The sequence below is a fragment of the Paenirhizobium cremeum genome, assembly GCF_022884085.1.
Classification (GTDB): domain Bacteria; phylum Pseudomonadota; class Alphaproteobacteria; order Rhizobiales; family Rhizobiaceae; genus Allorhizobium; species Allorhizobium cremeum.
In genome coordinates this window covers 1-226,374 of the sequence record NZ_JAGGCS010000001.1, presented here as the reverse complement: position 1 = coordinate 226,374, position 226,374 = coordinate 1, and the positions used below count along the sequence as shown (strand labels likewise).

At 62.1% G+C, this 226,374-nt stretch carries 213 protein-coding genes, 1 pseudogene and 3 riboswitches (1 of these 217 only partly in view); of the genes and pseudogenes, 123 read left to right on the top strand and 91 right to left on the bottom strand.

Going from position 1 to position 226,374, the window contains the following annotated elements; translation table 11 throughout:
* Positions 1–229, top strand: partial view of a nicotinate-nucleotide--dimethylbenzimidazole phosphoribosyltransferase gene (gene cobT / locus J5N58_RS01070; RefSeq protein ID WP_113338993.1) — the 3' end only. The gene continues 794 nt to the left of window position 1, outside the view; only the last 229 of its 1,023 coding nucleotides appear in the window; its start codon lies beyond the left edge, outside the window; the stop codon is at positions 227–229.
* Positions 222–614: a diacylglycerol kinase gene (locus J5N58_RS01065; RefSeq protein ID WP_112828117.1), complete on the top strand. Its 393-nt coding sequence runs from the start codon at positions 222–224 to the stop codon at positions 612–614. Before cobT ends, J5N58_RS01065 begins: the two co-directional genes overlap by 8 nt.
* 48 nt (positions 615–662) lie before the next feature.
* Here J5N58_RS01065 and J5N58_RS01060 read toward each other — a convergent pair whose 3' ends face one another.
* Positions 663–2,195 (bottom strand): sensor histidine kinase, encoded by a 1,533-nt coding sequence (locus J5N58_RS01060; protein WP_113437573.1) that lies wholly within the window; start codon positions 2,193–2,195, stop codon positions 663–665.
* A gap of 122 nt (positions 2,196–2,317) precedes the next feature.
* On the opposite strand from J5N58_RS01060, the gene J5N58_RS01055 reads away from it, so the two are divergent.
* The 3 genes from J5N58_RS01055 (at position 2,318) to J5N58_RS01045 (ending at position 4,120) form a co-directional block, all read left to right on the top strand.
* Entirely contained in the window at positions 2,318–2,878 is a 561-nt protein-coding gene (locus tag J5N58_RS01055) for a thermonuclease family protein (protein ID WP_162708178.1), read from the top strand.
* A 62-nt stretch (positions 2,879–2,940) separates the two neighbouring features.
* A complete protein-coding gene (locus tag J5N58_RS01050) occupies positions 2,941–3,567 on the top strand; it encodes a uracil-DNA glycosylase family protein (RefSeq protein WP_112828120.1) in 627 nt (208 codons plus the stop codon).
* A 64-nt stretch (positions 3,568–3,631) separates the two neighbouring features.
* Positions 3,632–4,120: an Lrp/AsnC family transcriptional regulator gene (locus J5N58_RS01045; protein ID WP_112828121.1), complete on the top strand. Its 489-nt coding sequence runs from the start codon at positions 3,632–3,634 to the stop codon at positions 4,118–4,120.
* A gap of 15 nt (positions 4,121–4,135) precedes the next feature.
* Here the strand turns inward: J5N58_RS01045 and J5N58_RS01040 are convergent, their stop codons facing one another.
* From J5N58_RS01040 to J5N58_RS01005, 8 genes are all read right to left on the bottom strand, one after another.
* Positions 4,136–4,828, bottom strand: coding sequence for a DNA alkylation repair protein (locus J5N58_RS01040; protein WP_112828122.1), 693 nt, complete (start codon positions 4,826–4,828; stop codon positions 4,136–4,138).
* The gene (locus tag J5N58_RS01035) at positions 4,825–5,787 is read right to left on the bottom strand and encodes an NAD(P)-dependent oxidoreductase (RefSeq protein WP_113437575.1); all 963 of its coding nucleotides are present in this window, start codon (positions 5,785–5,787) and stop codon (positions 4,825–4,827) included. The genes J5N58_RS01040 and J5N58_RS01035 overlap by 4 nt, the downstream gene beginning before the upstream one ends.
* A gap of 12 nt (positions 5,788–5,799) precedes the next feature.
* Positions 5,800–6,720, bottom strand: a complete 921-nt coding sequence (locus J5N58_RS01030) for a LysR substrate-binding domain-containing protein (RefSeq protein WP_112828124.1) — start codon at positions 6,718–6,720, stop codon at positions 5,800–5,802.
* 243 nt (positions 6,721–6,963) lie between these two features.
* Positions 6,964–7,779 (bottom strand): class I SAM-dependent methyltransferase, encoded by an 816-nt coding sequence (locus J5N58_RS01025; protein ID WP_112828260.1) that lies wholly within the window; start codon positions 7,777–7,779, stop codon positions 6,964–6,966.
* A 107-nt stretch (positions 7,780–7,886) separates the two neighbouring features.
* Complete coding sequence (locus J5N58_RS01020) at positions 7,887–8,153, bottom strand: usg protein (protein ID WP_112828125.1); 267 nt, start codon at positions 8,151–8,153, stop codon at positions 7,887–7,889.
* A gap of 224 nt (positions 8,154–8,377) precedes the next feature.
* A complete protein-coding gene (locus J5N58_RS01015) occupies positions 8,378–9,208 on the bottom strand; it encodes an ABC transporter permease (RefSeq protein WP_112828126.1) in 831 nt (276 codons plus the stop codon).
* Entirely contained in the window at positions 9,205–10,008 is an 804-nt protein-coding gene (locus tag J5N58_RS01010; protein ID WP_112828127.1) for an ABC transporter permease, read from the bottom strand. Before J5N58_RS01010 ends, J5N58_RS01015 begins: the two co-directional genes overlap by 4 nt.
* Before the next feature lie 109 nt (positions 10,009–10,117).
* Entirely contained in the window at positions 10,118–10,891 is a 774-nt protein-coding gene (locus J5N58_RS01005) for an ABC transporter substrate-binding protein (protein WP_112828128.1), read from the bottom strand.
* Positions 10,892–11,255: 364 nt separating this feature from the next.
* On the opposite strand from J5N58_RS01005, the gene J5N58_RS01000 reads away from it, so the two are divergent.
* Entirely contained in the window at positions 11,256–13,814 is a 2,559-nt protein-coding gene (locus J5N58_RS01000; protein WP_244709197.1) for an OmpA family protein, read from the top strand.
* A 77-nt stretch (positions 13,815–13,891) separates the two neighbouring features.
* Here J5N58_RS01000 and mobB read toward each other — a convergent pair whose 3' ends face one another.
* The 3 genes from mobB to J5N58_RS00985 are packed head-to-tail and all read right to left on the bottom strand — an operon-like array spanning position 13,892 to position 15,986.
* Positions 13,892–14,428: a molybdopterin-guanine dinucleotide biosynthesis protein B gene (mobB, locus tag J5N58_RS00995; RefSeq protein ID WP_244709195.1), complete on the bottom strand. Its 537-nt coding sequence runs from the start codon at positions 14,426–14,428 to the stop codon at positions 13,892–13,894.
* Entirely contained in the window at positions 14,425–15,060 is a 636-nt protein-coding gene (mobA, locus tag J5N58_RS00990; protein ID WP_244709193.1) for a molybdenum cofactor guanylyltransferase MobA, read from the bottom strand. Before mobA ends, mobB begins: the two co-directional genes overlap by 4 nt.
* Positions 15,061–15,074: 14 nt before the next feature.
* Positions 15,075–15,986, bottom strand: a complete 912-nt coding sequence (locus J5N58_RS00985; protein WP_112828131.1) for a DMT family transporter — start codon at positions 15,984–15,986, stop codon at positions 15,075–15,077.
* Positions 15,987–16,242: 256 nt separating this feature from the next.
* Between J5N58_RS00985 and J5N58_RS00980 the strand changes: the two genes are divergently transcribed.
* Positions 16,243–18,810: a methyl-accepting chemotaxis protein gene (locus J5N58_RS00980; RefSeq protein WP_113443418.1), complete on the top strand. Its 2,568-nt coding sequence runs from the start codon at positions 16,243–16,245 to the stop codon at positions 18,808–18,810.
* Positions 18,811–18,853: 43 nt separating this feature from the next.
* On the opposite strand, the gene moaA is transcribed toward J5N58_RS00980, so the two are convergent.
* Complete coding sequence (gene moaA / locus J5N58_RS00975; protein ID WP_244709660.1) at positions 18,854–19,843, bottom strand: GTP 3',8-cyclase MoaA; 990 nt, start codon at positions 19,841–19,843, stop codon at positions 18,854–18,856.
* A gap of 205 nt (positions 19,844–20,048) precedes the next feature.
* Here moaA and J5N58_RS00970 point away from each other — a divergent pair, with 205 nt between their 5' ends.
* Complete coding sequence (locus J5N58_RS00970) at positions 20,049–20,411, top strand: gamma-butyrobetaine hydroxylase family protein (RefSeq protein ID WP_112828133.1); 363 nt, start codon at positions 20,049–20,051, stop codon at positions 20,409–20,411.
* 15 nt (positions 20,412–20,426) lie between these two features.
* On the opposite strand, the gene J5N58_RS00965 is transcribed toward J5N58_RS00970, so the two are convergent.
* Positions 20,427–20,894 carry a MarR family winged helix-turn-helix transcriptional regulator gene (locus tag J5N58_RS00965; protein WP_244709658.1) on the bottom strand — a complete coding sequence of 156 codons (468 nt, stop codon included), beginning with the start codon at positions 20,892–20,894 and terminating at the stop codon, positions 20,427–20,429.
* A 49-nt stretch (positions 20,895–20,943) separates the two neighbouring features.
* On the opposite strand from J5N58_RS00965, the gene J5N58_RS00960 reads away from it, so the two are divergent.
* Positions 20,944–21,888 (top strand): alpha/beta hydrolase, encoded by a 945-nt coding sequence (locus J5N58_RS00960; protein WP_244709191.1) that lies wholly within the window; start codon positions 20,944–20,946, stop codon positions 21,886–21,888.
* 48 nt (positions 21,889–21,936) lie between these two features.
* Positions 21,937–22,545 carry a pyridoxamine 5'-phosphate oxidase family protein gene (locus tag J5N58_RS00955; protein WP_244709189.1) on the top strand — a complete coding sequence of 203 codons (609 nt, stop codon included), beginning with the start codon at positions 21,937–21,939 and terminating at the stop codon, positions 22,543–22,545.
* Positions 22,546–22,578: 33 nt separating this feature from the next.
* Here J5N58_RS00955 and J5N58_RS00950 read toward each other — a convergent pair whose 3' ends face one another.
* From J5N58_RS00950 to fumC, 3 genes are all read right to left on the bottom strand, one after another.
* Positions 22,579–23,643 carry a diguanylate cyclase domain-containing protein gene (locus J5N58_RS00950; protein ID WP_113424905.1) on the bottom strand — a complete coding sequence of 355 codons (1,065 nt, stop codon included), beginning with the start codon at positions 23,641–23,643 and terminating at the stop codon, positions 22,579–22,581.
* Between the two features lie 222 nt (positions 23,644–23,865).
* The gene (locus tag J5N58_RS00945) at positions 23,866–25,473 is read right to left on the bottom strand and encodes a fumarate hydratase (protein ID WP_113437581.1); all 1,608 of its coding nucleotides are present in this window, start codon (positions 25,471–25,473) and stop codon (positions 23,866–23,868) included.
* 169 nt (positions 25,474–25,642) lie between these two features.
* Positions 25,643–27,031 carry a class II fumarate hydratase gene (gene fumC / locus J5N58_RS00940; RefSeq protein ID WP_112828137.1) on the bottom strand — a complete coding sequence of 463 codons (1,389 nt, stop codon included), beginning with the start codon at positions 27,029–27,031 and terminating at the stop codon, positions 25,643–25,645.
* 166 nt (positions 27,032–27,197) lie between these two features.
* Between fumC and J5N58_RS00935 the strand changes: the two genes are divergently transcribed.
* Positions 27,198–27,557 (top strand): ArsR/SmtB family transcription factor, encoded by a 360-nt coding sequence (locus tag J5N58_RS00935; RefSeq protein WP_244709187.1) that lies wholly within the window; start codon positions 27,198–27,200, stop codon positions 27,555–27,557.
* A 356-nt stretch (positions 27,558–27,913) separates the two neighbouring features.
* A complete protein-coding gene (locus J5N58_RS00930) occupies positions 27,914–29,752 on the top strand; it encodes a L,D-transpeptidase family protein (RefSeq protein ID WP_244709185.1) in 1,839 nt (612 codons plus the stop codon).
* Positions 29,753–29,770: 18 nt separating this feature from the next.
* On the opposite strand, the gene J5N58_RS00925 is transcribed toward J5N58_RS00930, so the two are convergent.
* Entirely contained in the window at positions 29,771–30,448 is a 678-nt protein-coding gene (locus tag J5N58_RS00925; protein ID WP_113443412.1) for an HAD family hydrolase, read from the bottom strand.
* A gap of 162 nt (positions 30,449–30,610) precedes the next feature.
* On the opposite strand from J5N58_RS00925, the gene rpiA reads away from it, so the two are divergent.
* From rpiA to gor, 3 genes are all read left to right on the top strand, one after another.
* The gene (gene rpiA / locus J5N58_RS00920; RefSeq protein ID WP_244709182.1) at positions 30,611–31,309 is read left to right on the top strand and encodes a ribose-5-phosphate isomerase RpiA; all 699 of its coding nucleotides are present in this window, start codon (positions 30,611–30,613) and stop codon (positions 31,307–31,309) included.
* An 18-nt stretch (positions 31,310–31,327) separates the two neighbouring features.
* Positions 31,328–31,861: a DUF2059 domain-containing protein gene (locus J5N58_RS00915; protein WP_112828142.1), complete on the top strand. Its 534-nt coding sequence runs from the start codon at positions 31,328–31,330 to the stop codon at positions 31,859–31,861.
* 151 nt (positions 31,862–32,012) lie between these two features.
* The gene (gene gor / locus J5N58_RS00910; RefSeq protein WP_113443411.1) at positions 32,013–33,401 is read left to right on the top strand and encodes a glutathione-disulfide reductase; all 1,389 of its coding nucleotides are present in this window, start codon (positions 32,013–32,015) and stop codon (positions 33,399–33,401) included.
* Positions 33,402–33,768: 367 nt separating this feature from the next.
* On the opposite strand, the gene J5N58_RS00905 is transcribed toward gor, so the two are convergent.
* Both J5N58_RS00905 and J5N58_RS00900 read right to left on the bottom strand, forming a co-directional pair.
* Positions 33,769–35,058 (bottom strand): TadE/TadG family type IV pilus assembly protein, encoded by a 1,290-nt coding sequence (locus tag J5N58_RS00905; RefSeq protein WP_112828144.1) that lies wholly within the window; start codon positions 35,056–35,058, stop codon positions 33,769–33,771.
* Positions 35,059–35,218: 160 nt separating this feature from the next.
* Positions 35,219–36,079 (bottom strand): alpha/beta hydrolase family protein, encoded by an 861-nt coding sequence (locus J5N58_RS00900; protein ID WP_112828145.1) that lies wholly within the window; start codon positions 36,077–36,079, stop codon positions 35,219–35,221.
* A 304-nt stretch (positions 36,080–36,383) separates the two neighbouring features.
* Between J5N58_RS00900 and J5N58_RS00895 the strand changes: the two genes are divergently transcribed.
* Positions 36,384–37,760, top strand: coding sequence for a class II 3-deoxy-7-phosphoheptulonate synthase (locus tag J5N58_RS00895; RefSeq protein ID WP_112828146.1), 1,377 nt, complete (start codon positions 36,384–36,386; stop codon positions 37,758–37,760).
* Positions 37,761–37,823: 63 nt separating this feature from the next.
* Here the strand turns inward: J5N58_RS00895 and J5N58_RS00890 are convergent, their stop codons facing one another.
* Both J5N58_RS00890 and J5N58_RS00885 read right to left on the bottom strand, forming a co-directional pair.
* Entirely contained in the window at positions 37,824–39,560 is a 1,737-nt protein-coding gene (locus J5N58_RS00890) for a pilus assembly protein TadG-related protein (protein ID WP_113439633.1), read from the bottom strand.
* Between the two features lies 1 nt (position 39,561).
* Positions 39,562–39,996 (bottom strand): TadE/TadG family type IV pilus assembly protein, encoded by a 435-nt coding sequence (locus J5N58_RS00885; protein ID WP_112828148.1) that lies wholly within the window; start codon positions 39,994–39,996, stop codon positions 39,562–39,564.
* Between the two features lie 262 nt (positions 39,997–40,258).
* Here J5N58_RS00885 and J5N58_RS00880 point away from each other — a divergent pair, with 262 nt between their 5' ends.
* The gene (locus tag J5N58_RS00880; RefSeq protein WP_113437589.1) at positions 40,259–40,675 is read left to right on the top strand and encodes a GFA family protein; all 417 of its coding nucleotides are present in this window, start codon (positions 40,259–40,261) and stop codon (positions 40,673–40,675) included.
* On the opposite strand, the gene J5N58_RS00875 is transcribed toward J5N58_RS00880, so the two are convergent.
* On the bottom strand, positions 40,612–41,559 hold the full coding sequence (locus tag J5N58_RS00875; RefSeq protein ID WP_244709179.1) for a hypothetical protein: 948 nt from the start codon (positions 41,557–41,559) through the stop codon (positions 40,612–40,614). The two genes, J5N58_RS00880 and J5N58_RS00875, sit on opposite strands and share 64 nt — an antisense overlap.
* A 220-nt stretch (positions 41,560–41,779) precedes the next feature.
* A complete protein-coding gene (locus J5N58_RS00870; protein ID WP_113466363.1) occupies positions 41,780–43,519 on the bottom strand; it encodes an LTA synthase family protein in 1,740 nt (579 codons plus the stop codon).
* A 384-nt stretch (positions 43,520–43,903) separates the two neighbouring features.
* On the opposite strand from J5N58_RS00870, the gene J5N58_RS00865 reads away from it, so the two are divergent.
* The 3 genes from J5N58_RS00865 to bluB all read left to right on the top strand — a co-directional run bounded on the left by J5N58_RS00865 (position 43,904) and on the right by bluB (position 47,445).
* Positions 43,904–45,583 (top strand): NAD+ synthase, encoded by a 1,680-nt coding sequence (locus J5N58_RS00865; protein WP_113466362.1) that lies wholly within the window; start codon positions 43,904–43,906, stop codon positions 45,581–45,583.
* Between the two features lie 30 nt (positions 45,584–45,613).
* Positions 45,614–46,447 (top strand): TolB family protein, encoded by an 834-nt coding sequence (locus tag J5N58_RS00860; protein ID WP_244709177.1) that lies wholly within the window; start codon positions 45,614–45,616, stop codon positions 46,445–46,447.
* 42 nt (positions 46,448–46,489) lie between these two features.
* Positions 46,490–46,691: riboswitch (cobalamin riboswitch) on the top strand.
* 46 nt (positions 46,692–46,737) lie between these two features.
* Complete coding sequence (gene bluB / locus J5N58_RS00855) at positions 46,738–47,445, top strand: 5,6-dimethylbenzimidazole synthase (RefSeq protein ID WP_244709175.1); 708 nt, start codon at positions 46,738–46,740, stop codon at positions 47,443–47,445.
* 128 nt (positions 47,446–47,573) lie between these two features.
* Here the strand turns inward: bluB and J5N58_RS00850 are convergent, their stop codons facing one another.
* The 5 genes from J5N58_RS00850 to J5N58_RS00830 all read right to left on the bottom strand — a co-directional run bounded on the left by J5N58_RS00850 (position 47,574) and on the right by J5N58_RS00830 (position 53,137).
* Complete coding sequence (locus J5N58_RS00850; protein ID WP_244709173.1) at positions 47,574–48,602, bottom strand: DUF2865 domain-containing protein; 1,029 nt, start codon at positions 48,600–48,602, stop codon at positions 47,574–47,576.
* A gap of 145 nt (positions 48,603–48,747) precedes the next feature.
* Entirely contained in the window at positions 48,748–49,389 is a 642-nt protein-coding gene (locus J5N58_RS00845) for an acyl-homoserine-lactone synthase (protein ID WP_113340178.1), read from the bottom strand.
* 131 nt (positions 49,390–49,520) lie between these two features.
* Positions 49,521–50,267, bottom strand: coding sequence for a helix-turn-helix transcriptional regulator (locus tag J5N58_RS25885; RefSeq protein WP_280519872.1), 747 nt, complete (start codon positions 50,265–50,267; stop codon positions 49,521–49,523).
* A gap of 154 nt (positions 50,268–50,421) precedes the next feature.
* A complete protein-coding gene (locus tag J5N58_RS00835; RefSeq protein ID WP_112828266.1) occupies positions 50,422–52,734 on the bottom strand; it encodes an NADP-dependent malic enzyme in 2,313 nt (770 codons plus the stop codon).
* A gap of 250 nt (positions 52,735–52,984) precedes the next feature.
* Positions 52,985–53,137: a hypothetical protein gene (locus J5N58_RS00830; RefSeq protein ID WP_162708179.1), complete on the bottom strand. Its 153-nt coding sequence runs from the start codon at positions 53,135–53,137 to the stop codon at positions 52,985–52,987.
* A 376-nt stretch (positions 53,138–53,513) separates the two neighbouring features.
* On the opposite strand from J5N58_RS00830, the gene J5N58_RS00825 reads away from it, so the two are divergent.
* From J5N58_RS00825 to J5N58_RS00800, 6 genes are all read left to right on the top strand, one after another.
* A complete protein-coding gene (locus tag J5N58_RS00825) occupies positions 53,514–54,110 on the top strand; it encodes a TetR/AcrR family transcriptional regulator (RefSeq protein ID WP_244709170.1) in 597 nt (198 codons plus the stop codon).
* Positions 54,111–54,270: 160 nt separating this feature from the next.
* Positions 54,271–55,131 (top strand): UDP-2,3-diacylglucosamine diphosphatase, encoded by an 861-nt coding sequence (locus tag J5N58_RS00820; protein WP_244709168.1) that lies wholly within the window; start codon positions 54,271–54,273, stop codon positions 55,129–55,131.
* 186 nt (positions 55,132–55,317) lie between these two features.
* A complete protein-coding gene (locus J5N58_RS00815; RefSeq protein WP_244709166.1) occupies positions 55,318–56,466 on the top strand; it encodes an ABC transporter permease in 1,149 nt (382 codons plus the stop codon).
* 9 nt (positions 56,467–56,475) lie between these two features.
* A complete protein-coding gene (locus J5N58_RS00810; protein WP_112828156.1) occupies positions 56,476–57,294 on the top strand; it encodes an ABC transporter ATP-binding protein in 819 nt (272 codons plus the stop codon).
* 3 nt (positions 57,295–57,297) lie between these two features.
* On the top strand, positions 57,298–58,668 hold the full coding sequence (locus J5N58_RS00805; RefSeq protein ID WP_112828157.1) for an MlaD family protein: 1,371 nt from the start codon (positions 57,298–57,300) through the stop codon (positions 58,666–58,668).
* 33 nt (positions 58,669–58,701) lie between these two features.
* Positions 58,702–59,319 (top strand): ABC-type transport auxiliary lipoprotein family protein, encoded by a 618-nt coding sequence (locus tag J5N58_RS00800; RefSeq protein ID WP_244709164.1) that lies wholly within the window; start codon positions 58,702–58,704, stop codon positions 59,317–59,319.
* A 170-nt stretch (positions 59,320–59,489) separates the two neighbouring features.
* Here the strand turns inward: J5N58_RS00800 and J5N58_RS00795 are convergent, their stop codons facing one another.
* Positions 59,490–65,894, bottom strand: a complete 6,405-nt coding sequence (locus J5N58_RS00795; protein WP_244709162.1) for an apolipoprotein A-IV repeat region-like domain-containing protein — start codon at positions 65,892–65,894, stop codon at positions 59,490–59,492.
* Between the two features lie 479 nt (positions 65,895–66,373).
* On the opposite strand from J5N58_RS00795, the gene J5N58_RS00790 reads away from it, so the two are divergent.
* Both J5N58_RS00790 and J5N58_RS00785 read left to right on the top strand, forming a co-directional pair.
* Positions 66,374–66,745 (top strand): Hpt domain-containing protein, encoded by a 372-nt coding sequence (locus tag J5N58_RS00790; RefSeq protein ID WP_244709160.1) that lies wholly within the window; start codon positions 66,374–66,376, stop codon positions 66,743–66,745.
* 176 nt (positions 66,746–66,921) lie between these two features.
* The gene (locus tag J5N58_RS00785; RefSeq protein WP_112828270.1) at positions 66,922–67,242 is read left to right on the top strand and encodes a 2Fe-2S iron-sulfur cluster-binding protein; all 321 of its coding nucleotides are present in this window, start codon (positions 66,922–66,924) and stop codon (positions 67,240–67,242) included.
* 290 nt (positions 67,243–67,532) lie between these two features.
* Here J5N58_RS00785 and J5N58_RS00780 read toward each other — a convergent pair whose 3' ends face one another.
* On the bottom strand, positions 67,533–68,159 hold the full coding sequence (locus J5N58_RS00780) for a DUF922 domain-containing Zn-dependent protease (protein WP_113457074.1): 627 nt from the start codon (positions 68,157–68,159) through the stop codon (positions 67,533–67,535).
* A gap of 102 nt (positions 68,160–68,261) precedes the next feature.
* Between J5N58_RS00780 and folP the strand changes: the two genes are divergently transcribed.
* The 3 genes from folP to folK are packed head-to-tail and all read left to right on the top strand — an operon-like array spanning position 68,262 to position 70,004.
* Positions 68,262–69,131, top strand: coding sequence for a dihydropteroate synthase (gene folP, locus J5N58_RS00775; RefSeq protein WP_244709158.1), 870 nt, complete (start codon positions 68,262–68,264; stop codon positions 69,129–69,131).
* Positions 69,128–69,499, top strand: coding sequence for a dihydroneopterin aldolase (gene folB / locus J5N58_RS00770; RefSeq protein ID WP_112828162.1), 372 nt, complete (start codon positions 69,128–69,130; stop codon positions 69,497–69,499). The genes folP and folB overlap by 4 nt, the downstream gene beginning before the upstream one ends.
* Complete coding sequence (folK, locus tag J5N58_RS00765; RefSeq protein ID WP_280519871.1) at positions 69,480–70,004, top strand: 2-amino-4-hydroxy-6-hydroxymethyldihydropteridine diphosphokinase; 525 nt, start codon at positions 69,480–69,482, stop codon at positions 70,002–70,004. Before folB ends, folK begins: the two co-directional genes overlap by 20 nt.
* A 32-nt stretch (positions 70,005–70,036) precedes the next feature.
* Here the strand turns inward: folK and J5N58_RS00760 are convergent, their stop codons facing one another.
* The 4 genes from J5N58_RS00760 to J5N58_RS00745 all read right to left on the bottom strand — a co-directional run bounded on the left by J5N58_RS00760 (position 70,037) and on the right by J5N58_RS00745 (position 73,881).
* Positions 70,037–70,585 (bottom strand): hypothetical protein, encoded by a 549-nt coding sequence (locus J5N58_RS00760; protein WP_112828163.1) that lies wholly within the window; start codon positions 70,583–70,585, stop codon positions 70,037–70,039.
* Positions 70,586–70,719: 134 nt separating this feature from the next.
* Positions 70,720–71,805: a YcjF family protein gene (locus J5N58_RS00755; protein ID WP_244709155.1), complete on the bottom strand. Its 1,086-nt coding sequence runs from the start codon at positions 71,803–71,805 to the stop codon at positions 70,720–70,722.
* Positions 71,802–73,277, bottom strand: coding sequence for a YcjX family GTP-binding protein (locus J5N58_RS00750; RefSeq protein WP_244709153.1), 1,476 nt, complete (start codon positions 73,275–73,277; stop codon positions 71,802–71,804). Before J5N58_RS00750 ends, J5N58_RS00755 begins: the two co-directional genes overlap by 4 nt.
* Before the next feature lie 94 nt (positions 73,278–73,371).
* Positions 73,372–73,881, bottom strand: a complete 510-nt coding sequence (locus J5N58_RS00745; RefSeq protein WP_112828166.1) for a SixA phosphatase family protein — start codon at positions 73,879–73,881, stop codon at positions 73,372–73,374.
* A 280-nt stretch (positions 73,882–74,161) separates the two neighbouring features.
* Between J5N58_RS00745 and dksA the strand changes: the two genes are divergently transcribed.
* Complete coding sequence (gene dksA, locus J5N58_RS00740) at positions 74,162–74,581, top strand: RNA polymerase-binding protein DksA (protein ID WP_112685083.1); 420 nt, start codon at positions 74,162–74,164, stop codon at positions 74,579–74,581.
* Positions 74,582–74,733: 152 nt separating this feature from the next.
* On the opposite strand, the gene J5N58_RS00735 is transcribed toward dksA, so the two are convergent.
* The gene (locus J5N58_RS00735; protein WP_244709150.1) at positions 74,734–75,909 is read right to left on the bottom strand and encodes a flagellar biosynthetic protein FliO; all 1,176 of its coding nucleotides are present in this window, start codon (positions 75,907–75,909) and stop codon (positions 74,734–74,736) included.
* A 256-nt stretch (positions 75,910–76,165) separates the two neighbouring features.
* Between J5N58_RS00735 and cckA the strand changes: the two genes are divergently transcribed.
* Positions 76,166–78,784, top strand: a complete 2,619-nt coding sequence (cckA, locus tag J5N58_RS00730) for a cell cycle histidine kinase CckA (RefSeq protein ID WP_113340187.1) — start codon at positions 76,166–76,168, stop codon at positions 78,782–78,784.
* An 82-nt stretch (positions 78,785–78,866) separates the two neighbouring features.
* The gene (locus J5N58_RS26010; protein ID WP_244709148.1) at positions 78,867–79,658 is read left to right on the top strand and encodes a helix-turn-helix transcriptional regulator; all 792 of its coding nucleotides are present in this window, start codon (positions 78,867–78,869) and stop codon (positions 79,656–79,658) included.
* 105 nt (positions 79,659–79,763) lie between these two features.
* Here the strand turns inward: J5N58_RS26010 and J5N58_RS00720 are convergent, their stop codons facing one another.
* Together J5N58_RS00720 and J5N58_RS00715 are read right to left on the bottom strand one after the other, a co-directional pair.
* The gene (locus tag J5N58_RS00720) at positions 79,764–80,693 is read right to left on the bottom strand and encodes a pseudouridine-5'-phosphate glycosidase (protein WP_244709146.1); all 930 of its coding nucleotides are present in this window, start codon (positions 80,691–80,693) and stop codon (positions 79,764–79,766) included.
* Between the two features lie 28 nt (positions 80,694–80,721).
* Positions 80,722–81,666 carry a carbohydrate kinase family protein gene (locus J5N58_RS00715; RefSeq protein WP_244709143.1) on the bottom strand — a complete coding sequence of 315 codons (945 nt, stop codon included), beginning with the start codon at positions 81,664–81,666 and terminating at the stop codon, positions 80,722–80,724.
* 242 nt (positions 81,667–81,908) lie between these two features.
* Between J5N58_RS00715 and recA the strand changes: the two genes are divergently transcribed.
* Positions 81,909–82,991, top strand: coding sequence for a recombinase RecA (recA, locus tag J5N58_RS00710; RefSeq protein ID WP_112828172.1), 1,083 nt, complete (start codon positions 81,909–81,911; stop codon positions 82,989–82,991).
* Between the two features lie 156 nt (positions 82,992–83,147).
* Positions 83,148–85,811, top strand: coding sequence for an alanine--tRNA ligase (gene alaS, locus J5N58_RS00705; RefSeq protein WP_112828272.1), 2,664 nt, complete (start codon positions 83,148–83,150; stop codon positions 85,809–85,811).
* 108 nt (positions 85,812–85,919) lie between these two features.
* Here the strand turns inward: alaS and J5N58_RS00700 are convergent, their stop codons facing one another.
* The gene (locus tag J5N58_RS00700) at positions 85,920–87,557 is read right to left on the bottom strand and encodes a SulP family inorganic anion transporter (protein WP_113424891.1); all 1,638 of its coding nucleotides are present in this window, start codon (positions 87,555–87,557) and stop codon (positions 85,920–85,922) included.
* 199 nt (positions 87,558–87,756) lie between these two features.
* Between J5N58_RS00700 and J5N58_RS00695 the strand changes: the two are divergent.
* Positions 87,757–88,608: pseudogene (locus tag J5N58_RS00695) on the top strand (AraC family transcriptional regulator).
* Positions 88,609–88,663: 55 nt separating this feature from the next.
* Here the strand turns inward: J5N58_RS00695 and J5N58_RS00690 are convergent.
* On the bottom strand, positions 88,664–89,290 hold the full coding sequence (locus J5N58_RS00690; protein WP_244709141.1) for a glutathione S-transferase family protein: 627 nt from the start codon (positions 89,288–89,290) through the stop codon (positions 88,664–88,666).
* Positions 89,291–89,494: 204 nt separating this feature from the next.
* On the bottom strand, positions 89,495–90,709 hold the full coding sequence (locus J5N58_RS00685) for an NADP-dependent isocitrate dehydrogenase (protein WP_112828176.1): 1,215 nt from the start codon (positions 90,707–90,709) through the stop codon (positions 89,495–89,497).
* A 221-nt stretch (positions 90,710–90,930) separates the two neighbouring features.
* On the opposite strand from J5N58_RS00685, the gene J5N58_RS00680 reads away from it, so the two are divergent.
* The 7 genes from J5N58_RS00680 to J5N58_RS00650 all read left to right on the top strand — a co-directional run bounded on the left by J5N58_RS00680 (position 90,931) and on the right by J5N58_RS00650 (position 97,559).
* The gene (locus tag J5N58_RS00680) at positions 90,931–91,452 is read left to right on the top strand and encodes a hypothetical protein (protein ID WP_113443396.1); all 522 of its coding nucleotides are present in this window, start codon (positions 90,931–90,933) and stop codon (positions 91,450–91,452) included.
* A 75-nt stretch (positions 91,453–91,527) separates the two neighbouring features.
* Positions 91,528–92,058, top strand: coding sequence for a hypothetical protein (locus J5N58_RS00675; RefSeq protein ID WP_113340193.1), 531 nt, complete (start codon positions 91,528–91,530; stop codon positions 92,056–92,058).
* Between the two features lie 75 nt (positions 92,059–92,133).
* Positions 92,134–92,961, top strand: a complete 828-nt coding sequence (locus J5N58_RS00670) for an RNA methyltransferase (protein ID WP_113340194.1) — start codon at positions 92,134–92,136, stop codon at positions 92,959–92,961.
* Positions 92,942–93,751: a glutamate racemase gene (murI, locus tag J5N58_RS00665; protein WP_112828180.1), complete on the top strand. Its 810-nt coding sequence runs from the start codon at positions 92,942–92,944 to the stop codon at positions 93,749–93,751. The genes J5N58_RS00670 and murI overlap by 20 nt, the downstream gene beginning before the upstream one ends.
* A 422-nt stretch (positions 93,752–94,173) precedes the next feature.
* Positions 94,174–94,365 carry a DUF1127 domain-containing protein gene (locus tag J5N58_RS00660; protein WP_113457067.1) on the top strand — a complete coding sequence of 64 codons (192 nt, stop codon included), beginning with the start codon at positions 94,174–94,176 and terminating at the stop codon, positions 94,363–94,365.
* A gap of 211 nt (positions 94,366–94,576) precedes the next feature.
* A complete protein-coding gene (locus J5N58_RS00655) occupies positions 94,577–95,869 on the top strand; it encodes a hemolysin family protein (RefSeq protein ID WP_113340285.1) in 1,293 nt (430 codons plus the stop codon).
* 169 nt (positions 95,870–96,038) lie between these two features.
* Positions 96,039–97,559: a helicase HerA domain-containing protein gene (locus tag J5N58_RS00650; RefSeq protein ID WP_113437605.1), complete on the top strand. Its 1,521-nt coding sequence runs from the start codon at positions 96,039–96,041 to the stop codon at positions 97,557–97,559.
* Between the two features lie 12 nt (positions 97,560–97,571).
* Here the strand turns inward: J5N58_RS00650 and J5N58_RS00645 are convergent, their stop codons facing one another.
* The 3 genes from J5N58_RS00645 to J5N58_RS00635 form a co-directional block, all read right to left on the bottom strand.
* Entirely contained in the window at positions 97,572–97,994 is a 423-nt protein-coding gene (locus J5N58_RS00645; RefSeq protein ID WP_113443394.1) for a DUF1810 domain-containing protein, read from the bottom strand.
* Positions 97,995–98,044: 50 nt separating this feature from the next.
* The gene (pepT, locus tag J5N58_RS00640; RefSeq protein ID WP_244709139.1) at positions 98,045–99,283 is read right to left on the bottom strand and encodes a peptidase T; all 1,239 of its coding nucleotides are present in this window, start codon (positions 99,281–99,283) and stop codon (positions 98,045–98,047) included.
* 146 nt (positions 99,284–99,429) lie between these two features.
* The gene (locus tag J5N58_RS00635; RefSeq protein WP_113340198.1) at positions 99,430–100,428 is read right to left on the bottom strand and encodes a TerC family protein; all 999 of its coding nucleotides are present in this window, start codon (positions 100,426–100,428) and stop codon (positions 99,430–99,432) included.
* Between the two features lie 335 nt (positions 100,429–100,763).
* On the opposite strand from J5N58_RS00635, the gene rpsD reads away from it, so the two are divergent.
* The 4 genes from rpsD (at position 100,764) to J5N58_RS00615 (ending at position 104,186) form a co-directional block, all read left to right on the top strand.
* Positions 100,764–101,381 carry a 30S ribosomal protein S4 gene (gene rpsD, locus J5N58_RS00630; RefSeq protein WP_112828186.1) on the top strand — a complete coding sequence of 206 codons (618 nt, stop codon included), beginning with the start codon at positions 100,764–100,766 and terminating at the stop codon, positions 101,379–101,381.
* A gap of 110 nt (positions 101,382–101,491) precedes the next feature.
* Positions 101,492–102,418 (top strand): glutaminase, encoded by a 927-nt coding sequence (locus J5N58_RS00625; protein ID WP_112828187.1) that lies wholly within the window; start codon positions 101,492–101,494, stop codon positions 102,416–102,418.
* Between the two features lie 62 nt (positions 102,419–102,480).
* On the top strand, positions 102,481–103,362 hold the full coding sequence (gene ttcA / locus J5N58_RS00620) for a tRNA 2-thiocytidine(32) synthetase TtcA (RefSeq protein ID WP_244709136.1): 882 nt from the start codon (positions 102,481–102,483) through the stop codon (positions 103,360–103,362).
* Positions 103,363–103,364: 2 nt separating this feature from the next.
* The gene (locus J5N58_RS00615; RefSeq protein WP_244709134.1) at positions 103,365–104,186 is read left to right on the top strand and encodes an inositol monophosphatase family protein; all 822 of its coding nucleotides are present in this window, start codon (positions 103,365–103,367) and stop codon (positions 104,184–104,186) included.
* A 75-nt stretch (positions 104,187–104,261) separates the two neighbouring features.
* Here the strand turns inward: J5N58_RS00615 and J5N58_RS00610 are convergent, their stop codons facing one another.
* From J5N58_RS00610 to J5N58_RS00585, 6 genes are all read right to left on the bottom strand, one after another.
* Positions 104,262–105,467, bottom strand: coding sequence for a multidrug effflux MFS transporter (locus J5N58_RS00610; RefSeq protein ID WP_244709651.1), 1,206 nt, complete (start codon positions 105,465–105,467; stop codon positions 104,262–104,264).
* Positions 105,468–105,608: 141 nt separating this feature from the next.
* Positions 105,609–105,941, bottom strand: a complete 333-nt coding sequence (gene grxD, locus J5N58_RS00605) for a Grx4 family monothiol glutaredoxin (RefSeq protein ID WP_112828191.1) — start codon at positions 105,939–105,941, stop codon at positions 105,609–105,611.
* A gap of 108 nt (positions 105,942–106,049) precedes the next feature.
* A complete protein-coding gene (locus tag J5N58_RS00600; RefSeq protein ID WP_112828192.1) occupies positions 106,050–106,271 on the bottom strand; it encodes a hypothetical protein in 222 nt (73 codons plus the stop codon).
* Positions 106,272–106,290: 19 nt separating this feature from the next.
* The gene (locus tag J5N58_RS00595) at positions 106,291–106,524 is read right to left on the bottom strand and encodes a BolA/IbaG family iron-sulfur metabolism protein (RefSeq protein ID WP_112828193.1); all 234 of its coding nucleotides are present in this window, start codon (positions 106,522–106,524) and stop codon (positions 106,291–106,293) included.
* Between the two features lie 32 nt (positions 106,525–106,556).
* The gene (purL, locus tag J5N58_RS00590) at positions 106,557–108,779 is read right to left on the bottom strand and encodes a phosphoribosylformylglycinamidine synthase subunit PurL (RefSeq protein WP_244709131.1); all 2,223 of its coding nucleotides are present in this window, start codon (positions 108,777–108,779) and stop codon (positions 106,557–106,559) included.
* Positions 108,780–108,932: 153 nt separating this feature from the next.
* Entirely contained in the window at positions 108,933–110,351 is a 1,419-nt protein-coding gene (locus J5N58_RS00585) for an aminotransferase-like domain-containing protein (protein ID WP_244709649.1), read from the bottom strand.
* An 83-nt stretch (positions 110,352–110,434) separates the two neighbouring features.
* Here J5N58_RS00585 and J5N58_RS00580 point away from each other — a divergent pair, with 83 nt between their 5' ends.
* Positions 110,435–110,716 (top strand): DUF1127 domain-containing protein, encoded by a 282-nt coding sequence (locus J5N58_RS00580; RefSeq protein ID WP_113437612.1) that lies wholly within the window; start codon positions 110,435–110,437, stop codon positions 110,714–110,716.
* A gap of 63 nt (positions 110,717–110,779) precedes the next feature.
* Here the strand turns inward: J5N58_RS00580 and J5N58_RS00575 are convergent, their stop codons facing one another.
* From J5N58_RS00575 to purC, 6 genes are all read right to left on the bottom strand, one after another.
* Positions 110,780–111,349 carry an acyloxyacyl hydrolase gene (locus J5N58_RS00575; protein ID WP_244709128.1) on the bottom strand — a complete coding sequence of 190 codons (570 nt, stop codon included), beginning with the start codon at positions 111,347–111,349 and terminating at the stop codon, positions 110,780–110,782.
* A 113-nt stretch (positions 111,350–111,462) separates the two neighbouring features.
* The gene (locus J5N58_RS00570; protein WP_113467543.1) at positions 111,463–111,846 is read right to left on the bottom strand and encodes a hypothetical protein; all 384 of its coding nucleotides are present in this window, start codon (positions 111,844–111,846) and stop codon (positions 111,463–111,465) included.
* A 50-nt stretch (positions 111,847–111,896) separates the two neighbouring features.
* Positions 111,897–112,568, bottom strand: coding sequence for a phosphoribosylformylglycinamidine synthase subunit PurQ (purQ, locus tag J5N58_RS00565; RefSeq protein ID WP_112828195.1), 672 nt, complete (start codon positions 112,566–112,568; stop codon positions 111,897–111,899).
* On the bottom strand, positions 112,565–112,744 hold the full coding sequence (locus tag J5N58_RS00560) for a hypothetical protein (RefSeq protein WP_244709126.1): 180 nt from the start codon (positions 112,742–112,744) through the stop codon (positions 112,565–112,567). Before J5N58_RS00560 ends, purQ begins: the two co-directional genes overlap by 4 nt.
* A 17-nt stretch (positions 112,745–112,761) precedes the next feature.
* Positions 112,762–113,004, bottom strand: a complete 243-nt coding sequence (gene purS, locus J5N58_RS00555) for a phosphoribosylformylglycinamidine synthase subunit PurS (RefSeq protein WP_112828197.1) — start codon at positions 113,002–113,004, stop codon at positions 112,762–112,764.
* 32 nt (positions 113,005–113,036) lie between these two features.
* Complete coding sequence (purC, locus tag J5N58_RS00550; protein WP_112828198.1) at positions 113,037–113,801, bottom strand: phosphoribosylaminoimidazolesuccinocarboxamide synthase; 765 nt, start codon at positions 113,799–113,801, stop codon at positions 113,037–113,039.
* 248 nt (positions 113,802–114,049) lie between these two features.
* Here purC and J5N58_RS00545 point away from each other — a divergent pair, with 248 nt between their 5' ends.
* Positions 114,050–114,364, top strand: coding sequence for a DUF1476 domain-containing protein (locus J5N58_RS00545; protein WP_112828199.1), 315 nt, complete (start codon positions 114,050–114,052; stop codon positions 114,362–114,364).
* A 48-nt stretch (positions 114,365–114,412) separates the two neighbouring features.
* Here J5N58_RS00545 and J5N58_RS00540 read toward each other — a convergent pair whose 3' ends face one another.
* The 6 genes from J5N58_RS00540 to rpe all read right to left on the bottom strand — a co-directional run bounded on the left by J5N58_RS00540 (position 114,413) and on the right by rpe (position 121,159).
* Complete coding sequence (locus J5N58_RS00540) at positions 114,413–116,887, bottom strand: sensor domain-containing protein (RefSeq protein ID WP_244709123.1); 2,475 nt, start codon at positions 116,885–116,887, stop codon at positions 114,413–114,415.
* A 210-nt stretch (positions 116,888–117,097) separates the two neighbouring features.
* Positions 117,098–117,670 carry an RBBP9/YdeN family alpha/beta hydrolase gene (locus J5N58_RS00535; RefSeq protein ID WP_112828200.1) on the bottom strand — a complete coding sequence of 191 codons (573 nt, stop codon included), beginning with the start codon at positions 117,668–117,670 and terminating at the stop codon, positions 117,098–117,100.
* A 142-nt stretch (positions 117,671–117,812) separates the two neighbouring features.
* Positions 117,813–119,114 (bottom strand): adenylosuccinate lyase, encoded by a 1,302-nt coding sequence (purB, locus tag J5N58_RS00530; RefSeq protein ID WP_113424871.1) that lies wholly within the window; start codon positions 119,112–119,114, stop codon positions 117,813–117,815.
* Positions 119,115–119,229: 115 nt separating this feature from the next.
* A complete protein-coding gene (locus J5N58_RS00525) occupies positions 119,230–119,754 on the bottom strand; it encodes a hypothetical protein (protein ID WP_244709121.1) in 525 nt (174 codons plus the stop codon).
* A complete protein-coding gene (locus J5N58_RS00520) occupies positions 119,754–120,485 on the bottom strand; it encodes a DUF2259 domain-containing protein (protein WP_244709119.1) in 732 nt (243 codons plus the stop codon). Before J5N58_RS00520 ends, J5N58_RS00525 begins: the two co-directional genes overlap by 1 nt.
* Positions 120,482–121,159 (bottom strand): ribulose-phosphate 3-epimerase, encoded by a 678-nt coding sequence (gene rpe / locus J5N58_RS00515; protein ID WP_113424870.1) that lies wholly within the window; start codon positions 121,157–121,159, stop codon positions 120,482–120,484. The genes J5N58_RS00520 and rpe overlap by 4 nt, the downstream gene beginning before the upstream one ends.
* 153 nt (positions 121,160–121,312) lie before the next feature.
* On the opposite strand from rpe, the gene J5N58_RS00510 reads away from it, so the two are divergent.
* Positions 121,313–122,077 carry an SDR family NAD(P)-dependent oxidoreductase gene (locus J5N58_RS00510; RefSeq protein WP_113424869.1) on the top strand — a complete coding sequence of 255 codons (765 nt, stop codon included), beginning with the start codon at positions 121,313–121,315 and terminating at the stop codon, positions 122,075–122,077.
* 10 nt (positions 122,078–122,087) lie between these two features.
* On the opposite strand, the gene J5N58_RS00505 is transcribed toward J5N58_RS00510, so the two are convergent.
* The gene (locus tag J5N58_RS00505) at positions 122,088–123,161 is read right to left on the bottom strand and encodes a branched-chain amino acid ABC transporter substrate-binding protein (RefSeq protein WP_113439640.1); all 1,074 of its coding nucleotides are present in this window, start codon (positions 123,159–123,161) and stop codon (positions 122,088–122,090) included.
* 238 nt (positions 123,162–123,399) lie between these two features.
* Between J5N58_RS00505 and J5N58_RS00500 the strand changes: the two genes are divergently transcribed.
* Genes J5N58_RS00500 through J5N58_RS00470 form a run of 7 tightly spaced genes read left to right on the top strand, consistent with a single transcriptional unit; the run spans position 123,400 to position 129,138 of the window.
* On the top strand, positions 123,400–123,849 hold the full coding sequence (locus tag J5N58_RS00500; RefSeq protein ID WP_113439659.1) for a flavin reductase: 450 nt from the start codon (positions 123,400–123,402) through the stop codon (positions 123,847–123,849).
* Between the two features lie 25 nt (positions 123,850–123,874).
* Entirely contained in the window at positions 123,875–124,804 is a 930-nt protein-coding gene (locus tag J5N58_RS00495) for an AAA family ATPase (protein ID WP_113439641.1), read from the top strand.
* Between the two features lie 3 nt (positions 124,805–124,807).
* On the top strand, positions 124,808–126,064 hold the full coding sequence (locus J5N58_RS00490) for a vWA domain-containing protein (RefSeq protein WP_113424866.1): 1,257 nt from the start codon (positions 124,808–124,810) through the stop codon (positions 126,062–126,064).
* A 2-nt stretch (positions 126,065–126,066) separates the two neighbouring features.
* A complete protein-coding gene (locus J5N58_RS00485) occupies positions 126,067–126,396 on the top strand; it encodes an XdhC family protein (protein WP_113424865.1) in 330 nt (109 codons plus the stop codon).
* Positions 126,396–127,103: an XdhC family protein gene (locus J5N58_RS00480; protein WP_244709117.1), complete on the top strand. Its 708-nt coding sequence runs from the start codon at positions 126,396–126,398 to the stop codon at positions 127,101–127,103. Before J5N58_RS00485 ends, J5N58_RS00480 begins: the two co-directional genes overlap by 1 nt.
* A complete protein-coding gene (locus J5N58_RS00475; protein WP_113443388.1) occupies positions 127,100–128,734 on the top strand; it encodes an NTP transferase domain-containing protein in 1,635 nt (544 codons plus the stop codon). Before J5N58_RS00480 ends, J5N58_RS00475 begins: the two co-directional genes overlap by 4 nt.
* Before the next feature lie 5 nt (positions 128,735–128,739).
* Positions 128,740–129,138: a TfoX/Sxy family protein gene (locus tag J5N58_RS00470; protein ID WP_113443387.1), complete on the top strand. Its 399-nt coding sequence runs from the start codon at positions 128,740–128,742 to the stop codon at positions 129,136–129,138.
* On the opposite strand, the gene J5N58_RS00465 is transcribed toward J5N58_RS00470, so the two are convergent.
* The 6 genes from J5N58_RS00465 to bcp all read right to left on the bottom strand — a co-directional run bounded on the left by J5N58_RS00465 (position 129,100) and on the right by bcp (position 134,615).
* Positions 129,100–129,507, bottom strand: a complete 408-nt coding sequence (locus tag J5N58_RS00465; RefSeq protein WP_112828211.1) for an NUDIX domain-containing protein — start codon at positions 129,505–129,507, stop codon at positions 129,100–129,102. The two genes, J5N58_RS00470 and J5N58_RS00465, sit on opposite strands and share 39 nt — an antisense overlap.
* Positions 129,508–129,536: 29 nt before the next feature.
* Positions 129,537–131,024: a DEAD/DEAH box helicase gene (locus tag J5N58_RS00460; protein ID WP_113340222.1), complete on the bottom strand. Its 1,488-nt coding sequence runs from the start codon at positions 131,022–131,024 to the stop codon at positions 129,537–129,539.
* A 146-nt stretch (positions 131,025–131,170) separates the two neighbouring features.
* On the bottom strand, positions 131,171–131,794 hold the full coding sequence (locus tag J5N58_RS00455) for a LysE family translocator (protein ID WP_244709115.1): 624 nt from the start codon (positions 131,792–131,794) through the stop codon (positions 131,171–131,173).
* A gap of 51 nt (positions 131,795–131,845) precedes the next feature.
* On the bottom strand, positions 131,846–133,159 hold the full coding sequence (locus tag J5N58_RS00450) for a M23 family metallopeptidase (protein WP_244709113.1): 1,314 nt from the start codon (positions 133,157–133,159) through the stop codon (positions 131,846–131,848).
* Between the two features lie 147 nt (positions 133,160–133,306).
* The gene (locus J5N58_RS00445; RefSeq protein ID WP_244709111.1) at positions 133,307–134,131 is read right to left on the bottom strand and encodes a ferritin-like domain-containing protein; all 825 of its coding nucleotides are present in this window, start codon (positions 134,129–134,131) and stop codon (positions 133,307–133,309) included.
* Positions 134,132–134,147: 16 nt separating this feature from the next.
* On the bottom strand, positions 134,148–134,615 hold the full coding sequence (gene bcp, locus J5N58_RS00440; RefSeq protein WP_112828215.1) for a thioredoxin-dependent thiol peroxidase: 468 nt from the start codon (positions 134,613–134,615) through the stop codon (positions 134,148–134,150).
* Positions 134,616–134,872: 257 nt separating this feature from the next.
* On the opposite strand from bcp, the gene J5N58_RS00435 reads away from it, so the two are divergent.
* Positions 134,873–138,175 (top strand): DUF3971 domain-containing protein, encoded by a 3,303-nt coding sequence (locus J5N58_RS00435; RefSeq protein ID WP_244709108.1) that lies wholly within the window; start codon positions 134,873–134,875, stop codon positions 138,173–138,175.
* Between the two features lie 123 nt (positions 138,176–138,298).
* Here J5N58_RS00435 and tyrS read toward each other — a convergent pair whose 3' ends face one another.
* Complete coding sequence (tyrS, locus tag J5N58_RS00430; RefSeq protein ID WP_112828217.1) at positions 138,299–139,555, bottom strand: tyrosine--tRNA ligase; 1,257 nt, start codon at positions 139,553–139,555, stop codon at positions 138,299–138,301.
* A 151-nt stretch (positions 139,556–139,706) separates the two neighbouring features.
* Between tyrS and J5N58_RS00425 the strand changes: the two genes are divergently transcribed.
* Positions 139,707–140,831 (top strand): anhydro-N-acetylmuramic acid kinase, encoded by a 1,125-nt coding sequence (locus J5N58_RS00425; RefSeq protein ID WP_244709106.1) that lies wholly within the window; start codon positions 139,707–139,709, stop codon positions 140,829–140,831.
* A 6-nt stretch (positions 140,832–140,837) separates the two neighbouring features.
* Here J5N58_RS00425 and J5N58_RS00420 read toward each other — a convergent pair whose 3' ends face one another.
* Both J5N58_RS00420 and J5N58_RS00415 read right to left on the bottom strand, forming a co-directional pair.
* A complete protein-coding gene (locus J5N58_RS00420) occupies positions 140,838–141,701 on the bottom strand; it encodes a patatin-like phospholipase family protein (protein ID WP_244709104.1) in 864 nt (287 codons plus the stop codon).
* A gap of 154 nt (positions 141,702–141,855) precedes the next feature.
* Positions 141,856–142,533 carry an alpha/beta hydrolase gene (locus tag J5N58_RS00415; RefSeq protein ID WP_112828283.1) on the bottom strand — a complete coding sequence of 226 codons (678 nt, stop codon included), beginning with the start codon at positions 142,531–142,533 and terminating at the stop codon, positions 141,856–141,858.
* 214 nt (positions 142,534–142,747) lie between these two features.
* On the opposite strand from J5N58_RS00415, the gene J5N58_RS00410 reads away from it, so the two are divergent.
* The 9 genes from J5N58_RS00410 to J5N58_RS00370 all read left to right on the top strand — a co-directional run bounded on the left by J5N58_RS00410 (position 142,748) and on the right by J5N58_RS00370 (position 151,001).
* Complete coding sequence (locus J5N58_RS00410) at positions 142,748–143,914, top strand: cysteine desulfurase family protein (RefSeq protein ID WP_244709102.1); 1,167 nt, start codon at positions 142,748–142,750, stop codon at positions 143,912–143,914.
* Between the two features lie 160 nt (positions 143,915–144,074).
* Positions 144,075–145,544 (top strand): Fe-S cluster assembly protein SufB, encoded by a 1,470-nt coding sequence (sufB, locus tag J5N58_RS00405; protein WP_113424858.1) that lies wholly within the window; start codon positions 144,075–144,077, stop codon positions 145,542–145,544.
* Positions 145,545–145,618: 74 nt separating this feature from the next.
* Complete coding sequence (gene sufC, locus J5N58_RS00400; protein WP_113340292.1) at positions 145,619–146,374, top strand: Fe-S cluster assembly ATPase SufC; 756 nt, start codon at positions 145,619–145,621, stop codon at positions 146,372–146,374.
* Positions 146,375–146,399: 25 nt separating this feature from the next.
* The gene (gene sufD, locus J5N58_RS00395; RefSeq protein ID WP_113424857.1) at positions 146,400–147,674 is read left to right on the top strand and encodes a Fe-S cluster assembly protein SufD; all 1,275 of its coding nucleotides are present in this window, start codon (positions 146,400–146,402) and stop codon (positions 147,672–147,674) included.
* Entirely contained in the window at positions 147,667–148,911 is a 1,245-nt protein-coding gene (locus tag J5N58_RS00390) for a cysteine desulfurase (protein ID WP_244709100.1), read from the top strand. Before sufD ends, J5N58_RS00390 begins: the two co-directional genes overlap by 8 nt.
* A 10-nt stretch (positions 148,912–148,921) precedes the next feature.
* The gene (locus J5N58_RS00385; RefSeq protein WP_112828286.1) at positions 148,922–149,302 is read left to right on the top strand and encodes an SUF system Fe-S cluster assembly protein; all 381 of its coding nucleotides are present in this window, start codon (positions 148,922–148,924) and stop codon (positions 149,300–149,302) included.
* Between the two features lie 70 nt (positions 149,303–149,372).
* The gene (gene sufA, locus J5N58_RS00380; protein WP_112828223.1) at positions 149,373–149,762 is read left to right on the top strand and encodes a Fe-S cluster assembly scaffold SufA; all 390 of its coding nucleotides are present in this window, start codon (positions 149,373–149,375) and stop codon (positions 149,760–149,762) included.
* A 158-nt stretch (positions 149,763–149,920) separates the two neighbouring features.
* Positions 149,921–150,370: an Lrp/AsnC family transcriptional regulator gene (locus tag J5N58_RS00375; protein WP_113424855.1), complete on the top strand. Its 450-nt coding sequence runs from the start codon at positions 149,921–149,923 to the stop codon at positions 150,368–150,370.
* Between the two features lies 1 nt (position 150,371).
* On the top strand, positions 150,372–151,001 hold the full coding sequence (locus J5N58_RS00370) for a LysE family translocator (protein WP_113424854.1): 630 nt from the start codon (positions 150,372–150,374) through the stop codon (positions 150,999–151,001).
* A gap of 111 nt (positions 151,002–151,112) precedes the next feature.
* On the opposite strand, the gene J5N58_RS00365 is transcribed toward J5N58_RS00370, so the two are convergent.
* Complete coding sequence (locus tag J5N58_RS00365) at positions 151,113–151,808, bottom strand: hypothetical protein (protein ID WP_113467512.1); 696 nt, start codon at positions 151,806–151,808, stop codon at positions 151,113–151,115.
* Between the two features lie 37 nt (positions 151,809–151,845).
* On the opposite strand from J5N58_RS00365, the gene J5N58_RS00360 reads away from it, so the two are divergent.
* A complete protein-coding gene (locus J5N58_RS00360; RefSeq protein WP_244709097.1) occupies positions 151,846–152,376 on the top strand; it encodes a hypothetical protein in 531 nt (176 codons plus the stop codon).
* 122 nt (positions 152,377–152,498) lie between these two features.
* Here J5N58_RS00360 and J5N58_RS00355 read toward each other — a convergent pair whose 3' ends face one another.
* Complete coding sequence (locus J5N58_RS00355; RefSeq protein ID WP_244709095.1) at positions 152,499–153,314, bottom strand: pseudouridine synthase; 816 nt, start codon at positions 153,312–153,314, stop codon at positions 152,499–152,501.
* A gap of 185 nt (positions 153,315–153,499) precedes the next feature.
* On the opposite strand from J5N58_RS00355, the gene prmB reads away from it, so the two are divergent.
* Positions 153,500–154,429: a 50S ribosomal protein L3 N(5)-glutamine methyltransferase gene (gene prmB / locus J5N58_RS00350; RefSeq protein WP_244709093.1), complete on the top strand. Its 930-nt coding sequence runs from the start codon at positions 153,500–153,502 to the stop codon at positions 154,427–154,429.
* A 27-nt stretch (positions 154,430–154,456) separates the two neighbouring features.
* Here prmB and J5N58_RS00345 read toward each other — a convergent pair whose 3' ends face one another.
* The 5 genes from J5N58_RS00345 to J5N58_RS00325 all read right to left on the bottom strand — a co-directional run bounded on the left by J5N58_RS00345 (position 154,457) and on the right by J5N58_RS00325 (position 159,978).
* Entirely contained in the window at positions 154,457–154,783 is a 327-nt protein-coding gene (locus J5N58_RS00345) for a flagellar basal body protein (RefSeq protein WP_112828228.1), read from the bottom strand.
* A 276-nt stretch (positions 154,784–155,059) separates the two neighbouring features.
* Entirely contained in the window at positions 155,060–157,924 is a 2,865-nt protein-coding gene (gcvP, locus tag J5N58_RS00340; protein ID WP_113437634.1) for an aminomethyl-transferring glycine dehydrogenase, read from the bottom strand.
* Positions 157,921–158,283: a glycine cleavage system protein GcvH gene (gene gcvH / locus J5N58_RS00335; RefSeq protein WP_112828230.1), complete on the bottom strand. Its 363-nt coding sequence runs from the start codon at positions 158,281–158,283 to the stop codon at positions 157,921–157,923. The genes gcvP and gcvH overlap by 4 nt, the downstream gene beginning before the upstream one ends.
* Positions 158,284–158,305: 22 nt before the next feature.
* Positions 158,306–159,469, bottom strand: a complete 1,164-nt coding sequence (gene gcvT, locus J5N58_RS00330; RefSeq protein ID WP_113457054.1) for a glycine cleavage system aminomethyltransferase GcvT — start codon at positions 159,467–159,469, stop codon at positions 158,306–158,308.
* A gap of 131 nt (positions 159,470–159,600) precedes the next feature.
* A riboswitch (glycine riboswitch) is annotated at positions 159,601–159,689 on the bottom strand.
* Positions 159,690–159,795: 106 nt separating this feature from the next.
* Positions 159,796–159,978 carry a DUF3008 family protein gene (locus tag J5N58_RS00325; RefSeq protein ID WP_112828232.1) on the bottom strand — a complete coding sequence of 61 codons (183 nt, stop codon included), beginning with the start codon at positions 159,976–159,978 and terminating at the stop codon, positions 159,796–159,798.
* 167 nt (positions 159,979–160,145) lie between these two features.
* Between J5N58_RS00325 and J5N58_RS00320 the strand changes: the two genes are divergently transcribed.
* Both J5N58_RS00320 and J5N58_RS00315 read left to right on the top strand, forming a co-directional pair.
* A complete protein-coding gene (locus tag J5N58_RS00320; protein WP_162708181.1) occupies positions 160,146–160,517 on the top strand; it encodes a hypothetical protein in 372 nt (123 codons plus the stop codon).
* A gap of 95 nt (positions 160,518–160,612) precedes the next feature.
* On the top strand, positions 160,613–161,623 hold the full coding sequence (locus J5N58_RS00315; protein WP_244709091.1) for a DUF1775 domain-containing protein: 1,011 nt from the start codon (positions 160,613–160,615) through the stop codon (positions 161,621–161,623).
* Between the two features lie 87 nt (positions 161,624–161,710).
* Here J5N58_RS00315 and J5N58_RS00310 read toward each other — a convergent pair whose 3' ends face one another.
* Positions 161,711–161,986 carry a hypothetical protein gene (locus J5N58_RS00310; RefSeq protein ID WP_112828287.1) on the bottom strand — a complete coding sequence of 92 codons (276 nt, stop codon included), beginning with the start codon at positions 161,984–161,986 and terminating at the stop codon, positions 161,711–161,713.
* A gap of 323 nt (positions 161,987–162,309) precedes the next feature.
* On the opposite strand from J5N58_RS00310, the gene J5N58_RS00305 reads away from it, so the two are divergent.
* The 10 genes from J5N58_RS00305 (at position 162,310) to cobO (ending at position 173,495) form a co-directional block, all read left to right on the top strand.
* A complete protein-coding gene (locus J5N58_RS00305) occupies positions 162,310–162,846 on the top strand; it encodes a flavodoxin domain-containing protein (protein WP_113443367.1) in 537 nt (178 codons plus the stop codon).
* A gap of 58 nt (positions 162,847–162,904) precedes the next feature.
* Positions 162,905–163,282 (top strand): fluoride efflux transporter CrcB, encoded by a 378-nt coding sequence (gene crcB, locus J5N58_RS00300; protein WP_113443366.1) that lies wholly within the window; start codon positions 162,905–162,907, stop codon positions 163,280–163,282.
* 109 nt (positions 163,283–163,391) lie between these two features.
* Positions 163,392–164,390, top strand: coding sequence for an RluA family pseudouridine synthase (locus tag J5N58_RS00295; RefSeq protein WP_113340242.1), 999 nt, complete (start codon positions 163,392–163,394; stop codon positions 164,388–164,390).
* A gap of 10 nt (positions 164,391–164,400) precedes the next feature.
* Positions 164,401–165,060, top strand: a complete 660-nt coding sequence (locus J5N58_RS00290) for an HAD-IA family hydrolase (protein ID WP_112828238.1) — start codon at positions 164,401–164,403, stop codon at positions 165,058–165,060.
* Between the two features lie 6 nt (positions 165,061–165,066).
* Positions 165,067–165,858 (top strand): ATP12 family chaperone protein, encoded by a 792-nt coding sequence (locus tag J5N58_RS00285; RefSeq protein ID WP_113443365.1) that lies wholly within the window; start codon positions 165,067–165,069, stop codon positions 165,856–165,858.
* 65 nt (positions 165,859–165,923) lie between these two features.
* Positions 165,924–166,565 carry a hypothetical protein gene (locus J5N58_RS00280; RefSeq protein ID WP_113340244.1) on the top strand — a complete coding sequence of 214 codons (642 nt, stop codon included), beginning with the start codon at positions 165,924–165,926 and terminating at the stop codon, positions 166,563–166,565.
* A gap of 81 nt (positions 166,566–166,646) precedes the next feature.
* Positions 166,647–167,016, top strand: a riboswitch (cobalamin riboswitch).
* 227 nt (positions 167,017–167,243) lie between these two features.
* Complete coding sequence (cobU, locus tag J5N58_RS00275) at positions 167,244–167,765, top strand: bifunctional adenosylcobinamide kinase/adenosylcobinamide-phosphate guanylyltransferase (RefSeq protein WP_112828289.1); 522 nt, start codon at positions 167,244–167,246, stop codon at positions 167,763–167,765.
* A 3-nt stretch (positions 167,766–167,768) separates the two neighbouring features.
* Positions 167,769–168,845 (top strand): cobalamin biosynthesis protein CobW, encoded by a 1,077-nt coding sequence (cobW, locus tag J5N58_RS00270; protein ID WP_112828240.1) that lies wholly within the window; start codon positions 167,769–167,771, stop codon positions 168,843–168,845.
* 43 nt (positions 168,846–168,888) lie between these two features.
* Positions 168,889–172,866: a cobaltochelatase subunit CobN gene (gene cobN, locus J5N58_RS00265; RefSeq protein WP_244709089.1), complete on the top strand. Its 3,978-nt coding sequence runs from the start codon at positions 168,889–168,891 to the stop codon at positions 172,864–172,866.
* Complete coding sequence (gene cobO, locus J5N58_RS00260; protein WP_244709087.1) at positions 172,863–173,495, top strand: cob(I)yrinic acid a,c-diamide adenosyltransferase; 633 nt, start codon at positions 172,863–172,865, stop codon at positions 173,493–173,495. Before cobN ends, cobO begins: the two co-directional genes overlap by 4 nt.
* A gap of 18 nt (positions 173,496–173,513) precedes the next feature.
* Here the strand turns inward: cobO and J5N58_RS00255 are convergent, their stop codons facing one another.
* Together J5N58_RS00255 and J5N58_RS00250 are read right to left on the bottom strand one after the other, a co-directional pair.
* The gene (locus J5N58_RS00255) at positions 173,514–174,113 is read right to left on the bottom strand and encodes a methyltransferase family protein (RefSeq protein WP_244709085.1); all 600 of its coding nucleotides are present in this window, start codon (positions 174,111–174,113) and stop codon (positions 173,514–173,516) included.
* 94 nt (positions 174,114–174,207) lie between these two features.
* On the bottom strand, positions 174,208–174,993 hold the full coding sequence (locus J5N58_RS00250) for a TSUP family transporter (RefSeq protein ID WP_113467546.1): 786 nt from the start codon (positions 174,991–174,993) through the stop codon (positions 174,208–174,210).
* 322 nt (positions 174,994–175,315) lie between these two features.
* Here J5N58_RS00250 and J5N58_RS00245 point away from each other — a divergent pair, with 322 nt between their 5' ends.
* The 9 genes from J5N58_RS00245 to J5N58_RS00205 all read left to right on the top strand — a co-directional run bounded on the left by J5N58_RS00245 (position 175,316) and on the right by J5N58_RS00205 (position 184,067).
* Positions 175,316–176,677, top strand: coding sequence for a sirohydrochlorin chelatase (locus J5N58_RS00245; RefSeq protein WP_244709083.1), 1,362 nt, complete (start codon positions 175,316–175,318; stop codon positions 176,675–176,677).
* A gap of 28 nt (positions 176,678–176,705) precedes the next feature.
* Positions 176,706–177,350 carry a precorrin-8X methylmutase gene (locus J5N58_RS00240; protein ID WP_244709642.1) on the top strand — a complete coding sequence of 215 codons (645 nt, stop codon included), beginning with the start codon at positions 176,706–176,708 and terminating at the stop codon, positions 177,348–177,350.
* Entirely contained in the window at positions 177,343–178,572 is a 1,230-nt protein-coding gene (gene cbiE, locus J5N58_RS00235; RefSeq protein WP_244709081.1) for a precorrin-6y C5,15-methyltransferase (decarboxylating) subunit CbiE, read from the top strand. The genes J5N58_RS00240 and cbiE overlap by 8 nt, the downstream gene beginning before the upstream one ends.
* Positions 178,569–179,297 carry a precorrin-2 C(20)-methyltransferase gene (cobI, locus tag J5N58_RS00230; protein WP_244709079.1) on the top strand — a complete coding sequence of 243 codons (729 nt, stop codon included), beginning with the start codon at positions 178,569–178,571 and terminating at the stop codon, positions 179,295–179,297. Before cbiE ends, cobI begins: the two co-directional genes overlap by 4 nt.
* A gap of 4 nt (positions 179,298–179,301) precedes the next feature.
* Positions 179,302–181,128 (top strand): precorrin-3B C(17)-methyltransferase, encoded by a 1,827-nt coding sequence (gene cobJ / locus J5N58_RS00225; protein ID WP_244709077.1) that lies wholly within the window; start codon positions 179,302–179,304, stop codon positions 181,126–181,128.
* A gap of 60 nt (positions 181,129–181,188) precedes the next feature.
* Entirely contained in the window at positions 181,189–181,971 is a 783-nt protein-coding gene (gene cobM, locus J5N58_RS00220; RefSeq protein WP_113443360.1) for a precorrin-4 C(11)-methyltransferase, read from the top strand.
* Between the two features lie 49 nt (positions 181,972–182,020).
* The gene (locus J5N58_RS00215; RefSeq protein ID WP_244709075.1) at positions 182,021–182,491 is read left to right on the top strand and encodes a hypothetical protein; all 471 of its coding nucleotides are present in this window, start codon (positions 182,021–182,023) and stop codon (positions 182,489–182,491) included.
* A 14-nt stretch (positions 182,492–182,505) separates the two neighbouring features.
* Positions 182,506–182,961: a GFA family protein gene (locus J5N58_RS00210; protein WP_244709072.1), complete on the top strand. Its 456-nt coding sequence runs from the start codon at positions 182,506–182,508 to the stop codon at positions 182,959–182,961.
* Positions 182,962–183,104: 143 nt separating this feature from the next.
* Positions 183,105–184,067 carry a nucleoside hydrolase gene (locus J5N58_RS00205; RefSeq protein ID WP_112831929.1) on the top strand — a complete coding sequence of 321 codons (963 nt, stop codon included), beginning with the start codon at positions 183,105–183,107 and terminating at the stop codon, positions 184,065–184,067.
* A 102-nt stretch (positions 184,068–184,169) separates the two neighbouring features.
* Here J5N58_RS00205 and J5N58_RS00200 read toward each other — a convergent pair whose 3' ends face one another.
* On the bottom strand, positions 184,170–184,841 hold the full coding sequence (locus J5N58_RS00200; RefSeq protein WP_113424828.1) for a cobalt-precorrin-6A reductase: 672 nt from the start codon (positions 184,839–184,841) through the stop codon (positions 184,170–184,172).
* Between the two features lies 1 nt (position 184,842).
* A complete protein-coding gene (locus tag J5N58_RS00195; protein ID WP_113425069.1) occupies positions 184,843–185,973 on the bottom strand; it encodes a cobalt-precorrin-5B (C(1))-methyltransferase in 1,131 nt (376 codons plus the stop codon).
* A gap of 92 nt (positions 185,974–186,065) precedes the next feature.
* Here J5N58_RS00195 and cobA point away from each other — a divergent pair, with 92 nt between their 5' ends.
* The 5 genes from cobA (at position 186,066) to J5N58_RS00170 (ending at position 190,746) form a co-directional block, all read left to right on the top strand.
* Complete coding sequence (gene cobA, locus J5N58_RS00190) at positions 186,066–186,908, top strand: uroporphyrinogen-III C-methyltransferase (protein WP_244709070.1); 843 nt, start codon at positions 186,066–186,068, stop codon at positions 186,906–186,908.
* Positions 186,905–188,209 carry a cobyrinic acid a,c-diamide synthase CobB gene (locus J5N58_RS00185; protein WP_112831926.1) on the top strand — a complete coding sequence of 435 codons (1,305 nt, stop codon included), beginning with the start codon at positions 186,905–186,907 and terminating at the stop codon, positions 188,207–188,209. Before cobA ends, J5N58_RS00185 begins: the two co-directional genes overlap by 4 nt.
* Positions 188,206–189,207 (top strand): threonine-phosphate decarboxylase CobD, encoded by a 1,002-nt coding sequence (cobD, locus tag J5N58_RS00180; RefSeq protein ID WP_112831925.1) that lies wholly within the window; start codon positions 188,206–188,208, stop codon positions 189,205–189,207. Before J5N58_RS00185 ends, cobD begins: the two co-directional genes overlap by 4 nt.
* Positions 189,204–190,187 (top strand): adenosylcobinamide-phosphate synthase CbiB, encoded by a 984-nt coding sequence (gene cbiB / locus J5N58_RS00175; RefSeq protein ID WP_244709068.1) that lies wholly within the window; start codon positions 189,204–189,206, stop codon positions 190,185–190,187. The genes cobD and cbiB overlap by 4 nt, the downstream gene beginning before the upstream one ends.
* 127 nt (positions 190,188–190,314) lie before the next feature.
* Positions 190,315–190,746, top strand: coding sequence for a L,D-transpeptidase (locus J5N58_RS00170; protein WP_244709065.1), 432 nt, complete (start codon positions 190,315–190,317; stop codon positions 190,744–190,746).
* Between the two features lie 54 nt (positions 190,747–190,800).
* Here the strand turns inward: J5N58_RS00170 and J5N58_RS00165 are convergent, their stop codons facing one another.
* Entirely contained in the window at positions 190,801–191,526 is a 726-nt protein-coding gene (locus J5N58_RS00165; protein WP_112831923.1) for a Crp/Fnr family transcriptional regulator, read from the bottom strand.
* A gap of 198 nt (positions 191,527–191,724) precedes the next feature.
* Between J5N58_RS00165 and hemN the strand changes: the two genes are divergently transcribed.
* The 8 genes from hemN (at position 191,725) to J5N58_RS00125 (ending at position 199,679) form a co-directional block, all read left to right on the top strand.
* Complete coding sequence (gene hemN, locus J5N58_RS00160) at positions 191,725–193,074, top strand: oxygen-independent coproporphyrinogen III oxidase (RefSeq protein ID WP_112831922.1); 1,350 nt, start codon at positions 191,725–191,727, stop codon at positions 193,072–193,074.
* Positions 193,075–193,184: 110 nt separating this feature from the next.
* Positions 193,185–193,463, top strand: a complete 279-nt coding sequence (locus tag J5N58_RS00155; RefSeq protein WP_112831921.1) for an acyl carrier protein — start codon at positions 193,185–193,187, stop codon at positions 193,461–193,463.
* Between the two features lie 127 nt (positions 193,464–193,590).
* The gene (locus J5N58_RS00150; RefSeq protein WP_112831920.1) at positions 193,591–194,064 is read left to right on the top strand and encodes a 3-hydroxyacyl-ACP dehydratase FabZ family protein; all 474 of its coding nucleotides are present in this window, start codon (positions 193,591–193,593) and stop codon (positions 194,062–194,064) included.
* Positions 194,065–194,158: 94 nt separating this feature from the next.
* Positions 194,159–195,364 carry a beta-ketoacyl-ACP synthase gene (locus J5N58_RS00145; RefSeq protein WP_112831944.1) on the top strand — a complete coding sequence of 402 codons (1,206 nt, stop codon included), beginning with the start codon at positions 194,159–194,161 and terminating at the stop codon, positions 195,362–195,364.
* Between the two features lie 12 nt (positions 195,365–195,376).
* A complete protein-coding gene (locus tag J5N58_RS00140; RefSeq protein WP_244709063.1) occupies positions 195,377–196,666 on the top strand; it encodes a beta-ketoacyl-ACP synthase in 1,290 nt (429 codons plus the stop codon).
* A 60-nt stretch (positions 196,667–196,726) separates the two neighbouring features.
* Positions 196,727–197,755, top strand: a complete 1,029-nt coding sequence (locus J5N58_RS00135; protein ID WP_112831918.1) for a zinc-binding dehydrogenase — start codon at positions 196,727–196,729, stop codon at positions 197,753–197,755.
* Between the two features lie 3 nt (positions 197,756–197,758).
* Positions 197,759–198,688, top strand: a complete 930-nt coding sequence (locus J5N58_RS00130; protein WP_113439670.1) for a lipid A biosynthesis lauroyl acyltransferase — start codon at positions 197,759–197,761, stop codon at positions 198,686–198,688.
* A gap of 262 nt (positions 198,689–198,950) precedes the next feature.
* The gene (locus J5N58_RS00125; RefSeq protein WP_244709061.1) at positions 198,951–199,679 is read left to right on the top strand and encodes a PAS domain-containing protein; all 729 of its coding nucleotides are present in this window, start codon (positions 198,951–198,953) and stop codon (positions 199,677–199,679) included.
* A gap of 45 nt (positions 199,680–199,724) precedes the next feature.
* On the opposite strand, the gene J5N58_RS00120 is transcribed toward J5N58_RS00125, so the two are convergent.
* Positions 199,725–200,249, bottom strand: coding sequence for a hemerythrin domain-containing protein (locus tag J5N58_RS00120; protein WP_112831915.1), 525 nt, complete (start codon positions 200,247–200,249; stop codon positions 199,725–199,727).
* A gap of 285 nt (positions 200,250–200,534) precedes the next feature.
* On the opposite strand from J5N58_RS00120, the gene ccoN reads away from it, so the two are divergent.
* The 9 genes from ccoN to gndA all read left to right on the top strand — a co-directional run bounded on the left by ccoN (position 200,535) and on the right by gndA (position 210,313).
* Positions 200,535–202,163 carry a cytochrome-c oxidase, cbb3-type subunit I gene (gene ccoN, locus J5N58_RS00115; RefSeq protein WP_112831914.1) on the top strand — a complete coding sequence of 543 codons (1,629 nt, stop codon included), beginning with the start codon at positions 200,535–200,537 and terminating at the stop codon, positions 202,161–202,163.
* Positions 202,164–202,177: 14 nt separating this feature from the next.
* Positions 202,178–202,909 carry a cytochrome-c oxidase, cbb3-type subunit II gene (ccoO, locus tag J5N58_RS00110; RefSeq protein ID WP_112831913.1) on the top strand — a complete coding sequence of 244 codons (732 nt, stop codon included), beginning with the start codon at positions 202,178–202,180 and terminating at the stop codon, positions 202,907–202,909.
* 10 nt (positions 202,910–202,919) lie between these two features.
* Positions 202,920–203,072 carry a cbb3-type cytochrome c oxidase subunit 3 gene (locus J5N58_RS00105; protein ID WP_112831912.1) on the top strand — a complete coding sequence of 51 codons (153 nt, stop codon included), beginning with the start codon at positions 202,920–202,922 and terminating at the stop codon, positions 203,070–203,072.
* Positions 203,073–203,075: 3 nt separating this feature from the next.
* Complete coding sequence (ccoP, locus tag J5N58_RS00100; protein ID WP_112831911.1) at positions 203,076–203,939, top strand: cytochrome-c oxidase, cbb3-type subunit III; 864 nt, start codon at positions 203,076–203,078, stop codon at positions 203,937–203,939.
* A gap of 296 nt (positions 203,940–204,235) precedes the next feature.
* On the top strand, positions 204,236–205,825 hold the full coding sequence (gene ccoG, locus J5N58_RS00095) for a cytochrome c oxidase accessory protein CcoG (RefSeq protein WP_112831910.1): 1,590 nt from the start codon (positions 204,236–204,238) through the stop codon (positions 205,823–205,825).
* Positions 205,822–206,322, top strand: a complete 501-nt coding sequence (locus tag J5N58_RS00090; RefSeq protein ID WP_113439674.1) for a FixH family protein — start codon at positions 205,822–205,824, stop codon at positions 206,320–206,322. Before ccoG ends, J5N58_RS00090 begins: the two co-directional genes overlap by 4 nt.
* Positions 206,319–208,619 carry a cation-translocating P-type ATPase gene (locus tag J5N58_RS00085; protein WP_244709059.1) on the top strand — a complete coding sequence of 767 codons (2,301 nt, stop codon included), beginning with the start codon at positions 206,319–206,321 and terminating at the stop codon, positions 208,617–208,619. Before J5N58_RS00090 ends, J5N58_RS00085 begins: the two co-directional genes overlap by 4 nt.
* Positions 208,616–208,771, top strand: coding sequence for a cbb3-type cytochrome oxidase assembly protein CcoS (ccoS, locus tag J5N58_RS00080; RefSeq protein WP_112831907.1), 156 nt, complete (start codon positions 208,616–208,618; stop codon positions 208,769–208,771). Before J5N58_RS00085 ends, ccoS begins: the two co-directional genes overlap by 4 nt.
* A 114-nt stretch (positions 208,772–208,885) precedes the next feature.
* Positions 208,886–210,313 (top strand): NADP-dependent phosphogluconate dehydrogenase, encoded by a 1,428-nt coding sequence (gene gndA, locus J5N58_RS00075; RefSeq protein ID WP_244709057.1) that lies wholly within the window; start codon positions 208,886–208,888, stop codon positions 210,311–210,313.
* A gap of 170 nt (positions 210,314–210,483) precedes the next feature.
* Here the strand turns inward: gndA and J5N58_RS00070 are convergent, their stop codons facing one another.
* Entirely contained in the window at positions 210,484–211,527 is a 1,044-nt protein-coding gene (locus J5N58_RS00070) for a LacI family transcriptional regulator (protein ID WP_244709054.1), read from the bottom strand.
* 447 nt (positions 211,528–211,974) lie between these two features.
* Between J5N58_RS00070 and J5N58_RS00065 the strand changes: the two genes are divergently transcribed.
* The 9 genes from J5N58_RS00065 (at position 211,975) to J5N58_RS00025 (ending at position 223,848) form a co-directional block, all read left to right on the top strand.
* Positions 211,975–213,210 (top strand): ABC transporter substrate-binding protein, encoded by a 1,236-nt coding sequence (locus J5N58_RS00065; RefSeq protein WP_113340270.1) that lies wholly within the window; start codon positions 211,975–211,977, stop codon positions 213,208–213,210.
* Between the two features lie 163 nt (positions 213,211–213,373).
* Positions 213,374–214,300: a carbohydrate ABC transporter permease gene (locus J5N58_RS00060; protein WP_244709052.1), complete on the top strand. Its 927-nt coding sequence runs from the start codon at positions 213,374–213,376 to the stop codon at positions 214,298–214,300.
* A complete protein-coding gene (locus J5N58_RS00055; RefSeq protein WP_244709050.1) occupies positions 214,293–215,237 on the top strand; it encodes a carbohydrate ABC transporter permease in 945 nt (314 codons plus the stop codon). Before J5N58_RS00060 ends, J5N58_RS00055 begins: the two co-directional genes overlap by 8 nt.
* Positions 215,238–215,243: 6 nt before the next feature.
* On the top strand, positions 215,244–216,335 hold the full coding sequence (locus J5N58_RS00050; protein WP_113424814.1) for an ABC transporter ATP-binding protein: 1,092 nt from the start codon (positions 215,244–215,246) through the stop codon (positions 216,333–216,335).
* A gap of 143 nt (positions 216,336–216,478) precedes the next feature.
* On the top strand, positions 216,479–218,935 hold the full coding sequence (locus J5N58_RS00045) for a beta-mannosidase (protein ID WP_244709048.1): 2,457 nt from the start codon (positions 216,479–216,481) through the stop codon (positions 218,933–218,935).
* A gap of 66 nt (positions 218,936–219,001) precedes the next feature.
* Positions 219,002–219,763 (top strand): sugar phosphate isomerase/epimerase family protein, encoded by a 762-nt coding sequence (locus tag J5N58_RS00040; RefSeq protein WP_244709046.1) that lies wholly within the window; start codon positions 219,002–219,004, stop codon positions 219,761–219,763.
* Positions 219,764–219,787: 24 nt separating this feature from the next.
* A complete protein-coding gene (locus J5N58_RS00035) occupies positions 219,788–220,921 on the top strand; it encodes a Gfo/Idh/MocA family protein (RefSeq protein ID WP_244709044.1) in 1,134 nt (377 codons plus the stop codon).
* A gap of 197 nt (positions 220,922–221,118) precedes the next feature.
* Entirely contained in the window at positions 221,119–222,171 is a 1,053-nt protein-coding gene (mgrA, locus tag J5N58_RS00030; RefSeq protein WP_112831899.1) for an L-glyceraldehyde 3-phosphate reductase, read from the top strand.
* A gap of 66 nt (positions 222,172–222,237) precedes the next feature.
* Complete coding sequence (locus J5N58_RS00025; protein ID WP_112831898.1) at positions 222,238–223,848, top strand: glycoside hydrolase family 43 protein; 1,611 nt, start codon at positions 222,238–222,240, stop codon at positions 223,846–223,848.
* Positions 223,849–223,898: 50 nt separating this feature from the next.
* On the opposite strand, the gene fghA is transcribed toward J5N58_RS00025, so the two are convergent.
* The 4 genes from fghA to J5N58_RS00005 are packed head-to-tail and all read right to left on the bottom strand — an operon-like array spanning position 223,899 to position 226,341.
* A complete protein-coding gene (gene fghA, locus J5N58_RS00020) occupies positions 223,899–224,732 on the bottom strand; it encodes an S-formylglutathione hydrolase (RefSeq protein ID WP_113438581.1) in 834 nt (277 codons plus the stop codon).
* 23 nt (positions 224,733–224,755) lie between these two features.
* Complete coding sequence (locus tag J5N58_RS00015; protein WP_113443342.1) at positions 224,756–225,418, bottom strand: DUF1345 domain-containing protein; 663 nt, start codon at positions 225,416–225,418, stop codon at positions 224,756–224,758.
* Between the two features lie 24 nt (positions 225,419–225,442).
* Positions 225,443–225,883, bottom strand: coding sequence for a YaiI/YqxD family protein (locus J5N58_RS00010; RefSeq protein ID WP_112831895.1), 441 nt, complete (start codon positions 225,881–225,883; stop codon positions 225,443–225,445).
* Complete coding sequence (locus J5N58_RS00005) at positions 225,880–226,341, bottom strand: GNAT family N-acetyltransferase (protein ID WP_244709041.1); 462 nt, start codon at positions 226,339–226,341, stop codon at positions 225,880–225,882. The genes J5N58_RS00010 and J5N58_RS00005 overlap by 4 nt, the downstream gene beginning before the upstream one ends.
* Positions 226,342–226,374 lie beyond the last annotated feature (33 nt).

Sequence of the window (226,374 nt, the reverse complement as noted above, 5' to 3'; positions counted from 1 at the left end):
CAATCCGTCCGCTCTCGATCATTGCCTCATCGGCCATGTGTCGGGTGAACCGGGACATCTGAAATCGATCGAAAAGCTTGGCAAGACGCCGCTTCTGGCGCTTGGCATGCGGCTTGGCGAAGGCACGGGCGCGGCGCTGGCTGCCGGTATCGTCAAGGCTGCAGCTGCTTGCCATTCGGGCATGGCAACCTTCGCGGCGGCCGGAGTGTCCAACAAGACCGATGCGTAAGAGAACGACCGACACGCCCGCGAGCGAACCGATCGAGAAAAAGACGGGCGTCGCGCATTTCTTCGCCGCCGGCCGCTATTCCATGCAGGGGTTCCGGCGTCTGGTGCAGGAATCCGCCTTCCGGCATGAATTGCTGGCCTTCGTTGCCGGCCTCGCCCTCTTTGCGATTGTCGGAGCAAGTTTCGCGGAATTTCTCGGCTTCGTCGTGCTGATGGCGATCCTGTTCTCGGTGGAAGCGATCAACACCGCAATCGAGGAACTGGTCGACCGGATTTCGCCGGAGATTTCGACCGTCGGCCGCAATGCCAAGGATCTCGGCTCCTTCGCCGTCTTCTGCCTGTTGGTGGCAAACGGGCTCTACGCGGCTTACGTCGTCTTTTTCTGAAAACGATCTTCGCGGCCGGCGGAGATCCGCCGCAGTCCGTCCGCGTCTTCAGGCAAAATGACGCCTGCGCGGCTCGACCGCATGGGCCTCGCTGACGGCCGGCAGGCTCTCGAGCACGCGCCGGGCCGGCAGGATGGCGATGACCTCGGTGCCTTCGCGCAGTTTCGACTTCAGCTTGAATTCGCCGCCATGCTTGGCGAGGATCGCCTGCACGATCGGAAGGCCGAGGCCTGTACCCTGTTCGGCGCTCTTGATCGCGATGGAGCCCTGGCCGAAAGCGGAGAGGACGACGGGGATCTCCTCCTCGGGAATGCCGGGGCCATTGTCGCGGATCGATACATATTGCCCGCCTCCGGCAGTCCAGCCGACTTTCACGACAATCTCGCCATTCTGTGGCGTGAACTTTATCGCATTCGACAGAAGGTTGAGGATGACCTGGCGGATGGCCTTTTCGTCCGCCCAGACGGCCGGCAGATTCGGTTCGAACTGTTCCTCGATGCTGATGTTCTTGGCTTTTGCGCGCAATTGCACCATGCCGACGCAATCCTCGGCAAGCTCCAGCAGGGAGACGGTTTCTTCGTTCAAGTCGTATTTTCCGGCCTCGATGCGCGAGAGGTCGAGAATTTCATTGATAAGGTCGAGGAGATGTTGACCGGAGCGATGGATATCGCCGGAATATTCCTTGTAGAGCGGGTTGTTCAGCGGGCCGAGCACTTCGGTTGCCATGACTTCGGAAAAGCCGAGAATGGCGTTCAGCGGCGTACGCAGTTCATGGGACATCGAGGCGAGGAAGCGGGACTTGGCGAGGTTTGCTTCCTCGGCGCGGCGGCGGGCTTCATCGGAGAGCGACTTGGCAACTTCCAGTTCGGCGATCAGGTCGTCCTTCTCGGTCTGGAAGGAAAGCAGCTTGAGATTCGTCTGGTAGAGGCGGCCGGTGATGTAGATGAAGAAAACGAGGGCGGTGGTGAACATCGCCGTCAGCCCGATGTCGAGCACGTCGCGGCTGATGACGGCGCTATAGAGGAGGGCTGCGACCGTCGGCAGAAAGCCGAAAAGCACGGCCTGCCGCAACAGCATGTTGGACATCGCCGTGAACGACAGAACGACCAGCAGTACCGCGCCCTTGTAGAAGATAAAGCTGTCGCCTTCGCAGGCCGGACAGGCCTGCAGGGAGAACAGCGCCCAGCAGCATCCCATCGCCGCCTGGCCGGCGAGCAGCAAGCGGCGCCATTTGACGATATTTTCGGCGGTGAAGATGTGCGAGGAGGCCCGACGGGCAATGAGGATATTGAGAGCGTGAACGGTCAGCGCCAGCAATGTCCATATCAGCATGCCCGGTTGCTGGCTGAGATAGATGCCGATACCGGTGACCATTAGGATGATGATCGGCATCACGGCGGCGGCCTGCAGCGTGGCGCTGACATGCATGCCGAGCATTTCACTTTCGAACTGGGGAATGGCGCCGTTCGACTGAAGCCGCTCACGAGTCGTGCGCACAGCCTTCGCGACAGCCTTGTTGCGATGGCTGCGTGAAAGGTCGACGATGTTCTTGTCCGTCGATGTGGATACGCCCTTACTCATATGCCAGGAGTTCACGTCTCGTTGATGAGGCGAGCTTAATAGTCATTTCTTAAGAAGATACTGTCGAAAAAGGTTTTGTTTGCCATGATCGAAAAGGTTTCGTTTTCGAAATGGGCCGAAATGTGAAGCGGTCCTGGAGCATCCTCAGGGATTTCGTGGTCGGTTTCTGCATTTTGCTGCTCGGCCTGCTGGTCGCAGCAAAGCTCGAACGGCAACAGGAAGCGGAATTTTCCGGGCATTTTGTCGTCATCGACGGGGATACGCTCGCGCTCGGACCGGAGCGGCTGCGTCTCGAAGGGATCGATGCGCCGGAAACCGGCCAGACATGCGGGGCGGACGATGCTCCGTGGGACTGCGGTTCGGCGGCTCGACGCAGGCTCACGCAACTTGCCGGCGCAAGGGAGTTTATCTGTCACGGCGGACAGCCGGATCGCTATCGGCGCAAGCTCGTGCGGTGCCAAATGCCGGAGGGCGATCCTGCAGCCGTGCTGGTGCAGGAGGGGCTGGCGGTTTCCTATGGCGACTATCGAGTGGAAGAAGGGGTGGCGCGACGCGAGCGGCGTGGCCTGTGGGCAGGCCCGTTCGACGTGCCACAGGAGTGGCGGCGCATTCACAAAACCGGTGAGGTGGAACCCGCCGGCGACTTTTTCGCTTTCTTCCTGCAGTGGCTCGGTATCAACTGAAACGATGAATGCGAATCCTTCCATGATCTCTTTCCGCAAGGCGCAGACAAACGAGTGGCGGGATGAATGAGGTTGAGGCGCTGCGGCGCGCGATTGCTTCCTGCCGGATCTGCCGGGACTGTCCAGCGGGCGGCGAGGCTTACAGGATGCCGCATGAGCCCAGACCGGTCGCCTATATCTCCACGACGGCGCGCATCCTGATCGCGGGCCAGGCGCCGGGCATGAAGGTTCACCAGACCGGCATTCCGTTCAACGATGCGTCCGGCGACCGCCTGCGGTTATGGCTCAACGTCGAACGTGAGACCTTTTACGATCAGTCGCGGTTTGCCATCGTGCCCATGGGTTTCTGTTTTCCAGGCTATGATGCAGAGGGCCATGACCTGCCGCCGCGACGCGAATGCGCACCGCAATGGCGGTCGACGGTGATGGCGGCCATGCCGCAGATCGAACTCGTGCTGGCGATCGGACAATATGCACAGACCTGGCATCTCGGCGGGCGGCGGCGCAAATCGATGACCGAAACGGTCCAGCACTGGCGCGACTTCCTTCTCTCCAATACCGAAGGACCGAAAATCCTGCCCCTGCCGCATCCGAGCTGGCGGAACACCGCTTGGTTGAAGCGCAATCCATGGTTCGAGGCTGATGTGCTGCCGATGCTGCGGCGGGAAGTGGAAAGACTTCTGTCCTGAAACAATTTTCTTTGCTTTAAGGTTTTTCACGCTATATCGAGAATAATATTCGAAAGGTAAGAGCATGGATCGACTCGACAGAAAAATTCTCCGCATCCTTCAGGAAGACTCCACACTGGCTGTTGCTGATCTCGCCAAGAAGGTCGGTTTGTCGACGACGCCCTGCTGGCGGCGTATTCAGAAGATGGAAGAGGACGGTGTGATCCGTCGCCGCGTCGCCCTGCTCGACCCGGCGAAGGTCAATACCAAGGTGACCGTTTTCGTGTCGGTGCGCACCTCCAGTCATTCGATCGAGTGGCTGAAGCGTTTTTCCGAGGTCGTTTCCGAGTTTCCCGAAGTGGTCGAGTTCTATCGCATGAGCGGTGACGTGGACTATCTTCTGCGCGTCGTCGTTCCGGACATTGCGGCTTACGATGCCTTCTACAAGCGTCTGATCGCCAAGATCGAAATCCGTGACGTCTCCTCCGCCTTCGCCATGGAGCAGATCAAATATACGACCGAACTGCCGCTCGATTACATGGTCCTCGACAACCAGAAGTCGGCGGAGGACTGAGCGGGGCGCTGGCCGTCAGGCCTTGAGCCTTGCGAGGATCTTGTCGCTGGTGAGCTCGCGAAGCGCGTCCTTGCCGATCCAGCGAGCCGTTCTGTCTTCGCTTGCGGCGAGTTTTTCCGCAAGCGTCAGCGCCGGGGCATGACAGGTCCGGTTGCGCTTGCCGATGTTGCGAAGCGCCCAGTTCACGGCCTTTTTCACGAAGTTGCGGTCATCTCCCGTATGCCGCTCGATCAGCGGGAGGAAGGCGATGATGGCCGCATCCGGTTCGTTCTTGTTGTGGACGGTCGCGCCGGCGATCATGGAAAAGGCGGCGCGGCGAACGAACTCCCTGTGGTCGCCGGCAAATTCCACGATCAGTTCGCGCCAGTAAGGGGTCTCGGTCAGAAGATCGGCGGCGGCATCGACGATCTCCCAGGAGGCGAAGTCGGCGGCCCAGGCCAGTACTTCCGGCTTTGTCATGATCTTCGGGTCGGCAGTGTAGATCGCCAGCATACGTGCTTCGCGCAGCCCTGTCTGCCAGAGTTCGAAGGCGCGGCGGTGATCCCGTCCGATCGTTTTCGCCAGTTTCTGCAGGTCGGGATTGGAAATTCCAAGCGCCGTTTCGGTGGCGATCCCGAAGCGAGACATGCCCTCGATGTTGGTTTCGTTGCGCAGCGTTTCGAGATGCGCCACGATTTCCGGGGTCGAGGCTGCGCGGCCAAGCGTCATTTTTCCAGCCTTGCGAGAAGCGAAGAGGTATCCCAGCGATTGCCGCCGAGCTTCTGTACCTCGCCGTAGAACTGATCGACCAGCGCGGTGACGGGAAGGCTGGCGCCATTGCGGCGGGCTTCGGTGAGGACGATATCGAGGTCCTTGCGCATCCAGTCGACGGCGAAGCCGAAGTCGTACCTGCCTTCGTTCATGGTCTTGTGCCGATTTTCCATTTGCCAGGAGCCGGCCGCCCCCTTGGAGATAACTTCGACAACCTTTTCAATATCCAGGCCGGCTTTCTTGCCAAAGTGAATCCCCTCGGCGAGACCCTGGACCAGACCCGCGATGCAGATCTGGTTAATCATCTTGGTAAGCTGGCCGGCGCCGACCGGCCCCATCAGGCCGACCATGCGGGCATAGGCGTCGATCACGGGTTTGGCTTTGTCAAAGGTCGCTTCGTCACCGCCGCACATCACCGTAAGCACGCCGTTTTCCGCGCCGGCCTGCCCGCCGGAAACAGGGGCATCGATGAAGCCGCAGCCTTTGGCGGTCGCGGCGGCATGAAGCTCACGCGCAACTTCGGCGGATGCCGTGGTGTTGTCGATCAGGATTGCGCCGGCCTTCATACCGGCAAGTGCGCCGTTTTCACCTATCGTCACCGAGCGCAGGTCGTCGTCATTACCGACGCAGGTAAAGACGAAATCGGCATCTGCGGCCGCCTCGGCCGGCGTCGGCGCGATACGGCCGCCGAACGCGGCTGCCCATTTCTCGGCCTTGGCGGCGGTGCGGTTGTAGACCGTTACCTCGTGACCGCCCTTGGTCTTCAGATGCTCCGCCATCGGGTACCCCATGACGCCCAAACCGATGAATGCGACCTTTGCCATGCTGTTCTCCTGTGCTTGTGCCTCCCGCTTAAAGGAAGAACGGCGCGCGGAAAAGGCTCTTGCCGCCGACCTGCTGGAAATCGCGCACGGCATAGGGACCAAAGGTCACGGAAGCACTGCTGCATTCGGCTGGTTTGCATCCTCCCGGACCATCATGGCATCGAGCCAGCCGATGAAGGCACGGGCTTGGTCCGTCAGGTGATCGAAGTCGCGTGCGACGATCCAGAAGGTTCCGAAGGGGAGTGCGTGGTCGAAAAGCCGCAGCAGGGCTCCGTTTCGCAATGCCTCGGCCGCGTGAAGACGGTCGACGAGGGCGATGCCGTCCCCTCGCAGGGCGCCTTGCAGCACCAGGGCGCTATCGGTGTAGACCGGTCCCGCCGGCACTGTCGCATCGACGCCCGCCGCTGCCAACCAGTTCTGCCAGTTGTCGCGGTTCTCCTCGTGCAAAACCGGGTGGAGGAGAATGTCCATGGCTGTCCTGATGGGCGGGCCTGAGGCGAGAAGGACGGGTGCCGCGACCGCGATCAGCATTACATCGGTCAGTTTGCGAGCCTTAGTGCGAGGCCAGGCGTCCCGGTCGACGCTGTGGCGGATGGCGATTTCGGCCTGACTGTGCCGGAAGTCGATGAGGCGCTGATCCGAATCCACGGTCAGATCGATATCGGGATAGGCGGCGTTGAAGCGCCGCAGGTTAGGTCCGAGCCAGCTTGCGGCAAAGCCCGGTTCGCTGCTGATGACCAGCGTCCGCCTTTGCGGTTCCCCGGCGATTTCATCCAGGCTGAGCGCCATGCGGTCGAAGGCGGTCGTCAGGCTTTCCAGCAGCCTGCGGCCCGCCGGCGTCAGCGTGACGCGGCGATGACCGCGCTCGAACAGCGGCTTGCCGAGGATTGTCTCCAGTTCACGGACTTGCCGGCTGATGGCGGCCTGCGAGACGAAGAGTTCCTGCGATGCGGCGGTGAAGCTTCCGAGACGGCCCGCCGCCTCGAAGCTCCTCAATGCCGTAAGGGGCAGGCGACCGCGCTTCATCCATAACCTCAAGTCAATCGAAGCGCACGATAAGCTCGTTTGAGAAGAGGGCGCAAGTGCGTTGAGATGGTGGGCAAAGGAGAAATGCCATGTCCACCATTGTAGAGATATATCTTGAGGTTATCCGGGTCCTGACCTTCCAGTCGTCCGCTACCGGCGGACCGTACTGCAAGCTTGACCCAGACGAGTGCTGCCTTAATCACCGCCCCGTCGCGGGGGCTGACGCCACGGAGAAACGGACTGTCAGCCGCGCAGGCGCGCGATCACCAGATGTCCGGGCGTCGGATGGCCGTCTTGCATGCGCACGTTGATTTCGGAGATTTCGACAAGTTCGAAGCCGGTGGCGGCCAGCCGTTCCCGGATATAGGCTTCCGCATGGGCGAAACGCTGGTGCGGGCCAACCATGTAGGGGCGGCCGGCCATGACGTCGTCGGGCAGGGTTTCCGAGGAGAATACGAAGATCCCGTTTTCGACCATGTTTTCGGCCACGCCGAAAAACAGCGGCTCCAGCGCGCCGAGATAGGGCAGGACATCGGTGGCGGTAATCAGGTCAAAGGGCTCGTCGTCATTGTCTTCCAGGAAATCCTCGACCTCGGCAACGTAGAGGGTCTCGTAGAGATCCTTTTCGTGGGCGATCTCCACCATGTTTTCGGAGATGTCGAGGCCGGTGATGTCGTCGACCATGTCCCGCAGGGTGCCGCCCGTCAGGCCGGTGCCGCAGCCGAGATCGAGCATGCGCTTGAAGGGACCGAGGTCGAGCGTCTGCAACCGCTGGCGGACCATAACCGGCACTGCATAACCCAACTGCTCGACGAGAATATCCTCGAAGGCTTCCGCGTGCTGATCGAACAGGGTCTCGACATAGGCGTCCGGCGCCTTGGGCGGTGTCTCGCCGCGCCCGAGCGATGCGATGCGAACGGAGGCGCCGCCATGGTCTTCCGGATCAATCGCCAGCACTTCCTCGTAGGCTTTCACGGCCGCGTCGATGTCGCCGGCTTTTTCCAGCGCCAGGGCGCGATTATACGCTTCCGCCAGGGCTTCCTCGTCGATCTTGGCCATTGCAAACCGCTCCGCTGCATCCGGCTGCCGCCAGCCGACAGCCATTCGCGACTGGCTCTAACCGTTCGAGCCGCCATTTGCAATCAGCCGAAGATCCCGGCCTCCGGTCAGTGCAGGATGAACTCGCCCTTCAGGGCGCGCCACTCGCCTGCCGTTATCATCTTCTTGTGAACGTAGCGCACGGAATGAAGGGGACCATCGAGTTTTTCCTGCCAGAATTTCAGGAAGGTCCGCATCTCGGGAAAGTCGGGCGCCAGATCATAGTGCTGCCAGATATAGGTCTGCAGGAATGTCGGGTGATCGGGAAGGCGGTAGAGTATCTGGGCGGTCGTCAGACCGTATCCCTTGAGCATCAGTTCCATGTCGTGGTTCATCGCAACCTCGTTCTGTTCCCATTCCGAAGGAACCGGGGCCGGCGGTTTCCGCTTCGGCGAGGCCGGTGGCCGTGCCGTGAAACACGGTTAACGAAACTATAAGCGAATGAGGCTTAAACGAGGCTTAACAAAACTGTCATAAACGAATTTTTTCTTTTTAAAACAATATATTGGCAGCATGGGCCCGTGAGTGCTGCCAAGTTTTATCGCAACTCGAGCAGCGCTCAACGTTTCAGATGCCGCGTCAACTGTGCTTCCATCCATCCCCAGGCGTGGCGCATGAATTCCACGATCGAGAGATAAAATATCGCCGCCCAGAGATAGGCCTGATAGTCGAACGTGCGGGAGAAGGTGTAGCGGGTCTGCCCCATCAGATCGAGAACCGTGACGACCGCGACGACGGCCGATCCCTTAATCATCAGGATGATCTCGTTGCCATAGGGGCGAAGCGCGACGATCAGCGCCTGAGGCAGGATAACCTTCCAGAATGTCACGGAGGCCGGAAGGCCGAGCGATTTCGCGCCTTCCGTCTGGCCGCGCGGTACGCTGCGGATCGCGCCGCGCAGGATTTCGGCCTGATAGGCGGCGGTGTTGAGCGTCATGGAAAGCAGGGCGCAATTCCAGGCCTCACGGAAGAACCACCACAGGCCGACAGCCTCGATCTGCGGACGGAACGAACCTAGTCCGTAATAGATCAGGTAGATCTGGGCGAGCAGCGGCGTTCCGCGGAAGAGGTAGACATAGGCATAGGAAACGGTGTTGAGCACCCGGTTCTTCGACATGCGGGCATAGGCGATGGGCAACGAAAGCAGGGCGCCAAGCGTGATGGAACCCACCACCAGCATCAAGGTGGTCAGGAGGCCCGAGAAATAGCGTTCGCCATACCTCGCGAATTTATCCGGGTCCCAGTTGGAAACGATCATGTAGACGATGCCGACAGCCAGCAGGAACCAGAGCGCGAGCACGATTCCCCCTGCTATGCGGCTCTTGCTGATGCGGCGCGCGAGCTGGGGCGGTGCCGGGCGGGGCGGAATAAGTTCCTTTACGTGGCTCATCGGCGGCCCTCCGCGCCTCTGGTCGAACGATCGATCGCGCTGATGACGATCGAAGACAGCATGGCGAGGACGAGATAGAGGCCGCAGGCCAGAACGTAGAACAGGAACGCCTCCTTGCTCACCTTCGCGGCGATCCCTGTCTGGCGCAGGATATCTGCAAGGCCGATGACGGAGACAAGCGCGGTGTCCTTGAGGAGGTTCATCCAAAGATTGCCGAGACCGGGGAGCGCGATGCGGATGAGCTGCGGCAGGATGACAAGGCGCATGGTGGTCGCACGTCCGAGACCGAGGGCGTCGCCCGCCTCGTACTGCCCCTGGGGGATGGCCCGGAACGCCGACAGCAGGACCTCCGAACAATAGGAGGAAAACACGACGGAAAGCGCGATCATCCCCGCGATGAAGGCATTGATCTCGATGCGTTCGTCATAGCCGAACCATGACAGCACGCCCTGGATCAGCATCTGCACGCCGTAATAGATGATGAAGAGGGTCAGGAGTTCGGGCAGGCCGCGAAAGATCGTGGTGTATATGCCGCCGGCGAGCCGCAGGAGCTTTTCCTTCGACTGCATGGAAAGCGCAACAAGGAAACCGAGCAACAGGCCGAAGGGCAGGGTGGCGAGCGAGAGGGAGACGGTGACCTTGACGCCGAGGGCGATTTCGTCACCCCAGCCGGCGGCTCCGCAGGACACCAGCGATGACCCGCCGAGAAGATGGAAGATCCCTACAGGCCCGCAGAACGGATCGAACACATACTGCAACCAGGACCACAACGATCCGAGGGCGGAAAACGCTCCGCTCATGCCAAAATTCCCCTTGGCGGTTTATACCGCATCTTATTTTCGCTTCTGCATTACAAGAATGGCGGAAGAACGCGTCCTCCGCCATCCATGACTTCAGTTTTTCAGGGGATCATTCGCCGTAAACGTCGAAGTCGAAGTACTTGGCGTTGATTTCCTTGTACTTGCCGTTCGCGCGAATGGCTGCGATCGCGGTCGTGAACTTGTCGGCAAGCGCGGTTTCGCCCTTGCGGACAGCCACGCCGGCGCCTTGGCCGTTGATTTCGGGGTCGATCGGAAGCGGGGTCAGGATCTTGCAGCAGGAGCCGGCGTCGGACTTCACCCATTCCGAGAGAACGACGATATCGTCGATGACGGCGTCGACACGGCCGCCCGACAGGTCGAGCTTGTATTCGTCAGCGGTCGGGTAAAGCTTCAGCTCGGAATCGGGCATGTGCTTTTCAGCATAGTTCGAGTGGGTGGTCGAGGACTGCGCGCCGAGCACCTTGCCCTTCAGTTCCTCGACCTTGGTGATCGTGGAATCCTTCGGGACGGCGATTGCCGGCGGAGTGTTGTAGTACTTCTTGGAGAAGTCGACTTTTTCGAGACGCTCCGGCGTGATCGACATGGACGCGATGATCGCGTCGAACTTCTTGGCCTGAAGCGCCGGGATGATGCCGTCCCAGTCTTGGGTGACGAATTCGCAGGTGACTTTCATCTCCTCGCACAGCGCCTTGGCAATGTCGATGTCGAAGCCGACGAGCGAGCCGTCCGATTCGAGGTTGTTGAAGGGCGGATAGGCGCCCTCGGTGCCGATAATCAACTTGTCTTCCGCCATCGCGGAGCCGGCAAAAAGCGACAGTGCGGCGATCGAAGCGGCGGCAAGGAAACGGGTGGCGATACGCATGAGATCCTCTCTGTTGGTCGTCCGTGCGGTTGTCGTTCCCGCGCTGAACTGGATAGAACGACACCCCCGGTGTCGAACCTGAGCCGATATTCCTACCTTTTTTTCCGGAAAATCAACAGGAAACACGCCGCTGTCGCAAAAATTGCATGAGCTGTCCTGTTTGATGCGAACGTCCGGAATCGGAAGCCGAGCGGTTCGCGACGGGAGGACCGGATGAACTTTTTCGTTCAGCCGAGGTTAATTTGCCGAAAACTAGGGTCTGCCCGATCGGGAGCGGGAGGAAAGGGAATCGGACACAAAATTGCCGTTTCCGCGTTTGCTTTTCCGGGACCCGCGTGGAGACGCGCTTCGCAAGGAAGGTGATATGAAATTGAGATCAAAACTGTTCGCGACGGTCGCTTTGCCGGTTCTGTCGGCTGCCGTCATGGTGGAGCCGGTTTCGGCTTCCGCCGTTTCGCACAATGCCGATAGGGCTGTCCGTTCCACGATCGAGCAATCCGGCGTTCTTGTTGCGCAGGCTGCCGTGACCTGTAGCGATGGCAGCCAGGCCGCCGATCAGGCCACCTGCGATGCAATCGACGCCCAGCGGGCCGCGGAGCAGAAGGCCGCGGAGGAAGCCCAGCGCGCCGCCGAACAGCAGGCCGCGGATGAAGCGCGGCGCGCTGCAGAACAACAAGCTGCCGAGGAGGCGCAGAGGGCCGCCGAGCAACAGGCTGCCGAGGAAGCGCGGAAGGCCGCTGAGCAACAGGCTGCCGTGGAAGCGCAAAAGGCCGCCGAACAGCAAGCCGCTGAGGAAGCGAAGAAGGCGGCCGAGCAACAGGCCGCCGAGGAGGCGAAGAAGGCCGCCGAGCAACAGGCTGCCGAGGAAGCGCAAAAGGCCGCCGAGCAACAGGCCGCCGAGGAAGCGAAGAAGGCTGCCGAACAGCAGGCTGCCGAGGAAGCGCAGAAGGCCGCCGAACAGCAGGCTGCCGAGGAGGCGAAGAAGGCCGCCGAGCAACAGGCTGCCGAGGAAGCGCAAAAGGCCGCCGAGCAACAGGCCGCCGAGGAAGCGAAGAAGGCTGCCGAACAGCAGGCTGCCGAGGAAGCGCAGAAGGCCGCCGAACAGCAGGCTGCCGAGGAGGCGAAGACGGCCGCCGAGCAACAGGCTGCCGAGGAAGCGCAAAAGGCCGCCGAGCATCAGGCCGCCGAGGAAGCGAAGAAGGCTGCCGAACAGCAGGCTGCCGAGGACGCGCAGAAGGCCGCCGAACAGCAGGCTGCCGAGGAGGCGAAGACGGCCGCCGAGCAACAGGCTGCCGAGGAAGCGCAGAAGGCCGCTGAACAGCAGACCCAGCAGCCGGCGGCTCCCGAGGCCGTGATCTGCGCGGACGGCTCCCAGACTGCTTCGGCGGAAGCCTGCCCGCCGGCCGAGACGGCCGCACCGACTGAACAGGCTCCGGCCGAACAACCGTCGCAGACGGGAGAGGCTCCGGCTGAGGATGCACCTCAGCAAGATGCAACCCAGACCGAAGCACCCGCGCAGCCACAGCCGGAGCAGTCTACCGCCCAGCCGACCACCGAACCGGCTCCGGAAGGACAGGCCGGTGGTGAGCAGGTGGTCGTCCCCGCCGTAGAGCCGCCTGCCGAGGCTCCCGTTCCCGAAGTCGTGGACACCCGGACCGAGGAACAGAAGCAGGAGATCGCCGAGGACCCGGCAAAGACGGCCGAAACGGTGGTTCTGCCGGTGGATAACGGTGCTGCCGTGCTCGACAGCGACAAGGACGCCGACAATACAGGCGAAGCCGACGTCCGCGATGTCCGCACCCAGGTCCGCGAGGAGACGCCGGTTGCGGCGCCGCCGGAAAGCGACGCTGCAGCTCAGGCTGACGCGCCGAAGTTTGAGGCGAAGGTGATGGAGGCTGCCGTGGAGGAAAAGGGCACGCAGCTCGAAGCGGCTCCGACCTTCCAGGTTCCGACGACCGTGGTCAACAACATCACGAACGTGACCAATGTGACCAATGTCACGAACAACGTCACCAACAACGTGACGAACAATGTTCGAAATAACGTGGTCAATCAGGTGAACGAAGTCCGCGTGATCGAGCAGATCGACAACCGGACCGTCATCAACGTCGGCAATCAGGTGGTTGTCCGTGGCGACGACCGTCCGCGCCTGCGTTATGACGCGCAGGAAACCTATTATGAGCAGCTTTCGCGCGGGCGTACGCGCGAGACGATCGAACGCGGCGACGGTTCGCGTCTGGTGACGATCTACAACCGTTATGGCGACATCATACTGCGCTCGCGCTTCACGCCGGACGGTGAGGAATATGTGCTGGTCTACTCGCCCGAGGCCGACAGTGAGCAGCCGCGCGTCTACGTGGACGTCGGCTACAGCCTGCCGCCGATGCGGCTCAACGTTCCGGTCAGCGACTATATCGTCACCATGTCGAATGCGCCGGAGCGCGACTATTACGACTTCCTCGCCCGTCCGCCGGTCGAGCGCGTCGAGCGCGTCTACTCCCTCGACGAGGTGAAATCGTCGGCACGTCTGCGCGACAAGGTCCGCCGTATCGATCTCGATACGATCACTTTCCCGTCGGGTTCCGCGGAAGTGCCGCTGGCGCAGGCGAAGACGCTCCGCCGGGTCGCGGAAGCCATGCAGAAGGTTCTCGACAAGGATCCGGGCGAAGTGTTCCTCATCGAGGGTCACACGGATGCCGTCGGTTCCGACCGTTCCAACCTCGTGCTTTCGGACCAGCGCGCCGAGACCGTGGCGAACCTTCTGACCGAGGTCTACGGCATTCCGCCGGAAAACATGTCGACCCAGGGCTACGGCGAACGCTACCTGAAGATCCGCACGCTGGCTGCCGAACAGCAGAACCGCCGCGTAACCATCCGCCGCGTGACGCCGCTGGTTCGTCCGGCAAACGTCGCCAACCGCTAGGCGGCGGATCGGGAGAACGGAAAGGCCGCCGGAGACGCTCCGGCGGCCTTTCTATTGGGGCTGAAGGCGCCGACAGGTTATTGCCTGGGCGGCAGGCCCGTGATGCCGGCGATAAAATCGGCGATGGCATTCGTGTCGTCGAGATCGAAGACGGGAAGGGCGGTGTCCTCAACGACATGATCGGCGGCGACGGCGACAATGTGCGGATCGGACGGTGCAAGCGGCTCACGCTTTGCGGCTTCCAGCCGCCGCGCCTCGATCTTCGGGACCGGTTCCCGTTTGTAGCCTTCGATCAGGATAAGGTCGCAAGGGGCGATCCGGGCGACTATCTCCTCGAAGGATGGTTCCGGTGCGCCGCGCAGCTCATGCATGATCGCATAGCGCGTGCCAGATACAATCGTGACCTCGTGGGCGCCTGCCTGGCGGTGGCGATAGCTGTCGGCGCCGACCTTGTCGATGTCGAAGTCGTGGTGAGCATGCTTGATCGTCGAGATGCGATAACCGCGTCGGGTGAATTCCTCGACCAGGCGCACCGCCAGTCCGGTCTTGCCGGAGTTCTTCCATCCCGCAATTCCAAAAATGCGTGGTCTGCCGGTCGGTTCTTCCTGTGTCATGGGCGATATTCCTTCAGGAGTTGCTCGGCATGGGCGAGATCTTCGGGCGTGTTGACGTTGAAGAACGGATCGAGGGGCCCGGATGTGGTTTCGACCGGCGGAAAATCGACCGTTGCGGAGGGATGGCGGGCGATGAAGGTCTGCAGTTTCCGGTTTGCAGGATCCGCCAGCCATGTTTCGAGATCGTCCGCAAGAGAAAGCGGCCAGAGCGCCACGACGGGATGGGTGCGCCCGAGCGAGGCTGCCACCACGATCCTTCCGGGTGCGGCCGCCTCCGCCATTCTTGTGAGGAGATCCGTTGGAAGGAAGGGCGTATCGGCCGGCACCGTCAACAGGTGGGAGGCGTGCGGCATGGCTTTTTCCGCGTGGCGGAGCCCGGCGAGAACCCCGGCAAGCGGACCGGCGTGGCCGAGAACGGTGTCGGGTACGAGGGAAAGACCGCTGTCGAGAGGAAAGTCGGCCGGAGCGTTGAGCGCGATGCTGCCGGCTTGTGGCCTTAGCCGGGCAACAACGTGCATGGTCAAAGGCATCCCGGCGAGCTCGGCCACCGTCTTGTCCCGGCCCATTCGACGGGAAAGCCCGCCTGCAAGAATGAGCGCCGGGAAGGAATTTGCTGCCTGCGGCCCGTTCATGTCTTTCCTCGAGGTCAAAGCGGCGAGCCCGGTCGGGACTGCTGTCCCACCGGGTTGCGGATCTTGCGCTTGTTTTCTCGGTAGAAGGTGTAGAGGCCCGAACCGATCACGATCGCGGCGCCGGTCATCATCCAGGCGTCGGGCACTTCGCCGAAGAAGATCATGCCGAGTGCGACGGCCCAGAGCAGGCTCATGTAGCGGAAAGGGGCGATGAAGGAGATTTCACCCGTACGCATGGCCATGATGATCGCCTGATAGCCGACGAAGAGCAGAGTGGAGGCGAGCGCCAGCGTGCCGAAATTCGCCCAGCCGACCGGCTGCCAGCCGCCGAGCGGAACGATCAGCGCGGCACCGGTCAAGGTAATACCCGCCGCCGTGGACAGCGTCACGCTGAGCGAAGGGATGGCTGAGTCGATCTTTTTCGTCACCAGATCACGTGAGGCTGCAAAGAAGACGCTCAACACCACGTAGATCGAGGCATGGGTGAAGCCTTCCGGGCCGGGGCGAATGATGATGAGCACGCCCATGAAGCCGACGATGATCGCCGTCCATCGCCGCCAGCCGACCGGTTCGCGGAGAAACAGGGCTGCCCCGAGCGTTACGGCGAGCGGCAGCGATTGCAGGATCGAGGAGGCATTGGCCAGCGGCATCTGCCTGAGGGCGCTGAGATAGGCGATGGTCGAAAGCGTTTCGCACAGGATGCGCAGCAACACCAGCGGTTGGGCGAGCGAACGGATATGGACAAGGGCGCCCATGCGGCGGGCAATGAGATAGACCAGCAGCGTGGTCATGACGCCGCGGAGGAACATGATCTGTCCGACGTTCATGAAGGGCGTCACTGCCTTGGTCAGCGCATCGTTGATGGTGAAGCCGGCCATGGAAAGCGCCATCAACAAGGCGCCCCTGGTGTTGCTGGACAAAGCCATTGAAGAATCCCGAGAACCTGGAGGCTTCTTCTAACCGAAGTCGATTATGACCGATACCCGCTTTTCCGCATGCCGAAGCGTTGCCGGTGTGCACAAAGCCCGGAAATACGCGAGAAAACACGCTTCGGTTTAACGAATGTTCAAGTTTGTGGCGGGACAGTTCCGCTATCTCCGCATGAGGCGGACTTGGCTCGGTTCGCCGGGCGCCGATGAAGATGCATCATAAATTTTACCAGAATTCTTTTTCGAGGATCGCATGAGTTTCATTGACCGCTTGCTGCAAGGCCGCCGTATTGTCACGAAGGTTCTTCTCTTCGTGGTGCCGCTTGTCATCTTGATGGCCGGTGTGGGGTTGCTCGGTTACTACACCGCAAGCATGCTCAACGGGCACATGACGGTGACGCGCGCCACAATCGGCAATATCAGCGACCTTGAACAGGTACAGGCGGCGCTGCAGGAATTCACGCTCGATCCTTCCGAACAGAGCCGCTCAGCGCTGACGGCGGCGATCTCGGCGGAAGAGGCGGGACTTGGCGTTCTCGACGGCGTGCTGGCCGAACAGGCTTCGAAGGCGGAACTCGGCGATCTGAGAGCCCTCGCAGACCGTATGCGTCTGCAGCTCGACAAGATGTGGGCCAACAAGACCGAGCGCGACAATCTCGATTCCGCCATCGAAACGAGCCTTGCCGCAATCGAGGCGGAAGGCGACCAGATCGAGAAGCAGATCGAATTCGTCCGTAAGGAATTCACGGAGAAGGAGCAGTTTGCCAAGGAATTGCTGTTCGACTCCTCGGCTTTCAAGGGGCTGGTCGACAAGCTCGGCAAGATGCGCGCAGGCGTACAGATGGCGTTCACGCCGGCCGAACAGCTGGACGAAGCGCGCCTTTACATGGGGGCTATCTCCAAGGAGCTGGCGCGTGCCGAATCCATCGCATCGCCGAAGAGCAAGGCGGCGATTGCCGAGGTGGCCGGCGCCGTATCCCGGCTCGATGCCATCCTGGCCGGCAGCGACAGCGACGACGCCAAGGCTCAGGCTCTCGGCCGGCTGCTGTCCGAACTGGTCGGCATCGAACAGAAACTCACCCTGCAGGCGGCCAAAAACACCGATGTCGCTTCCGACCGTTTCGTCGGGCTCGACAAGCTGGTCTCCGACCAGAAGGAGTTGATGCAGCAGGTCGACGCGGCGTTGATCGGGATCGATGCCTTGAGGCTGCATGGCGAGCGTATGCGGAGCCTCATCGACGATGCGTCCCGGCAGCAGGTCATTTCCGACCTGAAAGCGCTCACGCAAGCAGCTGCGGAGATTTCCGCGCTGGGCGCGAAGAACAGCGCCTTGCGGGATTTTGCCAAGAAGATCGAGCCGCATGTGTCGGCGATAGACAGTCAGTCCGCATCGCTTCTCGCCCTTGACGAAACCTGGCGGCAGGAGAGGGCGGTCGCTTCCGAGCATGTCTCGAAGGCGATGTTCGCGCTTCGCGATTTTGTCAGCCATGCGCAGGAGATCGGCAAGGAGGACAGCGAACGGTCCGCGACGATTTCCGTGATCGCCATGGTGATCGGCACCCTGCTTGCGATTGTCGGCGGCCTTCTATTGGTCGAGACGCTGCGCGCACCGCTGAAGCGGGTGACCGAGGTCATGACCCGGCTTGCAAGCGGCGACCTCGCCGTGCCGATCGAGGGGCGCAACCGCGGCGACGAGATCGGCGACATGGTGCGCTCCGTGACCGTCTTCCGCGATGCCGCGGTCGAAAACCGCAGGCTGGAGGACGAGGCGGCGGCCGCCCGGCAGATGTCGGCGCAGGAGGCCGAGCAGCGCGCCCGCGAACGGGAACAGGTGGAAGCCGAGCAACGTTCGGCACTCGACGCACTCTCGGAGGTCCTGGACGCGCTTGCAGCCGGCAATCTCGAAGTGACCATGCGCCATGACCTGCCCGGCGATTTCGTCGCCATGGCCCACACCTACAACCATGCCGTCGAGGCGTTGCGCGCCACGCTTGCGGATGTCCGCTCCACCAGCGTCGATATCGATGCAGGAACCGGCAACCTCGCCGTCTCCGCCGATGATCTGGCCCGCCGCACCGAACAGCAGGCCGCCGCCCTTGAAGAAAGCGCGCGGGCGCTCGCGCATCTCAGCGAAGTGGTGCGGTCGACCGCGGAAGGTGCCGGCCGCACCGCCCATTCCGTCCATCTTGCCCGCGATCATGCCCGCCAGTCTGGCGTCGTCGTCACCCGCGCCGTGGATGCGATGGCCGAGATCAGCCGTTCCTCCGAGAAGATCTCGACGATCATCGGCGTCATCGACGAGATCGCCTTCCAGACCAATCTTCTCGCGCTGAACGCCGGTGTCGAGGCGGCGCGCGCGGGCGAGGCGGGTCGCGGTTTCGCCGTCGTCGCACAGGAAGTGCGTGAACTCGCCCAACGTTGCGCCAGCGCCGCCAAGGAGATCAAGGACCTGATTTCGGTCAGTGCCGGGCAGGTGAAGTCGGGTGTTTCTCTGGTCGAGCAGACGGGCGAGGCGCTGCAGGCGATCATCGACCAGGTCGAGGAGGTACAGACGCTGGTCGAGGGCATTTCGTCGGCGACACGCGAGCAGTCGACCGGCATCAACGAAGTGACCAAGGCGGTCAAGGACGTGGAACTCATCACCCAGCGCAATGCCGCCATGGTGGAAGAGAACAATGCCGAAATCCAGGGGCTTCGCCATCGGGTCGAGGTGCTGATGGCAAAGATCGACCAGTTCAAGACCCGCGATCTCGCAAGCCAGCATGTTCCTGGCGCCAGCGAACGAGGTCTCGATGGCTTGGCGATCAGGCGGAGCGCCTGAGGGCGATTTGGCGGATTGGTGGGCTGGGGCGGTTCCCGGCTCCTCAGCCGCCGGTGACGCTCATATGGCGGGCAACGGCCGGACGGCGGTGATCCCGGTCGATAATGAAATCGTGGCCCCTTGGCTTGCGGGTGATGGCTTCGTCGATTGCCGCGGAGAGAAAACCGTCATCCGTCGAGGCGCGCAGCGCCGTTCTGAGATCGGCCGCGTCGTTCTGGCCGAGGCACATGTAGAGCGTACCGGTACAGGTCAACCGGACGCGATTGCAGCTCTCGCAGAAATTATGGGTGAGGGGCGTGATGAAGCCCAGCCGCCCGCCGGTTTCCACTACCTCGACATAGCGGGCCGGTCCGCCGGTCGATAAGGGAATATCCCTCAGGGTGAAGCCTTTGGACAGGCGTTCGCGCACGGTCGAAAGCGGCAGATACCGGTCCGTCCTGTCTTCCCCGGTTTCGCCCATCGGCATGGTCTCGATCAAGGTGAGGTCCATGTCGTTGCCATGGGCGTAGCGCAGGAGGTCGGGGATTTCGTCCTCGTTAAATCCCTTGAGGGCGACGGCGTTGAGCTTGACCCTTATGCCGGCCTTCTGCGCGGCCGCAATGCCCTCCATCACCTTGCCGAAATCGCCCCAACGCGTGATGGTGTGGAACTTGTCGGGATCGAGCGTATCGAGCGACACGTTGATGCGGCGCACGCCGCAATCGGCGAGTTCGTCGGCGAAGCGGGCGAGCTGCGAACCGTTGGTCGTCAGCGTGAGTTCCTCGAGCTTGCCGGACAAGAGATGACGGCTGAGGCTGCGGACAAGGAACATGATGTTCTTGCGCACCAGGGGTTCTCCGCCCGTCAGACGCAACTTGCGGACGCCCTTGGCGATGAAGGCGGAACAGACGCGATCGAGTTCCTCGAGCGTCAGCAGGTCCTTCTTCGGAAGGAAGGTCATGTTTTCCGCCATGCAATAAGAACAGCGGAAATCACAGCGGTCCGTCACAGACACGCGCAGATAGGTCACGGCCCGGCCGAACGGGTCGATCATCGGAGCATCGCTGCCGATCAGAGCCGAAGCGTCGGGTCTTGGACCTACGGTGAAATTCAAGGAAACCTCCCGATTTTTCCAATAGGATGGTGATTTCAGGGATTTGCGTCAAGCGATCCGTCTGTTCCTTTTCATCAAAATGTCTTGCGCTGCAAAACCGCGGCGCCTAACTGTCGTGTTCACACTTTGCGGGTGGAGCATGACGATGAGCGATGTCTGGCCGAGCGAACTCAAGGTCTCGAAGGATCGCAGGCAGTTGACTGTAACCTTCAACGACGGAACGAGCGCCGTCCTTGCCGCTGAAATGCTGCGCGTACTTTCGCCCTCTGCGGAAGTGCAGGGGCATGGCCCCGGCCAGAAGGTCACGGTGCCCGGCAAGCGCCTCGTCGCGATTTCCGCCGTGGTTCCGACCGGAAACTATGCCGTTCGAATCGGTTTCGACGACGGGCACGACACAGGCATCTTCACCTGGAGCTATCTGCGCGAACTCGGGATGACCGGCGCCGAGAAATTCGCCGAATATGAGCGCGAGCTTGCGGAAAAGGGGCTGAGTCGCGATTCCCGCTGAGGCGGCAGGCTCTCCTCATTCATCGACAACGCCCTCTCGCTGGAGCCGGGCAATCAGGCGCTCCATATTGTCCGCCATGGCCAGGCAGTCCTCGATCGGCGTCGCCGACAGCGTCTTTTCGATGAGATCGGTCTGGATGACCATGGCGCGCCCCGTCAGCTCCCGGCCCGATTCGCTCAGGTAGAGGCGCAATACCCGTTTGTCCTTCGGATCGGGCCTGCGTTCCAGAAGACCGCGCTTTTCCATCTGCGGCAGCAGCATGCTCATGTTGGAGCGTCCGACGAGCAGCTTTCGGGCGAGTTCCTGCTGGGAAATGCCTTCGAAGCGGTAGAGATTGACCAGAATGTCGAGGTGCGGCGGCTTGATGTCGAGACCGGAGAGCGCTCTCGTCAGGGCCTGCTGCATCAACTGGCAGGCACGGCCCACGGCAATCCAGCTCTTGAAACGGGGATGATCCCAGGGCAGGACTTGATTTTTGTTCATCATTGTACTTTATTGTTCATAATTGAACTTTATCACGGATATCCGGACTATGCCATCCTTTGCCCTGAAGGTCACCCGTGCCGGTTTCGCTCTAATGGAGCGCGCCTCGCCCGGTGTCGCGGCGCGCGCGGCTTTCCTGCTCTTCTGCCTGACGCCTTCGCGGAAACCGAAAGGCGACAAGGCGAGAACGGTCTTCGCGCAAGGAGCGTCCCGGCTTTCCCCGGCGGAGAGGGTCACGCTTTCAACCAGCAGCGGCTTCGTGACCGCCTATCGGCTGCCTTCGGCGGAAAAGGCGCCGAGGCGTGTTCTCGTCGTCCATGGCTGGGGTGCGCGGGCGGAATATCTCATGGATATTGCCGAGGGCCTTCATGCCGGCGGTGCGGAAGTGACCCTTCTCGATCTGCCCGGCCATGGTCGCTCTTCGGGCCGCCTCCTCGACATGCGGCGTGCGGCGGAGGCGATTGCGGCGGCGCAGGCGCAGTTTGGACCGTTCGACGGCGCTGTCGGGCATTCCTTCGGGGGCGCAAGCCTCATGACGGCGGCAGGCGGCATCTTCGGTTGCGTTCCGCCGTTCGAAACGGGGCGGTTCGTGCTGATCGGCGCGCCCTCCAGGATCACCGACGTCATGCGGGAATTCGCCGATCATGTCGGCCTTTCCCCCGTTGTCCGTGCGCGGCTTGCCGAATATTCGCAAGCGGTGACGGGGGCGTCTCCGGAAGCCTATGATGCTGTCCCCATCGCGCGGCGTATCGACCGACCTATCCTCGTCATCCACGCGGAAGACGACAAGGAGGTGCGCGCAGACCATGCCAAGCGCTATTTCGGCGTATCCGATAAAATCCGGCATTTCTGGGCCAACGGTTACGGCCACCGGCGTATCGTCAGCGCCCCCGAAGTGATTGCCGCCACGACCCGATTTGTCTGCGGCGAAGATGCCTATCTTTCCTCGGTCGAAAGATCCCCGGAACGGCTTCGCGATGCGTCATCATTCTGATACGTCTCGGGCCTAGTGCCACTGCCATTCGGCCGGTCGGGAGGTTTCATGTCGATTATTCGCAGCGCTGAGGATCTGAAGAAGATCTATGACGGTGTGTCGGAGGCATCGGTCGCCAAGGTGACGGCAAACCTGACGACGGAATATCGCCTTATGATCGAGATGGCGCCGTTCATGGCGCTTGCGACGGTCGGGCCGGAAGGGCTCGATTGTTCGCCGCGCGGCGACCGTGGCTCGGTGGTGCGCGTCGAGGATGAAAAGACGCTGGCCTTGCCCGACTGGCGCGGCAACAACCGCATCGATTCGCTCCTCAACATCGTCCGGGATCCTCGGGTCGCGCTGATGTTCCTCATTCCCGGTTCGAACACCGCGATCCGCGTCAACGGGCATGCAGTGATTTCCGTCAACGAAGCCCTTCTCGAAAGCTTCGAGATCGACGGCAGGCATCCGCGCACCGTCGTACTGGTGACGATCGACGAGGTTTATTTCCAGTGTGCGCGCGCGATCATGCGGGCCGACCTCTGGAATCCGGCAAGCTTCGTTGATCCTAAAGGCCTGCCGACGCCCGGCGATCTCCTTAAGGCGGCAAAAGCCGATTTCGACAAGGAGACCTACGACCGCGAATGGCCGGCGCGCGCCGCAAAGACCATGTGGTGATGATTTTGGGGCCTCGGAATGGCCCCTGCCGATCTATCGCCTGTAGATCAGCCAGCTCTTGGTGAAATCCTTCTTCATGCCGTCCTCGTAGTATTTGGTACGGTTGCGGCCGGCATTCTTGGCGCAATAGAGGGCGATATCGGATTTGGCGTAGAGTTCGCCCGGATCCTCGGCTTCTCCTGCCATGCAGAAACCAAGCGACATGGTAATCGGACCGTAATTGACGCCGGTCTTCGAGTTCTTGAAGGGGGTCGCCTCCAGAGCGATGCGCACGCGCTCGCAGAGTTGGTTCACTTCCTCCGCCGTGTTGCCGTCGATGATGATGGCGAATTCCTCGCCGCCGGTGCGGGCAACGAAACAATCCTTTCGGACGTTGGAGCGAATGACGGTCGCCACGGTGGCGAGGATCTTGTCACCGACCGGATGACCGTAGGTGTCGTTGATCTTCTTGAAATGGTCGATGTCGGCGAGCACCAGCGCGGTGAGCGGGTTCGTCGAATTGTCGTAGATTGCGGCCAACCGCTCGTCGAAGGCGCGGCGGTTGGCAATCCGCGTCAGGGAGTCGGTGTTGGCGATGCGCTTGTATTCGTCCAGTTCCTTGCGGACCTGGTCCATTTCCTGGGATTTCTGGCTGAATTTTTCCGCCGTCTGCTCGCCATGCGCCATCGTATCGCCGGTCGCTTCGGTCAGAAGCGTGATCGCGCTTCTGAGGATATCGGCGCTGGCGCTGCTTTTCGAGTTGATCCGGGTATAGGTCTCGCCCAGCAGCTTGTTGTAGCTCTCAAGCGAGTTCTGCTCCTGTTTCAGGAGCCGCAGCAGGCCATCGAGTTCGGCGATGATCTTCGTGTGGACGTTCTCGATGACGCGGCTCTGGTGATTGCCGAAGTATTGCTGGCCGAGTGCGTCCAGTTCGTCCTGGGTCGCGCGGCTGCCGAGGGCGGCCAATTCGCGGGTGAGGGAAGGGTTGGAGCCGATATACGCTTCGTAGAAAAGCTCGTAATTGCGGGGGATGGGAGCGACGCCCATTGTCCGCATGGCATATGTGATTTGCGCCGCAACGTCAGGAACCTGTCCCTTGGGCGTCGTTGCCGTGCTCATCGGCTAACTCCAGTCTGTGTCTTCGGATTGGTCATCCCTATTTATCTATTGAACTAAAATTATTGGAAAACCTTTAATGGCCGCTACCTCAAAACTTATTGGACAGAAATTATGGTGCGATGCAAAATTCTCGTAATATACTGATTTTATTGTATTTTTATTTGGTTGACGGATGCGGCGTCGGAGCGCCGCATCCCTTTGTTCCAGGCCGGGCGATTGCCGTCAGCCGAGATTGAACTCCTGGAAGAAGTCGTTGCCCTTATCGTCGGTGACGATGAAGGCGGGGAAATCCTCAACCTCGATCTTCCAGACGGCTTCCATGCCGAGTTCCGGATATTCGAGCACTTCCACCTTCTTGATGCAGTCCTGGGCAAGGCGGGCGGCCGGACCGCCGATCGAGCCGAGATAGAAGCCACCATGCTTCTTGCAGGCTTCGCGAACGGCGCGCGAGCGATTGCCCTTGGCGAGCATGACCATGGAGCCGCCGAAGGACTGGAACTGGTCGACGTAGCTGTCCATGCGGCCGGCCGTCGTCGGGCCGAAAGAGCCGGAGGCGTAACCGGTCGGGGTCTTCGCCGGTCCGGCATAATAGACCGGGTGGTTCTTCATGTAGTCCGGCATGCCCTCGCCCTTTTCAAGACGTTCGCGGATCTTGGAGTGCGCGAGGTCTCGAGCGACGATAATCGTGCCGGTGAGCGACAGGCGGGTCTTGACCGGGTGCTTGGTCAGCTCGGCCAAAATGGCGCTCATCGGCTGGTTGAGATCGATCTTGACCACCGAGGAGGAAAGCGCCGTTTCATCGATGTCCGGCATGTATTTCGACGGATCGGTCTCGAGCTGTTCGATGTAAATACCGTCCTTCGTGATCTTTCCGACCGCCTGGCGGTCGGCGGAACAGGAGACGCCGAGGCCGATCGGCAACGAGGCGCCGTGACGCGGCAGGCGGATGACGCGGACGTCATGACAGAAATACTTGCCGCCGAATTGAGCGCCGACACCCATCTGCTGGGTGAGCTTGTGGATTTCCTTTTCCATCTCGAGATCGCGGAAGGCGTGGGCGCTTTCCGAGCCTTCGGTCGGAAGGTTGTCGAGATAGCGAGCGGAGGCGAGCTTGACCGTTTTCAGGTTCATTTCCGCCGACAGGCCGCCGATGACGATGGCCAGATGGTAGGGGGGACAGGCTGCCGTGCCGAGGGTGAGGATCTTTTCCTTGAGGAAATCGATCATGCGGTCATGGGTCAAAAGCGAAGGCGTGCCCTGATAAAGGAAGGTCTTGTTGGCCGAGCCGCCGCCCTTGGCCATGAACAGGAACTTGTAGGCGTCGTCGCCTTCCTCGTAGATGTCGATCTGCGCTGGCAGGTTGGTCTTGGTGTTCTTCTCCTCGAACATCTTGATCGGGGCAAGCTGCGAGTAGCGCAGGTTCTTCTTCTCATAGGCGTCGCGTACGCCGGCGGCCAGCGCTTCATAGTCGCCGCCTTCGGTCCAGACGCGGCGGCCCTTCTTGGCCATCACGATCGCAGTTCCGGTATCCTGGCACATGGGCAGGATGCCGCCCGCGGCGATATTGGCGTTCTTCAGCAGATCGTAGGCAACGAAACGGTCGTTGTCGGTCGCCTCGGGATCTTCGAGGATCGAGGCGAGCTGCTTCAGATGGCCCGGGCGCAGCAGGTGGTTGATATCGGCAAGGGCCGTCTCCGCGAGGAGACGCAGACCTTCCGGCTCGACGGTCAGGATTTCCTTGCCGTTGAACGTCGTCGTGGAAACGTAGTCGGAGGTGATCTTGCGATAGGAGGTGTTATCTTCGCCGAGCGGGAAAAGATCGTCAGCCATTGCGGAGCCTTTCTGGACGATGTGCGGAAGCGCATTTCGCACGCCGGTCTAGTCCCGGAAAGCCCGTTTTGCAATGGTTCTAAAGTCGTTCGGTGACCGGCGAAAACCTTCCCCTTAAGGCATGGTTTCCGCCGGTAACGTGTTCGTCGGGACGGTCAGGCCCGTTTCGTCACTTCGGGCCGATCATCAGTTCCGGCCGCACCAACTCGTCGAATTCCTCGTTGGTGAGATAGCCGCCGCCGACGGTTTCCTGCCGGAGCGTCGTGCCGTTCTTATGGGCCGTCTTGGCGATCTTGGCGCAGGTGTCGTAGCCGAGGCGGGTGTTCAGCGCCGTCACCAGCATCAGCGAGTTTTCCACGCCGCGCTTGATGTTGTCTTCGCGCGCCTCAATGCCGACGACGCAATTGTCGGTGAAGGAGCGTGCCGCATCGCCGAGCAACTGAGTCGACTGCAGGAAATTGTAGGCCATCATCGGATTGTAGACGTTGAGCTCGAAGTGGCCCTGGCTGCCGGCAAAGGTGATCGCCGCGTTGTTGCCGAAGATATGGGCGCAGACCTGGGTGAGCGCTTCCGACTGGGTCGGGTTGACCTTGCCCGGCATGATCGACGAGCCCGGTTCGTTTTCCGGCAGGGCGAGCTCGCCGAGGCCGGCGCGCGGGCCGGACCCCAGGAAACGGATGTCATTGGCGATCTTGAAGAGGGCGGCGGCTGCCGCATTGATCGCGCCGTGGGCGAAGACCATGGCGTCATGGGCCGCCAGCGCCTCGAACTTGTTGGGGGCGGTCACGAAGGGCAGGTCGGTGATCTTGGCGATCTCCTCCGCGACCTTTTCGGCAAAGCCGACCGGCGCATTGAGGCCGGTGCCGACGGCGGTGCCGCCCTGGGCGAGTTCGTAGAGGCCCGGCAGCGTCAGTTCGATGCGCCTGATGGCCGAGGCGACCTGAGCGGCATAGCCCGAGAATTCCTGGCCGAGGGTCAGCGGCGTTGCGTCCTGGGTGTGGGTGCGGCCGATCTTGATGATATGCGCGAAGGCCCTGGATTTCGCTTCGAGCGCTTCGTGCAGGTGTTTCAGGCCGGGGATCAGGTGATGGACGATCTGTTCGGCGCAGGCAATGTGCATGGCCGTCGGATAGGTGTCGTTCGACGACTGGCTCATGTTGACGTGATCGTTGGGGTGGATCGGCTTCTTGGAGCCCATCACGCCGCCCAGCATTTCGATGGCGCGGTTGGAAATCACCTCGTTGGCGTTCATGTTGGACTGCGTGCCGGAGCCGGTCTGCCACACGACCAGCGGGAAATGGTCGTTGAGCTTGCCGTCGATGACCTCCTGCGCTGCCTTGACGATCACGTCACCGAGGGAGGGGTCGAGATGGCCGAGGGCCATGTTGGCGCGGGCGGCGGCCTGCTTGACGATGCCGAGCGCCCGGACTACCGAAAGCGGCTGCTTTTCCCAGCCGATCTTGAAGTTGCCGCGGGAACGTTCCGCCTGGGCGCCCCAATAGCGGTCGCCTGCCACTTCGATCGGCCCGAAGGTATCGCTTTCTGTGCGGGTATTCATTTTTCCTGCTCCGGATTGGTTCAACGGGTCCCGACAACTTAGGAGGATATCTTCGGGACGCAATCGAATAGCATTTACATGATTATTGCTGTCAAGTTATCGGCTGCGGTCTGCGCCAAAGACGTTTTTGAAGATTTGAAAGCTCATGCATTCAGGAAACCCGGATTTGAAGCCCGTTCTCGCGGCTCTTTCAGCCCTCGGTCACGAGGGGCGTCTCTCGATCATCCGTCTGCTGGCGCGCCATGCGCCGGCCGGTCTCAATGCCGGCGATATCGGCGTGCGGCTCGGTATTCGCGCCAATACGCTTTCCACAAATCTCACCGTGCTTACCAATGCCGGCCTGATTTCGGCGGAACGGGCGGGCCGTAACGTCCGCTATCGGGTCGAGGCCCCCTTGCTGCGCGAGGTCGCGCTGTCCCTGATGCAGGATTGTTGCCGCGCCTCACCGGAATTCCGCTGCCCGGTTTTCGATGATACCGCGAAAACCTGCCCGGCCGGTCGGGCCTCCAACCCGTGTGAGGAATAGTTCTCCAGCGGGGATTTTTCCGTCGCGATCCGGCCGGACGCGACGAGGCGGCGGGTCGCGTGGCATATTTGGCACGGCCGTCTGCTAATCCGCATCTATCAAATTTGGCCAGATCGGTCTCCGGTCAACTTGATGTGATCGGTAAAGGAAAAATTAACGAATATTTTCACTTACTTTGTGTCGGATGCCACAGACATTGGCGTGCAGATATACCCAAAATCTGACATGCGAGTCGGTCGCGTTCTTAGCAGTCACAACTTTTCAATAGGGTGCCGATCGGCTAGTGATCCGCACCGAAGCGGGTCGGCCATTCCCGGGCAGGCTTGTCACGAACCCATGTCGGGAACGAGAGCGAAATGACGAGATACAACAAGATCGCGGCAACGGCAGTGCTGGCCGCGGTGACGGGCTTCAACGCCTTTCCACAGTCCGCCGATGCCGCGACGCTGCTGGACCTCCTGCGCGGCGGTCCGGCACGCTCCAAGCCGATGGTCAATTCCGTCATCGATCCGCAGGCGAATGGCGGGCTGGAAATGGGTGATCCGGAGCCGCTGCCGAAGGTCACCGGTCCGCGTTACTATACCTATAAAGCGGAAGCCACACGGCCGATCGTCATTCCCGCTGCCGCGGCGGTCGGCGCCGAGATTGCCCCCGTCACAGGTGCGAGGAATTTCCTTTCCGCCGTGAAAGTGAACGCCACGGCCGATGTGGCTGCGGCCGTCGAGGATTACTACAAGGCCGGCAAGCCGCTGATCTGGGTGTCCGAAGCGGGCATTACGGATCAGGCACGCGCTGCCATGGCCGCGCTTGCCGCTGCGGACGTGGCGGGTCTCTCCCCCGAGGACTACGCGGTCGCCCTGCCGTCCGATGCGTCGGACCCGGCCGATCCCGATAAGCCGGCGAAGGAACTCGCCCGGTTCGAGCTGGCGCTCTCAGCCAAGCTTCTGACCTATATAAACGACACGGTGCGCGGCCGGATCGATCCGAACAAGCTCTCCGGTTATCACGACTTCAAGCGCAAGTCGGTGAACCTGAAGCCCGTTCTCAACATGGCTCGTCTGAGCCCCGATGTGGGCGCATACATCCGCAGCCGCGATCCAGACAATAGTCAGTTCGTCGCCATGCGGGACGAACTGGCGCGCCTCAGGGCGGAAGACGATCAGGCCGGCGTCGTCGTAACAATCGCTCCGGACACCCTCTTGAAGCCGGGGCAGAGCAATCCGGAACTGGCCAATATCCTCGCCGCCATCAAGAAGCAGGCTTCCGACGCGATCAGGATGCAGCATGGGGCGGTGCTGGAGAGCTATGCGGGAACGCCGGACTACACGCCGGAACTGGTTGCTGTGGTCGAAGCCTTCCAGCAGGAAAAGGGCCTCAAGCCGGACGGCGTTATCGGCCGCGCGACCATCCGGGCGCTCACCGGCCACAGCAATGCCGAGAAGATCGAAAAGCTCATCGTCGCGATGGAGGAGATCCGCTGGCTGCCGGCTGATTTCGGCCCCCGCTATGTCTTCATCAATCAGCCCGCCTACATGGCCTACTACGTCAATGACGGCCATGAACAGCTGTCGATGCGGGTCGTGGTGGGATCGAAGTCGAACCAGACCTATTTCTTCCAGGACCAGATCGAGACCGTCGAGTTCAATCCTTACTGGGGTGTGCCGAAGTCGATCATCGTCAACGAAATGCTGCCCAAGCTCCGCCAGGACCCGTCCTATCTCGACCGGCTCGGCTACGAGGTCAGCTATAACGGACGGACGGTTTCCTCGACCGCGGTCGACTGGAACACGACCCATTCGGTCGACGTGCGCCAGCCTCCGGGCGGCGACAATGCGCTCGGCGAACTCAAGATCCTGTTCCCCAACGCGCATGCGATCTACATGCACGACACGCCTTCGAAGAGCTTCTTCAAGCGCGACATGCGGGCGCTGAGCCACGGTTGCGTGCGTCTTGCCGAGCCGCGCGTGATGGCGGCGGCCGTCATGGGCACCAATGTCGGAGAGATCGCCAAGCAGATCGCTTCCGGCCAGAACCGTGCCGTACAGGTGCCGCAGAAGATTCCGGTCTATGTCTCCTATTTCACCGCATGGCCGAACAAGAACGGCGTGGTCGAATATTTCGACGACGTCTATGGCCGCGACGCGGCGACGCTGAAAGCCTTCAAGGTGACGAGCGACGCCCGCAGCCGGTCTTAAGCATACCGTGTGAACTGCTCAGCGAGGGCCGAGCAGTTCACCGATCAGCGCCGCATCCAGTTCATCGAAATGCCTGATGAGGCGGTCGGCGCCGAGATCCTCCACCGGAATATCCGAATAGCCGAACGGAACGGCAATCGAGGGAATATCGGCTCTTCGAGCGGCCAGGATGTCGTTGACGCTGTCGCCGACCATCACGGCGAGCCGGGGATCGCCGCCCGCACGTTCGACGGTGCTGGTTATGTGGCCTGGGTCCGGCTTCCTCACCGCAAACGTGTCTCCGCCTGCAATCGTCTTGAAATAGCGCGTCATGTCCAGCTTCTCGATGAGCGGCAGGGCGAGCGCCTCCATCTTGTTGGTGCAGACGGCGAGATTGAAGCCGGCGTCCGTCAAACGGTTAAGAGCTTGCAGAAGGCCGGGGAAGGGGCGGCTTCCGCCCGGCATGCCGGCCTTGTAGTGCACGATGAAACGGTTGAGCAGGGCAGGCAACTCCTCTTCAGAGAGCGGTGCGCCGCGCAGCGCGAAGGCCCGTGCGATCATCACCCTGGCACCCTGTCCAACGAGATGGGTGAGGTCCGCATAGGTGACCGGCTCGAGATCGGCGACGGCGATGGTGTGATTGAGGCTCTCCACGAGATCGGGCGCGGTGTCGACAAGGGTGCCGTCGAGGTCGAAGACGATGGTGGGGGCGGTCAAGGGCAGGCTCCGTCGCTTGGGTGGATGGCGGGTGCGTCTCCTCCGCGGTTAGGCGAAAGCCGGACAAAAGGCAACCGCTACGGCGGTATCGGAAAGGGGCTTTCGTTCGGGCTGTGAGCCGTGTAAACAGCACACGACGCAACAGATGGGAGTTTTCGGCGCATGGACGCCCGCGAGATGAAGATCAAGGCCGCCGCTGCGGCTCTGGAGCATGTCGAAGACGGCATGCGCCTCGGCATCGGCACTGGCTCTACCGCGGAGGAATTCGTCCGGCTGCTGGCCGAAAAGGTGGCGGGAGGCCTAAAGGTCGAGGGCGTTCCGACCTCTGAGCGCACGGCGCGCCTGTGTGTCGAACTCGGCGTACCGCTGAAGTCGCTCGACGAACTCCCGGAACTCGATCTGACCATCGATGGCGCGGATGAAGTCGATGCCGGCCTGCGCCTCATCAAGGGCGGCGGCGGTGCGCTGCTGCGCGAGAAGATCGTCGCTGCCGCCTCCGCGCGGATGGTCGTGATCGCCGACGAAAGCAAGGTGGTGGACATGCTCGGCCGTTTCCCGCTGCCGATCGAGATCAATCCCTTCGGTCAGGTCGCAACACGGATTGCGGTCGAAAAGGTCGCTTCCCGCCTCGGCTTGTCCGGGGAATTGCGCATCCGCATGTCGGATGACGGCGTATTCACCACGGACGGTGGACATCTCATTCTCGACGCATCTTTTGGCCGCATTCCTGATGCAGAGGCCTTGGCAAGTGCGCTGAACACCATCCCCGGTGTGGTCGAACACGGATTATTCATCAACTTGGCTTCGCTTGCCATCATCGCCGGTCCGGCGGGTGCGCGGGTGATGGGCGCTAAGAACTAAACAGGAGCTGTGAATTTCATGATTAAGTTTTCGGGTCTGAGCCGTGTTGCCTCGGTCGCGCTCATTGCTGGCGGCATGATGCTGGCCGCCTCCGCGAAGGCACAGGAAGTGCCGGCGGAGCACCTGCAGGCCGCACGTGCCGCGATCACCGCGCTCGGCGTCACCAACCGCTTCGACAATATTCTGCCGAACATCATGGACCGTCTGACGGCACAGCTCATCCAGGCCTATCCGAACCTTCAGGACGAGATTTCCAAGAAGATCGAGGATGAGGCTCTGAAGCTTGCACCGCGCCGTGCCGATCTGGAACGCGAAGCCGCGCTCGTTTACGCCAAGGCCTTCACGGTCGACGAACTCAAGGCGATCACCGACTTCTACTCCAGCGACGCCGGAAAGAAGCTCCTGAAGGACGGGCCGATCGCGACCCGCGAGCTCTTGAAGGCGGCCGATATCTGGACCACCGGTGTCGCCCGGGATCTCGAGAAGCAGACGAACGATGCGCTTCTCAAGGAAGTCGGCGGGCAGGCTCCGGCCGAAGCGCCCAAGCAGTAAACGGCGACGTTCCGTTTTCGAGCAAAAGCCCGGATCGTCTCCGGGCTTTCTTTTTGCCCGCCAGCGGCAACGACCCGTTTCAAATGCATCGGCGGCACTCTATATCGGGTGGCAGTCCGGTTACCTATGATATTGCAAGGAGAGATTTTCGATGTCGAGTTTCGACTATGACCTGTTCGTGATCGGTGGCGGTTCAGGCGGTGTTCGTAGCGGCAGGCTGGCTGCCTCCCTTGGCAAGAAGGTCGCCATCGCGGAGGAATACCGTTTCGGCGGCACCTGCGTGATTAGAGGCTGTGTACCGAAAAAGCTCTTCGTCTACGCTTCGCAATATCACGAGCATTTCGAGGATGCGGCCGGTTTCGGCTGGACGGTCGGTGAGAGCCGATTTGACTGGAAGGCGCTGATCGCCGCAAAGGACAAGGAGATCGCAAGGCTCGAAGGTCTCTATCGCAAGGGGCTGGAAGGCGCCGGAGCGGAGATCCTCGAAACGCGGGCGGAGCTCGTCGGCCCCAACAGTGTGCGGTTGCTGAACAGCGGCAAGGTCGTCACCGCCGAAAAGATCGTCATCGCGGTCGGCGGCGCGCCCAATCCGCATATCGCATTGCCGGGGCACGAACTCTGCATTTCGTCGAACGAGGCGTTCCACCTGCCCGAACTGCCGAAATCCATCGTGATCGCCGGCGGCGGCTACATCGCGGTCGAATTCGCCAACATTTTCCACGGCCTTGGCGTCGAGACGACGCTGATCTACCGTGGCGCGGAGATACTCAGCCGTTTCGACCAGGACCTGCGCCGGGGATTGCACGAAGCGATGGAGCAAAAGGGTATCCGGATCCTTCTCCACGACCATTTCACCGCTGTCTCGAAGACGGTCGGTGGACGCCTGGCCGCCGAAACTATGAACCACGGGACGCTGGTGGCAGACCAGGTCATGCTGGCGCTGGGCCGTGATCCCTATACCCGCGGCCTCGGTCTGGAGGCGGCGGGCGTCGCCACCAACGAGCGCGGCGCGATCATCGTCGACCGGTACTCGCGTACCAATGTGCCGAGCATTTTCGCCCTCGGGGATGTCACCGACCGGGTCCAGTTGACGCCGGTGGCGATCCATGAGGCGATGTGCTTCATCGAGACGGAATACAAGAACAACCCGACGTCTCCGGACCACGACCTGATCGCGACGGCGGTGTTCTCCCAGCCGGAGATCGGCACGGTCGGGCTTTCGGAAGAAGCCGCTGCCAAGATGTACGACGAACTGGAGATCTACCGGGCGCAGTTCCGGCCGATGAAGGCCACGCTTTCCGGCCGGACGGAAAAGATGATTATGAAGCTGATCGTCAATGCCGCCGACCGCAAGGTTGTCGGCGCCCATATTCTCGGCCACGACGCCGGAGAAATGGCACAGCTTCTCGGAATCACACTGAAAGCGGGCTGCACCAAGGATGACTTCGACCGTACCATGGCGGTGCATCCGACGGCTGCCGAGGAACTGGTGACGATGTACAGCCCGAGCTATCGGATCAGGAACGGCGAGCGCGTCTGACGCTCCCGCATCGCGAAGCGCGGCAATTTCAGTTCTTGCCGCGCTTTCAAGCTCTCCCTTCGACCGCGGCGCCGGCTCGGGAGTTGTCAGGCCAAGGCCAGAACGGGTGCAGCCAAGGCCAGAAGGCCGATCAATATGGCGGCGGCCAGTTTCCACTGCCGGATGCGTCTGGTGCGAACGCCGCTCCAATCATACGCCATTCAACTCGTCCTCATGACAGAACCTTACACATGCAGTCGACCGGGGTAACCGCCGGGTGAATTGTCGCCGACCCGCATCCTGCGGCGGTCGGGGTAGGTCGCGAAGCTTGCGCGAAACTTGCCGTCTTCACCCTTTTGCGATCGCTGCAGGCGTTTGCGCCGGATGGTCAGCTGGCAAGGCGGGGGCTGCTGATGACCTTCTTGAAGAGGGCGTTCATGGCGTCCGCAATGCCCTCGGACGGACTGACTTCGAAATAAAGACCGGGGCTGGCGCAGGATTGCATATGCGTCGCGATCTCGCTCTGGAATGGCTTGATCCAGTTCTTGTACCAGTCGTTTTTCGGCAGCGGCAGATAGGTGGTGTAAAGTACGGCGATCTTGATGCCCTTGTCCTTGAGGGCGGTGCAGAAGGAATAGTCGATCGGCTCCTGGCAGCGTGTACCGTTGGTGGTCTTCTTGGTGCAGGCGCTGCCCTTGGCGCTGTCCGTCAGGCCATCGGAAACGAAAAAGACAACCTTCTCCGGGTCGCTCTTGTTCTGTCCGCTGCCGCCCTTCTGGATTATGTCCTTCAACTGCTTGAGGGCGGCGTCGAGGTCGGTCGTCTGGTCGTCGTTGTAGTTCTGGCGGGGGATCGTCATCAAGTCGATGGCGCTTGCGGCGCTCGAAACCGATTTCATGTCCGAGGAAAGGCCGGCCACATTCGTCAGTTTCGCGTCCGTTGCCGAGGCACCGAAGGTATAAACCGCCATTCTGAACTGATCCGTATAACGCATGCTGTCGGCTGCCGTCTGTGTCAGCTTCTGCGTGGCCTGACGTACCACGTCGATGCGCATCTGAACGCCCAGCTTTTTGGCCAGATTGTAGTAGTTGTTGCTCTTGGAAAGGTCGTGGCAGGCGAAGGCACAGGTGTCGGAGGTGTTCTTTTCCATCATTGCGATATCGGCTTCCGTCGCGCCGACGCCCATGGATGGAGTGTTGTCGAGCAGTACGTAGAAATCGATAAAACCGCCGCCCTTGAAGATGGCACTTGCGGTGCCCGATACCGTGATCTCGTTCTTGTCGATCACCCTGAGGAAGCTGGTCGGCACCTTGGCAGAGAAGGAGACTGTGGACTTGAGGTCCGAGCCCGTCTTGGTGACCGAGATGTCGAGGCTGGAGATTTCGATGCCGGCGGCTTCCAACTGGGCATTGAAGAGGTGGCGCGCATCTTCCTCGGCAATGGTCACTTCCCCGTTGCCGCCTGCGGTCAGCGCGGCGATGACGCCGGCCGATTGTTCCGACAATGCGCCGATGGCCGCTGCGTCGGCAGCCGTCATGAGCAGGTTGCGTTCATCCAGTGCACGGGTGAAATCCAGCGCCATGCCGATGCAACCGAGAAGGGGTACGGCGAGAAGTGCCGTCAACACACCGAAATTGCCTGCCCGGCAAGCGAGAAGGCGCTTGAAAGACGCACGCATGACAAATGTCCCTTAAGCACAGTTGGGGCGGCATCGTCATGGTGCCTGTGTTTCACCCTGCAGCGGGCGACTGCCGCATAGGTAAACCGAATGTTGTTGCGGGTTTGTTAATGTTCGCCCTATCCCCACGAATTTCGGGAATATGCCGCCATTCGAGAGACTATTTTCCGTTCAGCCAATCCGTTGCCGGTTTCCAGAGGCTTTCCTTGAAAGACGGCCGGAAGAAGCCGAGGTGGCCGATGGTCTGGCCGGGAGGCGCAGCAATGCGTCGTCGCTCAATCGGGGCGTTGACATAACCCTTCAAAATAGCTTCCTGGGCTCGCGGGGTCGCCCAGGGATCGTCCTCGAGGCCGATCGACAGGATGGGGGTGCGGACCTCGGCGAAGCGCCTTGCCGCGTCCATCGCGGGGTCGGCGAAGAAATACTCCGGCGAGCGGCCCCAGGCCGCCCATTGGCGAAAGACAGTACCGGGCAATGTCTCCCCAAGACCGATCCAGCCCGGGACCCTGCCTGTCAGCAGGGCGAGGGGCACGCCGACGAGATTCATAGCGGCGTAGACCTTCAGGGGTTCATCGGTATAGCGCCAGTGGCCAGACATCACGGCCACCATCAGATAGCGCTCGAACCGTGCGGAACGCCCGCTAAGGCCGAGTGCCTGTCCGCCGAAGGATTGGCCGATGCCGACCATGGGATGACCAGGCGCCTGCCGCTCAAGCCGGTCGATGGCGGCCGGCATATCCTTTTCCGCCCAGTCCGCCATGCGGGGCGGGGCACGCCAGCCGGGCGGCGCTCTGGAGGCGGAGACGCCGCGATAGTCGTAGGTGAGAACGGCGCGGTAGCCGTGCTCTGCGACAAGATACTGCGCGAAGCGGGCGTAGATGGCGCGTGGAACGGCGGCGGCCGAGGAGATCAGGGCGAGCGGCCCGTCCCCTGCGCCTTCGAAGAGGGTGCCTGCAAGGGGAAACCCGTCGGAGGCCTCGAAGGCGATATCGCTTCGTCCAACATCCGCTTCCTTTCGCATCGACCGATCTCCTCCTCCGTCGCGTGCAAACTCCAACCCAATCAATTCTTACGTTTACGTTCATGTAAAATCAACAAGCAGCAGACGGCTCGGGAAAAGGGCGTCAGCGAAAGCGCTGCTTTTTCAGGAAAATCTGATAGAGTAGCGGGCAGGCGAGGCGGAATGGACGGAAGGGTTCCGCAAACGAGAACCCCGTGTCTGCGAAAGGCCTTCAACTTCGGCTTTGCAATGCCGATATATCCGTCTATAAGCCCCGAATTCCAAGCGGCCCCGAGGAGGCCGCCCTTAACAGCAGGTGACGACCATGGCACAGAATTGGACCCCCGGCAGTTGGCGACAGAAGCCGATCAAGCAGGTTCCGGCCTATCCCGACGCGGCAGCGCTCGTGGATGCGGAATCCCGGCTTTCCAAGTATCCGCCGCTCGTCTTTGCCGGCGAGGCCCGCCGTCTGACCAAAGCGCTCGCGAATGTGGCGGAAGGCAACGCCTTCCTGCTCCAGGGCGGCGATTGCGCCGAGAGCTTTGCCGAACATGGCGCCGACACGATCCGCGACTTCTTCCGCGCCTTCCTGCAGATGGCGGTCGTGTTGACGTATGGCGCGCAGTTGCCGGTGGTCAAGGTCGGCCGTATCGCCGGCCAGTTTGCCAAGCCGCGTTCTTCCGATTTCGAGAAGCAGGCCGACGTCGAACTGCCGAGCTACCGTGGCGACATCATCAACGGCATCGAGTTCACGCCGGAAGCTCGCATCCCCAATCCGGAACGCCAGATCATGGCCTACCGGCAGTCGGCCGCGACGCTGAACCTGCTGCGAGCCTTCGCGATGGGTGGCTATGCCAACCTCGAAAACGTGCACCAGTGGATGCTCGGCTTCGTCAAGGACAGCCCGCAGGCAGAGCGTTACCGCAAGCTCGCCGACCGGATCTCCGAGACGATGAACTTCATGAAGGCCATCGGCATCACTTCGGACAACAATCCGAGCCTGCGCGAGACGGATTTCTTCACCAGCCACGAGGCGCTGCTTCTCGGCTATGAGGAAGCGCTGACCCGCGTCGATTCCACCTCGGGCGACTGGTATGCGACGTCAGGTCACATGATCTGGATCGGCGACCGCACGCGCCAGGCGGATCATGCCCATGTCGAATATTGCCGCGGTATCAAGAACCCGATCGGCCTGAAGTGCGGTCCGTCCCTGCAGCCGGACGACCTCCTGAACCTGATCGACATCCTGAACCCGGCAAACGAAGCCGGCCGTCTCACGCTGATCTGCCGGTTCGGTCACGACAAGGTCGCCGATCATCTGCCGAAGCTGATCCGCGCCGTCGAACGCGAAGGACGCAAGGTCGTGTGGTCCTGCGATCCGATGCATGGCAACACCATCACGCTCAACAACTACAAGACCCGTCCGTTTGAACGGGTCCTGTCGGAAGTTGAGAGCTTCTTCCAGATCCATCGGGCGGAAGGCTCGCATCCGGGCGGCATCCATATCGAGATGACCGGTAAGGACGTGACCGAATGCACCGGCGGCGCGCGCGCCGTCTCGGCCGAGGACCTGCAGGATCGCTATCATACCCATTGCGACCCGCGTCTCAACGCCGATCAGGCCCTCGAACTGGCCTTCCTGCTGGCCGAGCGGATGAAGGGTGGTCGGGACGAGAAGCGGATGCTGGTCGCAAACGGCTGACGTTCCACAGAAGAAACACGAAAAAGGCCGGCGCTCCCATGGCGCCGGCCTTTTTCGTTGCGCCTACTGAACCAGCGCGGGTTGCTGGCAGGTGGCATAGGTGGCCCTGACATCGGCCTCGCCGATGCGGATACCCAGCACGAGAAGCGTATTGTAGAGCAGGCTGTCCAGCGGAACGGTCAGATTCGCCAGCGTCTGGGAGAGGGCGTTCTGAACAGTCTGCGGCGTGCCGAGGGTCAGCCCCGCAAGACGGACGTCGACATCGAGATTGCGCAGCAGGGAGAATTGCAGCGTCGTAAGGGTCTGGCTGGTCGAAACGGTCTTGGCGACGCCATTTGCAATGTCGTTTGGTGTGAACGTCAGCGTCTTCCTGTCGAAGTTGGTGGCGTTGACGTGGGCCATGGCGTCGATGCCGAGAAGCGGCGCCTGGACCAGCGTTGCCTTCGTCACTCTCGGTGTGGAGCCGAAATTGGCAAAGGTATTCGGGTCGACGTTGCCGATGGCGATTTCCGCGACGCCGGGCACCGCCTCGATCCTGACATCCGCCGCACCGTTCCGGTCGCGGCAATGGATACCGGCGAGTTTTGCCTCGGCATGGGCGACTTCGACATAGAGCGGAACCTTCACCTTGATGCCGGCAAGCGCGAGCAGGCCATCGACGGTGACGTTCAGAGAAAGCCTCGTCTGTGCCGTGCGGACGATCGTGCCCTCTCCTCCGATTGCCGCGGGCGGGGTGGAGACGGGCGGCGCGCCGATGGCGATCAACAGTTTCGCCGAAGCAAGTCCGGGCAGGGATGCGCCGAGATCGACCGCTATCTGGTTCTCGCCATTTGCCGCCGCTGCTGCGGCTGTCAGGAATTCGAAGAGCCCGACATTCACCTGCAGGTGGCCGGCGCTGCCGACCAGTCTTTCGGAATAGGGGCCGGGATTGAGGATGCTTTCAAGGCGAACGGTGAGCCTTGTCCTTGAGGCCGAACGCTTCAGCGCCTCGAGTGCCGACCGCGACCGGGCATCGAGCGTCGTCGCGCGCAACACGCCGTCGATCAGCTTGCCGAAACCGATGTCGGTCTGAAGCAACTCCTCGTATGTCACCGCGGTCAGGCCGAGATCGATCCCGATGGCATCGAGGGTTCGCAGAACATCGACATCGGCGTCGACGAGGGCGCGATAGTCCATGAGTTCGAGATCGACGCTCGTTCCCAGCAATCCGGAAAGAACGGCATTCAGCACGCCGTCATGCAGGCTCGCAAGCCTGGTACCGATCGAGAAGCTCGCGATCTTGTTTGCCGCGGCGGTACCGACCGCTCCGAGCATCGGCGCTTCCGCAAAGGCGCCGGCGAAGAAGAGATCGGCCCGCTTGTGGATCTCGACGCGGACCGCATCGGGCTGGCTCCCCGCCCGGATGAAGCGCGCCTCGACGGACAGCGCGGGATCGGCGGTGTAGCGACCGGGCGTCACGGTGGCCATCGCTGTGTACTGGTCGATATTTTCAAACGGCACCATGCCGGCGTCGGTCATCAGGCCGGAGGCCGTGGCGACGGGGATATCCAGCCCGTTCATCCGGAAATAGTCGAAGGCAGCCCGCTCCGGGGCCGACAAGCTGGAAGCCGCGGCGATGGCGGAGAGGTCGGCGGCCTGCTGCAGGGCGCGCTGCTGCGTTGTCAGGTGGCCGTAGTCTACACCGAGCGCCAGGGCGCCGATCATCAGCGGAGAGACGAGTGCCGCGGTGACGGCGATGTTGCCGGCGCGGTTCTTCAATATCGAAATCGAACGTGGCTGGAGGGAAGGGCGGTGGAGCATGTCAGATACCTCCGACCCGTATGGTGGCGAAGCGTCTGATGACCTTGTCCGGCATCGCGAAACTGTAAAGTTGCCAGATCGGCAGATCGGTCGCATCGTAGGATATGCTGACGGTGAATTGTGCGGGATTGCTCGGATCGTCCTGGACGGCGACCGCAAAGGCGCGTTCGTCAAGAAAGGCGTATTCGTTCGTGGATGTCTTCACATAGTCTTCAGCGAGCCTCCTGCGCTCCGCGGCGTCGAGGCCGGCGACGGCGGTGCGGGCGGCATCGGCCGTAATCTGCTGCACGGCATGGCTTGCGCTCAGGTAGATGCCGTATCCGATCATCGAGAAGACCACCATAAAAAAGATGGGCGCCAGGATAGCGAACTCGATTGCCGATGTGCCGCGAGTGTCGTTCGTCAGGTGTGATAGCAGGTGTCGTCTTCTACGCATCTCAGAATACCCCTCTTTTCTTTCATGCGTAATTTAGACAATAATGAAACTCCCTCGTTCATTAAGGTTTAGTTATTTCATTTTGGCAATTTGTGCTTGCATTAGAAAATATCCATATGGTTAGCGCTGTCAGTGGACGCGTGAGGGGCTGGGGCGCTCTTCAGGAAATCGCAATCAATGCATCAACGGTTTGCCATTGACGGCGAAAGGCACCGAAGGCGAACCTGCGGCAAGTCACAAACAAAAAGGGAGAACAGCTGCAATGACCGACGAGCTGCGACATGGTGCATGCCTTTGCGGTGCGGTGTCCTTCGAGGTGAGGGGCAGCCTTCGGCCGATCATCTTTTGCCATTGCTCACAATGCCGCAAGCAGACGGGACACCATTACGCTGCGACCAATGTTGCGCTGAAGAACATCAGGCTGACGGGTGAAGCCAATCTCACCTGGTATCGCGCAAGCGACAATGCGGCGCGTGGATTTTGCCGCACATGCGGCTCGGCGCTCTTCTGGCGCGGCGACGGGCTGGACTATATGTCGGTCCTTGCGGGCTCGTTCGAGGGACCCACGGGGCTTGAGCCCGGCTACCATATCTACTGCGCCGACAAGGGCGATTATTACGATCTCGACGATGCGCTGCCGAAGTTTCCGGCGGACGGACCGTCTGCCGCAACGGCGTGAGGCAAGGTGGTGGAAGCCGTTTCGGCGATTTCATCGATCGCGTGGCGATAGGCTTCGTCAAGGGCTGCGAACTTGGCGGACTGCCAGGTGAAATAATCGTCGAGGAACGACTTCGACAGCCAAAGATCGCCGCGGCGGCGCGGTTGATCCCAACCGAGCAGGTTTTCGAGTTCCGCCTTCTTGAACATCCGCTTCAGGTTGGTAGCCGAGATCATGTAGGTCTCGCTGAGTTCGGCAAGGGTCACCGGGCCGATATTGGTCCGTTCCGCCGTCGGATCGAACACATCTATGCGTGCGATCAGGTCGTGCAGAACCATGCCGCCAAGATCGGACCAGAGAAAGTGCCCGATCGTATCCGGCGGGTCCCGCCAGATCGGATCCTCGACGAGCTTGGCTGCGGCATAGGGCTGGGCGATGCGGAAGATGCGCTGATCGGAGGCTGCGGCAGCCTCCCGGTTGCCGCCATCGAGCTGGTCGAGACAGGCCATATGGCCCATGAACCAGCCAAGCATGGCCGTATTGCTGGCCTCCGTCGTCTCGAGGACACGGACCCGTCGGTCCGGCACGTCCGGCACATCCCGGAGGAACTTGTAGGCAACCAGTTCGGCCAGAAACGCGGTCGCGGTGTTGCGGCTGGCCGCGCCGAGCTTCATCACGATCTCGACGAAACGGGTCGCGGTCAGGCCGGACAGCGGATCGTCCTGCGTTCGCTGCAGGCTCAGCGCGTAGAGGGATTGCGTCATCAGCCATTTGCGATGGGATGCCTTCAGCCGCGACAGACGCGGCGTGCGGACATGGATGCCGATAAGGTGTTTGGCGATCTGCTTTTCAATCGACGGGAACGACGGATGTGCAGCAATCTCAGCTCGGGTCAGTGACCGCATGGCTCGTTACGCTCTGATGAAATCCTTGAACATTCTTCACAATCGCGGGCCGATGCCATGGAACCATGGCATCCTGCCACGCGGGGAAATATCATTTTCCCGCCAATCCTTTTGGGATGTGCCGGCTATGTCAATGACGCTTTTCTTTCGTCCGCGCAAGATACCGGGCAATGATAATGCGTGGAGCCCGGCCCAATTGCCCCGTCCTTTCGTCGTACCGTCAGGAGGACGGATTGAGACGGTCCGTCATCTCAGGGAAGAAACGTTCGGCGCCGAACTGTTTTCCGAACATCATGTCGTGCTGCAGCAGGCGCAGGTCGCGAATGGCAGGGTCGAGCCTGGTTCCGTCGACGGCCCAGTCGGCCTGGGTCTTGCCGCTGCGCTCGACAAGCAGGTGGCGGTCGAAGACCGTAAAGCGCTCCTGCGCCCGACCGAGGACGCCGGTGTAGTAGGGATGGCGATAGCCTGCCAGCTTGACCACGAGGGAGGGCAACTGGGCGGGGCTGATCGAACCGATATCCTTTTGCACGCCGCGCCTCGACGACCAGACGACCAGCGGCGTTTCATGCTCGCGCTTCATGACATCGAGCGGCGCCCTGCGGGTAGCGACCTGATCCGGCATGTAGCCGCTTTCCGTATAGACCGTGCCAAGCGGCGGTAGGTGGTCGCCAAACATCACGATGATGGTCTCGCGACGGCGCTTCTTCGCCCATTCCATCAGGGTTTTGAGGCTCTTGTCCGCTTCACGCACGCCCTGGGCATAGGTCGCGAGCGTTGCGCGGCTTTCCGAGGAAAGCACCGCTTCATCCAGTTCAACGGTGTTCTTCACATAGCGGTTGACTTCGTACGGCCCATGTCCCTGCAGGGTGACGGCGAAGAAGAAAAAGGGCCGACCGGTCTCGTCGCCGACGCGCATAATCTCGCGGGTCAACGCTTCATCGGAGGCAAAGATGCCGCGCTTTTCCATTGCGGGCATGGTTTCCTCGGAATCGAAGCTTTCGAAGCCAAGTGCGGAATAGACGTTCGAGCGGTTCCAGAACCAGCTCTGGAAGGGATGGAATGCCTTGCTGGTATAGCCCTTGGATTCGAAGAAGGTGGCAAGGGAGGGCAGCGGGCGGCGAATGTATTGCTGGTATGGAATGCTTCCATAGGGAAGGAAAGCGTTCGAGAAACCGGTAAGCGCCTCGAATTCGACATTGGCGGTCATGCCGCCGAATTCCGGCGAAAAGACGTTGCCCGACTGGTTGGCGCGGATGGTCGGCATCGGGTCCGGCCAGAAGCCCACATTCGAGAGGCGCGTCGGATCCCAGAGCGACTCGCTCATCACCATGATGACGTCGGCGTTGCGACCGGAGAAGAAGCTTGCAGGCACCCGGTCGGCTGGAATGTCCGCTATTGCGTCGCCGTTATAGCCCTCGGGCGCCGAGACATTGGCCATTGGCACGTTGAAGGCGAAGGCGAGCAGGAAGCCGTTATGGCGATAATTCTCCTGCTGGTCCCACATCATGGGGACGATGTTGAGCCGGTCGCGCAGATAGGAGTAGGAGGTTGCGTCCATCAGGGACAGAAAGGCACCGATCAAGGGCAGGGTGAGGATCAGGCGCGTCAGCTTGGAAAGGCCGGAGATGCGCGGAAAGCGCTTCCAGCTCACGGCGAACAGATAGACGAGAGCACTGAGCGCAGCGAGCGTGACGGCCAATATGCCGGCGGCCACGACCGGCTTCGCGGCCACCATGACCGGCAGGAGCTCGGCGATCTGGCGACCGAAAAGCAGATCGCTCGGATAGAGCGGATCGGAGAGAAAAAGCTGTTTCTGACCGGAGAAGAAGGCCGGAAGCAGCGCCAGCGGAATGACCACCAGCGCCGATTGATAGGCACGGCCGAACAGCGCGTCGCCTGCGAGCAGCAGCAGAAAGATCACGCCTGCTGCCACGAGACCGGGCCGGGCCGGCGAAAGCATGTAGTCGGGAATATCGGCCAGGCTGCCCCGGGCAAGCCATTCGCTGCAGATGATCGTGAGGATGGCCAGCAGCAGCGAATTCGCGACCGGCAAGAGAGCGCTTGCAACCTGCTGCCGGCCCACCTGAACGGCAGCGCCATTCCTGGCGGTCTTTGGCGAAACCGCCGGCTCTGAGCCAATCTCGACCACTTTGCTCTCCAGCTATTACGTCACGTTATCCAAACTTCACATAGCTGTCACATAACCGTCATGAATGCCAGATGAACTGACCGTTCAGGTGGTTTGTTCCCACAGGATGCGTTTGGCGCCGATCCATTCCCAAGATCGGCGTTCCGGATTGACGGCCGCATTGCGATTGTCACCGTCACGCGCTACACCTGCCGCATGAGCGATACACCCATTCGACCCGACATCCTGCGCATTGCGATTGCCCAACTCGATCCGACGGTCGGCGATGTCGCCGGCAATCTGGCAAAGGCGCGGGAGGCCCGTGCCGAGGCGGCCGCGCAAGGGGCCGACCTCCTGTTGCTGACCGAGTTGTTCATTTCCGGTTATCCGCCGGAAGACCTCGTGCTCAAGCCCGCCTTTCTCAAGGCGTGCCTGCATGCCGTAGAGCAGCTTGCCGCCGATACTGCGGATGGCGGGCCGGGCGTGATCGTCGGTTTTCCGCGACAGGGGGAGAAGGGCCGGCATAATTCGGCGGCAGTCCTCGACGGCGGCAGGATTCTCGGTCTTCGCGACAAGATCGACCTGCCCAACTACGGCGAGTTCGACGAGAAGCGGGTTTTCGTCGAGGGCGATATGCCGGGGCCGGTGAATTTCCGCGGGGTGCGGCTTGGAATCCCGATCTGCGAGGAGATCTGGAACGATCTTGGCATCTGCGAGACGCTGGCGGAGACGGGGGCTGAGATCCTGCTGGTGCCCAATGGTTCCCCCTATTATCGCGGCAAGGTGGACGTGCGCCATCAGGTAGCGCTGCGTCAGGTGATCGAAAGCGGACTGCCGCTGATCTTCGCCAATCAGGTCGGCGGGCAGGACGAATTGGTCTTCGACGGTGCGAGCTTCGCCTTTAACGTCGACAAGTCCCTGGCTTTCCAGATGAGCCAGTTCGAACCGACCTTGACCGTCACCACCTGGAAGCGGTCTGCCGATGGCTGGCGCTGCAGCGACGGGCCGATGTCGCATATTCCGGAGAAGGAAGAGGCAGACTATCGCGCCTGCATGCTGGGCTTCCGCGACTACGTCAACAAGAACGGCTTCAAAAGCGTCGTGCTCGGCCTTTCCGGCGGTATCGACTCGGCGCTCTGTGCGGCAATCGCGGTCGATGCGCTGGGCGAGGAGAGGGTGCGCACGGTGATGCTGCCTTATCGTTATACCTCGCAGGAATCGTTCACGGATGCGGAGGCCTGCGCAAAGGCGCTCGGCTGCCACTATGACATCGTGCCGATCGCAGAACCCGTCGAAGGTTTCCTGTCTGCGCTGTCGGACATGTTCGAGGGAACGGACAGTGGTATCACCGAGGAAAACCTACAGAGCCGTGCCCGCGGCACGATCCTGATGGCGATCTCCAACAAGTTCGGTTCGATGGTGGTGACTACAGGCAACAAGTCGGAGATGTCGGTCGGCTATGCCACGCTTTACGGCGATATGAACGGCGGGTTCAATCCGATCAAGGACCTCTACAAGATGCAGGTCTACGCTCTTTCCGGCTGGCGCAACGCCCATGTGCCGCCGGGCGGGCTTGGACCGTCGGGAGAGGTCATTCCTGCCAATATCCTGTCCAAGGCGCCGTCTGCGGAGCTTCGGCCGAACCAGACAGACCAGGATTCGCTGCCGCCTTATCCGGTGCTGGACGACATTCTCGAATGCCTCGTCGAAAAGGAGATGGGGGTTGAGGATATCGTGGCGCGCGGCCATGACGTCGCGACGGTGCACCGGGTGGAGCATCTGCTCTATCTCGCCGAATACAAGCGGCGACAGTCGGCCCCCGGCGTGAAGATCACCAAGAAGAACTTCGGCCGCGACCGGCGCTATCCGATCACCAACCGTTTCCGGGACCGCTGACGGCACGTCGGCGGCCTGGCTGGAGGGGACATGCGAAGCTCGCTCGAGATCTTCAATATCCGCACGCGCCGCCATCGCATCGTCTGGCAGACGGATCGGCTCATCGAGGCCCCGAACTGGTCGCCCGACGGCAGCTATCTGCTCATCAACAGCGACGGCCTGCTCTATCGACTGCCGCCCGACGGCAGCGAGGAGCCGCGGCAGATCGATACCGGCTTCGCGACCCGCTGCAACAACGACCACGGCATTTCGCCGGACGGCCGTTTCATCATGCTGTGCGACAAGGTCGAACATGGCAAGACGTGCATGTACATACTGCCGGCCGGAGGCGGGACACCGGTGCAGGTGACGGAGAACCTGCCGTCCTACTGGCACGGATGGTCGCCGGATGGGCGTTTCGTCAGCTATTGCGGCATCCGCGACCAGATCTTCGACATCTATACTATCTCGATCGAAGGCGGCGAGGAGAGGCGTCTGACCTTGGGCGAAGGGCGCAATGACGGTCCCGACTGGTCTGCCGACGGGGCGTGGATCTATTTCAACTCCAGCCGCACGGGCCTGATGCAGATCTGGCGGGTCAGTCCGGACGGGCGTGACCTGCAGCAGTTGACCCACGACAATTTCGGCAACTGGTTTCCGCATCCCTCGCCGAAGGGGGACAAGGTCGTGCTGCTCTCCTACGATCCCGATGTCTTCGATCATCCGCGCGATCTTTCCGTCCGCCTTCGCCTGATGGACATGGATGGCGGCAACCTTGAGACGCTGTTCGAGCTCTTCGGCGGTCAGGGTACGATCAATGTGCCGAACTGGTCGCCCGACGGAGACGAGTTCGCCTATGTCCGCTACTTTCCCGCAACCGCCTGAAGCCGTGTCGCAAACGACTGCTTGCATGGCTGCCTGCTTGCTGTAGAACCGTTTGTGTCAGGTGCCCGCGGACTGCCGCGGGAGAATCGGGAAGCCGGTGGAATTCCGGCACGTGCCCAACGCTGTGAGGTGGATGCTCAGCCGCTGGACCCCTTCGGGTCCGGACCACTGGCCGAAAGGCCGGGAAGGTCGTGCGGAGCAGATGAAGCCCAGTCAGAAGACCGGCCTGGCGGGATAGACTCGCCCTGCGTGGACGGCAGGCGGTTGCAGGCATTGTTGGGGATATGACGATGCGCAACGACGAACCTAACGATCATCTCGTAACGGCAGGCGCCTTTTCCGCCGAGGAGCGGGAGGCTGTATATCGTGCCATTCGCAGCCGCCGCGACGTACGCGACCAGTTCCTGCCGGAGCCCTTGCCGGACGAACTTGTCTGGCGCCTGCTGCAGGCGGCGCATGACGCGCCCTCGGTCGGTTTCATGCAGCCCTGGAATTTCCTGGTGGTGCGTGATGCGGCCCGGCGGGAAGCCGTCTGGCAGGCATTTTGCCGGGCCAATGGCGAGGCGGCGGCGATGTTTTCCGGAAAACAGCGCGAGACCTATCAGGCGCTGAAGCTCGAAGGTATTCGCAAGGCGCCGGTCGGCATCTGCGTGACCTGTGATCCGACCCGGGGCGGCCCGGTTATCCTGGGGCGGACACACAACCCGCAGATGGACAGCTATTCGACGGTCTGTGCCATCCAGAACCTTTGGCTTGCGGCCCGCGCCGAAGGCGTCGGTGTCGGCTGGGTCAGCATCTTCCATCAGGCCGACCTCAAATCCATCCTCTCGATACCCGATCATGTCGAGGTCATCGGTTGGTTCTGTCTCGGTTATGTCGACAGGCTGTTCGATCAGCCTGAATTGGCGGTGAGAGGCTGGAGGCAGAGGATTCCGCTGGAAGAGTTGGTGTTCGAGGAGGAATGGGGCGCTCGCCGCGACGGCGCCGCAAGCGGCTGACTCGGTCGTCGTGCAACGGGCGACTTGCTGGCGCGTTTCCAGTGAAAACGTAGTCACCTCAATACCTTATCCGTTTATTTTCAAGCTGTTCCGGAAGAAGGGCAAGTGCCGGTCTTGGCGGCATCGCTCTATTGCTGCGGCTGCGGTCCCGGCGCTGCCGGATGCCTCAGGTCGATCTTGCCCTGGTCGGGGGCAAGGAAGGCGGGGCCGACGCGGCGGATCCTGCTGTTTTCCGGATCGTAGGGGCGTTCGGCCGGTGTCGAGGACGCCTGTTGCGAGGGGGCGGTTACAGGGTCCCGAGGCTTTATCTCGATGATCGACGAGTTGTCGTTCGGAATGGTCCCTGCGGCTCCGTTTGCCCGCATCTTTTCGTAATAGGCCGAGAGATTGCAGCCGCAGGCCGCCTTTTCGCCGCTCGGGCGGTTCAGATAGGAAAACGCGGTCGGCAATTCCCGATAGGGTCTGCCTGTTTCGGCCGAGACCATGTCGGAACTCTCACCTGAAAGCATCGAATGATAGTAGAGCTCCGTTTCCACCCCCGGACACATCTGCTGGCAGGTATCGGCGTCCCGTCGGAAGTTCATCGGCGAGGTGTTGGACGAAATCGGGAAGAAACCGCCGTCGCAGGTGCGGACGCAGAGCGTGCGGAGGTTTCCCATGCCGGTGGCGCTCTCAAGCGCGGCGGTCATCCGGTCATCCGTTCCGTCTGACGACAGAGGTTCCGCACGCTCCTGCGGTTCCTCGTTGCAGCCGTTCGCATCGAGGGCGGCAAGAATGCGTGCCCTGGTTGCCTCGTCGGGGCCGCTGTTGCGCAGAGCTTCCAGCTTGCCGGCGAGATCGCGCTTGTTCTCTTCCATCCTGGCAAGAGCCGTTGACAGGTCCGAGCAGTCATTGCCGCCGTCGGAGCGGATGACCACGATCGCCGAGGTGTCGCAGCGCAGGCGGCGCATGTCCTGCCGGGTCTTGCGGATCTCGATATTCTGTCGGGCTATCGCACTGGAATACCGGCGGAATTCGCTACTGTTGGCGATGATCCTGCTGCCCGAGGCGAGTCCTTCCCGCAGTCTCTCGCAGACGTCCGAGGCCTGGACGGCAAGCGGCTGACAGGCCAGAAAGGCGGCGAATGCCAGCAGAAATCGTTTCTTGCCGCGCTGCAAATCGTGTCCCCGGTCAGCTCTGTTCCACTTCGGCTCATATCCGATGAGCCTATAGGTAATCTGACCATAATTAGCGAGTGACGAAGTGCCAACCGGGAACACTTATTTGTGTTAACGGGCCTTGTATCTGCGCCCGGGCCGTGCGTCAGGCCGCACGCGCGCGGTCGAGCGCATAGGCTTCCTCGAGAACGCGACCGTCGATGGCGGCGATGGCCTTCATGCCAGCCAGCATCTCCGTATCGATTTCCCATCCGACCGCAACGGCGAAGACCGAACCGATCCTCTGTGGCTCGCCGATGCGTTCGCCCGGGCATCCCATGCGCCGGAACATGCGTTCGAGGAAGACGTCCGTGACCGTGACGATGTGCGAGATGCTGGAAGCAAGGCAAAGTTCGCCCACCCCGCACATCAGTTCGGCGGCGGCCACGGTCACCTGGTTGGATGCTCGGTCCTGGGAAATTTCCGGCTCGATGCAGAAACGGCTGGATTCCCAGACCGAGGCGCTGCGGATCTCGGGTTCCCCGCCCAGAAGAATGGGAAAGGTGTCGTCCAGCATATTGGGGCCGAGGGTGGGCAGCAGCCGCAGCGAGCCGCGCAGGCGGCCCTCGGGCGAATAGGAGAGAACGTAGACCGGGTTGGCGTCGTCATAGTGGTCGATCTCCCAGTCGCCCTTCACAGAGACGTCCCATTTCAGCAGGTCGTGGAAGACCCGCTTGCGCAGGGTGTGCATCTCGGCGATCTCGGCCGAATGACTTTCGCGGTTTGCGGCGGTAATAATCCTAATCATGGCGCTTTCCTTCCATAGTTGGAGAGGAAAAAATGCCGTACCGCCTAGGAATTTAAACTGTCGGTAGTGACAGTGCAAAATTATGCAATTCTTGATTATTATTGCGGCCCCTGACTACGGGCTATGGGACGCTAGCTGTCCTTCGAGCCGGTAATCAGCCCGCGCCAGACGGCTTCCGCCACGGCCTGGGTATTGGTGGCGACGTTCAGTTTTCTTCGGGCATTGGACATGAAGAACCGCACGGTGCGCTCCGAAATGCCGAGGATCATCGCGGTTTCCCAATAACTCTTGCCGGCTGCCGCCCAGGTCAACGCTTCACGTTCGCGGGTCGTCAGCTGGTATTGTCGCCGGCCGGTCATCGAGCGGGGTGTCTGGCCATCGACGAGAGTGGCGTGGAAACGGGTCGCGAGGTCATGCAGGAAAGGATCGTTGTGGCGCCTGAAGCGTGCCCATTCCGTTTCCGGCATGTCCGCATTGACGGCCAGAAGGGCCGAGCGTCCCTCTCTTGCCACCAGAGGATAGACGGCGCCGCGCGGTGCGATGGCAAGCTCGGCGACAAGCTGCTGGAATGTTTCGAGACCAACGGTGTGCGTGGCGATCCAGGACCAGTCGAGCACCCCTATCGCGCCGAAGGCCTCCTGAACCGGTGGGCGGGTGATCCCTGCGGGCAGGGCGTTGACGGCGCGAACCGCAGCCGGCGCGAAAGTGTGGTGCAACCGGTGAAGCCTGGCCCCGGCCGGGGTTATGGACGCTTCGGCGTAGAGCAGATTGGCAAGGCCAAAGACCTTCTGTATCCTCTTGAAAAACTGTTGCGGTCGAACGCCCTTTTCACTCTCTAGCCAGTCCAGCAGGTCGAAATAGCCGCCCTGGTTCGTCATTCTGAAACCCTGAAATTACGTGGGTCGAGATTGGGCGGAGGGGTGGCCGTTGTCCAGCCGAATTTTAGGGGGCATTCATGGCGGGCAGCCGTGACCCGCGATCCCCGCCGCCGGGCGGCGGGGATATCATCATCTGCTTGTTCAAGGGCTTGTCTCAGCCGGGCTGTGACGCCTCGACCACGGCGAGTGCTGCCATGTTGACGACACCGCGCGAGGTGACCGAAGACGAGAGGATGTGAGCCGGAAGTGCCGCGCCGAGAAGGATCGGGCCGACATGCAGGGCATCCATCATCGTGCGCACGATACCGAGCGAGATGTTTGCTGCATCGAGATTGGGGAAAACCAGCAGGTTCGCTTCGCCGGTCAGCGTGCTGTTCGGCATGGCCCGCTTGCGCAGGCTTTCCGACAGCGCCGAACCGCCCTGCATTTCGCCGTCGACTTCCAGTTCCGGCGCCTGCTCGCGGATGAGTTTCAGGGCGTCGCGCATCTTGCGGGCGCTTTCGGAATCGCGTGAACCGAAATTGGAATGGGTGACGAGGGCTGCGCGTGGCGTGATGCCGAAGCGGCGGATTTCCTGTGCCGCGAGGATCGTCATTTCGGCGATTTCCGCGGCCGAGGGATTATAGGTCACGAAGGTGTCGGTGAAGAAGATCGCGCCGCGCTGGGAGATCAGCAGGCTGAGACCCGAGAAGGCGCACACGCCGGGCTTCTTGCCGATGATCTGATGGACATCGCGCAGATGGCGGTCGTAGCGGCCTTCAACGCCGCAGATCAGCGCATCGGCTTCGCCGCGCTTGACGGCAAGCGCTCCGATCACGGTGTTGTTGGTGCGCACGATGGTGCGGGCGGCTTCCGGGTTGATGCCCTCGCGGCCGACAAGGGCAAAATAGTCGTCGACATAGTCGCGGTAGCGCGGATCGTCTTCGGGATTGACGAGGTCGAAATCGACGCCAGGGCGGATACGCAGGCCGAAGCGGTTGAGGCGGGTTTCGATGATCTGGGGGCGGCCGATCAGGATGGGCCGTCCGGTGCCTTCCTCGAGAAGCACCTGGGCCGCGCGCAGCACGCGTTCGTCTTCGCCTTCCGCGAAGATGACCCGTTTCTGGGTTGCCTTCTTCGCCGCGGTAAAGATCGGCTTCATGACGAAGCCGGAGCGGAAGACGAATCGGTTCAACTGGTCGAGATAACTGTCGAAGTCCACGATCGGGCGCTTCGCCACGCCGCTTTCGGCGGCAGCGCGCGCCACGGCCGGCGCAATTCGCAGGATGAGCCGTGGGTCGAAGGGGGACGGGATCAGATAGTTCGGGCCGAAGGTCGGGGTTTCGCCCGTATAGGCGCGGGCCGCGACCTCGGAGACTTCTTCGCGCGCCAAAGCCGCGATGGCGCGCACGGCGGCCATCTTCATCTCTTCGTTGATGGTGGTCGCGCCGCAATCGAGCGCGCCGCGGAAGATATAGGGGAAGCAGAGGACGTTGTTGACCTGGTTGGGGAAGTCGGAGCGTCCTGTGCAGATCATCGCGTCCGGGCGGGCTTCCCGTGCGAGATCCGGCATGATCTCCGGCGTCGGATTGGCCAGCGCCATAATCAGCGGCTTTTCGGCCATTTTCTCCAGGAGTTCCGGTTTCAGCACGCCGGCGGCGGAAAGCCCGAGGAAGACATCTGCGCCATCGATGGACTCGGCCAGGACGCGCTTGTCGGTTTCCTGTGCATAGACCGATTTCCAGCGGTCCATCAGCACCTCGCGGCCGACATAGACCAGGCCTTCGACGTCGTGGACCCAGATGTTCTCGCGGCGCGCACCAAGCGTCACCAGCAGGTTGAGGCAGGCCAGTGCGGCGGCGCCTGCGCCGGAGGCGACGATCTTCACCTCGTCGATCTTCTTGCCCGCCAGTTCCAGACCGTTCAGGATGGCGGCGGCGACAATGATCGCCGTGCCGTGCTGGTCGTCGTGGAAGACCGGGATGTTCATCTTTTCGCGAAGCTGGGCTTCCACCTCGAAGCATTCCGGGGCCTTGATGTCCTCAAGGTTGATGCCGCCGAAGGTCGGCTCCAGTGCCGAAACCGTCGACACCATGGTGTCCACACTTGCGGCGTCGATTTCGATGTCGAAGACGTCTATGCCGGCGAACTTCTTGAAAAGAACCGCTTTTCCCTCCATGACCGGCTTGGAGGCCAGCGGGCCGATATTGCCGAGACCGAGCACGGCGGTACCGTTGGAGATGACGGCGACGAGATTGCCGCGGGCGGTGTAGTCGGCAGCGGTCTCAGGTTCGTCGCGGATCGCAAGGCAGGGAGCGGCCACACCCGGGGAATAGGCGAGCGCCAGGTCGCGCTGGTTGCCCAGCGGCTTGGTCGCCTGAATCTCGAGCTTCCCGGGACGGGGATAGCGGTGATAAAACAGGGCCTGTTCATCGAGATCCGCCGTTGCGGTCGTCGGCTGCGGCTTGTTCTTTTCGGGAGCGTTCATCGGGTCCATCGGCATCGTCGTTTCAGGTTATCGAAATCCCTGAATACACCAATTGGCTTCCGGTGGAAGTCCCATTCGGTTCCTATCGCAACCGCATTGCCGACAGTGCACCGGCGATGGCCGGACGGCGGACCCGATCCGGCCATCGCGGCGCTTTGCCGGACCTGCATCGGCCGGTCCGACATGCGCCATCGGAGGCATGGCGTTCGCCAGTGGCGGTGGCGAAAACCGATGATCCGAGGGGCGGGTATCAGACTGACGGCGTGATGACCGGCGGCAGCGAGGTGGGACCGATGCCGTATTTCGATTTACCGGACGGGGTGCTGCCTGTGGTTTCGCTTGTGGTCTGTGCGCAGGCCGCGAGTGTCATGACCAGGCCCAGTGCGACGATCAGTTTCTTCACGGATTTTCTCCTTGTCGGGCCTTTTTCGGGAGAACGATTCTCATGACCCGGGATGAGATGTTGATGTGTAATCAGTTCCGGTCTATATTGAACACGAATGTTCAAAAGTCAACACGAGCGTCTATTTGACGCAGGCGGCATGAACGGGGCTGCCCTAAGGAGTTCAATGTGGTATCGCCCAAAGAGAATCCGGTATTCCGTCGGTTGGCCATTGTCGCCCGTCCAGGGGCGAGGAAGGAAGGCGAAGGCTTTCCGGGGGTGATATGAGACCGGTTGTCTCTCAATTGCGATATGAAAAGGTTTCAGGCGGATTCTGTTGCCGGAATGATCGTCGGATGAAGCATGTCCGGCCGGCGGCCATGGAGGGTTCCTTCACGTGACAAATGTAAAATGCCGTATCTATGACGCCGCGATGCGGCTTTTTTCCCGAAAAGGGTCCGATCGTGTGACGATCAGCGACCTTGCGGAAGAGGCGGGCGTTGCCCGCGGGACGGTTTACAACACCATACCAGATCCCGGCATGTTGTTCGAGCAGATCGCCGGCGACCTGGCGGATGAAATGCTGCTCAAGGTGCGCGCCACCTTGGAAACGATAAGCGATCCTCCCCTGCGGCTGGCCTGCGGCATCCGGCTTTTCATTCGCAGGTCGCACGAGGAGCCGCAATGGGGCCGTTTCATGGTTCATTTCGGCTTCAGCAACCGGACGCTTCAGGGGCTTCTTGCGGGGACCTCGGGCGAGGATCTCAGGTCGGGGATCGAGAACGGCCGTTATACGATCCCGCCGGAGCAGGCCAATTCCGCGCTGGCGATCATTGGCGGCGCGACGCTTTCCGGGATGATGCTGGTGCAGGAGGGTTACAAGACCTGGCGCGATGCCGGCAGCGAGGTCGCCGAACTCGCTCTCGTGTCGCTCGGGGTGGAGCGCGGGGAGGCGGGGCGCATGTCCCGGCATCGGCTGCCGGAACTCATCTGACGGCAGCTTCTCGTCGCACCTTCCTCCCCAGAAGCCGACCGGGCAGGGTATTTTGCCCGGTTTTGTGCGGTCCCCTGTCGCATATCCCCAACATGTCATCATCCTGAAACACGAGTCTGGTTTGAGCCAGTTCATGATTTCATGAGGCGAGATCCAGAGGATGGCGACCGTGAGTGGGCAGACGGAAACGCGGCATTTCAGAACCCTTTTCATTTCCGACGTGCATCTGGGTTCAAAGGCGGCGAAGACCGATTTTCTTCTCGATTTCTTGCGGCAGCATGAGGCCGACACGATATTTCTCGTCGGCGATATCGTCGATGGCTGGCGGCTGAAGCGGAGCTGGTACTGGCCGCAGGACTGCAACGACGTCGTGCAGAAGCTGCTGCGCAAGGCGCGCAAGGGAACCCGTATCGTCTATATTCCCGGCAACCATGACGAATTCCTGCGGGGTTTCCCGGGCACCCATTTCGGCGGCATCGAGGTCGCCGAGCGCATGATCCATGAAACCGCCGACGGCAAGAAATATCTTGTCCTGCACGGGGACGAGTTCGACGTCGTGGTGCGCAACGCGCGGCTTCTCGCCTATCTCGGCGACTGGGCCTATGACACCGCCATCGCGATCAATGTGGTGCTCGCCGGACTCCGGCGCCGGCTTGGGATGCCCTACTGGTCGTTTTCCTCTTGGGCCAAGCAGCAGGTAAAGCAGGCCGTCAACTTCATCGGCGAGTTCCAGCGCGTGGTGGCCGAGGAAGCCCGTCGAAACGAGGTCGACGGGGTGATCTGCGGCCATATCCACCATGCCATCATGGAGGATATCGACGGTATCCATTACATCAACACGGGCGACTGGGTGGAAAGCTGCACCGCCATTGCCGAGCATCCGGATGGCCGCTTCGAGCTGATTTCCTGGGGGCATCTCGTGGGCGCGGCCAAGCCCGCCAAGCAGCTTGTCATGGCGCCGGTTCCGCTCGCTCTCGCGCCGGTCAAGCAGGATACCGGCGAGGATGTCCGCGCCGCGTGAGGACGTTTGCCGTCCGGTCGGCGGAATGACCGGTTTTTGTTGTGGTTTTGCTGCACCTAACAATCTTTAACTCCGGTTAAGGATTTCATCCTCGTGCGGTCCGGCTATACTGCGAGGAATCGTATTTCGCGCAGGCGGCCGTCACCGGCGAGTGCGCATGGCCAAAGCGTAGAAGTCGTCGGGACAGTGAAGCCGGTTCATCCAGAAAGCGCGTCGATCGAGATACACGACCTGCCCGATCGGGCAGGACGGCGGGTCGAGTTGCGTGGGGTCTGGCGCAACAACAGCCTCGGTGCGATGCTGCACGATGCGGGCCGCCTGGCTGACGGCGAGGCCGGCATCGTCGAAATCGATCTCTCGCGCATTTCGGCAATGGATACCGCCGGTGCGTGGCTGATCCGTCGCTTCCTTGCCAAGCAGAAGGCTGAAGGGGTTTCCGTCGCGGTGACCGGCGGCACCGAAGCCATGCGGGAACTCATTTCCGCCATGCCGGAAAAGGTCAACTCCCCGGGCAAGGGTGAGGCCAGGGGGCCTCTCTTCCAGCGCTTTTTCGCGCCGATCGGCGAGACGGTGGTTGAGCTCTGGCAGGACTTCGTCGCCATGATGTTCGTTCTGGGTTCGGCGGTGCGCGGCGCCCAGACCAAGCTTGGCCGGGGTAGCGGCGTTTCGCCGGCGTCCGTGGTGAACCAGCTCGACCACATGGGTGTTAGGGCCGTTCCCATCATCGTGCTCATGTCCTTCCTGATCGGGGCGATCATTGCCCAGCAGGGTGCCTTCCAGCTTCGCTATTTCGGGGCGGAAGTCTTTGTCGTCGACCTCGTCGGCATCCTGCAACTGCGGGAAATCGGCGTATTGCTGACCGCGATCATGATCGCCGGCCGGTCGGGCAGCGCGATCACCGCCGAAATCGGCTCGATGAAGATGCGCGAGGAAATCGACGCGCTGAAGGTCATTGGCCTCAATCCGATCGGGGTCCTGGTATTTCCGCGGCTGGTGGCGCTGACCATCGCCCTACCGCTTCTGACCATCGTTGCCAACTTCGCGGCCCTTTACGGGGCGGCACTCGTCGCCTGGGCCTATTCCGATATCACCTTCGATGTCTTCACCGGCCGCCTGCACGATGCGGTCGACTATTCGACCATAGCTTCGGGCATGATCAAGGCGCCTTTCATGGCGCTCATCATCGGCATCGTGTCGGCGGTCGAAGGCATGAAGGTGGGGGGCAGTGCGGAATCGCTCGGGCAGCACGTCACCGCGTCGGTGGTCAAATCGATCTTCGTCGTCATCCTCGTGGACGGGCTTTTCGCCATGTTCTACGCCGCAATCGACTTCTGAGGAGGGGTAATGGCTGACAGACCCTCCGGCAGGCAGAAGCGCGAGGCGGTGCTTTCCGTACGCGACCTGACGGTCGCCTTCGGGGAGAAGGTCGTGCTCGACCATCTCAATCTTGACATCTATCGCGGTGAAATCCTCGGTTTCGTTGGCGCCTCCGGCGCCGGCAAGTCGGTGCTGATGCGCACGGTGCTGCGGCTCTTGCCACGGCGTTCCGGCTCGATCGAAATTCTCGGCGCCGATTATGACAAGGTATCCGAGGCCGAGCGGATGATGCTCGATACCCGGCTTGGCGTGCTTTTCCAGCACGGCGCCCTGTTCTCGGCGCTGACCGTCAAGGAAAACATCCAGCTTCCGATGCGCGAATATCTCGATCTGCCGAAATGGCTGATGGACGAACTCGCCTATCTGAAGATCGAGCTGGTGGGACTGGACCCTGATGCGGCGGACAAATATCCGTCCGAGCTTTCCGGCGGCATGATTAAGCGCGCTGCCCTTGCGCGAGCGCTTGCGCTCGATCCGGATCTCGTCTTCCTGGACGAGCCGACGTCGGGGCTCGATCCGATCGGTGCCGCGGAATTCGACGAATTGATCGCGCGGTTGCGCGACACGCTCGGTCTTACCGTCTACATGGTGACGCATGACCTCGACAGCCTGTTTTCCGTCTGCGACCGCATCGCGGTGCTGGGACAGAAGCGGGTCTTGGTCGAAGGAAGCTTAGACGATATGCTCGCCTGCGACGATGCATGGGTGAGGTCGTATTTCAGGGGCAAGCGCGCCCGTTCCATTGAGAGGCCGGCAGCTCCGGCGCAAAATCCGGTGAGTGACTGACCTATGGAAACCAAAGCCAATTACGCCATCGTCGGTTTTTTCACGGTGCTCGTCATCGCGGCGGCATTCGGTTTCGTCTACTGGATGGCGGAATACGGTCGCGGCGGCCCGGTCGCGCCGCTTGCCATCCGCATTCCCGGCTCCGCAAACGGCCTGAGCATAGGCTCACCGGTGAGGTTCAACGGTATCGCCGTCGGCTCGGTGCGCAATCTCTACATCGACAAGCAGGACCCACAGTTCTCCATTGCCTTTACCGAAGTGCGTGCGGACGCGCCCGTTACCACCTCCACGAAAGCCGTCCTGGAAATCCAGGGGCTGACGGGGGCCGCCTATATCGAGCTTTCCGGTGGTAATGCGGCAGACGAAAACATCCTGGCCAAGGCGATCTCGACCGGCGAGCCGGCCGTCATCATCGCGGACCAATCGAGCGTGACCAACCTGCTTGCGACCGCCGACAAGATCCTGCAGCGGGCGAACAGCGCAATCGGCGAGTTGCAGGGCTTTATCGAGGATTCGAGGACGCCGCTCACCAATACGGTGAAGAATGCGGAGACCTTCTCCAAGGCTCTCGCGGACAATGCCGATGGCATCGACAAGTTCCTGGAGAGCGTCAGCGCGCTGTCTGAATCCGTCTCGGGTCTTTCCGGACGGCTCGACTCGACCCTTGCGGCGGCCGAGGATCTGTTCCGGTCGCTCAATTCCGAAAAGATCGACAAGATCCTGACCAATACGCAGGAGGCGACCGCGAATTTCGCAGACGCCTCCAAGAAGATCGCGCCGGCCATCGACGGTTTCCGCGAGACCGCCTCCACCTTCCAACAGTTCGGCGTGCATGCAGACGAGACCCTCACGAAGGTCACCAAGCTCATCGATGCGGTGGACAGCCAGAAGGTCGGCCGCGTTGTCGACGACGTTTCCGTTGCCGCCGCCGATGCGCGAACCGCCGTTGCGGGGTTCAAGGATCTCAGCCAGAGCGTCACCAACCGGCGCCAGGATATCGATCAGGCGATCACCGATTTCACCCAGCTTGCCAACAAGCTGAACAACGCTTCCGAGCGGGTGGATGGCATTCTGAAGAAGGTCGACGGCATTCTCGGCTCGGACGACACCAACTCCCTGACGGTCGAGGCGCGCAAGACACTGGAATCCATTCGTGTCATGGCCGAGAACCTGAATGCCAGGATCGGTCCGATCGCCGACAACCTGACACGGTTCTCTGGCGGCGGTCTGAGGGATATCCAGTCGCTCGTCACGGATACGCGGCAGACCATGCGCGATCTCAACGATGCGATCACCAACTTCGACCGCGACCCGCAGCGGTTGATTTTCGGCGGCGAAACCGTCAAGCAGTATGACGGACGGACTCGGCGGTGAATGATGATCGAAGGCCGAAAGGACAGGGCTGACATGAAAGTAGGCGGTTTGCTGGCGCGTCGACGGATCGGGCTTCTTGCGGCGATCGTCATGCCACTTGCTTTGAGCGGGCTCAGTGCCTGCAGCTCGGCTCCGAAGAACGATACCTTCGATCTCTCAGCCTCGCCGGCGGTCGAAACCACGGCTTCCGCCCGTAACCGGCAGCTTCTGATCGCCGATCCTTCGGCCCTGAAAGCGGTTGACAGCGAACAGGTGCTGGTCCGGGTCTCCGGGTCAGAAATCCGTTACCTCTCGAATGCCCAGTGGAGCGACAAGCTGAGCCGGATGGTGCAGTCGAAGCTTGTGGAAGCGTTCGAGAACACCGGCAAACTCGGTGGTGTCGGCAAGCCGGGGCAGGGGTTGGCGATCGATTACCAGCTGATTACCGATATTCGCGCCTTCGAGATCGATACCAGCGGCAGCGACCGCGCGGTGGTCGAGATTTCGGCCAAGCTGCTCAACGACCGCAACGGCACCGTGAAGGCGCAACGTGCCTTCAGCGCTTCCGTACCGACCGGCGGCTCGACCAACGAGGTCTATATCCGGGCGATGGACCGTGCCTTCGGTCAGGTGACCGCGGAAATCGTTGCCTGGACGATGACGCAGCTTTGATCGCCTGCAACCGGCCTTCGGTGATGACAAGACAGGGCTGATAAGGGTTTGGCTGAGCCGGCTCAAGGCCATCCAGAGATCTCTATCGATAAGAAAAGCCCCCGGAGTTATCGGCTCCGGGGGCTTTTCCTTGTTTTCTGCGGTGCTTGGTCTTCTGCGGTGCTTGCGGCTCAGTTGAAGCGGCCGGCAGCGTGGGCGAGCATGGTGTAGACCTTGCCCGTGTCCGACGTCAGGTAGGACTGCGTGACGCTCTTGTCGCGGTCGGTGCGGGCGACGTCGGCGAGCAGCTTTTCGAAGTCGTTGATGTAACGGTCGACAGCGGTGCGGAACTCCGGCTCGCGCTCGTATTTGCGCTTGATTTCGTCGAAGGTCTGCTGGCCCTTCAGCGTATAGAGGCGACGGGTGAAGACATCGCGCTCGCCGCGCTGATAGCGCCGCCAGAGTTCGACCGAGGCATCGTGGTCGATGGCGCGGGCGATATCGACCGAAAGCGAGTTCAGCGATTCCACCATATGACGCGGATTGCGGGTGTCGGCCTGCCGCTGTTGTGCGGGCTGCTGTTCCGCGGGGCGAGGTGCCGCAGGACGGGCAGGCTGGGGGGCTGCCATTTCCTGTTCCTCGTCGCGCGAGGCGCCGCGCAGCAGGTCGCTGATCCAGCCGCCGGTTTCCTGGCGGGGGGCCGGGGCCGGAGCCGAGGCGGGAACCGGGGCAGCAGTGACGTTCAGGCTGCCGCGCAGGCCGAGCGGTTCGCTGGCGCGTGTTTGCACGGGTGCCGGAGCAGGAGCCGGTTGCGGGGCAGGTGCAGGCGCCGGAGCGGCCCTGCGCGGCTGTTCAGCCGGGCGGGCGTCGGCCAGGCGGCGCGCGACCGGTTCGGAGATTTCCAGCGACTGGGTCGAACGGCCGACAAGCTGGGAAATGTCCTGCAATGCCTTGATCTGCTCGGAAACCGCGCGACGCATGGCGGCGGCGCTTTCCTTGGCTTCCTCCGGAAGGTCGAAGGCGCCGCGTTTCAGCTCGCTGCGGGTCAGGTCGAGTTCCTTGCGGATGTCCTGGGCGGAGCGGCGGATTTCGTCGGTGGCGCCGGCAAAGCGGCTGACGGCCTCCTCGACTGCCTGCCGCAGGGCTTCGCGCAGATGGTTTGCCGCGCCATCCGACTTGCGGCCGGCCTCGCCGAGCAGCCTGTCCACATCGGAAAGCGATGCGGAGAGGCCTCCGCGCAGACGGTCGGCGAGATCGGCGGAGCGCTTCTCTGCTTCCGAGAGGGTCTTCTCGATCGAGTGGTTGGCTTCCTCACCGGCGGAAAGCAGCGCGTTGCGCATGCTGCCGGCCGTCGCCTGAGCCTGTTTTTCGGTCTCCGAAAGGATCTTGCCGATATCGGCAAACGACGTCTGGATGCCCTGCCGGAGATTTCCGGCCACCTGACCCGAGCGCTGTTCGGCGCGCTCGAAGGCAGATTCGACCATGTTGGTCAGGCCGCGCATGGTCGTTTCGATTTCTTCGGAGCGCTTGACCAGACCCACGGCGAGATCGCGCAGCGCCTGCTGCCGGTCTTCCAGCGTTCCGACGAGATTGGACTGGGCTGCCGACAGGAGGTCGGAGGCTTGGCCGAGAACCTTCGAATGGTCGCTGAAACGGCCGACGATGGCGGTGACCTGCGACAGCGTATCGTCGGAGATCGACGACAGGCGTTCGAGCTTGCCGTCAAGTAGCCGGCTGGAGGTGGAAAGGAGGTCGGCGGCTTTGGACGATGCTTCGGTGAAGCGTTCCGTCGTCTGGCCAAGCTGGCTGTCGGCTGCGGCGATGTTGGTGGCCACCTGTTCGATCATGCCGGCGAGGTTCGAATTGCTTTCGCCGAGACGCTGGATCAGGCGGCCAGCGCTTTCGGCAATGCTGCTCTCGGCGGTGCCAAGAGCCTCTACAGCCTTCTCCGCGCGTTCGCTGATCGCCGCCACGACGGCCTGGTTTTCGGAGCGCAGGCGCTCGGCGCTGAGACGTGCGGCCTCGGTGATGCGTTCCGCCGCAACGCGGCCGGTCTCGGCATATTCCGCGATGACCGGCGTCGCCTTCTCGTCGATCAGGCGCGACAGCTCGGCCGAACGGCCGGCGAGCATCGAGTTGAGTTCGCGGGTGCGTTCGTCGAGCACGGCGCGGATCGAGTTGCCGCGCGCTTCCAGTGCCTTGTCGACCGTATCCATGGTCTCAGCCAGTTCCGCGGTATTGCCGCTCAGGGCTTCGCGGATCGCTGCGGCGCGCGCTTCGAGCGTGTTGCCGGCTTCCGAGAGCGTGCCGGTCAGCGCCTGGATCTGGCTGCCGACGAGGGTTTCCGCCTCGGCCACCTTGTTTGCAATGATGTCACCGGCTTCGGAGAAGGTCTGGGCGACCGATGCGGCCTGGCCGGCAAGGCGGCTCTGGGTCTCTGCAATGCGCTTTGCCAGATCCTCGGACCGCTCTTCGACGGCGCGGCTCAGCTCGGCGCTGCGCTCGCCGATCCGTTCAGCAAATTGCTGGCCGCTCTGGTTGAGCAGATCGACCGAGCGCTGCGCTTCCGTATCGAGTTCGCGGGCGGCATCGGCCACGGCGCTGCGCAGCGTCGATGCAAGGCCGGCCGCCTTGCCCTCGATGGTGCGATTGACATTGTCGAGGCCGATATTGAGCGCGCGGTCCATGGTGGAGAGACGCTCGTCGATTTGGGCGGTGCGGCCCTCGAAGGTCTGGGCGACGCGATTGGTGCCTTCCTCGAGGATGCGCGAGACGCGTTCGGCGGTTTCGGCGCCCACCTTCTCGATATCGGAGACCTTTTCGGCCAGCTTCGCGGCGAAAATCTCGCCGGCATCGCCGACGCGGGTATCGACGCCGTCGAGGCCGTTGCGGATACGGTCTTCCAGGGTGCCGAGGCTCGTTTCGATGCGCGCGCTGGTCTCGTCGATCCTTGCGCTCATGCCGCCGACCGACTGCTCGACTCGGCCGGAGAAGTCCTCTGCCGTGCGGGTGATTTCACCGGCGGCGTCGCCGATGCGGCTGACCAGCGATTCAGCGGTGCCACGCAGGCGCTCGTCGAGCGCCTTGCCGCTTTCGTCGATCGTGCGCCGAAGCGCTTCCTCGCGCTGCTCGAGAGTCATCTCGAGCATGCCGGCGCTGGCTGCGAGCGATGCACCCATGGAGGTGCCGTGTTCGGTCAGCGTGGTTTCCAGCTGGCTGCGTGCGTCATTGAGGGCCAGATTGATGGCGTTGCTGCGGTCATCGAGCGTCGAACGGATACGCTCATGGGTGTCGGAGAGCTTGTCATCGATCTCGGAAATGCCCGACGAGAGTGTCTGACCGATGCGGCCCGAACCTTCGCTGAGGGTCTTTTCGATCTGGCTGCCTGCGTCCTCAAGGGTGGAGGTAAGGTAGGACGTGTGGCTTGCGAGCGCCATGTCGAGCTGCTGCTGCGTATCGCCATAAACATTGCGGATCATCTCCGCCTTGTCGGCGAAGGTGGATTCGAGGCGTCGGTCGGCTTCGGCAACCGTTTCGACGATTGCGTTGGTGCGCCGGTCGAGCGCTTCCGCAAGACGGGTTTCGGTCCCGGTGACGGCGTCTACGAGCGCCGAAGCGCGGCCGTCGAGGGTTTCGTCGAGGCGCGTCTGTCCCTCGGACAGGGCAAGGGCGATCTCACGGCTTCGGGTCTCCAGCGTCTCGTCAAGGCTCGCCTTGAGCTCCGACATGGACTGAGCGATCTCGCGGGTACGGGTTTCGAGCGTTTCGGCGAGCTGGTCGTGATTGAGCGAGAGGGCAAGGCCGATGGCTTCGGCGCGGCCGTCGACGGTCTCGTCGAGGCGCGCATGTCCTTCGGCGAGGGTCTTAGCGATTTCGCGGTTGCGGGCTTCCAGCGTTTCGGCGAGCTGGTCGTGATTGAGCGAGAGGGCAAGGCCGATGGCTTCGGCGCGGCCGTCGAAGGTCTCGTCGAGGCGCGCATGTCCTTCGGCGAGGGTCTTTGCGATTTCGCGGTTGCGGGCTTCCAGCGTTTCGGCGATCTGGTCGTGATTGAGCGAGAGGGCAAGGCCGATGGCTTCGGCGCGGCCGTCGAAGGTCTCGTCCAGGCGCGCATGTCCTTCGGCGAGCGTCTGCGCGATCTCCCGGTTGCGGGCTTCCAGCGTTTCGGCGATCTGGTCGTGATTGAGCGAGAGGGCAAGGCCGATGGCGTCGGCGCGGCCGTCGAACGTCTCGTCCAGGCGCGCATGTCCCTCCGCGAGCGTCTGCGCGATCTCGCGGGTGCGGGCTTCGAGCGTTTCGGCGATCAGGTCGTGATTGAGCGAGAGGGCAAGGCCGATGGCGTCGGCGCGGCCGTCGAACGTCTCGTCCAGGCGCGCATGTCCCTCCGCGAGCGTCTGCGCGATCTCGCGGGTGCGGGCTTCCAGCGTTTCGGCGATCTGGTCGTGATTGAGCGAAATGGCAAGGCCGATGGCTTCGGCGCGACCGTCGACGGTCTCGTCCAGGCGCGCCTGGGCTTCGGCGAGCGTCTGCGCGATCTCCCGGTTGCGGGCTTCCAGCGTTTCGGCGATCTGGTCGTGATTGAGCGAGAGGGCAAGGCCGATGGCTTCGGCGCGACCGTCGAAGGTCTCGTCCAGGCGCGCCTGGGCTTCGGCGAGCGTCTGCGCGATTTCGCGGCTCTTGGTATCAAGCGTTTCGGCAAAGCGATCATGATTGCCGGAAAGGGCGTTGACGATCGTTTCGGCACGGCTCGTAAGGGTTTCCTCGAAGCGCGACTGATTGTCGGCAAGCGCGTTGTAAAGTGCGCCGCCACGCTCTTCCATGACGGAGTCGATACGACGCTGCGCGTTCTCCAGGCTTTCCGTGAGCGCCTGGGCGCGGGCCGACATGGCGTCCGCGATTTCCTGCGCGCGGTTGGCCAGCGCCGAGTCGATCAGCTCCTGACCGGTGCCGACTGCGGTTGCGAGCGCAAAAGATTGGTCGGTGAGCGTCGAGCCCAGGCGATCGATGCTGGAGTTCAGAATACCGTCGATCGCCTCGGAGCCGCCGCTGATCGTTTCGTTGATGCGGGCGAGGCTTTCCATGAGCTTGCTGTCGAGCGAGCCGGCGCGCTGGTCGAAGGCGCTGGCGAATTCCGCCACGCGCTCGTCGAAGACGGTGTTGACCTGGCCGATGGTGGCCTGGAGACGGTCTTCGAAGAGGCCGGAACGCAGGTCGAGATCGACGATCGCATCGTCGACGCTGGACTGCAGGCTCTGGCGGAAGGTCTGGCCCTTCTCGTCGAGGCTCGCATTGAGCTTGGCCAGCGCTTCGCCGAGCGAATTGGTGATGCCCTGTTCGCCGGTGGTCAGCTTCTCGGCAATCTCGCGGGTTCTTTCGACCAGCGTTTCATTGAGCTGGCGTGCGCGCTCGCTCAGCGCCGCGTTGAGCTTTTCGGTATTGGCGTCGAGCGTGGAGGCGCGGGTCTCGAATTCACCGAGGAGTTCGCGGCCGCGCTCGGCCAGCGTTCCGGTGAGCTGGTTGAGGCGTGTATCGAATTCGCTGGCGAGCGAAATGCCCGAGGCGCTCAGCGTCTGGACGAGATTTTCGGTCTTTGCCGTGAGCAGCGAGCCAATGGCGCTGGCCGCCGCGTCGGATTTCTCCATCAGGGCTGCCGCGCGGGTGTCGATCAGCGAGGCGAAGGCTTCGCCGGAGGTCGCCAGACGCACGGAAATCTCTTCCGTCGCGAGCGAGAGTTCCTCCTTCAGCTGCTCGTGGGCGCCGACGATGGAAGTGCGGATGCGCTCGGCGTGGTTGACGATTGCGTCGCGTTCGGAGCCGAGTTCGTGGACGAGGCCGCGCACGCGCAGTTCGTTGTCCGTATAGCTGCGTTCGAGCGCGGTCACTTCGGAATGGACGAGGGTTTCGAGTTCGGTCGCGCGGGCGATCGTGCGCTCGATGCCTTCATTCATGGCCGAGACTTCGCGACGGACAGCCTGTCCGACGGTCATGATGCGTTCGGAGGCGATGGTTTCCGGCTCTGCAAGGCGCAGGGCGACTTCCGCCATGGAGCGCGCGGCGTTGCGCAGGTCGTGGGCGCGGGCCATCATGATGGCGAATGCAAAGAAGAGCAGGACCGGGATGACGGTGCCGATCGCGATGGCGACCACGCCGGGCATTGCCACGACATCGGCCACTGTCGCCGCCTGCCAGATCTGGTTGCCGTAAAGGAGCTGGGAGAGGCCGATCGCGCCGAGCACCCAGAGCACCGAGACGATGGCGGCGTTACGGATGGCCGAGCGCATCGAAGCGCCTTCCAGCGACTTCATGATCGCGGCGGGGCTGCGGCGGGAGGCATCGTTGGCCGGTTCGAAAGCGGGCGCCTTGGGCGCGGGCTCGGGAGCGAGTTCGCCGGCACGTTGTGCCCGTCGTTCCGCCTGTTTCTGTTGTGCAGCAGTCGGGCGGGAGGTATGGGACTCGGACACTTTGGCCTCCGGTGCGTGTGGCGCCGGTCGAGTTTTCGACGCGGGCTTTTCTTCTTCGTCGAAGTCGATCCTCAGAGCCGCCTCGAGTGCCTGGAACGCGCTGTCGTCAATCGACTCGACCGTCTTGTTGTTCGCCATAGGGTTACGCCTCGTTACCGCCTACTCGGCCGGTTTCTGCCTTGCTCCCTCAGCCGCCTGCAATAGGGGCGCGGCATTGACCGCCTTACTCAGGGATTGCCGTTCTGCCGCCACGCCAGAGGGAAATCCCATTGGATTACAATGGCCGGACAGTGCTTTTCTTCAGCACATAATGACAATTCCTTATCATCTTCCGACCAACGGGCAAAGGTTTACACCCTTCACCCATATGAGCGTATCGTAGTGACACATTCGCGGATGCGTTACAATTAATCGCCCTGTCATTCCTAACGGGGCATATCGGTTGTTAACAGCATTTAAACTAATTTAGAGAGGGAAAAACCATTTGAGACAAATGTTTAACGGTTGTTAACCATGTCTCGAGGTTTTCGCCCAAAATGGGCCTGAATTTAACCGGATAGGCACGCCGCCATGAAAAACATCATGGCACCCAATAAAGATAAAAAAAGGAAATTGGCATGGCAGCGCTGAATATCGCGTTTGAAGCCCCCGAAAATTCCGGCGGGCGTTGCCCCTCCCAGAACCGCCCGATCGACCTCGTATACCTCGCCAAGCAGACCAAGGGCGACAAGGCGCTCGAAATGGAAGTGCTGCAGATGTTCGCCCGCCAGGCGCGGGGTTGCCTGCAGGCTTTCGGCAATCCGGCAAGTTCCGAAACCCGCGAGGCGATCGCCCGCAGGCTGAAGAACGCCGCCAATGCGGTCGGCGCACATGCGGTCGCTGCAGCGGCTGCCGACGTTGAAACCCGCGCCGAGGAGCCTGCCGCAATCGCTGCCGTCGCGGCTGCGGTCGTCGAAGCCGAAAACTTCATCTGCAAGCTCTGCCGTTAAAGGTTCGGCAGCGGTCGAACGCCACTTGCGTTCGCCGCTTGCATACAGCTTGCGGCGCGATGCTTTCCCGGTGGCGCCGCAATGCAACATGCACTCTCCCGCGAAATGTTGACTGACAGGGAGAATTGGTGGATGACTTCGCCGGTTTTCAATCCGCGACGTCTGGACATCTCATCATGGCACAACTCACTATCATCGCATTTGACGGAACCCGTTTCGACCTTTCTGCCGAAGAGGGCTCGACGGTCATGGAGAATGCGGTGCGCAATTCGGTTCCCGGGATCGATGCCGAATGCGGCGGCGCCTGTGCCTGTGCCACCTGTCATGTCTATGTCGACGAGGAATGGGTCGAAAAGGCCGGTTCCCCTTCGCCGATGGAAGAGGACATGCTCGACTTTGCGGTCGACGTGCGCCCGAATTCGCGCCTGTCCTGTCAGATCAAGATGACGGCGGCCCTCGACGGGCTGACCGTGCACGTGCCCGAACGCCAGGGCTAAACCCGGCCGCCAAAAAAAGCCTCGCTCGTCGACCAGCGAAGAGCGAGGCAAGTGGGCGCATCGCCCTGGCAGGCGAGGGAGGAGACACCTGCGGCACCATGATGCGCCAGGAGAACTCGGGGACCCGCTTACAACTGAGATGAACTTACAAGTATCATGACACTTGTATTTCAGCTTTTCATCAAGTGCTATCGGAAGAAATAGCCGATTATTCACAGGGCAGTGCGCAAGTTTCGCGCAAGCTTCGCCGCCAAACGGCCGCTTTTACGGGGGTGTCGAGGGATCACCCTTCAGTTTTGGGCTTTTTTGCTTCTGGAGCGGTATTCGAGAATGCGAATCAGCCGGTCCTCGAAATTGACCGCTTCGATGCGGTCGAAGGCGATCTGAGCCTTGTCATGTTCCTCGACGGCTTTGGCCGTGATTTCCGATACCTTTGCCTGAAGCGTTTCGCAGTCACGCGCGGGTCGCAAGCGTTTCAGCGATTGCTCCAGTTTGCGGGCATGCTGCCGGGCGATTTCCGCGTGGCGCTCCTCGTGCCGCTTGATATCGCTCGAAAGCGCATCCCAGATCAGACCGAGTTCCCGGTCGGCGCGGTTGCGGTTCTTCCAACGAGGCAGGATGATCCTGGTCTTCAACGTCACCTTCACCTCGCCGACGGAACAGCGTCCATCGGATGGAAGATAGGTGATTTCGCCGCCGAATCTTATCTGGGTCGCGCCGGGATGACGGCTGCCGCTGGTCTTCGTCATCGGGCCGCGACGCTCGAGTTCCCGGTCGAGTTCCTCGGCGGTCCGGCCGCCGATCTGGAAGTAGCTGAAGCTCTTGCTGACGATTGTCTCTGCTTGCGACTGGAGGGGGGAAAGCGCCAGCATGGTGGCAGTGATGGCCATGATCCCCAGCCGGTTTGCAAACGTCATTCTTCGTATCCGCAATGTTGTATTCGCCGCGACCTTGGGGCATAGCGACAGCGAGCGCAATATCGGTGCCCGCAATTTTTTAAAGAGTGGAAAGGGCCGGTCATGGTTTCCGGGAACGTCACGAACTGGCACCTTGCCCATGGACGGCAACTTCTACTTGGAGAAAAGGGCCGCCTGATGGCGATCGTCAACGTTACGCCCGATTCCTTCTCCGATGGCGGCCGGCACTTCAGCGTCGAAAAGGCGGTGGAGCATGCGCTTGCCTGCCTTGCCGAAGGTGCCGATATCCTCGATATCGGTGGCGAATCGACCCGTCCGGGAAGCGATCCCGTCAGCGCCGGCGAGGAGCAGGACCGTGTCCTGCCAGTGATCGAACGTCTGTCGCGAGAGACAGATGCGCTGATCTCCATCGACACCTATCGTGCAGAGACGGCGCGGGCAGCGGTCTCCGCCGGGGCGCATATCGTCAACGACGTTTTCGGTTTGCAGCGGGAGCCTGACATCGCCGAAGTGGCGGCGAACACCGGCGCGGGCCTCTGCATCATGCATACGGGGCGCGACAGGCAGAAGCTTGCCGACGTGGTGGCGGATCAGTTCGCATTTCTGGGGCGTTCGCTTGATATCGCGTCGGCTGCGGGTGTTGCGCGGGAGGCGATCACGCTCGATCCGGGGTTCGGCTTCGCCAAGGAGACGGCGGAGGAGAATTTCGAACTTATGGCCCGGCTGGGGGAAATCTCCAGTCTCGGTTGTCCGCTGCTGGTCGGCACGTCCCGAAAGCGGTTCCTCGGTGCCGTCACCGGCCGCGAGCCCGCCGGGCGCGATGCTGCGACGGCCGCGACGACCGCGCTTCTACGCCTCAAGGGGGCTTCGGTTTTCCGGGTGCACAATGTCGCGATCAACAGGGACGCGCTGCTCGTCGCCGATGCTATGGTGGCCGCGGGCCGCAAGGCTTCAAGGGAAGGCGAGCAATGACCGATATCTACACCATCACACTGAAGAACTGCGCCTTCTTCGCCCGGCACGGCGTTTATCCGGAAGAGGAGTTTCTCGGCCAGCGTTTCTACGTCGATGCGGAGTTTGACGTGGCCGGCGCTAAGGCTGCCGAGAACGACGATCTCGACGGCACCGTCGATTACGGGATCGTTTTCAAGGTGATCGAGGAAATCGTCACCACCAACAGGAAGCTTTTGATCGAGGCGCTGGCACTTTCGATCGCCAGGGAGCTTTGCGCCCGGTTCCAGCCGATCAAACGGGCCAGGATTACCGTGCGCAAGCCCAGTGCGCCCGTTCCCGGCATTCTCGACTATGTACAGGTGAGTGTTGAACACTTCAGCAAATGATGCCTGGCGTCCGGCTACGCTGGGGCTCGGCGGCAATATCGGGGACCCGGTCGCCGCGATGGCGCTTGCGCTTCGTCGGCTCGATGCGCGACCGGATTGCCGCGTCACGGCCGTATCCCGTCTCTATCGCACACCGCCCTGGGGTAAGACGGATCAGGCCGATTTCTACAATTCCTGCGCGGCCGTCGAGACCACGCTTTCCGCCAGGGCGCTGCTTGCGCTGTGTCTCGACATCGAGCGTGACATGAAGCGTGAGAGGATCGAGCGCTGGGGGCCGCGGACCATCGACATCGACATCTTGACCTATGCCGACGAGCAGCATGACGAGGAGGCGCTGAAAGTGCCGCATCCGCGCATGACGGAGCGCGCCTTCGTGCTGATGCCCCTTGCCGATATCGCTCCCGATCTTGAGGTGGACGGGCGGACCGTTTCCGATTGGCTTGGCGAGGCGGATGCAGGCGGAATCGTCGTTGCAAACGAAAACCGCGCCTGGTGGCGCGGTTGAAATCCTTCAGTCGCTTGCCTTCGAGGTGAAAGCTATTCCTCGGCGACCGCCATGGCGGATGCCTGACGATTAAGCTTGAGACCGATGACGGGAATCATCCGGTCTTCGACCTTGACCGAGATGGTGATGTTCATCGCGGTGTCTTTTTCGATGCGGGCCACCATGGCGCCATTCAGCTTGGCGCGGTTGATGCCCATGACGACGCGGTCGCCGTTGACCTGACCCGAAACAATGTCGAGGCCCTTGCCGTCGGCGCCGTCAAGGAACTCGCCCTTGTAGTTGCCGTCGACCTGCGCGATGACGGCGCGCATCGGCTGAGAGAACACGCCAACGCGGCAGGTGCCGTCGAGCGTCATGCCGGTTTCCTTGCCTTCGGCCGGCTGGCCTGTCAGGTTGCAGGTGAACTTGGTACCCTTGTACTTGCCGGCGACGATTTCGCCCGGACCTTTCCAAACACCGGCAACCTGCTGGAAAAAGCGTTTGTCGCGCGAGGCCGCATCGGCAGCCGGAGCGGTGGCGATCGTGGCGACGACGGATGCGGCGACCACGCGGCCGACTGGCGAAAAGAAACGAGGTGACATCGACTTACCTTGGTACGAGCAACCAATAAACCCGCATGAAGAATAAGGTGAAAGTGGTTAACGGTTCCTTGATTGGAGCGTCAACACTTCAACTGTCCGTGGCGGCAACACGACTTCCGTGCGGCGACGGTATGTCATTCCTTCGCATCCGGGGCCTTGCCTGTCAACTTCGGAGCGAGATCCGAGATGAAGTCTCCGATGCCGGGGCGGCGCAAGGCCTTGAAGGGAAGGGGGCGGCAGAGGTCCATGGCGGCGATGCCGATTCGCGCTGTCATCAGGCCGTTTATGACGCCTTCGCCGAGGCGGGCCGACAGGCGGGCGGCAAGGCCGTGACCGAGAATTTGCTGGGCGAGGCTGTCTCCGACAGCGATGGAACCGGTTACGGCAAGGTGGGTGATGACGTCGCGCAAGAGGCGCAGCATGCCGAAAGCGCCCGGCCTGCCGCCATAGAGTTCGGCCATGGCCCGCACCAGCCGCACGACCTCGAACAGCACATAGGCGAGATCGACCACGGCACGCGGACTGACGGCGGTAACGACCGACACGCGTTTCGATGCACCAAGGATGAGGGCGCGGGCGCGGGTATCGAGCGGAGCCATTAGTTCCCTTTCGGCAAGCTCGATCAGCAACGGCGCATCGATGATGTCCTCGTCGCTTTCAGCGAGGGTGCGCCTGCCACGGGCGGTTTCCGGTTTGGACGCAACGAGCCGCACGAGCCTCGCGACGACGGCGCGGGCGGCGGGCCTGATACCTTCCGCCGCCGCGCGTTCGGCGTCTTCCTTGAGCTTCTGTACGGCATCCAGCCGGTAGATCCCGGCGATTTCCCGGCTAACGGCGATCAACAGCGCCAGAAGGCCGACCGCGAGTACGGCGATAGCCGCATAACCCAACCAGTCGGAGCGGGCGAAGAGATCGCGGATGAGGCTGTCGATCCAGAGGCCGATCGCCAGCGAAAGGAGGATGCCGAAGGCGCCGAACGCTATGCGCGCAAAAGAGAATGTGCGCCTGCGCGGTTCCGCCACCGGAATCTGCTCGCCGCCGAGGTCCACGCCGAGAAACGGGTCGGCTTCATCTGGAACGATATCGACGTCATGATCGAAACTCTGGGGTGAGCGCCGCTGCTGCGGTGTCGGCCGGATCGGTTCGTCGGGTTCGACACTGAAGGAAGCGGGGCGGCGACCGTTTGACGGCGGCGCAGTCGGGGATTTGGAATCCTTCATGCGAGACGGTCTCCAAACAGGAATTGCATGGCGCGATCGAGCCGGATATGGGGCACCGAGAGTGTTATGCCACCACCCGTTTCCTCCAGCATGGGGGGACGGAAGCGCACGATGTTGAGTTCGGGCAGATGGCCGGGCGAGGTGGCGTCGTCCAATGCGTGAAAAAAGGCCTCCGGGTTTTCCGGAAGGTCGCCCGGAAAGACGGCGGTCTTGCGGTGGCCGTCGAAATGCTCCGTGCCGATCGTCTCGCCGGCCATGGGGGTGCCGACAATAACGGGAAGTTCGTGGCCGTCGCGGCGGACATTGGCTTCCCGGGTCGCGCGGACGGAGGCGAGAGCCATGACGTCGATGCCGGCACCTGCCATGCCGATCGAGTGGATGGCGCGCTCGACCAGCCGTCGGGTAATCGCTTGCAGGCGGTCGTGGCTTTCGTGATGGAGGTGGTCGGCCTTGGTGGCGGCGACGAGAACGCGGTCGATCCGACGGCGGATCAGCGATGTCAGCAGGTTATTCGAGCCCGGCCGGAAACAGGCAAGGACGTCGGCCAGAGCCCGTTCGAGGTCCTGCACGGCTTCCGGCCCTCGGTTGATCGCCTGCAGCGCGTCTATCAGCACGATCTGCCGGTCGAGACGGGCGAAATGCTCGCGAAAGAAGGGTTTGACGACGACCGTCTTGTAGGCCTCGTAACGGCGCTCCATCATTGCCCGGAGCGAGCCTTTCGGAGCCTTGGTTTCGGGCAAGTCGGGTAGCGGCGCAAAGGTCAGAGCCGGCGATCCCTCGAGATCGCCGGGCATCAGGAAGCGGCCGGGCGGCAGCGTCGAAAGCGATCGCTCGTCCGACTTGCAGGCTCTCAGATAGGCGGTGAAGCTTTCCGCGAGCCGGCGGGCGGTCATTTCATCGGCGGGGGCATCCATCACGGTTGCGGAGCAATGTGCCAGCCAGTCGCGCGCCAGTTCGGCGCGAATGCCCCTTTTTGCGAGTGCGGCGGTGTTTTCGCTGAATTCGCGAAAATCCTGTCCGAGCAGCGGCAGATCGAGCAGCCATTCTCCGGGATAGTCGACGATATCGATCGAAAGCCGTCCGGGCGAGAAAAGTCGGTTCCAGCCGCTGGCGCTCCTGAATTCGATCGTCACCCGCAATTCCGAGATGGCCCGGGTGGAATCGGGCCAGACGCGATCCTTGACCAAGGCGCGGATATGATCCTCATACTGGAAGCGGGGGATCGCATCGTCGGGCTGTTCCTCCAGCCGGACGTTTGAAACACGGCCGGAACGGACGGGCTCGAACAGGGGCAGGCGGCCGCCATGCAGGAGATTGTGAACAAGCGACGAGATAAAGACGGTCTTGCCGGCGCGCGACAGGCCGGTCACGCCGAGCCTCAGCGTCGGATTGACGAGATTGGCGGCCCGGTCCGTGAGATTGTCGAATACGATGGCTGCTTCATCGGAAAGGCTGGTCAGCGAAGGAGGCAATTGTCTTTTTCCCGCAATGGTCTGCAGCGCCAATATAGGGTGCCGTGGCGAAGCCCGAAAGACGAGGCGGCGTGCTTTCCGCTGGGGGCCTTCGTCAGCCGACCAGAAAATCCGCGAGCAGCCAGGGCTTTTCACCCGATGCAGAAGGCGCGCCGTAGTTCAGAACCGCAAGACCCGCGGTCGGATAACCCTCCGGAATGAAGCGGTTTGCCGCATCCATGCCGGCAAGCGAGATCAGCACTTCTTCGATCGCGGGATTGTGGCCGACGAGCATTACCGAGCCGTAGCCCTCCAGCGCGGAGAGAATTTCGAGGTAGTTGTCGGCCGGCGCGTTGTAGAGTTCGTCAACGAAACGGCATTCCATTTCGCCGGGGAACGCCCGTTGGATGGCATCTGCCGTTTGCCGGCAACGCACGGCAGTCGAGGAAATCAGCAGTTCCGGACGATAGTTCCTGTCGGCCGCCGCGTCTGCCACGAGTTCGGCCTCCGCATATCCGGCGTCGTCGAGGGAACGGTCGAAATCGCGTTGTCCAGGCATCGCCCAGCCGGATTTCGCATGCCGCAGCAGATAGATACGATCGGGAGGCGGGGTTACGAGAGACATCCGGTGAGATTTTCCGCGAATGGACTTCGGCATTGACCTAGCCGTTGACAGGGAGGTCCGTCAACTGCTGCTAAAGGCCGATAGGAGGCGAGGCCTGTCGGCCATCAACCAGGACTTGCGGCCCGTCGAGTGCGAAAAATGAAATAGTGGTTAAATACTATGCGTTTAGCTGAAAAATGTGACAGATTTAAAAATGCCTTGAAAACGTCCAGAAGGCTTGAACCTGTTTTACCGAAAGGTTATACACCCGCCCATTGAGATGTTCTTCAGGAGAATCGCGTTGAGTGAGAAGATCGATCTTAGCAATTATGTTCTCTCGGAAGACGATGAGTTCATGAACGCAAACCAGAGGGCATACTTCCGGGCAAAACTCATCGCATGGAAGAACGACATCCTCCGGGAAGCGCGGGAAACCCTCGATCACCTTGCCGAAGAAAGCGCCAACCATCCCGATCTCGCCGACCGGGCTTCCTCGGAAACAGACCGTGCCATCGAACTCAGGGCCCGCGATCGTCAGCGCAAGCTGATCTCGAAGATCGATGCAGCCCTGCAGCGCATCGAAGACGGCACCTACGGTTATTGCGAGGAAACCGGCGAGCCGATCGGCTTGAAGCGGCTGGATGCACGTCCCATTGCGACGCTGTCCATCGAGGCGCAGGAGCGTCACGAGCGTCGCGAGAAAGTCTATCGCGACGAGTGATATCCCTCCGGGCGAGGATGAAATGAACTGCCGGCCCAGGGCCGGAAAAGAAAATGCCGGCCAAAAGCCGGCATTTTTCATTGGATAGCGATCCGGGCTTATCCCAGCGGTGGACGCGCGCTCCGCCTTCCGGGCACTTCCTGCCCTGCCGTTCAGTTGTTGCGGTTGACCGATATCTCGCCGAAGATGCGGGCGATTTCCTTCTGAAGGTTCGGTTCTTCACGATTGCCCGATGTCGGCGTGCCGGGCGGCGGCGTAACGATCACGAGAGGCGCCACAGGGCGGTTGGGCCGAATGTCCGGCACGATTGCTGCCACATCGAACGGCGTTCTTGTCGCGGCTGTCTCGTTCGCCGAAAGATGAAGCGCCATTTCCTCCTCCAGTACGCGCTCGAACTCGCTCAGTTCCTGCTTGGGATGCTGTTCGTCCGCCGCATGAACGGCCGGAGCAATGCTCGCTGCCGGTGGTTGATCCTGGCTGGAAGGAAGAACGCGCTGACGGGCCGCTTCGAGAATATCCTCCGCATGAACCATCTGCCCCTGCGCCTGGTGCTCAGATTGCTCCTGCCGTTTTGGCGGGGTTGCGGCGGGCGTGGGTTTCTGTACGGGCAATGCAGCGCGCGCGTCCGAGGAAGGCGCCGTCGCCGCGACCGGCGCCGGCGGCGGCTCGATATGGATCGGCTGAACGCTGGTGGCCTCGGATGCGGGCGATTCGGTCGGCGCGGCAGGCGCAGTCTGGGGCGCGTGGGCCTGCGCCACCGGTTCGGGCACGGCTACGGCAACCGGCGGTGCTGCCGGTTCGTGGCGAGGAGCGGGGGCACGAGCGGATTGCTGCGCCGGTCTTGCCGCGACGGGTTCTACCTTGACGGGCTGGGGCGCCGGCGGACGCTCGGCGACCGGCGGTCTCGGGGCCTGTTCGACGGGCGGGACGGGTTGCTCCTGCGGCAGGCTGCGGGGAGGCTCTGCATGGGGGGCGATACGGGCCGCCGCCTCCTCGTTCTCCACCGACGCGCCTACGGGAACGGCCGAGAGATAGGCGCGCTCGTCGCCGATGCCGCTCTCGATGACGATATCGGTCGGACCGCCGATCATCACGAGATGCTCGACATTGTCCCTGCGAACGAGAACGAGCCGACGCCTTGCGTCGACGGCTGCCGCATCCAGCACCTGAAGCCGCGGCTGGCGATTCCTTCCGCCACGCACGAAGGGCGACGGTGCGCGGTTGCGCAAGAGCCGTAAAACGACAAACAGGCACAGAAGCGCAAGGCTTACGCCGAGCGCAGCGACCAGGAAACGGTTACCATAGGTGGTGACCAGTTCTTCAAGCATGTCGCGCTCTCCTTTTTCTGCTTTCTGGCAGAAGGCGATTGTTTTAGCAATCCGGGGCAGGGCGCCAACGACCGGCTGACACGGCGCGGATCGTTTCTCCTTCGCATTCCACGACCTAAATGAGGCAATCCTGTGGGGATTGCCGCGCCTCAGCCCCTCAATCCGCTTGTTCGGAGCTTTTTGCGACAGGTGCAAATTGCTAAAGAAGATCTGAAGTGTCCGATTCCCACGGGTCGGCTTCACACACGAGGCATATATGAAGAGATTGCAGCAGGCCGGCGAGTACGAAGGTCCATTGTTGGATCGCGGCGCCCGTTCCGGCGCGGCTTTCCGCATCATCCTGCTTGCACTTGTGCTTGTCTGTGCCGCCGTCGCTTTTGTCTTTTTCAAGGACCAGCTCGAAAACGAGGTGGTGCTCGGCGTTCTCGGCGTTCTGGCAATGACTGGAATTTTCTTTCTGGTTTCTGCCGTGATCGGCTTCGTCGAGGTGATGCCGCAATCCCGTTCGGATTCGCTCGCGCGCAATTTCCTGGCCAACCTGCCGGAGGGCACGCTGATTACCGAGGCCGACGGGCGGGTGATTTACGCGAACGCCGCCTATGGTCGAATGACCGGCGCCACCAAGGCGACCGAGGTTCAGGCTCTTGAAACCCTTTTGTCGCGCTATCGCGAGTCGTCCGAGGCGCTTTATCGCCTGACCAACGGCTTGCGCGAGGGCCGTGAGGGCTATGAGGAATTCCGCCTGCTCAAGCCGCTGGGTGTCCACACCGGGAACGGTTCCGGCGCACATTGGTACAGGCTCAAGGCCAGGCTGGTCCCCAGTGAAACCGGTGCGCGGAAGCTGCATGTCTGGCAGATCACCGACATCACCTCGGAGCGGGACGATCAGGAACGCTTCTTCAAGGAACTGCAGCACGCCATCGACTATCTCGACCATGCGCCCGCAGGCTTCTTCTCGGCCGGTCGGAAAGGCGAAATCTACTATCTCAATGCCACGCTGGCGGAATGGCTCGGTATCGACCTGACCCAATTTGCGCCGGGTTCGATGACGATTGCCGATCTTGTCGCGGGCGAAGGCATGGCGTTGGTCAATTCGGTGCAGGCCGAGCCCGGCCTGTCGAAGACGGAAACGCTGGACCTGGATCTCAGAAAGACCAACGGCCAGAGCTTTCCGGTGCACCTCGTCCACCGCGTTCGTTCGGCGCGGGACGGGGCACCCGGCGAGAGCCGTTCCATCGTGCTTGCGCGGCAGGAGGGCAGAGGTTCCGATCAGTCGGCCTCGATCGCTTCCATGCGTTTCACCCGGTTCTTCAACAATACGCCGATGGCGATCGCCTCCGTCGATGGCGAGGGCCGGATCCTGCGCACCAACGCGCCGTTCATGAAGCTCTTTTCGGATATCGTCGGCCGCGACTATGTCGATCGCGGGGGCAAGCTCGAGGCCGTGATCCACGAAAGCGAGCGGGAGCAGTTCCGTCAGGCGCTGGCTGCCGCCAAGGATCGCCAGGTCGACATCGCCCCGATCGACAGCCGTCACCCGGAAAACGATGCGCGGCATTTCCGTTTCTATGTCAATGCGGTGATCGACCAGAGCGACGAGGCTCCGGAGGAGGCGGCCATCGTCTACGCCGTCGACGTGACTGACCAGAAGGCGCTCGAAACGCAGATGGCGCAGACGCAGAAGATGAACGCAGTCGGCACGCTTGCGGGCGGTATCGCGCACGACTTCAACAACGTTTTGACAGCCATTCTGCTTTCCTCCGACCACCTGCTGCTTCAGGCCCGGCCTTCGGATGCCAGCTTTGCGGACCTTATGGAGATCAAGCGCAACGCCAACCGGGCGGCGGTACTCGTTCGGCAGTTGCTCGCCTTTTCGCGCAAGCAGACCATGCGCCCGACCGTGCTCAATCTGACTGATGTGATCGGCGACTTGAGAATGCTGGTCGACAGGCTGATTTCCGGAACCAACGTCAAGCTCAAGGTCGAGTACGGGCGGGATCTCTGGCCGGTGAAAACCGACCTCTCGCAGTTCGAGCAGGTGCTGATTAATCTGTGCGTCAATGCCCGAGACGCCATGCCGGATGGCGGTACGATCACCATCACGACACGCAACGTCTCGCCCCCGGAGACTGCGGCGTTCCATTATCGTGGCCTGCCGGAAGAGGAGATGGTTCTCGTCGAGGTCGCCGATACCGGTACCGGCATCGCGCCCGAGATCATGGACAAGATCTTCGAACCCTTCTTCACCACCAAGGAAGTGGGCAAGGGAACCGGTCTCGGACTGGCGATGGTCTATGGCATCATCAAGCAATCAGGCGGCTACATCTATCCCGAGTCCGAAGTGGGCAAAGGCACGGTCTTCCGCATCTTCCTGCCACGCCATGTGGTCGAGCTCGCGCCGAGCGCAGCGCCGACGGGCGCTGTGTCCGAGGGGGGCGATGCCGCGCAGACCGCGCAGGCGGCGGCCCCGCAGGCATCGGAACCCGACGATCTTACCGGCAAGTCGGCGGTGGTGCTGCTGGTCGAGGACGAGGAGGCCGTGCGCCGCGGGGGCAAGCGCATGCTGGAAACCCGCGGCTATACCGTGCATGAGGCGGGTTCCGGCGTGGAAGCACTCGATATCATGGACGAGCTCGGCGGCGCGGTCGATATCGTCGTTTCCGACGTGGTGATGCCGGAAATGGATGGCCCGACGCTGCTTGGGGAGCTTCGCAAGAAATATCCCGACCTGAAATTCATCTTCGTTTCCGGCTATGCGGAGGACGCGTTCGCGCGCAACCTGCCGGCCGACGCAAAGTTCGGGTTCCTGCCCAAGCCCTTCTCGCTCAAGCAGCTCGCCGTGGCCGTGCGCGAGATGCTCGATAGTTCAAATTGACAACAGTCACCATATTTGCCCTATTTCTGTGACGGACAACATCCTCCTGTCACATCGATTTCCTGTGATCGTGGCGGGCCAGGTGCGCTATTTTCGGCGGGCGGTCATCCATGCGGGCGGTATTCGGGAACTGAGCGAGATGAACGAGTGGGCCGAAGGGCCGGTCGAGCGGAATGCAATTCTTGCCCGGATACAGACCGCCGACAGTCTGACTGATCTCGATGCCTGCATGCGGCTGTTGCAGCGGCGCTTCGGTTTTCGCTTCTACAAGCTTTTTGCGCAGCGCCCGGCGAATGGCACATCGCTACGCGGCAGATTGCTGCTCTACAGTGTCGACGAGGCCTTCCTCGACGGCTTCGACGCCATCAGCGATCTACCGCCCACGCCCGACATCATTCTCGCCAGTGCCGAGCAGCAGCTCTATCAATGGTCTATCGACGATCTGCGATGTCTGGAAGGCCTCGCACCCAACCTGGTCGAACTGACCCAGTTGCTGACGCGCCACGACATGCTGAACGGCGTCTATTTCGCCCTGCCGGCGCTCGATGGCAAAAAACAGATCATGAGCCTTTATGGCGACCGCTTGCCGCTTTCCTCCGCCGAGATCGAGGACTTCTGCTTTCTCGCCATCCACGTGCTCGACCGGGCGGGGATGCTGGAGAAACGTCTCGACGGCGCCCGGGCGGGCATGTCCAACCTGGAGATCCGATGCCTTCAAATGGCGGCCTCCGGCCTCGACACTGCGGCGATTGCGGTGCGCTTGTCGCTTTCGACGCGGACGGTCAATTATCTCGTCGGTTCGCTCTGCCGCAAGTTGAATACGGACCGGCTGGAGCAGGCCCTGCGCCGTGCCGCGCAGATCGGGTTCATCTAAGCAGGAGGATTGTCGCGGCGGGCGTGTCGGGCAAAGTCGTTGCAGACTTCGGCGTGTCGATGGGGCGGCGTCCGACCTGTCGCCCCATCGTTTCCGGCCGAGGCGTTATCGGTCGTTCATCACGACGGCGATCTCGGCGGCGAGACGGGCGTTGTTCTCAACCAGGGCGATGTTGGTCTTCAGACTGCGGCCGTCGGTCAGATGGAAAAGATTATCGAGCAGGAACGGCGTGACGTTCTTGCCGGTGATTTCCTCGCGTTCGGCATTGACGAGCGCCCGGCCGATATAGATTTCCATTTCCTCGCGCGGGATCTCGTCGGCAAGCGGCACCGGATTTGCCACGAGCATGCCGCCTTCGATCCCCAGTTGCTCGCGCATGCGCTGGAAATTCGCGATGGCTGCCGGGCTCGGCAATGTCAGCGGGCTCGGCAGGCCGGAACTGCGCGACCAGAAGGCCGGAAATTCCTCGCTGTCGTAGGTTACAACCGGCACTCCACGGGTTTCCAGATATTCCAGGGTCTTCGGGATGTCGAGAATGGCCTTCGGGCCGGCAGAGACCACGATGACCGGCGTGCGGCCGAGTTCCTCCAGGTCGGCGGAAATGTCGAAGGTCTCCTCCGCCCCGCGATGGACGCCGCCGATGCCGCCGGTCGCGAAGACCGATATGCCGGCACGAGCGGCCGCGATCATGGTTGCGGCAACCGTTGTCGCGCCGGTGCGACGCTCGGCAAGCGCGAAGGCGATATCCGCACGGGAAAGCTTCATTGCGTCGTGGCGCCTGGCCAGTGCCTCGATCTGTGCGGTATCGAGGCCGATATGCAGTACGCCGTCGATCACTGCGATGGTCGCGGGAACGGCGCCCTGTTGACGGATGATGGATTCGACGCTGCGCGCCATCTCCAGATTGCCGGGATAGGGCATGCCATGCGTGATGATGGTCGATTCCAGGGCAACGATCGGCGCGTTGCGGGCTTTGGCGGCGGTGACTTCACCGGAATAGACGATGGGCAGGAGAGGCGAGATGGCTTTGGTCATCACTGATATCCGTATTGTGCAAACATTGTCATGACAGGATTTCGGCGTCGGGCACAAGCTCCAGCCGGCTGGCAAGAATATCCGTCGCGAGATTTTCGGCCGTCGCCTGCGGCGAAAGCAGGGTGATTGCGGCGGCCGCGGTGCCGGTGCGCAGGGCGATGTCGAGGGACGCGCCGTCGAGCCGCGCGGCAAGGAACCCGGCGGCGAAGGCGTCTCCGGCGCCCGTGACGTCAGCGATATCCGACACAGGCGGCGGCGTGAGGGCGATCACGCGATCCTTCTCGAAGGCGATGGTCATGCCGCCGCCGGCGGTGATCGTCCCGGCCTTCAGGCCCGCGCGTCGCAGCAGGTCCGGCCACTCGACGGCATCGACGGCGCGGCGGCCGGCAAGCACCTCGGCTTCGTTTGCATTCATGAATACGTGGTCGAGGCGATCGAGGGAGGGCAGCAGTCTCGTCGCCTTGGCCGGCGAAATGGCAATGGCGGCAAGCGATGCACCTTTCGATGCGGCGATGTCGGCGAGAGCGGCGATCGTCTCCGATGGCAGGTTGGCGTCGCACAGGATCATGCGGGCAGAAGCGAGGCTCTCCCGGACGGTGCGGGCCCGCAGGCGCCGTGCCGTGAAAAGGTCGTAGAGCGCCATGTCCGCCAGCGCGATCACGAGATTGCCATCCTCTTCCAGTATGGCCGTATAGCTTGGCGTGACCCGATCGAGAAATGTGACGGGGCAATCGTCGATGCCGAGTCGCTCAGCGGCCGCAGAGACACGTTCACCGGCAGGATCGCCGCCGCGGGGGGAGATCAGCCGGACGCTGCGGCCGAGGCGGGCAAGATTACAGGCTGCAATGAAGCCGCCGCCACCCGGTTCCTCAATCCAGCGGCCGGGGTTGCTCGCACCCATTTTCGCCGGGCCGAAGAGACGGCCGCGGCGATCGATATGGGCGCCGCCGATGACGAGGACATCGACCATCATAGGGGGGCGCTGCCGGTGTCGGACGGTGGCGAATCGAGCCATGTTCCGGTGCTGCCGGCGATGTCTGAGAGGCGCGGGGACGCTGCGGCCGGCAGTGGCGGAACATAAAAAGTACGTACTGCAGAATTTACCGATAATTCATTGGGTTGACGGGGGATTGCAATATCGGAACAAAACGTGTACATACAGTTCACCGGCTGCTTCATTGCCTATGCGGCTTCAATAACCTAAAGGTGGACAGAATGGCACAGAATTCTTTGCGGCTCGTAGAGGACAAATCGGTGGATAAAAGCAAGGCATTGGAAGCGGCGCTCTCTCAGATCGAACGGTCGTTCGGCAAGGGCTCGATTATGAAGCTCGGCGCAAACGAGAGCGTGGTCGAGATCGAAACGATTTCGACCGGCTCTCTCGGTCTCGATATCGCGCTCGGTGTCGGCGGTCTGCCGAAGGGCCGCATCATCGAAATCTATGGTCCGGAAAGCTCGGGTAAGACGACGCTGGCGCTGCAGACCATCGCGGAAGCCCAGAAGAAGGGCGGCATCTGCGCCTTCGTCGATGCCGAACACGCGCTCGATCCGGTTTATGCCCGCAAGCTCGGTGTCGACCTGCAGAATCTTCTGATCTCCCAGCCCGATACCGGTGAGCAGGCGCTTGAAATCACCGATACGCTGGTGCGTTCCGGTGCCGTCGACGTGCTCGTCGTCGACTCGGTTGCCGCGCTGACGCCGCGCGCTGAAATCGAAGGCGAAATGGGCGACAATCTGCCGGGCCTTCAGGCGCGTCTCATGAGCCAGGCGCTGCGCAAGCTGACAGCGTCGATCTCCCGTTCAAACTGCATGGTGATCTTCATCAACCAGATCCGCATGAAGATCGGCGTAATGTTCGGCTCGCCGGAAACCACCACCGGCGGCAATGCGCTGAAGTTCTATGCTTCGGTTCGTCTCGACATCCGCCGTATCGGCGCCGTCAAGGAGCGCGAGGAGGTCATCGGTAACCAGACCCGCGTCAAGGTCGTCAAGAACAAGATGGCGCCGCCCTTCAAGCAGGTTGAATTCGACATCATGTACGGCGAGGGCGTTTCCAAGACCGGCGAACTGGTCGATCTTGGCGTCAAGGCTGGGATCGTCGAGAAATCGGGTGCCTGGTTCTCCTACAACAGCCAGCGGCTGGGGCAGGGACGCGAAAACGCCAAGCTGTTCCTGCGTGACAATCCGGCGCTTGCCCAGGAGATCGAGATGGCGCTTCGCCAGAACGCCGGTCTCATTGCCGAGAGCCTGCAGAACGGCGGGCCGGATGCAAACGACGGGGATGGTTCGGACGAATAAACTCCCGGTTCTTGCGTTTTGATTTCTTTGCCGGCTGCATCTCCTGCGAGGTGCGGCCGGTTTTGCGTCGGGCGGCTGGACAGGGGGGATGCCGGACGATAAAAGCCATTGATTTTCGCGAATGGCCGGTTTCCCGGCGTGAATGAAGGGCGTGACATGAGCGGTGTAAACGACATCCGGTCGACTTTCCTCGAATACTTCAAGACGAACGGCCACGAAGTCGTTTCATCCAGCCCGCTGGTGCCGCGCAACGACCCGACGCTGATGTTCACCAATGCCGGCATGGTGCAGTTCAAGAACGTCTTTACTGGCCTCGAACAGCGCCCGTATTCGACGGCCGCGACGGCGCAGAAATGCGTGCGCGCCGGCGGCAAGCACAATGACCTCGACAATGTCGGCTACACTGCGCGCCACCACACCTTCTTCGAAATGCTCGGTAATTTCTCCTTCGGCGACTACTTCAAGGAGCGTGCGATCGAGCTTGCCTGGAACCTGATTACGAGGGAATTCGGTCTCGACCGCAATCGCCTTCTGGTCACCGTCTACCATACCGACGACGAAGCCTTCGGCCTGTGGAAGAAGATCGCCGGTCTCTCCGACGAGAAGATCATCCGCATTCCGACCAGCGACAATTTCTGGGCCATGGGCGATACCGGGCCCTGCGGCCCGTGTTCGGAAATCTTCTACGACCATGGCGACCATATCTGGGGCGGCCCGCCCGGCTCGCCGGAAGAAGATGGTGACCGTTTCATCGAAATCTGGAACCTCGTCTTCATGCAGTATGAGCAGGTGACGAAGGAGGAGCGCGTCGACCTGCCGCGTCCCTCGATCGACACCGGTATGGGCCTCGAGCGTGTTGCCGCCGTCCTGCAGGGCAAGCATGACAACTACGATATCGACCTCTTCCGCGCGCTGATCGAAGCCTCCGTCGAACTGACGGGCGTCAAGGCCGAGGGCGAGCGCCGGGCAAGCCACAGGGTCATTGCCGACCACCTGCGCTCCTCGGCATTCCTGATCGCCGACGGCGTGCTGCCTTCGAATGAAGGCCGCGGCTATGTGCTTCGCCGCATCATGCGCCGCGCCATGCGTCACGCCGAACTTCTCGGTGCGCGTGAGCCGATCATCTACAAGCTGCTGCCGACGCTGGTCCAGCAGATGGGCCGCGCCTATCCGGAACTGGTGCGGGCCGAGGCCCTGATTTCCGAAACGCTGAAGCTGGAGGAAACCCGCTTCCGCAAGACGCTGGAGCGCGGCCTCTCGCTGCTTTCGGACGCCACCTCCGAGCTGAAGAAGGGCGACAGCCTCGATGGCGAGACCGTCTTCAAGCTTTACGACACCTATGGCTTCCCGCTCGACCTGACGCAGGATGCGCTGCGCGCCCGCGGCATTGGCGTGGACATCACCGGCTTCAACGATGCCATGCAGCGCCAGAAGGCCGAGGCGCGCGCTCACTGGGCGGGTTCCGGCGACAAGGCGACCGAGACAATCTGGTTCGAACTCAAGGAAAAACACGGTGCGACGGAATTCCTCGGCTATTCGTCCGAGGCGGCCGAAGGCCAGGTTCTTGCCATCGTCAAGGACGGCGCCGCCGTCGACAGCGCCTCCAAGGGCGATGCGGTGCAGGTCATTGTCAACCAGACGCCGTTCTACGGTGAGTCCGGCGGTCAGATGGGCGATGCGGGCACGATTGCAAGCGACACCGCAAGCCTTGCCGTTTCGGACGTCCAGAAGAAGGGCGAAGGACTGTTCGTGCATATCGCCGAGGTTTCGGACGGCACGATCCGTGTCGGAGACGCCGTCAGCCTGACGGTCGATCACGCTCGCCGCTCGCGCCTGCGCGCCAACCATTCGGCCACCCATCTGATCCACGAGGCGCTGCGCGAGGTGCTTGGCACCCATGTGGCGCAGAAGGGGTCGCTGGTCGCGCCTGAGCGGTTGCGTTTCGACGTTTCCCATCCGAAGCCAATATCGGCGGACGAGTTGAAGGTCGTCGAGGAAATGGCCAACGAGATCATCGTCCAGAATGCGCCCGTCACGACGCGCCTGATGAGCGTGGACGACGCGATCGCGGAAGGCGCCATGGCTCTGTTCGGCGAAAAATACGGCGACGAAGTCCGCGTGGTTTCCATGGGCACCGCGACCCGCGGTCCGAAGGCCGGAAAGCCCTATTCCATCGAGCTTTGCGGCGGCACCCATGTGGCCGCGACTGGCGATATCGGCCTTGTCCGTATCCTGTCGGACAGCGCGGTCGGCGCCGGCGTGCGCCGCATCGAGGCGCTGACCGGCGAAGCGGCGCGTGCCTATCTTTCCGAGCAGGACGAGCGGGTGAAGCAGCTTGCCACCACGCTGAAGGTCCAGCCGAGCGATGTCGTCTCACGCGTCGAGGCTCTGGTCGACGAGCGCCGCAAACTGGAGCGCGAACTGGCTGATGCCAAGCGCAAGCTCGCCATGGGCGGCGGCGGTCAGGCTGCCGCCGATGAAGGCGCGCGCGATGTGGCCGGTACGCGCTTCCTCGGCAAGGTGCTGAAGGGTGTCGATGCCAAGGATCTCAAGGGCCTTGTCGATGAAAGCAAGGCCGGGCTCGGATCGGGCGTCGTCACGCTGATCGGCGTTTCCGAGGATGGCAAGGCAAGCGTCGTGGTCGGCGTTACCGCCGATCTCGCCGGCCGATTCAGTGCCGTGGACCTCGTTCGCGTTGCCGCCGCCGTCGTTGGCGGCAAGGGTGGCGGTGGCCGGTCGGACATGGCCCAGGCGGGTGGTCCGGATGGCGACAAGGCAGAAGCCGCAATCGAGGCCGTCGCCGCCGCACTGGCCGGCTGATCTTCGGGTTGGCCCGTTTCGCCGGGCCGACGATTCCAACAGGAAATAGGGGCGTGGACCACATCCCCGCCCCTTTCGTTTGGTCGCGGCGCGGTGCTGTTGCGGCTCTCAGGCCACGGGAGCGGCGGCTTCCCGGATCAGCGCGCGTGCGGTCCGGATGTTTGGAACATAGTCGACCTGCGGGCTTCTTACCTCATGGGTTTCCAGAAGACGCCGGAAATCAGGATTGGCGCCGACGATGAAGACCCGAACGCCCGCCCTTTCGGCCTTGCGGATCGTGCCGGCGATCACGTTGGCCGCAGTTGAGTCCATGAACGATACGGCCGAGCAGTCCAGCACGAAATTCTGATATCGGTCGGCGATACGGTCGAGAACCGAACCGACTGTCGCGGCCGCGCCAAAGAAGAAGGCGCCGCCGATCCGGTAGACAACGGTGCTGGCATCGCTGTTGTCCAGCGGATGTTCGGTCTCCTCCTCGTGGGGCACGATGGTGACGCTCTTGCTCATGCGGTTGATGAAGAGCAGCGCGCCGAGGGTAAAGCCGACGATAATCCCTTCCGTCAGGTCGCGGAAGACCACGAGCAGGAAGGTGACCAGCAAGACGACGGCATCGCCGAGCGACGACCTGAGCAGGGCGGCGAAGGCCGGCCTCTCCACCATGTTCCAGGAGACGATCGCCAGCACGCCGGCCAGCGCGGCCAGTGGAATATAGCTGGCGAGCGGGGCTGCGGCGGCCATGAAAACGAGCAGGAAGACGGCATGCAGCATGCCGGAGATTGGGCTCGTTCCACCGGCGCGGACATTGGTTGCGGTCCGGGCGATGGTTCCGGTCACGCAGATGCCGCCGAAGAGGGCAGAGCCGATATTGGCGACGCCCTGGCCGATGAGTTCGATGTTGGAGCGATGACGACGACCGGTCATGCCGTCGGCCACGACTGCCGACAGAAGGGATTCGATTGCGCCGAGCAATGCAAAGGCAATGGCGTCAGGCAATACCGCGCGGGCAAGCTCCGGCGACAGCGACGGCAGGTGGGGTACCGGCAGGCTGCGCGGGATGCCGCCGAAGCGCGTGCCGATGGTTGCCACTGGCAGGTCCAGAAGCGCCGTGACGAGGGATGCGAGACATACTGCGATCAGCAATCCGGGCCAGGAAGGGCGAAACCGGCGCAGGATGAGGATGGTGGCAATCGTCAGAAATGCCACTGCCGCCGCAGCGACGTTGAGCGTCGGAAAGGCTTCGATCAGGACCGGCAGTTTTTCGATCAGTGGTCCTGGTTCCCTTCCGGGCAATGTCAGTCCCAGGAGTTCGGTGATCTGGCTCGAAAAAATGATGACGGCAATGCCGGCGGTAAAGCCGACGGTGACCGGATAGGGGATGAATTTCACGTAGTCGCCGAGCCGCAGAAGCCCCGCGAGCATGAGGAAGAGGCCGGCCATCGCCGTGGCAAGCAGAAGGCCTTCCACCCCATGTGTGGCGACGGTCGCGGCCACCAGCACGATGAAGGCACCGGCGGGTCCGCCGATCTGGTGGCGACTGCCCCCCAGGAGCGAGACCAGAAAGCCGCCGATGATGGCTGTGAAGAGACCCCGATCCGGAGTTACGCCGGAGGCGATGGCAATGGCCATGGAAAGGGGAAGGGCGACGATGGCAACCGTCAGGCCCGCTATGGCATCGGCCTTCAGCCGTGGCAGGCTGTAACCTTCGGCAAAGACGCTGATGAGCTTCGGCTCGAATTCGCTGTTCACGATGGCTCGACGATGCGAATAGGGGTTGAGGACAAACGCGGTTCATGGCGCCCTATCATTGGTACCCCGAGTCTGCCTGATCGCAAATCGCCGGTCCGGCGATATTTGATGAAAGTCAAGAAATGGAAAGCAGGATTTGTCAAATCGGCCTGTGCTTCCTTCTCAAGCGCAACGGCATGGCAATCGGCAGACGGAAAACATGACGAAGACGGATATCTGGGCGACCTACGAAAGCAGGCTGCTGCGCGTCTCGCGCCATATCTACGAGCACCTCGACGAGGAACTCGACAACGACAGGCTCGCAGAGGTTGCCTGTATGTCGCCCTATCACTGGCATCGCATCTACCGTGCGGTGCATGGTGAGACGCTGGCCGCCACGGTCAAGCGGCTGCGCCTGCAGCGCGCGGCCGCGGAGCTTGCGGCATCCGACCGTCCTGTCCCGCTGATCGCCCGCCGTTGCGGCTACCCCAATCTCCAGTCGTTCAACCGGATCTTCAAGGCGGCCTACGGTCTGCCCCCGGCCCGATATCGGAAGGAGGGGAGCCATCGGATGTTCCAGACGATCCGGGATAAGGAGGATTGGGCGATGTATGACGTGACATTGAGAACATTTGCGGACATGCCGGTCATGGGTGTTGCCCATCGCGGTGCCTATATGGAGATCGGCAAGGCGTTCGAACAGCTTTTCGGAACGCTGTTCAGCCGAAATCTTGCCGATCCGCATGCGCGCATGCTGGCGATCTATTACGACGATCCCGAAAGCGTCGCGGAAAGCGCGCTACGCTCGCTTGCCTGTGTCACCCTTGCTCAGCCGACACCCGTCGATCCGCCGTTGCAGACGGCTCTCATCGAAGCAGGGGAATGCGCCGTCCTGCTGCACAAGGGGCCATATGCCGATATGCGTTTCGCCTATCGCTGGCTTTACGGGGAGTGGTTGCGCAATTGAGGCCGGGAGGTGCGCGATGCGCCGGTCTTCGAAATCTACCTCAACAATCCCCGGGAAGTCCCTCCGGCCGAATTGCTGACGGAGATATGTCTGCCGCTCAGATAACTCGGGCGCAGAAAGATCGCATATCGATGTGTCCGATATGGATGTCGCGAAGGAATCATGCGCTTTTCTGCATGGCCGCCATCGCGGCATCGTCCAGTTCGACGGCGCGCCGATATGCAGGACGCTCGCTCACGCGCGCCAGATAGTCGACGAAGGCAGGACGCTTCTCGATCGAGCCGAACTGCAGCCCCCAGCCGATATGCGAACCGACATAGACATCCGCCGCGGTAAAGCGTTCGCCGGCGATATAGGTTGTGCGGCTCACCGCCTTTTCCAGCGTGGCCATGACATCATCGAACGAACCGTAGCCGATCATGCGGCGCCTGTCCTCGGGCACGACGAAGCCAAGCGCGCGATTGGAGACCGCGGCCTCCAGCGGACCTGCGGCAAAAAACATCCAACGATAATAATCCGCCCGATCCGTTGTTGCGGGCGCAAGCTCCGCCTCGGGAAAGGCGTCGGCGAGATAGGCGCAGATCGCCGCACATTCGGTGACGATCTTCTGGCGATGCACGATCGAGGGCACCTTGCCCATCGGATTGATGGCGCAATAAACCGCGGTTTTCATCGGTGGACCGAAAGGGACGATCTCCGCACGATAGGGAGCGCCGGTTTCCTCAAGCATCCAGCGAGCGATGCGTCCGCGCGACATGGGATTGGTGTAGAAGACGATTTCACTCATACCGCTCCTCCATTTTCGTTCACTTTATGTTCGTTGTTCCCGCGTGTCAACGAAGCCGGTCTGCGATCCTTGAGATGATGTTGCCAAGCGCAGATGGCCCTTTTGGCGGTTTTCAGAAATCCGTCCATCGCCGGACCCGGAGGTTACGGAACAAAAAACCCGGCACAAGGCCGGGTTTCTCAAGAAGAACGGTGGGGCCTGGCCTCAGGCGGCCATGGCCTTCTTCAGGTTTTCATCGATCTTGTCGAGGAAGGCGGTGGTCGAAAGCCACGGCTGATCCGGGCCGATCAGGAGCGCCAGGTCCTTGGTCATGAAACCGGACTCGACGGTCTCGATGCAGACCCGTTCCAGCGTCGTTGCGAACTTCGCGAGCTCGGCGTTGTCGTCCAGCTTGGCGCGGTGTGCGAGACCGCGGGTCCAGGCGAAGATCGATGCGATCGAGTTGGTCGAGGTTTCCTGACCCTTCTGATGCTGGCGGTAGTGGCGGGTCACGGTGCCGTGGGCAGCTTCTGCTTCGACGGTCTTGCCATCGGGGGTGAGCAGGACGGAGGTCATCAGGCCGAGCGAGCCGAAGCCCTGAGCGACGGTGTCGGACTGAACGTCGCCGTCGTAGTTCTTGCAGGCCCAGATGTAGCCGCCGGACCACTTGAGCGCCGAGGCGACCATGTCGTCGATCAGGCGATGTTCGTAGGTGATGCCGATCTCGTCGAACTTGGCCTTGAATTCGGTCTGGTAGACTTCCTCGAAGATATCCTTGAAGCGGCCGTCATAGGCCTTGAGGATGGTGTTCTTGGTCGACAGATAGACCGGCCACTTGCGCATCAGGCCGTACATCATCGAGGCGCGGGCGAATTCGCGGATCGATTCGTCGAGGTTGTACATGGCGAGAGCCACGCCGGCGCCCGGAGCCTTGTAGACTTCCTTCTCGATCGTCTGGCCGTCTTCGCCGACGAACTTGATGGTCAGCGTGCCCTTGCCCGGGAACTTGAAGTCGGTTGCCTTGTACTGGTCGCCGAAGGCGTGACGGCCGACGACGATCGGCTTGGTCCAGCCCGGAACCAGGCGCGGAACGTTCTTGCAGATGATCGGCTCGCGGAAGATTACGCCGCCGAGGATGTTGCGGATGGTGCCGTTCGGGCTCTTCCACATTTCCTTGAGGTTGAATTCCTTGACGCGGGCTTCGTCGGGGGTGATGGTCGCGCACTTGATGCCGACGCCGTGCTTCTTGATGGCGTTGGCGGCGTCGACGGTCACTTGGTCGTTGGTGGCGTCGCGGTTCTCGACAGAGAGGTCGTAATATTCGATCTGCAGGTCAAGATAAGGCAGGATCAGCTTGTCCTTGATGAACTGCCAGATGATGCGGGTCATCTCGTCGCCGTCGAGATCGACGACCGGGTTGGCTACCTTGATCTTGCTCATGAATATCCTCGCTGATTGGGGGAGGGACGAGGGTCCCGTTGTTAGGCTCGCTGCGCTATAGCATTCCGAACCGGGAACGCAAAGCGTTGCGCTGCCCGGATAGCGGCTTTTCGTTCACAAAATCATACCAACTTTGGCCTTAGGCATGCGACCGGTGGGCTTGAGCTTTGCTCGGCTGGAGATATCTTGCGCCCTGTCTTTCAGTCGCCGGGAAATCACCGATGAAATCCAAGCTTTTCGCCGCTCTCCTTGTCCTTGCCGCTGGCTCCGCGCTTGCCGCCGACCCGACGGCTCCGGTCAAGGAGGTCATTAATGTGGCCGCCGGTAACTGGGCAGGGGAAGCCGCCTCCGACGACGACGTGTTCAGCGATGATCGCCTGAAGCGGCTTTTCAGTGTCGATTTCGCCAAGGCCTATCACGAGGCGTCGAAGCATCCTGCCTATGACCTTCCGGAGGGCGAAACCACGGGTAGCCCGTTCGACTACGATCCGATCGCCGGAGGCCAGGATGGCTGCAACTTCGAAAACATCCGTATCGAAGACGACGGGGACGGCCAGGTGACGGCGCTCTTCAACAATCGCCAATGCTTCGGCGACGATCCCGCCTACAAGGAAGACAGGGTACTGATCTTCCATATGAAGACCGAGAACGGCCGGCAGGTGATCGACGACATCTATCCTGTAGAGAACGGCAATTCCTCAAGCTCGATCAAGGACGACCTGAAGACCATCGCCGCCCAATAGAGCCCTGAAATCCGGGTTGTTGCATCGATCATCGTGGCTACGCTACTGATTGCGGCGGCGAGAGGTGAGGGGCGTATGAGACGGACGTTCGGGCTGCTGCTGTTTTTTCTGCCGGCTCTGGTCCAGCCGGCGAACGCGAATGACCGGGTGGGGCTCGTTCGCATGTATGTCGACAGGATCGTTGCGAACTCGCTCGATCAGCCGGATGGCCATCGCGCCTATTTCACCGAGATACAGCTGCTCAACGATTTCGGCGCGGATTTCGTTTCCGCCTACGCGGCGGCCCTGAATGCGGCTCGGATGCGTCGGGAGGTCAGCCTCTTCGAGGATGACCCAATCACGGGCGATGCGAACCGCTGTCCCATCGGCAACGCCCATATTGCCGATCTGACCCGGGCGGATACGCGGATCATGGTTGAGGCGAGGCTCGATCTGCCGTCCTGTGACGGCAATTCCGGGAACGGATCGCAGATGAGGCTGATGTTCATCCTGCTTGCGGACGATGCCACGGGAAAGCGTTTCGTCATCGACGATATCTTGAGAGAGAGGCTCGATGGCAGCTGGTTTTCACTGAAAGCCTCGCTGGAAAGGCTTGCCCGCCCCTGATTGCGGCAATGAGTTTTTGATTTTTGCCCCAGCCTGTGCCAGTGAAGCCGCCACTTGAAAATCTCGGACAGGAACATGGCAGGTACGAACAGCGAGCGCGCGCTTCTGGCGGAAGGGCCGGTAATCATTCTCGTCGAGCCGCAGCTTGGCGAAAATATCGGGATGGTTGCCCGGGCCATGGCGAATTTCGGGCTATGGGAGTTGCGTCTCGTCAAGCCGCGGGACGGATGGCCGAGCGAGAAGGCCCGTTCCGCCGCGTCCAAGGCCGATCACGTCATCGATGCGACGCAGGTCTATGAAACGCTCGAGGAAGCGATTGCCGATCTCAACTTCGTCTATGCAACGACCGCGCGGGAGCGCGACGGCTTCAAGCCGGTGCGCTCGCCGGTGACTGCCGCGGAAACCTTGCGCGGCAAGTTCCGCGGCGGAGAACGGACGGGCATCCTGTTCGGGCGCGAGCGCTGGGGGCTCACCAACGAGGAGGTGGCGCTGGCTGACGAGATCGTGACCTTTCCCGTCAATCCCGCCTTTGCCTCGCTCAATATCGCCCAGGCCGTGCTGCTCATGTCCTATGAGTGGATGAAATCCGGCATTGAGGACCTTGGCGAAACGCGGTTCCAGGCGGTGGAGCAGAGCCCGGCGACCAAGGAGCACCTGATCGGCCTTTTCGAGATGGTCGAGGAAGCGCTCGATGCCCGGGGCTATTTCCGCCCGGTCGGCAAGAAGCCGCGCATGGTGGAAAATCTGAGGGCGGTCCTGTCGCGGCGCGCCTTCACCGAACAGGAAATCCATGTGCTTCGCGGCGTTTTCGCCACATTCGACCGCTACAGCCGCAAGAACCCGCGCGGCGCGGGGAAATCGGGCAATGGGGACGAGCACGGGGATGACGACAGCGGGGCATGACCTGAAACCGGTTCTGGTTTTCGATTCCGGGATCGGAGGCCTCACCGTGTTGCGCGAGGCGCGCGTACTGATGCCGGAACGGGGCTTCATCTATGTCGCCGACGATGCCGGCTTTCCTTATGGCGGATGGGAGGAAGAGCCGCTTCGGGAGCGGATCGTCGGGCTCTTCACCGATCTTCTGGAACGCTACAGCCCGGAGGCGGTGATCGTCGCCTGCAACACCGCCTTCACCCTTGCCGGTACCGACCTGCGACACGCCTTTCCCGACATGCGCTTCATCGGCACCGTGCCGGCGATCAAGCCCGCCGCCGAGCGGACCCGCTCCGGTCTCGTCTCCGTGCTCGCCACGCCGGGTACCGTCAAGCGCGCCTATACGCGCGACCTCATCCAGTCTTTCGCCTCGAAATGCCATGTCCGGCTCGTTGGCTCGGAGAACCTTGCGAGGATGGCGGAAGCCTATATTCGCGGCGAGGCGATTGCGGATGAGGCCGTGCTTTCGGAGATTGTGCCCTGCTTCGTCGATAAGGACGGTGCGAAGACGGACATCGTGGTGCTTGCCTGCACGCATTATCCCTTTCTTGCCAATGTTTTTCGCCGGCTTGCGCCCTGGCCGGTCGACTGGCTGGACCCGGCGGAGGCGATTGCCCGGCAGGCCCGCCGTCTCGTGCCGATGGTCGACGGCGCCGAGCACCCCGACGGTTTCGATTTCGCCGTCTTCACCTCGGGCAAGCCGGATTTCTCCACCCGGCGCTTGATGCAGGGTTTCGGCCTTACGATCCGCGCCCTATAGGACACTGTGGCATTTCGGCAACTCGATTGCCGCAACTCTTGCAATTCGCAATTGTGGTCTTGTCGTTCGGCCTCAGTCGTGCGATGATCCAGACGTCTGCAAATCGAACCATAGGAGGCGCAATATGACTGCTTTTTCTTTGCTTATGCGCCTCACCGGCGGCATTGACCACAAGGGGAGCGCACTTGGTGCGACGACCCGACGCCGATATGGTTTTCAGGCCTATTGCGCCTGATATTTCTGCCTTTTGGCGTCTTTTCCATTTTTCTGACGTGACCGGCTGACACTGCGGCGGCTTGTGTCTTCGCGCGGCTTCTCCGCACGTCCTCAGCACTTTGAAAGGGCCTGGCTGCTGCGATGCGCCGGGACGGAAAACCATGCGTGAAATACAATCTTTAGTTGCTTATCCTCTGGCTGAGGCCATGAATGAACTGCACAGGGAATACGGTTTCTGGAAGCTTGTCCGGGCTATTCTCGCCCTCGGCTGGCGGGAGCGTCGTTCCTCGAACCGGCTGGACGATCTCGACAATTACATGCGTCGGGATATCGGCCTGCCGGAAATGGAGGCTCCCCGTCGCCATGCGAGCCTCAATCCTTGGGATTTCAGGCCGTGAACGGTGTGCGGTCGCGCCCGGCTATGCCATGCCGGGCGTGACAGCAGACACGCCTTTTCGGCAGGCTGCGGCCTGAATTCCGGTTCGAAATCAACAGCCCGCTAAATTCGGGAGGCGTCGGGGTTCCCGTTTGGAAGGCGTCGGCATCTATGCTAGAGATCTTCCCTGTTGCCGGACGCTTAGCCGGTGTAGAGGAGCTTTGATTCTCGTTTTGTTAACGGAAATTTTGATCGTCGTTTTTCTAACCCTGTTGAACGGCGTTCTTGCAATGTCGGAACTGGCTGTCGTGTCATCGAGGACCGCGCGCCTGAGGGTGCTTTCCGAACAGGGCAATATTGGCGCAGCCGTGGCCATGAGACTCGCCGAAGAGCCCGGCAGGTTTCTGTCCACCGTGCAGATCGGCATTACCCTGGTCGGCGTTCTTTCGGGTGCGTTTTCAGGCGCCACCCTTGGCAACCGGCTTTCGGTCTGGCTTGAAACGCAGGGGCTTTCGGCCGGTGCCGCAAATGCGCTGGGCGTCGGTTCCGTCGTGGTTCTCATTACCTATCTTTCCCTCATCGTCGGCGAACTCGTGCCCAAGCAGATCGCGCTTCGCAATCCCGAGGGCGTCGCCTCGAAGGTCGCAGGACCCATGCTGATCCTGTCGCGGGTCGCTGCGCCGCTTGTCTGGTTGCTCGACGCTTCCGGTAAGCTGGTTCTGCGCCTGCTCGGCCAGAGCGGCGTTGCCGCCGGCACGGTGACCGACGAGGAAATCAAGACGGTGCTGGCGGAAGCGCAGAGCGCCGGCGTGATCGAGACCGAGGAACAGGCGATGATTTCCGGCGTCATGCGCCTGGCGGACCGGACTGCGCGTGGGCTGATGACGCCGCGCCGCGACGTCGAGGTGGTCGACATCGAGGATACGCCGGAGGAAATTCGCGAAACGCTGCGCAAGACACAGCATTCGCGCCTGCCGGTGCGTACCGGCAATTCCGACGAGATCATCGGCGTGCTGTTCGTGAAGAACGTCTATGACGCGATCACCGCCGGGGGCGATCTTCTCGATATCCGCCCCCTCGTCAGCGAGGTGCCGATCGTATCCGACCTCGCAAGCGCTACAGACATCATCCAGGCCATGCGCCGGACGCCGCTGCACATGGTTCTGGTCTATGATGAGTACGGTCATTTCGAGGGTATCGTCACCTCCGGCGATATCCTGGAGGCGATTACCGGCGCCTTCCAGGAAGGCGAGGAGGAAGAACCCTCGCTGGTTCGCCGCGATGACGGCTCCTTCCTTGTCGCCGGCTGGACGCCGATCGACGAGTTCGTCGACAAGATTCGCGTGACGACCGAGGCTGACCCGGACTACACGACCGTTGCCGGCTTCGTGATCGCGGAGCTCAAGCGCATTCCGGAACTCGGCGAGAGCTTCATCAAGGACGGCTGGAAGTTCGAGGTGATCGACCTCGACGGTCGCCGAATCGATAAGCTGCTGGTTTCTCCGGCCGAGGACCCGAATATCTGACAGGTCGCGGCGCAGCATTCGCTTGAATGCAGCGCCGGTTCCGGACGCGCCGCATTCCCCTGTGGGTTAATTTTTTCCTGACGCGCGCATCCGCATCATTTTTGTTATGGCATGTCCTGATGCGCCGCTTCGGCGGCGTCGGGGATTCGCACTTTTCGAGGTCGGGGATTTGCAGGTCGGGATCGATATGGGAACGGTGTCGGGCGGTCAGCCGGCCAAGCTCGATATCGAGGAGCTTTTGGCGACGCGCCTTCTGGTGCAGGGCAATTCCGGCTCGGGCAAGTCACATCTGCTGCGCCGGCTGCTGGAACAGTCCGCCCCCTGGGTGCAGCAGGTCGTCATTGACCCCGAAGGCGATTTTGTCACGCTTTCCGACAAGTACGGCCATGTCGTGGTCGACGGCGAACGGACAGAGGCCGAACTTGCCGGCATCGCCAACCGTATCCGCCAACACCGGGTTTCCTGCGTCCTGACGCTCGAAGGGCTTGATATCGAGCAACAGATGCGGGCGGCCGCTGCCTTCCTCAACGGCATGTTCGATGCCGAGCGCGAATACTGGTTTCCGGTTCTCGTGGTGGTGGACGAGGCGCAGATGTTCGCGCCCTCCGTTGGCGGTGACGTTTCCGAAGACGCCCGCAAGATGTCGCTCGGGGCGATGACGAACCTGATGTGTCGCGGCCGCAAGCGCGGGCTTGCCGGCGTTATCGCCACGCAGCGTCTCGCCAAGCTTGCCAAGAACGTGGCGGCCGAGGCCTCCAACTTCCTGATGGGCCGTACCTTCCTCGATATCGACATGGCGCGCGCGGCCGACCTGCTCGGCATGGATCGCCGCCAGGCGGAGATGTTCCGCGATCTCAAACGCGGCAACTTCGTCGCGCTCGGCCCGGCGCTGTCCCGCCGTCCGTTGCCGATCGTCATCGGTGCGGTCGAGACCTCGGCGCGTTCGTCTAGCCCCAAGCTGATGCCGCTGCCGGATGCGCCGCAGGACGTCGAAGACCTGATTTTCACGCCGGACCCTGAGGAATTCACCCGTCCGATCGTGCGCCGGGCGCCACCCGCGCCACGTCCGACCACCGACATTCTCGCCGAACTCTCCCGTTCGACGCCGGCGGCAACCCAGCCGGTCGCGACCGAAAGCCGGGCAACCGCGCCGGAAATCTCGGAGGAAGAACGGGAGGAACGGCTTGCCGCCGTTCTGTCGGAAATCCTCGCCGATCCGCAGGCCGCGTATCGCACGGATTCCGTTCTCTATCAGGAGTTCCTCGTTCGCGCCCGCATGCGCCGCGTGCCAGGCCCGCCGATGGCGATGGGCGAGTTCCGTCGCCGGGTGGCGATCGCTCGGGCAGGGGTGGATGAAGAAACGGCGGCGAGCGAAGCCTGGGCGACCGCGCTTTCGCTTTCCGCCGGTGTTTCCGACGATCTTCAGGGCGTTTTCCTGCTGATGGCGAAGGCCGCGATCCGGGGCGAGGTCTGCCCCTCCGATCAGCGAATCGCCAAGGCGTACGGGACCCATTCCGCGCGCCGCGCCCGCAGGCTTCTCGGCTATTTCGAGGAGCAGGGGCTGATCGTCGTACATACCGACTTTGCCGGCAAGCGCATTGTCGCCTTTCCGGATCTTCAGGCCGAGACCCGGCCCGGCGATCCGAACGCCACTGACGACTGTACGGAGGTTCCCTCGGCGGCGGAATAAGATCGGCTTTGTTTATCGCAATCGGGACAGAGTTCCCGGATCGGGCTCGCCATCGTAATATTTCTCCAATATGCCGTCGAAGATGCTGGGTGCTGGGGCGGCCTTCGAGAAAAGCGTCATCGATGACCGCAGCTTCAGCACATCGGGATAACCGAAGATATCGTCTGCGCTTAACCCATCGGTCTCCATGAGGATGTCGCAGCATTCCCATAGGCGTGGGCCGAGGACCGCATGATCGAGATAGGCTGCCGCCTCTTCAAGCGATGAAATGGCATATCTTGCCGCCATGGGGCTGTTGCCGAGCCCGCGCAATTGCGGGAAGACGAACCACATCCAGTGGCTCGTCTTGCGCCCGTTGCGAAGTTCTGAAAGCACCTCGCCGTAAACCGGGTTTTGGGCTTTCACGAAGCGTTCGAGATCGAAAGGATCGTTCATGCGAATTCCTTTCCTGCCTGCCGCCGGATATCCGCAGGCCGCGGCGACCGTCAGTCCGGCGTGCGTTCCTCCCAGACCTTCACCAGTTCCACGATTGTTTCGACCGATTTTTCCATGTCCTGCCGGCTTATCCATTCGAGCGGCGAGTGATAGGCGTGGCCGCCGGTGAAGATGTTCGGACAGGGCAGGCCCATGAAGGACAGGCGGGAACCGTCTGTGCCGCCACGGATACTGTGCAGTTCCGGTGTCAGGCCGACACGTCGCACCGCTTCCACCAGATTGTCGACGACCATCGGGTGCCGGTCGAGGACGACCTTCATGTTGCGATATTGTTCCCTGACCGAGAAGGTGAAGGTCGAACCGGGATAGCTCTTCATGACCTCTTTCGTGATCTCCTCCAGCAGGGTTTCCTTGGTCTTGAGACCGTCTTCCACGAAGTCGCGGATGATGAAGGAGACGCGGGCCTTTTCCATGGAGCCGCCGATATCGACCGGATGGATGAAGCCCTGCTTGCCCTCTGTGGTTTCCGGCGCGATGTCTTTCGGTAGCCGGGCAACGATCTCGCTTGCGATCTTGATCGCGTTTTCCATCTTGCCCTTGGCGGTGCCGGGATGAATGGCGACACCGGAGATGACGATGTCCACGCCGTCGGCCGAGAAGGTTTCGTTCTCGATTTCGCCGACGGTGCTTCCGTCCAGCGTATAGCCGAAGGCCGCGCCGAGCTTTTCGAGATTGACCTTGTCGGCGCCTCGGCCGATTTCCTCGTCGGTGGTGAAGAGAATGCGGACCTTGCCCCGGCGGATTTCGGGGTGATCCATCAGATATTGGGCCGCCGTCATGATTTCGGCGATACCGGCCTTGTCGTCGGCGCCGAGAAGCGTCGTGCCGTCGGTGGTGACGATATCGTGGCCTATCTGGGCGTTCAGTTCTGGATTATCGGCAACGCGGATGACCTGGCTGGTGTCGCCGGTCAGACGGATGTCGCCGCCCTGGTAGTTGCGCAGGACGTGCGGCCTGACATTCGTGCCGGTGAAATCCGGGGCGGTGTCCATATGCGAGCAGAAGCAGATGACGGGAACCGGCTTTTCGACGTTGGCTGGAATGGTGGCGTAGACATTGCCGTGTTCGTCGAGATGGGCGTCCGAAAGGCCAATTGCCAGCAGTTCATCGACCAGCAGATGGCCGAGATCCTTCTGCTTTTCGGTGGAGGGTTGCGCCGACGAGGCTGGGTCCGACTGGGTATCGATGACAACGTAGCGAAGAAAGCGTTCAAGGACGGTATCGGTCATGAGCTATCCAGATTGAAAGTATGGAAACCGTCCAGCTATAGCCCTTCGGAGGGCTGTCGTGAATGCTCGAAAGCGAAAGCGGTGGGGCGCGACCAAGACGAGGGCGGCGCATGATCGCGCCGCCCCCGCCTGTTTCGAGGGGATCGCTATTCCCGAGCCAGCGTGTTTGCGCCCGCCTTGTCCTCGTTGCGGGTCGCCCAGAGCGATCCGAGGATGCCAGCACCGAGGATGGCGAGGGTTACGCCGAGCGAAACCGTGGGGGGGATCTTTGCAAGCCCGAGCATGTCGGCCACGAAGATCTTCGAACCGATGAAGATCAGCACCACGGAGAGCGCATACTTCAGATAAGCGAAGCGATGAATGAGCGCCGACAGCGCGAAGTACAGCGCCCTGAGGCCGAGGATCGCGAAGATGTTCGAGGTGTAGACGATGAAGGGATCGGTGGTGATGGCAAACACCGCCGGAATGGAATCGACCGCAAAGACGAGGTCTGCGAGTTCGACCATGACCAAGGCCAGGAAGAGCGGGGTGAAATAGATCTTCATTTTGCCGGAAAAGACGTCTTCCCGCCGGACGACGAAGCGGTGCCCTTCGAGTTTTTCCGTGATCGGCAGATGTTTGCGCAGGAACCGCAGAAGCGGATTGCCCGAGACATCGTATTCCTTGTCGGCGGTAAGCAGCATCTTGATGCCGGTGACAATGAGGAAGGCGGCAAAAAGGTAGAGAACCCAGTGATAGTTCTCGACAATGGAGGCACCGGCGGCGATCATGATGCCGCGCAAGACGATCACTCCGAGAATTCCCCAGAGCAGAACCCGGTGCTGGTAGGCGCGGGGAATGGCGAAATAGCCGAAGATCATGGCGATGACGAAGATGTTGTCCATCGCCAGGCTTTTCTCGACGACGAAACCTGTCAGATATTCAAGGCCGGCCTGCTGGCCGGATTGCCACCAGACCCATCCGCCGAAGGCAAGTCCGAGCGACATGTAGAAGGCGGAAAGCAGGAAGCTTTCACGAATGCCGATCTCGGCGTTCTTTTTGTGCAGGACGCCCAGGTCGAGGGCGAGGAGAAGTATGACAAGGGCCAGGAAGGAGAGCCACATCCATATGGCGGTCCCCAAGAAGTCTGTCCAAAGAAAATCCATCGAGGCTTTCCTTTGCCGGAACGGTTGGTGATAGCAGCTCCGACATCACGGGAATCCGGCACTCGCGTCAGAGGGGCCCGGTGCTGCGTTCCCTCGAAATGGTCATCCGCGCAATTAGTTCAAGCACCAGCCGTTGACTTTCCCGTGATCCGTCGCTATTGAGCCCACCAACGCCGGGCCGTAATGCCCGGTGTTTGTTTTGACATGTCCCGTGGTTTCATCCGTACGCTTACGTGAGAAACCTGTCAGAACGTCCAAAATGGCGTTCAGAGGAGGGCGTGTTTCCTCGACCGGTTTGGCAACAAACCGACCTAACTTATTGAGAAGGAAATGCGATGAGCAAGCGCGCTGCATCCAAGTACAAAATCGATCGCCGTATGGGCGAAAACATCTGGGGCCGTCCGAAGTCCCCGGTCAACCGCCGCGAATACGGCCCGGGCCAGCACGGCCAGCGCCGCAAGGGCAAGCTGTCCGACTTCGGTGTTCAGCTCCGCGCCAAGCAGAAGCTGAAGGGCTACTATGGCGACCTGCGCGAGAAGCAGTTCCGCGCCATCTACGACGAAGCCAACCGCCGCAAGGGCGACACCTCGGAGAACCTGATCGGTCTGCTCGAATCGCGCCTCGACGCGATCGTCTACCGCGCCAAGTTCGTTCCGACGGTCTTCGCTGCCCGTCAGTTCGTCAACCATGGCCACGTCACCGTCAACGGCGTTCGCGTCAACATCGGTTCCTACCGTTGCAAGGCCGGCGATGTCATCGAAGTTCGCCAGAAGTCCAAGCAGCTCGTTTCCGTTCTGGAATCGGTTTCTCTCGCCGAGCGCGACGTTCCGGATTACATCGAAGTCGACCACAACAAGATGGTTGCCACCTTCGTTCGCGTTCCGGGCCTTTCCGACGTACCTTATGCGGTCGTCATGGAGCCGCAGCTCGTCGTCGAATTCTATTCTCGCTGATTTCTGCGAGAGCCGATTGTGGAAAGCCGCCCTTCCGGGCGGCTTTTTCTATTTGCGCTGCAGCATTCCCGGTTGATTATGTCGGCCGCGCTTTGCATCGAGAGGAAGCCATGGACCTTCAGGCAGTCGTTGACGATATCGTGCGCGATCTTCAGCCCCGGCTCGGCGAGGGCAAGGTAGCCGACTACATACCGCAGCTCGCGCGCGTCGATCCGAACCAGTTCGGCATCGCGATCACGACCGTCGACGGCACCACCTATACCGCCGGCGATGCGGGGACGTCCTTCTCGATTCAGAGCATCTCCAAGGTCTTCATGCTGACGCTGGCGCTTGGCAAGGCGGGAGAGGCGATCTGGAAACGCGTCGGTCGCGAACCCTCGGGCTCCTCATTCAATTCGATCGTCCAGCTCGAACATGAGCACGGCATTCCCCGCAACCCCTTCATCAATGCGGGCGCTATCGTCATCACCGACATGGTCCTGGCCGGCCACGAGCCGCGCGAGGCGATCGGCGAGTTCCTGCGCTTCATGCGTTTCATCGCCGACGACGATGCCGTTACCATCGATGAGAAGGTGGCGCGCTCGGAGCAGGAGACGGGTTACCGCAACTTTGCGCTCGCCAATTTCATGCGCGGTTTCGGCAATCTCCAGCATCCGGTCGAGCATGTTCTCGGGGTCTATTTTCACCAGTGCGCGCTGGCCATGAGCTGCGTGCAGCTTTCCCATGCCGGGCTCTATCTTGCCAATCGCGGCACCAATCCGCTCACCGGCTTCTCCGTTGTGTCGCCGAAGCGCGCGCGGCGCATCAACGCCTTGATGCTGACATGCGGCCATTACGACGGGTCGGGCGATTTCGCCTATCATGTCGGCCTGCCGGGCAAGAGCGGCGTCGGTGGCGGCATCCTGGCGATTGCGCCGGGCAAGGCGTCCATCGCGGTCTGGTCGCCGGGACTGAACAGGGTCGGCAACTCGGCGCTGGGTTCGGTTGCGCTGGAGATGCTCGCCACGCGCACCGGCTGGTCGGTGTTCGGCACTTGATCTTGACGGCCTAAACAGGCATTGGCTGTTTTCAAGCGCCGCATGCGCACCGGAGCCCGCCCATGAACGTCCCGCCATCGACCGACAGTTTCACAGCCGATGCCGCTGAGGACGAGGATCTTTCGAGCGGCGCCCATCCGGTCTTTGCCGCCGCACCGCGTTCCGTCGGCTTCAACAAGCTGCGCAAGCGGCTGATCCGGCAGGTGCGGCAGGCGCTTTCGGATTTCGACATGCTGAACGGCCAGAAGCGCTGGCTGGTCGGCCTTTCGGGCGGCAAGGATTCCTACGGACTGCTCGCCATCCTGCTCGATCTCAAATGGCGCGGCCTGCTGCCGGTCGAACTGGTTGCCTGCAATCTCGATCAGGGCCAGCCGAATTTCCCGAAGCATATCCTGCCGGATTATCTTTCCTCGATCGGCGTGCCGCATCGCATCGAATACCGCGACACCTATTCGGTGGTGAAGGAGAAGGTTCCCCAGGGCGGAACCTATTGTTCGCTGTGTTCGCGCCTCCGGCGCGGCAATCTCTATCGTATCGCCCGTGAGGAGGGTTGCGACGCGCTGGTGCTCGGCCATCATCGCGAGGACATCCTCGAAACCTTCTTCATGAATTTCTTCCATGGCGGTCGTCTCTCGGCGATGCCGGCGAAGCTCCGGAACGACGAGGGGGATCTGATGGTGCTGAGGCCGCTCGCCTATGCGGCCGAAGACGATCTGTCGCGCTTTGCCGAGGCGATGGCGTTTCCGATCATCCCCTGCGATCTCTGCGGTTCCCAGGACGGACTGCAGCGCAATGCGATGAAGGAGATGCTGGCGGGGATCGAGGCGAAGATGCCAGGACGCAAGGACGCGATGCTGCGTGCGCTCGGCCATGTGGATGCCTCGCACCTTCTCGACCCGAAGCTTTTCGATTTCTCCGCCCTTCAGACGACAAAGGATTTCTGACCATGGCCGAACTTGATATCGCAGCGCTTGCCAACCTGCTTCAGGAGGCAGCGGAAGGCGAGATCCTGCCGCGTTTCAGGAATCTCGGCACGGATGACGTGCGGATGAAGTCGGAGGCGATAGATCTGGTCACGGAAGCCGACGAGGCGGCAGAGCGGGTTATCCGCGAACGCATCGCGACCATGATGCCGGAGGCCGTCTTTATTGGCGAGGAAGCGGTCGCCGCCGATCCGGCGCTGCTCGGCAAGATCGATGATGCGGATCTGGCTGTCATCGTCGATCCCATCGACGGCACCTTCAACTATGCGGCCGGCCTGCCGCTGTTCGGCGTCATGCTGTCGGTGGTCCGCAAAGGCGAGACGGTCGCCGGGGTGATCTACGATCCGATGGGCAATGACTGGCTGATTGCGGAAAAGGGGTCCGGAGCATGGCTCTGCCGGCCGGACGGCCAGCAGGAACAGATGGCGGTCGCTCCGTCCGTGTCGCTTTCGCAGATGGTGGGCATCGCCGCAGTGACCTATATGGAGCGCGAGGCGAAGCGGCAGACGCTTGCCAATCTCGCCGATGTCAGGCTCTTCACCAGTTATCGCTGCTCGGCCCATGAATATCGCGCCTTTGCAGCCGGCCACCTGCATTTCCTGCAATATCGCAAGCTGATGCCGTGGGATCATCTGGCCGGCACGCTGATCTCGGCGGAAGCAGGCGCTCATGTGCGCAAGCTCGATGGTACGGCCTACAGGCCCTATGATTTCGAAGGCGGCATTCTCGTGGCCTCGGACGAGGCAAGCTGGAACGAGCTTCGCGAAAAGATCTTCAACGTCTGAGCGTCATCCGGCACACCAATGAAAAGGCGCGCGAACCATTCGGTTCGCGCGCCTTTCTTTTTCAGGGCTGAAAACTCAGACCGGCTTGTTGTGTGGCCGGAAAAGCTGGCCGCGTTCTGCGATGAGCACGAAGACAAGGCCGATCAGCGAGACCGTGAAGAACCCCGCCACCAGCGGCAGGGCGGTACCGTCGAACGCCTGGCCGATGATCGCGCCGATCAGCGAGCCGCCAACCGTGCCCATGAAGCCGAGGACCGACGAGGCGGTGCCTGCGACATGGCCCAACGGTTCCATGGCGAGCGAATTGAAATTCGAACCGATCCAGCCGAACTGGAACATCGCCAGAGCGAAGAACATGATGAAAAGCGGGAAAGGCATGGGCTGGGGACCCAGGATTTGTATCAGCAGCCACACGCTGTTGATGGCGATGAACCCCAGCAGAGAGGCATGCGACAGTCGCCGCATGCCGAAACGCCCGACGAGACGGGCATTGACGAAGGACGACAGCGCCATGAACAGGGCAACGGCTGCGAAGGCCACCGGAAACAGCGCGCCCAACCCGTAGATGCCGAGATAGATCTGCGGCGCGGAGTTGATGAACCCGAACAGGGCGCCGAAGATGAAGGTACTTGCGATCGTGTAGCAAAGCGCTACCCGCTCGGTCAGCACGATGCGGAAGCCCTGAAAGATGGACTTTGCGGTGAAGGAGCGAACGTCCTCGGGGTGCAGCGTTTCCGGCAGCCGCAGATACATCCAAAGCCCGACGGCCAGAGCGGCAGCGGCCATGAAGACGAAGATCCAGTGCCAGTGGCCGAACATCATGATGACCTGCCCGGTGCCGGGGGCGACAACCGGAATGACCATGAATACCATCATGATGAGGGACATGACTTCCGCCATCTGGCGTCCGCCATAGACGTCACGCACGATGGAGACGGTGATGACGCGGGTGGCGGCCGAACCGATGCCCTGGATGAAACGCAGCGCGAGTAGAGTGCCGAAGGACGGCACGAGAACGACCATAAGCGACGACAGCACATAGATGCCGAGGCCGAACAGCATCGGCCTGCGGCGGCCGAAGCGGTCGGCAATCGGTCCGTAAAACAGCTGGGCGATACCGAAACCGATCAGATAGGCGGAAACCACGTATTGATGGTGGTTCTCGTTCTGGACGTCGAGCGAGGCGCCGATCTGCGGCAGGCCCGGCAGCATGATGTCGATGGCGAGCGCATTGAGCGCCATCAGAAAGGCCATCATCGCGATGAATTCCACTCGTCCCATGCCTTTCAGACTGGCCGGAGCGGGCTGTAACGTTTTAGTCATAATGCGTGCCTTGAAAACAACGAGAAGGCGCTGCTGATGGCAACGCCTTTTCAAATCGAAACGAAAATGAACTCCCGCGGATCAGCCGCGGGCCGATGGTCAGGCGGCGCCGCGGACGGCGATGCCCTGGTCTTCGAAGTGCTTCTGAAGTTCGCCGGCCTGGAACATTTCCCGGACGATGTCGCAGCCGCCGAGGAATTCGCCCTTGACGTAAAGCTGCGGGATCGTCGGCCAGTTGGAATAGTCCTTGATGCCCTGGCGGATCTCGCTGTCGGCCAGAACGTTCACGCCCTTGTAGGCGACGCCGAGATAATCGAGAATCTGGACGACCTGGCCGGAAAAGCCACACTGCGGGAACTGCGGGGTGCCCTTCATGAAAAGAACGACGTCGTTGGTCTTCACTTCATTGTCGATGAAATCGTGAACGCTCATGGGATTTCCTTTCACATGCGGCTTCAAGGACCGCTGTTTAAACGTCTCTTCTAGATAGCAAGCATGAGGCGCTTTTGCCAGAGCAATCCGCGGACCGGCCGGGTGCGGTCAGCTCTTGCGCTGGCGGCTGCGGCTTGCTGCGGTCCGGCGGCGGCTGACCTGCTTCTTCGCGGGCTTGCGCGTCGTCTTCCTGGTAAAGCGTCCGGTGGAGGAAGACCGCGTCTGGCGCTTGCGGCGGCGCGTGGCGCTGCGTCCGCCGGTCTTCTTCAGGATTTCCTTCAGAACGCCTTCAACGACGTTCTCGACCACTTCCTTGATGAGATCGGCCATATCGGTCCCCGGTGCCTGCTCAATCCGGAACGGAGGTCTGCAGCGCAAGCGCATGCAGGACACCGCCCATATTGCCCTTCAGCGCGTCATAGACCATCTGGTGCTGCTGCACGCGGGACTTGCCGCGAAAGGCTTCCGCCACGACTTCGGCTGCGTAGTGATCGCCATCGCCCGCGAGATCGCGGATCACGACCTTGGCTCCCGGAATGCCCGCCCTGATCAGGTCTTCGATTTCTCCCGGTTTCATTGCCATGGTCGTTCTCCCTGCTTCCTGGAAGCGGCCGGTCAGGCCACTTCGCCATTCATGAAATCAGGGAACCACGATTCATGGGCGGAACGCAATTCCTCAATTGCCACCGCGCGGGCATTGCCCAGTACGACGTTGCTGCCGCCGGTGCGACCGATCCACGGGCAGAAGACGCCGGCGGCTTCGGCACGGACCATTGCCGCATCGACGTTCTTTTCTTCGACGGTGACGACATAGCGCCCCTGGTCCTCACCGTAGAAGACCGGGATCGGATCGGCGCCGTCGAGCGCGTTGATCGTCGCGCCGATGCCGGATGCAATCGCCATTTCCGCAATCGCAAGCGCCAGACCGCCGGACGAGCAGTCGTGCACGGCGGTCGCGAGACCATCCTGGATCAGGCCGCGGACGAAGTCGCCAACCTTCTTTTCATGGGCGAGGTCGACATACGGGGCCGGGCCGTCGGTGCGGCCGTGGATATCGCGCAGATAGACCGATTGTCCCAGGTGGGTGCCCCAGCCCGAGGGCGCGCCGGCGAGCAGGATTGCCTGACCCTGAGCCGCGAAGCGGATACGGGCCATCTTCGACCAGTCCTTCATCAGGCCGACGCCTGCAATCGTCGGGGTCGGCAGGATCGCCTGACCGTTGGTCTCGTTGTAGAGCGAGACGTTGCCGGAGACGATCGGGAAGTCGAGGGCCTTGCAGGCCTCGCCGATACCCTTGATGGCGAAGACCAGCTGGCCCATGATTTCAGGGCGCTCCGGATTGCCGAAGTTCAGGTTGTCGGTGGCAGCAAGCGGCAGCGCGCCCGTCGCGGTAATGTTGCGCCAGCATTCGGCGACGGCCTGCTTGCCGCCTTCGAACGGATCGGCCTCGACGTAACGCGGCGTGACGTCGGAAGAGAAGGCGAGCGCCTTGGTCGGGTGGGTGTCGACGCGGATCACGCCGGCGTCGCCGCCCGGAAGCTGTAGGGAATTGCCCTGGATCAGCGTGTCGTATTGTTCATAGACCCATCGACGCGAGGAGTTGTTGGCGGAGCCGACCAGTTTGACCAGCGCGTCGGCGACATCGGCCTGCGGCACGTCGTTTTCTGCGAGCGGGGCCGGCGCCTTCGGCTCGATCCACGGGCGGTCGTATTCCGGTGCCTGGTCGCCCAGCTCCTTGATCGGCAGGTTCGCGACTTCCTCGCCCTGGTGGATGACGCGGAAGCGAAGGTCGTCCGTCGTGTGGCCGACGATAGCGAAGTCGAGACCCCACTTGACGAAGATCGCCTTGGCGACGTCTTCCTTGGACGGTTCAAGAACCATGAGCATGCGCTCCTGGCTTTCCGACAGCATCATTTCGTAGGCCGTCATGCGCTCCTCGCGCACCGGCACCTTGTCGAGTTCGAGCTCGATGCCGAGGTCGCCCTTGGCGCCCATTTCAACGGCCGAACACGTCAGGCCGGCTGCGCCCATGTCCTGGATGGCGATGACGGCGCCTGTTGCCATCAGCTCGAGGCAGGCTTCCAGAAGGCACTTTTCGGTGAACGGGTCGCCAACCTGCACGGTCGGGCGCTTTTCTTCGATCGATTCGTCGAATTCCGCCGATGCCATGGTCGCGCCGCCAACGCCGTCGCGGCCCGTCTTGGCGCCGAGATAGACCACAGGCAGGCCGACGCCCTTGGCTTCGGAAAGGAAGATGCCATCGGACTTGGCAAGGCCGGCGGCGAAGGCGTTGACGAGGATGTTGCCGTTGTAGCGGGAGTCGAATTCGACTTCGCCGCCGACGGTCGGCACGCCGAAGGAATTGCCGTAACCGCCGACGCCGGCAACGACGCCGGCGACGAGATGACGGGTCTTCGGGTGGTCGGGCGCGCCGAAGCGAAGCGCGTTCATCGCGGCAACGGGGCGGGCGCCCATGGTGAAGACGTCGCGGAGAATGCCGCCGACGCCGGTCGCGGCACCCTGGTAAGGCTCGATATAGGACGGGTGGTTGTGGCTCTCCATCTTGAAGACCACGACGTCGCCATCATCGATATCGACGACACCGGCGTTTTCGCCGGGGCCCTGAATGACGCGTTCGCCCTTGGTGGGCAGCGTGCGGAGCCATTTCTTCGAGGACTTGTAGGAGCAGTGCTCGTTCCACATCGCCGAGAAGATGCCGAGTTCGGTGAAGGTCGGCTCGCGGCCGATGAGCTGCAGGATACGGTCGTACTCGTCCGGCTTGAGGCCATGGGCGGCTACGAGTTCGGGAGTGATTGCAATCGTGTTGGAGATCGTCATCGCTTGTCCTGAGGCTTGTCCTGGGGCTCGTCCTGCGCCGGCCGGCTGCGGGAAATCGGCGTTTCGGCGCCTCTTTAGCGCATGTAGGCCGACAGTGCGACAGGAAAATGCGCCTGACAACAGCCGGTTATGTCGCTTCCGGCGGGTGGCCGCTCAGGCCACGCTGTCGTAGCCTGCTCCGCCATTTTCAAGCAGCCTTCGCAGGACGGCAAAACCGCTTTGAACCTCGTCGCGGTCCTTCGGCGAGGAGAAGCCGATGCGGGCCTTGTGCAGGACCTTCTCCGAGCGGCCGGCCTTGAATTCATCCTCGTCGTCTATCAGCACGCCCTCTGCAAGTGCGGCATTCTTGAAGGTAACCGAGAGCCACGGGTCGGGAAGCGACAGCCAGAGAAAGGGAACGGCGGGGTTCGAGCGGAAATCGAAGCCGTGAAGAGCCCGGCGGGCGAGGGCTTCCCTTGCGGCAATCTCCTCGGCGCAGAGCGTTCGGATCGCTCTTGCGTCGCCGGACATTACCAGCCGGGCGCAAAGCTCCGCCAGCAGGAAGGGAATGCCGCCGGTTATCATCTTGTGGGCGATACGCACCCGCTGGGCGAAATGGGGAGGGCAGGCGACCCAGCCGCCGCGCACGCCGGCGGCCACGGATTTCGACAGGCCGCCGACCATGAACGTCCGGTCGGGCGCCAGCGCAGCAAGAGGGGGCAACTGCTGTTGCGACATCGAGCCGTAGAGGTCGTCCTCGATCAGCCAGACATTGTGCCGGCGCGCAATGTCGACCAGCGCCTTCCGCCGTTCGACCGGCATCGCGGCAAGGGTCGGGTTTTGCGCAGACGACATCATGAAGGCGATCTTCGGATGCTGCTGGGCGCAGACGCGCTCGAAATCCTCGGGCAACACGCCGTCCTCGTCGCTTTCCACCAGCGTCGTGCGGCGGCCGGCGAGCCCGGCGCTACGACTGACCTGGGAATAGGTGAGATGCTCGAAAACCACGCGCTCGCCGGGGGCCGTTACGGCGGTGATGACTGCCATGATGCCGGCATGGGCGCCAAGGGTCGGAACGATGTTCTGCGGATCCGGAGACCAGTCGCCCTTGCCGAGCCATCGGGCGCCCGCGGCAAACCAGTGTTCCGGAAAGCTTCGGGTGTAGCTGGCGATGTCGACCGGATGGTCGCGCAGGATCCCCTCGATGTGACTGCGCAGATACTCTCCCTGGCCGACATCCGGGGCCGCAGTGCTGTCGAAACGAATCTTGCCGGGTGGCGGTGCAATCGGACGCGTCCCGATCAGAGCTGCCGCGACGGGATCGAGGTCTCCGTTCGGTGACGTGTCGCGCATGTCGCGCACGAAGGTGCCGCGGCCGACCTCGCCCGTCACCAGCCCGCGTTCATGGACAAGCGCATAAGCGCGGCTGACGGTGCCGATGGTGATGCCGAGATCGAAGGCGAGGTTCCGCTGGGGCGGAAGCTTGGCGCCGGGGGGCAGCGCGCCGCCGGCAATCGAGGCCTCGATCTGGTCAGCGAGGCGGACATAGATCGGGCCTTTGCCCTGGGAAAGGTCGGGAAGCCAATTTGTCATCATGACAATTCAATATATTGTCCTCATTTTCGAGTCAATGATATCCATATTGCATCAATAAATAGAGACAATTTGGTGAGGAAATGACTGAGACGGCGCGATATATTGAGTCAATCGATACGATATGGCCGGATGGCTATGCCCGCGAGACCCTGTTCCGCTCGAGCGGTGACATGCTTTCGCCTGCGCGGCCGGAGGAAGGGTTCTGGTTGAGGCTGTTCCGAGCCGCATCCCACTGGCGCATGAGGCGCAGCGGCCGCCTCGCACTTCTGGAGCTGACCGACGACCAGTTGCTCGATATCGGCATAACGCGGATCGATGCCAAGCGCGAGGCGCGCAAGTCATGGCTGCTCATGCTGCCATGATGTCAATCGTCGCAACGGCCATTCCTGCACGCAGGACCGGCGTCGCTGACGAGATGGGAAACCTCAGAACCTGTAGGCGAGCATCAATCCGGCGTGGCTGATGCCGTCATTGACGTCGCAGAGGTCCGCATTCGACGAATGGTCGATGGTGGCGAGCACGTCGACCTTGTCGGTCACACGAAAGCCCGCGGCGGCGTATTCGTGAAACAGCACGCTGCAACCCAGTTTGGGGCCATCGGTGCCGTCATCGTCCAGGTCGCCATTGTGTACCGTGCCGCCGAAGCCAACATCGAGAAACAGGCGATCCGTCAGATCGACCTTCCAGTTAAACCCCGCAAAGGCCTGGCTGGCATTGCCGGCGCTGCTCACGGAAAGCCCCGCGTGGATCTGCGGCCGAAGCAGTTTTTCGCCCCAGGTTGCCGCATTGGCCGAATCCAGCGGATCGAAGTAGAGAATCACCGTCGGGAAGAAACCTGATTCGAAGGTGCTTTTCGCCTGGATCGAGGCCGTGGCGCCTGCCCGGACTTCTTTCAGCGACCAGTCCGCGGCAAAAGAGCTTTGGGAAAACAGCAGCATGCATGTCGCTGCAAGCAGCGGAACACGGAGACATTCGGAAAGTCTGCAGTCGGTCATGACAGGTATCCGTGTCGTTCGCAGGGATTGCGGGACGCTAGCATAAGCCGCGGCGCGCTGCGAAGCGGATTTCCTCACTCTGCGTTGAAATGTCCCCAGGCGTTGCTGAAAAGTCAGCAGTCCTTGCCGCCGCGGGCCCAGCGGTTGACGTCTGCGGTGATGCGGGCGCTGACCGGTTCGCCCATCATCGGGCCGAAGGCATCGAGGCGGGCCGGACGGCCTTCCGCCTGCACGACGAGCAGCGGGCGAATATCCCCGGAACCCTTGCGGACGAGAAGAATGCGTGGCTTGCCGGAGAAGGAATTGAGTTCCGGCGCCATGGTATAGGCCCTGAAGGCCGGATCGCCCGACTTGATCCAACAACGATTGGCGCCGACCGCGACCTTTTCCATTATATCGAGCGCGGACGGCCCATGGAACGCTGCCGGTTGCGGCTTCGACTGGCAGGAGGCAAGTGCGATAAGGGGAAGGGCGGCAAGAAGGAGGGCAGGGCGCATGCTGAATCGCTTTTCGTTCATCGGGCGCCCGCTCTCTATCACCCGACTGGTTAAGCAGCGATTACGTCGAGGGCGGAAGCAAAGATGCCGCGTCCGTCATTGCCGCCATGCGCCGCTTCGATCAGGTTTTCCGGATGCGGCATCATGCCGAGAACATTGCCCTTCTCGTTCATCACGCCGGCGATGTCGTTGATCGAGCCGTTCGGGTTGGTGCCTTCCGCATAGCGGAAGACGACCTGTCCGTTGCCTTCGATGGCCTTCAGGGTTTCAGCGTCCGCGAAGTAGTTGCCGTCGTGATGGGCAACGGGGCTGCGGATGATCTGACCCTTTGCATAGGCGCGGGTGAAGTCGGTGTCGGCGTTGACGACCTCGAGCTTGATTTCCCGGCACACGAATTTCAGCGAGGCGTTGCGCATCAGCGCACCCGGCAGCAGGCCCGCTTCCAGCAGGATCTGGAAGCCGTTGCAGACGCCGAGAACCTTGACACCCCGTTCTGCTGCAGCCTTCACCGCCTGCATGACCGGCATGCGTGCTGCGATCGCGCCGCAGCGCAGGTAATCGCCGTAGGAGAAGCCGCCGGGGATGACGATGAGATCGACATCCGGAAGCTCGGTTTCGGTCTGCCAGACGGTCACCGGCGCGTTGCCCGAAATCTTGGTGAGCGCCGCGATCATGTCGCGGTCGCGATTGAGGCCCGGAAGTTGCAGAACAGCAGATTTCATGGGTGTGGCTCAAGCCTTGCCTGTGCTTCCTGAAGCTCCCGCAGCTCCAGGCGGTTTTCGATACGATCGAGGCGGTCCCCGTTGCGGGCGAGAACGCTACAGATATTGCGAATGTCCCGATGCATCGGGATCATTGTCCCGCGCACTGCATTCAATTCGGCCTTGATCTCGGCCATCCCGTTGCCTTCGACCCTTAGGCGATGGCGATAGTGTAGTTCTCGATGACCGTATTTGCGAGGAGTTTCTCGCACATCGCCTTGAGATCGGCTTCGGCCTTTGTCTTATCGGTGCCTTCAAGCTCGAGGTCGAAGACCTTGCCCTGGCGGACATGGCCGACGCCGTCGAAACCGAGCGCGCCGAGCGCGCCTTCGATCGCCTTGCCCTGCGGGTCGAGGACGCCGTTCTTAAGGGTTACGGTCACGCGTGCCTTGATCACTCTCAATCTCCGTAGATTACTTCTTTGGCAGCTTACTTCACCAGCACCGGACCGGTGCCGCGCAGCGGCTCGTTTTCGTTGATGATGCCGAGGCGCTTGGCCACTTCCTGATAGGCTTCGAGCAGGCCGCCGAGATCCTGGCGGAACCGGTCCTTGTCGAGCTTTTCATGGGTCTCGATGTCCCACAGACGGCAGCTGTCCGGTGAGATTTCGTCGGCCAGAATGATGCGCATCATGTCGCCCTCGTAAAGGCGTCCGCACTCGATCTTGAAGTCGACGAGCTGGATGCCGATGCCGAGGAAGAGGCCGGACAGGAAGTCGTTGACACGGATGGCGAGCGCCATGATGTCATCGAGTTCGGCGGGATTGGCCCAGCCGAAGGCGGTGATGTGCTCTTCCGAGACCATCGGGTCGGCGAGCGCGTCGGACTTGTAGTAGAACTCGATGATCGAGCGCGGCAGGACAATGCCTTCCTCGATGCCGAGGCGCTTGGCGAGCGAGCCGGCGGCGACGTTGCGCACGACGATCTCGAGCGGGATCATCTCAACTTCCTTAATCAGCTGCTCGCGCATGTTGATGCGGCGGATAAAATGGGTGGGGATGCCGATCTTGTTCAGGTGGCTGAAGAGATATTCGGAAATGCGGTTGTTGAGGACGCCTTTTCCGTCGATGACTTCATGCTTCTTCTTGTTGAACGCCGTGGCGTCGTCCTTGAAAAACTGGATCAGCGTGCCGGGCTCCGGACCCTCGTAAAGGATCTTGGCCTTGCCTTCGTAAACACGGCGGCGACGGTTCATGGCTGGTTTTCTCTGCTGTTGGCGTCACACTGGGGACGCTGTGGAACGATTATTGAAGCGGTCCCATAAAGGAAAACCACGCTTTTCACAATGCGGCTGTTGTTACCTCCCCGGATTTCGTCCAAACCAAGGCAAGGCTCGGAGAATCAGCATTCGCTCCAAGTTTGCATTGCACTTTCTACAGCCTTTTGATTAATGGGGGAAACGAAGCCCCCGCATGGTGACGGCATACTCTTTGGGAGACACAGATGAGCGGTATGAGTGATCGCGAAAAGGCCTTTGAAAACAAGTTCGCGCATGACCAGGAACTTCGTTTCAAGGCTGAGGCACGGCGCAACAAGCTGATCGGGCTCTGGGCTGCCGGCCTGCTCGGCAAGACGGATGCCGACGCCTATGCCAAGGAAGTCGTTGCCGCTGACTTTGAAGAGGCTGGCGATGCGGACGTCATTCGCAAGCTGAAGGCCGATCTCACGGCAGGCGGCGTTTCGGTCACCGACGAGGAACTGCGCTCCAAGATGCTTGAATTCCTGGCCGAAGCCGTCGCTCAGGTCCAGGGCGAGTAAGGCTCGTCCGGGCGCGGTCCTCGGGTCGCGTTATCATATGCCGTCCGTTCACCGGAACGGGCGGCGCCAGGATTCACCGGCGATGAAATCGGCGGTCAATTCGAATGGCAGGGGGCGCGCCAGCCCGAAACCCTGTAGCACGTCGCAGCCGAGAGCGGCCAGTATCCGGACATGGTCCGGCGTCTCGACACCTTCCGCAGTTACTCCGATGTTCAGAGAACGGCCGATATCGATGATCGAGCCGACGAGCTTGCGCTGTTCGGTCGATTCCGGCACGTCGCGTACCAGTTCCCTATCGATCTTCAGCGATTTGGGATTGAGCCTCAGCAGGCTGACGATGGAGGCGTGACCCGTGCCGAAATCGTCGATCTCAATGTCGACGCCGAGTTTGCGGAGATGGTTCAGATTCTCCATGGCCTGGTCGTCGTATTCGTCGAGGAAGATCGATTCCAGCAGTTCGAAGGAAACGGTACCGGGTTCGAGGGTAAATGCGCTGAGCTTTTTCCTCAGAAGCGGGTCGTGCAGGCGGCGGGTTGAGACATTGACCGATATCTTGGGCACGGTCAGGCCGAGTGCGCGCCACCGCTCGAAGTCGGCAAGCGCTTTCTCCAGAATAAGGGCGTCGATATGGGGTACGGCGCCCAGTTCCTCAGCCACGGAGAGGAAGCGGTCGGGCGTCAAAATGCCGTGTTTCGGATGGTCCCAGCGCGCCAGAGCTTCTGCGCCGGCGATCGCAAGCGTCCGCGCGTCGAACTGGAACTGGTAGTGGGGAACGAACTCGTCGTTTTCCAATGCCCGGAGAATGTCGTCCGACAGCCTGCGGGTATTGACCATGTGCCGATGGCTGTCGCGGGAGAAGAATTCATGGCGGTTGCGGCCGCGATTCTTGGCATGGTAAAGCGCGATATCGGCATTCAGCAGCAACTGGCGGGCATTGATCTCCGGTCCGAGCGCGCAGGCGATCCCGATGCTGGCGCCGAAGCGGCATTCGTGACCTTCATACGAGACAGGCTTCCTGAGTTCCCCGATGATGCGGTCGGCGAGTTGGGCGAGCTTGCGCTGGGAACCTTCGAAACGCGCGAGAAAGACAAACTCGTCGCCGCCGATGCGGGCGACGAAATCTCCGACGCGCGTGTTGGCCTTCAGTACCTTCGCCGCATGTTTCAGCATCATGTCGCCGGCACTGTGGCCGAGGGTGTCGTTGATCTGCTTGAACCGGTCGAGATCGATATGCAGCACGGCAAGGCCGCTGCTGCGAGCGCCGGCGCTTTCGCCATAACGATCCAGCGTTTCGTCCAGATAACGCCGGTTCGGCAGATCGGTCAGGTAGTCGTGCAGCGCGATATGTTCGATGCGCGCCTTGGCCGCCTCAAGCTCCGCATTGCGGGCTTCCGTGAGGATCTTTGCCCGTTCCAGTTCGCGGTGGAGCGCGAGATCGGTGGTGACGTCCCAGTTGGCGCCGATCATCTTGCGGTGTCCGTCGGCATCGATGAATGGCAGGGTGCGCGAGCGAATATAGCGCGTTGAACCGTCCTTGAGGATTACACGGTATTCGTCGGAGAAAGGCAGGAGTTTTTCCACATGGTGTTCCACCTTGCTGAAAACGCGGGGAGCGTCTTCCGGGTGCAGCATGTTCTCCCAGATTCCGCCTATCTGCACATCCTGGTGACCCTCTATGCCGAAAAGGGTTCTCATGCCCTCGTCCCAATCGGCCGTCCCCTTGTCGAAGTCCGCCTCGAACACGCCAATGCGGGACACTTCCAGCGCAAGCTTGAGCCGGCGCGACATATGGGCGATCTTCTCCTCGGCCAGCTTGCGGCTGGTAATATCCACGTCGGTGCCGATAATGCGCAGCGGCTTGCCGTTCTCGTCCCTGCTTACGCAGGCACCCCGGCATTCGATCCACACCCAGTGACCGTCCTTGTGGCGCTCCCGATACTCGAAGGTCATGTAGTCGGCGTCGCCGGCATTCTGACGCTCGATACAGCGCATGGTCCGCTCGCGGTCGTCCGGATGCACGAGTTGCAGCCAATCCTTGGTGGTGGGCGGCAGAGGATCGTCTGGCCGCAGGCCGCGAATGGCGCGCCACTCCTCCGAATAATACCAGATGCCGAGATCGAGCCTGTGGTCCCACACGCCGGTCGATGAACTGACGAGCGCGTTGTTCCAGCGGCTTTCCCGGTCTGCAAGGTCCAGTTCCCGAACCTTCAGTTGGGTGATGTCGGCAAGCTGTACCAGCAGTCTCGGTGCCGCCAGTTGTCCATCCGCCGGTATTGTCGAGACATGGGGCGACATCCACAGCGGAAAGCCGTCATGGGTGATGAAGCGGACCTCGACGGGATCGGAACCTACTTTGCCGGAAAGGGCGGCAAGCTGTTGGACGGCGAGGATATTCCGATCCTCCTCCTGCAGATAATCGATCAGAAGAGCGCCGGATGGTTCCCCAGGTGGCAGCGGCAATGCGTCGAAACGATCGTTGGTCGCCAGAATGCGGCCGACCGGGTCGAGAACGACGCTTGGCATGGGCAGAATCGAAATAAGTTGGCGAAGGCCGCTGGCTTCGCTGGCGTCGGGATGACTGGCTTTGGTCGGGCTGGGATGCAAAGGCTATCCATCGACAACGTTCGGTGGTGCCGACGATAGCCGTCTTCGATTAAGATCCGCTTAAACCCGAAACGCCTCATTTATCATGGATGAGAGCATAATCTGCCGGGATATTACCGGGCTGGCGCGCTACGCCGTCCTGCCGACATCGGCCCGAAGCCGGCTCAGGAATTGCGCGAAGACCATGGTGCCCTCCGGCCAGGGGCCGTGGCCGGAATCGGAGTTGATATGCCCGGACTCCCCGGCATCGATCAGCAGCGATCCCCAGGCACCGGCTATATCGTCGGCATGCTCGAACGCACCGAAGGGATCGTTACGACTGGCGACGGTGATCGACGGAAAGGGCAACGGATCGCGCGGGTAGGGGCCGAAGGTCATCAGGTGCTTGGGACGAATGGCCGGATTGGCCACGTCCGGCGGCGCCACGAAGAAGGCGCCGGCCACCTTGTTGCCGATACGGGGAACGGCATGGACCGCCGTTGGCACGCCGAGCGAATGGGCGACAAGCACCACCGGCCGCGTGGACTTCTCGACTTCCTCAACGACGCGGGCGACCCAGTCTTCCCGAACGGGCTTCGACCACTCCGCCTGCTCGACACGCCTCGCTGTCGAGAGCTTCGCCTGCCAGCGGCTCTGCCAGTGGTCGGGACCGGAATTGGTGTAGCCGGGAATGATGAGGATGTCTGCGTCGGAAGCTTTCATGGGCCTTATCTGCTTATTGGGCAGGCTTTCGTCAAGGATATCTGCGCGGGGCACCCGACAAAACCGGCCAACGCGCATCTCTGAAAACAGACAATCCGGCCCGCGTCGTCACGGACCGGATCGTTCTTCGATGGCGATGATATCAGCCGAAGACGCGCTTGAAGATCGTGTCGACGTGCTTGGTGTGGTAGCCGAGGTCGAACTTCTCGCGAATATCTTCTTCGGACAGGGCCGCGCGAACTTCCTGGTCAGCGAGCAATTCCTCGAGGAAATCCTTGCCCTGTTCCCAGACCTTCATGGCGTTTCTCTGGACGAGGCGATAGGCGTCCTCGCGGCTGACGCCGGCCTGGGTGAGGGCGAGAAGAACGCGCTGGCTCATCACGAGGCCACGGAACTTGTTCATGTTCTTCAGCATGTTCTCGGGATAGATCACCAGTTTCTCGATGACGCCGGCGAGACGGTTCAGCGCGAAGTCGAGGGTGATCGTGGTATCCGGGCCGATGGCGCGCTCGACGCTCGAATGGCTGATGTCACGTTCGTGCCAGAGAGCCACGTTTTCCATGGCCGGGACGACGGACATGCGCACCAGACGGGCGAGGCCGGTCAGGTTTTCGGTCAGCACGGGGTTGCGCTTGTGCGGCATGGCGGACGAACCCTTCTGGCCCGGCGAGAAGAATTCTTCCGCTTCCAGAACCTCGGTGCGCTGCATGTGGCGGATTTCGATCGCGACGTTTTCGATCGAGGACGCGATCACGCCGAGGGTGGCGAAGAACATGGCGTGACGGTCACGCGGGATGACCTGCGTCGAGACCGGTTCGGGAACGAGGCCGAGCTTTTCGCAGACATGCTCCTCGACGCGCGGGTCGATATTGGCAAAGGTACCGACGGCGCCGGAGATGGCGCCGGTCGCCACTTCCGCCCGCGCGGCGACGAGACGGGCGCGGTTGCGGGTCATTTCGGCGTAGAAGCGGGCAAAGGTGAGGCCCATGGTCGTCGGTTCGGCGTGGATGCCGTGGCTGCGGCCGATGCGCACAGTGTCCTTGTGCTCGAAGGCGCGGGCCTTGAGGGCTGCGAGCACGCGGTCCATGTCGGCGAGCAGGATGTCGGCGGCGCGCACGAGCTGGATGTTCAGCGTGGTGTCGAGCACGTCGGAAGAGGTCATGCCCTGATGCACGAAACGGCTGTCGGGGCCGATGAACTCGGCAAGATGGGTGAGGAAGGCGATGACGTCATGCTTCGTGACGGCCTCGATCTCGTCGATGCGGGCGACGTCGAATTCGGCGGCTCCGCCTTTTTCCCAGATGGTCCGCGCGGCTTCCTTCGGTATCACGCCCAGATCGGCCAGCGCGTCGCAGGCATGGGCCTCGATCTCGAACCAGATACGAAACTTGGTTTCGGGAGACCAGATGGCGACCATTTCGGGCCGGGAATAACGCGGGATCATGGGCTTTTCTTTCCTTGGACTGGCGATGGCGCGGATTGGAGCGCCTGGTCAAACACCGGAAGGGCGGGCTGGCCGGGGCTTTGTCAGGCGCTCTTAGCAAAGAAGACCGGCAAGCTCAACGGTTGCGGCGCGCAAGCCAGAGGCTTGCCGCAACGAGCAGTGCGACGCCCAAGGGAAAGTAATGGCGGCTGCCGAGGGCCGTGAACTGGTAGACGGCGGAAGCCGACGTGAAGACGAACTGGAACGCCCATATGACCGTGCCGAAAGGGGCGTGCCACTGGGCGTAGAACATCCGGTATTGCAGCGCAAAGAGGAGGGCGGTCGCGCCCATCGTCCCGCAGGAAAGGAAGAGGAAGGCCGCCGCGAAACGCGTTTCGGGGCGCCGGCGGAAGCTGAAGAAGCGAATGAGGGGCAAGGCGAGAAGCCAGCCGAGAGCGCCTCCTGCAAAGTAGATACCGAAGAGCGCCGGCGCGTGCCCGCTTGCCGGTCGCCCGATACCGTAGAGCGAGACCGCTAACGTCGCCGCCATGAGCGCGCCCCAGACCAGCGCCCCGGCAAACCAGAACGAGGCCGGGGGACGGGCAGCGGCAAGGCGCGCGCGTATTGGCATCTGGGGCTTGGTGAGGCCGGTTTCCATCATCAGGGGCGGGCAGGGACGGCGATCCAGCGCCCGTTATTGCCCTCATAGCCGAGGCTGAGGACATTGATAAGCGCCACGTGGACGGGAGCGCCCGCCGGCGGCGCATAGGTGACGACGCCGCCCAGGCGGTAGTCGACGGTGCATTGGCGGCTTTCGGGAATATCGGTGCTGTCCTCGTGCACAATCTCGTCGACCGGTTCGCCGTTCTTCTCGCTGAACTTCAGCCGGAAGGCCTTGAGCGCATCCACGAGATCCACGCAGTAGTGGGTCGGTGTCGCGAAGAATTCTTCGATCTTCAGGGTATATGGCTTGCCGAAGGCGGGGTCGGCGGGATGCTGGAAATAGCGAAGTTCGTCCTTCGCGGCATCGACCTCGCTGATCGGGTTGAAGGCCACGAGTTCACCGGGCTGGTCGAGAAGTCCATGTTCCGACAAGAGCGGTGCGGCCTTTTCCATCGCCTCGCGCCGGACAGTTGCGATGCTTGCCGTGTCGCGTTTCACGCCTATGCGGATCGGCGTGCCCGGCAGGAACGCGTCTTTCACGGTATCGATGAAGAAAATGGACGAGTAGGCCAGGCCCGAACTGTCGCTGATACCGTATTCCTCGAAGGCATAGACGCCTCCGTCTTCGGAAAAGCCGAGCGACTGGAACGTGGAGAACTCGGCCGCCATGGCCGGCAGTGCGACGAATGCCGCCGCGAGCCCTGCCAGCCATGTCCTGCAATCACTCAACGGCGTCCCTCTTCCGCAGCCTTGCGCAGAGTGTCGACTGTCTTGCGATAGTCGTCAACGCCCTGGCCCTTGTAGATGGCGGAACCGGCGACGAGGACATTGGCGCCCGCCGACGTTACGAGCGCTGCGTTTTCCGCGGTCACGCCGCCATCGACCTCGAGATCGATCGGGCGGTTACCTATCATCAGGTTGGCCTTGGCGAGCTTCTCGGTCATGGCGGGAATGAACTTCTGGCCGCCAAAGCCGGGGTTGACGCTCATGATGAGCAGGAGGTCGAGGTCGTCGAGAACATGTTCGATCGCGGAGAGCGGCGTTGCGGGGTTCAGCGAGACGCCCGCCTTCTTGCCGAGCGAGCGGATCTTCTGCAGCGAACGATGCAGGTGCGGGCCGGCCTCGGCGTGGACGGTGATGACGTCGCAGCCGGCATCGGCGAAGGCGTCGAGATAGGGATCGGCGGGCGATATCATCAGATGGCAGTCGAACACCGCCTTGGTGAAGGGGCGCAGTGCCTTGATGACGGCGGGGCCGTAGGAAATGTTGGGCACGAAATGGCCGTCCATGACGTCGAGATGGATCCAGTCTGCGCCGGCTTCGATCACGTCGGCCACTTCATCGCCGAGCCGGGCGAAATTGGCGGCGAGGATCGAAGGGGCGATCTTGAGGGGGCGTGTCATGGCGGATGCTCCGGAATTGCTGACTTTTCGGCCTGCCCATAGCATCGCCCGGCCAGCCCGGCAACTCTTCGAAAGTCTGCCATGGGAGAGGTCGGCTTGACCTCGGCCCGATCCTTCTCCATCCCTCGTGACGAGGAGCAAAGGGAGAGAGACATGGAACGTTCCGCGATCATCACCGGCGGCAGCAGCGGCATCGGGCGACATCTCGCCATCGCCTTTGCGCAGGCGGGGTATCGGGTGGCCTTCACGCATCGCGACGACGAGTCCGCGGCTGCGGAGGTCCTCGCGGAGATTACTGCCACCGGCGGTCATGCGCGCGCTTTTTCTTCCGATGCCGGCGACGCAGCTTGCGTGACGGCGTTTATGGAGGAGGCTTGCGCCTGGTTTGGCGATGCGCCGGATGTCCTCGTCAATAATGCCGGCATCCAGACATGGGCTCCGCTGCTGGAATTGTCCGAGGAGCGGTGGGATGCGGTGATCCGCACCAATCTGACAGGCACGTTCCTCAACACGCGGGAAGCGGGGCGTCGCATGGTGGAGGCCGGCAAGGGTGGCGCAATCGTCAATATCGGTTCCGGCTGCAACAAGCTCGCCTTTCCGAAACTGGTCGACTACACGGCTTCAAAGGGCGGCGTCGAGCAGTTCACCAAGGTGGCGGCCGTCGAACTCGGTCCCCACGGCATCCGGGTCAATTGCGTGGCTCCCGGCGCAATCGAGACGGAGCGCACCCGCGCGGAGGCGCCCGATTATGCCGAAACCTGGGGCCGGGTGACACCGTTGCGCCGGGTCGGCACGCCTGGAGACATTGCGGGGCCGGTGCTGTTTCTTGCGAGTGCCGATGCCGCTTTCGTCACCGGGCAGACGATCTGGGTGGACGGAGGCGTGTTCACGCAGGCCTTCTGGCCCTATCCGTCATGACCGGCAGCGATCACTGGGTTGACGGAGAAGGCTCGACGAAACCGCCCCTGCGCCATTCCATCAGGCGGTAGGGATTGTCGGCGAGTTCATGGCCTGTCGTGAAAGTGATCGGACCGATCGGTGTATCGAAAGCCGTATCGACCAGCGTATCGACAAGTGGCGAGCCCATGGCGCCGGACAGTGCGGCGGCATCGGCAAGGATGGAGATTGCCGCTTCGGCCGGCTGCACATAACCTTCTCGCGGCGGTTCGCTGGTATTGCCGTCCGTTGTTTGCGGGCCGCCGACAACATAGGGGAGCAGTACCGCCTGAACGCCCTCGGCAAGCGGCACAGGCTGGTCGGCGGCATTCAAGGCTTCACCGCCCAAAAAGTTGAGATCGATCTTTTCCGTGGCTGCGTCTCGGGCAATCACCGACATGTCAGCACGATCGCCGCCCACGAAGACGCTGGTCACGCCCGCCTTGCGCAGGCGGCGCACGAGTGCGATCTGCTGCTCCTGTCCCGGACGGAACGTATCGGTGAAAACCGGTTTCAGGCCACGGTCTTCCAGACTGTTGCGGATGGTCTCCGTAAGCTCCCGGCCATGGATCGTGCCGTCCTCTATGAGCGCGATCGCCTCGCTCTTCCAGTCGCGGAGGATGATTTCGGTCAGCTTTTCAGCCTCGTCATCCACTGTCGGCGCCATGCGGAAGAGCGGCCAACCATTTTTGAGAGCATCTTCCATCAGCCCCTTCCAGCGCACGGAAAGCGTAATCGCCGGGACGCCCGCATCCTTCAGCGGCGCAAGGGCACCGTCGAGGCTTTCCGAGCAGAGAAAACCGATTGCCGCCGTTGCGCCCGCCTCACGGATACTTGCGGCGATCTGCGGCCCGCTGCCGGCCTCGCAGCTTTCGTCGATAAGGGCGATCTCCACGCCGAGGCGGTCGGCGGAGATCTTCGCTCCCTGGCGCACTTCATCGCCCAAGGTCGCGAAATTTCCCGATTGCGGCGCAACCACCGCGATCTTCAGCGGGGCAGCGGCGAGCGGCGCGGCAAGTCCGGTCAAAACGAGAAAGGTCAGTGGCAGAAGTCGATGCGGGTTCATTCTTGTTTCGATTTTTCCGGATGCGGCGCTCGGCCATTGAAACGCGCCTAGTTTAACCGCTCCATGACGCAAACTGCAATGCGGTGCAATAACAGCGGGCTACCAGGGTAAAATCCGTCCGTTGGGGAAAAGGTAAAACTTGCCCGGCATAGTCCTGTCGGATACAGGCTTAGGGCCAATCGCGGAGAGTGAAGTGTTGAACACGCAGCAGATTGACCCGGTCGTCTACCGGGAAGCGATGAGCCGTTATGCGGGTCATGTCCAGCTCATCACCACGGAGCATGGTGGCATCCGGCGTGGCGTGACGATTACCGCCGCCTGCTCGGTCTCCGACCATCCGCCGACTGTTCTCGCCTGCCTGAACAATACCAACGAAAAGAATGCCGTGTTTTTCGAGAGCGGGTTCTTCGCCCTCAATACGCTGGGCGCGCATCACCGGGAACTCGCCAACGGCTTTGCCGGTTTCGGCGGCCTCTCCGTCGATGAGCGCTTTGCGCTTGGCGAATGGCAAAGACTGGTCACCGGCGCTCCGGTGCTGTCAGACGCCATCGTTTCCTTCGATTGCCGGGTGACCGACACGAAGGTCACGGCGACCCATACCGTGCTTTTCGGCGAGGTGAAGGCGGTGCATTTCGGGGCCAAGGAAGCGTCGCTGATCTATCTGGACCGCAGCTACCGCACCCTGTAAGCTCCTCTCAAAAAGAGGAGGAAGGATGCCTGAGACGTCCTCAAAGGGCCTGCCCGGATCGATCGATGCCGTCGTCGATCTCCTTTCGCAGCACGATTATCTGGCCGGCCGGCCACTGGCCACGGTTCTCTTCCTTGCCCTTCGCATGCAGCGGCCGCTTTTTCTCGAAGGCGAGGCCGGTGTCGGCAAGACCGAGGTGGCCAAGGTGCTGGCATCCGCGCTCGACCGGCCGCTGATCCGCCTCCAGTGCTATGAAGGCCTCGATGTCGCATCGGCCGTCTATGAGTGGAACTATCCGGCGCAGATGCTCGAAATCCGCCTGTCCGAGGCATCAGGAGTTTCCGACCGCGACCGGCTGGAGCATGACATATTTTCCGCGCGCTATCTGATTCGCCGGCCGGTGCTGCAGGCACTGGAGTGCGAGCCGGGCCGCGCGCCGGTCTTCCTGATCGACGAGCTCGACCGCACCGACGAGGCCTTCGAGGCTTTCCTCCTGGAAGTACTCTCCGATTTCCAGGTGACGATCCCAGAATACGGAACCGTGAAAGCGACGGAAAAACCGATCGTCATCGTCACCAGCAACCGGACGCGCGAGGTGCATGACGCCTTGAAACGGCGCTGCCTCTATCACTGGGTCGATTATCCCAAGGCGGTCGAAGAACTGGCGATCATCCGGCGCAAGGTGCCCGGCTGCAACGAGCAGCTTTCGCGCCAGATCGTCGCCTATGTGCAGAAGCTGCGTACACTCGATCTCTTCAAGAACCCAGGCGTTGCCGAGACGATCGACTGGGCTACGGCTCTCACCGAACTCGACCGGCTGGCGCTCGACCCCGAAACCATTGCCGACACGCTCGGCACGCTTCTGAAATACCAGGACGATATTGCCCGCATTCAGGGTTCGGAAGGCCAGAAGGTTCTTGCCGAGGTGAAGGCAGAGCTTCTGGCGGCGGGCTGAGCCATGGAGATTTCGGCCGGCCGTGACGGGATCGTGATACCGCCGCCTGCGGCCGGCGACGGCAGGCTTGCCGACAATATCGTGCATTTTGCCCGTGTGCTGCGCAGGGCCGGCCTGAAACCGGGGCCTGGCGCGGTGCTCGACGCCATCGCCGCGGTCGATGCTATCGACATCGGATCGCGGGAGGAGTTTCATGCGGCCCTCGGCGCGATCTTCGTCAACCGGCACGAGGATCAGCCGGTTTTTGACGAGGCGTTCAGGCTTTTCTGGCGTTCGCGGGATCTGGTCGCCAAGATGATCGCGATGATGTCGCCGGTTGCGGCCGATCTCAGCGAACGAGAAAAGGCAAAGGCGGGGGCTTCCCGAGTGAGCGACGCGCTTTATGCAGAACGCGAGCTGCGGCAGGAACCACGCGACGAGCCGGATATCGAGATCGACGCCCGTTTCACCACCTCGGGCTCGGAAGTGTTGCGCCGGATGGATTTCGCCCAGATGTCTGCGAGCGAACTTTCGCAGGCGCGGCGCGAGATCGAGAGGCTGGCCATGCCGTTCGATACCGTGCGCGTGCGCCGTTTTCGCCCGTCCCGCCGGCCGGGAAACGTCGATGCGCGGGCGACGATGCGTGCGGCTCTGCGCAGCGGCGGCGATCTTATCCTGCCGAAGTTCAGGGCGCGTCGTATCGAACAACCGCCGCTGGTCATCCTTGCCGATATCTCGGGTTCGATGAGCCAGTACACCCGCATCTTCCTGCATTTCCTGCATGTGCTGACGGAGCGCCGCCGTCGCGTCCACACATTCCTGTTCGGCACGCGCCTCACCAATGTCACGCGCCAGATGAAGAACCGCGACCCCGATGAGGCGATCGCGCAATGCAGCGGCGCGGTCAGCGACTGGTCCGGCGGCACGCGGATCGGCGAGACGCTCAGGCTCTTCAACCGGCAATGGGCGCGGCGCGTGCTCGGGCAGGGCGCGGTGGTCCTGCTAATTACCGACGGTCTGGAGCGGGAGGATGTCGGGATGCTCGCTGCCGAGACGGATCGGCTGCATCGCTCGTGCCGCCGGCTGGTCTGGCTCAATCCGCTCCTGAGGTTCGAAGGGTTCGAGGCACGGGCGCGGGGCGTCAGGGCGATGCTTCCCCATGTCGACGAGTTGCGTTCCGTGCACAATCTCGATTCGCTTGCCGATCTCGTCGCCGCACTTTCCACACCCATGAAAGGCGATGCCGATCCGCGGCGTTTCCTGAACACGTTGAGGGCTTGAACATGACGGCCATTGCAGGGCGAATGGACCCGTTGCTCGTTGCCGAGGACTGGAAGGGCAAGGGGCGGGATGTGGCGATTGCGACCGTGGTCGAGACCTGGGGGTCGGCACCGCGCCCGGTCGGCAGTCATCTGGTCATCGATGCCGATGGCAATTTCGAAGGTTCAGTCTCCGGCGGATGCGTCGAGGGGGCGGTTATCACCGAGGCGCTGGACGTGCTGCAATCGGGCAAGCCGCGGATGCTGGAATTCGGGGTTGCCGATGAGACCGCATGGCGGGTCGGGCTCTCCTGCGGCGGCCGCATCCGCGTTTACGTCGAAAGGCTCGGCTGATGGACGCGGCAAACCTGAAGAAGCTGAACGAGGCGCGGCTGGCGCGGCGCGCGGCCGTGCTGGTGACCGATCTCGGCGACGGCCGCGACCGGCTTGTGGTCGAGGGCGAAACCGTCATCGGGCCGCTGGGGGCCGAGATCGGGCAAAGGATGTTGTCCGGAAAATCCGGCCTCGTCGATCTGGAAGGACGCAGCTTCTTTCTCAACGTCCACCTGCCGCCGCCGCGCATTGTGGTGATCGGCGCGGTTCATATCAGCCAGGCGCTCTGCCCCATGGCCGAGATCGCCGGCTATGACATCACGGTGATCGATCCACGCACCGCCTTTGCGACGCCCGAGCGGTTTGCCGGTGTCGATCTTCTAGCGGACTGGCCGGAAGATGCGCTGAAGGCGAGGCCGCTCGATCGCTATTGCGCGATGGTCGCAGTCACGCATGACCCGAAGATCGACGACTTTCCGCTCGTTGCAGCGCTCAGGGCCGGCTGTTTCTATGTCGGTGCGCTCGGCAGCCGCAAAACCCATGTGAAACGGGTGGAGCGGCTTAAGAACGATGGGCTCTCCGAGGCCGAAATCGGCCGCATTTCGGCTCCTGTCGGGCTCGATATCGGGGCCGCCACGCCGTCCGAGATCGCGGTGTCCATCCTTGCCGAGGTCATCCAGTCTTTCCGGCGCCGGTCGCTCGGGGCGGCGGCAAGCGAGGCCGCATGATCTTCGGGGAGTTCCCGCTGAAAGGGGCCGAAGGCCTGGTGCTGGCGCATTCCGTGCAATTGCCGTCGGGCCGGCTTCCCAAAGGCCAGCGGCTGACGCAGGCCGATATCCTTGCTCTGGAGGCGGCGGGGCTGCGCACCGTCATCGCCTGCCGGCTGGAAGATGGAGACCTGGGGGAGGACGAGGCGGCCGGGCGACTTGCGGCAGGCGTAGGCCTTGACAACCTGCGCATGTCCGAGCCCTCGACGGGCCGGGTCAATTTCTATGCCACGCGCAACGGCCTCCTCGTGGCGAGCCGGGATCTGGTCGACCGGTTCAACCGCATCGATCCGGCAATAACCTTTGCCTGTCTCGCCGATCACAGCGACGTGCGCGAAGGCGATCTCGTTGCGACCGTGAAGATCATTCCACTCGGCGTTTCCGGCGCGAGTGTCGCGCGCGCACTGGGCATTCTCGCCGAGGGGCGGGCCATCGAACTCAAGCCCTATCGTCCCCGCAATGTCGCCCTGATCGCCACGCAGCTGCCGTCGCTGAAGACCTCGGTCATGGACAAGACCGCGCGGGTGCTCGAGCAGCGCCTTCTTGCTTCCGGCAGCCGGCTGATCGGAGAATGGAGGGTGGCGCACCGGGCGGATGCGGTTGCCGGGGCCATCGAGGACGCCTTACGCCGGGAGCTTTCCGACCCGCCGCTCGTGATCGTATTCGGTGCATCGGCTGTATGCGATCCGGTCGATGTCATCCCGGAATCGATCCGCATGGCGGGTGGCACGGTGGATCAGGTCGGGTTGCCGGTCGATCCGGGTAATCTGCTCGTGCTGGGGCATGTCGGGGAAATTCCCGTCATCGGTGCGCCGGGCTGTGCCCGTTCGCCGAAGGAAAACGGCTTCGACTGGGTGTTGAACCGGATTCTCGCCGGTGAAAATCCTGATGCGCTGGAACTGACAGGGCTTGGTGTCGGAGGCTTGCTGATGGAAATTCCCAGTCGTCCGTTGCCGCGTGAGGTTGCAACCTCTGCCGATACGGCCCTCCGTGTCGGTATCATCATCCTGGCGGCAGGCAAGGCGAGCCGGATGGGCGAGGGCGGCCGGCACAAGCTGCTGGCCGAGTTTGAGGGTGCGCCGCTTGTCAGGCGTGTGACCGAGCGGGCACTCGATGCCGTGGCCGGTCCTGTTGTCGTCGTTACAGGTTTTCGGGCTTCCGAGATTTCCGCCTGTCTGGAAGGATTGCCGGTCGAGATCGAGGAGAATCGCGATTATGCCAGCGGGATGGCGAGTTCGATCCGCGCCGGCCTCGCGGCGCCCCCGCTGCAGGACGTGGAAGGCGTCATGATCCTGCTTGCAGACATGCCGGGGGTTACGCGCGCCGATATCGAGGAACTGGTGAAAGCATTCCGCAAATCAGGGGGGCGGTCCATCGTGCGGGCGGTGGCTGATGGCAAGCGTGGCAATCCGGTCATCCTGCCGCGTGCAACCTTTCCTGCGCTCATGCGGCTGGAGGGCGACATCGGCGCGCGTCACATTATTGAGACATCCGGGTTGCCGATCATCGACGTCGAGATCGGCGCCGCCGCGAAACTGGATGTCGATACGCCGGAGGCAGTGTTGGCCGCCGGCGGTGTCCTGAAGGATTGACCACGATGGACAATGTAGAAATCGAAGAGATGTTTCAGGCGGTCGGCCCCGTCTCCATTCGCCGGATGTTCGGCGGCAAGGGCATCTATCGCGACGGCGTTATCTTTGCGTTGGAACTGTTCGATGAGGTCATGCTGAAGGCGGATAACGAGAGCGCGCCGTTCTTCGAGGAGGCGGGCGCCCGGCAGTGGATCTATCAGAGGGAGGGCAAGAGCCCCGTCGCCATGCCCTACTGGTCGATCCCGGACGATGCCTATGACGATCCAGACGAAATGGCGAAGTGGGTACGGCTTGCCTTCGAGGCCGGCCTGAGAGCAGAGGCGTCGAAAGCGAATCCTGCGCGAGCAAAACCGGCCAAGCCGAAGTCAGCGAAGAAAAGGCAGGATGGCGCCGGTGAAGGCTGAGAGCGGCTGGGGCAGTGCATCGAGGTCGAACCAGCCGAACTCCGAAAGCTTGTCCGGTTCGGTCAGTTGCGGTTCGCCCGAAAAGTCCTCGGTCCGGTAGAGCAGCGAGACCCAGTGCTGCCGGTCGGCGTCGATGATCTGTTCGGTCGCGGCAAGAAAGCCGATGGAACCGATCGAGAGACCGGTTTCCTCTTCGGCTTCGCGGCGGGCGGCCTGCTCTGCCGGTTCCATATGGTCGACCTTGCCGCCGACAATGTTCCAGAACCCTGCTTCGGGTGCTTTCCGGCGACGGTAAAGCAGGAGCTTGCCATCGCGAAGGATGGCAAGACCGACTCCGAGGCCGGGAAAATCGATGCCGGGCGTGGCCATAAGCGGATGCTTTTCAGCGGCGGGTGGCGTCAGACCTTGGCGTTGGCGACGATCAGCATGAAGGCCGGAATGTCGTCGCCGAAGCCGACGGGCGTCGGGCCGTCGTCATGGTCGCGGTAGTGGCTGCGGCGGCGTTCGCGATGATCGTCGTTCGCCGGGTTCGGGCGGCTGTTGCGATTGGCGTCACGGCCACGTTTTTCGGACCTGCGTTCGTTCGCCACTGATTCCACCTTTGCCTCTTCCACTTGTTCCGCGATGTCCGCAGTCTGTTCGTTGCGTGTATCGGTTTTATGACCGCCGCGACGCTCACGGCCTTTATCCCGGTCCTTGCCGCCGCCGCGCTTGCCGCGACGGTCGTCATGGGATTCCGCAGCCGCGGGGAGGGTCGAAAGATCGCCGTTCAGCCATTCGATCTTCTGGCCGATCAGCTTCTCGATCGCGTCGAGATACTTGGTGTCCGAACGGGTGACAAGAGTGAAGGCGGCGCCGGAACGGCCTGCACGACCGGTGCGGCCGATGCGGTGGACATAATCCTCCGCATGGATCGGGATGTCGAAGTTGAAGACGTGGCTGACGTCCGGAATATCGAGGCCGCGGGCGGCGACGTCCGAGGCGACGAGCAGCGAGATCTGGTTGTCCTTGAAGCCGGCCAGCATGTTGGTGCGCGAGCGTTGATCCATGTCGCCGTGAAGGGCGCCGACCGAGAAGCCGTGACGCTCCAGCGAACGGAAGAGGTCGGCAACATCCTTCTTGCGGTTGCAGAAGATGATCGCGTTCTTCAGGTCTTCCTGGGCGCGGATCAGATCGCGCAGGACCGAGCGCTTCTCGTAGTCCTTGTTGTGGGCCGCCACGAGACGCTGCGTCACGGTCTTTGCCGTCGAGGACGGCGGAGCCACTTCGATGCGCTCGGGGTTTTGCAGAAAGCGATCGGCGAGCTTCTGGATTTCCGGCGGCATGGTGGCCGAGAAGAAAAGCGTCTGCCGAGTGAAGGGGATCATCTTGGCGATGCGCTCGATATCCGGGATGAAGCCCATGTCGAGCATGCGGTCGGCTTCGTCGATGACCAGGATCTCAACGCCGGTCATCAGCAGCTTGCCGCGCTCGCAATGATCGAGCAGGCGGCCCGGCGTGCAGATCAGAACGTCGGCGCCGCGTTCAAGCTTGCGGTCCTGGTCCTCGAAGGAAACGCCGCCGATCAGCAGCGCGACGTTGAGCTTGTGATTCTTGCCGTATTTCTCGAAGTTCTCTGCGACCTGGGCTGCCAGTTCGCGGGTCGGCTCAAGGATCAGCGTGCGGGGCATCCGGGCGCGAGCTCGACCCTTTTCGAGGAGCGTCAGCATCGGGAGAACGAAGGAGGCGGTCTTGCCTGTCCCCGTCTGAGCGATGCCGAGAATGTCGCGGCGCTGCAGGGCAGGCGGGATGGCTCCGGCCTGGATCGGGGTAGGGATGGTGTAGCCGGCATCTGTGACGGCTGAAAGTACTTTTTGGCTCAGGCCAAGGTCAGCGAAAGTGGTCAAAGGGAAATCTGTTTCCGTTCCGGTTCTTGCGAACACAATTGAATCGCCCTCGAACGCGGGCGTTAACGTCAGCGCGGGATAGTGCCAAAAAGCCGGAAAGTCAAGGAAACTGGCGGATTTGGAGTAACAAAGGATGAACGGAACCTTCAGGCGGCACGCCGGGTGGCGATGACGGCCACTCCGGCAAGCGCCAACACCGCACCGGCACCGCGATTGACCGCCTTGACGATGCCCGGAGTGCGCAGCAACCGGCGCGCGCGTCCGGCGATCCACACATGGCCGCCGATCACGACCACCTCAACGGCGACGATCGTCGCGGCGAGGCTGAGATATGTACCGGTCGAGAAATCGGCGCCGACGAAATTCGGCAGAAGCGCCAGATAGAAGAGCGGCATCTTGGGATTGCCGAGGTTCAGGGCGACGGCGGTCAGGCACACGCTTACGAGATCGCGCCCCCGCTCCGTTACGGTTGCATCGGGGATGACGGGCGCCGCCGTCCAAAGCCTGAAGCCCATGTAGATCAGATAGGCCGCGCCGCCATAGCGCAGAAGCGTCATCAGAAAACCCATTTCGTTGGCGATCAGCGAAAGTCCGAAGGCGGCAAGCGCCAGATAGATCAGGATGCCGATCACCGTGCCGGTGCCGTAGGCGATGCCGGACGCCGCGCCGTTGGAGACAGTCCGCGCCATGATGGTCATGTTGTCGGGACCGGGACTTGCCGCGAACACGAAGAAGGCGAGGGCGAAGGCCAAAAGTGCATGCGGTTCCATGACGATTCCTCCAGCGGGATGATGCCGAGAGTACATGACCCGCAGACGGGGTCAATCTATGAGCGTCGTCAGCTTCATGCCGGCATTCAGGAACTGCATCGGGTCCACCGCCTCGCCGTTGCGGCGCACTTCATAGTGGATATGCGGGCCGGTGGAACGGCCGGTATTGCCGGAATAGCCGATCACGTCGCCGGCATTGATTTCGTCGCCGACCTTCACAAGGATTTTCGACATGTGGCCGAAGCGGGTGCTGAAGCCCAGCCCGTGATCGATTTCGACCATGTTGCCGTAGCCGCCGGAGGGGCCGGCATTGACCACCTTGCCGGAGCCCGTCGCATGGATCTCGCCGCCCACCGGCGAGCGGAAGTCTATGCCGGCATGCATCGCTAGTCCGCCAAAGAACGGATCGGGCCGGTTGCCGAAGCGGCTGGTGATCTCGCGGCCGGGTGCGGGATTGGCGAAAGGCATGCGGATCGCCGTGGCGCGGACGTTTTCGAGCCGGCTCAGCGCCGCGTCGAGTTCGTTGAGCGAGGTGTTGAAGGCCTCCGCGGTCCGGGGAGCGACATAGGGGCCACCGATGGCGTCCATGCTAGAGGTTTTGTCCGCCTGATCTATCGGGATGCCGTTGCGTCGCAGGATTCCGGAAATTTCCTCCGCGGTTTCGCTGGCGCCGTCCGCGAGCTTCTGCACCCGGTCGATCTGGTCGCGTTCGATGTCCTTCAGCGACAGCGTCATGTGCGAAAAGAGCCTGTCGGAACGGTCCGCTGCCGTGTCGGTCAACGGCACGTAGCCGAGCGCGGCGGACGGGGTCTGGCCGCTCTTGTCGGTTGCCGGCGTGTCCGACGCAGTCTTGCGCCCCAAAAGATTCTCGATCGCGTCCAGTCCGCCGGAAAGGTTCGCCTGCTTGCCGGTCGCCCCCGGCTTCTCGTTCGGCACCGGAACGGAGGCCGGCAGCTGGCCGACGGCCTCGGCGCGGTCAAGCAACGCGCCCAGCCGTCCATGGCGGGAAGAGAGCGCCATCTGCTGTTCGAGCAGCTTCTCCACCTTCTCTTCGACCACCTGCTGGTCGAGGAGCTGGCGCGAGGTGACGCGGTCGACTTGGGCCCTGAGCGCGGCGATGCGATCCTCGTAGTCGTGCTGCATGCGGGCCTGTCTGGCCATGCTTGCGCCGATCAGGTTGTCACGGAAGATGAGATAGGTGGTCGCGCCGAGATAGCCGATCGCCATAACGCCGACGAAGCAGAAGGCGACCGCCGCCATCCAGGGGTGCACGGTCATGTGGCGGATCTTGTCGCCGCGCGCCAGAATCACGACATGCGGCTGACTGCGTTTGCCGAAGACCCGATTTCCCGCCGAAGTCGCCACGCAATATCCCCTGTCCCGTCGGCTGACCGAGCTCTTCGGAGGGCGATGAACGCCGCTCCGGCACCGGTTTTTGCCTGATGCGATCAGACATCATTAAGGTTAACAAAGGCTTGAAAAGAGGAGGGTTGCCCGGAGACGGCGGTTGAATCAGTCGCTGTTCTTCGATGTCAGGGACCGGTAGAAAGACGGGGTCAGGCCGGCTTCGGCGCGGGCGACGTCGTTGAAGGGAGCCTTGAGCGCGCCGCGGAAATTGGCACGCACCAGCTCCTTGAAGGTTGCGGCCGGATCGCGTTTTTCGCGCGCGCAGAGGAACCGGAACCATTTGGCGCCGATCGCCACATGACCCTTCTCGTCGTCATAGATGACTTTCAGCACGTCGGCGCTCTCGATATCGCCGGTTTCGCGCATCTTTTCCTGGAGCGATGGCGTGACGTCGAGGCCGCGGGCTTCAAGGATCAGCGGTACGACGGCGAGCCTTGCCGTCAGATCGTTGCGGGTGGCGTGCGCCGCCTGCCACAGTCCGTCATGGGCGGGCATGTCGCCGTAATCGGCGCCGAGCGCCTTCAATCGTTCGCGAACCATGCGAAAATGCTTGGATTCCTCGAATGCCACCTGCATCCAGCCGTCGAAGAAGGAATGCGGCACCGGTTCGGCCGCGAATCGCGCGACGATATCGAGCGCGAGGTCGACGGCGTTGAGCTCGATATGCGCGAGCGCATGCAGCATGGCGACGCGGCCGGGCAGGGTGTGCAGCGAGCGTTTCTCGGTCGCCTTCGGAGGGACGAGTTCCGGTTTGTCCGGCCGGCCGGGGCGTTCCGGCAGGTCGGGGTCGAGCGGCGAGCGCAGCGACAGCCGCCGCCGATGCCAGCGGCGGGCGGCCTCCTGCGCCAGTTCCGTCTTTTCGTCGAGATCGGTGCTGAGGATCGCGCACGTCGCCGCCGCGCGCAGGGAGGTGAAGGGGTTTCCGCTCATGCCGGGCGCTTGCCGCTCACAGGGCGCGGACCGCATTCAGAACCGCTTCGGCGTGGCCGGGAACCTTGACCTTGCGCCAGATGGCGGCGATCCGCCCGGCGCGGTCGATCAGGAAGGTGGTGCGTTCGACGCCCATGTAGGTCCGGCCATACATGCTCTTCTCCTTCCAGACGCCATAGGCTGAAAGCACTGTCTTCTCCTCGTCGGAGGCCAGCGTGATGGAAAGATTGTGCTTGCCGGCAAACTTGTCATGGCTTTTGACGCTGTCCGGAGACATGCCGATGATCTCTGCGCCAGCCTTGGCGAATTCGTCTGCGAGCTCGGTAAAGGCGATGGCCTCGGCCGTGCAGCCGCTGGTGTCGTCCTTGGGATAGAAGTATAGAACGACCGGCTTGCCGCCAAACGTCGAAAGCGAAACCGAGCCGCCGCCGTCGCGCGGCAGGGTGAAGTCGGGGGCCTGATCGCCAACTGCCAATTCCGCCATGGGATAACCTTTCTTTTGCCCGTTTTATGGATGATTGTCACGGCTATCGATATATAGTCCGGACCGAGGTCGTCCAGCGCGACTGTGAATATCGGCATCCTTGGACGGAGACAATCGCCAGACACATGGGAGAGATCCGCGGCGAAAAGATAAGATTTCGCAAAGAAGACTTCGTTCCCCTGCACGAAATGCCCTCGGCCCGAATCGAGGATCCCATCATTGTGCATTGCCCTCCGCGGTCCACCGTCCTGGGGGGCGTGGGACGTTGGTCTCTTGGCGTGCTCGCTTTTTTCGTGCTGATTACAGGCGGTATCTTTGCGCTGATCGAAGCCGGCGGTCTCGATTCCGTTCTCTCTAACGTTGCCCGTTCCGCGCTCAACTCAGCCGTTGCGCCGGCTTATCGCGCCGAGATCGGCGGCACCGCTATCCGTTTTGCCGAGGGCTTTCAGCTTGCCATCGAGGCGCGGGACGTTTCGATGGTCGGGGAAGCCGACAGCAGCCCGATTGCCAGAACACAGTCTGTCCGTCTCATTCTCGATCCGGTCGCCTTGCTCGGAGGCAAAATCAGGGTTCGGGAGATCGAGAGCGAAGGCGTGGCGCTCGACGCCCGGCTATTGCCGGCCAGCGAACCGCTCGACCTGTCGAAACTCAGGATCGACCACATTCCGGCCGTGCTCGAGGAGTCGTTCCGTCAACTCGACATCGTGCAGTCCTTCATCGCCAAAGGCGGTCTCGACCGGATGAGGGTCGGCGGTCTCGAAATCTCGGCGACAAGCGCCAGCGGCCGTCCCATGACGATTGCCGTCGACGATCTGGCGATGGAGCGCGGGGATGACAATTCGTTGTCGATGTATGGCGCGATTTCCATCAACGGCCAGCAGACCGAACTGACGGCGCTCACCGTCAACGACGGCGGTCGCGCACAGTCGCTGACCATGCGCGTCGCCGATCTCAGGCTTACGCCCTTCCTGCTGAGGCGCGACAAGACGGGCAATCCACGCCAGGGGCTCGACGGGTCTTCCGAAGTCATCATTTCGGCCAAGCGGGCGGGCGAGGGCCGTACGCCGGCGATGACGATGACGCTGAACAGTCAGGCCGGGACATTCTATTTCGACGGCAATCCGCAGGAACTGACCCGCGCGCATCTGGATCTCGGCTATGACTTCGCCAAGGATACGCTGGAGGTCGCCTCGACCTCGCGCATGGAATTCGGACCGATGGTCCTGCCCTTGTCCGGCGGCCTCATCGATCTCGACCGGTTGCCGGGGAACACCGTGCCCGGTACCGGCTTCGGCATCGATCTTGTCGTCTCGCAGGGGCTTGCTGCCGTTCCCGCGTCCGGAGATACGCCTTTTCCGTTCTCCCTCAAGGTTTTCGGCCGCTATGTGAACGAGGCGAAGGAACTGCAGATCGATACGCTGTCGGTCTCCACGCCTTCCGGCACCATGGACGGAAACCTGCGCATCCGGTTCGTTGGCACGGGTCCCGAAATCCGCTTCGACGCCCTGATTAACAATATGAAGTCCGGCGTCATCAAGCAGCTCTGGCCCTACTGGATGGCGGACAAGCCGAGGAAATGGGTGCTGGCCAACATCTTCGGCGGAACCGTCACGCACGGCCAGATCTCGGTCTTCATTCCCCAGGACCGGCTGACCGTCGAGCCCAGGCCGCTGCATCTCGACGCGAACGAACTCAATATCAATTTCGATATCGTCAATGCCCGAATGAATGTCACCGGCGATATCCCGCCGCTGAGGGATCTCAATGCGCATTTCGACATGACCGGCGGCAAGGTGGCGGTCGACATCAAGTCGGCGGCCTCCTATTTCCCGTCGGGGCGCATGGTGAAGATTGAAGGCGGCGGCATCGGGCTCGACAACGTTTATGTCAAGCCGCTGATGGCCGACATCGACATCGCGGTGTCCGGCGCTGCCGACGCGGTCGCCGAACTCGTCTCCTTCAAGCCGATGCGCGCCCTGCAGCGGGTCGGCTTCGTGCCGGAGGACTTTTCCGGCGAGGTCAAGGGGTCTGCGCAGGTTCGTCTCGGACTGATCGCCGACCAGAATCCTCCGGAACCGGTCTGGAAGGCCAGCCTGCAGCTTCAGGGCGTCGATATCGCCAAACCGTTCGGCGATCGTGTGATCTCCGATGTCGACGGTACGCTCGATGTCGATCCGCGCGCCGCTCGTCTGCAGGCGAAGGCAGGTGTCGACGGGGTTCCCATGGATATCGCGATGACCGAACCGGTGGATTCGGATTCGGATGTGGCGCGCGAACGGGTCGTGAAGGCTACGCTGAGCAATGCCGACCGCGACAAGCTGGCGCCGGGCCTCGACGGCATCATCGACGGACCGGTTGCGGTGGAACTGACGCGTCTTGATGAGAACCGTCAGGCGGTCAGCGTCGATCTGAAATCCGCCAACCTCATGGTGCCGTGGATCGGTTGGTCGAAGGGGCAGGGTATTGCCGCCAAAGCGAGCTTCGAGACGGTCGAGGGGGAAAATGGCCAGACTGCCATCGACAAGTTCGTTCTGGACGGCGACGGGTTCGGCGCCAAGGGCAACCTCGCCGCCGGCAAGGATGGGCTGATTTCGGCCGATTTCGGCAGCATGCAGCTTTCTCCCGGTGACGATTTCGCACTGGTCCTGCGCCTGGCCAAGGGAACCTATGACGTCAACATCTCCGGCAAGTCGGCGGATGTCCGCTCACTGGTGGCCAAGATGAAATCGGACGGGCCGGCTGGCGCCAAGGGGGGCGGGAGCAAGGGAGGCAGCGGGGAGTCGAATCTCAATCTTCGGCTCCAGGCAAAGCTCGATCGCGTGGTCGGATTTGGCGACGAGGCAATGAGCAATGTATCGCTGACCTATGGCTCGCGCGGCGGCAAGACGACCGCGCTCGATATTTCGGCCGTCACGGATACGGGACAGGCGCTGGTGGCCAAACTTCGCCGGCCGGAAGGCCTCAGCGAGGTTTCCGTAACCAGCAGCGATGCCGGTGCGCTCAGCCGCTTCATCGATCTCTACGATCATATGATCGGCGGCCTGCTCAACCTCAAGCTTGCGGAAAGCGCAAACGGGATCTGGAACGGTTCGCTCGATATCCGCAATTTCCAGGTGGAGAACGAACAGCGCCTGCAGTCGATCGTTTCCACGCCGACCGGTGCCGACGGTCGAAGCTTGAACAGCGCGGTCAGGCGGGATATCGATGTCAGCAGCGCGCGGTTCCAGCGCGCCTTTGCCCGTCTGGTCTATTCGGACTCGACGCTTCGCATCGACAACGGCATCGTTCGCGGCGAACAGGTCGGTGCGACTATCCAGGGAACCGTACGGGACGCCAACGGGCGGATCGACATGACCGGAACCTTCATGCCCGCCTATGGGCTCAACCGGCTGTTTGCCGAATTGCCGGTGATCGGCATCCTGCTTGGCAACGGCCGGGATCGCGGCCTGCTCGGCATCACCTTCAAGCTGACGGGCGCTACCGAACAGCCCAAGCTGACGATCAATCCCCTGTCGCTCATAGCCCCCGGCGTCTTCCGGCAGATCTTCGAGTTCCGCTAGGGTGCTTCCGGTGCGAACGGCGCGCCATCGGCACCGCTCGCTTTGCCGGTCGTGTTCAGACAGGAGAGACAAAAGAGCCGGCGAAGACGCCGGCTTTTTTGACATTGGATGCCGGTTTCAGGGTCAGGCCGGACGAACCAGGATGTGCTTCTTCTTGCCGAGCGAGAGCTTGATAACGCCGTCGGCGGTGACTTCGCCGCTGCCCACGGTCATGCGCTCGTCGTTGACTGCCGCGTCATTGATCTTCACCGCGCCGCCCTGGACATGGCGGCGGGCTTCGCCGTTCGAACCGGCGAGACCGGCGCGCACGATCAGCGAAAGCAGGCCCAGACCGGCGTCAAGTTCAGCGGCAGGCACGTCGATCGACGGGAGGTTCTCTGAAAGACCGCCTTCCTCGAACGTCTTGCGGGCGGTTTCCGCTGCCTGTTCGGCGGCTTCGCGGCCGTGCAGCATGGCGGTGATCTCGGTCGCGAGGATCTTCTTGACCTCGTTGATTTCCGAGCCGCCGAGCGACGCCAGTCGGCCGATTTCGGCCATCGGCAGGGTCGTGTAGAGCTTCAGGAAGCGCGGGACATCGGCGTCTTCGGTGTTGCGCCAGTACTGCCAGAAGTCATAGGCGGACAGCATGTCCGGATTCAGCCAGACGGCGCCGTTTACCGATTTGCCCATCTTGGCACCCGAAGACGTGGTGAGAAGCGGCGAGGTCAGCGCGTAGAGCTGTGGCGTACCCATGCGGTGGCCGAGATCGATACCGTTGACGATATTGCCCCACTGGTCGGAACCGCCCATCTGCAGCCGGCACTCGTAGCGTTTGCTGAGTTCCACGAAGTCGTAGGCCTGCAGGATCATGTAGTTGAATTCGAGGAAGGACAGCGACTGTTCGCGGTCGAGGCGCGTCTTGACGCTGTCGAAGGACAGCATGCGGTTGACCGAGAAGTGACGGCCGACATCGCGCAGGAATTCGAGGTAGTTGAGCGACCGCAGCCATTCGGCGTTGTTAATCATCAGGGCGCCGCCCTTCGGACCCTTGTCGTAGTCGAGGTAGTTGGCGAAGACCCGCTTGATCGATGCAATGTTGCTCTCGATCGTGTCGATGGTCATCAACTGGCGCGCCTCCTCCTTGAAGGAGGGATCGCCGACCATGCCGGTGCCGCCGCCCATCAGCGAGATCGGCCGGTGGCCGGTCGCCTGGAACCAGTGCAGCATCATGATCTGGATGAGGCCGCCGGCATGAAGCGAAGGCGCCGTCGGGTCGAAGCCGATATAGGCCGTGACGGTTTCCTTGCTCAGCAGATCGTCGAGGCCGCTTTCATCGGAAATCTGATGAATGAAGCCGCGTTCATGCATGGTGCGGAGGAAATCGGACTTGAGCTTCGTCATGACCTTGGAACTCTCTGGATCGTGCGGGATATTAAATTTCGCGGCGGCTTTAGCACTGTTTTTTGAAATGTGCACGTCTTTCGGCCATGAATGTTGCTGATGCGATTCATTCGGGCGGTCGAGGGTGCCTTTTGACAGACGGGAGTGCAGTGTGAGCGAACTGGTGCGGGCGATCGGCCTGATGAGCGGAACGTCGATGGACGGGATCGACGTCGCCATGCTGGCGACGGATGGTCAAAACGTGGTCGAACGCGGTCCCTTCCTCGCCGTGCCCTACGATCCCGCTTTCCGCGATCGCCTGAAACGGGGGCTGGAGGATGCAAAGACAATCCGCGTCCGGACGGAGCGGCCCGGCATCCTTGCCGATCTCGAAAGGGAGCTGACGCTCCGGCATGGGGATGCGGTCGAGCGCTTTCTGGCTTTGAACGGATTGAACGCCGCCGATATCGATATTCTGGGTTTCCACGGCCAGACGGTACTGCACCGGCCCGACGACGCATTGACGGTGCAGATCGGCGACGGCCCGATGCTGGCGGCCAGGACCGGCATCGACGTGATCTATGACATGCGCGCCAACGACATGGTTCATGGGGGACAGGGGGCGCCGCTGGTTCCCGCCTACCACGCGGCGCTGGCGCAAGGACTGAAGGGAGCGGCGTGGCCGGTTTGCTTCGTCAATATCGGCGGCATATCCAACCTGACCTTTCTCGGGCGCGACGGCGAGATCGTCGCCTTCGACAGCGGGCCGGGCAATACGCTGATCGACCAATGGGTGGAGACCCATGCCGGCGTTCCCTACGATCAGGGCGGGATGATCGCCTCGGAGGGACGGGTGGTCGCGTCTCTTGTCGAGCGTTACCTCGATAGTCCGTTCTTCACCGCGGAAAAGCGCCGCTCGCTCGATCGCAACGACTTCCTACCGCCGGAGGGCGGCGAGGCCGAACTTTCCGACGGTGCACGAACGCTCGCCTACCTGACGGCCGCCGCGATCCTGAAATCCTCCGGCCATCTCCCTGAAATGCCGGGGACTTTCGTCATTTGCGGCGGCGGCCGGCATAATCGCATTATCATGGCAGACCTGAGGGACCTCGCGGCGCGTCATGGGTCGGTCGTGCTCTCTGCCGAGGATGCCGGCTTCGACGGGGACGCGATGGAGGCTGAGGCATGGGCCTATCTCGCGGTACGTTCGTTGAAGGGATTACCGCTGACCTTTCCCGGAACGACCGGAGTGCGCAAGCCGGTGAGCGGTGGCATTCTGGCCCGGACCCAGGGGTAGGAAGTTTCAGGCTGCAAGCAGTTCCGGTAGCTTTTCAGCGAAGGCAGCCCCGTCCCGCCGCCCGACCTCGTAGGCGTGGCGCAGCCCGGCCGCGTCGCCGACGGTGAACTTGTCGACCGGGATATCCTCGCTCGGTCCGACTACGATCCGTTCCGGCGCCGAGGGTGGCAGTTTGGCGTAGCGGGTGGTGAGCAGGAGGGTCCTGCCGCCGGTCTTTTCCGTTTCCATCAGTCTGCGAAGCGGAGGATTGTCGACCAGTCCGCCGTCGAGATGGGCTCTCCCGGCAATGCGTCCGACCGGCATGAACGGCGGCACCGAGGACGTCGCCATGAGCGCATCGACAAGCATGGCCGGGCTGTCGATCTCGTGCGTCGAGATCCATACAGGTTTCAGCCCGAGATAGGAACCGGCCTTCGAATGGGCGCCGCCGGTGAGGCGCTTCTCGATCTGGTAGGCGGTGATCGAGCCCAGCGCAGCCACGCCTCCGGGCATCCATGCCGGCGGGGCGGAAAGTTGGATCAGGATGGGCGGGGCGTCATGCAGGGCCGCCAGCTCCGCCCTGCCGAACTGCTCCGTCAGGAAATCGCGGAAGAGAACGCCGACCACCAGAGGCGACCGGCGGCGGCGTAGGGCCGACCAGTCGATATCCGGCATTTTTCGCTCGGCAAAGGCAAAAGCTGCGGCGCGCACCCGTTCGCCGACGCCGACAAGGTTCATCGCACAGTGATAGGCCCCGGCCGAAACGGCGACGTAGTAGTTCGGCCGCTGAGGGTGGCGCGCGTTTAACGCCTCGAAGAAACCGCTTTGCCAGTAGCAGCGGTTGCCGCCTCCGGCAAAGCCGATGGCATCGAAGGAAAGGCTTCCGGTCATTGCGGTCGTATAACGGGCTAACTGAAAAGGACGACGTCTCAATTGTTCAATTGAGAACTATCTCCCGTGTCCTTGTCAATGTTGGTCGGATGACGCCGCAAAGAAAAAGGCGCCGGCCTTTCGGTCGACGCCTTCGAACGAATTGTTCCCGATGTCAGCGGATGCGCTTGGCGGCGGGTTCCGGCACCAGATCGCCCTCGAGGCGACGGTCGAGATAGTCCTCGCATTCGCTCATCAGGGTTTCCACCTGACCGTTGAAGAAGTGGTTGGCGCCCGAAACCGTCTTGTGGGTTATCAGGATGCCTTTCTGGCTCTTCAGCTTGTCGACCAGACCCTGGACGTCCTTTTCGGGCGCGACCTTGTCGGCATCGCCGTGGATGATGAGGCCGGACGAAGGGCAGGGGGCGAGGAAGGAAAAGTCGTAGATGTTGGGCTGCGGCGCAATCGACATGAAGCCTTCGATTTCCGGCCGGCGCATCAGCAGCTGCATGCCGATCCAGGCGCCGAAGGAGTAACCGGCTACCCAGCAGCTCTTCGAGTCGGGATGCAGGCTCTGCACCCAGTCGAGTGCGGAAGCCGCATCCGAAAGCTCGCCTGCGCCATGGTCGAACTCACCCTGGCTGCGGCCGATGCCACGGAAATTGAAGCGCAGCGTGGTGAAGCCGCGCTTCTGGAACATGTAGAACAACTGATAGACGATCGGGTTGTTCATCGTTCCGCCGAACTGCGGATGCGGATGCAGGATGATGGCGATCGGCGCGCTCTTTTCCTTGGATGGCTGGTAGCGTCCCTCGAGGCGGCCCGCCGGGCCATTGAATATCACTTCAGGCATTGAGACTCCGGTCCCTGTGAAAAAAATCGGTTCACGGTCCATCGTTTCAGAGAGATGACTTGACGAAGTCAGTCAGCTTTTCTAAAACTCAGTTTAGAACAGTTCAAAACTGGAATGGCTGTCCATCCATGTTGGATCGTGTCATAGGACAAGCCCGGCGGAAATTTCAAGGAAAATGCGCCGGTTGTGAATGAGGAGCGTCAGGCAGGAACCCATGAGCAGGCAACGCATCTATCTCGACTGGAACGCCACGGCGCCGCTTTGCGAGCCCGCGCGTCTTGCCATGGTCGATGCGCTTGCGCTTCCCGGCAACCCGTCCTCCGTCCATGCCGAGGGGCGCGCGGCACGCGCCGTTGTCGAAGCCGCGAGGCGGCAGGTCGCGATGCTGGTCGGCGCCAATCCCGCTTCGGTGATTTTTACCGCGAGCGCGACCGAGGCCGCCAATCTGGTGCTGACCCCCGATTTCCGCATGGGCCGGGCTCCGCTGTCCGTCGGCCGTCTCTATGTGTCCGCGATCGAGCATCCGGCGATCCGCGAAGGCGGGCGTTTTCCGGCAGACCGCATCACCGAAATCCCCGTCCTGCGAAGCGGGGTGGTCGATCTCGAAGCGCTTGAACGCCTGCTTTCGGCTCATCGAGCGGAAGACGGCCTCGCGTTGGTGGCGATCATGCTGGTCAACAACGAGACCGGCATCGTGCAGCCGGTGGAGGCTGCGGCCAAGATCGTGCGGGTACACGGCGGCCTCCTCGTCGTCGATGCCGTACAGGCTGCTGGCCGCTTGCCGCTCGATATGGAACGGCTCGGCGCCGATTTCCTGATCCTTTCTGCCCATAAGATCGCAGGTCCGAAGGGTGCGGCAGCACTCGTCAGTCGCGGCGAGACCCTGATGCCCGCGCCGCTCATCCGTGGCGGCGGGCAGGAAAAGGGCCATCGCGCCGGCACGGAGAATGTCGCGGCGATCGCCGGTTTCGGCGCGGCGGCGGCCTTCATGGTCCGTGGCCTCGATGCACGCAATGCGGCAATCGGCGCCTTGCGCGACCGGCTGGAAAAGGGCATGCGGGACGCCGCGCCGGACGTGGTGATCCATGGCCGTGGCGTGGCCCGCGTGGCGAATACGAGTTTCTTCACTCTGCCGGGGTTGAAGGCGGAGACCGGTCAGATCGCCTTCGATCTGGAAGGGCTTTCCCTTTCGGCGGGCGCGGCCTGTTCCTCCGGCAAGGTCGGGGCGAGCCATGTGCTGACCGCGATGGGCGAGGATGCGAAGACGGGAGGCCTGCGCATGTCTCTCGGGCACTCGACGACCAGCGAGGAAATCGATCTCGCCATCGGGATCTTCGCGCGGGTCGCGGCGCGACGGAAATTGGCCGGTCAGGCCGCGTGAGGGCCTGAACGAGGAAGACTTGGATAAAATTGGCAAAATGCAATTTTATCCTTGCCATAAGGGGTGAAAATTCGCCTCTGGCGATTACATAAGAGCGGGTTTCCGCTTCACACGTTGACAAGCTGCCGGACCTTGGACCCGGCAAGATTGGAGAACGCAAATGGCTGCCGTGCAGGAAACGATCGATCAGGTCCGCCAGATCGATGTCGACCAGTACAAGTACGGTTTTGAGACGATGATCGAGGTCGACAAGGCCCCCAAGGGCCTGTCGGAAGACATCATCCGCTTCATTTCCGCGAAAAAACATGAACCGGACTGGATGCTGCAGTGGCGGCTCGATGCCTACAAGCGTTGGCTCACCATGGAAGAGCCGACCTGGGCGCGCGTCAACTATCCGAAGATCGACTTCAACGACATCTACTACTATGCGGCGCCCAAGACCGCGGAGGGGCCGAAGTCCATCGACGAGGTCGATCCGGAGCTTCTGAAGGTCTATGAAAAGCTCGGGATTCCGCTCAAGGAACAGGAAATTCTGGCAGGCGTCGAGAAGTCGAAGATCGCGGTCGATGCGGTTTTCGATTCCGTTTCTGTCGTCACCACCTTCAAGGAAGAGCTGAAGAAGGCCGGCGTGATCTTCATGTCGATTTCCGAAGCGATCCGCGAATATCCAGACCTCGTGCAGAAGTATCTCGGCTCCGTCGTTCCGGTCACCGACAATTATTATGCAACGCTGAATTCGGCCGTGTTCACCGATGGTTCGTTCGTCTTCGTTCCGAAGGGCGTTCGTTGCCCGATGGAGCTATCGACCTATTTCCGCATCAACGAGAAGAACACCGGCCAGTTCGAACGCACGTTGATTATCGCCGAGGAAGGAGCATACGTCTCCTATCTCGAAGGTTGCACCGCGCCGCAGCGCGATGAAAACCAGCTGCACGCGGCTGTCGTCGAGCTCGTGGCGCTCGACGATGCCGAAATCAAGTATTCCACCGTCCAGAACTGGTATCCGGGCGACAAGGACGGCAAGGGCGGCATCTACAACTTCGTCACCAAGCGTGGCGATTGCCGTGGCAGGAATTCCAAGATCTCCTGGACCCAGGTCGAGACCGGTTCGGCGATCACCTGGAAATATCCGTCCTGCATCCTGCGCGGCGACGGTTCGCGCGGCGAGTTCTACTCGATCGCGGTTTCGAACGGCCACCAGCAGGTCGACAGCGGCACCAAGATGATCCATCTCGGCAAGAACACGTCGAGCCGCATCATCTCCAAGGGCATTTCGGCCGGCTTCTCGAACAACACCTATCGCGGTCAGGTTTCGGCCCACCGCAAGGCCGAGAACGCCCGCAACTTCACCCAGTGCGACAGCCTTCTGATCGGCGACAAGTGCGGGGCGCATACCGTGCCCTATATCGAGGCGAAGAACGCCACGGCCCAGTTCGAGCACGAGGCGACGACCTCGAAGATCTCGGAAGACCAGCTGTTCTATTGCCTGCAGCGCGGCATCCCGGAAGAAGCGGCCATTGCGCTCATCGTCAACGGCTTCGTCCGCGAAGTCATTCAGGAACTGCCGATGGAATTCGCCGTCGAAGCGCAGAAGCTGATCGGCATCAGCCTTGAAGGATCGGTCGGCTAAACGGCCGACCATCCCGGTAACCGATTTCCTGCGCCTCGAAGCGCATTACCCTATTCGTCCGGAAGGATATGACCATGCTTGAAATCAAGAACCTGCACGCCCGCATCGCCGAAGACGGCACCGAGATCATTCGCGGCCTGAACCTGACCGTAAAGGCTGGTGAAGTCGCTGCGATCATGGGTCCAAACGGCTCCGGCAAGTCGACGCTGTCCTACATTCTGTCCGGCCGCGAGGACTACGAGGTCACCGAGGGCGAGATCCTCTACAATGGCGAGAGCATTCTGGACCTCGACCCGGCAGAGCGCGCGGCCAAGGGCATCTTCCTTGCCTTCCAGTATCCGGTGGAAATTCCGGGCGTCGCCACCATGCAGTTCCTCAAGGTGGCGATGAACGAGCAGCGCAAGGCGCGCGGCGAAGACGAGCTGACCACGCCGGAATTCATGCGCCGGGTGAAGGAAGCTTCCGCCGAGCTGAAGATCAACCCCGATATGCTGAAGCGTCCGCTCAATGTCGGCTTCTCCGGTGGCGAGAAGAAGCGTGCGGAAATTCTGCAGATGGCGCTTCTGGAGCCCAATCTCTGCATTCTCGACGAAACCGACAGCGGTCTCGACATCGATGCACTGAAGATCGTCGCCGATGGCGTCAACGCGCTGAAGTCGCCGGATCGCGCGGTCATCGTCATCACGCACTACCAGCGCCTGCTCGACTACATCGTGCCGGATACGGTTCACGTTCTCTACAAGGGCCAGATCATCAAGACCGGCGACAAGGATCTTGCGCTGGAACTCGAAGCCAATGGCTATGCCGACATCATCGGGGCGGCTGCCTGATCGTTCGCAGCAAGGAGTGCAGATCATGACATTGCAAGCTGCAAACAGGCTGACGGCGGCAGAAAGCCAGCTGATCGAAGCCTATGGCGCGGAAATCGGCGCATTGCCCGGCGATGGCGCGGTGCTTGCCGCCCGTGACAGGCTGTTCGACGAACTGAAGCGCGCCGGCCTGCCGACACGCCGTATCGAGGCCTGGCATTATACCGATCTCAAGGCGCTGCTGCGTGCCGTGCCTGCGATCGATCCCTCGGCGCTCGCCAAGGCGGTCGTGCCGATCGTGGAAGGTTCGACGCTTCTTTCCGTCGCCCAGGGCAGGGCCGACGACGTCAGCCTGCCGGAGGGCGTGACCGCCACCGCCTATCGCGATGCGCTCGCCGACGGCACTGCCGCCGCCCGGCTGACGGCCACCGGGTCCGATGACGCAGTCGGCCGGCTGAACGGCAGCTTCGTAAAAGACGGCTTCGAATTGACGATCGCTGCCGACGCCACACCCGAGGCTCCGATCGAATTGCAGGCCATCCATGGAGCGGGCCAGGTGCATGTGCGCTTTCCCGCCCGTTTCGGCCGGGCCAGCAAGGCCGTGGTGATCGAACGCCACCTCAATGCCGGTGAAGAGGCCGCGCTCGTTTCTTCCGTCAGCGACCTGAAGATCGAGGACGGCGCCGAGATCGTCTGGATCATCGTGCAGACGCAGGGACTTGCCGATACCCATCTTGCCCAGATCAAGGTTGAACTCGGCGCGGATGCCAAGTTCAAGCTCTTCGTCATCAATGCCGGCGGCAAGCTGGTGCGTCAGGAAATCCATGTCCGGACCGCAGGCGAGGGATCGGATTTCACCCTTCGCGGCGTCAATCTGCTCGGCGGCGAAAGCCATACCGACGTGACGATGACGCTCGGCCACGACCTGCCCAACACCACCTCGACCGAGGTCATCCGCAACGTGGTGTTCGACCGGGCGCGTGGCGTCTTCCAGGGGCAGATCCGGGTTGCGCCCGACGCCCAGAAGACCGATGCGCGCATGGCCTGCAATACGTTGCTGCTTTCGGATGACGGCGAGTTTTCGGTGAAGCCGGAACTCGAGATCTTCGCCGACGACGTGCAGTGCGCCCATGGCGCGACGGTCGCCGACATCGACCATACCCATCTCTATTACCTGATGGCGCGCGGTATTCCGCAGAAGAAGGCGCGGGCGCTGCTGGTCAACGCCTTCGTGGCCGAAGTGGTCGAGGAACTGGAAGACGAGGCTCTGGTGGAGGCGCTGGAAGGGATCATTTCCGACTGGCTGGAACGTCATGGCTGATCTTTCCTCCACGAAGTCCGGCTACGACGTCCAGAAGGTGAGGGAGGATTTCCCGATCCTTTCCCGCGAGGTCTACGGCAAGCCTCTGGTTTATCTCGACAATGCCGCCTCGGCGCAGAAGCCGAAGCTGGTGATCGACGCGGTGGCGCATGCCTATTCTCACGAATACGCCAATGTGCATCGCGGCCTGCATTTCCTCTCGAATGCGGCAACCGATGCCTATGAAGCGGCGCGCGAAAAGGTGCGGCGCTTCCTCAATGTCGGTTCCGTGGACGAACTTGTCTTCACCAAGTCCTCGACCGAGGCGATCAACACGGTTGCCTACGGATGGGGCATGACCCATATCGGCGAGGGCGACGAGATCGTCCTCTCGATCATGGAGCATCATTCCAATATCGTTCCGTGGCATTTCATCCGCGAACGTCAGGGCGCGAAACTCGTCTGGGCGCCGGTCCACGAAGACGGCTCTTTCGATCTCGAGGCCTTCGAGAACTGCCTGACCGAGCGCACCAAGCTCGTGGCGATCACCCATATGTCGAATGCGCTCGGCACGGTGGTTCCGGTCAAGGATGTCTGCCGGATCGCCCACGCCCGCGGTATTCCGGTGCTGATCGATGGCAGCCAGGGCGCCGTGCATATGCCTGTCGACGTGCAGGACATCGACTGCGACTGGTATGCCGTGACCGGCCACAAGCTCTACGGCCCCTCCGGTATCGGCGTGCTCTACGGCAAGATGGAGCGGCTGAAGGAAATGCGGCCCTTCATGGGCGGGGGCGAGATGATCGTCGAGGTGACGGAAGACAACGTCACCTACAACGACCCACCGCACCGTTTCGAGGCCGGCACGCCGCCGATCGTCCAGGCGATCGGGCTCGGCTATGCGCTCGATTACATGGAAAGCCTCGGCCGCGAGGCGATCGCTGCCCATGAGGAGAGCTTGCGCGCCTATGCGCATGAGCGCCTTTCGGCGATCAATTCGCTGAGGATTATCGGCAATGCGCCGGGCAAGGGCTCGATCTTCTCCTTCGAACTTGCCGGCATTCACGCCCATGACGTGTCGATGCTGATCGACCGGCGCGGCGTGGCTGTCCGGGCCGGAACCCATTGCGCCCAGCCGCTTCTTGCCCGTTTCGGCGTGACCTCCACTTGCCGGGCGTCTTTTGCCCTATATAACACCCGTGAAGAGGTCGACGCGCTGGCCGATGCGCTGGACCATGCCCGCACCTTCTTCGCGTGAGGATCAGACGATGAGCATGAATGAAACCGAACAGAAGCCGGATGTCCGCGATGGCATCGTGCACACGGCGATCCCCGCCGAGGAGGTCGCGCGGCTTTCCGACGACATCATCGCTGCGCTGAAGACAGTCTACGACCCGGAAATTCCGGCCGACATCTTCGAACTCGGCCTGATCTACAAGATCGATATCGACGACGACCGGATGGTCAAGATTGTCATGACGCTGACCGCACCGGGCTGCCCGGTTGCCGGCGAGATGCCGAGCTGGGTGCAGAATGCCGTCAGCGCGGTTGAGGGCGTATCGGGCGTCGAGGTGGAAATGACCTTCGATCCGCCGTGGACGCCGGACCGCATGTCGGAAGAAGCACAGGTCGCCGTCGGCTGGTATTGATCGCCGTCAAGACGGCAACTACATTCACCGAAGCACCGGACCTTGAACCCGGTTGCGACAGGAGAACAGCATGGGCTTTCAAGTCATGAGCATGACGGATGCGGCTGCGGCGCGCGTTCGGGCTATCGTCGAAAATTCCGGTCCCGGTGCGCGCGGCATCCGCGTCGGCATCAAGAAGGGCGGCTGCGCGGGGATGGAGTACACCATCGACCTCGTCACCGAGCCCAACCCGAAGGACGACCTTATCAGCCGTGACGGCGCAAGCGTCTGGATCGATCCGGCCGCCGTTCTTTACCTGCTGGGGACCGAGATGGATTTCGAGACGACCAAGCTGCGCTCGGGCTTCACCTTCCACAATCCCAACCAGACTTCGGCTTGCGGCTGCGGCGAATCGGTCGAACTCAAGGCCGCCGATCTTGCGGAACTCGCCCGGCAGAAGGAAACCGTTGCGGCCCGCTGACCGCCGCCCGGAACCTCGATCTCCATGCTGAGGTCCGGCAAGCGCCGGACCTTATGTTTTGCGGGAGACCTTGCGTCGCTACCCTGTATTTGCGGTTATCGCGAACATTTTTCGCAAAATATATTGATGTTGGCCGATATTCCGCATATGTACCTGTCATGGATGCAATAGACCGCAAAATCACCGGATTGCTGGCCGAGGATGCCCGACGTTCGCTTGCCGATATCGGCGAGCGGGTGGGGCTGTCGCCTTCGGCTGTCAACGACCGCATACGCCGTCTGGTCGCCGACGGGGCGATCAAGCGCTTCACCGTGGATGCCGATCCGGCAGCACTTGGGCTTTCGGTTACAGCTTTCCTGCTCGTCTCGCTCGATTACGATACCGGTGAGGAGGCCTTCAGGGCCTTTGCGGAAGGGCATCCGGCCGTTGCGGAATGCCACCATGTCACCGGGGAGTGGTCCTACCTCGTCAAGATCCGCGTCCGGGATCTCGCCGGCGTCGAGGCCTTTCTTTCCGAACTCAAGTCGCGGCGCTTCCTTGCCCGCAGCCAGACCATGATCGCGCTTTCCACGCCCACCGAGCGCGCCTTTACTTCAGCGGAGAACTGACATGAGCCTTTTCCTGTTCGGCAAGGGCATCCTGCTCGGTCTTGCCATCGCTGCCCCGCTTGGACCGATCGGCACGCTCTGCATCTCGCGGACGCTGGAACGCGGCTTCTGGGCGGGGATCGCCGGCGGTCTCGGCACGGCGCTGGCCGATTGCACCTTTGCGCTGATGGCGGCTGCCGGCTTTGCCGCTTTTACGATGTTCTTCGATGCAATCACCGTGCCCCTGCAACTCTTCGGTGGTGCCTTCATGCTGTGGCTCGGGGTGAAAAGCTTCCAGCCCCGCCCGGCCGCGGTCGCTGCGAGCATTGGCGCGCGCGACCTGTTCTCCACGACAGTCGCCACCTTCCTGCTGACCATGGCAAACCCCGCGACCATCCTGTCCTTCGCCGCAATCCTGGCGGGGCTTGGGATTGCGGGTGCCGTGGATGGCTCGAGTGCCGCCTTTGTCGTGGTCGGCGTCTTTGCCGGATCGCTGCTCTGGTGGTTCTTCCTGTGCGGAACGGTATCGCTGCTCCACCACCGTCTGCCGGAAAGCTTCTCCCACTGGGTCGCCCGCGCCTCCGGCTTGGTCCTGCTGGTCTTCGGCGTCCTCGCTCTCGGCATGGGGGTCAAGGCGCTACTGGTGGCTTGAGGCTCCTGAAACAGCCTGCTGTTGCTGTTGCGTTAAGGCATCTTGAAGGACGTTGACGCGCTCATCCACGCTGATCTGCGCCAAGCTCAGCCTGGTTTTCAGCGAAATTGTCTAGTAGTGCAGAACGCGTTGGCGCATCGGTAGACTCTGAACGTAACGCCAGTATTCGGCCTCCTTCCTCATTGCCTTCTTCTCCTCCAACGTCGGACCTGCGCGCCCAGCCTGAGCGAGTGCAAGCATCTGCTGCTTTCTGTGCTCTGCAGCCTTCTTATCGCGCTCCTTTGCCTTCTCCTTTTCGATGAATTCGAGAATCGGCGCTGAAGGAAGTTGGGGGGCGGGAACTCGGACCTGTGCTTTTTCCAGGTGTCCGTGAAGGGCGACATCGAGCAACATCTTCACGAGAATGCAGATGAGATATTCCAACATCGCGGCAGCAAGCCACACGAGGGGGAAATCCACTGAGGATGCCAATCGCATGATCCAGAATCCGAGGTAAATCAAGGATGATGCGGCGATGAGTGAAATTAACGCGTTTCTGATCGGAGGCGAGAGAAGGTTCTTTATGCCCTGGATGGTTGCTGCTGTTGCGAAGCAAATCGAGAGTAAGATGATAAGATACGCAGCCCATTGAGGCAGTTCGAGAAGCGGGGTGATATATTGTGGAGCGTTGCTTGGCGATGAGTTGAGGATATCTGACAGTCCACTTGTGATGTCCTTTGCGGCAACAACAATCGAGGCGATGAAAAAAGCTCCGACAAAAATGGGATGGATAATTATTTTTTTGAAAAGAGGCGGAATGGCGTTCAACGATCTCTCCACAATTTCCGTCTTCCATTCGCATTGAATGAAATCTTATCCGGACCACTCAAGAAAAAATGGTAAACGTAAACTAAAAAGCAAGTGGTCTGGCGCTGCGGCGATATCTTTGTTCCGCTTGGTCGTTTTGATGACGTTCATTTCAGATTTCGGGATGTGGTTTTCACCGCGGACAATTGCGTCCGAATTTCATTTTAACATATTGATATCGTTATTATTTTTATTCTTCAATGCGACGAATGAGGCCGCCGCAGGCGATAGGCCTTTTGTTGGTCGCTGGCATAGCGAACAGGCTCCGTTTGTTTCTTCGCTGGGGAGCGTTAGGCATGGCGATGCGCTGATATTGTTCAGCGCCGATGGCTGGGCTTCCGCCGAGGTATTTTTGGAAGCGCCCGGCTGGCTGGCCTCTGGTAAGGGAAAATGGGCCGTTACGCCGGATGGATTGCCCGTAGATGTCTCCGTGCGGGCCGCGGTTCTTGGTTGGCCGGCTTTACCTTATGCTCACACCGCTCGAGGCGAATGGGGCTGGCGCCGGGGTGCTCAAGCTTATGTTCGATGAGATGGAGCCGGAATTGTCGGATGTTGAGCGTTTCGGGCCGTGATTACCTCACTGCACATAGCGACACTCCTTCGGTCGCCGTCAGCTTTTCCTATGAAACCCGAGCAGTGGCTTTGGACGCGTTACTTCGCAGCCCTGGCCGCAACAAGGCTTCGCAAGTCCTCGACCTCCTTGTCTGTCAGCGAACGCACGGCGCCTTTTTCGAGATCGCCGAGGGGGAGGTTGCCGATTGAGACGCGGATGAGGCGCAGCGTCGAGATGCCGAGGGCTTCGAGCATGCGGCGGATCTGGCGGTTGCGGCCTTCGTCGAGGACGATCTCCAGCCATGAGTTCTTATCGCCTTCGCGCAGTTTTTTCACGCTTTCGGCGTGGAGAAACTCGCCGTCATGGCGGATGCCTGTCGTCAGGGCATGAAGCATCTCGTCGGTGGCGATGCGGTCGGTCTGGACGTGGTAGGTCTTCGGCAGATGGGTCTCGGGATCGAGCAGGCTTTGGGCGAATTCCGTGTCGTTGGTGAAGAGCAGCAGTCCTTCGCTTGCCTTGTCGAGCCGGCCGACGGGGGAGAGGTGGGTATGATCGAGGTCCTTCAGGCAATCGAAGACCGTCGCGCGTCCCTCCGGGTCGTGGCGGGTGGTGACGAGGCCGCGCGGCTTGTTCAGCATCAGGTAGACGCGCTTTTCCGCGATCACGGGTTTGCCATCCACGGCAATCGCAGCGTCCGAAAGATCGACCCAGGTCTGGAGGTCCCTGACGATGCGACCGGCCAGCGACACGCGCCCCGCGGTCACCAGCTCCTCGGCCTGGGAGCGGGAACAGTAGCCGAGTTTCGAGAGCGCGCGGGCTATGGTGACGCGCTTGCCGCCTTGAGACACCTCCTGCTTGCGGGCGAGGGCCGGTTTCGGCCGGTTGCGGCTGTCTTTTCGTTCCCGTGGCGCCATGCGTTCTCCTGACAGGATCTGTTGACCCGCCGACCCTTGTCATTCTAGAGCACGTTCAAGAGAAGCGCGCGGCGGACCTGGGTCCGGAATTGCTGAAACGTGCCTTTGGAGTGTCTGCAATAAGACCGTGCCTGCCGTTCAGCAACCGGCAATTCGCAAGATGGCGCAAGTTTGGAGTGAAGAGAATGGCGAAGCTGGACGACATTACCGGTGAACTCGTAACGCTGCGCGACTACTGGCGTTATGCGATTTCCCGCTTCAACGCGGCGAACCTGAGCTACGGTCACGGCACGACGACTGCGGGCGACGATGCGGCCTTCCTGTTGCTCGATTCTCTAGAGCTACCGATCGATGCGCTCGATCCGTTCCTCGACTCTCGACTTCTGCCTTCGGAACGGCGGCTTCTTGCAGACAGGATCGAGGCGCGCGTCACGACCCGAAAGCCTTCGTCCTATCTCACCGGCCGCGCCTATATCCAGGGCGTGCGGTTCCATGTTGACGAACGGGTGATCGTGCCGCGCTCGCATATCGGGGAAATCCTGTTTTCCGAATACCTCAATCCGCAGGGCTCGTCCTTTTTGCCCGATCCGATGGCGGTGGAGAGCGCCGTCGATATCTGCACGGGTTCGGGTTGCCTTGCGGTCCTCGCCGCCAAATTCCTGCCGAACGCGGCGGTCGATGCGGTCGATCTTTCGGCCGATGCGCTTGATGTCGCCAAGCTTAATCTCAGGGAACATGAGGTCGAGGATCAGGTAAGCCTGTTCGAGGGCGATCTGTTCGAGCCGCTTGTCGGACGCAAGTACGACCTCATCATCACCAACCCGCCCTATGTGGATCATGCCGCGATGGAGGGCTATCCGGCGGAGTTCCTCGCCGAACCGGCGATGGCCCATGACGGTGGGGAGGACGGTCTCGAGCTCGTCAGGAGAATTCTCAACGAGGCCGCGGATCACCTCAATCCGGGCGGCGGAATGATCTGCGAGATCGGTTCGGGCCGCGAAATCCTCGAGGAGGAATTCCCGCATCTGGAATTCGTCTGGCTGGAAACGGCCGAGTCCCAGGATGCGGTGTTCTGGATCACGGCGGAAGCGCTGGGTGTCGAGGGGTTGGTCTAAGGCCCGAGAGAAGGGGCGACGCGAACCTCAATCCTTCTTGATGCTCATCAACACATCCCAGAGGTCGGCGCCGGTTTCGAAGACTGCGGCGTTGGCCTTGTAGCCGATTTCGGCGGTCTTCATGTCGATGAGTTCGGAGCCGAGGTCGACATTGGAGGCGTCGTCGAAGGTCGTGCTGTTCGATGGGGAGACGCTTGCCGAGACGCCGCCATAAGGCTGGCTGGTGAGGCTGGTTTCGAGGCGATTGTAGCCGGGGGTCGCGGCATTTGCGACATTGTTGGCAGTGGCGGCAAGGCGCCTGGTATTCGCCTGCAGGCCTGAGGCTGCGATATTCAGAACTGCCGAAATGCCCATTGCTCGTCCAACCTCGAAAATTCGGATGGGATGGTTCTACAAGGTGCGGTTTAGCAAAGGTTGAAGGGGCAGGGTTAGCGATCCGCTCGGAATGGCTGGCGCGTGTATCGAAACGGGACGGGTCTTGCTCCGTCATCACCCGACCGGCGTCCAGTGGTTCGCGAGTTCCTTCAGCCCAGGGACTTGGGCTGGCTGGATTCCTGTGACGAGCACAGGAATGACGTTTTGAGACGGCGAAGGGCGCGGCAGGAACCGCGCCCTCCCTGATGGTTTTTGTTATTCGGCCGCTTCCGCGTATTCGCTCATCGGCGGGCAGGTGCAGACGAGGTTGCGGTCGCCGTAGACGTTGTCGACGCGGTTGACCGGCGACCAGTACTTGTCCACGCGGAAGGCGCCGGGCGGGAAGCAGGCCTGTTCCCGGCTGTAGGGCCGGTTCCATTCGCCGACGAGGTCCTCCACCGTGTGGGGGGCATTCTTCAGCGGGTTGTCGTCCTTGTCCATCCGGCCTTCCTCGATGGCGCGGGCCTCCTCGCGGATCGCCAGCATGGCGTCGCAGAAGCGATCGATCTCAGCCTTGGTCTCGCTTTCCGTCGGTTCGATCATCAGGGTTCCGGCGACCGGCCAGCTCATGGTCGGGGCGTGGAAGCCGCAGTCGATCAGCCGCTTGGCGATGTCGTCGACGGTGACGCCGGCTGAGGCCGCAAGCGGGCGGGTGTCGATGATGCACTCATGCGCCACGCGGCCGGCCTCGGACTTGTAGAGCACTTCATAGGCGCCCTTCAGCCGTGCGGCGATGTAGTTGGCGTTGAGGATCGCGACCTTGGTCGCCTGCGTCAGGCCTTCACCGCCCATCATCAGGCAGTAGGACCAGGAGATCGGCAGGATCGAGGGCGAACCATAGGGTGCCGCCGACACCGCACCCGGGCGGCCGTCGGTCTCGACGTGACCCGGCAGGAAGGCGGCCAGATGCGCCTTGACCCCGATCGGCCCCATGCCCGGACCGCCGCCGCCATGCGGGATGCAGAAGGTCTTGTGCAGGTTGAGGTGGCTGACGTCGGAGCCGATGTCGCCGGGGCGGGCAAGGCCGACCATGGCGTTCATGTTGGCGCCGTCGAGATAGACCTGGCCGCCGTGCCTGTGGGTGATCTCGCAGATCTCCCGCACCGTTTCCTCGAATACGCCATGGGTCGAGGGGTAGGTAATCATGCAGCAGGACAGCGTGTCGGCATATTGCTCGGCCCTGGCGCGGAAATCGTCGAGGTCGACGTCACCGTTGTCCTTCGCCTTGACCGGCACGACCGTCATGCCGGCCATGTGCGCGGAAGCGGGGTTGGTGCCGTGGGCGGAAGTCGGGATCAGGCAGACCGTCCGGTGGCTGTCGCCGCGCGAGAGGTGATAGTTGCGGATGGTGAGCAGGCCGGCATATTCACCCTGCGCGCCGGAATTCGGCTGCATCGAGAAGGCGTCGTAGCCGGTGACGGCACAGAGCTTCTCGATCAGGTCGTCGATCATCTGCCTGTAACCCTGAGCCTGATCGGCGGGTGCGAAGGGATGGATCTCGGAAAATTCCGGCCAGGTGATTGGCAGCATTTCCGCCGTGGCATTGAGCTTCATCGTGCAGGAGCCGAGCGGGATCATTGCCCGGTCGAGCGCGAGGTCGCGGTCGGAGAGACGGCGGATATAGCGCGTCATCTCGCTTTCGGCACGGTTCATGTGGAAGATCGGGTGAGTCAGGTAATCGCTGGCGCGGACCAGATCCTTCGGCAACCGGTATTCCGGGGTGAAGTCGGCGACCGCGAAATTGCCGCCGAAGGCCCGCCAGACGGCTTCAAGCGTTGCGGGACGGGTGCGCTCGTCGAGCGACATGCCGATCTTCGTGTTGCCGACCTTGCGCAGGTTGACGCCCTCGGCGACGGCCGCGCGCAGGATGAGGCCCTGCATGTGGCCGACCTCGACGGTGATGGTGTCGAAGAAGGTTTCCGGCTCGATCCTGTAGCCGAGCTTTTCCAGGCCCTTGGCCATCAGAACGGCCTTTTGGTGCACCTGCTGGGCGATTGCCTTCAGGCCATCCGGTCCATGGAAAACGGCATACATGGAGGCCATGACGGCGAGAAGCACCTGCGCCGTGCAGATGTTGGAGGTCGCCTTTTCTCGGCGGATATGCTGTTCGCGGGTCTGCAGCGACAGGCGGTAGGCACGGTTGCCACGGGCATCGACGGAGACGCCGACGAGGCGGCCCGGCATGGAGCGCTTGATCGCATCCTTGACGGCCATGTAGGCGGCATGCGGACCGCCATAACCGACCGGAACGCCGAAGCGCTGGGTCGAGCCGATGGCGATATCGGCGCCCATTTCGCCGGGGGACTTCAGCAACGTCAGCGCCAGCGGATCGGCGGCGAGCGTTGCAATTGCGCCGGTCTGGTGCAGGCGGGCGATCAGGCCGGAGAAGTCGCGCGCATGGCCATAGGTACCAGGATACTGGAAGATCGCACCGAAGACCTCGGTCGGGTCGAGATCGGCAAAGGGATCGCCGACGATGACCTGCCAGCCGAGCGGGGCTGCGCGCGTCTCAATGACGGCGATGGTCTGCGGATGGCAGTTCTTATCGACGAAGAAGGCCTTGGCCTTGGACTTGGCGGTACGTTCGGAAAGCGCCATGGCCTCGGCGGCGGCGGTCGCTTCGTCCAGCAAGGAGGCGTTGGCGACGTCGAGACCGGTGAGGTCCGTAATCATCGTCTGGAAGTTCAGCAGCGCCTCGAGACGGCCTTGCGAAATCTCGGGCTGGTAAGGCGTGTAGGCCGTGTACCAGGCCGGGTTCTCCAGGATGTTGCGCTGGATGACCGGCGGTGTGATCGTGCCGTAATAGCCCTGACCGATGAGCGAGGTCAGCACCTTGTTGCGGTTGGCGATGTCACGCAGCGTGTCGAGCGCCTCGCGTTCCGTCATGGCGGCGCCCCAGACGAGGGGCGCTTTCTGGCGGATCGAGCCGGGTACTGTCGCATCGATCAAGGCATCGAGGGAAGGGTAGCCGATGAGCTTCAGCATATCCGTCATTTCGGCAGGCGAGGGGCCGATATGGCGACGGTTGGCGAAGTCGTAGGGCTGGTAGTCGGTGAACTGGAATTCGACGGGCGTGGTCATGCGATCAGCTCTTTGTAGGCGGCTTCATCAAGCAGGGCATCGGCATCCGAGACGTTCTTGAGCTTCAGCTTGAAGAACCAGGCAGCCCCTTCCGGATCGGAGTTGACGAGCGACGGGTCGTCGACGATCGCCTGGTTGATTTCGGTCACTTCGCCGTCAAGCGGACAATAGACCTCGGACGCAGCCTTCACGCTCTCGACGGTGGCAGCTTCGCCGTTCTTGTCGAAGGTTGCGCCGACCTCGGGAAGCTCGACGAAGACGAGGTCGCCGAGCTGTTCGGCGGCATGGCGGGTGATGCCCACCGTCGCTACATCGCCCTCGATCTTCAGCCATTCGTGTTCTGCGGTGAATTTCAGCATTGGTTCTCTCTCCAGGGAGGGGTCAGCGTTTGTAGGTCGGGGTGATGAAGGGAAGTGCCGCGACGGTGACAGGCAGGTACTTGCCGCGCACCTCGGCGAAGAGTTCGGCGCCCGGTTCGGCGAGTTCCGCCGGCACGTAGCCCATGGCGACCGGGCTTTCGACGCTGGGGCCGAAGCCGCCGGAGGTCACGTGGCCGATGCGGTTCTTGCCTTCGGAATCGGAGAAGAGATCTGACGGCGGGCGGACCGGGGCCTTGCCCTGCGGCTTCAGGCCGACGCGGCGGCGGGCCGTGCCGTTTTCGAGTTCGGCGAGAATGCGGGAGGCGCCGGGGAAGCCGCCTTCGCGCTCACCGCCCTTGCGGCGGGTCTTCTGTATCGCCCATTCGAGGCCAGCCTCGACGGGCGACGTGGTGGTGTCGATGTCGTTGCCATAAAGACAAAGACCGGCTTCCAGCCGGAGGCTGTCGCGGGCGCCAAGCCCGATCGGTTCGCATTCGGGGTGGTCGATCAGCGCCTTGGCGATCTCCACGGCCCTATCGGCCGGAACGGAGATTTCGAAGCCGTCCTCGCCGGAATAGCCGGAGCGCGAGACGATGCAGTCGACGTCATGGAGCGAAAGGTCGCGCACATCCATGAACTTCATCTGGACGATGCCGGCCCAGAGCTCGGCGATCACCTTTTCGGCCTTGGGCCCCTGGAGCGCAAGCAGCGCCCGGTCGTCGAGCAGGGTGACGTCGCATATGTCGGCGAGACCGGCGCGCATATGGGCCACGTCCTGATCCTTGCAGGCGGCGTTGACGACGACCAGCAGATGGTCGCCGCGGTTGGTAATCATCAGGTCGTCGAGGATTCCGCCCTTCTCGTCGGTGAAGAAGCCGTAGCGCTGACGCCCCGGCTTGAGCCCGAGGATGTCGACGGGAACCAGGCGTTCCAACGCGAGCGCCGCGTCCTCGTAACGTCCGGATCTGGCGCGAACCAGAACCTGGCCCATGTGGGAGACGTCGAACAGGCCGCACTGGCTACGGGTGTAAAGATGTTCCTTCAGCACGCCGGCCGGATACTGCACCGGCATCTCATAGCCGGCGAACGGCACCATGCGGGCTCCAAGCTCGACATGAAGATCGAAAAGCGGCGTCCGCTTGAGGGGCAAGTTGTGGGGCTGGGACGGATCCAAGAAGGCCTCCATTCTGGGCGCTGACGCGCCGGCTCAGATCATGGCACGGTTGTGCCGGTTCATGAGCCCCCTCTGTCCTTTTGCCTGAGATTGTTATCCCTTCGGCGCGCCCCCTTGCGGGTGGGCTCTCTCCAGAGTTCAGTCGAGACCTTGTGGTCCTTTGGCCTGAGAGTTTCCGGGGCGGTTGCTCCTTCGGCACCGGATCGAACCGGTTTCTCCCTACAAGGTAGTTCTGCATTATCGGGGACACGGGTCGCTTGGCAAGAGGCCAGTGTCGTTCTCAGTCAAATTTTTGTCGCGCCGCAACTCGTTTCGGGGATGACCCGATGCTGCGTCGGTCAGTCTTTGTGCTCCGGAAGGTTCTTGTGCTTTGTGCTGGCGAAGTCTTCCAACTCCTTTTCGGTCATCGACTTAAACATTTCGCGGGACGCGCCCTTGAGCTTGCCCTTCGGCATTTCGCCGCGCTTGGCGGCAAGAGCGGCACCGGCTGCACGCTGCTGGGCCTGGGATTTTGCCGGCATGGCTGTTCTCCTTCCATTTCGACGGGAAACCTCGCCGTTTTCTCAAAGATGTTTGGTTCAGGACAAACTTCAGCGGGGCGTTTCGGGTTCCAATTGTCGCACAGGAATTTCGGTTTTGCCTTGGTAGGCGATTCCGGCTAATCAGGACGCCGAGGAGCGGTAGGGCCATGACAAAGGGGATGTGGAGAGCGACATTGCTGACGCGCATGCTGTGCGCGATCGCTATCCTGTCGCTTGGTCTCGCCCACAAGCCGCCGCAGGTGATGGCGGCTGCCATCGAGACCGCCGCGCTCGTTCTGCCCGATGGCACTTATGCCGACATCTGCTTGAGCGATTCGGCGATCAAACATCCTTCGGCGACGCTTTATTGCGAAGCCTGTGTGCTGGCCGGGTCGACGCTGCTGCCGCAGCCCGAAGCCGGCGCCTGGCTGCTTTCCAGCTTTCCGAGCCTTTACAACGCGCAGAAGCCCGAAGTCGCTCATCTCGTCCAGCAGGCGGTCGAGCGACCACGCTCGCGCGCACCTCCCGTCGTCTCCTGATCGCATCGCTTTCAACGACAAACCCCACGCCGTCACAGGCACATAGCCGGCCTCAGCCCGAAGGATGAATGGGCGCGCCGGTCAGGAGACCAGACATGAAAAAACTGTTTTCGCTCGGCGCTGCCGCTCTCGCAACTCTCCATGCAGGCGGGGCCTTCGCGCATGCCACGTTTGCCAACGAGCCGGTGAAGCCGGAATCCTATGTCGTCGCCGTCTTGCAGATTCCGCACGGCTGCGACGGCAAGGCGACCAACGAGGTGCAGGTCAAGCTGCCGGAGGGTTTCGTCTTTGCCAAGCCGCAGCCGAAGCCGGGCTGGCAGCTGGATGTCGTCACGGGCGACTACCAGAAGACCTACGACGATCACGGCAAGAAGGTTTCTTCCGGGCCGCTCGAAATCCGCTGGAAGGGCGGGGAACTGCCTGACGAGTTTTATGACACCTTCGCGATCCGCGGCAAGGTGAGCGGCGTCGAGGCCGGCAGCGGGCTTCCATTCAAGGTGGTTCAACTGTGCGGCAAGGACGGCAAGGTCGCCTGGGACGAGATCGCCGGACCCGGCGTCGACCCGCATTCGCTGAAAAGCCCGGCACCGGTGCTCAAGATCGCCGCCGGCGACGATGCCATGCCGGGCATGGCAGGCCACGACATGCAGGGTCATATGCAGGGACATGGCGCAATGGACGGTTCCGGCATGGCCGGCGCCAATCCTGGCACTATGGAGGTCGTGAAGGTCGGCGATATCGAGCTGTCGTCAGCCTTCACCAAGGTCATGCTGCCCGGTCAGCCGGTCGGCGGCGGGTTCGTCACTATCAAGAACGGCGGTTCCGGCGATGACCGGCTGATCTCCGCAGAATCGCCGGTCGCAGGCCGCGTCGAATTGCACGAGATGGCGATGGTCAACGATGTGATGAAGATGCGCCAGCTGAATGACGGCATTCCGGTTCCGGCCGGCCAGACCGTCGAACTGAAGCCCGGCGGGCTGCACATGATGTTCTTCGAAGTAAAGCAACCCTTTGTCGAGGGCGGTAGCGTGCCGGTCAAGCTGACCTTCGAGAAGGCAGGAACCGTCGATATCGTGCTTCCGGTTGGTCCGGCCAAGGGCAAGTAAGCCGGCGGGTCCGCTTAAAACAAGGCCGCGTCCCCGTAACGGGCGCGGCCTTCGACATGCAAAGCCTGTGTCCGGTGGCGATTTCGCTCAGGCGGCCGAACTCATATAGGCCTCGATCGTCTCCTTGAGCGATGCCTGCTCGATCCGGCGCTCGCCCGCCGTCAGGAAAAACAGCGCCAGTGCGGGGGGCTGTGCAATATTGGCAAGTGCACGCAGGGCGAAGTCATTGGTATTCTCGGCCTGCTCCGCCACCTGGCGAGCATAGTCCTCGACATAGGTGCTGCGAGCAACCCTTTGCGGCGGCTTTATTGCTTCCATGGCATATGCGGCTGTATTTGCCGAAACTGTAACAACCTGGGTCATATCGTTCACCAAAACTCGTTTAGCGTATGATAATATCCGTATCTCGTAGTTTCTTCTTTAAATAAAACGAGGCGTTTCTATTAAAATGCCGCCTAAAGCCCCTGCTTTATCGGATATGCAAGAAATCGCTATTGTACGGTGGGCCAGCGACGACATCGAAAGGCGGCGCGATGTCTTGACGCGTCGGTCAGGCGGCGCTTGCAATTGCATCGCAATCTGTCATTTTTCGACAGAATTCGAAAATTGGCGTAATCATTTTGACGGATAACATCCCTATCCTCATCTCGGGTTCGCCATGGATTTCAAAGGGAGGGGAGTGAGACATGATTATCCTGGTCGGCTACGTCAGCATCGAGGGCCAGTCGCGCAAGATCGCCGAGACCATTGCCGCGCAGATCGAGAAGGGCGGCGATCGGGCCGTGCTGTTCAACGTGGTGACGGGCGCGGAATTCGGCGTCGATCATCCGCAGGCGGCGATCCTCTGCGCCCCGATCCATGGGGGGCGGTATCCGGCGCCGTTCGTCGATTTCGTCCGACGCGAGAAAGACTGGCTGAAGAGCGTGCCGAGCGCGTTCGTCTCCGTCTCGCTGTTCATCCGCAGCGAATTCGAGGAGGAGCGCGAGGAGGCGATGCATTTCCCGGATGCGCTGATGGCTGAGACCGGTTGGGTGCCGGGCATGGTGCACCATGCGGCGGGCGCGCTGCGCTACACCGAATACGACTTCTTCAAGCGTTGGATGGCTAAGCGCCTCGCTGAGCGCGAGGGCGCGCCGACCGATACCCGGCAGATTCACGAGTTTACCGACTGGGCAGCATTGCAGGCCTTTACCGGCGAGTTCCTGGCCGCTGCCAGGGCGTAAGCGCCGGGTCGCCGGCCGGGGACTGGACGCCGGGCCGGCCGGAGGCTAAGACACAGTCATGATGCAAATCCTGCTCGTGGCTGCCGGTGGCGCCGTCGGTTCCGTTTGCCGTTATCTCGTGGGGGTCGGGGCGCTGAGGCTGCTCGGGCCCTCTTTCCCGTGGGGAACGCTGACGGTCAATGTGGTCGGCTCTTTCGGCATCGGGGTGCTGGCGGAACTGATCGTTGCGCGCTTCGGAGCCTCCACCGATCTCCGGCTGCTGCTGATTACCGGTTTTCTCGGCGGTTTCACCACCTTTTCCGCCTTTGCCCTCGATGCCGTGTCGCTCTTCGAACGGGGGGCTGCCGTCAGTTCCCTGGTCTATCTTGTCGCAAGCGTCGTTGTCTCCCTGGCGGCGACGGTTGCCGGCATGTTCCTGATGCGCTCCATGCTCTAACGGGGCCGGTTCCGGTTTTCCTGTTTCCATCTTCAATCGAAATGCTCTAAAGCGCTTTCGAGAACGACAGTCGCGCATCAGACGCCAGAACCACCGGAAGACATACTCAATGGCAGGCATCGAACACATCACCGTGGACGCCGACGAGGCGGGCATGCGGGTCGACCGCTGGTTCAAGGTGCATTTTCCCGGGCTCGGATTCGGCGCCCTGCAGAAGCTCCTGCGCTCCGGGCAGATCCGGGTGGATGGTGGCCGGGTCAAGAGCGACAGCCGCGTGCAGCCGGGGCAGGTGGTGCGCATTCCGCCGCTCGACGTCGATGCCAAGGGCGCAAAGACCGGTCCGATCGCCGGGCATGATCTCAGGCATGCCGAGGACGGCGAATTGCTGGCGCGCATGTTGCTGCATGAGGACGACAAGGTGTTCGTGCTGAACAAGCCGGCGGGTCTTGCGGTGCAGGGCGGTTCCGGCGTCTCGCGGCACATCGACAAGATGCTCGACGCCTGGACCAGCAAGAAGGGCGAAAAACCGCGCCTGGTGCACCGTCTCGACCGGGATACCTCCGGCGTTCTCGTTGTTGCGCGCACCCGCGGTGCGGCGCAGAAGCTGACGGCGGCCTTCCGCGAACGCGACACCAAGAAAACCTACTGGTCGCTGGTGAAGGGCGTGCCGCGCAAGCATGAGGACAAGATTTCCACATGGCTCGTCAAGGAACAGACGCCGGATGGAGACCGCATGCGGGTCGCCAAGCATGGCGAGGAGGGGGCGGATCACGCCGTTTCCTTCTACCGGGTGATCGACACCGCCGCACAGCGGCTCGCCTGGCTGGAAATGGAGCCCTATACGGGACGTACCCACCAGTTGCGTGTGCATGCGCTGCATATCGGCCACCCGATCATCGGCGACCCCAAATACTTCATCGACGATCCCAACTGGGATTTTCCCGGTGGTGTCCAGAAGCGGCTGCACCTGCATGCCCGCCATATCGACATTCCGCACCCCTCCGGCGGGCGGCTGAAGGTCACGGCGCCGCTGCCGCCGCATATGGTGCAAAGCTGGAACCTGCTCGGCTTCAACCAGGAAGACGGCGACAAGGACGAAGACGAGTGAGAGACGCGCAATGAAACTGGTGCTTTTCGACTGTGACGGAACGCTGGTCGATAGCGTCGGCCTGATCCACGAGACCATGCGTCGCACCTTCGAGGCGTTTTCGCAGACCGCCCCGGCGGTTGAGGCGACCAAGAGCATCATCGGACTGACGCTGGATATCGCGATCGCGCGCCTGCAGGGCAAGGTCCATGCCGATGACGAAGCGGTTCAGATGGCGGCGCACTACAAGAGCCTCTTCACCGTCGTCCGAAAAGATCTCGAATATCGCGAACCGCTGTTCGACGGTATCGAGCCGCTGATCGCATCGCTTGTCGCGCGCGAGGACGTCCTGATCGGCGCGGTCACCGGCAAATCGCGTCGCGGCCTCGATCTCGTTCTTGAAACGCACGGTTTTGCGCCTCATTTCTTCGTTTCCCGCACGGCGGACGATTGCCCGTCCAAGCCGAACCCCGCCATGGTCAGCGAATGCTGCGCCGAGACGGGGATTGCGCCGTCGGATACGGTCGTCATCGGCGATGCCGTCTACGACATGCAGATGGCGAAGGCTGCGGGCGCGACCGCCATCGGCGTCTCCTGGGGCTATGCCTCTGTCGACGAACTCTGGCAGGCGGGCGCGGATGCGGTGGTCGACCGGCCGGAGACCATCCTGAGCTACATCCATCAGGGATAACTGACCATGCGTGATATTCTGAGCGACCTTGGGCCCGAACCCAGCGATGCCGATCCGGTGCGCCGCGCCCAGATCCAGATGAAGCGACCGCTTGCCAAGCGGTTCTACGAGACGGTTTCCGTGGAGCCGGAGGAGGGCGGTTTTGCCGTTCGTCTCGATGGTCGCACGGTGAAGACGCCGGCCAGGAAGGTTCTGCGCCTTCCGACGCAGGCCGCCGCCGAACTGGTGGCGAACGAGTGGCGGGCGCAGACGCAGGAGATCGATCCGGCGACGATGCCGGCGACCCGGCTTGCCAATACGGCGATCGATGCGATCGCCGGGCAGGAGGAAGAGGTCTTTGCCGATATCGTCCGCTTCAGCGGCACCGACATGCTGTGCTACCGCGCCGACGGACCGCAGGAACTCGTCGCGCGTCAGGCGGAGCGCTGGGACCTGGTGATCGACTGGGCGGCTTCGGTTCATGGCGCGCGATTCATCCTTGCGGAAGGCATCATGCATCAGGAGCAGCCGGCCGAGGCGGTCTCAGCCTATGCCGGCGCGCTGAGGGCCTTTTCAAGTCCGATCGAACTTGCCTGCCTGCATGTCGTCACCACATTGACCGGCTCGGCGCTTCTGGCGCTCGCATTTGCCCATCGACGGCTCGACCGCGACGAGATCTGGGCGCTCGCCCATCTCGACGAGGACTGGACGGACGAGCATTGGGGCGTGGACGCCGAGGCGCAGGCCCGACGCGCCAAACGCTTCGAGGAAATGGTTGCCGCAACCGCCTTGTTTGCGGCCGCGCGACCCGCGAATTAACCGCTCGCTAACCATAAAAGTGAAATCCTGCCGTTGACAGGGAATCATCGGCCGGGACGTTTCACATGCTTGCACGGATCTTCAGGTTCAGCTTTGCGCTGCTGCTTCTGGCGGCGCTTGCATCCTGCAGCATTTTCCAGGGGCGGCCGATCACAAGGCCGCTCGTCTACTATGTGCGCGAGGTGACCGTCATGGCGGATGCCGGCGTGCCGCTGGGTGTCATCAGAGGGGTTGACCGCCGCGTGTCTGCGGCCATTGCGGCGACGCGTCCGCCGGCCGGTGCCCAGCGTGTGGCGATCCTGGTGCGGATCGAGGAGGTCGGGACGGGCTTCGGTGCCCGTCGCGGAATTCCCAATGCCCGCTTCACGGCGACGGCCGTTTCGCTGGAGACCGGCGAGCCCGTCGCGGAGGGCACGTTCAATGTCAACGGTTCGACCGATGCGCCCGGCATGGCGGAGGAAAGCCTTGCCGAAGAAATTTCCGCCCGTGTCCGTTTTGCCTTCTCGCTGGTCAATCCCTCGCTGCGCAAGCTTGTGCGCCCACCGCGCACGATGATGACAAGGCTCGTCAGCGATCCGCCTGAAGCTGTCGTGCCGGCGATGCCGGAGCCTCCGGCCGCTCCTCCGACCGCGACGCTCGGCAAGTCCTATCCCGAAGACGGCGCCAGCGGCACGGTGACGCTCGGCAAGGGTTCGGCCAGGCCCTGACGGGCCGGCGCCCTTCCGGCACCCGATTGCCCGCACCGGGCTGGCGCCGACCGCGATTGACTTTGCCCGGAACCGGGCCTAATCAAATTGATTACGGATGGTTTTCATGTCCGCCTGCAGGCGGATTGAAAAGCAAAAGGGAATGCGACAACGGTGACCCAACCGGGACCGTCCATCGCAGCCGACCCCGCGACTGTAGAGCGGCGAGGGTATTCCGTCCGGTGCCATTTTTCGACGGATGACGGTTGCATGGTGCAGCCGGTCCGGAAGAAAAGCGGGGCCGGAAAAGCCACTGAGGGGCTGCGCGATCAGCCAGGGCGGACGCCTCTATCATCTACGAATCGTCCCCCTTTCGCGCAGCATAGGCCCTCGGGAAGGTGAGGAATATCCGCTGGCGCAACAAGCGCCACGACCCGCGAGCCAGGAGACCTGCCAACCGTGCCGGGCATTGGCCCAACCTTCACAGGGGAGGATACCCCTTGTTGCCAGCACGGAGGTTGTCGTGGCGACGTCATCCAGAAGCGGGGTCTCCAGATCCCGCGCATTGGCGCATTGCATATTGCTCCCGGGGTGCGCGCCCTGGGATGTGGCCGGTGCGTTGCGATTTCTTACCATTGGGGATGACGGCCGGCTCGAATGCCTGCCCATGCTTTCGTCCTGCGGCAGCGGCCTCAAGCGATGACGGTACGGGGATCATCTATCCTTGTGCTCGGCGGCGCACGCTCCGGTAAATCGCGCTTTGCCGAGGGGCTGGCCACGGGTTCGGGCCTCGGCCGGCATTATGTCGCGACGGGCCGCGCCTATGACGACGAGATGCGCGAGCGGATCGCCAAGCATCGCGCCGACCGGGGCGACGGCTGGACGACCCATGAGGAACCCGTCGATATCGTCGGCCTGCTGCGCCGGATCGACGGTCCGGATCGCGTCGTGCTGGTCGATTGCCTGACGTTCTGGGTCACCAATCTGATGATGGCGGAAGAGGATGTCGCGGCACGCTCATTGGAGCTTGCCGCCGCCGCTGCCGGCCTCTCCTGCCGCCTGATCCTCGTTTCCAACGAAGTCGGCCTCGGCATCGTGCCCGAGAACCGCATGGCGCGCGAGTTTCGCGATCATGCCGGCCGTCTTCACCAACTGGTCGCGCAATCGGCGACCGACGTCTATTTCGTCGCGGCCGGACTGCCGCTGAAAATGAAGGGTTGAACTATGCTGCAGCAAAAGATTCCTGCAACCGTCATCACCGGCTTTCTCGGCGCCGGCAAGACCACCATCATCCGCAATATGCTGATGAATGCAGGCGGCAAGAAGATCGCGCTGATTATCAACGAGTTCGGCGATCTCGGTGTCGATGGCGAGGTGCTGAAGGGCTGCGGCGCGGAAAATTGCACCGAGGACGATATCATCGAGCTCACCAATGGCTGCATCTGCTGCACGGTCGCTGACGACTTCGTGCCGACCATGCAGAAGCTTCTCGAACGGGACGTTAAGCCCGACCACATCGTCATCGAGACGTCCGGTCTTGCCCTGCCGCAGCCGCTGGTCGCCGCCTTCAACTGGCCGGACATCCGCACGCGGGTGACCGTTGACGGCGTGGTGACGGTGGTCGACAGCGCGGCGGTCGCCGCCGGCCGTTTCGCCGACGATCACGACCGCGTCGATGCTATGCGCGAGGCCGACGACAGCCTCGACCACGACAGCCCCATTGAGGAACTGTTCGAGGATCAGCTCACCTGCGCCGACCTGATCGTGCTCAACAAGACGGACCTTCTGGACGGCGAGGGCGTCGCCCGCGTGAGGGCGGAGGTGGCCGAGCGGATCGCGCGCAAGCCGACCCTGATCGAGGCGAAGAACGGCGATGTGCCGGCGCTCGTCCTGCTCGGTCTCGGCGCCGGCACCGAAGACGACATCGAGAATCGCAAGTCGCATCACGAACTGGAGCACGAGGCGCTGCATGCGAGCGGCGAGGCCCACGACCATCATCACCACCACGACGAATTCGAAAGCTTCGTAATGAAGCTTCCGCCGATTGCCGATCCGGCCGGTTTCGTCGAGCGGCTGAAGGATGTGATCGCAACGCATGACGTGCTGCGCCTCAAGGGCTTCATCGACGTACCCGGCAAACCGATGCGCCTCGTCATCCAGGCCGTCGGCTCGCGGGTGGACACCTATTTCGACCGTCCCTGGGCGGCGGGCGAGACGCGCGAGACGCGCCTGGTGGTCATCGGCCTGCACGAATGGGATTACGGCGCAGTGGTGGAGGCTGTCGACAAGGCGGCCTCGTAAGGCCTTAGCCGCCGATGACGCTGCTCCCTTTAGGACAACACTGATGCACCTGCTGCTAGCACAGAGAGGTTCGATCAGCGATGGCGAGGAGGCGATAGACCTCGGCCAGACGCCGGGCGATATCCTCTTCCTTTCCGCCGCCGATACCGAGCTTGCCGCGATTGCTACCGCTGTTGCGGGGCGGACGGGCGGTCCGAGCGTGCGGCTGGCCAGCCTGATGCAGCTCAAGCATCCGATGTCGGTCGATACCTATGTCGAGCGGACCGCGCGGCATGCGAAGCTGATCGTCATCCGGGCGCTCGGCGGCGCGAGCTATTTTCACTATGCGCTGGAGGCGCTCAATGCCTGCGCCCGACGGTCGGGAGCAGTCATTGCCGTCCTCCCTGGCGATGACAAGCCGGATGCCGGCCTCTCTGCCTTTTCGACCGTAGCCTCGGACGATCTCGACGCGCTCTGGTCCTATCTGGTGGAGGGGGGCGCGACGAATGCGTCCGCCTTTGTCGATTACGCCATGTCGCTCATCGGCTTTTGCGAGAGACCACAGCCGGCTGCGCCTTTGCTGAAGGCCGGGATCTGGTGGCCGGGCAGAGGTGTGATCGGGGTCGAGGAATGGCGCGAGGCCGTTGGAGCTGACGCTTTCTCGGGTGGGATGTCTGCCGGCAGGCCAGAGGGGGGTACTGCAGCCGGGCGCGTGGCCAAGCCGATTGCCGCCATTTGTTTCTACCGCGCCCTCGTGCAGAGCGGCGAGACACGGCCGGTCGAGGCGATGATCGATGCGTTGCGCGCCGAGGGGCTGACGGCCTTGCCGGTGTTCGTCTCCAGCCTCAAGGATGCGGTTTCGGTCGAGACGCTCAGGCGTATCTTTGCCGAGGCTTCGCCCGATGTCGTATTGAACGCCACAGGCTTTGCGGTCTCTGCTCCGGGCAGCGAGCGTGCCTCTACCGTGCTGGACGAGACCGGCGCGGTGGTTCTGCAGACGCTGTTTTCCAGCTCGTCGCGCGAGGCGTGGGAGCAATCGTCGCAGGGGCTTTCGGCGCGCGATCTTGCCATGAGCGTGGCGCTGCCGGAGGTCGATGGCCGGGTGATGACGCGGGCGGTCTCGTTCAAGGCGGCGGCGCGCTTCGATGCGCGGGTCGAGACCAATATCGTCACCCATGAGCCGAATGCCGGCCGTGCTGCCTTCGTCGCGAAGCTGGCCGCCAACTGGGCGCGGCTGCGCAACACCGCAGCCGCAGATCGGCGGGTGGCGATCGTGATGGCGAACTATCCGAACCGCGACGGAAGGCTCGGCAACGGGGTCGGGCTCGACACACCCGCCGGCACCATGGAAGTGCTCAAGGCGATGAATGCGGCCGGATATGCGGTGGGCGATTTGCCCCATGATGGCGACGCGCTGATGGCGCATCTGATGGCGGGGCCGACCAATGCGGCAAACGACGGACGGCAAATCCGCGAAGTCATATTACTGAATAATTACATATGTTTCTTTGAAAGTCTTCCAGTAAAGGTTCGGAACGAGGTAACGGCGCGTTGGGGTGGGCCGGAGGCCGATCCTTTCTTTCTCGACGGGCGTTTTGCGCTGCCGCTGTCGCGCTTTGGCAACGTGCTCGTCGGTATCCAGCCGGCGCGCGGCTACAATATCGATCCGAAGGAAACCTACCACTCTCCCGACCTTGTGCCGCCGCACGGCTATCTCGCCTTCTATGCCTATCTGCGCGGAGCCTTCGACGCCCATGCCGTTGTCCACATGGGCAAGCATGGCAATCTCGAATGGCTACCGGGCAAGGCGCTGGCGCTTTCGGAAAACTGTTATCCGGAGGCGGTGTTCGGGGCCCTGCCGCATCTCTATCCGTTCATCGTCAACGATCCCGGCGAGGGAACGCAGGCGAAGCGACGGACATCGGCCGTCATCATCGACCATCTGACGCCGCCGCTGACGCGGGCGGAGAGTTACGGGCCGCTCAAGGATCTGGAAGCGCTGGTCGATGAGTATTACGAGGCCTCGGGCGGAGATCCGCGGCGGTTGAAGCTCCTGAAGAAGCAGATCCTCGATCTTGTCGCCGATATCGGGCTCGATCAGGACGCCGGCATTGCGAAGGGCGAGGCCGAGGAGGCCGCGCTCGAAAAGCTCGATGCCTATCTCTGCGACCTCAAGGAAATGCAGATCCGCGACGGACTGCATATCTTCGGGCTGGCGCCGGAGGGAAGGCTGCTGACGGACCTCACCGTTGCGCTGGCGCGGGTGCCGCGCGGGCTGGGCGAGGGCGGCGACCAGAGCCTGCAGCGGGCGATTGCAGGGGATGCGTTTGAAAGACAAAACCCCTCCCCAACCCCTCCCCGCAAGGGGGAGGGACTTCCCCCCGCATTTGATGGCCCCGTGCACGCTCAAGGGCAGCAGCGGATATTCTTCCCCCTTGTGGAGGAAATGGCCGGCAAGCCAGAGGGGGAGTTTCCTTTCAGGGTCGATAAATTCGACCCGCTCGACTGCGTGATGTCCGATCCATGGACCGGGGCAAGGCCGGACATTCTGGCCGATCTCACCGACCAGCCATGGCGGACCAGGGGCGACACGGTCGAGCGCATCGAGCTGCTGGCGGCGAAGCTGGTGGCGGGCGAGGTCGAATGCCCATCCGATTGGTGGCAGACGCGCGCGGTGCTCGATGAGATTCGAACACGGCTGAGACCTGCCGTGGTCAAATCGGGCAGGGCCGAGATCGAGGGACTGTTGACCGGGCTTGCGGGAGGTTTCGTGCCGCCCGGTCCCTCGGGTGCGCCGACGCGCGGCCGGCCCGACGTTCTGCCGACGGGACGCAATTTCTATTCGGTCGACAGCCGCGCGGTTCCGACCCCTGCGGCCTATGAGCTTGGCAAGAAGTCGGCAGAACTGCTGATTGCGCGTTACGTGCAGGACCATGGCGAATGGCCTTTGTCGTTCGGACTGACGGCCTGGGGCACCTCCAACATGCGCACCGGCGGAGACGACATCGCGCAGGCGCTCGCCCTGATCGGCGTAAAACCGATTTGGGACATGGCCTCGCGACGCGTTACCGGCTACGAGATCATTCCGCCGGCGATTCTCGGCCGTCCGCGCGTCGACGTGACGCTCCGTATTTCCGGCTTTTTCCGCGATGCCTTTCCCGAGCAGATCGCGCTGTTCGACAAGGCCGTCCGGGCGGTCGCCTCGCTCGAAGAGGATGAAGGCGACAATCCGATTGCGGCGCGGGTGAAGGCCGAGACGGAACAGCTCCTTGCAGAAGGGCTGGACGAGAAGGCGGCTGCCCGCCGCGCGGGCTATCGGGTGTTCGGCTCGAAACCGGGCGCGTACGGCGCCGGCCTGCAGGCGCTGATCGACGAGAAGGGCTGGGAGCGGCGGGGCGATCTGGCCGAAGCCTATCTCGTCTGGGGCGGTTATGCTTACGGTGCCGATGTCGAGGGAAAGGCCGAGCGCTGCCTGTTCGAGGAACGGCTTCGCCGGGTGCAGGCGGTGGTGCAGAACCAGGACAACCGCGAACACGACCTTCTGGACAGCGACGACTACTACCAGTTCGAGGGCGGCATGACGGCGGCCATCGAGCATGTCGCGGGCCATCGCCCGACCGTTTATCACAACGACCATTCGCGACCGGAAAAGCCGGTGATCCGCAGCCTCGAGGAAGAGATCGGCCGTGTCGTGCGCGCCCGTGTCGTCAATCCGAAATGGATCGAGGGGGTGATGCGGCATGGCTACAAGGGCGCCTTCGAGATTACCGCGACGGTCGATTACATGTTCGCCTTCGCCGCGACGACGGGTGCCGTGCGCGACCACCATTTCGAGGCGGTCTATCAGGCCTTTATCGTGGATGAGCGGGTCCGCGATTTCATGGCCGAGAAGAATGCCCCGGCGCTCAAGGAACTGGCCGAACGATTGATCGAGGCGATCGATCGCAGGTTGTGGACGCCGAAGAGCAATTCGGCGATGTTCGATCTTTCCCGGCTCTCCGGTAGCCGAGCCGAAACGATGAATGGAGTACAGGAACCATGACCGAGGAACTTGAAGGTTCGTCGCCCGCCGATCTCGCTCGCCACACCGAGAAGATGGCGAAGAAGAAGGCGGCGCGTGAGAAGATCATGGCCACCAAGACGGGCGAAAAGGGCCTTGTCATCGTCCATACCGGCAAGGGCAAGGGCAAGTCGTCGGCTGCCTTCGGCATGATTTTCCGCCACATCGCGCATGGAAAGAAATGTGCGGTGGTACAGTTCATCAAGGGGGCGATGTCGACCGGCGAGCGGGACCTGATCCTCAAACATTTCAGTGATCTCTGCGCATTCCACACCATGGGCGAGGGCTTCACCTGGGAGACGCAGGACAAGGCGCGCGACATCGCCATGGCGAAGTCCGCCTGGGAAAAGGCGAAGGAACTGATCCGCGACCCATCCTATTCCATGGTGCTGCTGGACGAAATCAATATCGCTATCCGCTACGACTATATCGATATCGTCGATGTTGTGGAGTTCCTGAAGACGAAGAAGCCGGAAATGACCCATGTCGTGCTGACAGGTCGCAACGCCAAGGACGAACTGATCGAAATCGCCGATCTCGTGACCGAGATGGAGCTGGTCAAGCATCCCTTCCGCTCGGGTATCAAGGCGCAGATCGGCGTGGAATTCTGATGAACCTGAGCTAGGCCTTCAAAGCCACCTGCGCACCCGCTTGCGGTAGTCCAGATAGGGTTGACCAATCGATTGTTCGAGGAAAGCCTCCTCCATGCGGATCTGATAGGGCAACGATACCCAGGTGGCGACGAGGATGGCGAAGGACAGCGCTTCCGGTGAGACGAGAGCAAGGCCGGAAAGGCCCGTGACCATCCCGAGATAGATCGGGTTGCGTGAGGCTGCGAAAAGGCCGGTGTTGACAAGGCGCGGGGTATCGCTGCTGTCTATCCCGATCCTCCAGGAACGGCCCATCTGCCACTGCGCCAGCATGATGAGAGCCCCGCCAAGGGTCCACAGGACGATACCGGCGATCTGAAATACCGGGCCGTCCAGAACGGGGACGCGCCCCAGTATCCGGCCATGCTGCTCCGGCCAGAGGCTGATGAGGGTGACCTCCGCAAGGATGGCGACGATCAGGATGCGGAACAGGCGGGTCGAGAAGCCGAGAGCGTCGTCGCTCGACTTCAATACCACCGGTGAGCGACCGGTCAGTCGGTGGAGCTGGAGCGCGGACACGAGCGTTGCCATGACCACGATAATGGCGGTTGCCGGGAAAAGAAGCTCTGGCAGGGACATGCGTTGGGGACTCCGGATCGGATTGTGCCGTTATCCTAAAGTCTCCAGTTACTAGAGGTTCAAGCGCTTTGTTGCGGCGAAACCCGCTGGCGTGTCAGTACCCGATCCACACCCTTACCGGATTGCCGGGGTCGGCGAGGAGTTTCGTGGCGAGCGCAATGCAGGTGACGATCAGGAGCGGCTTGATGAGTCGTGCCCCGATCCGCATGGCGAGCCGCGATCCGGCCTGTGCGCCGAGGAACTGGCCAAGACCCATCAACAGGCCGACCTTCCAAAGCACCACGCCGCCGGCCACGAAAACGAGGAAGGCGCCGACATTCGAGCCGAGGTTCAAGAGCTTGGTGTGGGCGGTTGCCTTGAGCACACCGAAGCCCGCAAGCGAGACGAAGGCGAGCATGAAGAAGGAGCCGGTTCCGGGACCGAAGACACCGTCATACAAGCCGATCAGCGGTACGAAGGTCAGCCCGAAGACGAAGGGCGTCATGCGCTGGTGGCGGTCCTCGTCATGAAGGTTGGGCTTCAGTGCGAAGTAAAGCGCGATGGCGACCAGCAGGAAGGGCATGGCTGCCCTCAGGACGTCCGCGGGAACGACGGTCGCAATGACGGCGCCGATTGCACCGCCAAACACCGCCATGACCGCCATCGGCAATTGTGCTTTCAGGTCGACATGGCCGCGCCGGGCATAGGCGATCGTCGCGGAACCGGCGCCGAACATCGACTGCAGCTTGTTGGTTCCGAGCGTTTCGAGCGGCGGAATGCCGGCAATCAGCATGGCGGGAATGGTAATCAGGCCGCCGCCGCCTGCAATCGAATCGACGAAACCGGCGATGAAGGCGGCAACGAAGAGAAGCGCCAGGCTCTGGAGTGCGAGATCGACCACGATGATCCTATAGTGCGGCTGCGGCGGGGACGTCCTGTCATGCACCAAACCGCCGGTCGGGGCAACATGTCGCGGGGCGAATGCCGGGCTCTTCGGCGCATCCTCCACACAATCCGGCGCAAACGGGTTTGACCGGTCATGTCGCCTTCGATAAAGCTCTGTCTCATGTGCGACGGCGCCTGTTCGACAGGCTGGAAATAGTCCGGTGCGGCTGACCCAATCAGGGGGCCAATTCCGGAGCTGTCCCCAAGGCCAGAGAACCGCAACGCGCGGTTCCGGCGCTTCGTACATGAACGACAACGAAGCAGGGAGGCCTTGTCTCATGACGGAAAAACTCGGAATCATGGTTTGCGGGCACGGTAGCCGCAACCAGAACGCAGCACGCGAATTTGCAGTGATCGCGGAAGCCTTGCGCGAACGCAATCCCGACATGCCGGTGGAATACGGCTATCTGGAGTTCTGCAATCCGGTGATCTCAGCCGGCCTCGACAAGCTGCGGGCTGAAGGCGTGACGCGGGTTCTGGCCGTTCCGGGAATGCTGTTTGCCGCCGGACACGCCAAGAACGACATTCCCTCGGTGCTCAACACCTATCAGGCGCAGAACCCCGGCATGGTCATCACCTACGGGCGCGAACTCGGCATTGACCTCAAGATGATCCGCGCCGCCGGGGACCGCATCCAGGAGGCCGTCGACGAGGCGAACAAAACGCTTGGCTTCATCGACAAGCACGAAACGCTGCTGATGGTGGTGGGGCGCGGTTCGTCCGATCCCGACGCCAATTCCAACGCGACCAAGGTCATGCGCATGCTCTGGGAGGGAATGGGCTTCGGCTGGGGCGAAACCTGCTATTCCGGCGTGACCTTTCCGCTGGTCGAACCGGGCCTCGAACATGCCGCCCGGCTCGGTTACAAGCGCATCATCGTCTTCCCTTATTTCCTGTTCACCGGCGTGCTGGTGAAGCGCATCTACAGCTATACCGACGTTGTTGCCGAGCGGTATCCGGAGATCCAGTTCGTCAAGGCGAGCTATCTCAACGACCATCCGCTGGTGCTGGACGCCTTTCAGGATCGCGTCGGGGAAATCCTCGAGGGCGCCGCCCTGATGAACTGCCAGATGTGCAAGTACCGGGAGCAGGTTCTCGGCTTCGAGGCGGATCTCGGCCAGCCGCAGGAAAGCCATCACCACCATGTCGAGGGCATCGGCGGCGGTCTCGAAGACTGTCCGTGCGGCGGCGATTGCGATGCGTCCTGTCGCGATCCGGAATTCTGCAAGGAGCACGGGCTACCCTGGACACCGGTGCACAGCCATGCGGAGCCGAACGATCTGGAGCCCGCCTTCGACTATGGCGCCTCGACCACGCTCGGCGGCAGATACGGCCACCTCCTGAATGCCGCACCCGATGTGGGGCTGGAGGCGGTGATGAATGCGCCATCGAGCGGAAAGCCCGCGGTTCACGAACATGGCCCGAATTGCGGCTGCGGGCATCACCATCATCACGACCATGACCACCATCAACACCATCAACACCATGAACACCATGGCCATCACGACCATGCGGATCATGGCCACCGGCACGATCATGACCATGGTCATTCGCACGATCACGGGCACCACCATCATCACCACGCGCCTTACCCGCATGCGGACCATCCGCTCGGGCCGAATTCTATGAAGAAGAAGTGATGGCTTCCAATCCAGACAGGGGTGTCCGCTGAGCGTCTCATTCGACTACATCCGCGATCCCACGGAGATCTATCGGCAGTCCTTCGAGACGATCCGCCGGGAGGCTGATCTTGCTCGCTTTTCCGGAGGGATGGAGACGCTGGCGATCCGGCTGATCCATGCCTGCGGCATGACGGACCTTGCCGGCGATATCGCGTTCTCGGATGGTGCGTTCGAGGCGGGGGCTGCGGCTCTGGCTGCCGGTGCACCGGTTTTCTGCGATGTCGAAATGGTTCGCCACGGCATTATCCGGCGATTGCTTCCGGCGGAGAACGAGGTCATCTGCCTGTTGAACGATGAGCGGGTGAGGCCGAAGGCGACTGAGATCGGCAATACGCGTTCAGCCGCGCAGGTTGACCTCTGGGGCGACAGGCTTGCCGGGGCGGTGGTCGCCATCGGCAATGCGCCGACAGCGCTTTTCCGGCTGCTGGAGTTGATCGACCAGGGGGCGCCGAAACCGGCGCTGATCCTCGGCCTTCCGGTCGGTTTTGTCGGCGCTGCGGAAAGCAAGGAAGCGCTCATTGAAGACAGCCGCGGCGTGCCGTTCATTGCGGTTCGCGGGCGGCGGGGCGGTTCGGCCATGGCGTCCGCCGCCGTCAACGCGCTTGCGGGAGGGCTCGGCGCCAATGACTGAACCGTGGCTGACCATCATCGGCGTCGGAGACAACGGCCTTGAAAGCCTGACGCCGGAGGCGCAATCGATCATCTGGCAGACGGAAACACTTGTGCTCGGCGAACGGCTCGATGCCGTGATCGACGGCGGCGCCTTGCCCGCACTCAAGCGCATCCTCAACTGGAGCGGCGGTTTTCGCGAGACCTTGCGCGAGATTTTGAAGCTGCGCGGTTCGCCCGTCACCATTCTCGCCACCGGCGATCCCATGCATTTCGGTATCGGCGCGACGCTTAGGCGTTATGTGCGCGCGAGCGAAATCTATGTGCTGCCGTCGCCTTCGGCCTTTTCGCTTGCCGCCGCCCGGCTCGGCTGGCCGCTGCAGTCGGTGGCGACGATTTCACTGCATGGCCGTCCGCTTGCCTCCCTCAACCGGCACCTGATGCCCCGGCACCGTATCCTGGCGCTCACCGCCGGGGCGGAAACGGTGCTGGGCGCAGCGGCGCTGATGGTGGAGCGCGGCTTTGGCAATTCCGTTCTGACCGTTCTGGAGCATATGGGCGGTGACCGAGAGCGAGTCTTCGCCATGACCGCTGCGGATCTTCTGGGGACGCAGCCTGAGATCGCGGAGTTCAACACGCTGGCGATCGACTGCGTTTCGGATTCGCCTCTGGTCTCGCCTGTGGCAGGCCTTCCGGACGATACCTTCCGCCATGACGGGCAACTGACCAAGCGGGAGATACGGGCGGTGACGCTCTCCATCCTGCAACCCTTTCCGCATGGATTGCTGTGGGATGTGGGCGCGGGCTGCGGTTCGATCGCGCTCGAATGGATGCGGATCGGGCTCGGCGCCCGCGCCATCGCCATCGAGGAAAAACCTGAAAGGGTGGCGATGATCCGCGAGAATGCCGACGCACTCGGCCTGCCGGATCTCGATATCGTCGAGGCGAGGGCGCCGGAGGGGCTCGCCGGCCTTGACGCGCCCGATGCCGTTTTCATCGGCGGCGGCATTACCCATGAAGGCCTGTTCGAGGCCTGCTGGGAGGCCTTGCCTGCGGGTGGGCGGCTTGTCGCCAACGCCGTGACCATCGAAGGCGAGGCGAGGCTTGCCGAGCTTCGCGGTATCCATGGCGGCGAACTCGTTCGTCTGCAGGTCTCGCGCGCAGCTCCCGTCGGGCGTTATTGCGGATGGAAGTCGCTGATGCCGGTAACGATCTGGTCGGTGACGAAGGGAGAGGCGGCATGACCGGTAAACTCTATGGCCTCGGGCTCGGGCCCGGCGATCCGGAACTCATTACGCTGAAGGCGCACCGCATTCTGACGGGCGCGCCGGTCATTGCGTATCCCGCGCCGGATACCGGTCCGAGTTTTGCCCGGCAGATTGCTGCGCCCTATATCGGCGCGCATCAGCTGGAAGTGCCCGTCATCGTGCCGATGCGGGTCGAGCGGTTCCCGGCGCAGGAGGTTTACGACGGGGCGGCGGAAACGCTGGCGCGTCATCTCGACGCCGGTTCCGACGTGGCGGTGTTATGTGAGGGCGATCCCTTTTTCTACGGCTCCTTCATGTATTTGTTCGAACGGCTGTCCGGCCGCTACGAGACCGAGATCGTGCCGGGGGTTTCCTCGATGATGGCGGCTGCGGCGGCGCTGGCTCGCCCGCTTGCGGCGCGAAACGACGTGCTCAGCATCGTGCCGGGGCCGCTTGACGACGGTATCATGCGGGCGCGGATCGAGGCGGCGGGTGCGGTCGCCATCATCAAGGTCGGCCGGCATTTCGCCCGCATCCGTGCGCTGATCGAGGCGATGGGGCTGACGTCATGTGCAGGCTATGTCGAGCGCGTCAGCCTTGACGAGCAACGCGTGATGCCGCTTGCCGATGTTGCCGAGGCTACCGCTCCCTATTTCTCGATGATCCTTATCTACAAGGGCGGGGAGGGCTGGAACGCCCGAACCGCCGCTGCAACGGAATGATCCAATGACCCTTGCCCAGAAACCTGCCGTCGTCATCCTGTCGCAGGCCGGCCATGATATCGGACGCAAGATCGCGCTCGCCATCGGCGGTGAGCTGCATGGGGCCGAAGCCCGAACCACCGGTGCCGACGTCCCGTTCGACGACACGAAGACCCACATCGCGGCGCTGTTTGCCGCCGGTCGGCCGGTCGTCGCCGTCATGGCCTGCGGCGCGCTGGTACGCATCCTCGCGCCGCTGCTTGCCGACAAGCATGCAGAGCCGCCGGTCGTCGCTGTTTCGCAGGACGGCGCCTCGGTCGTGCCGCTGCTCGGCGGTCATCATGGCGGCAATGATCTGGCGCGGCGGATCGCTGACGGCCTCAACTGCCGCGCGGCGATCACCACGGCGGGCGACCTGAAATTCGGTCTTGCCCTCGATGAGCCGCCGGCCGGCTATGTGCTTGCCAATCCGGAAAACGCCAAGGCGGTGATGGCGGAGCTGGTTGCCGGCGCTTCCGCAAAGCTGCAGGGCAATGCGTCGTGGCTTTCCTCCTCGCGGATTCCTTTCGCTGAAGACGGCAAGGTGACGTTGACGGTCACCGACGAGCCGAAGACGGCAAGCTCGCTTGAACTCGTCTATCATCCTGAAACCCTGGTGCTCGGCATGGGCTGCGAACGGAATGCCTCGACGGAGGAGGCAATCGCGCTCGCCGAACAGGCGCTTGAGGAAAGCGGCCTCGCCCGCCAGAGCCTCGCAGCGGTAGCCTCGATCGATCTCAAGGCCGACGAACGCGCGATCCATGCGGTTGCTGCGCATTTCGGTGTACCGGCGCGGTTCTTCAGCGCTGCAAGGCTGGAGGAAGAGGCTCCGAGGCTGAAGAACCCATCGGATATCGTTTTCGCCGAGGTCGGGTGCCATGGTGTCGCCGAAGGTGCGGCGCTGGCAGCGGCCGGTGCAGATAGCGAACTCATTCTGGCCAAGATCAAATCGAAGGGGGCGACCGCCGCTATTGCCCGTTCCACCGGTATCGTGGAAGCCGATGCTGTAGGACGGGCGCGTGGCACGCTCTATGTGGTCGGCATCGGCCCCGGTGCTGACCAGTGGCGCTCGCCTGAGGTCTCGGCCATGGTCGCCGCCTCGACAGATCTTGTCGGCTATTCGCTTTATCTCGACCTGCTCGGACCGCTTGCCTGTGGAAAGGCCCGACACGATTTCGATCTCGGCAAGGAGGAGGCGCGCGTCGTGCATGCCATGGAGCTTGCCGGCGAGGGCAAGACGGTGGCGCTGGTCTGCTCCGGCGACGCGGGCATCTATGCCATGGCGACGCTGGTGTTCGAACTTTTCGACAAGGGCGGGATTACGGATGCCGCGAGCCGGATCGACGTGCAGGTCTCGCCCGGGATTTCCGCGCTGCAGGCGGCGGCGGCCCGCATCGGCGCGCCTCTCGGCCACGATTTCTGCACCATCTCGCTCTCTGACCTGCTGACGCCCTGGGAGCATATCCAGCGGCGCGTGAAGGCTGCCGGTGAGGGCGATTTCGTCATCGCCTTCTACAATCCGGTGTCGATGAAGCGCCGCACGCAGCTCGCCTGGGCGCGCGACAGACTGCTGGAATACCGCCCGGCCGACACGCCGGTGATCCTTGCCACCAATCTCGGCCGGCCCGGCGAACATGTCCGCACGGTTCCGCTCGGCGAACTCAATGTCGATGACGTCGACATGCTGACCGTCGTGGTGGTGGGCTCGTCGGAGAGCCGCACGGTGACCACGGGCGACGGCAAGACCTGGGTCTACACGCCGCGCGGCTATTCCGGAAAATCGGATACGGGGATGAAGGGCGCGGCCGAGTGAGGTCCGAATCTTCATTCGTCTGCCGCGGCACAGACCTCGAATACTGACAAGGATGACAGCATGACCGTCTATTTCATCGGCGCCGGTCCCGGCGCACCTGATCTCATCACCGTGCGGGGGCTAAGGCTCATCGAGCGGTGCCCGGTCTGCCTTTATGCCGGTTCGCTGGTACCGGAGGAAACCGTCAGGGCCGCTCCGGAGGGAGCGATCGTCAAGGACACGGCGCCGATGCATCTGGACGAGATCATCGCCGAGATCGAAGCCGCGCATGCGCGTGGCGAGGATGTGGCGCGGGTGCATTCCGGCGATCCGTCGATCTACGGGGCCATCGCCGAACAGATGCGCAGGCTCGATGCGCTTGGCATTCCCTATGACGTCGTGCCGGGCGTTCCTGCCTTTGCCGCGACCGCCGCACGGCTCAAGACGGAGCTGACGCTGCCCGAGATCGCTCAGACGATCATCATCACGCGGACCGAAATGAAGGCATCCTCAATGCCGGAATTCGAGACGCTGGAGATCCTCGGCAAGTCGCGGGCAACGCTTGCCATTCACCTCTCCATCCGCAATCTCGCCCATGTCCGCGATACGCTTGCGCCCTATTACGGTGAGGATTGCCCCGTTGTGGTGGCTTATCGCTCGACCTGGCCGGACGAGCTTTTCATCCGCACGACGCTGAAGGACATGGCGGAGGAGGTGCGCAAGGCGAAAATCACGCGCACGGCCCTCATCATGATCGGCAGGGTGTTCGGCCATGTCGAATTCCGCGACAGCGACCTTTACAATTCCGATTTCAGCCACGTGCTGAGGAATGTCGGCAAGAAGAAAAAGAAGGCTGCAGAATAACCGGTCTGGTCGCCGTTGACCGCGGCGGTCAAAGCTGTAGCCTTCCCGTATGTACATCCTCAAGCGCGGAATCAAGAAGGACCCGGTGAGGCGGTGGGCACTGCCTGACCGCATCTTTTTCGGCTATGGCGCATGCCATATCCTTGCGGGCGTTTATCTTCAGAATCCGCCGCTTCAGGGCTTTCATGCCGAGCGCATCATTCCTGTGGAAGGCTTCGCCGGCGGGCACATGTATGTGACAGACGGCCTCATCGCTTTCGATTTTCACGGCTATTCGTTGCGCGACCGCCTTCTGGCGCATCACCGCAAGGGCTGGTCTGCGCACAGCCCCGGCTGGAGCAGCGTTATCGAAGATGTCGATTTCGACGCGCTCGACACCGAACAGTTGAACGCGCGCAAGATGCTGGGGCCTGACCAGTATCTCCACGATCCCCGACCGCGCGCCGTCGATTTCATCAGGCGCCGGGATCATACCCGGGCTGCCGACCGGGTACGAGAACTGGCCAATCGTCATTGTTGAAAGGGAGGAATGCCATGTCGGAAAAGGACGGTATTACGGAGGGCAGTTGCCGTTGCGGGCAGGTGATGCTCAAAGTGAAGGGCAGGCCGATGATGACGATGGCCTGCCACTGCACGGGGTGCCAGAAGATGACGTCGAGCGCGTTTTCACTGAGTTCGCTCTATCCGCTGGAAGCGTTCGAGGTTTCCGGCCTCGAACCTGTGATCGGCGGCCTACACGGGGATTTGCGTCACTTCTTCTGCCCCCACTGCATGAGCTGGATGTTTACCCGATTCGATGGCATGGGTCCCTTCGTCAACATACGTTCGACGCTTCTCGACGACAGCAGCGATTTCCGCCCGTTCATCGAAAGCTACACCAGCGAAAAACTGCCATGGGCGGAGACGCCGGCGCGGCACAGCTATCCGAAGTTTCCGCCGATGGAGGACTTTCCCGGCCTGATGGCCGAATTCGCGCAATCGGGCGTCTGATCCGGTTGGCGCGCCTTTGCCAAATCGGCGCTCCGAGCTTTTCTTTTTGAACATAACCTTGTCGATCCTCGTTTCACTCCGGTCGGGTTATGCTTTAAGACAGCGGCTTCGCATTCCTTCCAAAACGCAATTCGGCGGATTTCATGCACAAGGTCATTTTCGATACGGATCCGGGCGTCGACGACGCCATGGCGCTGCTCTTCCTTCATCATCATCCCGAGATCGATCTTCTCGGCGTAACGACGGTTTTCGGCAACGCGACCATCGAGACGACCACGCGCAACGCGTTGTTCCTCAAGCGCGAGTGGAAGATCGATGCACCCGTGGCGCGCGGCGCGGGTGAGACTTTCATCCCGCATCGCGTCAGCCACGAGCCGCCGAAACTGATCCATGGCGATGACGGCCTCGGCAATATCGGCGTTCCCGACGTGATCGACCTACCCCTCGATCCGCGGCCGGCCCATCGCTTCATCGTAGAGACCGTCAGGGCCAATCCGGGCGAGGTGACGCTGGTGGCCGTCGGCCGGATGACCAATCTTGCCAACGCCTTGAAGGAAGATCCCGAGATCGTTTCTCTGGTCAAGGAAGTCGTCGTCATGGGCGGGGCCTTCGATATCAACGGCAATGTGACGCCCGCTGCCGAGGCCAATATCCATGGCGATCCGGAAGCCGCCGACATGGTGTTCACCGCAAGCTGGCCGGTGGTCATTGTCGGCCTCGACGTGACGACGAAGACGGTGATGACCCGCCGGCAGCTTGCCGACATCCGCGATGCGGCAGGCTCCAGCCGCGCTCGGCTGCTGTTCGATCTCTCTCAGTTCTACATCAAGTTCTACGAGAGCCGCGTGCCCGATGGCATGGTGGTGCATGACAGCTGCGCCTGCGTCTATGTGGTGGCACCGGAGCTCTTCACGACCCGATCGGGTTCCGTGCGCGTCGTCTGTGGCGGCATTGCCGACGGTGCGACGATCCAGAAGCCGGATACGCGCGGTTTCGGTCCAAGCGACTGGGACCACCTGCCGAGCCAGAAGGTCTGCGTCGATATCGATTCCGGAGCGGTTCTGAAGGTCATCCATGACGCGATCGTCAGCGTGAAGGAAGACTGAGAAGGCTCTCCGGCCCTCTGCCCTTGCTCCCGGTCCTCTGCCGTGCGGATCGATGACGTCTTGTCGCCGCGTTCGCGCGGCGGCGGATGTTGCGAGGCAGGATCAGCGTTTCAGTATGATGACCGGAAGGCCGAGCTGCCGCGCCGCCAGGATCTTGCCATAACCGGCGTTCCCACCGGAGTTGCGGCAGACGAGGTGGGTGATGCCGTGCCGGCTGAGAAGATCCGCCTCGGCCTGCGGGTCGCTCGAGGGTTTGCCGAGGATCAGATCGAAACTCCGGAAGGCCATCGGCTCCGGCGGAGGATCGACCATGCGGATGACGAAGTGGCAGTCGTCGCGCCCTTTGAAAGCGGCGAGGTGCTGACGGCCGAGCGCGAGGAAGGCGCGGGCGGTGGACGGCAGGGCAGCGGCCGCCTGCTCCAGCGTCTCCACTTCGATCCAGTCGTCATTCTCGCTGCGTGTCCAGGATGGCCGGTCGAGGCGTTCCAGGGGGATGCCGACGGCTCGGCAGGCGATGCGGGCGTTTTCCGAAATGCGGGTTGCGAAGGGATGGGTGGCGTCGATCACCCGGTCGATGCGGTTTTGCGCGAGAAAACTTGCAAGCCCCTCAGCCCCGCCGAAGCCCCCGATGCGGACAGTGCCGGCAATCGGGGCGGGGTTTGCCGTGCGACCGGCGAGTGACGTCAGGACATCCACCTTTCCCTCCGCAACCAGCTTGGCCGCGAGATCGGCGGCTTCCGCCGTACCTCCCAGGATCAGGACTCTCTCGACCATGTCAGGGCGCCCGGCCAATGATACCGCCTTGTCGATCGGTAACGACGATATCGACCTCGACCGGTGCCCCACGCAGCGTTGCCATGGCGGTCCGGCGTGCGGCGTCGGCGATGGGGTTCGCCAGATCGATCCCATTTTCTTTCGTTATCTCAAACACTTCCAGAGCTGTATTGGCGGCTTGAATCCGGTTTCTTAGAGTCTGGTTGATGTTTTCAATGCAAGACATTGAAAGAAAAAAGTTATTATCGATCTGACTGCGTGAAGAATGGAGATCGAGCGCGCCTTGGGCAAGCTTCGCCATCTTGGCGAAACCGCCGGCGATGGTGAGGCGCGGAACGGGATGGGCGCGCAGATATTTCAGGAGACCGCCGGCGAAATCCCCCATGTCGAGCAGGGCACCATCCGGCAGTCCGTGCAGCTGCTGGGCGGTCTTTTCCGATGTGGAGCCGGTGGCACCGAGAACATGAGTGATGCCTTCGGCGCGGGCGACGTCGATCCCGCGGTGGATCGAATGAATCCAGGCGGCGCAGGAGAATGGATGGACGACGCCGGTGGTGCCGAGAATGGAGAGGCCGCCGACAATGCCGAGGCGGGGGTTCCAGGTCTGGCGGGCGATCTCGTCTCCGCCTGGGATGGAAACGGTGATCTCGACGTCACCCGGAAGCCCGTATTGTGAACAGAGCGCCGCGACCTCTGCCGACATCATCGAACGCGGAACCGGATTGATCGCGGCCTCCCCGACCGCGATCGGCAGGCCGGGACGGGTTACCGTGCCAACCCCGTCGCCGGCAGCAAAGCGGATACCGCTTCCGGGCGGCAAGGGGCGCACGGAGGCGATTACCGTTGCACCATGAGTGACATCCGGATCGTCTCCGGCATCCTTGACGATGCCGGCCATTGCGTAACCCTCGCCAAGGGTTTCAAAGGCGAGCGCGAAGGCCGGCTCCTCGCCGCGCGGCAGGCGGATCGTGACGGGATCGGGGAATTCGCCGGTTATCAGCGCCGTCAGAGCCGCCTTGGTCGCGGCAGTGGCGCAGGCTCCCGTCGTCCAGCCGGTGCGCAAGGAACCTTCGGGGCGCTCGGCACGACCTTCCGGGGGAGCATTCGGTGCGGGGTCTGCGGGTTCGGTCATGGGTTCGTTATAGGCGCTCGCGAGCTCGACCGAAAGCTTTGCGAACGGCTTCTCCGATTGCAATTTCGTCATGCGAAGCATAGAGCAAGGCCATGAGTTTCGATCCCTTTTCCGACCTGCCTTCGATGATGCCCGGCCATGTCTGGCTGGCGGGCGCGGGACCGGGCGATCCCGGTCTGCTGACGCTGCTTGCGGCAAAGGCTCTCAGAGAAGCGGATGTGATCGTTCATGACGCGCTGGTCAACGAGGATTGCCTGAAGCTCGCCCGTTCCGGCGCTGAACTCGAATATGCAGGCAAGCGCGGCGGCAAGCCTTCCGCAAAACAGCGCGACATTTCGCTGCGGTTGGTGGAGCTTGCCAGAGAGGGCCGCAAGGTTCTTCGTCTCAAGGGCGGCGACCCCTTCGTCTTCGGTCGTGGCGGCGAGGAGGCGTTGACGCTGATCGAGCATGGCGTGCCGTTCCGCATCGTGCCCGGCATTACGGCAGGCATCGGCGGCCTTGCCTATGCCGGGATTCCCGTCACTCATCGCGAAATCAATCATGCCGTCACCTTCCTGACCGGGCATGATTCCTCCGGCGTCGTCCCGGACCGGATCGACTGGGAGGCGATCGGCCGAGGCTCGCCCGTCATCGTCATGTACATGGCGATGAAACACATCGCCGCGATCAGCGCTAACCTGATGGCCGCCGGGCGCTCACCCGATGAGCCGGTCGCCTTTGTCTGCGATGCGGCCACGCCCTCGCAGAAAGTGCTGGAGACGACGCTCGGGCGTGCGGTCGAGGATGTCGCCGCCTCCGGTCTCGAGCCGCCAGCCATTGTCGTGGTCGGTGAGGTGGTGCGCCTTCGGCCTTCGCTCGACTGGCTCGGCGCTTTGTCCGGGCGCGCGTTGCTTACCGATCCGTTTGCCGACCGCCACCGGAAGGACAGCGCATGAGCGGGCTTCTGATCGCAGCGCCGTCTTCCGGCGCGGGCAAGACGACCGTGACGCTCGGGCTGCTCCGGGCGCTGAAGCGGAACGGCTATGCGATCGCCCCAGGCAAGGCGGGCCCCGACTACATCGATCCGGCGTTTCATGCCGCGGCAAGCGGCGAGGTCTGTCTCAATTTCGACCCTTGGGGCATGCGTAGCGAATTGCTGCTCGCCAATGCCGCCATCCACCGTTTCGGGGGCAAGGATCTGGTGATCGAGGCCATGATGGGCCTGTTCGACGGAGCGGCCGACGGTCGCGGTTCGGCGGCGGATCTGGCGTCGATCCTCGGGCTGTCGATCGTCCTCGTGGTCGATTGCGCCAAGGCATCCCATTCGATTGCGGCGCTGGTGAGCGGATTCGCCAATTTCCGCATCGATACCCGCGTCGTCGGGGTGATCCTCAACCGGGTCGGCAGCGACCGGCATGAGACGATGCTGCGCGAGGCGCTTGGCGGTATCCGCATGCCTGTGATGGGCGTCGTCCGCTCCGATGCCTCGCTCCATCTGCCCGAGCGGCACCTCGGCCTTGTGCAGGCCGGCGAACATGGCGAACTGGAAGATTTCATCGACAGGGCGGCCACGACCGTCGAGGCAGGGTGCGATCTCGATGCGATCATGCGCAGCGCGCGCCACATTCCCGCCCGCCCCTCGGAGGCCAATATCGATCGCCTTCCGCCGCTTGGCCAGAAGATCGCCGTCGCGCGCGATGTCGCCTTTGCCTTCTGCTACGAGCACATGCTGCTCGGCTGGCGCCGGCGCGGCGCGGAGATTTCGTTCTTCTCACCGCTTGCCGACGAAGCCCCGCCGGTCGAGGCCGATGCGATCTATCTGCCGGGCGGTTATCCCGAACTGCATGCGGGCACGCTTTCCTCGGCGTCCGCCTTCCGGACCGGCATGCGGGCCGCTGCGGCTCGCGGGGTGAAGATCTATGGCGAATGCGGCGGCTACATGACACTCGGTGAGGCCCTGGTTGATGGCAATGGTGCAAGCCACGAGATGCTTGGCCTCCTTCCTGTCGTCACGAGTTATGCCGAGCGCAAGCGCCATCTGGGTTACCGGTCGCTGGTCCCGCTGACGGATTTCTTTACGGCTCCGATGTCGGCGCATGAATTTCACTACGCTTCCATCGTGTCCGAGGGGGAGGCCGATCGCCTGTTTGCCGTCGAGGATGCGCTGGGCGCCGATCTGGGGCAGGTTGGGCTGCAGCGCGGAAATGTCGCCGGCTCCTATATGCATCTGATCGATCTTGCGAGCGCCGTGGCATGAGCGGATCTGTCATTCATGGCGGCGGCATCACGGCTGCTGCGGCGCGTTTCGGTGGCCGGACGGAAGACTGGCTGGATCTTTCCACCGGCCTTAACCCATGCCCGCCCGCCTTGCCGGAAGTGGCGCTTCGCGCCTGGCATCGTCTGCCGGATCGCCACCTTGAGCGCGATGCGCGGCGGGCAGCCCAATCGTTCTACCGGACGGGGGACGTCCTGCCTTTGCCTGTGCCGGGTACGCAGTCGGCAATTCAGATGCTGCCGCGCCTCGTTGCCAGCGAAAGGTCGGTCGCCATCCTGTCGCCCACCTATGGCGAATACGGTCGTGTTTTCGAGGCAGAAGGGCGGCCGGTCGAGCGGATCGCCGGTCTCGATGACGTGGACGGTCGGCATGGTCTTGTCATGGCGGTCAATCCGAACAATCCGACGGGCAGGATCTTTCAGTCTGAGGAACTGCTGGCGGTCGCGGAGCGCCTGTCTAACGTCGGCGGACTGCTGGTGGTCGATGAGGCGTTCGGCGACTGCCTGCCGGAGGTCAGCGTCGCCGGCAAGGTGATGGACCACCCGAACCTCATCGTCTTCCGCTCGTTCGGCAAGTTTTTCGGCATGGCCGGCATTCGTCTCGGTTTCGTGGTTGCCGCGCCTGAAATCCTCGAGGGGATGGAGAGCCGGCTTGGGCCATGGGCCGTTTCCGGGCCGGCGCTTTCAGTGGCCGCCTCACTGCTTTCCGGTGAGACGGACGGCATCCGGGAGCGGATTGTCATGCGGCGGGCGGCGCTCGGCGCCGTGCTTGCCGATGCGGGTCTGCGCGTCAGCGGAGGCACCGATCTCTTTGCGCTCGTGGAGGAAGAGAAGGCGGCGGCACTTCACGAACATCTTTGCCAAGCGCACATCCTGACCCGCGCCTTTGATTATGCTCCGACATGGCTGCGGATTGGACTTGCGCCCGATGAGGATGCCGACAGGCGTCTGGCGCAGGCATTGAAGGCGTGGAGGCGATGATGCACGCTTCCATGCTTGCCGCGCTTGCGCTTGCCCTTCTCATTGACCGTGTCGTCGGTGACCCACCACGGCTCTGGGCGCGCGTGCCACATCCCGTCGTGGTGTTCGGCAAGGCGATTGCCTTTTGCGATCGGAACTTCAACCGTTCCGGGACACCTGATCCGATCCGGCGGCGAAACGGCATCATCACGATTGTGGCTTTGCTTTGCCTGTCGCTTTTCGCCGGCGGGATTCTGGAAGGGCTTTTTTCGGCCTTCGGTCGGCTGGGCCTCGTTCTCGAAGTTTTGGTGGTCGCCGTGCTCTTGGCGCAAAAGAGCCTTGCCGATCACGTTGGCGCTGTCGCCCTGGGCTTGAGGGTCGATGGTCTCGAAGGCGGGCGACGGGCCGTCTCGCTGATCGTCGGACGCGATCCCGCGACACTCGACGCGCCGGCGATCTGCCGCGCGGCCATCGAAAGCCTTGCCGAGAATTTTGCCGATGGCGTCGTGGCGCCGGCCTTCTGGTATGCCGTCCTCGGTCTGCCGGGAATCCTCGCCTACAAGATGCTGAACACCGCCGATTCGATGATCGGCCATAAGAACGAGAAATACCGCGACTTCGGCTGGGCTTCGGCCCGGCTCGACGATCTCGCCAACTGGCCGGCGGCGCGGCTGTCAGCCTTTGCCATTGCGTTTGCGACGCTTTTCGTCAGAGGGGTCACTGCCGCCAGGCGCTCGCTCTCCGTTGCGCTCAGGGATGCCGGGCTGCACCGCTCGCCGAATTCCGGCTGGCCTGAAGCAGCCATGGCCGGCGCGCTCGATATCCAGTTGACCGGGCCGCGCATCTATGGCGGTGAGCGGGTCAGCGAACCGATGATAAACGGCGCGGGCCGTGCGGTGGCGAAGGCGGCGGACATTGAGGATGGCGTGAAGGTTTTCTACGCCGCCTGCCACGTCCTTATCGGCCTTACCGCGCTGCTGGCCCTTATCGCCACACTGTAGATCGAAGTGCTGTAAGACCCGTTCCGCTTAATCTTCTCTTAGCTCTTCAGCTTAACCGGATATAACAAGCCTTCCATTAGTGTCTCTCCCTGTAAAAATCCTGGGAAACAGGAAACCGACGGGGGACATGATGCGTAAAATGCTTATCGCGGCTTCGGCCTTTCTTTCCCTGCAATGCGCTCCGGTTCTGGCGGAAGCCGGCATGCTCACGGCGAAAATCAATATTTCGACGCAAACAATGATCGTTTCGCAGAACGGTTTCGTGAAATATCGCTGGAAGGTCTCCACGGCGCGCAAGGGCTATGTCACGCCGGTCGGCAGCTATAGCGCCAAATGGGCATCGAAGAATCATCATTCGCGGAAATACGACAATGCGCCGATGCCGTTCGCGATCTTCTTCAAGGGCGGGTATGCGGTTCACGCCACCTACGACCTGAAGCGGCTCGGCTCGCCGGCGTCCCACGGCTGCATACGCCTGCATCCGGACAATGCGGCGCGCTTCTTCTCGATGGCGACGGCGAATGGCCTCAGCAATACGCGCATCGTCATTACCCGGTAAGGCCGGGCAGCGCGCCATTACTTGAATCGTTTGATGGTCGAAGGCCGGCTGCGATCAGTCGTTGCCGGCTGCATAGCGCAGGCGATTGAGATCGGGAACGACCACATGACGATTGTTCTCGATGACGATGATGCCGTCCTTGCGCAGCTTGGTCATCTGGCGGCTGACCGTCTCGATGGTAAGGCCCAGGAAGTCGGCGATGTCGGCGCGCGACAGCGGCAGGTCGAAGGTCGATGCGTTGCCGCTTTCGGGATCGATGTGGGTGGCGATCAGATACAGGAAGCTCGCGACCTTCTCCTGGGCGGTCTTGCGGCCGAGCGTCAGCATCCAGTCGCGCGCCTCGTCCAGCTCCTTCAGCGACTGCACGTGCAGCTTGCGTTCGAGATCCGGCGCTTCGCCGACCATGCGGTCGATCAAGGGGCGCGGGAAGGTGCAGATTTCCGTATCGGTCGCAGCTTCCGCGGTAATGGTGCTTTCGCCGAGGAAGGGACGACCGAGGAAATCGGGGGCGAATTGCAGGCCGACGATCTGCTGACGGCCGTCTGCCATCATCTTCGACAGCTTGACCACGCCGTTCAGGATGTTGCTGTAGCTCGATACGCGCTCGCCCTGGCCGATAACTTCCTCGCCCGCCTCAATTTTGCGCCGGGTTGAGTGTTTGTTGAGTTCGGAAAGCTGCGCGCTGCTCAAGGCGGCACAGACCCCTCCGTGACGTGCTTCGCAGGCTCGGCAGACCATGGGGGCCTCGCATTCGCCTGTCGTTCTTTTAAGTACGTCCATTTCCAGCAGATCCCCTGCGGCGCTAAAACCCCGGCCGCCGGCGCAGGTTCACCACGCAGCAGCCTGCCCGAAGGCCAGCGAGTTCTAGTTGAACTCTTGCCGTTAATCTACCAGCAAATTGATCGAAGTCAAAGGCAGGGGCTGCGACCGAGCGTATCAGGGAGGGGTCCCGATCCTGTCCAAAATGCGGATAAATTCATGCAAACTTCCCTTCTGGCCAAGTATTCCGGCGCTGTTCCCCGCTATACGAGCTATCCCACGGCGCCCCACTTCAACGAAAGTATCGACTGCGGCAAATATGCGCAGTGGCTTGGCGAACTCGGGTCAGGGCAGGATCTGTCGCTATATCTCCATATTCCCTATTGCGACCGGTTGTGCTGGTTCTGTGCCTGTCACACCAAGCACACCCTGAAATACGAGCCGATCGCGACCTATCTTGCGTCGCTGAAGCGCGAGATCGCCAGGGTCGGCGGCCTCGTCAGCCGCGAAGCCAAGGTTTCGGCGGTCCATTTCGGCGGGGGCTCGCCGACCATGGTCGCGCCCAAGGATATGGTCGACCTCATGAAGGCTCTGCGCGATGCCTTTGCCTTCGGTGACAATGTCGAAATCAGCGTCGAGATGGACCCGAACGACCTCGACGAGCCCCGCTACGATGCGCTCGCCGCCATCGGCATGACGCGCGCCAGCCTCGGCGTGCAGGATTTCAATCCCAAGGTGCAAAAGACCATCAACCGTATCCAGACCTTCGAGCAGACGAAATCGGTGGTCGATGCCGTCAGGGCGAGGGGCGTTCATTCCGTCAATTGCGATATTCTCTACGGACTGCCCTATCAGACGATCGGGACGCTCGAAACGACGGTGGGCGACATCATTTCGCTTTCCCCGGACCGGATCGCGCTGTTCGGCTATGCGCATGTGCCGTGGATGAAGAAGCACCAGACGATGATTCCCGAAGATGCGCTACCGGATGTCGAGGAGCGTTTCCGGCAGATGACGAGGGCGGCGGACATGCTGATCGAGGCCGGTTACGAGCCGATCGGCATCGACCACTTCGCCCGGCCCGACGACAGGCTCGCGGTCGCAGCGCGCGCCGGAAAGCTCCGCCGCAACTTTCAGGGCTATACCGACGACGCGGCGGAGGCCCTGATCGGGCTTGGCGCATCCTCGATCGGACAGCTCCCGCAGGGCTATGTGCAGAACATGCCGGCGACGGGAGAATACGAGCGGCTGGCCGATGCGGACGGGCTCGCCGTGGTGCGCGGGATCGAACTCAGCGAGGACGACCGGCTGCGCGCCCACGTGATCGAGCAGATCATGTGCCGCTTCGGTTTCTCGTTCGATACCGTCAGGGCGCTCTTTCCCCGGACCGGCGAAGCGGTGATCGCCGAGGCGCGGGCGTTCTGCGCAGGCAACAGCGACGGTATCTGCGAGATCGCCGGCGACGATTTCCGACTCACAGAGGCGGGGAAGCCCTTTGCCCGCAGCGTTGCGGCGGTGTTCGACAGCTATCTCGCCAACGGCAAGGGCCGCCACTCCATCGCTGTTTGAGTTGAGCAACACCTTGCGTGCAAATTTCGCGATTGGTGAAACTTGCCATTGGCTTTTAGAATGGTTTTCCCTATGTGGAACACAGATTTTCGACATATGAGGTAAATGGCGTGAGCGCTACATTCGACAAAGTTGCCGACATCATCGCTGAGACGAGCGAAATCGACCGCGAAACGATTACGCCGGAAAGCCATACGATCGACGACCTCGGCATCGACAGCCTCGATTTCCTCGACATCGTATTCGCGATCGACAAGGAATTCGGCATCAAGATCCCGCTTGAGCAGTGGACGCAGGAAGTCAACGAAGGCAAGGTTTCCACCGAAGAGTATTTCGTGCTGAAGAACCTCTGTGCCAAGATCGACGAACTGAGGGCAGCCAAGGGCTGATCCGCCTTGGCGCATCGGTCCGAAAATCGGATTCGATTTTCGGAGAGTTCGATGCGCAAAATCAAGATATTAGAGCGTTGTTTGCGCGTCCTTTTGGGCGTGCGACGCTCTAGGGCGGAGGTTTCCGATGCTGCTTGAATATTTCCAGATGATCGACAAGGTCGAGGCGGTGGACCTCGGCCTTTCCGTGCTTAAGGCAAGGTCGGTCGTGCCGCAGTCAAGCCCCGTTTTCGAAGGGCACTTTCCCGGCATGCCGCTCGTTCCCGGCGTTCTCCTGATCGAAACCATGGCGCAGGCGTCGGGCATGCTGCTTCTCGCGGTCAAGGACTTTTCCGCCATGCCCTTCCTGATGTCGGTCGACGGCGCAAAGATGCGCACCTTCGTCGAACCGGGCGCGGTGCTTGACATCGAGGCGCAGTTGGAACACGACGGCTCCGGCTTTGCGGTGACCAAGGCGAAGATTTCGTCCGAGGGCAAGAAGGTCTGCGACGCGCAGCTCAAGCTCAGGACCATGCCGTTCAGCGAAGTGCCGCTTGCCGACATCGTGCGCAAGCGTGCCACCGAAATCGGCCTCATGGAGGCCATTGCCGCCGCCCGATAGTGCATTTCCGGGTGGCCGGTCGTTTTTGATGGATGCGGGCCGGCTGTATGCCGCCGCCCGCTGCGCCGGACCCGATCCGGCGAGAGGATTGAAGATGGTCAAGAAACCGAATGACGTGGTGATTACCGGGATCGGCATCGTCACGTGCCATGGAACCGGCAAGGAGCCTCATATCGCGCTGCTTTCGGCAGCCGGCGCCCCGGCTCCCGTCGTCGAGACGGAGAAGTTCAAGCCGTATCCGGTTCACCCCATGCCCGAGATCGACTGGTCGCAGCAGATTGCCAAGCGGGGCGATCAGCGCCAGATGGAGAACTGGCAGCGGCTCGGCGTCTATGCGGCGGGTCTCGCGCTCGACGATGCCGGCCTGAAGGACAACGCCGAGGCGTGCTCGACCATGGACATGATCGTTGCGGCCGGTGGCGGCGAGCGCGATATCAACGTCGATACGCTGATCGTCGACGAAGGGCTTAAGCGCAACGATCGCGCCCAGCTGGTCAACGAAAAGCTCACCACCGAGCTGCGCCCGACGCTTTTCCTCGCGCAGCTTTCCAACCTGATGGCCGGGAACATCTCTATCGTTCACAAGGTCACCGGTTCCTCGCGCACCTTCATGGGCGAGGAAGCCGCCGGCATTTCCGCCGTCGAGACGGCGTTTGCCCGCATCCAGGCCGGTCAGTCGACCCATACGCTCGTCGGCGGTGCATTCATTGCCGACCGCGACGACATTTTCCTGCTGGTCGAAGGCATCCAGGCGCATGCCACCGGTGAGTGGCGGCCGCTCTGGCAGCGCCAGCCAGGTCACGGTGGCGGCATGGTGCTCGGCACGGTCGGCGCATTCCTGATGCTCGAGTCGCGTGCTCATGCGGAAGCGCGCGGCGCCCATATCTATGCCTCGATCGACGCCATCGAGGGCGACCGCGGCCGGCGCGAGGATGGCGGGCTCGAAAAGCGCATGAAGCGCATGGCGTCGTCCGTCGCCGCAGGCGCCGGAGAGGGTACGCTCGTCCTTTCGGGCGCGAGCGGCATGGTCGATCTTTCCGCCCGGGAAAAGACGGTTCTGCAAGAAGCCTTTCCGGGAGCCGCGCTGCGCGGTTTCGGCGGTGTGACCGGTCACGCGCTTGAAGCGCAGTTTCCGCTCGGCCTCGCTCTTGCCGCCCTTGCGCTCGATACAAAAGCGGTTGTGCCGTCGTTCGATGAGAAGAATGAGGGCGTCATGGCAAAACCGGCGACGGATGCCGTGGTGACGACGGTCGGATATGTGCGCGGCGAAGGCATGGCGCATCTTTCGGCCGAAGCGTGAGGAGATAGGATCATGACGGAATCGCGTTTCAAGGACCATCTCGGCCGCCCGATCATCGCCGTAACAGGCATGGGCGTCATCACCTCGCTCGGGCAGGGGCTCGCCGACAACTGGGAAAAACTGACCGGCGGCGTCTCCGGCATCCACAAGATCTCGCGTTTCCCGACCGAGGGCCTGAATACCCGCATCAGCGGCACCGTGGATTTCATCGAGCTTCCGGCCGTCAACGCCGTCGAGCGCTCCTATGCCATGGCGCGCGAAACGACCATCGAGGCGCTGGCCCAGGCTGGTCTTTCCGGTGATTTCGACGGTCCTCTCTTCCTTGCCGCCCCGCCGGTCGAGCCGGAGTGGGACGACCGTTTCAATCTCGCGGAACGCACGCCGCCTGAAGACAATCAGGGCCACGCCTATCATCGCCTTCTGGCGGCCATGCGCGCCAAGGCCGATCCGGTCTTCCTCGAAGCCGTGCAGTTCGGTTCCATTTCCGAACGGCTTGCCGACCGCTTCGGTACGCGCGGGTTGCCGGTGACGCTTTCGACCGCCTGTGCTTCGGGAGCTACGGCAATCCAGCTTGGCGTCGAGGCTATCCGCCAGGGCCGGACAGAACGGGCGCTGACGGTTGCGACCGATGGTTCGGTCGGCGCGGAAGCCCTGATCCGCTTCGCGTTGCTCTCGGCTCTCTCCACACAGAACGATCCGCCGGAAAAGGCATCGAAGCCGTTCAGCAAGGACCGCGACGGTTTCGTTATCGCCGAAGGTGCAGCGACGCTGGTGCTGGAATCTCTTGAAGCAGCTGTCGCTCGTGGCGCAAAGGTCCTCGGCATTATGAAGGGTTGCGGCGAGAAGGCCGACCATTTCCACCGCACGCGCTCCTCGCCGGACGGCGGACCGGCGATTGCCACGATCCGGGCGGCTCTCGAGGATGCGGGTCTTTCGGAAGAGGCGGTGGGTTATATCAATGCCCACGGCACGTCGACGCCGGAAAACGACAAGATGGAATACGGCGCGATGCTCTCCGTCTTCGGCGAGCGGCTGAAGGACCGGATTCCGGTTTCGTCCAACAAGTCGATGATCGGTCACACGCTGACGGCCGCAGGCGCGGTCGAGGCCGTGTTCTCGATCCAGACCATGCTGACGGGAACGCTTCCGCCGACCATCAACTACGTCAATCCCGATCCGGCGATCGTTCTCGACGTGGTGCCGAACGTGAAGCGGTCGGCCGATGTTTCGGTCGTGCTGTCGAACTCCTTCGGCTTCGGCGGGCAGAACGCCAGCCTTGTCATGACGCGTGAACCGGCTTAAGCGACGGATCATCGTCCCGTTACCAGATAAGAACGCCCTCAGGGCGCGAGGATAGACCTTATGCGCGCACTCCAGCTCGTCGAAGACCGCAAGCTTGAAATCGTGGATCTGCCGGAACCGGAAGCGCCGGGCCCGGGCGAGGTGACGTTGCGCGTCAAGGCCGTCGCGCTCAACCATATCGACGTCTGGGGCTGGCGCGGCATGGCCTTTGCCAAACGCAAGATGCCGCTGACCATCGGCGCGGAGGCAGCCGGCGTGGTCGAGGCGATCGGCCCGGGCGTTTCCAACGTTCTGCCGGGTCAGCTCGTGTCCGTCTATGGCGCGCGCGTCTGCGGTCTCTGCAAGCCCTGCCGCGAAGGTCGCGACAACCTTTGCGAACATGTCGGCGGCGTGCATGGGTTCCACCTCGACGGCTTCGCGCAGGAGAAGATGAACATTCCGGCTCGCCAGCTCGTGCCGGCGCCTCCGGGCATCGATGCGGTTGCCGCAGCCCTTGCCCCGGTCACCTTCGGCACCGTCGAGCACATGCTGTTCGACAACGCCAAGCTTGAACCCGGCGAGACCATTCTAGTGCATGCCGGAGGCTCGGGCATCGGCACGGCCGCCATCCAGCTCGCCAAGAAGATCGGCTGCACCGTCATCACCACCGTCGGCTCGGACGACAAGATCGAGCGGGCCAAGGCGCTTGGCGCCGATCACGTCATCAACTACCGCACCGACCGCTTCGAAGGCGCCGTGCGCAAGCTGACCAAGAAGAAGGGCGTCGACGTCGTGTTCGAACATGTCGGCAAGGATACCTGGGCGGGCTCCATGCTCTGCCTCAAGCGCGGCGGGCGTCTCGTCACCTGCGGCTCGACTTCCGGCGTTTCGACCGACATGAACCTGATGATGCTGTTCCAGCAGCAGTTGAAGCTGCTCGGCTCCTTCGGCTGCCGCATGGAGAACATGGCGAACGCCATGCAGAAGATGGCGCGCGGCATCGTGCATCCGGTCATCGACACGGAAGTCGGCCTCGAGGACATCGACCGTGCGCTCGTCCGCATGGAGGGACGGCAGGTATTCGGCAAGATCGTCCTCAAGATGGACTGACCTTTGAGGCCGCTCATCACCAAGATCGTTCTGGCGTTTCGCCGCTTTCCGCAATGGCTGGTGGCGAAGCTGGTGCTTGTCTTACTGCAGGTGCTGAAACTCCTGCCCGCCGATGCGGCGATCAATGCCGCCGACCGGGTGGTCCGTTTCATCGGGCCGAAGACGTCGCGTCACAAGCTGATGCTCACCAATCTCCGCAATGCCTTTCCGGAAAAGAGCGCGGCCGAGATCGACAGGATCGCGGCCGACGCCTGGGGGCATATGGGCCGGCAGCTTGCGGAATATGTCTTTCTCGATGAGCTTTTCGATTTCGATCCCGAACGCCAGGGCGAGGGCCGTGTGGAGGTTTCAGGCGTTCCGATTTTCATCGACCTCCTGGAAAATCCGCGTCCGTTTATCGTCTTCACCGGCCATACCGGCAATTTCGAGATGCTGCCGGTGGCCGGCGCCGCTTTCGGCCTCTATGTGACGGTGCTGTTCCGCCCGCCGAACAATCCCTATATCGCCGACATGGTCTTCGACTTCCGGCGCGCTCGCATGGGCAATCTCGTTCCCTCTCATGCCGGCTCTTCGTTCCAGCTCGCCCGCCAGCTCGAAGCGGGTGCCGGCGTTGGCATCCTGGTCGACCAGAAATTCAAGAAGGGGCAGCCGACGACCTTCTTCGGCCGTGACGTCCGAACCAATCCATTGCTCGCCAAACTTGTGCGGCAATTCGGTTGCGAGGTCTATCCGGCCCGCTGCATCCGCCTGCCGAACAACCGCTACCGGCTGGAAATCGAGCCGAAGGTGGAGCTTCCGCGTGACAAGGACGGCCGTATCGACGTGCAGGCCACCGCCCAGTATCTCAACGACAAGGTCGAATCCTGGGTGCGGGAATATCCGGAGCAATGGCTCTGGTATCACGACCGCTGGAATATCAAGAAGAATCTTTAGCCTAAATCAGCAGCTTGCCGCCCGCATCCGCCTTCGCAACGCAATCGCATTTGTCGCGAATGCGCGACTGTAACGTTGCAAACGCGTTTTCAATCCGGGTTCTTCTTGCTTGGTCGCCGGCGGACAGAGGGCAATACCTGAAAGTTAAGTAGTTGAATGTGAGATACATTCATGTTAACTCGCTCGAAAGAAAATGAGACCTTTGGTTGTATTTCATGAGCGTCGCTGCCGGCCCGGCGGTGCAGTTAAGGAGTGGTGCAAGTTGACTGCAAACGACTCCCGTCAGGATGATCTGCTGCCGCTGTTCGAGGCGGTTTCCATGAAGAGCGTACAGCTTCAGCAGGCAATCCGTGTCGGCGACGATCATCTTGTGCGCCTGCTCGACCGGGAACTCGACCCGTTGATTTCCGCCGTCGTGAACTACCGGGCGGCGGACATGAGGGAGATCCAGCTTCAGTTGCGCTTTGTCGGCAACCTGATCCGCGAAGATGCGGACGACCGGTCCTGTGTGCTCAGGCATGCCGCGACCCTTTCTGTCCTGCTCGACAGGTATTTCGGTTCCGAGGCGATGGCGGGCGGCGATGTCCCGGCGGTTGCACCGAGACCGCTGGAGGCGGACGGGGACGATCTTCTCAACGAGTCCATCCTGAACAATCTGCCGGATCGCGTCGCGGTGGTGACGCTCGATTACCGCTATCTCTATGCCAATCCCGCCCATGCGAACTTTTTGGGGCGCACGCCGCTCGAGCTTGTCGGCCGCAGGATCTTCGATTTTCTCGACGATGCGGACGGAGCCGGCGCCATCGAGCGAAATCTCGACCGGTGCTTCGCGGGCGAGCAGGTCGATCATACCTATCTTCGCCGGGACGAGGGCAGGCGCGGCCTGCTGCGCTACCGGCTGACGCCGCTGCGAACGCCGCGCGACGAGGTGGTGGGGGCGGTGATGATGCTGACCGACGGCGTGGGAGCGGCCGGGGAAATCGCCGCCTGAGAACGTCCGAAGACCGGACGGGCTGGCGGAGACCTCGGTTCCGGATCAGTTGCGGCCGGGGATGATCGCGTCGTCCTGGAACTGCAGCAGCAGGTATTCCCGCTCGAAGGCGATGTGGCGTCGCATGCCTTCGAAAAAGCCCCGCAGCATATAGCCGACGGCCTCCATGTTGACGGGCAGGCCGGAGCCGAGTTTCAACAGCGCGTCCGTCAATTCCTCGGCAAAACACTCATCCTCGAAATGCTCGAATTTCAGGCGGTCCAGCGTGTCGTGCATGCGCGGGGCCTGGGAGGCGGTCGCCTCCAGCCACGGAAAGAGAACGGTCTCTTCGTAGTGATGCACGCCCTTTATCAGCGGACCAAGCGCCTTGGCGGCGTAGATGCATTTCTGCCGGTTGATGCTGGCCGGAAGCGAATCGGCGATCTCCTCAAGTTCGGTGCAGAGCGCGAGTTGCTCCTCGTGCGCCTTGCGGAGCCAGGCAAGGCTACGTTGATCCTCCGTCAGCACGTTGACCGGCGGGAAGGGGCCTTTTCCGTTGACCGGATCGTTCTTTGGCGTTTTGGCGTGCATGGTCCGCTTTCTCCGGCGCGTCGATACGTCGCGTATGCAGTTGCTTCGTGTTCCAGCCGTCCCCTTTCGCCCCGCTGCAAGGGATCTAGCGCTCTTCCCCTGTCGAGCGCGATGCAACCGGGCGATGATGCGACTTTTCCCAAAAGAGCTTCCCCTTGCATTGATTTGGATCAAGGTGTCTTCTCGTCTTGAATGCGAATTCTGCACACGACGCAGGAGGAATCTGCTCGCAAGAGACGAGACGATCCCTGTGAATGATCAGCAAGCCGTTGGGGGATTCCAACAATGAATTACACGTTAGAAACAATGGTGATGGCGGTCCTCGCCTTCGCCGCGCTGCTCGGGGCGGCTTTCGCCTATGACAGCCTGTTCGCGACCCATATGTGGGTTGCGTTCTTCGTGCTCACTGCCGGCACGATCGTCATGCTGCGACGGATGCAGTTCGCACCCGTAAGCGCCAAGACTGCCGCCCAGATCAAGTCCGAGTATTTTGACGAAGTCGTCAAGTACGGCGTCGTCGCCACGGTGTTCTGGGGCGTGGTCGGCTTCCTCGTCGGCGTCGTGGTTGCCCTCCAGCTGGCATACCCGGACCTGAACATCGAACCGTGGTTTAATTTTGGCCGCATGCGTCCGTTGCATACGTCCGCGGTCATTTTCGCCTTCGGTGGCAACGCGCTGATCGCGACGTCCTTCTATGTGGTACAGCGCACCTCGCGCCAGCGGCTGTTCGGCGGCTCGCTCGGCTGGTTCGTGTTCTGGGGCTACAACCTCTTCATCGTGATGGCCGCAACGGGCTATCTGCTGGGCATTACCGAGGGACGCGAGTATGCCGAGCCGGAATGGTATGTCGATCTCTGGCTGACCGTTGTCTGGGTCGCCTATCTGATCGCCTTCATCGGCACGATCTTCACCCGCAAGGAATCGCACATCTACGTTGCGAACTGGTTCTACCTGTCCTTCATCGTCACCATCGCGATGCTGCACATCGTCAACAACCTGTCGATGCCGGTCTCGTTCCTGGGTTACAAGAGCTACTCGCTCTTCTCGGGCGTACAGGACGCGCTGACCCAGTGGTGGTACGGCCACAACGCCGTGGGCTTCTTCCTCACCGCGGGCTTCCTCGGTATGATGTACTATTTCGTGCCCAAGCAGTCGGGTCGTCCGGTCTATTCCTACCGCCTGTCGATCATCCACTTCTGGGCGCTGATCTTCATGTATATCTGGGCAGGCCCGCACCATCTGCACTATACGGCGCTGCCTGACTGGGCCCAGACGCTCGGCATGGTCTTCTCCATCATGCTGTGGATGCCCTCGTGGGGTGGCATGATTAACGGCCTGATGACGCTTTCGGGCGCATGGGACAAGATCCGTACTGATCCGATCATCCGCATGATGGTTATCGCCATCGCCTTCTACGGCATGTCGACCTTCGAAGGACCGATGATGTCGATCAAGGCCGTCAACTCGCTCAGCCACTACACCGACTGGACCATCGGTCACGTCCATTCCGGCGCTCTCGGCTGGGTCGGCATGATTACCTTCGGCGCCGTCTACTACCTGACGCCCAAGCTGTGGAACCGCAACCGTCTCTACTCGCTGCGTCTCGTCAACTGGCATTTCTGGCTCGCAACTCTCGGCATCGTCATCTACGCCGCCGTTCTGTGGGTTGCCGGTATCCAGCAGGGCCTGATGTGGCGCGAATACGACAATCAGGGCTTCCTGGTCTATTCGTTCGCAGAAACGGTCGCAGCCATGTTCCCGTACTACGTCCTGCGCGCCGTCGGCGGTGGCCTGTACCTCCTGGGTGGTCTCGTCATGGCCTATAACGTGCTGATGACGATCCTCGGTTACGAACGTCAGGAAGCTCCGATCCCGGGCTCCACCGTTCCCGCCGCCGTCCAGCCGGCTGAATAAGAAGGAAGGCTTTCATGTCCATTCTTGATAAACACGCAATCCTCGAGAAGAACACGAGCCTTCTGTTCCTCGGTTCCCTGCTGGTCGTCACCATCGGCGGTATCGTGGAAATCGCTCCGCTGTTCTATCTCGAGAACACCATCGAGAAGGTCGAGGGAATGCGGCCTTACTCGCCGCTGGAACTCGCAGGCCGCAACATCTACGTCCGTGAAGGCTGCTACGTCTGTCACAGCCAGATGATCCGGCCCTTCCGCGACGAGGTGGAGCGCTACGGCCATTACTCGCTCGCCGCGGAATCGATGTACGACCATCCGTTCCAGTGGGGCTCGAAGCGGACGGGTCCCGATCTCGCCCGCGTCGGCGACCGCTACTCGAACGAGTGGCACGTGCAGCACCTGACGGAACCGCGTGACGTGGTCCCGGAATCGATCATGCCGAGCTATGCGTTCCTGAAGACGACGCCGCTCAAGGTCACCGACGTTTCGATGGACCTCAAGGCCAACAGGACCGTCGGTGTGCCGTACACCGACGAAATGATCGAGAACGGTGCTGCGGATCTTGCCGCCCAGGCCGATCCGAACGCGGATACGACGGCATTGCTCGCCCGTTATCCGAAGGCCAAGGTCGGCGACTTCGATGGCAATCCGGCACAGCTCACCGAGATGGATGCGCTGGTTGCCTACCTCCAGATGCTCGGTACGCTCGTCGACTTCTCGACCTACGACGACGCGACCGGTTACCGCTGAGGAGGGGCACATGGAAACCTATACGGCCATGCGCCACTTCGCAGACAGCTGGGGCCTGCTGGGCATGACGTTGTTCTTCGTGGGCGTCGTCGTGTTCACCTTCCGGCCCGGCGGAAAGAAACCGGCCGACGAAGCGGCAAGCATCCCTCTCAAGGAGGACTAAGAGATGGCACAAAAACATATTGACGAAATCAGTGGCGTCGAAACCACTGGCCACGAGTGGGATGGCATCCGCGAACTGAACAACCCGATGCCGCGCTGGTGGGTTTATACCTTCTACGCCACCATCCTGTGGGCGATCGGCTATACGATCGCCTATCCGGCCTGGCCGCTCCTGAAGGAAAACACCAAGGGCATGCTCGGCTTTTCCAGCCGCGCACAGGTGGCTGCGGAACTCAGCGATGCCAAGGCCGCCCAGGCGGTCTTCGTCGAGAAGATTGCAGCCCTTCCGCTCGCCGAGATCGTTGCCGATCCGGAACTTGCCCAGTTCGCGACGGCCGGCGGTGCTGCTGCCTTCAAGGTCAACTGCACGCCCTGCCACGGTTCGGGCGCTGCCGGCGGCATCGGCTATCCGAACCTCAACGACGACGACTGGCTGTGGGGCGGGGATCTCGACTCGCTCTACACCACCATCGCCCATGGCATCCGCTATGAAAGCGATCCGGAGACCCGCGTTTCGGAAATGCCGGCTTTCGCCGACGTTATCGAGCCCGAGCAGGTCAAGCAGGTGGCGGCCTATGTCGTCAGTCTGACCGGTACGCCCTCGGATGCTTCCCTGGTTGAGCCCGGCAAGCAGGTCTTCGCTGACAACTGCGCTTCGTGCCATGGCGAAGACGCCAAGGGCGGCCGCGACTTCGGTGCGCCGAATCTCGCGGACGCGATCTGGTTGAAGGTCAATGGCGAGGCCGAAATCGCACAGCAGATTGCCAATCCGAAGCATGGCGTCATGCCGGCCTGGAGCGCCCGCCTCGGCGACGCCACGGTCAAGGAACTGACGGTCTACGTCCACTCGCTGGGTGGTGGCGAATAATTCCCGAAAGCTGTGGCGGAGGCGGGCAATTCCGCAGCGCCGCCGCCTCTGCCATCTCGTCCAGGGGACCACGTCTATCGAACCACGCCCTCCGGGGCGTGGTTTTTTGTCGCTGGCCATCGGGGCGGCTCGTGATCTTGTCTGTAAAACGTCAATTTCTGCTATGATTTCGGAAGCAGGCGCCTCTTGACATAGTGTTTTTCATATGAATTGCGACGCTTCGCCGCTGCTTGATATAAGTCAAGGCGAGTTATCATGCCAAATGGGAGAAGAAACACTAAACAACGAGGTCTCCGATGAATCTGCATGCTGACAAGGGAAAGGCGGGCGAGCCCGCGGAAGTCGAACGCCTGGAAGCCGAGGCGGTAATGTCGGCCAAGACACGCCGGCCTCTCTATGAAGCGCGCAAGAAGATCTTCCCGAAGAGGGCGGAGGGGCGTTTCCGCCAGTTCAAGTGGCTGGTGATGTTCGTCACTCTCGGCATCTATTATCTCACCCCGTGGCTGCGCTGGGACCGCGGTGAATTCGCTCCCGACCAAGCGGTGCTGATCGACCTCGCGCATCGTCGTTTCTACTTCTTCTTCATCGAGATCTGGCCGCAGGAATTCTTCTTCGTCGCCGGCTTGCTGGTCATGGCGGGGTTCGGGCTCTTTCTCGTCACCTCGGCGGTCGGCCGCGCCTGGTGCGGTTATACCTGTCCCCAGACGGTCTGGGTCGACCTGTTCCTGGTGGTGGAGCGGGCCATCGAAGGGGATCGAAATGCTCGCATGAAGCTCGAGAACGCGCCCTGGACCTTCGACAAGATCTGGAAGCGCGTTTCGAAGCATGCGATCTGGATCGCGATCGGCGTTGCCACCGGCGGCGCCTGGATCTTCTATTTCGCCGATGCGCCGACGCTTCTCATGGACGTCGTGACCGGGGAGGCCCAACCGGTCGCCTATATGACCGTCGCCATCCTGACCGCCACGACCTATCTGTTCGGCGGCCTGATGCGCGAGCAGGTCTGCATCTACATGTGTCCCTGGCCGCGTATCCAGGCGGCGATGCTCGACGAGAATTCGCTGGTCGTCACCTATAACGACTGGCGGGGTGAGCCTCGTTCTCGGCATGCCAAGAAGGCTGCTGCGGCAGGCGAGATCGTCGGCGATTGCGTCGATTGCAATGCCTGCGTCGCCGTCTGTCCCATGGGCATCGACATTCGCGACGGGCAGCAGCTCGAATGTATCACCTGCGCCCTCTGCATCGATGCCTGCGACGGCGTCATGGACAAGATCGGCAAGCCACGCGGGCTCATTGCCTATGCGACGCTTGACGAGTATCAGTCGAACATGGCGATGGCGACGGCCAACGGCACGACTTCGATCAACCCGCTCAACGTTCGCAAGCCCGACGGCTCCTTCAGTGACAAGGTCCGGCATTTCAACTGGCGGATCATCTTCAGGGCGCGCACGCTGCTCTACATGGGCGTCTGGTCCGCCGTCGGGATCGGTCTTCTCGTTGCGCTGCTCAGTCGCGACCGGCTGGAGCTCAACGTGCTGCATGACCGCAATCCGCAGTATGTTCTCGAGTCCAACGGCTCGATCCGCAACGGATATACGCTTCGCATCTTGAACATGATCCCCGAGCCTCGCAATATCGTGGTATCGCTCGAGGGGTTGCCTGACGCCACCATGAAGGTCAACGGCGTGTCGGCCGAGGAGGTTCGTTCCTTCTCCGTCTCCGTCGAGCCGGACGAGGCCACCACGCTCAAGGTGTTCGTCACGCTGCCGGGCGATCAGGTGGCGTGGGAATCCGAGCACTTCCGCTTCACCGTCAAGGATGCGGCCGGAGGTGAGGAAAATTCATACAAGGCCGTCTTCATCGGGCCCGGAGTGAAGAAGAGATGACTGTCGCAGGCAACGAGAAGACCGGTTTCGTTTTCACCGGCTGGCATATGTTCGCCATTCTGGTGGCGTTCTTTGGAACCATCATCACGGTCAACATGACGATGGCTTACTATGCTTCATCGACATGGAGCGGTCTGGTGGTGCAGAATACCTACATCGCCAGCCAGGAGTTCAACGGCAAGGCAGCGGCCATCCGCGACATGCTCGCGACCGGCATCAAGAGCAAGCTTGAGGTCAAGGCCGGCAGGATCGCCTATACGCTGACGCTTCCGGGCGACCAGCCGGTGATCGCCGATGAGGTCACGGCGCATTTCAAGCGCCCGGTCGGCGAGAAGCAGGACTTTACGGCGACGCTCGTTCCGGCCGGAAACGGTCTCTACGTCGCGGACCATGAGGTCGCCCATGGCCATTGGATCGTCGAGATGAAGGCCGTCAAGGATGGCAAGCTCGTCATGCACGAGGCCAACCGCATCGCGGTCATTGGAGAACAGAAATGAGCTGCTGCGCAGCCGGCACCGAAGGGGCGCTCGAAATCGAACGGGCAGGGCATGCCCTGCCGAGTTCGGAGGAATTGCGGCTTTCCAGCCGGGACCTGGGTGAGGGTCTGCATCAGGTCGATCTGAGCGTGCCGGCGGTGCATTGCGGCACCTGCATCACGACGATCGAGGGCGTGCTCAAGGCGCTTCCCGAAGTGCAGAGGGCGCGCGTCAATCTCTCGACGAAACGTGTCTCGGTCGTGTGGAAGGACGAGGTGGAGGGGCAGCCCACCGACCCCGTCAGCATCGCTCGCGCCATCGCCTCGACCGGTTACGAGTCCCATCTTTTCACCTCGGCCGAGGTCGCCTCCGACGCGTTGCGCAACCAGTTGATCCGCGCCGTTGCCGTATCGGGATTTGCGGCCGCCAATATCATGCTGCTGTCGGTCTCCGTATGGTCCGGAGCGGACGCAGCCACCCGCGACATGTTCCACTGGATTTCGGCAATGATCGCCGCGCCGGCGCTGATCTATGCCGGTCGGTTCTTCTATCAGTCGGCCTGGAACGCCATCCGGCACGGGCGCACCAACATGGATGTGCCGATCGCCATCGGCATCACGCTTTCCTATTTCATCTCGCTTTGGGAGACGATCAACCACGGCGAACACGCCTGGTTCGACGCAACGGCATCGCTTCTCTTCTTCCTGCTGATCGGCCGCACGCTGGATCACATGATGCGCGACCGGGCGCGGTCCGCCATCAGCGGCCTGGCACGGCTCAGCCCGCGCGGCGCCATGGTGGTTGCCGAAAACGGTACGCGCGACTACCGGGCGCTGGAGGAGATCCGGGTGGGCGACAGGGTGGCCGTTTCGCCTGGTGAGCGCGTGCCGGTGGACGGCATCATCCTGTCCGGCGCCAGCGACATGGACGTTTCGATCGTCAACGGCGAAAGTGCGCCGCAGCAGGTGACGACGGGCGACGCCGTGCAGGCCGGTACGCTCAGCCTCACCGGCTCCCTGGTAATCCAGGCGACGGCGACGGCGAAGAACTCCTTCCTGGCGGAAGTCATCAACCTGATGGAAGCCGCCGAAGGGGGCAGGGCGCGTTATCGCCGCATCGCCGACCGCGCCGCACAGTTCTATTCGCCTGCCGTGCACCTGACCGCCTTCGTCACCTTCCTTTCCTGGGGCTTTTATGACGGCGACTGGAAGCATGCGCTGCTGGTGGCTGTTGCGGTTCTCATCATTACCTGCCCCTGCGCGCTCGGCCTTGCCGTGCCGGTGGTGCAGGTCGTTGCCGCGGGACGCCTGTTCAAATCGGGGGTCATGGTCAAGGACGGTTCCGCCATGGAACGGCTGGCCGAGATCGATACGATCGCCTTCGACAAGACGGGGACGTTGACGCTCGGCAAGCCGCGGCTGATCGATGCGACCGGGATCGACGGCAATGCCTTTGCCATCGCCGCAGGGCTTGCCGCCCATTCGCGCCATCCGCTTTCCGACGCATTGTGGCGGGCGGCAACCGTTCCAGCGAGGATCTTCGAGACAGTTACGGAAATTCCGGGTGCCGGGGTCGAAACCCGGGCCGCGGAAGGGATCTATCGGCTGGGCAGCCGCAAGTTCGCCTGCGACGGGACTGCCGACGCGTCCGCCGATCATGCTTTCTCGGAGGTGGTGCTGTCGCTCGACGGACGTGAACTTCAAGCCTTCCGTTTCGAGGATACGCTGCGTCCCGGTGCCGAGGCTGCCATCGCGCTCCTGAAGAAACAGGGCTATTCCATCGGCATCCTCTCGGGCGACCGGGCCGCCGTCGTCGGCGCGCTTGCCAAAAGGCTCGGCATCGACAACTGGAAGGCTGAGCTTGCACCGCGCGAAAAGGCGGAATTCTGCGCTTCCGTACAGGCGGATGGCCACAGGCTGCTGATGGTCGGGGATGGCATCAACGATGCGCCGGCGCTCGCCGCCGCCCATGTCTCGATCGCGCCGGCAACGGCCGCCGATGTCGGCCGGCAGGCGGCTGACTTCGTATTCATGCGCCCCGGTCTCGAAGCGGTTGGCTTCTCCATCGAGGCGTCGCGCCGCGCCGGCCGTCTTATACGCGAGAATTTCGCTCTCGCCATCGGCTACAATGTCATCGCCGTTCCGATTGCCATTCTGGGTTATGCGACGCCGCTGATCGCTGCGGTCGCCATGTCCACCTCGTCGATCATCGTCGTTGTCAATGCGCTTCGGCTGAACCGGCTCAACCTGCGCTCCGAGGGAGAGGCATCCCAGCCGGCCGCGGGTTTCCCGGCTCCGAATGCAAGGCTTGCATCATGAACATGCTGATCTACCTGATCCCGATCGCCCTGTTTCTCGGCGGGCTGGGACTGTTCGCCTTCCTCTGGTCGCTGAAGAGCGGCCAGTACGAGGATCTGGAAGGCGCGGCATGGCGTGTGCTCGATGATGCCGACGACCGCCCAGAGAACTGACGGCTCCGTGCCTCCACGCACGAATCTTTTACCGCCGATCGTTCTTGCTCCTGCAATGAAGGAGTGCCAAAACAGGCCGATTTGAATTTCAATCGTTTTGAATCGGAGCAGGAAATGCAGCAGGCGGAAATCGGACTGATCGGGCTTGGCGTCATGGGTTCCAATCTGGCGCTCAACATCGCCGAAAAGGGCAACAGGATCGCCGTCTTCAACCGGACGACCGCGCGCACCGACGAATTTCTCGGTGAAGCCGGTCCGCTTGCAGGCCAGATCGTCGCCTGCCATACGATCGAGGAGTTCGTCGCAGCCATCCGGCCGCCCCGCCCGATCATCATCATGATTAAGGCCGGCGATGCCGTGGACCAGCAGATCGATGCCTTGATGCCCCATCTTTCGGGTGGCGACATCATGATCGACGCCGGTAACGCCAATTTCCGCGATACCATGGCGCGCTTCGAGCGGCTTTCTGGCACGGGGCTGACCTTCATCGGCATGGGTGTTTCCGGCGGCGAGGAGGGTGCGCGTCACGGCCCTTCGATCATGGTCGGCGGCACGCCGGAATCCTATGCCCGCGTCGAGTCGGTACTCACCTCGATTGCCGCGAAATACGAGAACGATCCGTGCTGCGCCTGGCTCGGCCCGAATGGCGCTGGCCACTTCGTCAAGACCATCCATAACGGCATCGAATATGCCGACATGCAGATGATCGCCGAGATCTACGGAATCCTGCGCGACGGGCTCGGCAAGGACGCAACCGAGATCGGCTCGATCTTCGGCGGTTGGAACAAGGGCCGGCTCAATTCCTACCTGATCGAGATCACCGAAAAGGTGCTGACGGCTGCAGATCCGGCGACCGACGCTCCCATGGTTGACGTCATTCTCGACAAGGCCGGCCAGAAGGGCACAGGCAAGTGGTCGGTGATCGAGGCGCAGCAGATGGGCATTCCGGCGACCGCCATTGAAGCGGCTGTCGCCGCCCGCAGCCTTTCCTCGATGAAATCCGAGCGCGAAGCGGCGGAAGCCCTGTTCGGAACGGAAAAGCTTCCCTTTGCGCTTTCCGGCGGCAATCTGGAAAACGACCTGGAGCTTGCGCTCTTCGCCGCGAAGATCGCGGCTTACGCGCAGGGCTTTGCGGTCATGGCCGCCGCCAGCAAGGAGTTCGGCTGGGCGCTGCCCATGCCGACCATCGCGAAGATCTGGCGGGCGGGTTGCATCATCCGCTCGCAGTTCCTCGATGAGATTACCCGCGCTTTCACGGCGATGCCGGATGCCGCCAATCTGATCGTCACGCCGGCCTTCTCGGCCATGGTCAAGGAAAGCCTGCCTTCGCTTCGCCGCGTCGTTGCCGCAGCCGTATCCGCCGGGCTACCGGTTCCCGCACTCGCCTCGGCGCTCACTTATTTCGACGCCTACCGGCAGTCTCGCGGCACGGCGAACCTTATCCAGGCGCAGCGCGATTTCTTCGGCGCCCACGGTTTCGACCGCACCGACGGCAAGGATATCCATCACGGCCCGTGGGGCAGCGGCGCAGGCGCTGCGTAAGGCAAGCCCAGCGAACAGTTACTGCATGCGAGAACCGGCATTGAACCGGTTCCCGTTGCGAACAAGGGCGTCCATTCGTCCCGTCGCGGTGCTCGGGCTTTTTCCGGGCATCTGCCGTGAATGCCGAAAAGGTTGTCGGTAAACGAAATCGGTGGGCCCGTTCCTGTCATTCATCTTTCGGCGTCGGGCCAGACAGGCAGGCTGATGCTCTGAAGATCCTCGGGGTCGGCGCCGTCGATGCATGCGATCACGGCTTTTGCCAGTTCGCGGCCGGCCTGGCGAACATCCTCGAAGGCCGTGATGATTTCGGGCCTTATCCAGTTGAGGATCGGGATCGCCTGTTTCGAGACGAGGTCGACATCACTCCCGACATGTTTTCCCGCCGCCTCGATGCCGGCATTCACCGCAACGGCGGCGCTGCCGGCGGAACAGACGATGCCGTCGGGCGCGTCATCGGAACGCATCAGCGCTTCGATGGCGTTGCGAATGTCCGGCAGGGGCGAGTCGATGGTGACCCGCAGCGGTATTTCCTGTGCGCCGAAGCGATGAAGCGCGGAAAGAAAGCCCTCGCGGGTATGGGTATAATAGGTAAGCTTGCTCGGGGGCTGGAGCAGGGCGATGCGACGGCGGCCGCGTTCGACCAGACGTTCCACGGCCTGCCGGGAAAAGGCCTCGTTGTCGAAATCGTGATAGGGATGCACCAGTCCGCAATCCGTGCGGCCGTGGGTGGCGAACGGCATGTTCTGCTCGACGAGCAGCCGAACGCGCGGATCGTCCGGCTCGATCCGGGAGATGATGACGCCATCCGCCGAACCGGTATCGAGAATATAACGAACCGGCAGCATCGGGTCCTTGCTGTGGGAATGCGGCGTCACGACGATGTGATAGGGTGTGCCGGACAAGACTTCCGAAATGCCGAAGACCATCTGGCTCGAGAACCCCATGATCTCCTCGTCGATGCTCAGGACCAGCGCAATGACATTGGTCTTGCCGGTGCGTAGGCGGACGCCGGCCCTGTTGGGCTGATAGCCGAGCTGGCGGGCGACGGCACGCACGCGTTCCTTGGTTTCCGCGCCGATGTCGGGAGCATCCTTCAGGGCGCGGGAGACGGTGGTGATACCCAATCCTGTCATGAAGGCAATGGTCTTGAGAGTGGGTCGCTCCTTGGTCTCTGCCGCAAGAGCCGAGACGGCTCTTTCATTTCCGTTTTTCATGCTGTCCCCGTCACTGCCCCTTCAGGCAGTATAGTTACCTTATCGACGACTGCAAACGCATCCTCATTCTCTGAACGATGAAGTTCCAGTCGAAATCTGTAACGTTACAGTTCATTTGTCGAGCGATTTCCATGCTGCAATGCGATACCGCAGCAACTTTTAAGTGCGGTTGCATTGCGGCTCTCTAAGGTTGCGCTGCAGCGAATGGTTCGGCGTGCGACGCGATAAGATAATCCGCGGTACTGCGCCTAATTATGGTAAGTTATCGTTTTCCTTCCAACTTTCTCTGAGCGTCGCGAGAGACCGATATCCCTGAAATGGGCTGAGATTTCACTCCCTCATAGGTAGAAGAAATCATGAGGAAAATAAAAATCGTTTCCGCCGGTTGCGTGGTTAAATTGATTCGAATAGATTTTTACGGCAACGTTTCAGTGAGGGAGGAGACTCATGAATTTTCGTAGCGTCGCGGCGTTTCTGGCCGCAAGCGTGGTGCTGCCTCTGGGCGCCGTCCAGGCCGCCGATCTCGAGGTTACCCATTGGTGGACGTCCGGTGGCGAGGCCGCGGCGGTCGCCGAACTCGCCAAGGCCTTCGATGCCACCGGCAATAAATGGGTCGATGGCGCCATCGCCGGCTCCGGCGGAACGGCGCGGCCGATCATGGTGAGCCGCATCACCGGCGGCGATCCGATGGGCGCCACCCAGTTCAACCATGGCCGTCAGGCGGAAGAACTCGTCCAGTCGGGCCTGATGCGCGATCTCACGGATGTGGCGACCAAGGAAAACTGGAAGGAAATCATCCGTCCGGCAAGCCTGCTGGACAGCTGCACCATCGACGGCAAGATCTATTGCGCGCCGGTCAATATCCATTCCTGGCAGTGGCTCTGGCTTTCCAATGAGGCCTTCAGCAAGGCCGGTGTCGCGGTTCCCAACAACTGGGACGAATTCGTCGCGGCCGCACCGGCGCTCGAAAAGGCCGGCATCGTGCCGCTCGCCGTTGGCGGTCAGCCCTGGCAGTCGAACGGCGCCTTCGACGTCTTGTTTCTTGCGCTTGCCGGCAAGGACACCTTCCTGAAGGTGTTCGGGGACAAGGATGCGGACGTCGCGGCGGGACCGGAGATCGCCAAGGTCTTCAAGGCAGCGGACGATGCACGCCGCATGTCGAAGGGCACCAATGTTCAGGACTGGAACCAGGCGACCAACATGGTCATCACCGGCAAGGCCGGCGGCCAGATCATGGGTGACTGGGCACAGGGCGAGTTCGCGCTCGCAGGCAAGGTTGCCGGCAAAGACTATACCTGCCTGCCGGGCCTCGGCGTCAATCCCGTCATCGCCACCGGCGGGGACGCTTTCTACTTCCCGCTCTTGAAGGACGAAGAGAAAGCCAAGGCCCAGGAAGCTCTCGCTTCGACGTTGGTCGCACCGGCGACGCAGGTTGCCTTCAACCTGAAGAAGGGGTCTCTGCCGGTGCGCGGCGACGTCGATCTTGCCGCTGCCAACGACTGCATGAAGAAGGGTCTCGATATCCTTGCCAAGGGCGACGTGATCCAGTGGACGGACCAGCTCCTGTCGGCGGACAGCCAGAAGCAGAAGGAGGACCTGTTCTCCGAATTCTTCGCCAATCCGTCGATGACGCCGGAAGATGCGCAGAAGCGCTTCGTGGATATCATCGCTTCGGCCGACTGATCGCATTCTCCCGAGACATCCGGCGCGGGCGGCAAGACCCGCGCCGGGTTTGCCATCCGGGATAAGATGCCTTGCGGATCGTACCTGCATGACGGACCGGAAACCTCGTGTTTTGCGGAATTTGTCCTGCGGGGAGTGCTGGATCACGAAGAAGGAGTGACCCATGAACGGCCATTCGACGGGCCAATCGGCGAACCGGGGACGTCCGGGACGTCCCAATCATTTGTTGCGCAATCTCAATTCCAAGATTGCTTCCATTCCGATGGTCCTGACCGCTCTCGTCATCTTTCTCGGGGGCACGATCTGGACGATCGTCTATTCGTTCACCAATTCGAAGCTCTTGCCGCGGCTGAAATTCGTCGGGATAGAGCAGTATGAGCGTTTGTGGGTGGCACCCCGCTGGCTTGTCTCGATCGAAAACCTGGCGATCTACGGCATCTTCACGCTGATCTTCAGCCTCGTCATCGGCTTCGTGCTCGCGGCGCTGATGGACCAGAAGATCCGCTTCGAAAATGCCTTCCGGACGATCTTCCTCTATCCGTTCGCGCTGTCCTTCATCGTGACGGGTCTCGTCTGGCAATGGGTGCTCAATCCGGAATTCGGCATCCAGTCCGTGGTCCGCAGCCTCGGCTGGACGAGCTTCACCTTCGATCCGCTCTATAATTCCGACATCGTCATCTATGGGGTGCTGATCGCCGGTCTCTGGCAGGGGACGGGTCTCGTCATGTGCCTGCTGCTGGCCGGGCTGCGCGGCATCGACGAGGACATCTGGAAGGCGTCGCGGGTCGACGGCATCCCGATCTGGAAAACCTATCTCTTCATCGTGATCCCGATGATGCGGCCGGTCTTCATCACCACGCTGGTCATCATCGCGAGCGGCATCGTGCGGGTCTACGACCTCGTCGTCGCGCAGACCAGCGGCGGACCGGGCATCGCTTCCGAAGTGCCGGCGAAATATGTCTACGACTATATGTTCCAGGCGCAGAACCTGGGGCAGGGGTTCGCCGCCTCCACCATGATGCTGGTCACCGTGGCGATCATCATCGTTCCCTGGGCCTATCTCGAATTCGGAGGAAGGAAGCGTGGCTGACACCGGTTCCCTCAACGCAATCGCCGCCGGAACGGAGACCGTGTCCGACCGGCTTCAGGCAGGACCGCGCGGCGCCAGACCCCGTCGCCTGCTTTCTCCGCGCAACATCATGATCTATGGCACGCTGTTCGTGGCGGCGGCCTATTACCTGTTGCCGCTTTATGTGATGGTGGTCACATCCTTGAAGGGCATGCCGGAAATCAGGCTCGGCAATATCTTCTCGCCGCCGGTCGAGATTACGTTCGAGCCCTGGGTCAAGGCCTGGGCGACGGCCTGCACCGGCCTCAATTGCGACGGCCTTTCACGCGGCTTCTGGAACTCGGTGAGGATCACCGTCCCCTCGACGCTGATCTCGATCCTGATCGCCTCGGTCAACGGCTACGCGCTCGCCAACTGGCGCTTCAAGGGGGCGGATTTCTTCTTCACCATCCTGATCGTCGGTGCCTTCATTCCGTATCAGGTGATGATCTATCCAATTGTCATCGTGCTGCGCGAGATCGGGCTTTACGGTTCGCTGGGCGGCCTCGTCATCGTGCACACCATTTTCGGTATGCCGATCCTGACGCTGCTCTTCCGCAACTACTTCACCTCCTTGCCCGAAGAGCTGTTCAAGGCGGCGCGCATCGACGGAGCGGGCTTCTGGCAGATCTATTTCCGCATCATGCTGCCGATGTCGCTGCCGATTTTCGTCGTCGCGATGATCCTGCAGGTGACGGGCATCTGGAACGACTTCCTGTTCGGTGTTGTGTTCACCCGGCCGGAATATTACCCGATGACGGTCCAGCTCAACAACATCGTCAACTCCGTCCAGGGGGTGAAGGAGTACAACGTCAACATGGCCGCCACGCTGCTGACCGGCGCGGTCCCGCTCATCGTCTATTTCGTATCCGGCCGGCTTTTTGTCCGCGGCATCGCCGCCGGCGCAGTGAAGGGTTAAGTGCATATGTCCTACAGTGTATCGATCAAGGATCTGTCTTTGAGTTTCGGCGCGGTCAACGTGCTGCAGAACCTCAATCTCGACATCCGGGACGGCGAGTTTCTCGTGCTGCTGGGATCATCCGGCTGCGGGAAGTCGACCCTGCTCAACTGCATCGCCGGTCTGCTGGAGCCGACCGACGGGCAGATCTTCATCAAGGACCGCAACGTCACCTGGGAGGAACCCAAGGACCGCGGAATCGGCATGGTGTTCCAGTCCTACGCGCTCTATCCGCAGATGAGCGTGGAGAAGAACCTTTCCTTCGGTCTCAGGGTCGCCAAGGTGCCGGCGGAGAAGATCCGGGAAAAGGTGGCGCGCGCCGCCGAGATCCTGCAGATCCAGCAATTGCTCGACCGCAAGCCGGCAGCGCTATCCGGCGGCCAGCGCCAGCGCGTCGCGATCGGCCGGGCGCTGGTGCGCGACGTCGATGTCTTCCTCTTCGACGAGCCGCTGTCGAACCTCGATGCTAAGCTGCGTTCCGAACTGCGCGTGGAGATCAAGCGGCTGCACCAGTCGCTGAAGAACACGATGATCTACGTCACCCACGACCAGATCGAGGCGCTGACGCTGGCGGATCGCATCGCCATCATGAAGAGCGGCGTGATCCAGCAGCTCGACGATCCCATGGTGATCTACAACCGACCGAAGAACCTGTTCGTCGCCGGCTTCATCGGTTCGCCGCCGATGAACTTCTTCCGGGGAGAACTTGTCGAGCGCGGGGGCAGAGTGGCCTTCACCACCGGCGGAGTCGATTTTTCGCTTTCCGGCTACGAGGCGGGCGCTCCGCTTAACGCGGGCCGCAAGGTCGTGCTGGGGGTCAGGCCGGAACACATCATGCTCGACGAGGACGTGCCTCAAGGCGCCGAGCTTCACGAGGCGACCGTCGACATCGAGGAGCCGATGGGAGCCGACAACCTGCTCTGGCTGAAACATGCCGGCCACGTCATTTCGGTCCGGACGGCGGGCACCCGTCGTTACAGGCCGGGCACGAAGGTGCGCCTCGGCTTCGACATGAACGTCGCCTCGCTTTTCGACGCCGGCACGGAGGAGCGGATTTGAACGGCCGTGGTCGGATCTGCCCGTGACCCATACCCCCTCCACCCGTTCAGACAGGGAGAAGATGCCGGCGGGTGGATGAGGGGCAGGGCTTAAGTTTCGTGAAAACGGGCGAACCCGCCCAGCATATCTTTGAGATCAGAAGCATGACGGACAGATCAGATTTCAAGCTCGACCTCTCAGGCGAATGGCGGCTTTCCTCGGCCGACGGCGAACATTTGGCGACGATCGTGCTGCCCGGCGACGTTCATTCGGCCCTGCAGGCGGCGGGCATCATTCCCGATCCGTATTTCGGTCGCAACGAGGAGGCTGTGCAGTGGGTGGCCGAGCGGGAGTGGTCGGTCGAACGATCCTTCTTCGTCGATCGTGCGGAAGGCAACTGGTATCTCGACATCGACTATCTCGACACGGTGGCCGTTGTGTTCGTCAACGACGTGCCGGTTCTTTCGGCTGACAACTGCTTCCGCCGTTACCGGCCCGATGTCTCCGAGGCAATCGAACCCGGCGAAAACCGCATTCGAATTCATTTCCATTCGAGCATTGCAGCCGGTGCCGAACGGCAGGCGCGGCAGCCTTTCTACATTCCCTATCATGACGGCAATTCACCGATCCCGAACGGCAACATGCTGCGCAAGCCGCAGTGCCATTTCGGCTGGGACTGGAATATCGCCGTCGCACCGCTCGGCCTTTACGGCACGATCGCGTTAAAGAGGCTCGATCCCGCGCGGATCGAACATGTCGAAACCGAGCAGGTTCACCTCGAAGACGGCGGTGTTGATCTTCATGTCACGCTGACGCTGTTTTCGGCCGAGCCGGCCGTCGTGCCCGTTCATTTCGAATTCGCTGGCGAAAGAGTGAGGCTCGATTGCGGCATTGCCGCGGGGGAGACCCGCATCAGCCATGTATTTCATGTCGAAAGCCCCAGGCTCTGGTGGCCGGCGGGCAGCGGCGAGCAGGCGCTTTACGCTCTCGTTATCGACATTCCCGGCGAGACGGTCACCCGGCAGATCGGGCTTCGGACCATCGAACTCCTGACCGATGCGGATGAGGCCGGCAGCCGCTTTGCCTTCCGGATCAACGGCCGGGAAATTTTCTGCCGCGGCGCCAACTGGATACCGGCCGACGCACTTTATTCGCGCACGGACAGGGACAAGACGGAAGACCTCCTGAACTCGGCCGTCGAAGCCAACATGAACATGATCCGCGTCTGGGGCGGCGGTTTCTACGAGGCCGACTGGTTCTACGATCTCTGCGACCGTCTCGGCCTCATGGTCTGGCAGGACTTCATGTTTGCCTGCAACCTTTATCCCTGCAGCGAGGATTTCCTGTCGAACGTCGCCCAGGAGGTCGATTATCAAGTCCGGCGACTTTCCTCGCATCCGTCCATCGCACTCTGGTGCGGCGACAACGAACTGGTGGGCGCGCTCACCTGGTTCCCAGAATCGGTCAGGAACCGCGACCGCTATCTCGTCGCCTATGACAGGCTCAACCGGACGATCGAACAGGGCGTGAAGAAGGCGTTTCCACAGGCCATCTGGTGGCCGTCGAGCCCCGCATCCGGCTATCTCGATTACGGCGACGCCTGGCATGCAGACGGCTCCGGCGACATGCATTACTGGTCGGTCTGGCACGAGAACAAGTCGTTCGACAATTACCGCAGCGTCAAGCCGCGCTTCTGCTCCGAGTTCGGCTTCCAGTCCTACACGTCGCTGCCTGTTATCCGCGGGTTTGCGGAGGAGGCCGACCTCAACATAGCCTCCCCGGTGATCGAGCTTCACCAGAAGAATGCCGGCGGCAACGAGCGGATCGCCGGCACCATGTTCCGCTATTTCCGTTTCCCGAGCGATTTTTCCAGATTCGTCTATCTCTCGCAGATCCAGCAGGGACTGGCGATCCGCACGGCCGTCGATTACTGGCGCTCGCTGAAACCCCATTGCATGGGCACGCTTTACTGGCAGCTTAACGACACCTGGCCGGTCGCCTCCTGGTCGAGCCTTGACTATGGCGGCGGCTGGAAGGCGATGCACTACATGGCGCGCCGGTTCTTCCAGCCGGTCAACGTCGCGGCCATTCCGGCCGCCGACGGCACACGCATCGCAATCTCCATGGTCAACGACACGGCCGATCCGGTCGCAATCGACCTGACGCTGTTTGCGCTGACACTGGGCGGTGAACGCATTCCGCTCCGGAGCACAAGTGGCATCTGCCCGCCGGACCGGGCGGGAACATTGGTCGAAATCGAGGAAACGGACATTCCCGTCGACTGCCTTCTCGCCTGGAGCTTCACGGCATCGAACGGCATGACCGGCGAGGGGCACTACGTTACGGACACCTACAAGGCGCTGGAGCTCAGGCCGGCCGGTCTCGAAACCGCGGTCACCGAGACGGGAGGCGGCTCCTTCGAAATCGCCGTCAGCGCGCAAGGCCTCGCCTTGTTCGTCATGCTGGAAGCGGATGTCGGCGGTCGTTTTTCCGACAATGCCTTCGACCTCCACGCCGGCGAGATGCGCCGTATCGTCTTCAAGCCGTCCGTGCCGCTAGCCGCCGGCGCGCTTCCGGGAATTACCGTCTACGACCTTCAGGGCAGCCACTCAGCCGGCTGAACGATTTTACACAGAACCGGGGGCGGCACTCTCAAGGTCCAGCCCAGCAATAAGAGGAATGACCCCATGACCAAGCTTGGTTTCCAGCTTTACAGCGCCCGCAATTTCCAACCTTTTTCCGCGATCTTTCCGCAACTCTCAGAAGCCGGCTACACCCATGTGGAAGGCTATGGCGCGATGTATGCCTCGCTCGACGATACCGGTCTCGACAAGCTCCGTGCGGAACTCGATGCGAACGGGCTCACCATGCCGACCGGCCATTTCGGTCTCGATATGCTCGAAGGCGATGCTGGCAGGGCATTGAGGATAGTCAAAGCGCTCGGGATCGAGGCCGTTTATTGCCCCTATCTCATGCCGGATGCCCGGCCGAAGGACGAGGTCGGCTGGTTCTCCTTCGGCAAGCGCCTGCAGGAGGCAGGCAAGCCGTTCCGTGATGCCGGTCTGGTCTTCGGCTGGCACAATCACGATTTCGAATTCGCGACGCTCCCGGATGGCTCGACGCCCCAGGAGCAGATCTTTGCCGGCGGGCCGGAACTCTCCTGGGAGGCAGACATCGCCTGGATCATCCGCGGCAAGGCCGATCCATTTGCCTGGATCGAGAGCTACGGCAAGCGTATCAGCGCCGTTCACGTCAAGGACATAGCCGCGGCGGGAACCAATATCGATGAGGACGGCTGGGCGGATGTCGGGCACGGTACCGTACCATGGAAGGATCTCATGGCGGCGCTCAGGCCCTATGGTGTGGCCCATTATATTCTCGAACATGACAATCCGAAGGACATCGGCCGCCTGATCGCGCGTTCCATCGATGCCTTCAAAACCTACTGACACCCGGACTCTCAGGATACTCCCATGGCACGCGAACTCGGCGTCGGCATCATCGGATGCGGCAATATCTCGACCACCTATTTTTCACTTGCCCCGCTCTTCAAGGGGCTGAAGGTGCTGGCCTGCAGCGACCTCAACATGAACGCCGCGGAAATCAGGGCGGAGGAATACGGCGTCAAGGCGCAGACACTGGACGAACTGCTGGCGAACGACGAGCTCGACATCGTCGTCAACCTGACGATCCCGGATGCACATTACGCCGTCTCCAAGCGTATCCTCGAGGCGGGCAAGCATGTCTACTCGGAAAAACCGTTGGTGCTCAGCCTGTCGGCCGGCGAGGAACTCCGCCGGATCGCCAAGGAAAGGGGGCTTTCGGTGGGCTGCGCGCCCGATACCTTCCTCGGCGGCTCCCATCAGCTTGCCCGCAAGTTCATCGATGACGGTGGAATCGGCCGCGTCACTTCGGGCACCTGCCATGTGATGAGCCCCGGCATGGAGATGTGGCATCCGAACCCGGACTTCTTCTTCCTGCCGGGCGGCGGGCCGATCCTCGACCTCGGACCTTACTACATCGCCAATCTCATCAACCTGATCGGGCCGGTGAAGCGCGTGGCGGCGCTTACTTCCATGGCCTCGGAAACGCGCACCATCACCAGCCAGCCGCGTGCCGGCGAGGTGATCCCCGTCAGGACACCCACCAACATACACGCGCTCCTGGAGTTCGCAAACGGCGCGACGGTCACGCTCTCGGCAAGTTGGGACGTCTGGTCCCACCGCCATGGCAACATGGAACTCTACGGTACGGACGGCTCGCTCTATGTGCCTGATCCGAATTTCTTCGGCGGCAAGGTGGAAGCTTCCGGCCGCGACAAGAACATTGTGCCGCTGGACGCATGGGACCATCCCTTCGGCATCGACAACCAGGAGAGCCCGCAAGGGCCGCGCGCCAACTACCGTACGGCCGGCCTTGCGGACATGGCCGTGGCGATTCTCGATGGCAGGGATGCCCGCTGCTCGCTCGACCGCGCGCTGCATGGCGTCGATGTCATGACCTCCATCCTGAAATCCGGCGAGACGGGTGAGTTCGTCACCCTTTCGACCACCTGCACCCAGCCAGCGGCGCTCGGTATCGAGGAGGCGCAGGCGCTGCTGCGGTGATTTCCTTTCCCCAGCCCCTCTCCATAAGGGGAGGGGCATAGGCGCGCCCGACGATGGATTTCCCGGATGGCTGGGTTAAGCTCACGCTCCTGGGGAAATGCCGCACCCCACGGTTTCTACCCGCTTATGGGGGAGCCGGCAGGCCAGTCTGGGCCCTGTGTCCTGCGGCAACGAGTATTGCATTTGGAGAGACCTTCATGATCTGGCAACCGGCCGAGAACCGCTACGAGCGGATGACCTATAATCGCTGCGGCAGGAGCGGCCTCAAACTACCGGCGATATCGCTCGGGCTCTGGCAGAATTTCGGCGTCGAGACACCGCACGTCACCAAGCAGGCGATCTGCCGGAAAGCTTTCGATCTCGGCATTACCCATTTCGACCTCGCCAACAATTACGGCCCGCCCGGCGGCGCCTCCGAACAGGCTTTCGGCGAAATCCTGAAAACCGATTTCGCCGGTCTCCGGGACGAACTGGTCATATCGACCAAGGCCGGATATCACATGTGGCCGGGTCCCTATGGCGAATGGGGCAGCCGGAAATATCTCATTTCGTCCTGCGACCAGAGCCTCAAGCGGCTCGGCCTCGATTACGTCGACATCTTCTATTCCCACCGCTTCGATCCCGACACGCCGCTCGAGGAAACCTGTGCGGCGCTCGATCACATCGTGCGCTCGGGCAGGGCGCTTTACATCGGCATTTCCTCCTATAATTCGAACCGGACCCGTGCCGCTTACGACATATTGAAATCGCTCGGCACGCCGCTCCTCATCCACCAGCCGAGCTATTCGATGATAAACCGCTGGATCGAGGAGGACGGCCTCGTCGACACGCTGGAGGAACTGGGTGTCGGCGCAATCGTCTTCTCGCCGCTTGCCCAGGGCATGCTGACATCGAAATATCTCGGCGGCATTCCGGCCGGCAGCCGCGCAGCGCTCGACCGTTCGCTCGATCCGGCCTTCCTCAACGAGCGCAACCTCGAAAATATCCGCGCGCTCAACGCTATCGCCGAACGGCGGGGACAGACGCTTGCGCAGATGGCGCTCGCCTGGGTGCTCAGGGGCGGGCGGATCACCTCGGCGCTGATCGGCGCGTCGCGGCCGGAGCAGGTGGAGGACTGTGTCAAGGCTCTGGAGAACAATGCGTTTTCCGAGGCGGAACTGGCCGAGATCGATGTCTATGCCAGGGACGCCGACATTAATATCTGGGCGGCGTCGGCCGAGCGCAAGGGGCCGCCGAGACGGAAGAAATGAAGCTGTGACTGGATACCCCCTCTGTCGGCGGGCCAGAGGGGGGCTCGCGATTTTGGAGGAGAATGCATGATCCTGAACCCCATCCTGCCGGGTTTCAACCCGGACCCGTCGATCTGCCGGGTCGGAGAGGACTACTACATCGCCACCTCGACCTTCGAGTGGTATCCGGGCGTGCAGATTCATCATTCGCGGGATCTGGCGAACTGGCGGCTCGTGCGGCGGCCGCTGGAGCGGGCAAGCCAGCTCGACATGCGCGGCAATCCCGACAGCTGCGGTATATGGGCGCCTTGCCTGTCGTTTTCCGACGGCCTGTTCTGGCTGGTCTATACCGACGTCAAACGCTTCGACGGCAACTTCAAGGACGCCCACAACTACATCGTGACGTCGTCCTCGATCGATGGGGAATGGTCCGATCCGGTCTATGTGAACTCTTCCGGTTTCGACCCCTCGCTTTTCCATGACGACGACGGACGCAAGTGGTTCCTCAACATGCAGTGGAACCACCGGTCCGAAAGCTATGGCGGTTCGCCCAAACACCCGGCCTTCGACGGTATCCTGCTGCAGGAATGGGACCCGGTCTCGAAGACGCTCACGGGGCCGGTAAAGAACATCTTCGCGGGGAGCCCGCTCGGGCTGGTGGAGGGACCGCATCTCTTCAAGCGCGACGGCTGGTACTATCTCACGACGGCCGAGGGCGGCACGGGCTACGACCATGCCGTGACCATGGCGCGGTCCCGGACGATCGACGGCCCCTATGAGACGCATCCGCAGGTGCATCTCATCACCGCGAAGGACCACCCGCAGGCAACGTTGCAGAGGGCAGGGCACGGCCAATATGTCGAAACGCCGGAAGGCGAGGCCTATCACACCCATCTCTGCGGACGGCCGCTTCCTCCGTTGCGGAGATGCACGCTCGGCCGCGAAACGGCGATCCAGAAATGCGTCTGGCGGGATGACGGCTGGCTCTATCTCGCCGATGGCGGCCCGGTACCCGCGGTCAGCGTCGAGGCGCCCTTTACGGTGACCCGGAGCGAACGTCCGGAAATCGTCCGAAGCGATTTCCATGGCGTGAAACTGCCGGAAGAGTTCCAGTGGCTCAGAACTCCAGAACCCTACCGTCTCTTCAGCCTGACGCGACGCCCCGGACATCTTCGGCTCTTCGGACGCGAAAGCATCGGTTCCTGGTTCGAGCAGTCGCTCGTCGCCCGGCGGCAGGAGGATCACTGCTTCCGGGCCGAGACGAGGGTCGAATTCGACCCGGACACCTATCAGCAGGTCGCCGGACTGACCCATTATTATAATCGCCACAAGTTCCATGCGCTGGGGATGACGCTGCATGAAAAACTCGGACGTGTCCTGACGATCCTATCCTGCCCCGGCGATTATCCGGAGGGACGACTGGAGTTTCCGGCAGGCCATGGCATTCCGGTGCCGGAGGGAGCGCTCGATCTCGCCCTGGAGGTCATCGACAACGCGGCGCAATTCTTCTGGCGCGCGGCCGGTGAGGATCGCTGGCAGCCGATCGGCCCGGCGCTCGATGCCGGCGTCGTCTCAGACGAGGGCGGGCGCGGAGAACACGGCTCCTTCACCGGCGCGTTTGTCGGCATGTTCGCCTTCGATATCAGCGGGCGCGCAAAGCCCGCCGATTTCGACTGGTTCGTCTATCGCAGGCTTTGAAAGGAAAGGGCGGCTCGCGGCCGCCCTTTTGTTTGACAGGTGAAGCCGGCTTAGCCGAGGCGCTCGGCGTGCCACTTCAGGTGATCGTCCATGAAGGTGGAGATGAAGAAATAAGAGTGGTCGTAGCGCTCGTGCATCCGGAGCGTCAGGCCGATGTCCGTGCCCTTGATCGCCTCTTCGAACAGCCAGGGCTTCAGGCCGGTTTCGAGGAAGCTGTCGGCCTTGCCCTGATCGATCAGGAATTCCGGGAAGCGCGCGCCGTCCTCGACCAGCGCGCAGGCGTCGTAGGGCCGCCATGCAGCCTGATCCTCGCCGAGATACTTGGTGAAGGCGTCGGGCGTCCAGTCGGCCGTCGAGGGGCTGACGATCGGCGCAAACGCCGAGCAGCTCCTGTAGGTTTCGGGGTTCTTCAGCGCGATGGTCATGGCGCCATGGCCGCCCATCGAGTGGCCGAAGATGCCCTGCCGGTCCATGTCGACGCGGAAGTGTTCGGCGACCAGCGCCGGCAGTTCCTGCGTGATGTAGGTGTACATCTGGTAGTTCTCGGACCAGGGTTTTTCGGTCGCATCGAGATACATGCCCGCGCCCTTGCCCATCTTCCAGTTGGTCAGTTCGTCCGGCACGTCGTTGCCGCGCGGGCTGGTGTCGGGGCAGACGATGATGAGGCCGAGTTCGGAAGCCATGCGGCGATACTCGCCTTTTTCCATGACGTTGGCATGGGTGCAGGTGAGGCCCGAGAGATACCAGAGGACCGGCCGCTTTTCCTTGATCGCCTGCGGCGGTACGAAGACGGCAAAGGTCATCTCGCACCGGCAAGCCTCGGAGTCGTGGGAAAAGACGCCCTGCATGCCGTCGAAGGCGGTGTTCTGGGAGATGATTTTCATGACAATACCTCTGATGGAGCAGATCAGCCTGCCAGTGAAACCGCGGCATTCACGGCGGCGGCGACAAGCACGGTGTTGAAAAAATAGGAAACGATCGCATGCAGCAGGTTGATGCGCCGCATGTGTGTCGTGGTGATCTCGGTATCTGAAGTCTGGGCGGTCATGCCGATGACGAAGGAGAAATACAGAAAGTCCCAGCCGCTTGGTTCTTCGGTGCCGGGAAACTCCAGTCCGCCACGTTTGTCCGCGCCTTCCTCCGTGCTCTCCGGGCGCCAGAAAAGATGGGCATAGTGCATCGCGGCCATGGTGTGGATTGTCATCCAGCCGAGAATGACCGAGCAGAAGGCAAGCCCGAGGGTCCAGCCGGTCGAGGCTGTCACATGGTTGAGCGCCAGAAACAGCGAAATGACGGTGACAGCAACGGCAAGCAGCGTCACCGCGATGATGGCAAGCGCCGGGGCGTCATCAACCTCGGCACTTGCCCTGAAATGGGCAGCGGTCAGCGCCGGCATGCGGCGGGCGATCTGCGAGAGATAGCCGAGAAAAAAGACGATGGCCGCAATTTCCACCGTGAAGCCGGGAACGAGCGGTATGGTGATCGGCAGAGTGACCAACGCCAGCAACAGGGCGATGACGAACGGCTGATGCCGCCGGTCGATGCCGTATCGCTTTCCTCCCTGCTTCATCGCCATTTTCCTAAAGACGTTCCGTCATTTCTTGACCCTGCGGCAGAGCCGGTCAAGCGTTTCGAGAAAGGCGGAGCGGTCGCGTGGGGAGAAGGCGGCATTGTAACCCTTGCTTTCGCCTGTTTCGCGCAGATGCGCGCCGAGGTCCCGCATGGCGGTGGCCATGCCGATATTCGTGGCGTCGAAGACCCTGCCGGTCGGTCCGGTCACCTGCGCACCGGCGGCGACGCAGCGACCGGCCAGCGGCACGTCGGCCGTAACGACGATGTCGCCGGGGCCGGCCCGTTCGGCGATCCAGTTGTCGGCGGCATCGAACCCGTTGGAGACGATGACGTTTTTCACCATCGGATCGCGCGAAGGGCGAAGGCCGGAATTGGCAACGAATGTCACTTCCAGTCCGTGTCGCTCGGCGACTTTCAGGATTTCCGGCTTCACCGGACAGGCGTCGGCATCGACATAGATCATCGTTGATCCCTCAACATGTCGACATGCGGGATTCCGTCCTCGAGATATTCATCGGAGATCGGCCTGAAACCGAACGAACCGTAGAAGCGCTGCAGGTGCGCCTGGGCGGAAAGCTCGATCGGTTCGTCCGGATAGGCCTTCTCGCATTCGCAGATCGCTTCCCGCATCAGCGCCTCGCCGAGACGTTTTCCCCGATGCTCAGGTGAAACCGTCACCCGGCCGATCCGCGGGTTTGCGTCCGCTTGCGGTCGCCAAAGTCTGGCGCAGGCGAGGAGTTCCGGACCATTCATCAGGCGCAGGTGCAGGCATTCGGGATCGTTGCCGTCGAGTTCGGGATAGGCGCATTGCTGCTCGACGACAAAGACGTCGACACGCATCTTCAGCATGTCATAGAGTTCGATGGCGGAGAACCGGTCCAGTCTCCGCACATCGACGGTATAGGCGGGCAGGGCCTTCAATAGACGACGACGCCGCGGATGGATTCACCCTTG

What these genes read in the sequence shown, in the direction of transcription:
- J5N58_RS01065 (WP_112828117.1), top strand. Translation starts at nt 222, where the DNA reads ATGCGTAAGAGAACGACCGACACGCCCGCGAGCGAACCGATCGAGAAA.
- J5N58_RS01060 (WP_113437573.1), bottom strand. Translation starts at nt 2,195, where the DNA reads ATGAGTAAGGGCGTATCCACATCGACGGACAAGAACATCGTCGACCTT.
- J5N58_RS01050 (WP_112828120.1), top strand. Translation starts at nt 2,941, where the DNA reads ATGAATGAGGTTGAGGCGCTGCGGCGCGCGATTGCTTCCTGCCGGATC.
- J5N58_RS01045 (WP_112828121.1), top strand. Translation starts at nt 3,632, where the DNA reads ATGGATCGACTCGACAGAAAAATTCTCCGCATCCTTCAGGAAGACTCC.
- J5N58_RS01040 (WP_112828122.1), bottom strand. Translation starts at nt 4,828, where the DNA reads ATGACGCTTGGCCGCGCAGCCTCGACCCCGGAAATCGTGGCGCATCTC.
- J5N58_RS01035 (WP_113437575.1), bottom strand. Translation starts at nt 5,787, where the DNA reads ATGCCGTGCGCGATTTCCAGCAGGTCGGCGGCAAGAGCCTTTTCCGCG.
- J5N58_RS01030 (WP_112828124.1), bottom strand. Translation starts at nt 6,720, where the DNA reads ATGAAGCGCGGTCGCCTGCCCCTTACGGCATTGAGGAGCTTCGAGGCG.
- J5N58_RS01025 (WP_112828260.1), bottom strand. Translation starts at nt 7,779, where the DNA reads ATGGCCAAGATCGACGAGGAAGCCCTGGCGGAAGCGTATAATCGCGCC.
- J5N58_RS01020 (WP_112828125.1), bottom strand. Translation starts at nt 8,153, where the DNA reads ATGAACCACGACATGGAACTGATGCTCAAGGGATACGGTCTGACGACC.
- J5N58_RS01015 (WP_112828126.1), bottom strand. Translation starts at nt 9,208, where the DNA reads ATGAGCCACGTAAAGGAACTTATTCCGCCCCGCCCGGCACCGCCCCAG.
- J5N58_RS01010 (WP_112828127.1), bottom strand. Translation starts at nt 10,008, where the DNA reads ATGAGCGGAGCGTTTTCCGCCCTCGGATCGTTGTGGTCCTGGTTGCAG.
- J5N58_RS01005 (WP_112828128.1), bottom strand. Translation starts at nt 10,891, where the DNA reads ATGCGTATCGCCACCCGTTTCCTTGCCGCCGCTTCGATCGCCGCACTG.
- J5N58_RS01000 (WP_244709197.1), top strand. Translation starts at nt 11,256, where the DNA reads ATGAAATTGAGATCAAAACTGTTCGCGACGGTCGCTTTGCCGGTTCTG.
- mobB (WP_244709195.1), bottom strand. Translation starts at nt 14,428, where the DNA reads ATGACACAGGAAGAACCGACCGGCAGACCACGCATTTTTGGAATTGCG.
- mobA (WP_244709193.1), bottom strand. Translation starts at nt 15,060, where the DNA reads ATGAACGGGCCGCAGGCAGCAAATTCCTTCCCGGCGCTCATTCTTGCA.
- J5N58_RS00985 (WP_112828131.1), bottom strand. Translation starts at nt 15,986, where the DNA reads ATGGCTTTGTCCAGCAACACCAGGGGCGCCTTGTTGATGGCGCTTTCC.
- J5N58_RS00980 (WP_113443418.1), top strand. Translation starts at nt 16,243, where the DNA reads ATGAGTTTCATTGACCGCTTGCTGCAAGGCCGCCGTATTGTCACGAAG.
- moaA (WP_244709660.1), bottom strand. Translation starts at nt 19,843, where the DNA reads ATGATCGACCCGTTCGGCCGGGCCGTGACCTATCTGCGCGTGTCTGTG.
- J5N58_RS00970 (WP_112828133.1), top strand. Translation starts at nt 20,049, where the DNA reads ATGAGCGATGTCTGGCCGAGCGAACTCAAGGTCTCGAAGGATCGCAGG.
- J5N58_RS00965 (WP_244709658.1), bottom strand. Translation starts at nt 20,894, where the DNA reads ATGAACAAAAATCAAGTCCTGCCCTGGGATCATCCCCGTTTCAAGAGC.
- J5N58_RS00960 (WP_244709191.1), top strand. Translation starts at nt 20,944, where the DNA reads ATGCCATCCTTTGCCCTGAAGGTCACCCGTGCCGGTTTCGCTCTAATG.
- J5N58_RS00955 (WP_244709189.1), top strand. Translation starts at nt 21,937, where the DNA reads ATGTCGATTATTCGCAGCGCTGAGGATCTGAAGAAGATCTATGACGGT.
- J5N58_RS00950 (WP_113424905.1), bottom strand. Translation starts at nt 23,643, where the DNA reads ATGAGCACGGCAACGACGCCCAAGGGACAGGTTCCTGACGTTGCGGCG.
- J5N58_RS00945 (WP_113437581.1), bottom strand. Translation starts at nt 25,473, where the DNA reads ATGGCTGACGATCTTTTCCCGCTCGGCGAAGATAACACCTCCTATCGC.
- fumC (WP_112828137.1), bottom strand. Translation starts at nt 27,031, where the DNA reads ATGAATACCCGCACAGAAAGCGATACCTTCGGGCCGATCGAAGTGGCA.
- J5N58_RS00930 (WP_244709185.1), top strand. Translation starts at nt 27,914, where the DNA reads ATGACGAGATACAACAAGATCGCGGCAACGGCAGTGCTGGCCGCGGTG.
- rpiA (WP_244709182.1), top strand. Translation starts at nt 30,611, where the DNA reads ATGGACGCCCGCGAGATGAAGATCAAGGCCGCCGCTGCGGCTCTGGAG.
- J5N58_RS00915 (WP_112828142.1), top strand. Translation starts at nt 31,328, where the DNA reads ATGATTAAGTTTTCGGGTCTGAGCCGTGTTGCCTCGGTCGCGCTCATT.
- gor (WP_113443411.1), top strand. Translation starts at nt 32,013, where the DNA reads ATGTCGAGTTTCGACTATGACCTGTTCGTGATCGGTGGCGGTTCAGGC.
- J5N58_RS00905 (WP_112828144.1), bottom strand. Translation starts at nt 35,058, where the DNA reads ATGCGTGCGTCTTTCAAGCGCCTTCTCGCTTGCCGGGCAGGCAATTTC.
- J5N58_RS00900 (WP_112828145.1), bottom strand. Translation starts at nt 36,079, where the DNA reads ATGCGAAAGGAAGCGGATGTTGGACGAAGCGATATCGCCTTCGAGGCC.
- J5N58_RS00895 (WP_112828146.1), top strand. Translation starts at nt 36,384, where the DNA reads ATGGCACAGAATTGGACCCCCGGCAGTTGGCGACAGAAGCCGATCAAG.
- J5N58_RS00890 (WP_113439633.1), bottom strand. Translation starts at nt 39,560, where the DNA reads ATGCTCCACCGCCCTTCCCTCCAGCCACGTTCGATTTCGATATTGAAG.
- J5N58_RS00885 (WP_112828148.1), bottom strand. Translation starts at nt 39,996, where the DNA reads ATGCGTAGAAGACGACACCTGCTATCACACCTGACGAACGACACTCGC.
- J5N58_RS00880 (WP_113437589.1), top strand. Translation starts at nt 40,259, where the DNA reads ATGACCGACGAGCTGCGACATGGTGCATGCCTTTGCGGTGCGGTGTCC.
- J5N58_RS00875 (WP_244709179.1), bottom strand. Translation starts at nt 41,559, where the DNA reads ATGCGGTCACTGACCCGAGCTGAGATTGCTGCACATCCGTCGTTCCCG.
- J5N58_RS00870 (WP_113466363.1), bottom strand. Translation starts at nt 43,519, where the DNA reads ATGCTTTCGCCGGCCCGGCCCGGTCTCGTGGCAGCAGGCGTGATCTTT.
- J5N58_RS00865 (WP_113466362.1), top strand. Translation starts at nt 43,904, where the DNA reads ATGAGCGATACACCCATTCGACCCGACATCCTGCGCATTGCGATTGCC.
- J5N58_RS00860 (WP_244709177.1), top strand. Translation starts at nt 45,614, where the DNA reads ATGCGAAGCTCGCTCGAGATCTTCAATATCCGCACGCGCCGCCATCGC.
- bluB (WP_244709175.1), top strand. Translation starts at nt 46,738, where the DNA reads ATGCGCAACGACGAACCTAACGATCATCTCGTAACGGCAGGCGCCTTT.
- J5N58_RS00845 (WP_113340178.1), bottom strand. Translation starts at nt 49,389, where the DNA reads ATGATTAGGATTATTACCGCCGCAAACCGCGAAAGTCATTCGGCCGAG.
- J5N58_RS25885 (WP_280519872.1), bottom strand. Translation starts at nt 50,267, where the DNA reads ATGACGAACCAGGGCGGCTATTTCGACCTGCTGGACTGGCTAGAGAGT.
- J5N58_RS00835 (WP_112828266.1), bottom strand. Translation starts at nt 52,734, where the DNA reads ATGAACGCTCCCGAAAAGAACAAGCCGCAGCCGACGACCGCAACGGCG.
- J5N58_RS00820 (WP_244709168.1), top strand. Translation starts at nt 54,271, where the DNA reads ATGGCGACCGTGAGTGGGCAGACGGAAACGCGGCATTTCAGAACCCTT.
- J5N58_RS00810 (WP_112828156.1), top strand. Translation starts at nt 56,476, where the DNA reads ATGGCTGACAGACCCTCCGGCAGGCAGAAGCGCGAGGCGGTGCTTTCC.
- J5N58_RS00805 (WP_112828157.1), top strand. Translation starts at nt 57,298, where the DNA reads ATGGAAACCAAAGCCAATTACGCCATCGTCGGTTTTTTCACGGTGCTC.
- J5N58_RS00800 (WP_244709164.1), top strand. Translation starts at nt 58,702, where the DNA reads ATGAAAGTAGGCGGTTTGCTGGCGCGTCGACGGATCGGGCTTCTTGCG.
- J5N58_RS00795 (WP_244709162.1), bottom strand. Translation starts at nt 65,894, where the DNA reads ATGGCGAACAACAAGACGGTCGAGTCGATTGACGACAGCGCGTTCCAG.
- J5N58_RS00790 (WP_244709160.1), top strand. Translation starts at nt 66,374, where the DNA reads ATGGCAGCGCTGAATATCGCGTTTGAAGCCCCCGAAAATTCCGGCGGG.
- J5N58_RS00785 (WP_112828270.1), top strand. Translation starts at nt 66,922, where the DNA reads ATGGCACAACTCACTATCATCGCATTTGACGGAACCCGTTTCGACCTT.
- J5N58_RS00780 (WP_113457074.1), bottom strand. Translation starts at nt 68,159, where the DNA reads ATGACGTTTGCAAACCGGCTGGGGATCATGGCCATCACTGCCACCATG.
- folP (WP_244709158.1), top strand. Translation starts at nt 68,262, where the DNA reads ATGGTTTCCGGGAACGTCACGAACTGGCACCTTGCCCATGGACGGCAA.
- folB (WP_112828162.1), top strand. Translation starts at nt 69,128, where the DNA reads ATGACCGATATCTACACCATCACACTGAAGAACTGCGCCTTCTTCGCC.
- J5N58_RS00760 (WP_112828163.1), bottom strand. Translation starts at nt 70,585, where the DNA reads ATGTCACCTCGTTTCTTTTCGCCAGTCGGCCGCGTGGTCGCCGCATCC.
- J5N58_RS00755 (WP_244709155.1), bottom strand. Translation starts at nt 71,805, where the DNA reads ATGAAGGATTCCAAATCCCCGACTGCGCCGCCGTCAAACGGTCGCCGC.
- J5N58_RS00745 (WP_112828166.1), bottom strand. Translation starts at nt 73,881, where the DNA reads ATGTCTCTCGTAACCCCGCCTCCCGATCGTATCTATCTGCTGCGGCAT.
- J5N58_RS00735 (WP_244709150.1), bottom strand. Translation starts at nt 75,909, where the DNA reads ATGCTTGAAGAACTGGTCACCACCTATGGTAACCGTTTCCTGGTCGCT.
- cckA (WP_113340187.1), top strand. Translation starts at nt 76,166, where the DNA reads ATGAAGAGATTGCAGCAGGCCGGCGAGTACGAAGGTCCATTGTTGGAT.
- J5N58_RS00720 (WP_244709146.1), bottom strand. Translation starts at nt 80,693, where the DNA reads ATGACCAAAGCCATCTCGCCTCTCCTGCCCATCGTCTATTCCGGTGAA.
- J5N58_RS00715 (WP_244709143.1), bottom strand. Translation starts at nt 81,666, where the DNA reads ATGATGGTCGATGTCCTCGTCATCGGCGGCGCCCATATCGATCGCCGC.
- recA (WP_112828172.1), top strand. Translation starts at nt 81,909, where the DNA reads ATGGCACAGAATTCTTTGCGGCTCGTAGAGGACAAATCGGTGGATAAA.
- alaS (WP_112828272.1), top strand. Translation starts at nt 83,148, where the DNA reads ATGAGCGGTGTAAACGACATCCGGTCGACTTTCCTCGAATACTTCAAG.
- J5N58_RS00690 (WP_244709141.1), bottom strand. Translation starts at nt 89,290, where the DNA reads ATGAGTGAAATCGTCTTCTACACCAATCCCATGTCGCGCGGACGCATC.
- J5N58_RS00685 (WP_112828176.1), bottom strand. Translation starts at nt 90,709, where the DNA reads ATGAGCAAGATCAAGGTAGCCAACCCGGTCGTCGATCTCGACGGCGAC.
- J5N58_RS00680 (WP_113443396.1), top strand. Translation starts at nt 90,931, where the DNA reads ATGAAATCCAAGCTTTTCGCCGCTCTCCTTGTCCTTGCCGCTGGCTCC.
- J5N58_RS00675 (WP_113340193.1), top strand. Translation starts at nt 91,528, where the DNA reads ATGAGACGGACGTTCGGGCTGCTGCTGTTTTTTCTGCCGGCTCTGGTC.
- J5N58_RS00670 (WP_113340194.1), top strand. Translation starts at nt 92,134, where the DNA reads ATGGCAGGTACGAACAGCGAGCGCGCGCTTCTGGCGGAAGGGCCGGTA.
- murI (WP_112828180.1), top strand. Translation starts at nt 92,942, where the DNA reads ATGACGACAGCGGGGCATGACCTGAAACCGGTTCTGGTTTTCGATTCC.
- J5N58_RS00660 (WP_113457067.1), top strand. Translation starts at nt 94,174, where the DNA reads ATGAATGAACTGCACAGGGAATACGGTTTCTGGAAGCTTGTCCGGGCT.
- J5N58_RS00645 (WP_113443394.1), bottom strand. Translation starts at nt 97,994, where the DNA reads ATGAACGATCCTTTCGATCTCGAACGCTTCGTGAAAGCCCAAAACCCG.
- pepT (WP_244709139.1), bottom strand. Translation starts at nt 99,283, where the DNA reads ATGACCGATACCGTCCTTGAACGCTTTCTTCGCTACGTTGTCATCGAT.
- J5N58_RS00635 (WP_113340198.1), bottom strand. Translation starts at nt 100,428, where the DNA reads ATGGATTTTCTTTGGACAGACTTCTTGGGGACCGCCATATGGATGTGG.
- rpsD (WP_112828186.1), top strand. Translation starts at nt 100,764, where the DNA reads ATGAGCAAGCGCGCTGCATCCAAGTACAAAATCGATCGCCGTATGGGC.
- J5N58_RS00625 (WP_112828187.1), top strand. Translation starts at nt 101,492, where the DNA reads ATGGACCTTCAGGCAGTCGTTGACGATATCGTGCGCGATCTTCAGCCC.
- ttcA (WP_244709136.1), top strand. Translation starts at nt 102,481, where the DNA reads ATGAACGTCCCGCCATCGACCGACAGTTTCACAGCCGATGCCGCTGAG.
- J5N58_RS00615 (WP_244709134.1), top strand. Translation starts at nt 103,365, where the DNA reads ATGGCCGAACTTGATATCGCAGCGCTTGCCAACCTGCTTCAGGAGGCA.
- J5N58_RS00610 (WP_244709651.1), bottom strand. Translation starts at nt 105,467, where the DNA reads ATGGGACGAGTGGAATTCATCGCGATGATGGCCTTTCTGATGGCGCTC.
- grxD (WP_112828191.1), bottom strand. Translation starts at nt 105,941, where the DNA reads ATGAGCGTTCACGATTTCATCGACAATGAAGTGAAGACCAACGACGTC.
- J5N58_RS00600 (WP_112828192.1), bottom strand. Translation starts at nt 106,271, where the DNA reads ATGGCCGATCTCATCAAGGAAGTGGTCGAGAACGTCGTTGAAGGCGTT.
- J5N58_RS00595 (WP_112828193.1), bottom strand. Translation starts at nt 106,524, where the DNA reads ATGGCAATGAAACCGGGAGAAATCGAAGACCTGATCAGGGCGGGCATT.
- purL (WP_244709131.1), bottom strand. Translation starts at nt 108,779, where the DNA reads ATGACGATCTCCAACACGATTGCAATCACTCCCGAACTCGTAGCCGCC.
- J5N58_RS00585 (WP_244709649.1), bottom strand. Translation starts at nt 110,351, where the DNA reads ATGACAAATTGGCTTCCCGACCTTTCCCAGGGCAAAGGCCCGATCTAT.
- J5N58_RS00580 (WP_113437612.1), top strand. Translation starts at nt 110,435, where the DNA reads ATGACTGAGACGGCGCGATATATTGAGTCAATCGATACGATATGGCCG.
- J5N58_RS00575 (WP_244709128.1), bottom strand. Translation starts at nt 111,349, where the DNA reads ATGACCGACTGCAGACTTTCCGAATGTCTCCGTGTTCCGCTGCTTGCA.
- J5N58_RS00570 (WP_113467543.1), bottom strand. Translation starts at nt 111,846, where the DNA reads ATGCGCCCTGCCCTCCTTCTTGCCGCCCTTCCCCTTATCGCACTTGCC.
- purQ (WP_112828195.1), bottom strand. Translation starts at nt 112,568, where the DNA reads ATGAAATCTGCTGTTCTGCAACTTCCGGGCCTCAATCGCGACCGCGAC.
- J5N58_RS00560 (WP_244709126.1), bottom strand. Translation starts at nt 112,744, where the DNA reads ATGGCCGAGATCAAGGCCGAATTGAATGCAGTGCGCGGGACAATGATC.
- purC (WP_112828198.1), bottom strand. Translation starts at nt 113,801, where the DNA reads ATGAACCGTCGCCGCCGTGTTTACGAAGGCAAGGCCAAGATCCTTTAC.
- J5N58_RS00545 (WP_112828199.1), top strand. Translation starts at nt 114,050, where the DNA reads ATGAGCGGTATGAGTGATCGCGAAAAGGCCTTTGAAAACAAGTTCGCG.
- J5N58_RS00540 (WP_244709123.1), bottom strand. Translation starts at nt 116,887, where the DNA reads ATGCCAAGCGTCGTTCTCGACCCGGTCGGCCGCATTCTGGCGACCAAC.
- J5N58_RS00535 (WP_112828200.1), bottom strand. Translation starts at nt 117,670, where the DNA reads ATGAAAGCTTCCGACGCAGACATCCTCATCATTCCCGGCTACACCAAT.
- purB (WP_113424871.1), bottom strand. Translation starts at nt 119,114, where the DNA reads ATGATCCCGCGTTATTCCCGGCCCGAAATGGTCGCCATCTGGTCTCCC.
- J5N58_RS00525 (WP_244709121.1), bottom strand. Translation starts at nt 119,754, where the DNA reads ATGATGGAAACCGGCCTCACCAAGCCCCAGATGCCAATACGCGCGCGC.
- rpe (WP_113424870.1), bottom strand. Translation starts at nt 121,159, where the DNA reads ATGACACGCCCCCTCAAGATCGCCCCTTCGATCCTCGCCGCCAATTTC.
- J5N58_RS00510 (WP_113424869.1), top strand. Translation starts at nt 121,313, where the DNA reads ATGGAACGTTCCGCGATCATCACCGGCGGCAGCAGCGGCATCGGGCGA.
- J5N58_RS00505 (WP_113439640.1), bottom strand. Translation starts at nt 123,161, where the DNA reads ATGAACCCGCATCGACTTCTGCCACTGACCTTTCTCGTTTTGACCGGA.
- J5N58_RS00500 (WP_113439659.1), top strand. Translation starts at nt 123,400, where the DNA reads ATGAGCCGTTATGCGGGTCATGTCCAGCTCATCACCACGGAGCATGGT.
- J5N58_RS00495 (WP_113439641.1), top strand. Translation starts at nt 123,875, where the DNA reads ATGCCTGAGACGTCCTCAAAGGGCCTGCCCGGATCGATCGATGCCGTC.
- J5N58_RS00490 (WP_113424866.1), top strand. Translation starts at nt 124,808, where the DNA reads ATGGAGATTTCGGCCGGCCGTGACGGGATCGTGATACCGCCGCCTGCG.
- J5N58_RS00485 (WP_113424865.1), top strand. Translation starts at nt 126,067, where the DNA reads ATGACGGCCATTGCAGGGCGAATGGACCCGTTGCTCGTTGCCGAGGAC.
- J5N58_RS00480 (WP_244709117.1), top strand. Translation starts at nt 126,396, where the DNA reads ATGGACGCGGCAAACCTGAAGAAGCTGAACGAGGCGCGGCTGGCGCGG.
- J5N58_RS00475 (WP_113443388.1), top strand. Translation starts at nt 127,100, where the DNA reads ATGATCTTCGGGGAGTTCCCGCTGAAAGGGGCCGAAGGCCTGGTGCTG.
- J5N58_RS00470 (WP_113443387.1), top strand. Translation starts at nt 128,740, where the DNA reads ATGGACAATGTAGAAATCGAAGAGATGTTTCAGGCGGTCGGCCCCGTC.
- J5N58_RS00465 (WP_112828211.1), bottom strand. Translation starts at nt 129,507, where the DNA reads ATGGCCACGCCCGGCATCGATTTTCCCGGCCTCGGAGTCGGTCTTGCC.
- J5N58_RS00455 (WP_244709115.1), bottom strand. Translation starts at nt 131,794, where the DNA reads ATGGAACCGCATGCACTTTTGGCCTTCGCCCTCGCCTTCTTCGTGTTC.
- J5N58_RS00445 (WP_244709111.1), bottom strand. Translation starts at nt 134,131, where the DNA reads ATGAGCGGAAACCCCTTCACCTCCCTGCGCGCGGCGGCGACGTGCGCG.
- bcp (WP_112828215.1), bottom strand. Translation starts at nt 134,615, where the DNA reads ATGGCGGAATTGGCAGTTGGCGATCAGGCCCCCGACTTCACCCTGCCG.
- tyrS (WP_112828217.1), bottom strand. Translation starts at nt 139,555, where the DNA reads ATGACGAAGCTCAAGTCCGATTTCCTCCGCACCATGCATGAACGCGGC.
- J5N58_RS00420 (WP_244709104.1), bottom strand. Translation starts at nt 141,701, where the DNA reads ATGACCGGAAGCCTTTCCTTCGATGCCATCGGCTTTGCCGGAGGCGGC.
- J5N58_RS00415 (WP_112828283.1), bottom strand. Translation starts at nt 142,533, where the DNA reads ATGCCTGAAGTGATATTCAATGGCCCGGCGGGCCGCCTCGAGGGACGC.
- J5N58_RS00410 (WP_244709102.1), top strand. Translation starts at nt 142,748, where the DNA reads ATGAGCAGGCAACGCATCTATCTCGACTGGAACGCCACGGCGCCGCTT.
- sufB (WP_113424858.1), top strand. Translation starts at nt 144,075, where the DNA reads ATGGCTGCCGTGCAGGAAACGATCGATCAGGTCCGCCAGATCGATGTC.
- sufC (WP_113340292.1), top strand. Translation starts at nt 145,619, where the DNA reads ATGCTTGAAATCAAGAACCTGCACGCCCGCATCGCCGAAGACGGCACC.
- sufD (WP_113424857.1), top strand. Translation starts at nt 146,400, where the DNA reads ATGACATTGCAAGCTGCAAACAGGCTGACGGCGGCAGAAAGCCAGCTG.
- J5N58_RS00390 (WP_244709100.1), top strand. Translation starts at nt 147,667, where the DNA reads ATGGCTGATCTTTCCTCCACGAAGTCCGGCTACGACGTCCAGAAGGTG.
- J5N58_RS00385 (WP_112828286.1), top strand. Translation starts at nt 148,922, where the DNA reads ATGAGCATGAATGAAACCGAACAGAAGCCGGATGTCCGCGATGGCATC.
- sufA (WP_112828223.1), top strand. Translation starts at nt 149,373, where the DNA reads ATGGGCTTTCAAGTCATGAGCATGACGGATGCGGCTGCGGCGCGCGTT.
- J5N58_RS00375 (WP_113424855.1), top strand. Translation starts at nt 149,921, where the DNA reads ATGGATGCAATAGACCGCAAAATCACCGGATTGCTGGCCGAGGATGCC.
- J5N58_RS00370 (WP_113424854.1), top strand. Translation starts at nt 150,372, where the DNA reads ATGAGCCTTTTCCTGTTCGGCAAGGGCATCCTGCTCGGTCTTGCCATC.
- J5N58_RS00360 (WP_244709097.1), top strand. Translation starts at nt 151,846, where the DNA reads ATGAAATCTTATCCGGACCACTCAAGAAAAAATGGTAAACGTAAACTA.
- J5N58_RS00355 (WP_244709095.1), bottom strand. Translation starts at nt 153,314, where the DNA reads ATGGCGCCACGGGAACGAAAAGACAGCCGCAACCGGCCGAAACCGGCC.
- prmB (WP_244709093.1), top strand. Translation starts at nt 153,500, where the DNA reads ATGGCGAAGCTGGACGACATTACCGGTGAACTCGTAACGCTGCGCGAC.
- J5N58_RS00345 (WP_112828228.1), bottom strand. Translation starts at nt 154,783, where the DNA reads ATGGGCATTTCGGCAGTTCTGAATATCGCAGCCTCAGGCCTGCAGGCG.
- gcvP (WP_113437634.1), bottom strand. Translation starts at nt 157,924, where the DNA reads ATGACCACGCCCGTCGAATTCCAGTTCACCGACTACCAGCCCTACGAC.
- gcvH (WP_112828230.1), bottom strand. Translation starts at nt 158,283, where the DNA reads ATGCTGAAATTCACCGCAGAACACGAATGGCTGAAGATCGAGGGCGAT.
- gcvT (WP_113457054.1), bottom strand. Translation starts at nt 159,469, where the DNA reads ATGGAGGCCTTCTTGGATCCGTCCCAGCCCCACAACTTGCCCCTCAAG.
- J5N58_RS00325 (WP_112828232.1), bottom strand. Translation starts at nt 159,978, where the DNA reads ATGCCGGCAAAATCCCAGGCCCAGCAGCGTGCAGCCGGTGCCGCTCTT.
- J5N58_RS00320 (WP_162708181.1), top strand. Translation starts at nt 160,146, where the DNA reads ATGACAAAGGGGATGTGGAGAGCGACATTGCTGACGCGCATGCTGTGC.
- J5N58_RS00315 (WP_244709091.1), top strand. Translation starts at nt 160,613, where the DNA reads ATGAAAAAACTGTTTTCGCTCGGCGCTGCCGCTCTCGCAACTCTCCAT.
- J5N58_RS00310 (WP_112828287.1), bottom strand. Translation starts at nt 161,986, where the DNA reads ATGACCCAGGTTGTTACAGTTTCGGCAAATACAGCCGCATATGCCATG.
- J5N58_RS00305 (WP_113443367.1), top strand. Translation starts at nt 162,310, where the DNA reads ATGATTATCCTGGTCGGCTACGTCAGCATCGAGGGCCAGTCGCGCAAG.
- crcB (WP_113443366.1), top strand. Translation starts at nt 162,905, where the DNA reads ATGATGCAAATCCTGCTCGTGGCTGCCGGTGGCGCCGTCGGTTCCGTT.
- J5N58_RS00295 (WP_113340242.1), top strand. Translation starts at nt 163,392, where the DNA reads ATGGCAGGCATCGAACACATCACCGTGGACGCCGACGAGGCGGGCATG.
- J5N58_RS00290 (WP_112828238.1), top strand. Translation starts at nt 164,401, where the DNA reads ATGAAACTGGTGCTTTTCGACTGTGACGGAACGCTGGTCGATAGCGTC.
- J5N58_RS00285 (WP_113443365.1), top strand. Translation starts at nt 165,067, where the DNA reads ATGCGTGATATTCTGAGCGACCTTGGGCCCGAACCCAGCGATGCCGAT.
- J5N58_RS00280 (WP_113340244.1), top strand. Translation starts at nt 165,924, where the DNA reads ATGCTTGCACGGATCTTCAGGTTCAGCTTTGCGCTGCTGCTTCTGGCG.
- cobU (WP_112828289.1), top strand. Translation starts at nt 167,244, where the DNA reads ATGACGGTACGGGGATCATCTATCCTTGTGCTCGGCGGCGCACGCTCC.
- cobW (WP_112828240.1), top strand. Translation starts at nt 167,769, where the DNA reads ATGCTGCAGCAAAAGATTCCTGCAACCGTCATCACCGGCTTTCTCGGC.
- cobN (WP_244709089.1), top strand. Translation starts at nt 168,889, where the DNA reads ATGCACCTGCTGCTAGCACAGAGAGGTTCGATCAGCGATGGCGAGGAG.
- cobO (WP_244709087.1), top strand. Translation starts at nt 172,863, where the DNA reads ATGACCGAGGAACTTGAAGGTTCGTCGCCCGCCGATCTCGCTCGCCAC.
- J5N58_RS00255 (WP_244709085.1), bottom strand. Translation starts at nt 174,113, where the DNA reads ATGTCCCTGCCAGAGCTTCTTTTCCCGGCAACCGCCATTATCGTGGTC.
- J5N58_RS00245 (WP_244709083.1), top strand. Translation starts at nt 175,316, where the DNA reads ATGACGGAAAAACTCGGAATCATGGTTTGCGGGCACGGTAGCCGCAAC.
- cbiE (WP_244709081.1), top strand. Translation starts at nt 177,343, where the DNA reads ATGACTGAACCGTGGCTGACCATCATCGGCGTCGGAGACAACGGCCTT.
- cobI (WP_244709079.1), top strand. Translation starts at nt 178,569, where the DNA reads ATGACCGGTAAACTCTATGGCCTCGGGCTCGGGCCCGGCGATCCGGAA.
- cobJ (WP_244709077.1), top strand. Translation starts at nt 179,302, where the DNA reads ATGACCCTTGCCCAGAAACCTGCCGTCGTCATCCTGTCGCAGGCCGGC.
- cobM (WP_113443360.1), top strand. Translation starts at nt 181,189, where the DNA reads ATGACCGTCTATTTCATCGGCGCCGGTCCCGGCGCACCTGATCTCATC.
- J5N58_RS00215 (WP_244709075.1), top strand. Translation starts at nt 182,021, where the DNA reads ATGTACATCCTCAAGCGCGGAATCAAGAAGGACCCGGTGAGGCGGTGG.
- J5N58_RS00210 (WP_244709072.1), top strand. Translation starts at nt 182,506, where the DNA reads ATGTCGGAAAAGGACGGTATTACGGAGGGCAGTTGCCGTTGCGGGCAG.
- J5N58_RS00205 (WP_112831929.1), top strand. Translation starts at nt 183,105, where the DNA reads ATGCACAAGGTCATTTTCGATACGGATCCGGGCGTCGACGACGCCATG.
- J5N58_RS00200 (WP_113424828.1), bottom strand. Translation starts at nt 184,841, where the DNA reads ATGGTCGAGAGAGTCCTGATCCTGGGAGGTACGGCGGAAGCCGCCGAT.
- J5N58_RS00195 (WP_113425069.1), bottom strand. Translation starts at nt 185,973, where the DNA reads ATGACCGAACCCGCAGACCCCGCACCGAATGCTCCCCCGGAAGGTCGT.
- cobA (WP_244709070.1), top strand. Translation starts at nt 186,066, where the DNA reads ATGAGTTTCGATCCCTTTTCCGACCTGCCTTCGATGATGCCCGGCCAT.
- J5N58_RS00185 (WP_112831926.1), top strand. Translation starts at nt 186,905, where the DNA reads ATGAGCGGGCTTCTGATCGCAGCGCCGTCTTCCGGCGCGGGCAAGACG.
- cobD (WP_112831925.1), top strand. Translation starts at nt 188,206, where the DNA reads ATGAGCGGATCTGTCATTCATGGCGGCGGCATCACGGCTGCTGCGGCG.
- cbiB (WP_244709068.1), top strand. Translation starts at nt 189,204, where the DNA reads ATGATGCACGCTTCCATGCTTGCCGCGCTTGCGCTTGCCCTTCTCATT.
- J5N58_RS00170 (WP_244709065.1), top strand. Translation starts at nt 190,315, where the DNA reads ATGATGCGTAAAATGCTTATCGCGGCTTCGGCCTTTCTTTCCCTGCAA.
- J5N58_RS00165 (WP_112831923.1), bottom strand. Translation starts at nt 191,526, where the DNA reads ATGGACGTACTTAAAAGAACGACAGGCGAATGCGAGGCCCCCATGGTC.
- hemN (WP_112831922.1), top strand. Translation starts at nt 191,725, where the DNA reads ATGCAAACTTCCCTTCTGGCCAAGTATTCCGGCGCTGTTCCCCGCTAT.
- J5N58_RS00150 (WP_112831920.1), top strand. Translation starts at nt 193,591, where the DNA reads ATGCTGCTTGAATATTTCCAGATGATCGACAAGGTCGAGGCGGTGGAC.
- J5N58_RS00145 (WP_112831944.1), top strand. Translation starts at nt 194,159, where the DNA reads ATGGTCAAGAAACCGAATGACGTGGTGATTACCGGGATCGGCATCGTC.
- J5N58_RS00140 (WP_244709063.1), top strand. Translation starts at nt 195,377, where the DNA reads ATGACGGAATCGCGTTTCAAGGACCATCTCGGCCGCCCGATCATCGCC.
- J5N58_RS00135 (WP_112831918.1), top strand. Translation starts at nt 196,727, where the DNA reads ATGCGCGCACTCCAGCTCGTCGAAGACCGCAAGCTTGAAATCGTGGAT.
- J5N58_RS00120 (WP_112831915.1), bottom strand. Translation starts at nt 200,249, where the DNA reads ATGCACGCCAAAACGCCAAAGAACGATCCGGTCAACGGAAAAGGCCCC.
- ccoN (WP_112831914.1), top strand. Translation starts at nt 200,535, where the DNA reads ATGAATTACACGTTAGAAACAATGGTGATGGCGGTCCTCGCCTTCGCC.
- ccoO (WP_112831913.1), top strand. Translation starts at nt 202,178, where the DNA reads ATGTCCATTCTTGATAAACACGCAATCCTCGAGAAGAACACGAGCCTT.
- J5N58_RS00105 (WP_112831912.1), top strand. Translation starts at nt 202,920, where the DNA reads ATGGAAACCTATACGGCCATGCGCCACTTCGCAGACAGCTGGGGCCTG.
- ccoP (WP_112831911.1), top strand. Translation starts at nt 203,076, where the DNA reads ATGGCACAAAAACATATTGACGAAATCAGTGGCGTCGAAACCACTGGC.
- ccoG (WP_112831910.1), top strand. Translation starts at nt 204,236, where the DNA reads ATGAATCTGCATGCTGACAAGGGAAAGGCGGGCGAGCCCGCGGAAGTC.
- J5N58_RS00090 (WP_113439674.1), top strand. Translation starts at nt 205,822, where the DNA reads ATGACTGTCGCAGGCAACGAGAAGACCGGTTTCGTTTTCACCGGCTGG.
- J5N58_RS00085 (WP_244709059.1), top strand. Translation starts at nt 206,319, where the DNA reads ATGAGCTGCTGCGCAGCCGGCACCGAAGGGGCGCTCGAAATCGAACGG.
- ccoS (WP_112831907.1), top strand. Translation starts at nt 208,616, where the DNA reads ATGAACATGCTGATCTACCTGATCCCGATCGCCCTGTTTCTCGGCGGG.
- gndA (WP_244709057.1), top strand. Translation starts at nt 208,886, where the DNA reads ATGCAGCAGGCGGAAATCGGACTGATCGGGCTTGGCGTCATGGGTTCC.
- J5N58_RS00070 (WP_244709054.1), bottom strand. Translation starts at nt 211,527, where the DNA reads ATGAAAAACGGAAATGAAAGAGCCGTCTCGGCTCTTGCGGCAGAGACC.
- J5N58_RS00065 (WP_113340270.1), top strand. Translation starts at nt 211,975, where the DNA reads ATGAATTTTCGTAGCGTCGCGGCGTTTCTGGCCGCAAGCGTGGTGCTG.
- J5N58_RS00060 (WP_244709052.1), top strand. Translation starts at nt 213,374, where the DNA reads ATGAACGGCCATTCGACGGGCCAATCGGCGAACCGGGGACGTCCGGGA.
- J5N58_RS00050 (WP_113424814.1), top strand. Translation starts at nt 215,244, where the DNA reads ATGTCCTACAGTGTATCGATCAAGGATCTGTCTTTGAGTTTCGGCGCG.
- J5N58_RS00045 (WP_244709048.1), top strand. Translation starts at nt 216,479, where the DNA reads ATGACGGACAGATCAGATTTCAAGCTCGACCTCTCAGGCGAATGGCGG.
- J5N58_RS00040 (WP_244709046.1), top strand. Translation starts at nt 219,002, where the DNA reads ATGACCAAGCTTGGTTTCCAGCTTTACAGCGCCCGCAATTTCCAACCT.
- J5N58_RS00035 (WP_244709044.1), top strand. Translation starts at nt 219,788, where the DNA reads ATGGCACGCGAACTCGGCGTCGGCATCATCGGATGCGGCAATATCTCG.
- mgrA (WP_112831899.1), top strand. Translation starts at nt 221,119, where the DNA reads ATGATCTGGCAACCGGCCGAGAACCGCTACGAGCGGATGACCTATAAT.
- J5N58_RS00025 (WP_112831898.1), top strand. Translation starts at nt 222,238, where the DNA reads ATGATCCTGAACCCCATCCTGCCGGGTTTCAACCCGGACCCGTCGATC.
- fghA (WP_113438581.1), bottom strand. Translation starts at nt 224,732, where the DNA reads ATGAAAATCATCTCCCAGAACACCGCCTTCGACGGCATGCAGGGCGTC.
- J5N58_RS00015 (WP_113443342.1), bottom strand. Translation starts at nt 225,418, where the DNA reads ATGAAGCAGGGAGGAAAGCGATACGGCATCGACCGGCGGCATCAGCCG.
- J5N58_RS00010 (WP_112831895.1), bottom strand. Translation starts at nt 225,883, where the DNA reads ATGATCTATGTCGATGCCGACGCCTGTCCGGTGAAGCCGGAAATCCTG.